The organism is Paenibacillus sp. J23TS9, assembly GCF_018403225.1.
GTDB lineage: Bacteria > Bacillota > Bacilli > Paenibacillales > Paenibacillaceae > Paenibacillus_AQ.
Window position 1 is genome coordinate 1 of record NZ_BOSG01000006.1, and the last position, 230,686, is coordinate 230,686.

The following is a 230,686-nucleotide window of genomic DNA, read 5'->3' on the forward strand; positions in this document are numbered from 1 at the left end:
AGCGTTCGTCCTGAGCCAGGATCAAACTCTCCAAGAAAGTTGATAGCTCATTTTGAAACTGACGAGATATAATGAAATTTTGAATTAAGCAATGCTAATCAAAATATTCATTACTGTTAATCTCATTCGTGCTCCTCCATCGATTCAGACAGAAGTCTTGAACCCGATGATCTCGCGTTTCGGCTTTGCAAGCAAAGCCTGTATCTCACTCGTTGTTCAGTTTTCAAAGATCAAATTCTTTCGTTTTCGAAGCCGCTCAGTTGTCTCAGCAGCAACTCTTATATAATACCATGTTCTTTCGAGCTTTGCAAGAACTTTTTTTAAATTCTTTTTTCGAGCTCTCTTTAATTCATTTCCGATCGATTATCATCGGCCGGATTTATAATGTACCATGATTAAATACGTATAGCAAGCGACAAAATTTTACATTTGCTGACTTGTTCTTCTTTATATCTTCTCACAGCGTACACCCCACAGTAATAATCTCAGCCCGAGCAATAACCGCCCGGGCTGAGATTATATATTTTGCTTCTATATAGTTAGTTATGCTCGCCTACTACTGTAAAACGCGCATTCACATGTTTAGGGTTTTCTATTTCATCAACCACTGCAATCGCATAATCGGCGTAGCTGATATAGCTCTCCCCCTTGGAATTCGTCAGCAGGTGGTCTTTACCCGCCTGATAGCTTCCTGTTCTTTTACCTTCATGATCAAAAAATGCGGAAGGACTGAGGAATGTCCATGTGATTCCTTCGGACTGCTGCAGGTCCTCCAGATTTTTGCCCTGGTTGGAGGCTGTCGGATAATACATGCTCGGAAAATCCGGTGTATCCATCACCTTAAGGGTTTTAGCTTCATCAGCAAACAGGCTGCCTGCTCCACCGACAACAAATAATTTCGTATGTGGAGCGCCTTTTAATGCCTGAATAAGAGATCTGCCCGCTTCCACATGCATCTGCTCGCTGCCAGGAGGCGCTTGAAAAGCATTCACCACGACATCAAATGATTTCAAATCCTCTGCTTTTAAATTGAAAAGATCTTTTTCAACTACCGCAGGATACTCACCTTGTAATCGGGATGCGTTTCTGACGATTGCCGTTACTTCATGCCCACGGTTCACAGCCTCCTGATAAATTAAGCTTCCCGCTTTGCCGCTTGCACCGATAACTCCGATTTTCATTTATTATTCCTCCCCAAATGATTGTATGGTTAGTTGTAATTATTTTCGTTACATGTAACCATAATAATTACAAGTGGATGTTTTGTCAACTATTCTCTGGGCTTATTTACTTGTAACGGTAGTATGGGCGTGATATAAATGATTATATTCGTATAGGAAGAAAGAAGGGATGTACCGTGTCCATCAGCAGCAGATTTTCTGTCGCGATACACATTTTGAGCTTGCTGGCGATTAATAAGGATAAAGCAACCAACACCTCAGAATACCTTGCCGGCAGCGTCAATACTAATCCCGTTGTCATTCGTAAAGTCATGAGTATGCTAAAGGGAGCAGGGCTCGTTCATGTACGTGCAGGAGTAGCCGGGGCTACGCTTGCTAAGGAACTTTCAGAAATTACCCTCTTAGATGTATACAAAGCCGTAAACGTCGTCGCCGAGAACGATTTGTTCAGCTCTCATGAGCATCCCAATCCGGATTGCATTGTCGGCAGAAATATTCAGCAATCGTTGACCAAACAATTTTCCGCCGCGCAAAAGGCTATGGAACGCTCCCTCGAGATTGTTACTCTTGAAGACGTTGTTCAAGACATTCTCCAATCCGATAACGTATAAGATTCTTCTATAGATATGATCATTAAAAAGCCGACTGCAAATGCAGCCGGCTTTTTACCTTTTATTTTCCCGTATCCGTCGGTTGACTCGAGCCTTCATAACGCATCAAAGCAGGCTGCAGCGTTCCAGTAACGATATCACGAATCCGCTCCACGATCTCTTCCGGCCTCTCCTTCATGCTCCCTTTCACCCACTTCACGACAATCCCCACAAATGCGAAGGTGTAAAAATCGGCAATGAAGCTCTGATCTGCCTGTGATATGTTCCGTTTGAAGGACACCTCATGAACGACACTCATAATCAAATTATGTGTGGCTTCGAACAAATAACCGCCAAAAGCATTTTGGCCTGGTGTGTTCAGCGCATTGATGTAAAAGATGCGGTTGTCACCCAAGTAGGATAATATTCTGCTGATGCCATCCGTCCAGCGCTCATAGTCGCTGCAGTCCGAAATGCTTTCTACTGCCTCCGTGTAATAGATCCAATTGACCAGGTCAAACTTGTCCTTGAAATGATAATAGAACGTCTGCCGGTTAAGACCGCAGTGGTCTACAATTTGTTTGACGGAAATTTTCGATAACGGATATATCGCAGTCAATTCTTTTAATGAGGCTGCAATCGCCCGCTTGGTAATCTGTGATTCCGACATGGCGGTCACCTCGAATCTAATTGGCTAGAATTAAAAACTATCAATATTATAAAATATTCTCTTTCGCCGGGAAAAGATGCAGACGATTTTCGCAATTTGCCTAATTTTCATACACTCTTCCCATATTGTCTAAAAGAAATCTGTTTCTCTATCTGCTCTCCGCCTTAAGTACAGATATATAAGGAGGAGAGATTAATCATGCTGAATCAAGAGAAATGTAATGCACACGAACGAAAAGCCTACTTTATTGGAGGAGGCATCGCTTCATTGGCCGGAGCCGTCTTCCTGATTCGTGATGGTGGAATGGACGGAAGAAACATTCATATTCTCGAGGATCTGGGCATTAATGGTGGAGCACTCGACGGAATTGGCAGCGGAAATCAAGACTATGTCATCCGCGGCGGCCGGATGCTCAACGAGCCCACTTATGAATGCACCTGGAACCTGCTCGCTGACATTCCCTCTATAGATCGTCCGGGTAAGTCCGTTAAGGATGAGATCCATGATTTCACGGCACAATACCCAACCCATGCAAAAGCACGACTGATAGATCGCACACGCCAAATTGTCGATGTGAAGCATATGGGCTTCTCTAATGAGGATCGGCTGGATATAAGCAAGCTGTTGATTGAATCAGAAGAAGATCTTGGGGCCAAGCGGATTAACGAGTGGTTTTCGGAGCATTTTTTCAGTACTAACTTTTGGTACATGTGGGCAACCATGTTCGCATTCCAGCCCTGGCACAGCGCTGTTGAATTTAAACGTTATATGATCCGCTTCATGCATGAATTCCACCGGATTGATACACTGGCAGGCGTTGCACGTACACCATATAATCAATACGACTCCATTGTGCTGCCAATTCAGAAATGGCTGGAGAAGCAAGGTGTACAGTATTCGTTGAATACGACAGTCACGGACATTGATTTTGCCGGAGATGGATCACTGCGAACTGCTGAACGCATTCATTACCGCCAAGCGAATCATACCGGAGAAATCTTAGTAAGCCCGGAGGATATGGTCTTTTTCACCAATGGTTCCATGACCGAGAATTCGGATCTTGGCGGCATGGACCGTGCCCCCGTACTAAAAGACAAAGGACCATCATTTGGCTTGTGGGACAAGCTGTCCGCTAAACAGCCGGGCTTCGGCAATCCCGCAGCCTTTAGCAACAATATTACTCAGTCCAAGTGGGAGTCGTTTACCGTAACCTGTAGAAACCCGCTTTTCTTCCGGCGTATGGAAGAGTTCACAGGCAACGAGGCCGGAACCGGTGCTTTGGTAACCTTTAAGGATTCCAACTGGCTTATGTCCGTCGTGCTGGCTCACCAACCACATTTCCGCAATCAACCCGACGATATCCAGGTATTTTGGGGTTACGGCCTGACCGGAGACCGGAAGGGCAATTATGTCGACAAAACGATGGCCGAATGCACGGGTGCGGAAATCCTGACAGAGCTGTGCGGTCATCTCCGCTTCATGGATGATTTGCCGCTTTTACTGGAAACCTCCGATGTTATTCCTTGCATGATGCCGTTTATTACGAGCCAGTTCATGCCTCGCGTCAAAGGTGATCGTCCTGATGTCGTGCCGGAAGGCAGTACCAATTTTGCATTCCTTGGGCAGTATACGGAGATTCCGGAGGATGTCGTCTTTACGGTTGAATACTCGGTACGCAGTGCCATGACGGCGGTATATAAGCTGCTCAATATTGAAAAGGATATTCCTCAGCCATACAAAGGGCAGCATAGTCCCAAGGTATTGTTCGAATCATTGGTTACCGCCCTGCGATAATTTATACAAAACATGAGGTGATTTCTCCGTTTTCCGGGAAGTCACCTCATTGCTGTATTGGGGAGAGATTTTACTCCGTCTGGAGTCCTGGCTCAAGCTTTTGCATAGGATCAAGGACAGCAAGTTTTTTCATCGTGTGCAGGCCCGGTACGCCGAAGGTGATAGCCCGGTATGTCCTTTAAACAGCCTGGAAAAATAGGCGAGCTGCATGCCAAGTTGATCGGCAATATCCGAGATAGCGGCATCCGTGTAGGAAAGCAGCCGCTTGGCCTCTTCCATCCGTTTGCGCTGAACGTAGTGCATGGGCGTAACTCCCATAATCTTTTTGAAATAAGGAATAAAATAATTCGGATGCAGATGCACGATTTCCGCCAGCAGCTCGATTTCCATCGGTTCATGCAAATGCCTGTGAATATAATCCAGCACATTCCCAAGCTTGCTTGTTTCCGTCTGCTGTAAAAAATCCTTCCAAAAATCCGTATAGCCTCCATCCTCCAGACAACAGGCAAGCATCGTCAGCAGACATGCCTGTGCACGAAGCACCGAAAAGGGGCCGCCTTGATGAAATAACTCCACCAATTCCATGAAGATGCGCTCAATAAACTCGGGGTTCTTCGCATCACAAATATAGAGCTTGCTGTCAGCCGAGAACAGGGGCCACTCTCCCACCTGTGCATCAAAATGGCAAAAATAGCGCGTATACGGATCATCCTGTTCCGTTAAAGCCCTTTGATTCGTGCCCGCAGGCATGATCATCATCTGATTGGGTTTTGGCTCATAGGAGACGCCATTCAGAACAACCGAGCCTCTGCCTTCCGCAATAAAATAGAGCCGGTGAAATGACGGGGCTATCTCCGTCCGGTTCCATCCGTGAAACCCTTTTCTGTGTTGGGCGTAGCTAATATTCACGGTCAGGCTTTCCGGCAGTCGGCCGGTCATATCCAGTGATTGTTCCAAGAAGTATCCCCTCCCTGTTTCATTAGCTTTATTGTAACACTAGGATTTATCCGAAACACCTTAATTTTGTGCAAAACCCTCTTAATTCAGGTCATTCTCATATGCTTCGATTCAAGCTAAGCTTATGGGGAATAGCAGATATGAGAGGTGGAATTCGGGCATGGATAACGTACGCTTTGGCATTATCGGAATAGGAAACATGGGCTCTACACACGCGCTGAGTCTCAGCGGGGATATTAAGGGCGCTGAGCTGACAGCGGTTTGCGACACGAATCCCGAACGTCTGAATTGGGCGAAAAACAATTTGCCCGGATCCGTGCAGCTTTTTGATACGCCTGAAGCTTTCTGGGCTTCCAAGATAATGGACACAGTGCTGATTGCTACCCCCCATTACGACCATCCGGGCATGGCGATCCAGGCATTTGAAAACGGTTACCATGTGCTGGTGGAAAAACCCGCTGGCGTATATACCAAAGCCGTTAAAGATATGAACGAGGCCGCTGCCAAATCCGGCAAGCAGTTCGGCATTATGTATAACCAGCGCACCAATCCGCTCTATGCCAAGCTCCGTGACCTGATCCAATCCGGCGAACTCGGAACCGTACGAAGAACGAACTGGATCATCACCAACTGGTACCGTTCGCAGAGCTACTATAATTCGGGCGGCTGGCGCGCAACCTGGGCTGGAGAAGGCGGCGGCGTGCTGCTGAATCAGGATCCCCACCAGCTGGATCTTTGGCAGTGGACGACTGGCATGATGCCTAAGCGGGTACGGGCGTTTTGCCAATTCGGCAAATACCGAAACATTGAGGTTGAAGACGATGTTACCGCATATGTAGAATACGAGAACGGCGCCACGGGCGTGTTTGTGACGACGGTCGGCGAAAGTCCAGGAACGAACCGTTACGAGATCAGCGGTGATAACGGCAAAATCGTCATTGAAGAAGGCAAGCTGACTTTCTGGCGTTTGCGCGTGCCGGAGCCTCAGTTCAACCGTGAATATACAGGCGGATTTGGTCAGCCTGAGTGCTGGACATGCGATATCCCGGTTCCTGACGGACATGGACCGCAGCATAAGGGGATTCTGCAGAATTTTACGAATGCCCTCCTTCATGGAGAAAAGCTGCTTGCTCCAGGCGAGGAAGGTATCCTTGGACTGACGATATCCAATGCGATGCACTTGTCCGCCTGGACCGATAATTGGGTGGATCTGCCGCTGGATGAGGATCTTTTCCATGAAAAGCTTCAGGAAAGAATACGGAATTCCACCTTCCGTAAGGAGCAATCCGCTGAAACTGTTCTTAATGTCAAAGGAACGCATTAATCCCATAGGAGGCATGGATCATGAAACTTTCCGTATTTACTGTAGTCACTCCGGACCTCACTCCGGAAGAGCTTGTTAAAGCAGCCCGCGAGGCTGGGCTTGACGGCGTTGAATGGAGATTTAAGGAGGTACCGAAGGACGTTAATGGTGAAAAACCCTCCTTCTGGGGAAACAACCTTTGCTCCATCGATCCATCCCTTTCTGAGCCCGAGATGCTTAAGTTTAAAGAAATCACGGAAGCCGGGGGGCTTGAGGTTGTCAGCGTGACGCCTTATTTGAATGAGATGAATCTCGACGCTACCGAGCATGTATTCCATACTGCGCGACTGCTGGGTGCCAAAATGATCCGTGTCGGTGCAGCATCTTATGATGGGACCGGGTCTTATCCTGAGCTGTATGAGACTACAGTCCGCTACCTGAAAGAAGCCGAACGGATGGCTAAACAATATGGCGTGAAGGGTATCGTGGAAACGCATCACAGAACGATTGCGCCAAGCGCAAGTCTGGCTCACCGGCTTGTCAGCCACTGTGATCCCGACCACATCGGTGTGCTGTTTGATCCCGGAAACATGGTACATGAAGGCTACGAGAATTTCCGCATGGGGATGCAGCTGCTTGGCCCACACCTTGCCCATGTCCATGTAAAGAACGCCCACTGGGTTCAAGATGGCCGGCGCGAGGATGGAACGGCAAACTGGCGCTCCGAATGGGCGCCGATGCGGGAAGGCATCATCAACTTCGGTAGTTTGCTTCGGGACCTGAAAAGCGTTGGATATGACGGATACCTCGGCATAGAAGACTTCAGCGGACAATACGCCTCTGGAGAACTGCTGAAACAGTTTGGAGAGTTCATGCGCGAAAGGACTCAGGATCTATGACCACTTCAAAACAGGACGGAATGAACTATGCTCCGCAAGGGAAGCCCAATCATGTCGTCAAACCAGGCGAGTTCGTGTTCGCTGCGGCCGCTCTTGACCACGGCCATATCCAGGGTATGACCAAAGGACTCATCGAAGCAGGAGCTGTCCTTAAGTGGGTGTTCGACCCGGATCATGCCAAGGCAGCTTCCTTCGCTGCCAAGTTTCCGGGAGCTGTCGCTGCAGATCGTCTGGAGCAGATACTCGAGGATCCTGAAGTTCGTTTGGTCGCAGCGGCAGCTGTTCCTTCCGAACGCTGCGAGCTGGGGCTGCGGGTGATGGATGCCGGCAAAGATTATTTTACCGACAAGACCCCCTTCACAACATTGGAACAGCTGGAGGCCGCTCGGGCCAAGGTTCGGGAAACCGGCAAGAAGTACATGGTGTACTACAGCGAACGGCTTCATGTTGAATCCGCCGTATATGCCGGACAGCTGATCCGGGAAGGTGCGATCGGACGCGTGCTCCAGGTTACCGGATTCGGACCCCACCGCCTGAGTGCATCCACACGGCCGGAATGGTTTTTCCAAAAGGAGAAATACGGCGGCATTTTATGTGACATCGGCAGTCACCAGATCGAGCAATTTCTGTACTATGCCGGTTGCAAGGATGCAACAGTGCTCCAAAGCAAAATAGCTAACTACAACCATTCGGATTATCCGGAACTGGAGGATTACGGTGACGCTACGCTGGATGGCGACAACGGAGCCTCCCAATACTTCCGCGTCGACTGGTTTACGCCCGATGGTCTGGGTACCTGGGGGGATGGACGGACGTTTATTCTCGGAACCGATGGGTACATCGAGCTTCGAAAATATATCGATGTTGCAAGAGAGCCGGATGGTGACCATGTATATCTGGTCAATAAGGATGGTGAACAGCATTTTGCCGTTCACGGGCAGATCGGCTACCCGTTTTTCGGAGAGTTGATTCTAGACTGCCTGCATCGCACCGAGCATGCCATGACACAGGAGCATGCCTTTAAAGCCGCTGAGCTGTGCCTGAAAGCACAGAAAATGGCTCTCCGTATCTCCTAAACCATGAACTTGCAAAAAAAATCATATATTCACATGACAGGATGGGATTCCATGAATAAGACAGGAGCAGCCATCATCGGCTGCGGAGCCATTTTCCCCCTTCATGCCGATGCGATCATGGAGCTGGATCATGCAGAGCTGCGCATCGTGATTGATACAGATTTGGATAAGGCACAGGCGGCAGCAGAGCGTTACGGTGCCGAAGCAGCTGCTGATTACCGAATGCTTCTTGAACGGGAAGACATTCAGATTGTTCATTTATGTACTCCCCATCATATGCATGCTGAGATGGCCGTGCAGCTGCTGGCAGCCGGAAAGCATGTCCTGACCGAGAAGCCTATGGCCGAGAATCTTGGCGCGGCACAGGCCATGCTCGAAGCGGCGCAGAATAGCTCAGGGCAGCTGGGGATCACGTTCCAGAACCGCTATAATGCATCGTCGCAGATGATACATGAATATATCGCCTCAGGCGATCTGGGCAAGCTGATCTGCATGAAGGGTGTCGTTACTTGGCACCGTGACCATACTTACTACGGAAGTGCATCATGGAGAGGAAAATGGGCTACTGAGGGTGGCGGCGTACTGATTAATCAGACTCTCCATACTCTTGATCTGCTTCAGTGGTTTGGGGGTGCAGTCTCCTCGGTCAAAGGCAGTGTAACAACCGATGCGCTGGACGATATCATTGAGGTTGAAGACACCGCACACGCCTGCATTGACTTTAAGGGTGGTACGAGGGCGTTATTTTACGGTACGAACGCGTATGGCACGGATTCACCCGTCGAACTCGAAATCGTGTTTGAAAAAGGGACTTTATCGCAGCGGAGGGATATGCTGTATCTCTGGAAGAACGGTGTTGAAACCCGGCTGTGCGAACCGCCTCAAACCAGCACGGGAGGCAAATCTTACTGGGGAACAAGCCATCGGAAGCTGATAGCTGATTTTTATCAGCATGTGCGTGAGGATCGGCCTTTCTGGATCGATGCGAAGGAAGGCATCAAGGCGCTTAAGATTATAGATGATTTATACGACTATACCCGCAGCCGCAAGGGCTTAAGGTTTCCACCTGAATAAATAATCGCATGTTTAATCCATTTCATAATGGATTAAACATGCGATAACGAAGCGATATATAGACAAATAAAACCGTTTTGATCTATATATCCTCTTGATTAAAGCTGCTAACGGTATTATGAAATTGATTCGCTTAGATGAGTTTTGCAAAAAAACCCGATCCAATAAAAAGCTCCCATACAGATGAGTGCTTGCCTGAAGAGGCGCTGCGCCAATCTGTACGAGAGCTTTTTTTAATTAAGGATATTCGGTCCGCTAAAAGGTTATGGATCAGGATTGCACCCTATTTTTAAGCGTAAACCGAGTTAAATGCAGCCTCTACCTGTGGCAGAATGGTATCCCAGTCGGCATCCGGAGTCTTGCTGATCGTAACGAAGTCCTTGATCCCGAAAATGTTATCAATGCCTTCAATGCTGAGCAGGGCACTTGCGAGCGGGTGATCGGTTTGTTCGCCGCTCTTCAGGGATGTACTTTTGGGACCCTCAAAAAGAGTCGTATTCGTATTAATCTTAATGGAATTCGGATTGGGTGTGGCTTGGACATTATATTGTACTGTCATGTCATCACTCCTTTTTGGTGATTATAACATGCCGTGATCAGACTTACGAAATAAATCCGAACCCAACCGGACTTTACTTAAGTCTTTGGTGTATACATCTGACGAATTCTTCAGATTAAAATGCGTTATTGTTCCTGTCGTGCGGGGATAATAGGAATATACATGTTTCGACAAAATTATCCAACAGACCCTTCGCCTCCCAACGGAGTAAACTTGCTTTAGAGGAAGCGACTAAACTACAATAAGGAGAACAGGTATCGACAAACATGCATAAGAGATAGACCGCATTTATCGGAGGTTTTTCTTGCGGCATCAGGTTGCGGGTTCCTCGGGATTTATCCATTCTAATATCTTGAAATAAGAGTAAAATACGGAAACGGGGTGAAGCTGTGGGCGGGTTTAAACAGGATTTCGGGAATGATGGTGCCAAGTATATCGTATCCGGAGACTCCATCTCCAAAGGGGTCATTTATGATGAGGTTCGAAAAAAGTACGTGATTTTGGAGGACAATTATGTGTCCCTTCTTCAGAACAAACTGAAGGGTGCGGTCCGCAATACGGCAAGGTTCGGGAACACGCTGCTTAAGGGAATCACCAACCTGAAAAAAGATGTGCTGAAGGATAAGCCTAATATTGTTCTCATTGAGTACGGCGGTAATGATTGCGATTTTAACTGGAATGAAATAGCGATTGATCCCGATGCTGAGCATCATCCGAAAACCGATTTTAACATTTTCGAAAAAATGCTCACGGAAACAGTGAATGAGCTGAAGAGCCAGCAGATTATCCCGATTCTCATGAGCCTTCCCCCGTTGAATGCAGATAGTTATTTCAAATGGGTCAGCCAAAACAATCCCGAAGCGGAGAGAAATATTCTGAAGTTTCTAGGCAGCGTCACTAAAATCTATTGGTGGCAGGAACGCTACAATTCGACCATCCTGAAGGTTTCCGAGCTGACCAAGACCAAATACATCGATGTGCGCGGTGCATTTCTGGAGCATCCTGACTATACGCAATTCCTTTGTTCCGATGGTATTCATCCAAACCGGGAAGGTCACCGGATCATCTGTGATAAAGTGGTGGAGTTCGTCAAATCGAATTACAAGCATCTGCTGTTGGATAGCGGCAGTTCTAACCATATGGCTTATGAGTGAGTCCGAATGGGCACAAAAATAGCTGCCGGGATTCATCCGGGCAGCCATACCGGCAACCTGCCAAGGTTGCTTTTTTTGTGTTACACATGCAGCGACGATTGCACCGGATGGATATGCCAGATGTCTGACGCATAACGGTTAATCGTACAGTCGCTGGAAAAGTGTCCGGCGTGGGCGATATTCACTATGGATTTTGATGCCCAGGCCTGTTGATCCAAATAAGTCTGTTCAATGATTGCCTGCGTATCCGCATAGCTGCCAAAATCCCGAAGGACGAAGAACTCGTCATTATGATCCAGAATGGACTGATGAATGAGCCCGAACTCACGCTCATGACAGCAAAACGGTCCGGGAGACACCAGCTGATCCATGACTTGTTTGATCCTTGGATCCTGGTTATACATATCTCTCGCCAAATATCCGCCGTATCTGTAATAATTCAGTACTTCTTCTGATCGTAAACCGAACAGAAACATGTTTTCATCTCCGAGCATTTCATGCATTTCCACATTGGCGCCGTCCAGTGTACCAATCGTAAGCGCACCGTTCATCATAAACTTCATGTTGCCCGTACCGGATGCCTCTTTGCCGGCCGTGGAAATTTGCTCGCTCACATTGGCAGCGGGGATGATCTTCTCCGCCAAAGATACCGAATAATTTTCAAGAAACAGCACCTTCAGCTTGTCATTCACCTGCGGATCTTTGTTGACAACATCTGCGACCACATTAATCAGCTTGATAATACTTTTCGCCAGATAGTACCCCGGTGCTGCCTTGGCACCGAATATAAACGTCCGTGGCACACGGTCTGCCGATGGACGATCCTTGATCTCGTTATATAAGTGCATGACATGCAAAATGTTCATCAGCTGTCTTTTGTATGCGTGAAGCCGCTTCACCTGAACATCGAAGATGGAATCCGGATCAACTGTAATCCCCTGCTTCTGCTCAATGTACGCGGCAAGACGCAGCTTGTTGTTACGCTTGATACCCATGATTTTATCTTGGAATGAAGAATCATGTTTGAGCGGCTCCAGATCAAGCAGTTGATACGGATGCGTGATCCAGCCCGTGCCAATGCTCTCGCTGATGAGATGACTGAGCTCCGGATTCGCATGCATCAGCCAGCGACGATGGGTGATGCCGTTCGTTTTGTTATTAAAGCGTGCCGGAAACAAATCATAAAACGGCTTCATGACGTCGCTCTTCAACAAATCCGTATGCAGCTGAGCCACTCCGTTGACACTATAGCTGCCGACAATCGCCAAATGAGCCATTTTAACCTGGTCGCTCTCAATGATAGCCACCTCAGAAACCAGATTCTGTCTCGCCGGGAACCTTTCTAACAGCATGCCGCAAAAGCGTTTATTAATTTCTTCGATAATCATATACACTCGAGGCAGGAGTTCGCGCATCATATTAACGGGCCACTTCTCCAGCGCTTCGCTAAGCAGCGTGTGATTCGTATATGATACCGTACGGGTCGTTACGTCCCATGCCTCATCCCATCCAAACCCTTTTTCATCAATCAAAATTCGCATGAGCTCCGGAATGACCAATGTCGGATGCGTGTCGTTGATATGGACGGCAATCTTGTTAGGCAAATCGCTATAAGGCAGTCCCTGTTTATCAAATGTGCGCAGCACACTTTGAAGTCCGGCCGAGCATAAAAAATACTGCTGTTTCAGGCGAAGCAGCTTGCCTTCATAGCCGGAATCATCCGGATACAGGAATTCGGAAATGGATTCCACGGAGCGGTTATAGTCCAAAAACTTATAATAGCTGTTCTGGCCCTCCATCCGCATTTTAGCCGGTTCCATCGCCGATTCGGCACTCCACAGCCGGAGGGTGTTCACATGAAGGTCACCGTACCCAATAACCGGAACATCATACGGCACAGCCCAGACCCTCTCGTAGTTGACTGTATTAAAAATGGTTCTGCCATCCTCTTCCCGAACCTCAACCTGTCCCCAAAAACGCACCTCAACCTTTTTATCCGCCCGGCGTTCTTCCCAAACATTGCTTTTCTGAAGCCAATCATCCGGAAGCTCGACCTGGTGGCCATCAATAATTTTTTGCTCGAACAGGCCGTACTTATACCGGATTCCGCAGCCGTGGCCCGCATATCCCAGGGATGCAAGGGAGTCCAGGAAGCATGCAGCAAGACGTCCCAGACCTCCGTTACCCAGACCTGCATCCGGCTCCTGTTCCTCGATTTCCTCCAAATTCCAGCCCAGCTCCAGCAGTCCGTCCCGAACGGTCTCGAGCATGCCTAGATTAAGCAGATTGTTACCCATCAAACGCCCGATTAAAAACTCCATCGAGAAGTAATATACCTGCTTCTCCTGCCGGGTTTTATACATCTGATTGGTCTCTGCCCACTCCCTTCCGATATATTCACGGATCAGCATGCCTAGAATTTTGTATATATCATCTGCGGTTGCCTCTTCAATGCTTTTTCCTAAACGACTAACCAATTGTTCCTTGAAAGCAGTTTTAAATAATTCCTTGTTGTTAAACAAAAGAAGTGTCCTCCTGACAATTAAGTTTAGATCGCAGTGTCTTTAGCAACAACAAAGGGCTTTCTCACATCGCCTTGAAGCTGGCGGCCCCTTGAAATAACGACGTCTTTGTCGAGAATAACGTTCTCAAGCACCGCATTCTCTTCAATGACGCATTTTTGCATAATAATCGAATTATGAACCCGGGCGCCTTCCTTCACCTGCACCCCGCGGAATAATATGCTGTTCTCGACAGCCCCGCCGATCTGGCAGCCGTTCGCCACCAGCGAATTGCTTACATCCGCTGTCTCGAGATATTTGGCCGGAACCTCATATTTGATCTTTGTGTGAACCGGCTGCTCCCGGAACAATGAATTGTATTTCTCAGGCTGAAGCAGGTCCAGGCTGTTGCGATAATAGCTCTCCAGCGAGTTGATGACCGCATGATATCCCTTGTATTCGTAACCGGCAATATTCAGCTTGTTCCGGTTTTTCTGGATGGCATCTCTGAAAAAGTGGCTTTCGCCATGGGCGATGCATTGTTTGACGAGTGTCAGGAACATCTCCTTCTCCATAATGAACATTTCCATATACACGTTGGCGTGATCCCGCTCTCGGTGGATATCGGTCACCCGTCCGCTTTCGTCTACATCCAGGCGGGTGCACGACTGGTGTTCCGGTTGAAGCTGATCAACCTTCGTGTAAATAAGAGTGACATCCGCCCCCTGCTCCAGGTGATGTTCATAGGCATCGCAGAAATCAACGTTGCTTAAATGCTGGCTTCCGGAATACACCACATATTTAGCCGAGCCACGCTCGAAAAAGTCCTGGTTGTTATGAATATGCTGTAGTTCACCCGTGGAAACATCCGAAGGATCATTCCAATCGGGAGGCAAAATGAACAGTCCGCCTCGTTTGCGGTCCAAATCCCACGGACGCCCCTCACCAAGATGATCCATCAGCGAGCGGTATTTGCGGCGGACAAACAGCGCGATATCCAGCACGCCTGCATGCATCATATTGGACATTACAAAGTCGATCAGCCGGTACCGTCCGGCAAAAGGTACAGCTGCCCCGCAACGGAAATAGGTTAGCTCATTTAATTGATCAAGCTCATGATCCAGATTAATGACTCCCATGAGTTGTTTCATGACGACACACCGTCCTTTTTTCTTAAATAGTGGGGGTTGGAAATGCGGCATTCGCGCTCGGTGCCGTTTCATGTTCATTCGTGATCAATAATATTTCGCTGTTATCTTCACGGCCAGCACCAATGACGGCACCGTCTTCAATCACCATATTCTCAGTAATGATTGCACGGTGAATGCGCACATTTCGGCCGATTTTCACCTGCGGCATGATAACGGAATCCGTCACCACGCTGCCCTCTCCCACTTCAACGCCATAAAAAAGAACAGAGTGATTCACCTCTCCATAAACGGAGCATCCCTCATTGATCATGCAATTTCGCACCTTCGCCCCAGGCGCAATATACTCGGCAGGCTGATTCGGGTTCCGTGTGTATATCCGCCATTCCGGATCATTCAAATTGAGCTCCGAATACTCCGACAGCAGATCCATGTTCGCTTCCCACAGGCTATCTATCGTACCGACATCCTTCCAGTAACCCTGGAACGGATAAGCATATAACGTTTTTTCTTCAGCGAGCATCAGCGGAATGATGTCTTTACCAAAGTCGTGGCTTGTATCCGGATGATCCAGATTTTGCAGCAAGTATTTCTTCAGAATATCCCATTTGAACAAATACACGCCCATGGATGCCAAGGTGCTTTTCGGCTTTGCCGGCTTCTCTTCGAACTCATAAATGCGCAGGTCATCATCTGTGTTTAAAATTCCGAAGCGCGTGGCTTCCTCCAAGGTGACATCAATGACCGAAATGGTGCAGTCGGCATTTTTCTCCTTGTGATAGTCCAGCATGCGTTCATAATCCATCTTGTATATGTGATCGCCGGACAAAATCAGCACATGCTCCGGATCGTATTGTTCAATAAACTTCAGGTTCCGGTAGATCGCATCTGCCGTACCCCGGTACCAGCTTGTTCCATCCTCACGCTCGTAAGGCGGCAGTACATAAACGCCCCCGCTTCGCCGGTCCATGTCCCAGTCGCTGCCGACCCCAATATATGAATGCAGCACGAGCGGCTCGTATTGGGTCAATACGCCCACGGTATCGATGCCTGAATTAGAGCAGTTGCTCAAAGGAAAATCAATGATCCGGTATGTACCTCCAAAATACACCGCAGGCTTTGCCAGCGTCTTGGTCAACCCTTTGAGACGTTTGCCCTGTCCACCTGCTAGCAGCATGGCCACTACTTCTTTTCTCTTCATGGCTGATTCTCCTTTATTCAAATTAAGGATTCGGTTAAAAATCCTGAAGACACGAATACGCAGCACAAAAATGACGGGCTGGTGTCATGGCTGCAATTCTCATATAGCGCCCGGCCATACGGACAGTGATCCCTATGCACTATTAAACGTGAAACTTGCTTGGTAATCCCAGTTGGTATACATTGGGTGAATTTCATGATTAAGAGAATGGACAGCATCATAGATGAGCCTGTTCATCGTATCCGGCCGCTTCGCGGACGAGCAGATCTTCAACAGGAATAAAAAAGAGGAAGAGAATTTCATTCATAGATGAGTAAGAGGTCAGGGCCGCATTCAGCGGCAGTTTCTTGCGGTAAAAAGAAGTGGTACTCTTGGAGTGTTACTTTATTATATCTTATGAAAAACATCTATAGAAGTATCTCGTGGGAGTTTCCCCGCTTATATTGAAAGTAATTATTGTTATATAGAGATGAAGGGCTCTATGAAGTTCAAATGCGTCTAAATACAAGAGAAAGAGACCTGGTAAACAGGTCTCTTTCTCTTGTTAAATAGCCGGATGAAAGTTATTTCTGCTCCTGCATCTCCGGCTGAGTTTTCTTTAAATATGCCCGCCAAGTGATACACCACTGCTTCGGATCGTCCAGCGATGATTCATCATTGCGGTGAACGGTACTGCTATGAGGGGCTGATTTTACGATATCCGGCTGCGTATAAGCTTCATTCGAGATATGTTCAAGCGTCTGGATGTATTCGTCCAGATCCTCCCTGGAGTACGATTCAGTAGGCTCCAGCGTAAACGGCTGCGGTACAATATAAGGGTGATGTGAAGTCCAGTAATGCAGACCGAAATCACACATCCGCCGCGTAATATCCTCCGTCGTGACTCCGGTCTCGTCCGTGAGCTGCTTCCAGCTGTAACGCACCTGCTCCAGGCGGCGACCTTTAATATAAGGAGCGCTCGCACCGCGGATCTGAAGAATTTTGTGATAGAGATAGTTGTTATTCAGCACCGCAACCTGGGCGACATCCTTCAGCCCTTCCGGACCGAGACTCATAATCCAGGCATAAGAGCGGAGCACGGTCTGGGCCACGCCGTGGAAGCTCCGTACCTTGCCGATACTGTCACCGGTTTGCTCCGTCAGAATATAACGTCCGTCTGCACTCTTGCCCACGAGTGGGCCAGGCAGGAACGGCTTCAGTTCTTCGGTAACACCCAGTGCCCCCGTCGCCGGTCCGCCGCACATATGTGGCGCCGCAAAGGTCTTATGAAGGTTGAAGAAGCACATGTCAAAGCCTGCTTCCTTCGCCCGTGTAATTCCAAGCAGACCATTGGCATTCGCCTGATCATAATAACAAACACCGCCGGCGGCATGCACCACATCCGTGAATTCACGGATACGATGATTGTAAATCCCCGTGTCTTCCGGGTTCGCCACGACGAAGCCTGCGGTCCGCTCGGAGACGGCGTTCTTCAGCTTCTCAAGATCCGGGAATCCGTCCTCATCCGGATGCAGTGTAATAATCTTGTAGCCCTTCACTGCAGCCGTCGCGGCCTGGGAGGGATGCGAGAAGATTGTCGTGATGATCTCATCACGCTGATCTCCTTCTCCGCGTGAGTCATGGTAGGCATGGACAATGGAAGCCATGGCCAGCAGCGCCTGCGTTCCACTGCTTGGCTGGAACGAGAAGGCATCCATGCCGGAAATCTCACGCATCGCCAGATCGAGATTATGGAATATCTCCAGCATTCCCTGCACGGAATCGACATGCTGCAGCGGATGCAGCTCAGTCATGCGTGGATTGCGGATCAGCATCTCGTTAATCCGGGGAATATATTTCATCGTGCAGGTCCCCTGCCCGATTTCGACGTTCATATCTGATCCAAGCGTTTCCTGAGACAGTCTCAGATAGTGCCGAAGCACCTTGGCCTGACCAATTTCCGGCAGGGCAGGAGCTGCACTCCGTCGCATAGATGCCGGGATGCTGTCTTCCGCACAGCCAACCGCAGCTGTTACGGCTTGTTCGGTTCCCGGCGGAATAACGCCCCGCTCTCCGGACCGGTGAAGCTCGAAAATAACCGGCTCATCCCATTTAGCATGGTGGAACTGACGGACCTTATGATCTCTACGTATCCGTTTCATAGCGCTGCCTCCTCCTTTTTATGATCCGTATGATGATGTGCTGACAATGGAGCGAATTGCTTCCACTAGGCGGTCCAGATCTCCCTGCGTATGGATTTCCGTCACGCAGTACAGTGCGCACTGCCCCCACTCCGGATAAGCTGAAGACAAGTCTTTCCCTCCGAAAATACCTTCCTCCATCAAACGTTGGTTGATCTCGGCAACCGAAAGACCCGTATCATTAAAGTCAATGACGAATTCCTTGAAGAAGGCCCCGCTGAAACGGAGAGATACACCCGGAACCTCGGCGAGCTGCTTCGCAGCGTAATGCGATTTTTGAATAATAGTACCGCCGACCTCCTGCATTCCAGCCGGGCCAAGCAGTGACAAATATACGCCTGCCGTAATTCCCCATAAAGCCGTTTGGGTACCCACCGACTCCTTGCCTTTTTCCCGGAGCGCAAAGGATGTACGTTCATAAGCGACGTCCCCAAAGCCGTATTCCCCTTCTACTTCAGTTGGCACGATTCCAAACAGTCGTGAAGGATACTCCATCACATATTTCTCCTCATCACGTGTAGCGATGAAGCCCGCCTGTCCGCCGCCATAATTCATATGCATGCCCAGCGGCTGTAAATCTCCGCAAATGATATCTGCACCGTAACGTCCCGGCGGCTCCAGAACTCCGAGCGATATTGGATCAACCCCTACAATAGAAACGGCATTCGCGCCATGGGCAAGCTCCGAGATCTCGGCTCCCTGATCCTCAATGATCCCGAGGTAGCCGGGATTCTCAAAATACACGGCTGCAATGTCATTGCTTAATTTTCCGCGCAGGTCATCCAGATCGATCTGACCTGTTGCCGGATCGATCTCTACATACTGGATCTCCATGACCGGCGTGCAGTAATTACGGATAATTGCTGCTTTATCCGGATCAACCGAACGCGGCAGCAAGGCAGTTTTGCGACCTGTGATGCGGCCTGCCATGCGGATGGCGGTGGAAGCCGCCTGTGCCCAATCAAAAGTCGGAACATTCACGACATCCATATCCACCAGCTCAGCCAGCAGGCTTTGATATTCAAACAAGGCCTGGAATCTTCCATGGTCTTCGTAAGGCTCTCCGGCATAAGCGGTCACAAATTCAGAACGCTGGTTTATCTCGTCACATACGGCCGGAATAAAATGCTGCCAGCATCCGGCGCCAAGAAAATTGAGATAGTCCGCACCATGCTTGTTCTTCGCCAGCAAGCCGTCAATATGACGGCGCAGCTCGTATTCATTCATCGCTGGAGGAAGGTTCATCTCCCGGTTCAGCTTCAAGCTCTCGGGTATCGCGTCGTGAAGCTGATCCATGGATGTGAGGCCGATTTCCTTCAGCATCGCGTCCCGGACCTCCGGAACGGTATTGGGAATATAAGGATGGGCATAAGTTCTGTTGTCAGCCAAAATTAACGCCTCCGTTCTGTGTTGGAAAGAGAAATGATATATCCGTTCTAAGCGATGCCGCCTCCGTCTACGACGAGCACACTGCCGGTTACCCAGGAAGAAAGGTCGCTGGCAAGGAACAACACGGCATTGGCGATATCGCGTGGTGTGCCGAGGCGCTCCAGAGGGCGGCCGCCTGCCGAAGCGACCAGGAATGCGGCCTCATCCTGCTGCAGCTGCTTGGCTTCGTCACGCAGAAGCGGTGTATCCGTGTCTCCAGGCGATACGCAGTTAACGCGAATGTTCGAAGCACCATGATCGATAGCCATCGCTTTCGTCAGGTTGACGACGCCAGCCTTGGCCGCGCAGTAGGCTGCGGCACGGTCCCCGCCTTTCAAGCCCCAGCCGGAGCCGGTGTTAATAATGCTGCCGCCCCCGTTTTGCTCCATAATCGGAATCACATATTTAGAGAGGAGATAGACACCTTTGAGCGAGACGTCCAGCACAAGATCCCAATCTTGTTCATCCAGCTCGGTCACTGTTTTGCGGCGAATCACACCTGCGTTATTGAAAAGGATATGAATGCCCCCAAGAGCTGATCCGATCTCCGAGGCAACACGCTCGCAATCCGCTGCCGAGGTAACATTACAGCGGTAAAAGCTCGCCTGCCCTCCCTGTTCACGAATCCCAGCAGCGGCTTTTTCTCCTGCAGTCTCATTAATATCGATTAAGACGGCATGCGCTCCAAAATCCGCCAAAAGCTCGGCAGTGGCCAAGCCAATACCTGAAGCCCCGCCTGTAACGACAGCTACCTTACCTGATAAATTTAATACATCCTGTGTGTTAATCATCGTTCTCCTCCTCCGATTCTTGTTGTTTGGCTTCTGCTGCCAGCCGGCGGCTCATCCGTTCAGGCGAGCCGTCCTCTGCGAGGTAAGGCTGGAGCAGAATACGGAACTGGAATGGCTCCGGCTTTACGGAATGTTCCGGTGATTGTGCCGGTCCGCAGCTGTTGCTGCCCAGACCATTTTGCCGGTAATCCAAATTCAGAGTAATGAAGTCACGGGGCTTTAGATCACTCATATGCTGTGCCTCTTCCAGATCACCATCCGTATAACGTCTTGCACTGAACTCCAGCACTGGCGCGCCTGCTGCAAGCAGTCCGATCCCCGCTTCATCCACGATGGATACCCATCTGACATCGGTCCGATTGCCATTCTCCTGCGGGTAGATATATGGCGTGAACAATCCGTCCACAGTGCTCTGGTATACCCCGATGCGTCCAGCCTCCTTACTGTCCGAATAGCTCTCACCCGGACCACGACCGTACCATTTCACATGTTCCATATCCCCAGGGATCTGGAGCTGCAGCCCAATCTTCGGTAGCATAACCGGCGGTGTGCCTTCGGGAGTACCCTTCACGTCCATCGTCATGAGTCCACTTGCTGTGACCGTATAAGATATCTCGCAGCGGAAACCCCAATCGTGAACAGGAGGTGCGATGCGTGAGGTCCAGGTAACCTTTACCGCTGCTTCACCGAGCTGCTCCCACCGGAAGCCGTCGATCCGCTCTGTCAGCCTGTCGAGATGAGCCTTGCGCCAATCCGGGAGCACATACATGTCATTATCAATCGGCGCACGCCAGAAGTTCAGGCGCGGACCCCGCTGAATCAATTCCTTCCCATTGATGCAAAGTGATGCAATACCCGCCTGCAGCCGGTCGAAGGAAACGCGGAAGACATCATTGGAGAGGATCAGTCTGCGATCCTCCTCGTTAACGGATAATTTTTGCAATACAAGCGGCGCTGATATCCTTGATTCGTATAGGGACTGAGCCGGCAGTGCAAACTGTGCCCAGGCTACCTCATGTCCAGCTCTCGCCCAGCTGCAGTCAGCTCCCAGCGTAAATCCGACATTCAGCCACGCTTCCATACCTGCCTCTACGCTTTTCACCGGCTGACCCGCTTGGAGAGGAATCTCCAGCTCCGCATTTTCGCCTGGACCGATATGCGGAAGCGTGAGCATGCCGCTGCGTATTATGCATCCATCTGCCGTCACGCTGTAATTAGCCTGCAGATGATGAAGTGTCGCAAAGTCGTACCGGTTCGTAATACGGATTTTGCCTGCATCTATCATTTCGACCCTGACGGGTTCGATAATCTTCTTATATTCAATCAGTCCTGGTGAAGGCGTACGGTCCGGACGAATCAGCCCATCGATAACAAAGTTACTGTTATTCGGCACATCCCCATAATCTCCGCCGTAGGCATAATCATCCTTGCCGTCTGCCGTTTTCCGGCTCAAGCCATGGTCAATCCACTCCCAAACGAAGCCGCCCTGCAATCGGCGGTATGCATCGAAGGTATCGAAATAAGGCCGTAATCCCCCGGGTCCATTGCCCATCGCATGAGCGAATTCACACAGGATATGCGGCTTCGGATGATCCGTCATCTGACCGAAACCTATCATTTTCTCCACGGAAGAATACATTGTGCTTACTACATCGCATACTTCCGCTTCACGGTCTTCCTCATAATGAACCAACCGAGTCGGATCATTCTCTTTGCACCATTCGGACATCGCACGGAAGTTACAGCCGAAGCCGGACTCGTTGCCGAGTGACCAGAATATGACGGATGGGTGATTCTTGTCGCGTTCCACCATACGCCGGATCCGGTCTACGTAAGCATCCTTCCATGCCGGGTCGTCACTAAGACGCGAGATATTGCCCAGCGGCTCGAATCCATGGGTCTCCAGATCCGTCTCTTCCATGACATACAGTCCATATTCGTCACAGAGGTCATAGAACCGCGGGTCATTCGGATAATGCGCCGTACGTACGGCGTTAATATTATGCTGCTTCATCAGCTGGATATCTTGAAGCATGGTCGACAGCGTCACCGTACGCCCTGTATCCGGATGATGATCATGCCGGTTTACGCCTTTGAGCAGGATGGCCTTGCCGTTCACCAGGAACTGGCCATCCTTCACTTCCACACGCCTGAAGCCCACTCGCTGGGCGGTGATTTCCATGATTTGATCCTTCGCGTCCTGCACTGTAATAATCAGATGATATAAGTAAGGAGATTCAGCATTCCACAAGACAGGCTTTGCAACAGGCAGATTAAAATCGGCATGAGACAGGCTCGACAGTATTTGGTCAGCAGAGAGAACCAGTTCCCCTGCTTGGTCAATCAGTTGAAGCTGTACCTTCCCCTGAATGCTGCTGCCCGCCAGATCCAGGCGGACCGACAGCACCGCGTTAGCAAGTTCCGCATCCAGCTCCGTCACGACCCGATAGTCGGTGACCCGGACGGCAGAGGGCTCCGCAATCAGGTACACATCCCGGAAAATACCGCTCATCCACCACATATCCTGATCTTCAAGATAGCTGCCGTCGGACCATTGATATACCCTGACAGCCAAGCGGTTCACTCCCGGCTGCAAGAAAGATGTCAGGTCAAACTCCGTGGTCAAGCGGCTGCCCTGGCTATAGCCGACAAACGAGCCATTGAGCCATACATGAAAGGCGCTGTCCACGCCATCAAACTTGATCGATACGGTCCTTTCATCCCAGTGGGGAGGCAGTTCAAACTCACGCACATAACTCCCCGTCGGATTGTCATTCGGTACATGGGGCGGATCCACAGGGAACGGGTAAAGGAGATCTGTATAATGCGGATGTCCGTAGCCCTGCAGCTGCCAGTGTCCAGGTACACGGATGTCATCCCAGCCGGTGGTATCGCAAGTATTCTTATAAAAATCCTGTGGAGCCAGTTCAGGCATCCCGGAAAAATTGAATTTCCAAATTCCGTTTAGTGATTTGAACCACGGAGAACTTCCCCTGTCATAGCTCAAGGCACTGCCACGGTCTGAGTATGGTATAAAATAAGCTCTGCTCTTCGAGCGGTTTCTCTCCAGCACGCCAAGATTATCCCAATCGCGGTTGGTCATGATGTCATTCATGGTTCTCTTCCCTTCCTTTCTCTCTATCCTTTAATACCTGTAGTAGCAATTCCGCCTACGATATAGCGCTGGGCGAAGAAGAATATAGCCAGCGGCGGAATGGAGATCAGACAGGTAATAGCCATAATCGATTGCATATCGACGCCGTACATTCCTTTGAACTGCGAAAGGCCGAGCGTCAGTGTATATTTCGTCTGATCATTCAGGAAAATGAGCGGTCCAAGGTAATCATTCCAGCAGCTCATGATCTGAAATACGGCCACCAGGATCAATGAAGGCCCCATCAGCGGCACAATGATACGTAACAAAACAGTCACTTTGCTTGCACCGTCAATCGTTGCTGCCTCATCCAGCTCCCTTGGCAATGTCAGAATAAACTGCCGCAGCAAAAAGATATAATAAGCGGATCCGAACCAGGAAGGTACGATTAGCGGCTTGAGCGTGTTGATCCAGCCCAGATAGTTAAACTCCATGTACTGTGGAATCATGGTGACTTCCCATGGGATCATCATGGTTGCCAATACCACAAGGAACAGGAAATCGCGCCCTTTAAAATGAAATCTCGCGAAGCCATACGCCACAAGGGTGCAGGATATCAGCTGCCCAAGTGTAGAGAAGGCAGTGACGAGCACCGTATTTTTCAAAAACATGTTAAAGGGCTGGATATTCCAGGCCTCCGCAAAGTTGCTGAATTTCCATACGGATGGAATCCATTTAGGCGGGAACAGATACAGCTCCTGTTGAGATTTCAGGGCCGTAGTCACCGCCCAGAATAGAGGAGCAATGAAGAGCAGTGAACATAAAATGAGCAGCGTGTACGTGATCAGCTTTTTCATGGGGTCTGCCCTCCCTTTCTCGCCTTAAGCTTCTTCTGCGGATTCTTTTTCATTTCGCCTTCATAGAACACCCAGGCTTCCGATGACTTGAATACGAGGAATGTCAGCGTAAGCACGATCAGGAACATGAACCAGGCATTCGCAGCGGAATATCCCATTTTGAAATATTTGAATGCGTTCTCATACATATACATGGCATAGAAATAGGTAGATTTCAGCGGCCCGCCTCCCGTAAGCAAGAGCGCCAGCGTGAGCTGCTGGAATGCCGCAATAATGGATGTAATCAGATTGAATAGGATGGTCGGCGTAATCATCGGGATCGTCACGCTAAAGAATTGACGGATTTTACCCGCCCCATCGATCGAAGCAGATTCGTACAGATCCCGGGGAATGCCTTTTAGTCCCGCCAAGAAAATAAGCATCATGGACCCCTGGCCCCAAAGACTCGCGACCACCATTGCTACCAGCGACCATTTCGTATCATTCAGCCAATCGGGTCCCTGGATGCCAAAGATTGAGAGGAAGTAATTCAGTATCCCGTAATCTCCGCTATACACCCACGACCAGATCATGGCCAGCGCCACGCCAGAAATGACAGACGGCAAATAGAATGCCGTACGGAAAATTGCACTCCCTCGAACCTTTTGATTCAGAAGCATGGCGAGGCCGAGCGCGACCACGATATTGAGCGGAACGAAGAGAACCGCAAACTTCAGTGTCACAAACAGGGATTTCCAGAACATTGGATCATCGGTAAACATCTCCACGTAATTATCCAGACCGATAAAGGTTACCTTGCCGACAATCGGCCAATCAAAAAATGAAATAATCAAGGAGAACAACAGCGGTCCTAAGGTAAAAACGATAAATCCGAAGACCCAAGGGAAGATAAAGAGGTAGGGGGCAGCCCCACCCCATCTGCGTTTTTTCAAGGCCTTAAGGGCGGCTGTCTGTTCCCGTGTATTCTGCAGGTAGGTCTGAGCCATCTCCTAACCTTCTTTCTAAAATGAATTATTTCAAATACCGTTCACTGTCCTTGACAGCCTGGTTCAGCACTTCTTGGGCATTACCGCCATGCATTACCGCCTCTACAGCAGCGGACAGCTGGCGATTCACTTCATTCCATTTTGGATTCAGCAGAAATGCGGGTGTGTTGTCTGAGCGTTCAAGCATCGTATAGTAAGGCTTGTAAAGCGGATCCTGATCCTTCTTCAGCTCGTTAACGACACTTTGCCGCACAGGCAGGTCTGCAACACGCATTTTGATCGATTCATTGGATACATAGTACTTAACGAACTCCCATGCGAGATCCTTTTGCTTGGAGTCTTTGGCAATAGACAGCGCGGATTCGGCCAGCACACCCTTAACCGGTTTGCCTGCGAAAGCCGGTATTTCGACAGTGCCTACATCGATACCCGCTTGTTTGAACGATTCCAGCGGCCAGATTCCGCTTTCCCACATGGCGATTTTACCGGCTTTAAAAATATCATCGCCGCTCTGTTGGCCTTTACCGCCAGTGAGCACCGCAGAGCCGTTTTTCACCATATCGCCGAACATCTGGATGGATTCAGCCGTCTCTTTGCTGTTCATGTAGCCCTCAATGGTTTTGCCGTCCGGTGAGATGAAGGAGCTGCCATTACTCCAAACAAAGCCCTGCAAATCATAAGTATCATTCTCGGCGCGTGCCCCGAAACCATATTGCTTCTTGGATTTGTCGGTCAGCTTTTTGGCAATTTCCTGAAACTCGTTCCAAGTCCATCCGTCTTTTGGATAAGGGATGCCCGCCGCATCAAACAGCTTCTTGTTGTAATAGACGACACGGGTGGTAAACCCGGCAGGAATACCATACAGCTTGCCATCAATTTTTCCGTAGTTGAATAATCCTTTGTAGAAATCATCTATGTTCAGATCTTTATCCTTGTCTGCGAAGCTGTCCAGCGGCTCCAGTGATTGATGATAGGTCGGGAAATCCCACATATACATCACATCAGGCGGGTTAGCCGCTCCAAAGCCTGCGGCCAGCTTCTGATCGAAACCGTCTGCATAGGCCTCTACCTGTACCTTTGTGCCCGGATGATCCGATTCGAATTTTTTGGCGATATCCTGCTCAATCTTGAGCGCGTCCCCCGTGTCCCAGGTCGCAAAGCGGAGCGTCTTTTGATTCGAGCCGCCACTCTCCTGGCTGGCTGTTCCGGTACTTCCGTCTTTACCGCCGCATGCAGAAAGTACGGATACCATCATCGTTGTTGCAAGGACAATGAGTGAAATTCTTTTTTTCTTCATATTGTCAGCTCCCCTGTCAATGAGGTGTATAATAATTGAACCGCTTTCATCGTAACTCTAATGAAAGCGGTTCAAAACGTGCATCTATTCGAATGTTGTTGTGATTTTGTTCGAATTATCCGGGCAGGTGTCATTCTGTTCGGAGCGCCTCTCCTTTTTGTTGGTTGCGGTAATGGCTTGGCGTCTGACCCGTACAACGTTTGAACCATTTACTGAAATATTTGCTGTCTCCAAGTCCCGTGCGCTCGGCAATCTCCTGCATCGTCAGTGTCGTATCCCGCAGCAGACCAGATGCCAGGCGCAGCTTGCGCTTATATTGGAAGGCGATAAAGCTGTCTCCGACTGCCTTCTTGAACAAAATGGAGAAGTGGCTGCGGCTGAGACCGACCTCCTCTGCAAGCTCGCTCGCCGACCAGTCGGCAGCCGGATTCGAATGCAGCAGATTTACAGCCTTCCAGATTGGCTCCGGCCAATCCTCGCCTGATACTCCATAGATTCGCTCCAGCTCCGCCTCTTTATGCAGAGACTGAAAGGCCTCCTTCAGATCGTCACTGTGCAGCAAAGAGCCTCTGCGGCTCCACTGCAGCTTGCCGCATCTGCTCTTGCTCTCAACCAGAAGGCTATCCGCGGCTCCCCGAAGGGAATCAGGCACGACCCAGTAGCAATATTCCTCCCCGTAAGGAATCAGCGTTCCTTCACACATGCTGCGGTCGTCATGACCTGCATCCTGCAGAAGCCCGTTCCATGAAGACCCGCACTCCGCCGTTCGGATTAAATAAATATACAGCGGCTGTCCATTAAAATGCCACTGGCCTTCATGCAGCGTGGCAAGCTCGGCCGGGAATTTATCACTGTGTCCGTTCAGCCAGGCAAAAAGCAGCGTCTCCAGGCGTTCGCCATCCTGTGGGGCATTGGAGGATGGTGCCGATAGATCCTGCTGAAACTGCCTCAGCATCCCCTCCAGCTCTTCATCCTCAAAAGCCGTCTTCAGAAGGTAGCCCGAAGCCCCCAGGCGGATCCCCTGCTGCGCATATTCAAAATCCCGATGGCAGCTAAGCAAAATGATCTTCGTATTCTGCGCCGTCTCCTTTACTTTACGGGACAGTTCAATACCATCCATCTCCGGCATCACAATATCCGTTATCACCACTTCAGGCCGGTACTCCAAAAAAGCCTCCCAGGCTTTCAACCCGTTGGGAGCATCAGCTACGACTTCCATCCCAAACTGTTCCCAAGGTACGGTTGAGCGCAGCCCTTTACGTACAATGCTCTCATCATCAGCGATCAGCACCTTAATCTTCTTTGCTGTATCCATCGGAATGCTCCTCCCTTTTGGGCCAACGAATGATTATAGTCGTCCCCTCACCCTTCGTCGAATGTACCGTAAGCCCAAACTCCGGGCCGAAATGAAGCTTAAACTTCTGGTCTGCGTTCTGCACGCCCAGTCCCCCGCGCCCGCGGCGCGTTGGTCCCGGAATAAATAAACGCTCCAGCTTTTCTGCCGATATCCCGGCACCATTGTCCTTCAAAGTCAGCAGAAGCTCTTCCTTCTCCTCTCTGACACCAAGTTCAATAAGACCAACCCCATCGGTAAAGCCATGAAAAAATATATTTTCGAACAGCGGCTGCAGCGTCATCCGTGGAATCAGATACAGCTTCAGCGCTTCCTCACAATGGAGTTCATAGCGGAAGACATCACCATACCTGATCTCCTGAATTTTCAGGAAATGCTCAATCATGCGCAATTCTCTGCCAAGTGTAATCAGCTCCTGCGATATATCGAGATTCCCTTCCAGTACCATCGTCAGGTGATACAGCATCTGGCGGATATCCTCGGCTCCTTCGAGCCGGGCTTTCCATTGGATCGAATTCAGCGTATTGAAAAGCAAATGCGGATTAATCTGATAATGAAAAGCCTTCAGCTCGGCTTCCTTCTTCAGCCGCTCGCTTTGTTCCACTTCTTGTACCAGCGTCTGCACTCCGCTGACCATCCGGTTAAAGCTCATATCGAGGCTTCCCAGCTCATCCCGGCCTTCGATAGGCATCCGGGTATCCAGTTTACCAAAGCTGACCTTTTGCATGGAATCCTTTAGGGAGCGGATCCGGTCCGTAAACCGGGAGGAGAATATATAGGCAAGTCCAAAGGCCAGCAAACACGAAATAACTGCTACCACAATGGTGTTGAAACGAATAATTCCCGACGATAGATAAAATGCTTTGGCAGGCAGCCTTGCTTCAAGAGTCCACTGACTCACAGCCAGTGTCCGGTCCCAGATCATATCGCTGTCTTTCGGAGTGAATGCCGATGCACTTTGGTATACGATTCTTCCGTCCGCCGCCTTAATCGTCAGATGGGCCTTTGTATCCTTCTCAAACAGCCTGAACATATGAAGCAGCTCCTGAGCATTTTCCTCAATCAGAATCGTGCTGCCGTCCTGAGCACCGTTTGAGTTATGGATAGGTACGGCGAGCCCCAGTACAGGCAAATTGGGATCACCTGCACTGGTCATCGCATGGTTTTGCATATAAAAGCCAAGCCAGTAGATTCCTTGATATGAGGATGGCTTCTCCTTCCATGCAGGGATGCTTCCAAGCTTGGTGACATCCAGATTGTTCTCACCATAATAATAGCCTGACGGAGTGATAATATATATTCCCGCCGTCTTGTCGGTCCGAAGTGATTTGAGAAGAGCTTCAAAGTCATTTTTCTCGATGATTTCGTTATAGGTTACCGGAGCCCGGTTCCCGAGATCCGTGCGAGCCGGATCCAGCAAATAAGAATAGATCGTCTCACTCATTTGCTTCATCCGGCTTAAGGATGAACTGGTCTGCTGCTCTAACTGCGCTACGGCATTCTCACCGTATTTCCCAAACTGCGAATTGATTATTCTGGCAGACTGGTAATACGATACCGCACCCAGTGAGAGCAGAGGAATGAGGGTTACGATGAGAAAGCAAAATAACAACTTGGTTCGGATGCTTCGATAAGATCCGGACCAGATACGGCGGTAAAGCCAGTGGATATTCATACACAGTTTCTCCCCTCACCAGCAGTACGTATATCTGCATTCTAGCATGGACAGACATCCAATAGATAAACCCCTCCACTACATGATACCGCTTTCAATTTATCTGCTGCAGATAACTTTTATCTATCGTTATCGAATCATCCAACAAACGGGAAAAGCACCTCCCCTAAAAGCTGTTAAAAACAGCCGGGGAAGTGCGCTTTAATGCTTAGCTTGTATACTCATGACCCAAAATCAAGAATACGCTTGAGGTCCACGTAAATGCCCTGTCACGCAACCCTTCGCCAGTTATAGCGTCAAAATTCTCCGCCATACCGCTGCGGTTCAGCATGCTGCAAAAGCGCTTCGATACCTCCCGTGCCAGCTCCACATCGCCGGCTGCGGCAGCTCCCTCTACGAGCAGCATGGTTGATGGCGCCCAGATCGGACCACGCCAGTATCCATCCGGTAAATAGTATGGGCTGCTCACGCTTTCAGTCGCCCAGCCGTTTTCCGTCAGGAAACGGTTATCTTCACGAAGTCCTTCAAGGAGAGCCATGCGGATGTGTTCGGGAAGACGCTTGCCGAGCAAAATCGGCACAAACAGCAGCAGGCTATCTCCTTCTGATGGCTCATGCGTGCCTGAGCGGCAGGATATGAATTTTCCATCCTTCCAGAAATGACTGATCATCTTAGCCAGCGTATCTTCCGCGAGTTGTCTCCATGCCGAGGATTCCTCCGCCAGCCCCAGCAGGCCGGCAATTTCAGCAAGAAGCTCTGTCTGAATGACAAGAAAAGCGGCCAAATCAGGGCTTTCTACCGGAATCCCGTTATTAAACGCCGTGCTGTTATCCCAGCCGGAATCGTTACCATGATTATATTGGGGGATACCGTCGCCGTCCCCGTCGCGGTACCGGAACCACCAGCGGGTCCACTTGGACAGCGGGCCGTATACTTCACGCAGTTGGGCCTCCCGGATATAATCGGTCCGCTGCATCATCCAGGCCAGCGTCCAGCCGTGAATTGGCGGTTTGTTGCAGTTCCACAGTTCATATTTATCATTCACGAAGTCTGGTATCAAGCCGCTGTCGTCCTGGCGGTCAAAAAAGATCATGAACTGGTCCCAGGCCAGCTTGGGATCATGGCGTACCAGAGCCATCGCATTGAAGCAGTGATCCCAGCTCCATATATTCGTCATCCAGTTCTTCGACATATACATAGCTGGACGGGTCAGACAGCCTTCCGCCGGAACCAGGCAGGACCAGGTGATATAAGCAGCCAATCCCCGGCCCTCCTGCCAACGCTCTGGTACGGAGAGGCTGCGATCCAGCCACTGGGTAAAATCGGCTCTCGTTGTCTTCACCGCATCATCAAAGGGCTCCCATGCATTTCTTGGCTCCCAAACCGTGCGAAATTCCTCAACCGCAAATTCCGCCATATTCGTATCTGTATCTGCTGTAAACTCAGCCACCACGCGCGAGCTCTTAATTTTGTCCCAAGGGACTTCCATCTTCATACCACCGACGAGTCGGGTTAGCATGAACCTGCATTCATGGGTGAAGCTGTTCATTTCCCAGCTATCGCTGTTCACTTCATATGCATAATCATATGCTGCCGGCATAAAGGTAAGCCGGATACCACAGCCCTTCGCACGGAAGCGGACGGTACGGCTGTCCGAAATGCAGATTTCCGCGTAGATTGCTGAAGCAGGCGAACTCAGCCTAACAGCTTCCGGAGATGCATCCGGTGTGAATGGAAGCGGCCGACCCAGCTGATCCAGCAGTTCAATACGGAATGCTTCGCCAAACTTGTCATCCCCTCCCCGCACAGTTCGCAGATAGAGGCCTTGCTGTCTATTCTTCCCTTCAGGCAGCATCGATACCGCGAGGAACGATTCCCTGCGGCTGAAGGGTACAATGCTCAGATCAAATTTCATGGCTGTTCTCCTTCACCAAGAGGAATAATACGCTTTCATTTTACCTCTTTCGTTTAGGGATCAGGAACGGTCAGGTGTTTTCGAGCAGAGGGAAATTTGTTGGGAATGCATGCCCAGCCAAGACGATGGTGTAATTTTGTTAGCTGAAAGGGGGTGTGAATGTTAGATAATGTACCTTATTTCATACGCCCCATTCCTTCCTCGCATCCGCAACCGACTTTTGCGGAGTTTTACCCCATGCATAGTGTCCTTTCGGCTTGCGCCCAATCCATCTTTCGTCGACCGGCTCCGAAGCGAGCTGATAACGGGTATCCGAGCTTATTCTATATCGATGGGTCATATTATTTAGAGAGGCATGCATCATGTACATTCCGAAAATAATTACATCTCCGGCTTCAAAAGATGTTGTCGCCCATCTTCCCCCGAAGGTCTCAACGATTTCGACCGGGTCTTCGGAAAACCAGCCTGTCGCCACATTGTCCCGATCGACATCCATCTCCCCGTACGTCTGCTTGATTCTGTTATAATGCTGCGATCCGAGACATATGGCCAGCGTCCCTAATTCCAGCGGAATATCTCCAAACGGAGTCCACATTGTATAGACATCCTTCGTTCCCCTCCCCATGTAGACGACATCATAATGGGCACCTGTATTTCCGCCATGAGCAACGGCCCGCGGCCATTTGTAATCATAAGTCATTGATTCACCGCCGAGTAAACGATCAAAGAAGCTCATCACAGAAGGATTGTTGACGACCTCCAGAAAGTCTGGAAAGTCATCTTGCAGCTCTTCTGAGCTTCCGCCCCACATCGCACCTTTATTTTCTTCAGCTAGAACCCCATCTTCTAAGGGAGCTTCTTGATCAAGAAGGCCCATGGCATGCAGCTTATGCAAAAATTCCATTCTCGCAGACAGCACCCTTTCACGGTTATGAAATCCCCGAATGAACAGATAGCCATCTTCTTTTAGGCGAACTCGAAGTGCCTCCGTGTCCTCCAAAATATCATTGCTGCTCCTGAGCTCCGTCAAATATTTGCCTCCCATCTCAAGTGCTCTTTCTCCGATGGTCACCTTCATGCTGATTTCTCCCTTCTTTACGTCCGGCTACCTGCCAGCCGTATATTGGATTCCTTATCAGCATAGGGGATTTTAATGATGAAATCGTTAGCCAAAACCGGATAATATTTACGCAAAACCCGCTTAGTTATGATAAAGCCGCTGACGGGTTCTCCATTCAGTAGGAGGATACCCCTCCATTTTTTTGAACCATAGCGAGAAGGAATGAAGACCGGAAAAACCAATCATTTGAGCAATGGATTGCATATCCCGATCTGTAGAGCTTAACTGCCATTTAGCTTCAGCGAGCCGGCACATTTGCTGATAATGCTTGGGTGTCATCCCGTAAACTTTATTGAAACTTTTGCGGAAGCCCTCCTCCGAAAGACCACATATTTCAGCCAATGCAGTGATTTGAATAGAATTCTGCATGTGTTCGCGGATATAGTCGCCAGCGTGGGTAATGGAGAGCGCCTGCTGTTCAGCATGGGAATGTTCATTTAGAAACAGCAATAATATCTCAATCCATGCCAAGTAATTTCTTTCCGGTTCTTTAAGCATGGAGGAACGGATTCGAAGCCATTCGCGGAACAGACGTTCATAATGATCCTGATCCAGGCGCGATAATGCGATGATCCGGGGAAGGCCATTTATAACCAGTCTATTGAATAATTCCCGAGTCTTAAGAGGGAGACCATTGATTAGCAGCACGCCAAACCGGATAGGCGTAATCGCATGAAATGAATGCGGAAGATCCGGCGGAATCAGAACGACATGCCCCGCTTCCACCATTCTTTCTTTATCTGCTCCTCGGAAACGGCCGCTTCCTTCCAAAACTACGGAGATTTCCATATCCCGATGGCTCCAAAGACGTTCATCTTCCCAATCCTTGTCGTGGGTGCCTATAAAGCTCCTGATTTCAAGCAAGATTCATCTCACCTCACACACTCGTATAATGAATTTCACTATACAATCGATAAATACTCCAATCAAGCCCACTATGAAAAGATGGAAGCCATCCACCGTATAATAAAAAAACACCCCGTAGAAAGTATTAGATAACCACAAGGGTTGATCCAATATCTGCAGGGTGTGTGCGATTCCCGGAAGGGGATTCTTATTTGCCGTGACATTTCTTATATTTCAAGCCGCTTCCGCATGGGCAAGGTTCGTTTCTTCCGACCTTTGCAATAACGTTTTCGTTATCTTCCACGAGTCTCACAAGACCTTTTTTCGGATCTTTTCCTTCTTCCATGGCGTTCATCTCCACCAGCGTGTGTCCACCATTGGACCACATTCTCGTGTTGTTATACACCTCTGCAAGCAAGGAAATGACGCGCTGTGCATGTACCGGGGTTTTGAAGGAAATCTTGCGGTTTTCGAATTCATTGATCAAATCCTGCATCGAGGATTTATTCGTGCAGGCCAACTGCACATCATCGATCAGATACTCAACAAGTTCCTTATCCTTGCACATGTTATTAAGCACAAAAGCCTGCAGCTCGGCAAGCTGCGGTGTCATTTCGAAGTAGCTTTGATCCGCATAACGGAGAAGCTCCTCTTTTTCCGGAACGTAAAATGCTTTGCTGTCCAGGTCTTCCGTCAGTTCTGCCAGCTTGCTTTCGTCCGCGCCGTTCGCTACCAAACCGTTGTAAAGAATACCATCTTGAAGAAGGATATCCTGACCGCGTTCGATCATTTCACCTGCATATTTCGCAAGCTCTTCTTCCGTCATAGCTTCGCTATGCTGCGAATTTAATATGTGAACAAGCTTGTCCAGCTTGATGACCCCGTATAAATGAGCGGCAGCGGCGATATATTCATAGGCCTCCTGCTTGGAGCCATGCTCCTGTTTCAGCTCAGACAAATCGATTTGAGATGCAGCCGATTTTATTTCTTCCGGCATCAGGACGTACAGCTTGCCCTCGTTAAAAAAGCTGAACACCAGTCCGCGTTCCATAAAATAAGAATATTGTCCAAACGGCAGTGCATTCTCCTGGATGGATGGCTCTTTAATAAGCGTTTCCAGAAGAGCCCATTCGTCCGCATCCGTTACAAGAACAATGGATTGCAACTGTTCGGGGTCGGTCAAATATGCTGAAAGAGCATCCGCAAGCTCTTCCTTCTTCATCTTGGAGCGTCCGGAAATTTGATTGACGGAGGCAAGCGAAGAAAGTCTTGATTTGGTCAAGCTTTGCAGAATTTCCGGCAAACGGGTCATCACGTCTCCGATGATGGCGTGCTGTATATTACGTTCTTCCATTTGTAACCTAGGGTCTTCCAACATTTACACCTCTTCCAGATTGATAAGCATGCGCAGCGCACGAAAATGGCCGCACCTTTACCCATTATACACTATTAGGGCAAATTCATCTCTTGCTTAAGTAGAATAAGACCCGGTCTCCGGGAAGGCCGGGTTCATTATGCTTCAAATATAAACAGATTACACCATGATTTTACAAATGTCATTCGTAAAATCAACAGGGTCCTGAATAGGAAGCCCTTCGATCAGCAGCGCCTGGTTGTACAGCAGATTGATGTAGAGCGCCAGCTTCTCCTGATCTTTTTCAAAAGCGGCCTTCAGTGACTGGAACACCTCATGATGCACATTAATTTCCAGGACCTTGTCCGCCTGAATGCCCTCACTGTTCGGCATCGCATTGAGCACTTTTTCCATCTCGATTGACAAATCGCCTTCCGCAGTCAGGCACACCGGATGAGACTTAAGACGCTTCGAGGCCTTAACACCCTTAACCTTGCCGGAGAGAATCGTTGACATCGCTTCGAACAGATCTTTGTTCTCCGTAGCTTCCGCTTCGGATGAAGTCTCGTCTGCGTCTGCTTCAATCCCAAGATCACCGCTCGATACCGATTTGAATTCCTTCTCTTTGTACGTCATCAACATTTTGATCGCAAATTCATCAATGTCATCTGTCAGATACAGAATTTCATAACCCTTGTCAGCGACAAGCTCCGTTTGTGGAAGCTTTTCAATACGCTCGACGGAAGTACCTGAGGCGTAGTAAATATATTTCTGGTCCTCCGGCATTCTGGATACATACTCATCAAGAGTCACCAGCTTCTTCTCGTTCGAGGATGTGAACAGCAGCAGGTCTGACAGCGTGTCCTTATTCGCGCCATAATCATTATATACGCCAAACTTCAACTGTCTGCCAAATGCCTTGAAGAAGGTTTCGTATTTGTCACGGTCATCCTTCAGCAGGGATTGCAGCTGGCTCTTGATCTTGCTCTTAATGTTTTTGGCGATCAGCGTCAGCTGGCGGTCATGCTGCAGCATTTCCCGGGAGATGTTCAGGGACAAGTCCTCGGAATCCACCATCCCTTTCACGAAGCTGAAATAATCCGGCAGAAGGTCTGCGCATTTGTCCATGATCAGTACGCCGTTGGAATACAGCTCCAGCCCTTTTTCGTATTCCTTGGAATAGTAGTCGAACGGTGTGTTCTCCGGAACGAACAGGATCGCATTATATACAACAGCGCCGTCCGCTTTCACATGCACATGGGTAAGAGGCTTGTCGAACCCGTAGCGTTTTTCGGCATAGAAGTTCTCATAGTCCTCCTGCGTGAGCTCGCTCTTGTTCTTGCGCCAAATCGGTACCATGCTGTTTACCGTCTGCTCTTCCTTATACTCCTCAAATTCACCATCGCTGCCTTCTTTCGGACGGTGTCCGGTTACTTCCATTTTGATCGGGTAGCGGATGAAATCGGAATATTTCTTAATGATGCTTCTCAGGCGGTAATCCTCAAGGTAATCATCGTACGAGTCATCCTCCGTATTATCTTTGATTTTGAGGGTAATCTCCGTACCAACCGAATCCTTCTCACAAGGTTCAATCGTGTAGCCGTCCGTTCCTTCGGATTCCCAGCGATAAGCCTGGTCGCTGCCCAGCGCTTTACTGATGACCGTAACCTGATCGGCAACCATGAATGCGGAATAAAAGCCTACCCCGAACTGGCCGATGATGTTGTGGCCTTCCTTCGCTTCGTTCTCACTCTTGAAAGCCAGCGATCCGCTCTTGGCGATAATGCCGAGGTTATTTTCCAAATCCTCCTGCGTCATGCCAATGCCGGTATCTGTGATCGTCAGCGTACGGTTGTCCTTGTCAGCAGTAATATGAATGTAATAATCATCCTTATTAAATACGAGCTGATCATCTGTCAGCGCCTTATAGTAAATTTTATCGATCGCATCACTAGCGTTGGAGATCAATTCTCTCAGAAAAATCTCTTTCTGTGTGTAAATCGAATTAATCATCATCTCCAGCAAGCGTTTTGATTCGGCTTTAAACTCTTTTTTCATCATGAGCCTTGCTCCTTTCGATTCAAACGATATTTTTAGCACTCTTTCATCCCGAGTGCTAATTTCTTACTTTTATATATCACACCTTGATTTTCGAAGTCAATACATGCATGGGTAACAAACTGGAATATTCAAGTTTATGTTATAGTATGACTACATGATTGGTAAAAAAAGGAACACTAGTATGGAACGGGGGTTTTATTAATGAACGGATCTCATCAAGTTGTTGGAGTGCAAGGACTTATTCTAATTTTAGCTTTATTCATAGCCAACTATTTTATCGTATATCTTATTGTTAGTCATGTGATGAAAAATTCGGGTTTGAAGTTAGAAATAGATCATTTAAAGAATGAAGTTAAAGATTTAAGAGAATTATTAAATGAAAGACTACCAGATAGGTAAAAAAGACGGCCCTCCCTGATTCCCCCGGGAAGGCCGTTTTTCTTAATCCTGTACCTCCAGTTTATCAAACACATCTTGATGAATCTCCACCTTTGCCTGACGGATTTCTGCCTTTAACCAGGCCTCATAATCCACCTCAAGCAGCCTGCTGCGGATATCCTCTTCCACTTGCTCTAGGGAAACATAACCCCCTTCCTCCCGCTTCAGACATTGCAAGACAGCATAACCTGCGGATACGGGGATAATACCGCTGATTTTACCGGGAGCTAGCTGCTGCGCGGCTTCGAGGAGCTCAGGCATATATCTGGCATCGTCACGAAGCGATTCATCATCAAAGACCTGCTCGGAAAGCTGAACCTTTGCATCCATAGAAGCAGCCGCCAAGTCCAATGAATGATAGTGTTCAGCCTGCTCAATAGCCTGCTGGGCGATTTGCCGCGAAGCTTCCGTTTCATCAGGAACAAACAGCTTTTTCGTTTGAATTGAGGGTGATTTTTTATACAAGGTATCCTTATTCTTCTGATAAAACATGGCAATGGCCTCGGGAGAAGGTGACAATTCCCGGGCAGACAGCCATTCCTGCAGCCGGATCAGCAAGTTATTAATGGTATATTGATAATATTCCTCCACACCATATTTCAGCGGACCATAGACGACTTTACCGCCGCCAGCATCCTCTTGTCTTCTACGGTTCTCCTCTTCTCTTGCCTTCAAAAATCCGCCATACGTGATGTCTTTTACCAGGCCGGCCTTCTTCGCCGCAATCTGCTGAACCTTCAGCTGCGTGATTTGTTCCAGCGCCTTCTGCCGCAGAGCGTCACGCGGTGTCTGACCACCATATTCCTTTTGCCAAAAGCCCTGTCTGTATTCAGCTCCATACCGGGACTGGAAAAGACGGATCGTTGCCAGCCGTTCACGGGACATGGCTGCTTCAAATTCCTGTACTGTCACCGCTTCCCCGTTCACCGTCAGCACCGTAGCCTCTGCTTCCTCGCCGCCGTCTGCAGCCAGAACATAACCAGCGGCGGCTGCCCCGAACCAGCATACGGCCAACAGCAACCATCTCTGCCTCCATGTGTTCACCGGGAAGATTTTCATTCAGACCGACTCCTTATGGGGTACTCATTCCGTATACTTCTGCTTCGACCACATGATTCCACTGGTTTACACTGCTGCCATTTGACCAAAAGCGGATGTACCTGGCTTGCACGGGGCTGAACGTGATTTCTTTTCCAGATGAGGTCTCCGCGTATTCGGCATCCGTTCCCGCTCCAAGGCCCGCACTGTTATTGGCATCATTGTTAAACACCGTGGTGACGCCGCTTGTGAAATCAGGGTTGCTTGATAACTGCACAATGACATCCCTGTACGATCGACCGTCAAAATAATGCCAAAGCTTGATCCGGCTCACATTGTAAGCAGCACCTAAATCCATCGCCAGCCACTGCAGCCCCCCATCGAGTCCGGCGTACTGCTCCTTGTTACCGGATTGTCCATCCGTGACCCGTTCAGGATTATTCACAAAGCTGCCTGAGCTTACCGTTTTGCCTAGAGCCACGTTGACTGGTGTAGATACGCTGCTCTGGTGTTCGTAGGCACCGCGATCCGGATTGCCGACATACAGCGTATTCCCCCAGAAGTCTTTACCACCGTTATTAGCCACTGCCGTGCCGCTGTTGATAGCCGGAGATGTGCTTTGAAGCTGATAGCCCGCAAGCGTATTTCTGCCGGTGGCACCCGCCCCCGGATTCACGAACAGCGGGTCTGACGTGATTTTGCTCGCATCATTCGGAGTCGTTGAGTAGTTACCATAGAACACATTATTACTGTACGTGTAGCCGGAGCCCCAACTGCTCGTTGAAGTCGTTCCTTGGTTGTAAAAAATGTTGTTTTTGAAGGAAGCAGTACCGCTATTCGTATTAAAGACCTTGGCCGAAACACCGCTTTGTGTATAAAACACGTTGTTGTAAATGCTCGCATTGATCGGATTCGTTGCGGTAATCAGGAAATTCCGGTCATTCTGGCTAATATTGTAACGATAAACCGCGTCCCGCGAATACTCCGTGCCATAGCTGATGAAAAGCATACTGCCGCCTTCATTATCATGGCTGTAATTATACTGGAATACCGCCCGGTTGGTTCTGGCATCCGCATCCCAGGCCATACCGTCACGAGTCGACTTCCCATTCGTGGCTTCGTTGTACTGGAATACAGCATCATCTGCAGAATACGCCCAAAGACCAGCATTATAACTGACGTTGTAATTGCGTTTGTTGAAACCGTCGATGGTGTTGTATTCGATCAACGGTGATTGGAGCCCTTGTGCAACGAGACCGTCACCGCCGATGTTCGTAAAATAATTATTGCGCACCACGACGTTCGTGCTGCCTGTCCATGGCCCCGAGCCGCCGGTCTCTCCCTGTCTGTTCGACCACGTGGTCCAGGTTAGCGTAATCCCTTCTCTGTCGAGGTCCCGGATCGTATTGTTCTCAATAAGAATGTCATTAAACTTGGTCACCGTTGTGCCGCCCGTAATGGAGAAAAACATGCCCCCTGTATCCTTGGCGGTATTGTTATTGGTATGGGCAATGTTCGGCCACACATCATGAATGACGAGATTTTTGAAATACAGATGATTGACGGTGCCGTAATCGTTCGCATGAACATAAATACCACGCCGGGTAAAGGCATCCGTATAGTTGGCGGATATGTCCAGGTTACTGATCTCCCAGTATTCCTGATTATCCAGATGCAGGGTCTGGTTCGCCGTCTGACTGCCTGTAAAAGCAGGCTTGCTGCCTGTCCCATACATATCTATCTTGATCGGATTGCCGCTTGTCCCGGATCCCTTCGGCCATAGCTCCCCGCTCCATATGCCACCGGCTTTAAACAAAATGCGATCACCCGGCTTAAAGGTGATACCGTTCACCTTAGTGACGGTTTTCCAGGCGGACGACTCGCTCTGCCCGTTATTTGCATCATTCCCGTTGATGGCGTCCACGTAATAAGCCGTGTTGTCCGCGTACACCGCCTTACTTGCTCCGGGCACACTGACGGCCATGATTAAAATAACCAGGTTCATAACGGATAAGGCTTTCACCGTCATCATGCTTTTCATTATTAAACCTCCTTTTATTGTGCAAAAAGCGCCCCTTGTCTGATATGGAATAGGTTCTTGTCATGAACATTTCCCACTCGTCTTAAGAGGCGCTCTCTGCTGCAATTCAATGCGTTTGCTCAGCTAAGATTTATGAATTTTGAACTATTCAATGCCCTGCTCTTTCGCTTTCGCGTTTACTTCGTCGATCACTTTATCCAGACCCTTGGCCTTGTAATTGTTCAGTGTATTTTCCCATGCTTTGTCGACAGGGTCTTTGCTCAGCATGATGTTGAGCAGATCGTCATGATCCAGAACACTGAATTTATCCTTGGTTGGCGTGGACATGTATGTCAGGCGGATATCATAGTCCGGCACCTTGGAGTTTTTCTTGCTCCAGTCGACGAAGTTTACAGCCTCCTGGCGGATTTCTTTATTGGCGATGGTCGGGTTATTCATGTCATAAGCATTCGAAGTATTGTAAGTGACCAGGTTCATCAGGAAGCCTTTTGCCGGATATTTCTCATTCAGGGACGTATCTCCGATCGCAACCTTCTTGTCGCCTTCCACCTTGTAGTCCACATCCTTCACGCCATAGGTCAGCAAATCATTGCCTTCCGGGGACAGGATATAGTCATACAGGCGTAAAATGCGGTCGAGCTTCTTATCGTCGATTTTGGCATTGAAATAGCTCTCAGACCAATACGTCTTAAATACAGGATGATAGCGTTCGCCATCCGGTCCGACAAGCGGCTTCAACACCTTCACGTTTTGGGTGAAATCTTCGTTTGGATATGCTGTTTTCCAACGTTTCTCATAAATGTTCTGGTCCATGCCCAGAAATCCGCCGCCAGCCAGAAGCGCCGCGGACTTGCCAGATACGAATTTGTCATACGCCGTGTCCGGCTTCGTTAATGCGATATCCGGATCCACGAGCTTGTGGTCGAACATTTCTCTCATGTTTTGCAGTGCAGGCAGTGCCTTTTTGGAGAATACAGCCGGAACGAACTTACCGTCTTCCTTGATCCATTTGAAATCACTGCCGCTGCCGTCACTGGTCGCCGCAGGGTTGCCGTACAGCCAGAAGAAGCCGCCGATCATTTTGGTCGTAGAAGAGGTCAGACCCGTAATATGCTTGCCTTCCGGATCCTTGTCCACGACAGCTTGAAGCATCGCTTTGAATTCATCCCAAGTCTCGGGCTCTTTCGTAATACCGGCCTTCTGGGCCAGATCCCAGCGGTACATCACGACGCGGTCGAGAACACTCCAGTCCACCGTCGGGAACATCCGTCTTGGGATGCTGTAGTACTTGCCATTTTCACTAAGACCCTTAATATCCGGCGTTTCGAAATACTCGGCCAGACTCGGGTATTTGCTCATATCCTCAGGCAGTGCTTTTACAATCCCCTGATTCACCCAGTTGCGGTAATACTGCGTACCAATCGCGTCCGTTGCGAAGATATCCGGAAGCTGACCGGAAGCCGCCCACATCTGGAACTTCTGCACATAGTCATCCCAGGTGACATTCACGGGCTTGATGGTAATGTTGAATTTCTTCATCAAATCCTGGTAAATCGGGTCCTTGTCAAACTTCTCTGCAGTCTGGTCAATGTCCCAGAACGCCACCGAAATATCCAGATGCTCCTTGAAAGGATCATCATCACTAGCCGCCGTGCTCTTGCTGTCCGTCGGCGTACTGCTGCTTCCTTCATTTGCGCTGTCTTTGCTGCCACAGCCCGAGAAGATGCTCGCGACCATAACCACCATCAGCAGCAGGATGCTGTATCTGCGCATTTTTTTCAAATCAAAACCCTCCCTTTTGTATGTTCGATTAAACGGTGTCTGTATGTGTTAGTGCTTTATTCTTTAATGGAGCCTACAAGAATGCCCTTTGCGAAATGCTTTTGCAGGAACGGATACACCAGCATGATCGGAATACAGGATACGATGATGGTCGCCATCTGCAGGCTTGGCGTATAGACCTTCGTGGTCGCTTTTTGTTCCGCCAGGGTCATGGCCATACTGTTCAGCGAAGAGTTGGACGTAATAAGCACCTCACGCAAATAGATCTGAAGCGGCGCCTTGGCGGAGTCACTGATGAAGATCAGCGCATGCCACCATTCATTCCATCTCTCTACAGCGTAAAACAAAGCGAAGGTCGCCATGAACGGCGCGGATATCGGGATAATAATCCTCAGCAGGATCATAAAATCATTCGCCCCATCAAGCTTGGCCGATTCCTCCAGCCCTTCGGGTATCGTATTAAAATAGTTCTTCATGATGATCAGATACAGCGTGTTGATGCCCGCCGGAACGATCATGACGAGGATGTTATTGACCAGTCCCAGGTTCTTCACGATCAGATAAAAGGGAATCAGTCCCCCGTTAAAGAACATCGTAATCAGGATCATCGTCAGCAGCAGATTCCGTCCTGGCATCCCCTTCTTGGAAAGTGCATAAGCTCCGGCCACGGAGATGATCATACTGAACGCCACGCCCAAGACCGTCACGAGCACCGATACGGTAAATGCATTCCAAAACTTGCCGTCCCCGAAAATAAGCTTATACGCCGAAAAATCAAAGGACTTCGGAAGCCAGTACAAATTCGACTTGCTGATGACATCGAACCGGGCGAAGGAAATGATGAGAACATTATAAAAAGGATAGAAGGTAATGATCGCCATGATGCCGAGGATGATATAGACCACCACATCGTAGGTACTGATTTTCTTTTTCCGGGTCAAGGTTTGCTCCACCTGTCATCGCCCCCCTTTGCGCGTTTAATATAATCCCTGCTCGCCCATTTTCTTCACGGTCATGTTCGCCAGAACCAGCAGCACCAGACTGATCGCGGACTTGATTAACCCGACTGCCGTCATATAGCCGAAGTCTGCGCCGACCGTAAAGGTTGTGCGGTAGACATAGGTGTCGATGGTATCCGCTACGGAATACACAGGGGAACTATACAGGTTGAAAATTTGCTCGAAGCTGGAGCCTAGGCTTAGCAGATTACCGATCGTCAAAATAAAGAGAATAGCCACTGTGCTCTTGATGCCCGGCCAGGCAATATACCGCAGACGCTGCAGACGGCTAGCCCCGTCCATTTCCGCTGCTTCGTAGAGCTCGGGATTGATCCCGGTGAGCGCTGCCATATAAATAATGGAGTCCCAGCCGATTTCCTTCCATACATGACTGAGGTAGATCATGGGCCGGAAGCCGTTCACGCTCACTAAAGGAGATGAAGCATCGAAGCCGAGCATCGTCATCAGTTGGATGTAAATCCCGTCATTACTGAAAATATTGGTCAGGATGCCTGCGAGGACAACCCATGAGATAAAATGCGGAAAGGTAAACAGGGTCTGAAAAAACTTTCTTGCCTTGGTGCGTGAGAACTCGTTGATCACCATCGCCAGAATGATCGGAAGCGGAAAGTGAATGACCAGCTTGGACAAGCTGATGATGACTGTATTTTTAAATGCGCTCCAGAACTCCGGATCATGGGAAATCTCGCGGAAATGCTGGAATCCTACCCAAGGGCTCCCCAGGATCCCTTTACTGAAATCAAATGTCTTGAAGGAAAGCGTGATACCATACATCGGCAGATAACAGAAGAGAATATACCAGACGATGACCGGTAGGACCATCATATAGTGATACTTGTATTGGAGCATCGTGTTCCACAGTCCGCTTTTCGAAGAACGGCCTCCTGCTTTGCTTTCCCGTTGCATCCCTATTCGCCGCCTTTCGTTATTCATAGATTGAGCCATTTGCCGGAGGGAGAATCATTGACCCTATTTGTATGCGCTTGCATCCTGTTTCTTCTCAGCCCCGATCCCCCTGCCGCTTGCTGTATGTCCATTATATTCAGCCGCAGAATCTCCGCATATAGACATAATTCCGCAAACATGTGGACTCCGCTTGCGAGATAAAAGGATCTCCGGTGTCCAATCTGAGTTTTGTATATAATTATCGTAAAAATCTCTATACCGTCTGTCTTCTCCTTCTGTTTACCAAATAATGAAAGTCATGTATTCTGTCGATAGAACAATGAATACGCTTTCCTTTTTGACGCAACATGTCAGGTATTCTTAATTCAAGGGGGAAGATCATGTATAAAGCTGTGATTGTAGATGATGAAAAATGGATCGTTGAAGGCATTAAATCCGGTGTTCACTGGAATAGCTGCGGATTTGAAGTCATTGGTGACGCGGAAAACGGGCATGAGGCGCTGGAGCTTGTGAAAGCCCTTCGTCCGGATGTCGTGCTGACGGATATTAAAATGCCTGTCCTGAACGGGCTGGAACTGATTAAGAGAGGAAAAGAAGCCTCTCCGGACACTCTCTTCGTCGTGCTCAGTGCGCATGCGGAATTTGCCTATGCCCAGAAAGCGTTGAATTATGGAACGTTCGGCTACTGCCTCAAACCGTTTGAGATCGAAGAAATCGACAGTATGCTCAGTCGGCTGGCCGAGGTACTCAATGCCCGAAAAAAAGAAAACCGCCATTCGTATATTCCCGATCTCTATGAAGCGATCTGTTCCGGGGACATGGATGTCGTGAAACGGGTGCTGCAGCAATCCGGAATGAGTGCAGACAGCGCTCATCCAATCCTGCCAATCGTTGTACAGAGCAGCAAGGCGGCCAAGCTGCAGCAACATATTAAGCATCTAAGCTTCCAGATGAGCCCGCGCCGCTTCGGTTATCTCGTTCATGAAACGGCTGCGGAAGCTCTATTGCAGGATATCAGCCGGGCGCATCAGGGCTCCATGTACAGCATTGGAACGGGATTCCCGCTATCTGATCTGACGGAACTGAACGCCTCCCTGGAAACGGCCTCCCTGGCGTCTTACGGCGCGTTCACAACAGGCAGGCCGGGGATCTTCAGCCCGCCGCCGCAGACCAATCCTTTAATAGAGGAGATACTGAAAAATATCTCCGATGCGCTGAGCCGAAAAGACCGGGTGCAGTTCATGTCCTGTATGAATACGGCGAAGAATGATTTCAATGAAGGTAAATTCAGCATGAAGGATGCCTACCTGATGTTCACGGCGTTAATCTATCATTTTTTCAGAACCGGGGTATCTGGCAGCGGGAGGATGTTCGAAGGCTATGAGGAACTCTCCTATCACTTTGGTCATGCCGATGCCATGATCGATTATCTCGTAGAGCACACGCTGGACTACCTCGAGAATCAATCTAACGCCATTCGCTCCGACATCTCCCATAAAACGATCCGGGAAATTCTGAAATATATCCATGATCATTTTACGGACGATCTGTCGATCCAGGGCCTGTCGGAAAAGTTCTTCCTAAGCCCCAATTACTTATGCCATCTTTTTAAAAAGGAAGTCGGGGAAAACTTCATCGAGTATGTATCCAATCAACGGATCCAATACGCCTGCAAGCTGCTTGAGGAAACGAGCGATCCCATCAAACAAATCGGCGATAAATGCGGCTTCAATGATTACTTCTATTTCACGCGGATATTCAAACGGATTACCAATATGACACCCACCCAATATCGGGAGAAGCAAACCCAATGAACTTTTTCAGAAAGCTCTCCATCCGCTATCAATTCATTGTCATCGGACTGATTATTACCGCTATCATTCCTGTCGTTATTTTGGGCGTATACCAACAGTCCAGCCGGTTTATTATCGAACAGAATACCCAGTATAACGAAGAACTGATCTCCATGATGAAGCAGCGGATTTCATCGAACTACTCCAATATATCCGAGCTGATGATTAATCTTGGTTATGATGCCACGGTACAGAATCTGCTCGCCGAAAATGACAACCTGAGAATTTACGAGCTGTCCAAAAAGGTGCAAAGCCTGATGAGCGTCATCAAGAGCACCTATCCCGACATTATTGATATCGCCATTGTCAGCAATGATCACAAGCTTGTCTCGATGAAGGGTGTGATCAATCAGGCCGAATATGTCGGGGATGGGCTCGGAGATGACGGAACCGTCCACTATGCCGGTTTTGTGCCAGGCAATCAGATTAACGAAAGGGATCATTTCCTGTTCGGGATGAACATCTTCTCTTCCGGCAGCCGGATCGCTTATGGAGAAAAGGCCGGGACTATGGTGCTGGCACTGGATGTGCAGGATATTAATAAAGAATTTCAGAAGTTTCCGCGCCTTGCCGGCACCAGCTTCTATCTGTTCGATTCCGATAATCTCGTATACTCTAACAGTGAACCTGGCGAAGACCTGCTGGGTGAAATCAGAAGCTCTGTGCTGAGCAGCGGACAAGCCTCCGAATCTCCCGAGACATGGAAAAGCAGCAAGTACATCATTCAAGCGAATGCGCTGCCGGAAATTCAGGGGAAAATTGTGACAGCCACACCGATCAGCATTCTGATGAAAGGTCTGGACAGATTAAAAAAGACAAGCTACACCTTATCCGGCTTTACACTGCTGTTTATTTTTTTCCTATACAGCATTATGAAAATGAATGTGCTGAAGCCGTTGTCCCGGCTGATGTCCTTTATGAAGCAATTGAAGACTCAAAATCTGGAAATTCTCCATTCCCGCGTTCATCTGGAAGGCTATGCGGAGATAGAGGTCATCTCTAACGAGTTCAATACGATGCTGGAGCGGATTCACGGATTGACCCATCAGCTGATCCAGACTAACTCGGAGCTGTATGAATCGGAGCTGGAGAAGCAGCGGATTGAATTTGCCTATCTGCAAAGCCAGATCAACCCGCATTTTCTCAGCAACACGCTGGATACGATCAAGGGTATCGCGATCGTGGAGGGCAGTAAGGCAACCTACGAAATGACCGGGGCTCTCAGCCGAATGCTCCGGTACAGCATTAAGGGAGGAGACGAGGTGGCGCTAGGGGAAGAACTGCAGATCGTGAGCAGCTATATGAAAATCCATCAGCTCCGCTTCTCCGGCAGAATAAGCTACGAGCAGAGCTGCCCGGACGATCTCCTGCAGCTGGCCGTACCTAAAATGATTTTGCAGCCGATTGTAGAAAATGCCATTAACCATGGGCTAGAGTCCATGGGAAGAGGCGGCATCATTCATGTCGAGGCCTCTCAAAGCCAATCCGGAAATCTTATCATGACCATCACGGACAACGGAACCGGAATCAAGCCCGAACGCCTCGCCGAACTGAACCAAATCCTTGAATCGGATGATGCTTTGCTGAGTGAGCATATCGGCATCCGCAATGTCCACAACCGCATCCGCCTGAAATACGGGGAACCTTACGGCATCTCGCTTGGAAGCGAGCCAGGCAAAGGCACGGAAATCCGGATTTCCCTGCCGGCCATCCCCTTCAATCTGCAGGATGCTATGCTGCGTACGGCCGTGGCTGCGGAGCAGGATTTCAATCTGCCGGATTCATGATAAGATGGATATAGTGCGTAAATTAGGAAAATAAAGTACAGGTGATTCTCTCTTGAACAAACAAACCATCCTGATCATTGAAGACGACCGGAAATTGTCCGGTCTGCTGAGTGATTATTTAAGAAAATATGATTTTCATACAGTGGCTGTGGACGATTTCAGCCGCGTTATGGAGACATTCGTCGCATGCCCCCCCGATCTGGTACTGCTGGATGTGAACCTGCCCAAGTTTGACGGTTTTTACTGGTGCAGACAAATCCGCAGCCGATCTCTCTGCCCCATCCTGTTTATCTCTGCCAGGGAGAACGAAATGGATCAGGTGATAGCTCTTGAAAATGGAGCAGATGACTATATCACGAAACCCTTTCATTACGAGGTTGTGTTGGCAAAAATCCGCAGTAATCTCCGCAGGGCTTCCGGTTCTTATGCCCAGCCGCTGGAGGAACGGAAAATCGACGCAGGCAAGCTCCGGCTTTATCCGGAACGCTACGTCATCCAATATGAAGGACAAACTTCCGAGCTGTCGCAAAAGGAATCGGTGCTGCTGGAAACGCTGATGGACCGTGATGGCCGCGTCGTCAGTAGGGAGCAGCTGCTGGATCTGATGTGGAGCGACGAGCATTACATTGATGACAATACGCTGAATGTGTATATTACACGCGTAAGGAAGAAGCTCAAGGATTTGGGGGCGGACGGCATGGTGGAAACGGTACGGGGAGCGGGTTACCGGCTGAGTGCCGGAGCAGAAGAAGTATGAAGCTGTTTTGGAAAGATCAGACGCCCCTTCTCATCTGCTATATAGCGCAAATGCTGCTCATCCCGGTGCTGTACTGGCTTTCCGGTGAAAACAGACCTCTGCGCATTATCGGCTATGGTGTCATGCTGAGCAGTGCTATTCTGCTGATGTATCTGGTCATCCGGTATATTCAGTTCCGAAAGCTGTATCAGCGCTTAAGCGCCATGGAGTGTATTGCCTCGAACAGGGAGCTGCCGCGTGAACCGCTTGGAGATGCGCCGCTGCCTGAAGCCGTCCAGGACATGCTTCGCGTCTATGACCGTTATTATCAGGACAAGCTCAGCATACATGTTAAACGGATCGACCAGCATATCGTATTCATTAACCGGTGGGTGCATCAGATGAAGACTCCGTTGTCTGTCATACAGCTAACGCTCCGTGATTTTGATCAAACCTCTGCGGCAGACAGCATTCAGGAGGAGCTCGAGCGCTTGCGAAAAGGATTCGAGATGGTTCTCTACACATCACGTCTGGATCAATTCGAGGACGACTTCCGGGTAGAACGAATCCGGCTGCTGCAAGCGGTCAAAGAAGCCGTGACGGAGAATCGCAGACTTTTCATCCGGAAAGGGCTTCAGCCGGATATCCGCATCGATGAAGATTGGATCGTATATTCAGACGCCAAGTGGATGCGATTTATGCTCAATCAAATTCTGATTAATGCCGTCAACTATTCCGCAGGCAAAGGGCAAACCATCCTCATCACCGCCAGAAAGTCCAGTGAACAGATCATGCTCGATATTCAAGATCAGGGCATCGGTATCTCCCGGGAAGACCTAAAGCGGGTATTCCAGCCTTATTTCACAGGCGAACAGGGACGCCAGTATCAGGAATCAACCGGTATGGGGCTTTATCTCGTGCGTGAAATTTGTTCCCGGCTTGGACATCAGGTGGCGATAGAATCGAAGCCTGGTGACGGGACAACGGTGCGATTTACTTTTCACCATACGCCTAACCATGAAACTTATTAGCAGATGATTAAGAAGCGCGGTACCCAGAATATATCTTGTCCTTTGGTTGGGACAAGCCTTATATATCTGTACAGCGCTTCTTTCGTCTCGTTCCTAGGTGTCATCCATGCAGAAGCATGCGAACATAACCTTAAGCCAGCTGTAAGGAAACGTTAATTTAAATCGATAGCAGGGGCTTTTCCAGTTTTGGTAGATTGGTATCACAGCCCGTCAGGACATCATGGGCAGCTGCCAAACCATGTGAAAGGAATGAAGCTTATGGATATATTGCAGGTCAAAGCGCTAAGCAAGGTCTATCCCGGAAAAGTGACCACTCACGCCTTATCCGATATCAATTTCAGCATTGAGAAGGGGGAATTCGTTGGCATCATGGGACCTTCGGGCAGTGGTAAAACGACGCTGCTCAATGTGGTATCCACCATTGATGAACCGAGTTCGGGCGAAGTGTTAATCAACGGAATGAGCCCGCATCAGATGAATAAATCCGAGCTGGCACGCTTCCGCCGCAGACAGCTTGGTTTTGTCTTTCAGGACTTCAATCTGCTGGAGACGCTCACGGTCGCTGAGAATATCGTGCTGCCGCTTACGCTGGATAACCGGAATCTGAGCGAAATGGATTCCCTACTGCAGCAAGTGGCCGCCAGACTTGGCATCACCGATATTCTGAAAAAACGGACCTATGAGATTTCCGGCGGCCAGCGCCAACGGACTGCGATCGCCCGGGCGATGATCACTTCGCCTGCCATCGTCATGGCCGATGAACCAACCGGTGCGCTGGACTCCAATGCATCAAGGAACGTGATGGAGTCGCTTGAGCGGATCAACCAGCAGGATGGGACGACGCTGATGCTGGTCACGCATGACCCGCTGGCAGCGAGCTACTGCAGCCGGATTATTTTCATCAAGGACGGAAAGCTGGCAGCCGAGATTCACCGTGGAGATAGCCGCCAAGCTTTTTTCCAAAATATTATCGATACACTGTCGTTCTGGGGAGGTAACAGCCATGAGCTTTCCTCAATTCGCGTTTAACAATGTCAGGCGCAATCTGCGTGCTTATATTTCCTATTTCCTGAGCAGCGCCGTGATGGTCATGATCTTCTTTGCCTACTCCGTGTTCATTTATCATCCGGATATTTCCCATTCGGAGTTTGGCAAATATATCGCAACCAGCATGCGGATTGCGTCTTACGTGATCTATCTTTTTTCCTTTTTCTTCGTTCTTTATTCCATCAGTGCTTTTCTGAAAGCACGAAACCAGGAGTTCGGCATCCTGACGATTCTGGGAGCACAAACAAGACAGATCAATTGGCTTATTTTCCTTGAAAATATGCTGATTGGTGTCAGTGCCATCGTAACCGGTGTCGCGGGCGGCCTGCTGATCTCCAAGCTTTTCCTTATGGTCAGCACCAAAATAATTGGAGAAGTGGAGCTGTCCTTTTATTGGCCTGTCAAAGCACTGATCGTGACCTCTTCCGCATTTATGGTGCTGTTTGTGATAGTTTCACTATTCACGCTTCTATTCATCCGCAAAAAGAAAGTACTTGAGCTGCTCAAAGGCAGCACCATGCCAAAAAAAGAGCCTCAAGTATCCTGGCTGCTGTCGATATTGGGTGCAGCTTTGCTGGTTACCGGTTTTGTGTCCGTCTGCGGTGAGTATTCGAAAAACACATTGATGATTGCTGCCCTGACAGGGATTGCCGGCACCTATTTCTTTTATACGCAGCTCTCCGTGATCATCGTCCGGCTGTTGAAAAAGAACCGCCCATTCATGTGGAGAAGCACCAATCTGATCCGGATCTCCGAGATGAGCTACAAGCTGAAGGATAATGCGCGCATGCTGTTCATGGTAACGGTGGTTACCGCTATCGCCTGCATGGTTTCCAGCGTTCTCTTGTTTATGAGTCAGTCTAACAGAGAGCTCTATAACCATTCTCCTTATTCTTTGGTTTATACCGTTTATGATTCCAATAACGACAAACCGGACCTGATGCCGATCACAGCCGAGATTAAGGCTCATGGGGCTGATTATACAGAGCTGAAGATCGAACTTCTCCATCATCTCTTCACCCTAAACGGCGATACCAAAGGAATCGATCTGCTGCCCGTGTCGAAGTTTCGTCTGTTGTCCGAGCAAACGGGGCTTCCCGGCATTGAGGATGTATCCGAAGCGGATGCGATACTCATCTTGTGTCAGACGACCAATGTCCAAAACTATAAAGATTTCGCGAATGCGAGCCTTCAGGCCAAATCCAATCTAAAGCTTACTGTAAAGCAAACCGTGAATACGGATACTCTGCCATTCGGGCAATTTTCTTCTCCATTTCTGGTGGTCAACGATACCGTGTACAAAAAGCTTCAACAAGATCCGGATATTTCTAAAGTCACCCGGTACCTGTATAAAGTTCCTGCTTGGGATGGTTCTCCTCCCTCACTGTCCGATCCGGAAGTCATCGCGGGAACAAAGCTGTTCGAGTGGAATCAAAAGAAAAGTAAGGAACACCACTGGAATTACGGATTATTTTCCCGCGGTGAAAACTATCAATCTTCGAAGCAGGCAACATCCATGATGAGTTTTGTCGGCGTGTTTATTGCCCTGATTTTTTCTGTATCATCGGCCAGCTTCCTTTATTTCAAGCTGCATACAGAGCTTAATAAAGATCAGCGAATGTACCAGGCCATGTCCAAAATCGGACTCAGCCCCGAGGAAATGTCGCGGGCTGCAACTACGCAGATTGCGCTGTTGTTTTATATCCCGGTATTCGTGGCCATCATCGAGACGCTGGCTGTAGTCGTACCGATTTTGCATGGATTGAACCAAACGCATATCATGTCTCCGATCCTCATGACAGCAGCGGCCTTCACGGCGGTGCAAACCGTATATTTTCTGATCATCCGGTCGAGATATGTCCGTAGTTTGCGCAAGATCATGGTGTAGGTATAGGGACAGATATAATTGGAATAGGATAGAAAAATACATCAAACAAATCGGCGATAAATGCGGCTTCAATGATGAGTGTAAGCCAGCAGTCCAGACGGTTTATCATCGAACAGAACTTTCCTAATATACTCCAAAGACATGATATCACGATGGCTTCTTTTATTTTCAGGGAAGGAAGATACGTATATGCCGATACGTCCGCCAATCTTGCAGAGGGGAGATACCGTTGGAATCGTTACCTTGGGTAGCCCGCTCGCTGCAAACATAATTAATGCTCGGATCGAATACTTGAGAGCAATGGGGTTTCACGTTGTATTGGGTCATTATGTATATGCGCAAAACGGGTTTCTTGCGGGCACAGACGAGCAGCGGGCATCCGATCTGATGATGATGTTTCAAGACGAGCAGGTTAAAATGATACTGCCCACCAGAGGCGGTACAGGAGTGGCCGGAATTCTTCCGTACCTTGATTATAATGAGATACGAAATAATCCGAAAGTCGTGACAGGTTACAGCGATATAACGGTACTATTAAATGTACTGCATCAATATGTGGATTTAATAACATTCCATAGTCTGCTGCTTATAGACTTCAAGCCCGAAACGCCCACTTATAATTTCGATCAGTTTTTTTCCGCGACGTCCGTCTATTCATTAACCCGGACGATCATGAATCCGCCGGGGATGCCGCTGATAAGCCGTGTTCCGGGCAACGTTACGGGGCAGCTTGTGGGCGGTAATCTGACATCATTTGTCGATACGTTGGGTACGCCCTTCGAAATCGATACACGGGGTAAAATACTCTTTCTTGAAGAAACACATGAACCTACCAATACCGTCTACAGGTACTTGAATGATTTGAAGCTTGCCGGGAAATTCCGTGACTGCATCGGTATTATTATGGGGGAATGCTCAGGCTGCCAGGCGGCTTATGGTAAATCCTATGAGGATTTAATCGACGAATTTGTTATACCTCTCGGTAAGCCGATTATAACGAACCTTGCCACAGGTCATGGTTTTTATAAAGCCGCTTTGCCGATTGGCGCAACAGTTAATCTCGATTCAGTCAATAATAGAATAACTATGGTTGAACCTATCGTCAGCGTTTAACATGGTCTAAGTACCCAAGTTCTTGTCCTATCTCATTGACAAGGACTTATGCATTGAACAAAAGACATCTGTCGATGATGAATTCTAGTCTTGTCATTTCGGCTTAGTATGTATGACGTCATCATTCTTCACATATAAAAAGCACGCACCAGGTTAATCTGTGCGTGCTTCCTTCATTACTTTTCCTCTAACTCATCAGGTACGTCGTATTTATTGATATGCGAGGTCATCGCTGCGACGGCATCGTCAACATTCGTCGTGGCAGGTTCCCGTCCGACTACATCATCGGTCTCGTCATGAAAATTCAAACGATCCGCCTCAATTTCTTTTTGTTTATTTTTTTCCATTCTGGGCTTCTCCTCCCTTCTTATTCCAATGCCTGTTCTTCTTCTGTTAACGAGTATAGAGGTACTTCCCGCTCTTCTTCAGGTTTATTCAGCGCATAGATGCGCGCTGTCTCACTCTGCTCATTCACATGCTGTATATAGATTGGTATCCCATCACACAGCACATTCGCCATTACGGGAGAGGACGTAATTTCTTGTGCTCTTTGAACATTCATGTAGAATGACCTCCCTTACTGAGTAGAGTTCGTCATTACTATGCTCGAAGTAAATATCTGCTATTCATGCCTCTTACCAGCACTATACAGCTTGCTGCTAAAACGCCATGGCATTCAAGCCAGCATGAACTACCAACGAGCGGGCTCTTTCTTATTTAACTGCAAACAGCTTCCTCAAATAATCATTCAGGAATATGCCTCCCGGGTCCAACTGCTCACGTATCTCCCGGAATGCCGTCCACTGCGGATACAAACCGGGCAGCTCCTGCGCTGTCCTCGTGTGCATTTTGCCCCAGTGGGGCCTGCCCTGATGGCGGCGGAAAATCTCCTCGATATCCCGGAAATACACCTGATGCTCCATGCCTTTGTACATATGGACAGCGATATAGGCTGAATCACGCCCGTATGCCGGGCTAAGCCAAATATCATCTCCTTGAACATAACGGCATTCCACCGGAAAATGAACGGCATGGCTCTGCGCAGCAACGCTGGCCCGGATTTCGCAGACAACCTCCTCCATTTTTTCAGCAGGCACACTGTATTCCATTTCATTAAAACGAACTAGCCGCTGCGTGGTAAAAAGCTGATGGCTGTAAGCTATATCCTTTCCTGTAGGGACAAAGCGCGCCGACAGGCGGCTCACTGGCTTGCACAGCCCCGGAAAGGCGCGGCATCCTTCAGACAGCATCCCGAAAAATGCATTTTCCATGACTAGCTGGTTTACATGATTCCAGAAGCGTCCTCCGGACGGCTGTTGATCCGTTTCGTCCAGGCACTTCACCTGTACGACATCCGTATGTGGAAACCAAAAAAACTCGAAGTGATCATGGGTATCCCTGAATTCCGCCAATTGCTTGAAGCATTCATCAATGGATAGACGCTCGCTTTGATAATGAAGCACGGTCAGAGGAACAACACGGATTTTGACTTTTACGATAATACCCAGCATCCCGAGGGAAACCTGGAGCGCCTTGAAGATGTCACGGTTCTGCTGTTCACTACAGGTCAGCAGCTCACCCGATGCAGTCACCACCTGTACCTCAAGCAGCTGGGTCGACAGCGACCCAAACCGGATCCCTGTTCCATGCGTTCCCGTTCCGATGGCTCCTCCAATGGATTGGGTATCGATATCGCCTAAATTTTCCTGCGCCCATCCCTGCATGTATAAGGCCGCGCTCAAATCTCTCAGTCTCGTTCCGGCCCAGATCCAAACGCTGCACGATTCCGCATCCACAGGCTCAACACCGGCCAAATGATCCAGCGACAACAGCACGTCTCCGGTTTGTACCAGCGGCGTAAATGAATGCCCCGCCCCGATCACCCGAATGCCCCTCCCATCCTTGGCGCATGACTGCACCAGAGAAATGACTTCATCAACAGCCTTGGGATACACGATATGCCTTGGCGTGCTGCGGACGACTCCCGACCAGTTTTTCCATACCTTCTGATTTTCATTTAGAGAAAGCATTGCCCATCCCCCCGATACGTTGAGATTTGTTCTATGATTTTGCCTTTTGACACACCATAAAGTTGGTTAAACCGTTCGCATAATTCCCCTGCCTTTGCATGCCGGAAGAAGATCGGATCTCCCAGTTCCAGATGTTCATCCCCTTTGTAGAATACCGGGGTCTGCACTTCCCCGGCCCCTTCCAAAGACGTTAGAGCTGCGCCCTCCGGCAAATACGGCTTTGGCAGTTTGTCTTTGCCGGCAGCTCCTGAACCTGTATACCCGCCTCCCAGGCAGGTATACAGGTTCTCTCCCGGCTTCCGCACAATTTCTACGGCATAACCCGCTGCAGGCTGGTAGCGGAAATTTTTGTAGTTATCGAACAGTCCCGGCGAAAAGAATCCGGAGCCGACCGTAACTTCAGTTACCGCATGCTCAAGCGTTGTTGTATGTAAGCTGCCCGTACCTCCGCCATTCACAAAGCGGAGCGGCGTGCCTGCTGCTTCTTCTATCATGGCGACAAGCGCCTCTCTCTTCTCGGCAATCTGCTTGACTGAACGCTGTTTGAGCGTACGTACCAATACATTTTTCGCAGCCATGTTCGGATAATGATCGCCGACACCGGCGATTTGCGCTTCATAACCCATCACACCATCCATGGAAACTCCGCTGGAAGATAAGATTCTTTCCACAACGGGTCTCGCATCTGCAACCGTATGGATCGGTGAGCGCCACACCCCAAAGTGAAGACCCGGAATATCCATCGACATATCCATGTCGAGACAGACCGGAAACCGGACGCCATGCCGCTCTGCAATCTGTTCGATATGCTCAATATGCTGGATGGAATCAACCATAAGGGTGATGGATTTCCCTTGGCGGATCAGCTCAGCCAGCCCGGACAGCGCCGAAGGCTCCCATACCGGGTAGCCCATCACGATGTCATCCATGCCCTGCTTTACCAGATATATGGCCTCCTGCGGGGAAAAACACATCAAACCGCAAAAAAGCGGGCTCTTATGAATAATTCGTTTCAACAAGGTGGTGCTTCGGACCGATTTGGTCGCAATACGAATGTTTTTGGCGCCGGCACGGGCAATAATCCGCTCGATGTTCTCATCCAGCAGATCCAAATCCACAAATGCGAACGGCTTGGATACATTATCGAATACCTTCGTATAGTAGGCATAATCCTGCTGCATCTTCTCCCCCCCTTATGTAAGGCTGAGTGATGGTAATCAGAAATATAGTAAGCGCTATCATTTCTCTGTGAAATTGAGTCTGTATGAATTGTCTATTATGTATGTGTAGCGATGGAGTTGAAATGAAGTTAGCGGTACGAAAAGAATGAATTGAGGATTCTCAGGAGGTCATGCAGTCATGCGGATCTTGTGATTGGAGTAAATTATCCTTATTTTATCCGAAAAGAAACCTGGGAGCAATCGGTTAATTTCATGAAATTCCAGACTTGGCTATGGACAATCCCTTCCCTTTCATGGAATTCAATTGAAAACAATAAAGGAAATGATTGACCAAGATCACATTCGGGGGAAACGGGTATGCGGATGATTATTCTTACATCGACGTAACCGGTGATGCATCCTATCTTGGCGAAGACGAAACAGAATATATCATCCCGTCCGAACTGCAGGATTTACAGGACTATGCAGACATGCTGGCTCCCATTGAGGTGTACGAGACTAATGCCATTACAGCCTATGAAAAGTATCGCGTGGTAACCTCCTCCAACCGCAAAGCTGCGCACAATTCACTTACGAACACAGTGATTCCTAACTACAAGAAAGTCGTAAGCATGACGTCGAAAATATCCGCCCCTAATGCGGAGCTGCAAGCGATACATAGCTTGATGGTCAAAGGCGCGAAGCTTCAGCTGGAAGGCTTCACGCTGATGCAGCAAGCGATCTATAAGAAAACAAGTTTTACAGCAGCCAATAAGAAATTGGATGCCGGCCGCGCGGCTATTAATCAATATACGGCTAAGGTGCAAGCTTATGCTGACAAATACAGCAAATAGGATTAACGGATTTCAAGGCAACAGGGGTTGTCCCGAGAGTCGCTTGACTACCGAGGCAGCCCCTGTCTGTTTTTTGTCGCCAGATTAGTGAAGACTTATCGACATCAATAACACTCCGGGTACCGGAAGCCCGTAAAGTCACGGAACCCCCCGCCGCCGAATAGGCTAATGCAACAACGAAAGACAGATGGGAGCGAATGCAATGCCTCTTTACCACCCGCCAGTGAACATACGCACGCTGACATATACAGCCACCGGCATAGTTATCCATTATCCTCAGGTCAGCGGACTTGCAGACCGGCAAGCAGAAGATCGGATAAACCATGCGATCATTTTGAAGATACAGGATATGCAGCGCATCCAGCAGCATATGCAGACAGGGACTAACCCAAACACGATAGGGAATTTTGAGATCAAAACCAACGAACGCGGCATTCTCAGCCTTATGCTCAGCAACTATACGTATTCCACACCCATGGCCCATGGTTATACGGTTGCAAAGGGACTTACCTTTAATACAGCCACCGGCGCCGCCTATTCATTTTCAAATCTATTCAAGCCAGGCTCGAACTACCAAGCTCTTCTGACCGCTGAGGTTAATGAGCAGATTAAAAAGCGAAATCTTCCTGTACTTGAAGGCATAACGGTGTCGGTGCAGCCGAATCAGGACTTTTACCTGGCCGATAAATCCCTGGTCATTTTCTATCCACTCTACGCTATTACGCCATATTACGTCGGCTTCCCGATGTTCCCGGTTTCGGTGTACGACCTGCAAGATATCGCCACTGAGGACGGCCCCATCACCGTACTGGCAGCAGACATCGCATAACTTAAGAGCAGCATCTTACAAAGATGATCGTAGCGGCTGTTTATTTCTTCAATCCTGAAATTAAAAATTCTGATAGAAAAAACCCGGGGAATATCCCCGGGGTATCCTATTCATATCATAATCATAACGATTGATCTAAACTATTCCACCTGTTCACGCCACTGATATTTAGGCTGCCAACCGAGCAGGCGCTTGGCCTTTTCGTTGCTAAACAGCGTTTCATGGCCTTCAAGCGGCGTCCGAATATCCGTCACACCGGGATAGCGCTGTGCCAGCAGCTCACGGCTGCGGATGGCCATGCTCGAATCATCGGAAGCCAGGTTGAGCGCCACCGCTCCCAGTCCATCCGTTTCGATGGCAAGCCGGCAAGCTTCAGCCGCATCACGGGTATCGATATAGCTCCACAGAATACGCTCACGTTCCTCCGGTTTGTTAATAAACGAAGGAAAACGCTCATACCACTCTGGAGGAATGACATTTCCAAGGCGAAAGGACACGACCTGTATGCCCGACCGGCGGTTGAACATCTCGGCTGTCTGCTCGTTGACAATCTTGGATAAGCCATAGCTGTCCTGAGGCAGCTGCGGATGATCTTCGTCGAGGGGCACGTACTGGGGGGCGATCGGATTCACCGCAAACACAATGCCGTACGAGGATTCACTGGATGCAATGACAACCTTACGGATCCCAAGACCCGATGCGGCTTCCAGCACATTGTACGTCGACATGACATTGTTGCGGAATGTGACCTCCGGAGTCCTAATATGCGCTGCCGGAATAGCGGCCAGATGCACAACCGAATCCGCGCCGGCAAGGGCACTGTATGTCTCACCCAAGTCTTCCAGATTCACAATAAGCGTTGGACACAGCTCCTCATCAGGACGCCGTGAATCGACGTTCAATACTTCATATCCCTGCTCCACAAAATGCTTTACGACCCAGCGTCCAAGCATGCCGCTTCCGCCTGTGATCACTACCTTGGCCATCGAAAATGCCTCCTCGCTGATTAAAAGTGGTCAAGACTTTCTCTATTTCAAAATTTCCTCGATACGATCGATTACGTCCGCGCTCAGCTCTACATCGGAAGCCTTAGCATTCTCAGTGACCTGCTCCGGACGGCTTGCGCCAACCAGTGCACTGGCCACGTTGCTGTTGCGCAGAATCCAGGCCAGAGCCAGGTTTCCTACGGAAATGCCGAGTTCGCTTGCAATGCCTTCAAGCTGCTTCACTTGGCTGATTCTTTCTTCGGTGATGCCTTTGCGCATCCATTCGAGCTTGGCAGCACGACTGTCCTGCGGAATATCCGATGCGGATGTATATTTTCCTGTCAGCAGGCCTTGGGCCAGCGGGGAAAACACCACTTGTCCGATACCAGAACGCTCGCTGAGCGGCATGATTTCTTTTTCAATATAACGCTGGAACATGTTGTATTGCGGCTGATTCACCACGATGCGGTCCAGCAGGTAACGGTCGGCTACGCCAACTGCTTCCGCAATTTGGGAAGCCTGCCATTCACTCACGCCCACATACAGCACTTTGCCTTGACGAACCAGGTCATCGAGTGCGCGCAGGGTTTCATCCAGCGGAGTTTCCGGATCATGACGATGGCAGTAGAAAATATCCACGTAGTCATGATTCAGACGTTTCAGACTGGCATGAGCCTGCTCCATGATATGTTTGCGGGACAAGCCGCGGTCATTGGGACCGTCTCCCATTGGCCAGAATGCTTTGGTTGCCAGCACATAAGATTCCCGCGGATACGCTTTCAGGGTTTCGCCCACAAGCACTTCCGCCGCGCCTTTTTCATAAACGTTCGCTGTATCAAAAAAGTTAATGCCCAGATCGTATGCTGTTTTAATCGAATTGACGGCATTTTCCCGTTCTACATAACCGCCATATGTAAGCCAGCTTCCTAAGCTGATTTCGCTGACCTTGAGGCCGCTGCCACCTAATCTCCGGTATTTCATGTTTACATTCCTCCTTGAGGTTATCCTGATTACATTGTTCATTCTATAGAAGTTCATAACAGATTTGAAGAAGTGAAAAGTTTTTCACTTAATTATACGGAGGATATCTAGTATACTTAAGTATAGTAAATACATATGGAGGTGGTACCCTGTGACAACAACGAAAAAAGCCAGCAGCTATATCCCGAAAAACCCGGATTTCATCGAATGTAATATTGAAAAAACGCTGGATGTGCTTGGCGGAAAATGGGCTTTTCTCGTTATCCGTGAATTATTTGGCGGCACCCTTCGCTTCGGTGAACTGCAGCGCCGGATTTCGAGTGTAAGTCCCCGGGCTTTAACCAGTACACTGCGCCACCTCGAAGAAAATGGGGTGCTTGAACGCGAGGTTTTCCCGACCGTTCCTGTGACCGTAGAGTATACACTGACGCCAAAGGGCCAGGATTTACACGTGATATGTCATGAAATGAAGCTATGGGCGGCGCGGTGGACGTAAGATGTCTGCCCCGCTTTTTTTTAGGAACATGTAATTAATAGCATTTCACCGATTCGATCTCTACTTACTATTAGTTCGCCAAAATCTGGTTTAGCTTCTTCTCCAGCGCTGCCAACCCTTCCTCAGGCTTGATCCCTTTCTGCACGATGTTCTGCAGATCCTCGGAGATGGCGGTGAAGAGCGCAGCGTATTTATCTGTTTTGGGTGCAAATTTAACATGGTCACGCGATGCTATAAACAGCTTACGGTACGGCAGTTCTTGGTAGGCGCTGCTCTTTGCGACCTCATGATTGGCCGGAACATGCCCCGCCTCTCCCCAGATCACTCCGCCCTCCTCAGAGAAATACCTCATGAACTCCATTGCTGCCAGCTTCTTTGGCTCCGTGACGTAAGCCGGGATGACCAACGTATGCGAGCTGCCCCAGTGAACCGGACTGCCGAAGATCGGCGGTATCGGCATAATGCCTATATCCAGTGCCGGATTGCCGAGATGATGACCAGCTTCCCAGACGCCGCCAATCCATAGTCCGGCCTTACCTTGATCAAAGGAATCCCACGGCGTTTGATCATTCAGGTCGCTGAGTCCACTTGTAAACAACTGCTGATAGAACGCGAGAACCGAAATGGCCTTTTCATTATGTATCTCTGCTCTTTTCATGTCCGGACTCAGCAGCTCACCGCCAGCCTCATAATACAAATCCAGAAACGATTCCTGAAAATAAGGCGTGTTCACCGCCATCGGCTGCACACCGGCAACCCGTGCATGAATTTGTTTCAGAAATGCGGTAAATCCATCCGGCGTGGCTGCTTCGAGCTTCGGTGTTCCGTCCACATGTAACAGTCCGGCCTTCTTCAGAATGTCTTTATTGTAAAAAAGCATGTGAAAATGTGTATCCAGAGGCACCGCATAATCATTCCCGTTATAGATCACGCCCTGACGATTAGATGCCTCAATCTCGTCAAAATCAAACCCTGCCTGCTCCGCCAACGAATCCAGCCCGGTAATTTGCTTGGCTTTAATAAAAGGAGATAACCGGTCCACATGGACAACGGCCACATCCGGCCCTTTTCCCAGCGAAAGCGCGGTGCTAAGCCTGGCATAATACTCATTGGACTCGAGCCGTAGCTGCTTCACAAACACTTTGCTCTGCGAGGCGTTATAATCCCGGATGATCCGCTCCACAAAATCCCCCTCACCGCCGCCAAAGGGATTCCAAAAGGACAGCTCCACAGACACCGGTTCTGCCGTGTTTATTTTCCTTTCATAAGAGTCATCCGCACACCCTGAAAACAGCAGCATGCACACCATCATGAACGGCATGAACGGGCCCTTGCTCTTCATTTTGCTCCACTCCTCCAAACCTTCTGTCACCAACATTCGTAAGCGTTTACAGTCGTTTCCACCCAGAGCTCTATTACCGCTCCTCCCGCACGAGGTGACGATATTCCGACGGAGATACGCCCGTAATTTTCTTGAATACTTTTGAAAAATACTTTGGATCCTGTATACCGACCAAGCTGCCGACATCCCCCGCTTTCAGATCCCCCGTAAGCAATGTTTTGGCTTTATCAATGCGGATCCGCGTAAGATATTCCAGGAAGCTTTCCCCCACTTCCTTTTTGAACAAGTTCGCAAAGTAATTCTTGCTTAAATGGACCAGAGTGCTGATCGATTGCAGTGATATCTCCTGGTGGTAATACTGCTGGATATACTGGGTTGCTTTGATAATACTATTGCGGTCGCTGTTGTACATTAGTATCAGATGCTGAACCAGGGCATCAAACGCCTGAATGAACCAGATGCGGTTCTGCTCCAGGGTCTCCAGCCTGGATAGCTCATCGAAATACTGCTTCTTCAGCTCCAGCACCTGCTGGGCATCCGTGGATACATCCGGCCACAAGGTCGTTAGTATCATCAGCAGCTCGAGGGAAATGATCTGCACCAAGTCCACGTCCCGGCGGGCTGCGAGCTGTTTAAACAGCTCCTCGAGGTACTCCGTCAATTCTTTGGACTGAAAAGCATAAACCATGGACTGGATCTGATGACTGCTGATCCGCAGATGCTCCACCTTCGCTGCAGGCATATTCATATCATCGGTTCCATAGATGATGGCATGTCCGCATCCCAGGAACATTTTCTGCTTCTCTGCCTTGACTGCTTGGGCATAGGCCTCCTTAACGTCGGTCCATTCCCAGATGCGGCTGCTGATACCGATGGTTGCCAGCCTTCCGGACGGCTTGGATAGCTGCTGGATGAAGTCTTCCGCCCACTGTCTCAGCTTCTGCATATCTCCCTCAGGGGAAGGCCCCTCTTCACTCACATAATCCAGAAACAGAACATTGATTTCCCCCTGCTTGTCGGGAAAGACTTCATAGCTTGAGCTGCCTTCGGCCCATACTTGTTCAAGTTTATGCCGGATGAGGGACAACCTTTCCGTGAATCCCAGCTCGGAGTCATTAAGACTGATATGCATTAAGTAAGCACGATGAAGCTGTGCCATGCCAAGCTGCTCTGCCTTGTTTGAGCCTTCGGCTGCCCCCCGGATCGTTCCTTCAATCAAATCAACCAGAAACTTTTCTTTATGTGCCGGTTCAGGCTGAGAGGCTGGCGCCCCTTCATTGGCGGCGTTTCCTCTGCCGGCACTCTCCTTCAGCTTCAGCAGCGCCTGCTCAAAGTCGCGGGGCATCATATCCGATTTGATCAAATATTCGGAAACGCCATGTTTGATCGCTTCCTTGGCGTACTGAAAATCCTCCAGATTGCTCAGGATGATAATTTTAATATCAGGAGAGATCCGCCGCACTTCGGCAATGAGCTCAATGCCATCCATAACGGGCATTTTAATATCGGTTATAAGAATATCCGGTAGTCCGGCCTTCATCAGCTCAAGCGCCTCCTTGCCGTTGGCAGCCTCACCCGTCAGCTGAAGCCCGATCTTCTCCCATTCAATCATCGAGCGAATTCCGTATCTAACAATAAATTCATCTTCTACAATCATGACTTGATGCATGCGTATGATCCCCCTCTATGTCATCATAGGAATCCTGATTCGGATCGTGGTCCCGGTGCCGGGTTCACTTTGAATCTCAAGTCCGTACATTTTGCCGCAGATTAATTTAATGCGTTCATCCACGTTGGCCAAGCCGATTCCGCCTGACTTTTCTCCGTCTGCCGTTTGCTCGGTCAGTAAGCTGCGAGCAAAACCAGGGTCCATGCCTTTTCCATTGTCAGATATTTCAAAGCGTATGCCTTCACCCGGTACTTTGAAGCAGCGGATGCGGATCTCCCCTCCGGTCTCCAGCTCACCGAACGCATGCATAATCGCATTCTCGACGACTGGCTGCAAAATGAGCTTGGGTGTCCGCAGCAGCCTGACTTCATCGTCCATGTCGACCTCGGTTTCAATATTGAAGTTAAACCGGAATTTCTGGATGCCCAAATAACATTTGACATGCTCCATTTCTTCTTCAACCGTTACGGTCTCTTCACCCTTGCCGAGACTGATGCGCAGCAGCCGCGAGAGGAGACTTACCATTTCCGCCGCATTGTTGGCCTTCTGGATCAGGGCCGTCCATTTAATAATATCAAGCGTGTTGTATAGAAAATGCGGATTGATCTGCGCCTGCAGCGCCTTCAGCTCTGCAACCCTCTTCTGGTTCTGCTCCACGTACACTGCATTCAGCAGCTCATCAATACGCGTCACCATAAAGTTGAAGTTGTTGCCTAATATATCAAACTCGTCATGACGGTGTTTCGCCTTATAACGGACCGTTAATTCACCAGACATGACCTGTCTCATCAGGCGGATCATTTTCAGGATCGGATTCGTTATAGAGTTCGCCAGCACCATCGCCGTAATAATCGAGAAAACAATACAGATCAGCGCAATAATCAAAATGATCTGCAGCAACCGATTCGAATCCTGGTAAAGCGCGGATTTGGAGATCACATTGACGACCATCCAATCGTTCGAATGCAGTCTTTTTACATTGACGATGAGATTATTGCCTTGATATGAGAGCGGAAACCGCTGTTCTCCACCATCCGAATGAAGAATACGGTCGTAGCCGTCTGTGCCGAGCACCTCGGTCACGCTTTGACCAATCAGTTTGTTATCCGCATAGGACACGAGTCGTCCCTGTCCATCGACAATGAAGCTTTGCAGATCCCTGTTATTGCTGACAGCCTTGGAGACCAGCTCCTTAAGAACTTCTTCCCGGATATCCAATACGGCAATAATGCCAAGCGGACTATCATCTGATGTTTTGTACAGCTGTTTGGCGAGTGAAAAGACATGCGCGCTCTGGGAGTTCAGGCTATCCACATACGTGCCATAGCGTGTCGGGTACCAGCGGAAGTTGCTCCCGTCCTCCAGCGGCTTCAGAAAAGGCCCGACTTCGACAGGCGTCCGCTTGCTCCAGCGGTAGATGCCCTTGATATAGTGCTTTTGGGATACAAAAGAAATGGACTGCACGTCCTGATTAATCGCCACGATCGTTGACAGCTTCGTCGTCAGTGACAGGCTATCCACATCGTAACGGGCGGGATCGGATTGATCAAGTACCCGCAGCATATTCACAATCTCATTGTTGTTCAGCACCTGCATCATCATGTCCTTGTATATACCGAGGCGCGTATCCAAATTATCTGCCGTTTGACTCAGCAGATGCTCCGAGTATTCTGTGACTTTGTCGTTAATCGTAGATTTGGAGATGGAAAATGAAATAATCCCCATGACGACCAGCGGTGTCAAGGAGAACAGAAATAAAAGCAGCATCCATTTATAACGTATGCTGCTCTTCCATATATTCACCCAGGATCGCAAACGGACCCAGGCTGTTCTAAAGCTTTTTCCTGGTTGGTGGGTCATTCCTGTAACCCCTTCTTTAGATGAAATCTGCCTGTTTTGGCTTACCCCTTCACGCCTGACATCGATACCCCCTGCACAATATGGCGCTGAAGCAGGATAAAGACCACGATGGTCGGAATGGCCGCAATGGCGCTGGCGGTCATAATCAGGTTTAAGGACATTGTATTATTCGACAAAAAGGTAGGCAGCCCTGCCGACAATATCATATTTTCCTCAGAAGTAATGGACAGATACGGCCATAGGAAATTGTTCCAGGATATGATGAAGAAGAAAATGCCTACAGACACCATGGCCGAACGCGTCAACGGCAGGCAGATACTCCACCACAGACGGAAATTACGGCTGCCGTCAATCTGCGCAGCTTCGATATAATCCTTGGGCACCCCATCCATAAATTGCTTCAGGAGCAGAATTCCGAGCGGGTTCGTAAGCCCCGGCAAAATAATAGCCCAGATGTTGTCGATCAGCTTCAAATGCAGCGCTGTTTCGTAGAGCGGGATCAAAATCGCTTCCGTTGGAATGAGAAGACCGGAAACAATGATGACATAGAAAATCCCCCGGGTTCTGAAAGGCAGCTTGGAGAAGGCGAATGCTGCAAGCGAACTGAACAAAATGGAGATGACGGTCGTCAGGATCCCGATGACCAAGCTGTTCCAGGTCCAGCGAAGAATCTGCGAATCCCGGATCACCTTGACGTAATTATCCAAATTGAGATCGGACCAGTTTACCCAATCTGCAAGCGTATAGACATTCACGCCGTCAGGCTTCAGAGAGACCAGAAGCATCCAGATCAATGGAAATACAAACAAAATGGCTAGGACGATGGCTAGGATATTTAAGGCGGTCTTATTCATGTTCTTCTCTCCTTATCCGTCTTTCCGGTCGGTAAATTTGAATTGAATGACGGCAATAAGCAGCATAATGAGGCAGAAAATGATCGACTGTGCGGAGGCAAGACCAAACATATCCTTTTTGAATCCGGTCACGTAAATATACCTGATCATCGTATTCGTGGAATCTCCCGGTCCGCCTCCCGTCATAATCTGTACCTGGCCGAACAGTTTCAGGCAGCTGATGATCTGATAAAAGATTTGGATTTTCATCACACTGGACAGTCCCGGCAACGTGATGTGCAGGAATCGTTTCCAGGCATTCGCGCCGTCAATCTTAGCCGCTTCGTACTGATCGGTGGGAATCTCCTGCAGCCCTGCAAGGAAAAGGACCATGACGAAACCGACGGTCCACCAGTCTGTTGCTATCGTAATGGCCCACCAGACGAATCTATGGTCTGTCAGCCAGTTGATGTCTGAAGGAAGTCCCAACAGATGCAGGAATGCATTCACCGGGCCGTTCTTGGTGTCGAAAAGACGCAGCCAAATAAAGCTGATGACCGACACGGACAACACGTATGGCAGGAAAAACACTGAACGGATCAATGTCCGAAACCAAAGTTTCTGGTTGATAATCAGTGCTAATATCAGCCCCAGAATAATGACGGTTGGGGCGCATAGCAGTACAAAATAAAAGGAGTGCCACATATACTGATAAAAATCAGAATTCGTTATTATTTTTTTATAGTTGGCAAACGCAACATACTTCTCCATACCTTGAATGCTCCAGACATGCAGGCTCATCCACGCGCCGCGCAGCACAGGCCACAAATAGAACACCGCAAACGGCACCAGGAACGGGATCAGGTACAGGATAGCTTTAAGTTCGGTACGTATGCGCAAAGGTTCCCTCTTACGCAGAGCCATGGATCCTTTGCCTTCGTTCAATTTTGTCTCCATTCTCCATATCTCCTCAGCTGAAGCTTCTGTTGTTAAGAAGGAGAAGAAGCTCCCCTGCCGCCTGTGCTGGAATGCTTCCTCTCCACTTTCAATTAGTTATCCAGAACTTCGTTGATCTGTTTCTCCATATTTGCGAGTCCGTCTTTCGGTGATTCATTGCCGAAAATAATGTTTTGCAAAGATTCCGAGATCGTCGTAATGATGGTGGTGTATTTATCGGTTGGAGGTGCGAATTTCACGGTTTTTTGCGCTTCGATAAATTCGCTGCGGTATGGAAGACTCTTATATTCTTCGCTTGCCGTCACGTTGCTGTTCGCCGGCACATGGCCTGCTTGCCCCCAGGTCTTGCCGCCGATTTCAGAGAAATACTTCATGAATTTGGCTGCGGCTTCCTGCTTCTCAGCCGACACATACGAAGGGATAACCAGGGTATGCGAGCTCGCCCAGTGCGTCTGGCTTCCAAAGATCGGAGGCAGCGGCATTGCGCCAATGTTCAAGGACTTGTCGCCCAGCAGCAGCCCGGCTTCCCATACGCCACCGAACCAGAATGCGGCTTTGCCGTTATGGAACGTGTCCCAAGGTGCTTTATCATTGAGATCGGCGTATTTGTTTTTGTAGAGATCCATGTAGAAATTCAGCACATTCAGTGCTTTATCGTTATTGATCGCAGCCTTCGTCATATCCGTGTTCAGGATGTCTCCGCCTGCTTCATAATACATATTCAAGAACGGCTCCTGGAAATAAGGGGTGTTCACGGCAAGCGCCTGCACATCCGGTACCTTGGTATGGATATCGCTTAACGTCTTCTCGAATCCTTCCGGTGTCATGTCGCCGAGCTTCGGTGTGCCGTCCTCATTCAGCAAATCTGCTTTTTTCAAAATATCCTTGTTATAGTAGAACATATGAAAGTGCGTATCCAGCGGCACAGCGTAAGGCTTGCCATCATAACTCACGCTCTTGATGTTGGATTCGGTAATCTCCTTGAGATCAAAGCCAACCTTGGTTGCCAGTTCATCCACAGGCAAAATTTGCTTTGCCTTCACGAATGGGGATATCCGGTCCACGTGAGCTACGGCAACATCAGGACCCTTGGATGAAGACAGCGCCGTGCTGAGCTTGGCGTAATATTCATTGGATTCCAGGCGCAGCTGCTTCACAGTGACTTCCTTTTGAGAGTCATTAAAGCCCTTGATGATCTGATCGACGAAATCGCCTTCCCCGCCCCCGAACATGTTCCAGAACGTGATTTCAACCGGACTGCCGCCCGCGCTCTCCGTCTTTGGCGCATCCGTGGTTGTTGTGCTGGAAGAACTGCTATCCTTCGTTTGTGAAGAGCATCCCGACAAAACCAGGGCAAGCGTTAATCCAGCCGTGAGGATTCCCGTCCATTTCTTTTTCTTATTCATCTTCATATCAGACCCACCTTCTCGTTCAATAATGTTGGTTTTAGAAAGCCCTTTCACCTCAATGTAAGTGCTTTCTTCAACACTTACTTTACATGGATTCATCCAGGGTAAGAACCGACAAAAAGCCGATCCTTAGGGAACAAAAGACAGATGTTACAACGTCTCCGCTCCGGAAAAGGTAGACGATCTTACGATTGGTGGTGAAACGTAAGCAGGGCATTATGACATGAAAAGGAGCCCTCTTCAGGGCTCCTCCGACAGCAGACTAATTCAGTTTAATATTATCGAAGCTGACGCTGTTGTTGAAGCCGCCGCGGACACCAATCGTGCCCCCGGTAAATACAGCATCGTTGTAGCTGATTTTTGGCGTGTTCATATCACCAACGTACACCTTGATATTTCCGCTGTTCACAACGATTTTCAAATGGTACCACGTCCCTGTCGCAATCGCCGTGTTAACCGACTGCAGCTGTGTCCAGCCATTGTTAAAGCGTCCCAGCCAGACGGTTCCCGTGGAATCGATCCCGGCCCCGTAACCCTTTTGCAGGTCTGCTCCGGCAGAAGGATTCATTACATTGAAGATCAGGCTGCCTTGTCCGGCGTTGTTCAGCTTTACGTCACCTTCAAGCGTATAATTCATCTTGGAAGGATAAGGCGTCAGCACCGATTTATCCGCATTCACGGAATTTACATTATACGTTCCTCCGCTGACCGTCCAAGCTCCGCCATAGTGAACCCATCCGCTGTCATTTGCTGCGAAATCGTTCGTGTAGGCGCTGCTCAGCTGCCCGAATCTGACCTGTACCTTATGTCCGCCAACGCTCCGCTCCACGGAGTTCAGCATTGCGATTTCATTCGGTCCGGTCTGATACAGCGCGCTCCACCATGCATTGCCAAAGGCGGGAATATCGTTGTCATACCACGTATTTCCAAAATCATTGCTGAGGGAGAGCACGTTGGAATTCGAGCTTAGCACGAGCCGGCCATCACTAAGGGACAGGAGGTAAGGTCCTCCATGCTGATCGGTGTTTACTTTGGTGCCGATCCCGCTGGCCCAGGTCTTCCCATCCGTGCTTTTCTTGGTGAAAATGTTGCAGTTCTGCGTACCGCAAACCTCGAAGGTCACAATATACTGCCCATTCGTCATCTTTGTCCATACCGGCATTCCCGGACGTGAGCCCGCATTTACCGGGTCCCAGGCAACGTAAATTTCATTCCCCCAGCTGCTGCCGCCATTCGTGGAAATCTTCTCGGAGATCAGCTGGCTGTAGGATGGATTTCCGGTTACATGCTTCTCATTCGCATACATCAGCGCTACAGAGCCGTCATCAAGCAGCTGCATATGTGGCTCATATACACCCTTATCCGGGTTTCCAAGCGCGCCGGGTGCGCCGGTATTCTCATCCACTGTGCTCAGGTAATTCCAGCTTGAGCCTCCGTTCACACTCTTGTACACTTTGATCTGATACGATTCCTGCCAACGGACAGAACGCATCGCCAGCAAAATATCGCCGTTTGGCAGCTGCAGCAGCTGTCCATTGTCCAAATCGCGGCCATCCTCCCAGAGCGTTGCGCTCAGCGACCAAGTGCGGCAGTTGTCCGTGCTGCGGAATACCTGCAGGCGTGTTCCGCCCCAGGAAACCTTCGTATAGCCATTGTTATCATAAATGGCGGCAACCGCCAGCCAGTCACCATTCGCCAACTTGACCATCCGCGCATATTCAGCACCGAACGTACCGGGTCTGATTCCCCTTGCATCCGCTCCGGCATCGGTAAACGTGTTAATATCCGTGATCGTGGATGTGGTCCCCCACACAATCGGTCCATTCGCAGCAAAAGCCGGAACGGCGGCAATCATCATGATAAGGCACAAAAAGCCCGCAAACGACGTGAATAATTTTTTGATCAAAATAATTCCCCTCCCGGTTCGATTCGATTTTCATCCTGCACTAACCGTGTACCATGCACGCTGCCGACATATTTCACCTCCTGCCTCGCGGCTTCAGCATTGATCGTTTATTATGGAAAGCCTTAAGATGTACAGATACAATGTAAGGGCTTTCTTGGGACAAGTGTAATATGCATCGTTGGGTCATGAAACCGAAAATCGGCATGCTTTTAGGGAACAATGTTACGATTTTTTCGCTGCAGAAAGCTATCGGCCCCCCCATGCGGATTTGATTACGGTATGATCCCGAAAAAAAAGCCTGATCCGGTATGCCGGACACAGGCTCATTATATTGAATAACTCCATTACGATAGGTTGATCTCCCGGATGATTTCAAGCGGAATCTTCGGCTTCCGGTCTTCGGTCAGAAGTCCATTCACTTCCTGCTGTACATCCGTAATCTGCGTGTAACAATATCCACAAATATAGTCCGTATCCTTGATGGCCTGCGTAATATTCCGGAACCGCTCGACAAACGCTTCCTCGCTGTTCACCTGATTTCCGTAACCCCAGCCTGTGCCGGAGTCGAAGGCTATGCCGCCGAATTCGCTAACCATGACCGGCTGTCCCCGGTATTCATAGCCCTGAGCCATCGCGTACTTCCAGTTATTAAATGAAAATTTGTTGCCAAGCAGCGCGTCCGGATCCGCGTAACGCTCCAGCAAGGCCTGACCATGCTCCTCATAGTCATGCAGAGTAATGATATCGCTGACTGTATGTTCCCATCCATCATTAACAATAACAGGGCGGTTCGGGTCCATGGACTTGGTGAGATGATAGATCGCCTCGGTAAACTGCTGCTGCTTCTCATGCGATAAGATTTGCGGAATGCCCCATGACTCGTTAAAAGGCACCCATGTCACGATCGACGGATGGTTATATTGCTGCCGCACGATTTCGGTCCATTCTCTCGTAAATAATTCGACCGCTTCATCATTAAATTCAAAAGTCGCTGCCATCTCCGACCATACGAGCAGACCCTTCACATCGCACCAGTACAGGAATCTCGCGTCTTCAATCTTCATATGCTTGCGAACGCCATTATATCCCATAGCGAGAATGGCATCGATATCCTGGATCAGCGCTTCTTCCGAAGGCGGGGTCAGATGGCTTTCCGTCCAATATCCCTGATCCAGAATCATTCTTTGATAGATTGGCGTGTTGTTGAGCAGTACCTTGCCGTTTTCGATGGAAACTTTGCGGAGGCCGAAGTACGAAAATACCCGATCAACAACCACGTCATTTTCATACAAAATATACTCGACATCGTACAGGTTAGGGGTCTGCGGAGACCATGCCAGCGTCTTCCACGGACCGTTGACTTCATGCGTCAAATCCACATCCAGCTGCAGCCACGGGCGGTCGATATGCAGCTGAACCTGCTTCAATATCTTCTGCTTGTAGCTGATACGCGTCTCCAGACGGAGCGAAGCCGCGGCAGCTGCCATTTGGGTCTGATACTCAAAGCGGACCGAACGGTTATCGAAATCCGGGGTAATCTTAACCGCCTTGATGCGGGAAGCTGCCGTATATTCAACCCACACACTCTGCCAAATTCCCGTTGTTTGTACATAAAAGCACTCAAAATTCTCATCCACCCAGCGCTGTTTTCCGCGTGGCTGCGTGCAGCTCTGACTGTCTTCAGCCTTGACAACGATCCGGTTCGGGACTCCCGCACCTTGCTTCAAATAATCCGTAATATCAAACGAGAAGGCCGCATATCCGCCCTGGTGCTTCCCGGCAAAACAACCGTTTACCCATACCTTGGCGATGTAATCCACAGCCTGAAAGTTAAGCATTACACGCTGGTCCCCGACCTCTTGCTGCAGCACCAAATCCCGCTGGTACCAGACGTAAGGATGGAAGGTCTCCTCCCCGATCCCGCTGGCCTGTGTCTCATATGTAAAAGGAACCTGAATTTTCCGGTCGCCATGCAGATCATCCTGCCACTTCTCGAGTTCACCAACATTCGCATCGTCAAAGCGGAAATCCCACTCTCCATTCAAGTTCTGCCAGCTATCACGCACAAATTGCGGCCTCGGATAGTCTTTGATGTACTTTTGCGTTGTCATTGTGAAGCACACCCTCCTTTTAAAACAATATTTTTGTTTAATTACAATATTATTGTATTAATGATAACAGGATATGGCTCGCAGGGAAAAATGTCAATGGCTTTTTGCAACTCCTGCATATATAAAAGGAGCCAAGCCTCTTCAGGCCTGCCCCCATCTGTTTTCAACAATTTACAGCGACTTCCACATGCCTTCAAGCCATGCATCGAATTCTGCGCCTTTATCGCCTTCATACGTATTATATACGTCGATTCTCATCTTCTTCAGCTTTTCCTTAAACTCTTCATAAGAATGGTCTTTGGGAAGACTTTTCTTTACACGCAGCAGAATTTTCTGGATGCCTTTAACCACTTCATACTTGCTGCGGACCGGCTTCTCGACATCTTCTCCCCAAGCCTTTAGCTTCTCATAGGCCGCCTCTTGCACCTGATAGACAGGATCTGTGTCCAATCTATGCTTGAGAATATCGATGGATTTCTGGCTTTTCCAATTGCCCAGCTCCTCAACCGCATCCAGCCGTTCTTTCCAGTTCGCTGTGCGGTTTGCTGAATTTTTGAGCTCGTTATAATTCTCAGGCAAGTCGCTTGCCACGTTTACTTCCGGTTCTATATTTTCCATTTGCATGTCATCTCCTTATGAATGTCAGTCGAGCTTCGCATCAATATCATTTTTTACATTGCCATCTTTTTTAGCGTCGCCACCATCTTTTTTCGTACCTTTACTGGTATAAGGCTTCGGGGCGCTTTTTATCCGGCGGGCTTTCGCATCCCAGCGGGTCCAGCCCTTCTTGCCCGTTCCCCTGCCTGTACCGCCCTTGCCCTTTGCTTTACTCAAATGATCACTCCGTTACGGGTATAGTGTTCTTGGTTTAGTCATATCCATTTCTTCTGATTATTTAACCAGCATGTTGAAATATACACCACTATGGTCAATATGTACATGATACACATAGAAAAAGCATAAAACTGAACATCCTCTTCATTATAATTGCGTTTTATTCCCTCGATATACTGAGCTTTCTTTTAATTGACTAATATTCCCCAGTATGTTATTTTATTTTTGAACTGACCAGTCAGATTAACACTTATCCGAAATCATGCTTTTGAAAGGTAGATTAACCTTGAGTAAAGATAAAATCATACGCGCAGCCATTGAAGTATTCTCTGAAAACGGATATCACCGCGCGAGCATGGACGAGATTGCCCTGAGGGCGCAGGTCGCCAAAGGAACGCTATATTACAATTTCCCGGGGAAATCCCAGCTGTTCAAAACCATCGTCAAAGAGGGCTTTGAGAATATCATGCAGCGAACCCAAGCAGACCTGAATGCCCCGCTACCAATCAAGGAACAGATCCTGCGAATTATCCGCCATCATCTGGATCTTTTTCTGGAGTCGCGCCACTTTTCGCATATCGTGTTCAATGAGCTTTCGAATGGAATTGAGCAGGATGTTTTGGAAGAGCTGAAGCAGCTCCGCCGCGAGCATCTACACTTTTTGGCTTCGATTCTCGAAGCAGCGAAATGCGAGGAGAATCTTCTCCGCGACGTCGATGCGAATTTGGCGGCAGCAAGCATTATCGGCACACTGGAAAGTACCTGCAATTATTACCTGAGCCATCCCAATGCGTATTCACGCGATGACTTGGAACGTTACGTCTTCACGATCATTACCAAAGGCCTGTTCATATCGATCGATTAGCACGGCCTTTTTTTAAAAAATCCTAAAACTGACCAGTCAGTTCAAAAATCCGAAATGAAAGTGACGGTGTCTAAGCATGGAATGGAATAAAAACGGTCTGCTGCCTTTGGAATGGTTTAAACAAATGCGCGTAAACTCTCCGGTAATCGAATCAGAAAACAATTTGGTCTGGAACGTTTTTAAATACGAGGATGTCAAAGCCGTCTTCACGAATTATGATATCTTCTCTTCACAAGGCTCCCCCTCTTCCGAAGACCCGCTGGAGTACAGCATTCTGCGGCAGGATCCGCCGAAACACCGTCAACTGCGTAAGCTGGTTTCCCAGGCTTTTACCCCGCGCGTGATTGAGTCTCTCACTCCAAAAATCCAGGCAATTACGACATCGCTACTTGACGAGGCAGAGAAGAAAGGCCAAATGGATGCCATTGCTGATTTCTCCAGTCCTCTTCCGATCACCGTTATCGCTGAGATGCTGGGGGTATCCGTAGAGCACCGGGAAAAATTCAAGGAATGGTCAGATGCCCTTGTAGGCGATCATGCCGAGAACTTTTACCAATGCCAGCGGGAGATGAGTGAATACTTCTCGGTAATCGCTGAGGACCGCCGCCGTCATCCGCAGGAGGATCTGATCACCAAACTGGTGCAGGCACGCATTGATAACGAGCATTTAAGCGATATGGAAATCATCGGATTTTGTATTCTCCTTCTGGTAGCCGGCAACGAAACGACAACCAATCTGATCTCTTCAGCCATGCTTGGCATTGACAGTCTTCCAGAAGTACGGGCACAACTGCTTGCGGACCGGACTTTGATCCCGGGAGCGATAGAAGAAACCTTTCGCTACTTCTCGCCGGTTCAGCTGATGTTCCGCCATGTTAAAGAGGATACCGTGCTGCGGGGGCAGGAGCTGAAGAAAGGACAGTTCATCCATATTTGGATGGCTTCAGCCAACCATGATGAAGATGTATTCGAACGGCCGGAAGAATTCAATATCCACCGGAATCCGAATCCACATCTGGGTCTTGGCAGCGGTATCCACTTCTGCCTTGGTTCACAGCTGGCCCGGCTTGAATCCAAAATTGCTATTGAGACGCTACTGGAGCGTTTCCCGAATTACCGACGCGACCGTTCCGCAGAGCTTGCCAGGATGGATAGCACGATGATGTTCGCACTAAAGGAACTGCCTATTATTTTATAATGAATGTATAATCTAAAAAAATCGCGTATTCAGCCGTTGAGCTGGGCTACGCGATTTTTACTGCAATATGATCAGGAGTTCCGTCTAGAAGTTAACATTGTCCGGGTCTCCACCAAACCGATGGTTTTGGTTGAGGCCATTGATTTGTTCCATATCCGCCGGCATTAATTCAAAGTCGAATATATCGGCGTTTTCGATAATTCTATGCTCCTTGACCGACTTCGGAATCGTAACGATTCCGCTCTGAATATCCCAGCGAAGAATGACTTGCGCAATGGATTTCCCGTACTTGGCCCCGATGTTCGCAAGCACTTCGTTATCGAGCAAATGGCCTTGGGCCAATGGAGCCCACGCCTCCACTTGAATTTCCTGCGACTTGCAATATTCACGGAGTTCGATCTGGCTGAGCAGCGGATGCAGCTCCACCTGGTTCACCGCCGGCTTCACCTGTGAATCTTTCATCAGATCCTCTAAATGGTGGACTTGGAAGTTGGATACGCCGATGGAACGCACTTTACCATCCTTTTGCAGCTTCTCAAGAGCCCTCCAGGTATCCTTGTACTTGCCCATGACCGGCCAGTGTACCAAATAAAGATCCACGTAATCCATTCCCAGCTTGCTTATGCTTTTTTCGAAGGCCGCCAAGGTTGAATCATAGCCTTGATCCGAATTCCAAACTTTTGTTGTGATAAAGAGATCCTCGCGCGGGACACCAGATTCCCGGACCGCCTGACCGACGCCTTCTTCATTCCCATACAGAGCTGCCGTATCAATGCTGCGATAGCCGTGCGAAATGGCTGCCTTCACGGAATCGATAACTTCCTGGCCTTCTTGTACTTTGTAAACTCCAAGTCCAAGCCATGGCATGGAATAGCCGCTGGACAAGGCTGTGGCGGATTGCAGGTTTTTCATGAGTAAGACGCCTCCTTCGGTTAGGTACAAGTTATGGATGAGGAAAAAACACCCATATTAGACCCAAGATAAACCAGCGTCCGGGCAAAGTCAAATTCAAGGTTTGGTCTTGTACAGCACGTTGCATATCGAATATACATCCTATTTTTGTGCGAAAACGTTCATCGGAACAACACAAAAAGGCCACCTGAATAGAGTAATATGAAACAAATCTCCGTTAGCGGTTTAATTAATGTATAGATGATATAATATGGAACTTTTATCAAATGAAAGCGTTATATAAATAAGAGAACACGAGGCGGTGAAATTGTGAAAACCAAGTCCACGCACTCCGTTGTCGCTGCGGTATTAACCTTCAGCATACTGATTGTGAATTGCGCCGAAGCCAGGCGTGCTGCCGATGCAGCTTCCAGTTCAACATATAAACCATCCAAAGGATTATCGCCCTAACGTCCGCATTCCATTATGAAAACACCCGCTGGTACCCTACAACCGCTCCGTAGCCTTCATAGCATTTTCCGTACAACTCGCTGACAAGAGTATCAGCTCTGCGGATCATTTTAACCAGGTGCTCTTCTTCCATCCGTTGAAACTGCATCATATCCGGACTGTTCACGATAAACCGGATGCATTCGATAAAATTAACGGTGCCCAGATCCCTGTTTCCATGACTGTCGCGGGTGAGATCCAAGAGTTCATCCAGCGAAAGCGAACAGGGAGGATAAACCCGCTTATAATCCTTCATATATAAAGTCTTCAGCGCAGTGTCGATGGCCCAATTGCATAGTATGAGACATGGCAAATTCAGCTGGCTTTCTAAATAGGACTTCGTGAGGTTCATGCATTTCTGAACTTCCTCGATACTGGCGATGCTGCTTTTGGCTGCCTCTCTATGCTGCAGTACATGCGTACTCGAGTCAAAATACTTTTCTTCTCTGAAATGATGCTGTACTGTCATGGTTTACTCTCCTCTGCTCCTTATCTATCTATCCTTTTCCACTTTCAAAAAAAATCGCCGATGCAAGGTGCATCAGCGTTGGTGCAGTGTCATGGAAGTTCAAGTATCATGCCGTCATATGCCACCTGGATTCCATGCGGCGTGAAAATCTCCGTCAAATTCGTATGTGTCAGCTGTGCGTTATGTGAAAAATGAGTCACTACGATGTTTGCGCCTGGCTTCAGCATGTCGTATTCCTCAAACCGCTGCTTCGTTTCCAGGACAGCATCCACATTCATATGGGTTTGGCGGTAATTCACTCGTCCCACCGTGCATTCGAGCACGGCCAGATCCAATTCTTTACCCTGCAGCCAAGCCCAGGTTTCTTCAGGAAACCAGCCGCTGTCATGCCCGTACAGAATGGTCTTGCCGCCCTTTTCGATATAATATAGCAAACAGGTCTCAAGTGGATCATGGCTGGCCGGAAGCGGCACAACGACTGCCGTCTCCAGCTCCATCCGTTCAAAAGGCTTAACACGGTTCAGTACAAATTTCCCCTGCAAGCCTCCGTTAAAATCAAGCGTCTGCTTGATACGCAGCAAAACGGCATCATTCGCATGGATCTGAATCGGATGATCCGCAGACTGCGCGTACCCCGGGAGTCTCGCAACCAGATCTTCCGCGTATAGATGATCTGAATGGGAATGGGTAAAGATCAGGTCCTTGATCAGCTCCAAATCCAGCCCATCGCGGAGCATGTGCATGTATGTATCCGGTGGAAAGTCAATTTTCAGATCATCATCCAGCATCGCCGATGTACGGGATCGGATCTCTTTTCCTCCAAGCTCCCTGGCCTTCACACATAGATCACAGCGGCAAAAGAGCGACGGAATGCCTTCAAAGGCCGCCGTACCCAGAAACCGAATCTTCATATCATCATCTCTCCCCATGATAGAATGAGTTCTTTTATAGCTATTCCTGCTGCAGCCTGATCAGTCCCGATGGAGGCAGCTTGAACAAATGAAGCCCCTCTTGTAGGTGAACGGTTTGATTGGAAATTTCCGAGCCTGTACAGTCCAGTACGGTCATCATTCCACGGATCTGCCCTGCCAGCTGAACAACGACGGCTTCCCGGGAAGTGCCGTTCACGATCAGGAAGATTGTCCGCTCCACGCTGTCAATGTGAATGATTTGTTCGCTGTATACTGCTGCCAGAAGGCGGTTTGGGTCCGATGCATACACAACCGGATACATATATTCCGGCGACTGTGGACGCAAGCTTCCGGCAAGAAGCAGCTCTCGGTGCTCCCGCCAGAATCCAAGCCAAAAGGCAATGACTTGACGGTGAGCTTCGGGAACCCTATCAATCAAGACGGACACCTGCGGGACGGAAAATAAGGAATGGATAAATTGGAGAGCGACATTTTCAGGTCTCTCATTCCAATTCCACATCATCATATCCGAATGAACCGCGGTGTTTCCGCTCAGCAGACGGATATCGATTGAACCAATCCGGTTTTGGCTGTAATTATCTGGACAATCTGCCACCCGGAACATATTACCATATTTTCGCATCAATGGGCCGATATAATTTTGCCGGAATTCGATCATCACATCCGGATGGATTGCCTTCAGCCGCAGCATGACATCAGAGAGCAGCCGGTCTACCGCTTCTGGTACGGAGTCGTAATCCCTTCCGCCGCCAAGCGAATACCTCATCTCTGGAGACAGATTGAAGGAATCCACAAAATCCAGCTTGAAGCCGTCGATCCCCCAGGTCCGCAGTGCTTCTTCATACGTGCCAATCAGGTATTCGCGAACCTCCGGAAACCGGGGATCGAACACGGCTGTATCTACACCGTAGCTGTTCATAAACTTGCCCTCGAAGCGGCTCCAGGCCTTGGAGTGCTTGCCCACAAACGGTACGGAGTACCACAGGATAAATTTCATGCCGAGTGCATGTACATGATCCACCAAACGGCGCATATCCGCGATCCGTTTCGGTGCAACCTCCCAGTCGCCGCAGTAGGCGTAACCCCGCTGGTTATCGTCCGTCTGCCAGCCCACGATGACCGCTTCGCAGCCCAGCTCCTTGGCAAGCACGCACTGCTTTTCAATCTCTGCCGGATCCAGCTGCTGATGGAAGCTGTACCAGGTGGAATACATGGGCAGGCGTGCCGTATCTGGCACATAAGCCGGCGTATAGCCCGGCATGGCGGTCCACCACTCGCCGACCTCCCGCAGGCAATCCGCATAGAAGAGTTCTCTAGTATCGATGCGGATCACGGCTTCATAATGGTCGATCGGCGGGCTGGCTTCGGTGAAGAGCTCCAGCCACACTTCAAACTCTGCTGTTTCTTCATGGATACCGGCGCGCATCCGGAGCGGACGCAGCGCGTCTGAGAAGGCTGTCGTCAGCCGGTTTTGCCCCAATGGACTGTATAGCGAGCATACGGGGGCCAATGATGTGGCTTTGGACTGGAATGGGGTACTGAAGTCCATTCGTAGCCCCTTTTCCCGGTTCGCGCCCGGATCCCAGTAACCGGAAATATCCATCGCGGGATGCATCCAGGAGATCCGCACGGATTCCGGTACCCGTGCTTCTTCCGCGTCCATCACGAAACGGATGTATTCCACTCCGTCCCTTTCCTCTTTAAGCTCCAACGAGCAGCGAAAATGCTTCTCGTCCGTGTTGATGTTCATGTGTCTGGTTCCGATTTGACAACGCATGTTGATCCTCCTCGTCCTCGGTCTTCCTTATCCTTTTACTGCCGAACTGACGGTCAGGGCATTTTCCACCTGTTCCGAGAACAGCAGATAGATGAGCACAGTCGGAATCGTGGATATGACCATCACTGCTCCCATGGCGCCCCAATCCGAAGTGAACTGTGTTTGGAAATATAAAAGTCCCAGCGGCAGTGTCTTCAGCGCATTATCGCTAATCATCACGAGAGCGACCAGAAATTCGTTCCATGCGTACAGAAAGACGAAAATACTCACGGAGGCGATCGCGGGCTTCACGAGCGGAACCATAATCTTGAAGAACGTCGTATATACGCTAGCCCCGTCAATCGAGGCGGACTCTTCAATTTCATAAGGCAATGTCCGGAAAAAGGCGAAAAAGATAATCGTCGCAAATGACAGCTGAAAAGCCACGTAAGGCACAATGACGGCCAGGTAGCTGTTCTGCAGATGAAACGTACGCTCCAGAATCAGCAAGGGAATCAGGATGATTTGCATCGGAATAAACATGCCTACAGTCATGTAAATCTTGGCTCCATTAGCGAACCGCCACTTCATCCGGGCAGCCGCATAAGAGAACATCAGCGACAGAATCACCGTGAATACCACCGTGCCAACGGACACCACAAGGCTATTTTTGAAATAATTCAGTAAATCGAACGCGGAAAACGCGTTTTGATAGTTCTCGAAATGCCATTGCTTCGGAATACCGAATACGTTGGTGGAGAAGATCTCCTCATTCGTTTTAAAAGAGTAGAACAAAAGCCAAATGAGCGGATATAAGCTAAGCAATACGAACAGTGACAGCGGTACATAAATCAGCGTTCGATTCGTCAGTCTTTTTAGCATAAGTACCTCCCCAATTAATAACTGATTTTTTCCCGTGCCACCAATTTGTTAATGAGGATGGTGAACAATAGACATTCAATAACCAATATCGCGGAGGCTGCAGATCCATATCCGTATTCGCCGGATCTGAAGGCCGCTTTATACATCATAAAGGTAAGCGTGTACGAGATATTGCCCGGACCGCCGTTGGTCATGACGAACATATTCTGGAACGCATTCAGTCCACCGGTAATCGCGATGATCAGGCAGAATTTATACGTTTCGCCAAGAAGAGGAATCGTAATTTTCCAATGCGTTTTCCAAAAAGGGGCACCATCGATCTTGGCAGCCTCATACAGATGCTCGGGAATGGACTTGATCGCCGTGTAGATCAGCACCAGCTGAACGCCCATATTTTGCCATGCATTGGTAAAAGCAATCGCCCAGATCGAGGTATGCTCTCCGCTCAGCCATGCCTGTTGATAGTCGATGCCCAGCAGGGAAAGGATGCTGTTCAGCAGTCCGCCGTCGGCATTGTAAATCGAAATCCAGAGCTGCGATACCACGACGCCCGAGAGAACGACCGGAATGAAATAGCTTGTCTTAAAAAACTTGCGTCCTCTGATACTTTTGTTGCTGAGTGCAATAGCCAAAATCGTTCCAAGTCCCATTTGATAGACCACCAGGACAAAGGCGAAAATAAGACCGTTTTTAAGCGATACCCAAAAGTCGTCATCCGTCAACAGCCGCTTATAATTATCCAGGCCGATAAAGGTCGCAGGTGTAAGCCCATCCCAATCAAAAAAGCTTTTCTGGAACGTTTGAAAGATCGGAATCATAACGATAACCGTAAAAAAGAGCAATGTGGGAACCGTAAATACGAGTAGCGCTAAATTATACTTCTGTCTGGATGTCATATTCTCCCTCCCCTTGAAAAACAGGTCATCCAAGAAAGACAAGGATAACCTGTTCTCACCTACCTTATTTATTTACGAGCCGTTTCCAGCGCTTTGTTCATATCTTTAACGAAGTCCTCAGCAGATTGCCCGGCAAGCAGCTTTTGCGTATTATCTTCCACAGCCGTCTTGAACTTCGCGTTCTCATATCCCCAAGCAAACGTCGTCATGGTTTTGAAGTTCACCGAATCGTCCGCATATTGCTGCTGAATCGGCGAAAGTCCCTTTTGCGGGGTCACCTTTTCGGCGAGAATCGAGTTCGGGTCGGATAACAGGATCACGCGCTGCTTCGCAAATTCAAGGGAGAACAATGCCGCATACTTGACGGCCACGTCTTTGTTTTTCGAGTTTTTGGAAACCGCGAACCCTTGGTTGAAGCCGCCGCCGCTTAAGTTCCACTTCACTTGATCCACTTTATCCGCATCGGCCAGCGGAGTGTACAGAATGCCCACCTTATCTCCCATGAGCGAGTCCAGGTTGCTCATCGACCATGCGCCGTTCATGTACATGGCTGCTTTGCCGGAGCTGAACTGAGCCGCAGCATCGTCAGCTGTCGTGTTAAATGCATTTTTGGAGATAAGCCCTGCCTTGGTCAACTCTTCTAATTTTTGTGCGCCCTTTACGTAAGCTTCATCGGAGAATGTGCCTTCTCCGTTATCCAGCTTTTTCAGACCGCCCGGTTCGGATCCTACGATCGCCATGTCGAGCAATAGCACAGCCGGCCATTTCTCTTTGGCAAACACCTCAAGCGGCGTGATCTTCTTCGCATTGAAGGCTTTTACGGCTTCTAAAAATTCATCGTAGTTTGTCGGAACCTTCACATTGTTTTGGCTGAACAATTCTTTGTTGTAATAAATGAGCCCTGCCCACTGTCCAACATTCGGCACCGCATAGGAATGTCCGTCCTTGTTCCACATCATCGGCTTTGCGCTTTCATTCAGCTTATCTTCAAGATTATTTTCCTTGATCACATCGTCCATCGTTGCCAGGTTGTCTGATTTCTTAAGCGTCTCGATCAAACCGCTGGATGCATAGAAAATGTCCGGCAAGCTGCCTGCTGCAGCATACGTTTTAATCTTTTGCTCATCGTCCTGAGCGGAGACCTCGAAGTCCACGCTCACTTCAGGCATGATCTTCTTCATCGCTTCTGCGGCCGCATCATACACAGCCTTATCGGGATCGCTGTACTGCGCATAAAACTTCAGCTTCACGGATTTCGCCGCCGGCGCAGAGCCGCCTGTATCCGTCTTGCTGTCTGCCCCCGCATCGCCGGAGGCTCCTTTATCGCCTGATCCGCATGCGGAAAGTGCGAGCACAAGCATGGAGAGTACCAACAACATCGAAGCTGGTTTTTTAACATTAAATTTCATCGATTTTCCCCCTCTTTATGTGTTCGATATGATTTCATTCTAATGAAAACGCTATCTTACCAACAATGGAGGAATCGGAACTGATTTGTATATTTCGACATTTTTATCTCGTGACCTCATATTCGCTCGGTGATAAACCGGTATGTTTTTTGAATGTTTTACTGAAATGGGCCACGTCGCTGTAACCCACCATTTCGGCGATGCTCGACAACCGCAAGTTCCGGCCGGAACCAAGAAGCTCCTTCGCCTTCTGGATCCGGGTCTCCACGATGTAATCGCTGACGCTCATGCCCAAGCCTTCTTTGAAGACTTTCAGGAGATAACGGGGCTGGATCAGGAATTGGCGCGAAATATCTTCGACCTTCAGCTGGCTGTCCGCATAATGCGTATCGATATGTTCCCTCGCCAGGGTCAGGATTTTGTTCGACTTGGACCGTTTGACGTTCTTCGAATGCTCCAGGACCTTCATGTATAACCCGTTCATCCATTCGAAGGCAGCCTCAAGCGACGGCTTGTTCGTGATGTCTTCAAACGGCGAGAAGCCGGCCGGGAAAATATCGCTCACATGCTTGCCGATTTCATGCACATAGGTCAGGCACAACGACACCAGTCCGGCCAAAATCATATGGATGTAGTCGCCGGAGAGCTGGTTGGTCTGAATATATTGACGAATGGCGTCCAGCGTTTCCTTGATCCGGTCCTCGTCGCGGAGTCGAAGATGAATGAGCAGGTTTTCGTTCATCTCGCTTGGGTAAAAACCGATGTTCGCAGCCCTTGCGACCATTTCCTCGTACTTCAGGACATGCGCCGTATGCATGGAAATCCGGTTGCGAAGCGCGATCACGGACTCCTTGTAGGACTGGCGGATCGAGACGATGCCGCTGCCTACGCTGCCGAGGCCTGCCGTCACGCTGAAACCGAAATGCTTGCTTGTCACAAGGCATAATCGCTCGAACCCTTCCGTCGTCATGCTCGAGCGTTGTTCTTCGGTATCGTACTGCAACAGCAGGATGATGCGGTTCTCCGGCCCGTTGAAAATATACTGCTTGCCCGGGGTCTGAACGAGATCCCCCAGCAGGCTGGAAACGGTGGATTTGCGAAGACGGACCTCTGCAGGGGTGAGCAGCTCTTCATGAAGACCGTCCATTTCAATCGATGCCACCTGAAACAGGGTTTGTTCCTTGTCCATGTCAGACAGATGGAGCCGATTCCAGTCGAGCCCGCTCTCCTCCGTGCCGTCATTGCTGATCAGCAGGTTCAAGAAGCCTTCTTTTAACACCATCCGTTCCTTCTCGGATTTGCTTCGTTCGGACTGCAGCTTCTCGAGCGAGCTCTTGACCTTGGCAAGGGCCACGAGCAGCTCTTCTTCGTCAAAAGGCTTTAGGATATAATCGTCCACCCCGATCTTCAGCGCCTTGCGCGCGTATTCGAATTCGCTGTGGCCGGTGACGAGCAGGACAAACGTGGAAGGATAGCTTTCCTTCACCTTGGCCGCAAGCTCCATGCCGTCCATGTAAGGCATATTGATGTCCACGATGGCGATATCAGGCTGCGTCTCTTCGACCAGCTTCAGCGCCTCGATTCCGTTCTTTGCTTCGCCGCACAGCTCGAATCCATGGGCGTTCCAATCAATGACGCATTGTAAGTAAGCCCGGAACCGGGTCTCGTCGTCGGCAAAAATCACTTTATACATCGGCTTGTTCTCCTCTCGATAGCGGAATTCTGACTGTGATGTCGGCTCCCTCGCCCCGGTTGCTGTGGATGTGGATGCCGTACCGGTCTCCGAAATACAGCCGGATGCGCTCATCCACGCTTTTCAGTCCGAAGGTTTCGCTGCTTTCATGGCCCTTCTTGAACCATTCCAGCTGCTTTGGCAAAAATCCGACGCCGTCATCTTGTACGACCAGTTCCATCGTCTCATCCTGCTTGCGTCCCTCAATCGTAATGTGACCAAAGCTTCCCTTTTCCTTCAGGCCGTGATAGATCGAATTCTCCACGAGCGGCTGCAGGGTCAGCTTCGGAATCGAATAGTTCAGGAGTTCGGCGGGGACGTTGATCCGGAAATCGAACAGGTCGGAATAACGTGCGCTTTGGATATACAGATAGCTCTGGAGGTTCTGCAATTCCTCGCGGACGGTAATGATCTCTTTGCCGTTGCTGAGCGCAACACGGTAGAAGTCCGCCAGCGCCTTAGTCGCTTTTCCCGCCTCTTCGTTCTCCCCCGTTTTGCACAGGACATAGATCAAATCCAGCGTGTTGTAGAAAAAATGCGGCTTGATCTGCTCCTGAATGAGCGCCAGCTCATACTCCCGCTTCTGCTGCTGCTCTTCCCTCACCTTCACGATCAGATCATTGATTCTGCCCAGCATCATGTTCAGGCCGGCGCCGAGCATGCCGACCTCGTCCCGGCTTCTCACTTCCACGGGGCGGTCGATGTTCTCATCCCGGATGCGGTTCATATGCTTGGCAAGTGACATAATCGGGGCCGCGATGACGCCGGAGAGAATGATGGCGCCGAGCAGCGCCAGCAGCAGGCAGAGGCTGCCGACGAGCAGAATAATGCGGGATACCTTGGCCGTCTCCCGGGTCAAATCAACCAGGGAGATTTCATCGACAAGCTTCCAATCGGCATGGCTGAACGGCATCGCCGTCAGCAGCACCTTCTCGCCGTTCTCCTTGCGGATCTCTTGAAAAACGGTATCGCCCGCCATGATTTCCCGCTTTCGTTCGGACTCCAGCGGCTTTAAGAGGCGGCCTTCATCCCCTGCGGAAATCACGATGCCGCGCGAATCCACGATGTAATATCCGGCCGTCTGCACAGGACCCACCGGATTATAAATATTTGAAAGCGTTTTCTCGTTAATGTTGACGAACAGGTAACCAAGCGTCTCCATGGTCTCCGTATCCAGTATTTTTTTGCCGACAGTCAGCACCGCCTTATCTTGATCCAGCACCCAGAAGCTTCGCTTCTGCATCGGAAACCAGAGCATGATGCCGTTGCTGCGCTCGACGGTCTTGTACATGTCGCTTGCAAGCCCCATCTCGCTGCCCGCCGTCAGCTTGGAATCCGTGGTGTAGACATTCTGGTTGCGGTCCACGAATACCGCCGATTCCACGTCCTGAAAGATCAGCTGGGCGAAATCCAGCTTATTCTCGATCTGGTTGCGCAGGACATGGTCGTCGCTGATCGGCAGCTCGCCGTCATGCTTCGCCGCAAGCTCCAGCGTCTTCAGCTTCACCTCTTTGTTCAGGTCGAGCATGGCGATGTTGGCAAAGCTTTCGGCGTTGACGAGAAGGGTATCGATCCGCGTCGTAATGAGCCGCGACTCGTCCAGCATGTTTTTTCTCGTTTTACTGACGATCGATTCCGTATTGGTGTTATAAGAAAAAAGTCCCAGCAGCAATAGCGGGATCACGATCAGCGGCAGGTATACGAAAATGATTTTATTCTGAATCCTCTGGTTCCGGAACCACCTGAATTTGCCGGTCTGCATCCTGTCCATTCATCCTCCGATTCTATCGTTTCATGTAAGGGCTTCAATAATGGTATGCTTGAATGCTTTGAGCGTCAAGTATCGACATTCCATCCTACTTTTTGCTATATTCCCTATATAAAATATGTATAAGAGTGCAAGCTTTTCTAGCGGATGAAGCCCCTATTCAACTTAAAAAAAGCAGCCTGCTGACCATTCCAGCAGGCTGCTTCTCTTTTAACGGTTACGGTTTGCGTTCATCTTTCTGTACATGAGCATTGCTCCCCCAAGCACGATCAGGCCAAAGCCTGCGAGCTGGAGCGGAAGATGGCTGTCTTCGCCGGTTTTCGGCAGCATGTCCCCGGAAGCAGGATCAGGCTTCATGCCTTCTCCGGAGCCGTCCGGCGCATTGCCGTCGCCGCTGCCTGGCTGGCCTCCATTGCCGGCATCCGGAGCGCCGGAGCCGTTTGAACCCGGAGCGGATCCATCGTTAGGCTCACCAGGTTGAGCACTGCCTCCAGGCTCAGCTGGCGTTACAGGCGTGCCCCCGTTTTCAGGTACACCTGGCGTTCCAGGTTCGACCACGGTTCCCGGTACGCTCGGCGTTTCCGGGTTCGGCTGAGGAGTCGCCGGAGGCTGCGGATCCGTTGTCGGCGGCGTCACAGGACCCGGCCCGGTAGATGGTTCGCTTGGACCTCCTGGAGTCGATGCTCTGTTGTTCGTTTTATCGACCGATACCGGTTCCGTTTGTTCATTCGTAATTTCAAATGCTACCGGCTTGTTGTCCAGCTGATAACCCGGCGGCGCCTGAATTTCAACAAGTTGATATTTATGAGGCGCCAAGTTCTCTAAGAATAGTTCACCGTTTACGTCGGTCGTTAACTTCGCTTTATCGATACCTGGAACCACGTTGTATACATAGTTCCCGGCTTGGTCGAAGATGTTCGTTTCTTCTCTTAATTCGAACACAGCCCCTTGAAGCGTTTGGCTTTTGACCGAATTATATTTTGTCAGTTTGACCGAACGATCATTCTTTTTGTTCTCGATCGTCACCGGCGTATTCGATTGCTTAATCTGCACCGGAGTTTCAGCCTGTTCAATAACGTAACCCGCAGCGGCTTTGGTTTCCACCAATGTATATTCGCCATAAGGCAGGTTATCAAACTCGATTACGCCCTGGCTGTCCGTCGTTTTCGCACCCTTCAGTGTCTTTGAACTATCGTAAAGCTCAAATTCTACTCCTTCTAGGAGAACCGAAGGATCTTTCGCATCTACTTTGGTAATGGTGAGCTTACCATCCGCCCCCCGTGCATTCGTCTGGTTCAAATGTAATATTTGCGTTTGGTTGGCATCAATGGTGACCGGGATCGGCTTCGTATCTAGGACGTAGTAATCGGGTGCCGTGATTTCAACCAATTCATACGTTCCGGGATCCAAGTCGCCTTTGGCAATCTTTCCATCCACATCTGTCGTTAATGTATCAACGACCTCCTGCGTACCGGCCTTTCTCAATTCAAACACGGCACCTTGCAGTTTATGCGTCGAATCTGCCGCATCGGATTTGATCAATTCGAACCCGTGACGCAGTATTTTGTTCACGATCGTAAAGGATTCACTCGGGTCTTTGAATAAGATCTGTTTTCCCGTCGCATCCGCAAAATCGGGATCCATCAAATAACCTGAAGGTACGGATACTTCTTTTAATTTGTAAGGCAGTCCTGCCGTTTTATTATTGTATCTATAATCTCGGGTCGTCACCGCTTCCCCGTTCGCATCGGTTACAAGGGTTTCCAGCAGCGTCGTTAGGGAAGAGTTATACAGCTCGAATTTGACTCCCGGCAGAGGCTTATTCAAATCATCCACTTTGACGATTTTAATTTTCCCGCTGCCCGTCGATGCTCCTCCGCCCGCTCCGGCTAAAGAGACCAATACGCCTTCCACGTTCCCCTGCCCCTTCACGGAGGAAGATTGGCCTGAGAATTGTGCCTTGTTCGTTATTCTTGCGCCGCTGTCCGCGTTAATGAACGACTGGTATTCCAGGATTCAGTGCGTTCTTGAATGTGATCTCAAAGGTGTTTCCCGTTACTTTCAGATCATAATCACCTGATCTCAGATCGATGGCTTGACCATCTTTTTTGGATACATCACCGGAATTGTCCGCAGGTATCATCGTCTTATACAGCTTAATGGTATCCTTAAGCAGAATTTGGTTATCCGATAATGTATCCGTCAAGACGGAGCCAGCTGCCACGTAAGATTGGCTCGGATTGATGCTTACATTCCAAGTGGCGATATCGGTTTGTCCTACCTGGTTACCCGTTTTCTCGATGTAGACCCCGCCATGTTTAGGTGTTACAGAGGCTTTTTTATCGAAAAGATTGGTCGTGCCTTCGCCATCCTGCAGCGTTGCATGATTCGAATACGTACCTTCGACCGGATATTCACCGTCAAGGCTTGTTTTATACGTAATGCGATACGCGGTTTTACCGATGTTGCTCAGGTTCAATACAAAACCTTTCCCGTCCGGATTCAGCGTGAATTGACCCGCTGCAAGAGGTACTTCGTTCGTATCAATGTCAATCTTGTTATTTGCATCCTTAAGAATCAGCTTATTGACGACCAGAGAGTTCTCTACGAAGGTTTCGTTACCTTCATAGTTATCTTTGATCACGGCATCCTTAATATCATGCAGGTTATAGTTAACATCGATTTTCCAAGTAATAGTCTTGTCTTTGGCATTATATTCGCCTATTTTATTGCCGTTATCAATCGTGTAGTTTTGGGCCTTCACGACGGCGGATTTTGTAATCGAAGCTTGCGAAATGCCCGTTTCCTTCCAGTCCAGCGTTCCTACGTTTTTGTACTCGTTATTCGAAGGCATGCCCGCCGTCGGATCAAAGGATGTGGTGTACGTAATGACGTATTTGTCATGAATGGCTGTCACCGGGCCTTTCAACTGCAGCTTAAACCCGCTTTCGAAATCCGCATCGCCGCCGTTTGCGACAAGCTGAAATTCGCTGCCTGCCAGATTTCCTCCATTAACCTTGATCGTAGCCGGATCTAATTTCATATGTTTACCCGCGTAATCATCCTGAATGACGACATCCGTCATTTCTTTCATGTCCTGATTCAGCACAAGCTTCCATTCGATAGTCTTGTTCTGGAAATCCGACTTGCTTACGCTCTTCTCGAAAATGACCTCACGGATATCCCTCGATGCCGTTTTCGTCGTTCCATCGAACATTTCCACCGTATTAGCTACGGTTTCATTCTTGTAGATGCGCGCTTGTGCCTGCGTTTGGTATTCGATGATATAGGCCCGGTTAATTGAATCGTTAAACTGCAATTTGAATCCGCCGTCAAAGTCTGTACCAACGCTCGTTAACGTGTACTTGGCCGGATCAACGAGGATCGGATTCACACCTTTGCCCGTACTGTCAATGTCCACGGAATACACGTTCACTTTACCATCAACAAGCTTCTGCGTTGTCTTATTCGCGGCAGCGAACGTATCTTCGATCCATGCATCCACTTGCGGGATGGATTGTTCATTATAATTGTATTGGATTTTCCAGGTAATCGTTTGCGTCTGCGCATTGTAATCGCCATCTGCCGGACTCAGCTTCGCCAGCGGCTCGTTAAAGTTCACATACGCTTTGGCGATGTCGGAATCAGGGGTGATTCCCGTACCGGTCAGCTCCGCCGAGTTAGCCATTTCCTTATTTTTAAAAGGTGCTGACGTTGGAGCGGTCACGCTTGTCGTATAGGTAACCCGATACGCCTGATGGATGTCGCCCAAACTGACCGGGAAGCTGGACGCCGTCGTCGGGGCGCCTTTCGGCTGCACCGTGCCGTCCAATCTCACTTCCAGCGGCTGCACCGTAATATCTCCTTTTAGCGCGAGTCCGTCATACTTAAAGGAATCATTAAGCACGGCATCCTTAATTTCCTTTTCGCCTTGGTTAAATTCGACGGTCCATTCAATTTCATCGGAGTTGATTCCGTTTTTATTGGCCTTGGCGGTTTTCTTAAGCTTGTCAACCGCGGTATTGGCAAAATGAACGTCGATGGCGCTTTGCCCGACAGAACTGAAATCGATGGGCTGTTCCAAGCTTCCGTTCAGCTTGGATTCGTCAAACGTCAACCATACGAAGAAATTACCGCTTAATTGGTTTCCTTTAATGGCACCATTGAATGTAAACGTCACTTCTCCGTTGGTAGACACGACATAATCGCCTACCTCGCCAATCAATTTTCCCGTTAATTCGCTCGGAACCTTAAGTTCGGCAGGAAGACGGAAGGTATAGGTTGAACCGTCATCGTAAGAATGTGCATCATTCGGCAATGACCAGTCATAAACGATAGCTACCGTATCCTTAACGTTAGGCCGAACGGTTTGGATCTCGTTCCCTTGCGGAATAATCGTCCCGTCGGTTTCATCAAAAATGGGCTTGGCATCCCAAATCTTGACTCCTGTAATAAGCTGATCCGTAATCACCGGACCGACGGGCTCATCACTGGCCGCAGCCATTGAGCCAGGAAGTACAAGATTTAATAGTAATGCTACGACTAAAAATAAATAGAGCATTTTGCTATGTTTCTTCATGCTTCGTCCTTCACCTCACGCTTGATTTGTTGAATGGTACGCTTGCAGAACACAAGATTCATTTGGTGTTACCCGCAACTTCTTTGTAACTAAATAAATTGAACTAAAGAAAGGGAGAGCGCTTCGCCTGTTTTCTGGATGAAATCAAGGAGCAGCACGGGTTAAACTTTAGTTCGTTTTATATATTTTCAAATGGGTGTTCTGCATGATGAACAACTTCAATAGGCCCGCCGCCCGTACGGCAGCTTGCCCTGTCTGTCTCCTGAATATCCGAATGCTCTCCTCTCTTTTTCTACATTTTCACATGCTATTCGAACCGTCATTTCGTCCTTTTTTGGCTAACCATGTCGGATCGAGGCCTATCATCTGAACTATACAGCACCGCTCTGAATATTTTCTGAACATAAAAGAAGCACAAAAAAACCACCCGTCCCCTTCGGAACCGCGTGGTTTTCAATGTATAATCTTGCCTTTGATTATCAGCCGATGCGTCGGATTCACCATCGGATGGCAGGTTACGAGTGTAATCTCCTCGTCCTTGCCGTCGCTTTCGAGTACCCATACGTCCTCGGGCTTTACGATCAGCTTTTCGGTAACGGTATACTCAAAGCGCCGCTCTCCGGTATCCACTTCGATTGTGTCTCCGGTTTGCAGTTCATCCAGCCGGTTGAAATTTCTGCCGTACGTCCGGTTCCGGTGCCCGGCGATAGCGTAATTGCCGATCTCCCCGGCCGTACCCGTATGTTCGATGCTGGCCAAGGTCGTTTTCATGTTTTGCTTCGTGGCTCCATGCAGGATCGGCAGCTTCAGGCCGATTTTATCGATCTCGAGCATGCCCTCCACCTGGCCTTCCGTACGCGAAGCTGCTGCGGCCAGAGGCTTAACATTCGGTTGGGTCGATGCTCCCTTCACCGCGTTTTTGGGCTCCGTGCTCTCTTCAGGGCTTTCCACGTTTCGAAAGCTGGTCTCCCACGTCTTCGCCAATCTTTGCTGCTGCGCATTTTCCCTCAGCTCCGTAACCTTCGGATAGCATAACAGAACGATGCCCGTGATGATGAGCATCAATGCTCCGATTTTGAATTTCACCGCTTCCTCTCCTCTCCTGCACTAAGAACTGAGTGAGTTCTCCCTTTCCCATTCCCAATACCACTCTGCAATCTCCTTGCCGGGCGTCATGCCGTACTCCTGCAGCAGTACATCCTCCAGCAGCTGAAACAGCCTTCGGACCTCCCCGGGATGGCGAAGGATAGCATAGACTTTCATCATTCCCGCATAGCCGTCTTCCACGTACGGAAGCTTCTCCATCATTCTTTGGTACAAACCGATCGCTTCCCCGTACTGCCCGAGCTCGACATGACACGCCGCCACGTTCCTGGCATGCTCGAGCCACAGCAAACGGATACGTTCCTCTTCGGGTTCCGCCCACGCATACCGATGCTCTTCCAGAAAATCCCCCGTATACATCTCCATAATGGACAAATGCTGCTCGAGCGTCCCGGGCGTCACCGGAGGGGCATCACGGAGGCTGCTTTCCCATGTATCGGCATCCAGAGCGACGGTTCCCCATTCCAGTCGGTAGCTTTCATTCTGATATTTGATCTTGATATCCAGTTCATAGGTTTTAATCATCCTGCGGATCTGATAGATGGCCGTATGCAGTTGGGTGGTGGCCTTTTTAATTTCGTATTCCGGCCATAGCAGGTCCATCAGCGCCTGTTTGCTTACAGTCTTGTCGCGGTAGTAAAGGAGATAGGCGAATAATTCAGGAGCTTTCAGCGTTTTCCATGGAAAAGACTGCATCTCCCGGTGCTCGTCCATAAAATGCAAACTGCGAAGACAGCAGAGCATTACCGAACGAACCGGCGCGTCGGCTGCGGAACCGGACACTCTGTTCATGGTCACGGCCAATCGCGATGCATGCACGGGTTTGAGCAAATAATCCAGCGCATTGATCTCGAACGCCTTTATGGCAAAGTCCTGGTAGGCGGTGACGAAAACGATCTGCATGGAAGGGTCCAGCTCCAAAAGGCGCTCCGCCAGCACGAATCCGCTCATTTCAGGCATTTCAATATCGAGAAAAGCAAGATCGGGCGCCAGCTCCCCTGCCGCTTCCAATGCGGACGCCGGACTCTGAAAGGATCCCAGGATGTCCACCTCGGTGTCGAACCCGTCACGCGCCTGCAAAAGCCTTTCCATTTTCCGCAAAGCCAGATGTTCATCATCGACAAGGATTATCTTCAAATTCTATCTCTCCCCCTGGATCATAGCGGAGCCGCTACTTATCTGTCCTTATTTTAGCAACAAATAGCCTCTAGGGGTACAAACTCCGACCAATTACCTTGCAGATTAACCTGTCGTGTTCATCTCCGTATTCAGGGAACAATGCTTCCAATCATCCATGACCATGTATCCACGGCGAACCAATGCAAAAATCGTATTCGTCGTACAGCACCATTCCAGGTCCGAAGCATCCTCCACGAACGGTATGGCCTCCGCGTAAGTCCAATATCCGCCCTGCTTCCAGCGCACGAGCCTGCCGCCATGCTTTTGAGCCTGCTCCAGCGCTTCCTCCTGCTTTTCCGATAAATCCATTGCATCTTCACCACACACTTTTATAGTTCAAGTCTTATTGTTCAAGACCGTCCTTCAGGCGAGCCACCCGGGGCAGCCTTCCATTAATCTTCCGATTCTCCGTCGTATCCTATTAAAGCACAGCGTTCTGAATATTTTCTGAACATCAACTAGTTTTCTCCCAGCAAAAAAGAGGGCTTTCGCCCTCTTCTCCGTTATTTTGCATCCCTATTCACTTCCGGCATTTCTGGATTAACGAATCCACCACCTGAGTCGCGAATCGGGCTGTTCTGTTGCTAGATAGCTATTCTTTAACTTTGTTTTCGAATTCCCGGAAATCCCCAATTATTTGGTCAGCGTGAACTCATCCACAACACGTCCCCCGACGGTGCGGGTCACAAATTTCAGCTGGTCTCCCTTAATTTCCACCGCGGCGTACATTTGCGTCTTGTCTTCATCCGTTACAAGCTGCCAGTACTTTTTCGTGAGCGGATAGAACTTCGGACCTGATGTGCCTGCCACCACGTATGTCGTTCCCTCGCCTTCCTTCACAATCTGGTTATCCATCATCGAATGGGTGCGGAGATAGATATGATCATGCCCGTTCAGCACCAGATCGACCTTATTCTTTTCCAGCACCGGAGCCCAGAGGTTTCTGACCTCCTCTGTATCATATATACTGCCATATGGACCACGGTGAAAGATTGCAATTTTCCATTTCTGATTCGTAGAAGCCAGATCGCGCTCGAGCCACTGCTGCTGCTCTTCATACTGATACTCACTGTTCAGTACCATAAAATGAATATTCTTGTAATCAAACGAAAAACTGCTCCCCTTCAAACTCGAAAGTCCATTTCCCGGCTGATTAAAATGCTCCAAAAAATCATTGCTTTGGGTTGTTCCCATGACTTCATGGTTACCGATAGCGGCGATCAGGGTCGTATTCAGCAGCGCCTCCTGCGCCTCGCTGAACCACCATTTCCACTCCTGCTCGTTGAAGCCCTTTTCGACCATATCCCCGACCTGGATCATGAATTCGGCATCCGGCGTATCCTTGAAGGCTTGCTTGACCACATCGCCCCACAGCTTAAAGCCTGCCTCGTCCTTCGCCTGGGAATCCGCAAAATACACGAAGCTTGTGCGGTCGCCTGATGCAGGTGCCGTCTGGAAACTTCCTTGCGGACTGTAGTGCCCCTTGCCATCACCTACCTGATAGACATAAGTGGTGCCTGGCTCGAGACCCGTCACGGAGGCTTTATGCACTCTTACGGTTCCGATATCCAGCGTCTGGAACAGCTCGCTTGTGCCCTCCACCTTGAGCACATCCTTCTGGACAAAGCTGCTAAAGCCGGACTGCTTCGCGACTTTCACAACTGTGGCTTCCGTCCCGGGATCCGTCTGCCATGTAAATCCTCGGGATACCGCGGGATCGGCGCCCATGCTGACATTAATACTGTATGGCTCCGGCGTCCCGGATAGAGGAGACACTTTGAAATCCATGACCGGGCTGAAGTATTTCCCCTCTTTTGCGGCCTGCAGCTTGATGCTTTTCACCGCTGGAGTCAATTCGGCAGTCTTCAGCTTGCCTGCGTCATCCGTCGTACCAATGGCTTGTCCGTCCGCAAATACCTGTGCATCCCGCACCGGATTTCCAGCCACGTTCTTGACTGCCAGCACCGTCTCATAGCCCTGCACATTTCCATTCTCATCCCATTTCAGAGACAAGCCTGTCTGAATACTGGAAGGAAGTGTATGACCCGAGAAGTTTAGGCTGGTTTCGCCCTCAGCGAGGGCTATGCTTCCTGACTTCAGCTGGATTTCGTTTGTGCCGACTGCGTCCTTCTTCACGTCATACAGAATCTGCCCGATCAAATCCTCATCCGCCAAGCCGGATGTGTTCAGATGGTTCATCGTTACAGCAACCGTCCCTTGTGTCTGATCCACTTCAGCCTGAATCACTGACGGATCAAGCATACTTTTCTGCGCGAGTCGCAGATTTTCCACTTTCGAAGGATCAAAAACAAAATCCATTCTCCCTCCGGAGATTTCTCCTGTCTTCACTCCCTTGATATCAAGCGAATAGGTATTTCCTGCGTAAGTTACATCAGGAGCCTCATATGTAAACTTAGGTGCACCCGCAGCCACTTTAAATGACCAGCTCCGAATCGTCTGGTTCCCGGCAGCATCGCGGACCGACACCTTTACCCTGTGCAGCCCATCCGCAAGCGGGGCTTCCGGCTGATAACGGATCAGACCTTCTGCGGCAGTCAGTGTATGCTGAACCTGCTTTCCGTCCACGCTCATCCGGATCGAATCCGGTTCAATCTGCGTATTCTCCGGATGCTTGACCCGATCATATCCGGCATCCTCGGCATGCACCGAAATCACCGGCTGGCTGCTTGCAACCGGAACACCTGCAGCAGGTGTAAGCCGGCTCAGCACCGGCGGTTCTGTGTCATCTTCATTCGGGCCATACAATGCGCGTATCTGGTCCACATAAATGGCACCCGCATCCTTCTTATCACCTGAGGTTTCCATGTACCGCACCGGCATGTCGATGGAGAACGGCAGCGTGCGTCCCTTTGGTACATCGACCTCCAGGTATTTCCACCCTACCCAATCGACGCCGACATGCTCATCAACGAAATTCAGCGGTACAGCCCCCTTCGCATCCAGCAGCTGCATACGCAGCCAGTGCTTTTTGCCATCGCCGTATACCCACATACTGATCTTTTCCGGATAGCCGGGAACCTTAATATTCTGTGCTTCTCCGGTGGTCTGCAAGTAGGCACCCGAGGTGCCCGTCGTCCCCGTAAAGTCGTATGCTAGCTTCAGTGAACCGCTTCCGAAACGTACCCGTTCCTGATCCTTTTCGATGCTCAGATTGACCTTATTGAACTGGGCACCTGCTGACGGCAAATACTTATCAAGACCATTCTCGAAGTCCTCCAAAATGACAGGGGCCGGGCTGCTTTTAGCATCTTGGCTTGCTGATCCGCCCCCTCCTTGGTCCGCCATCACCTGCTGGGCTGGCAGCATCAAAGACAGCATCATGACCCCGCTTAAAAAAGATGAATGCATCCGTTTTCCCTTGCTCCTTAACATTTCTTCTATTACCTCCCTTTCCGTATTAGCTCATTCCATATCGCTGGGAATGAGTTGAAATTGAGTGCTCGGCTTCTGAAGAAAGCCCTTTCAGGAAAGAACAAAGATATCTTATAAATCGCCTCCCTTGGATCAAGCGGATAACCCTGCTTACCCCGCATTGAAATTTTGCTACATTCATTAATATATAATATAAAATTTTATTCCAGAAAATTGAAGGTGCTTTTTGACTAGGGACATGTACCCAGTCATCAAACGAAGACACGCAAATAGCGCGAAGTCATGTCGAACTTCTATCCATTCGGAACATAAAAAAAGCGAAAGGCCGCAGCCCCTCGCTCTTTTTCTTTGTGTTGCCTAATAAGTCATTGAAAAGATTATTTCTTTTTCACCGCAGCTTGTGCTTCTACCCCCGGATATTTGTTTCCGGTAAGCAGGAGCATCAGAAATGAAATGATAATAATGGCACATGTCCACGCCCATGCCATGGTCGTATTGCCCGCATCCACTGCGACATATATGGCTGTCGGGATCGTCTGAGTCTTGCCGGGTATATTTCCCGCGATCATCAGCGTTGCTCCGAATTCACCCAATCCCCTTGCGAAGCCCAGGATGAAGGCCGTACCGAGTGAGTGAAAGGTAAGCGGAAGCGTAATGTACCGGAACACCTTCCACTCATTAGCCCCACTGGAACGTGCGGCGTTTTCAAGCTCCGGATCTATGGAGGCAAAGCCATTCTTCATCGTCTGATAAACGAGCGGAAAGGACACGACCACGGCGGCAATCACGGCAGCCCACCAGGAAAAAATAACCGGGGCGTTAAACAACCATTCGATGGCTTGTCCGACCCAGCTCTTCCGCCCCAAAATAATAAGGAGCAAGAAGCCGACGACGGTTGGCGGCAGCACGAGCGGCAGTATCAGCACGGTTTCCAGCATGATTTTCCCTCTGAACTTTCGTTTGGACATCCACCAGGCTGCGGCTACGCCAAGGATAAGAACGACCACGCTGGACAACAGCGCGATCTGGAGTGAAAGCCTGATGGGTGACCAGAAATCATGCCAGCTCATGAAAAACACATCCTTTTACTCGGGAACGGTAAATCCGTATTTGGTGAATACATCGAGTGACGCTTGAGATTGCAAATAGTTGTAAAAGTCTTCCGCTTCTTTGGCATGCTTCGTCGCTTTTACGATTCCGATCGGATATTCAACAGCCGAATAGGAAGCAGGGACCACGGTAAACGCGATTTTCACCTTCGACGAAGTCAGCGCATCCGTTTTGTATACGAATCCGGCATCAGCATTTGCTGTCTCCACATACTGAAGTACCTGACGTACGTCTTTGGCTTGAACCATTTTGGATTGGAGCGGTTCCCACAGCTTTGAATTGGTCAACGCCTCTTTGGCATAATTACCCGCAGGTACGCTTTCCGGAATACCAATCGCTACTTTTTTCACGTCTGCTTTACTTAAGTCTTCGATACTTGCAACCGCAGCCTTGGTATCCGCAGGTACAACGGCAACCAGCTCATTTTTCAGGAGCGTTTTCTCTTTGCCTTCTTCAATCAGGTTCTGCTCAACCAGCGGTTTCATGTTCTTGGTTGCAGCCGACAGGAACAGATCCGCCGGAGCTCCCTGCTCGATTTGTTTTTGCAGCGCACCGGATCCGCCGAAATTAAAGCTCAATTCAATGTTTGGATGGGCGGCTTCATAAGATTTCTCAATTTCATTCAGCGCATCGGTCATGCTTGCGGCAGCCGAGATCGTCAGATTCACCAGCTCTTCCGGTTCGGAATTTGGAGCTTTCGTATCAGAACCTGCAGCCGCATTAGTCGCGTTACTCGCATTGCTATCCGTTTTCGATTCCGAATTATTTCCGCAGCCAGCAGCGAATATTAACATCATGATGACCAAAGCATACAAAACCACATTGTTTCTACGTTTAATAAACATTAAGACTTCCCCCAAAGTTATAATTAGATATAAATAGATATAAACAATATAAATTATACCTAGTTCGCATTTGGATTGTAAACCAGTTCAGAAAACTTTCACAATCAATTATGTTACAATAAGGATCAATGAAAACCTAGAGAGCGGATTGTTTTTTGAATGAGGAGGATTCCAATGTCCAGCGATATATCATACACAACCGAAGAAATCGCCAAAATGCTCAAAATATCCAAGCTTACGGTCTATGACCTGATCAAAAAAGGCGAGCTGCCTTCGTACCGGGTCGGCAAGCAAATGCGGATCGATGCGTCGGACTTTGAAGCATATAAACAGAGAGCCAAGGGCGTTAAGACGGCTCCTCAGACTGTGCCTGCATCAGCTGCGGATCACTCTCCGACTCACTATGCCGCGCCAGCCGTAAACGGAATGCGACCGATCGTCATTACGGGGCAGGATATCAGCCTCGATATTCTGGTCAAATATATGGAAAAAGGCATCTCCGGCATCCGGCCGCTTCGCGAGTATGTTGGCAGCCTCGACAGTCTGATTTCCATGTACCGCGGCGAGTCGGATATCGTCAGTACCCATCTGCTGGACGGCGATACCGGCGAATATAACATCCCGTACATCCGCAAGCTTCTGGTCGGTTCATCGTATATGGTTGTCAATTTGCTATCCAGAAATGCCGGACTTTATGTCCAGAAGGGCAACCCGCAAGGCCTCGAGAGCTGGTCGGATCTAAGCCGTCCTGGCCTGCGCTTTATGAACCGCGAAAAGGGCTCCGGGGCCCGCGTCCTTCTGGACGAGCAGCTTCGTCTGCATGGCATCAAACCACAGACGTTGGCCGGATACGAACTGGAGCAAACGAATCATATCGGGGTAGCCGCTAAAGTGGCTTCCGGTGAAGCTGATGTGGGTGTCGGTATTGAAAAGGCCGCAGCCATCGTCGGTCAGGTGGATTTTATCCCGCTGATCGAAGAGCGCTACGACCTGGTGATGCTGAAAACCGCGGACAATATGGCATGGATTCAGTCCTTACTGAATATTTTGCGTTCGGATGATTTCCGTAAAGAACTGCAGGCCATTGCCGGGTACGACCTTTCCCGCACAGGAGAGATTTTGTACGAAACCTGATCACCAAAAAAAAGACCGCCCCCGGGCGGTCTTTTACGTTAGAATTTCAGCAGCAAAGCCAGCGTGCCGACGGTTAACAGCAGCAGGCCAATCGTAGACTTGAGCGACAGCTTCTCTTTAAGGAACACCAAGGCGAACAACACCGTAACCAGCACACTCAGCTTGTCGATCGGCACCACAATACTGGCTGGTCCATCCTGAAGCGCCTTATAAAAGCACAACCAGGAGAGTCCGGTGGCAAGTCCCGATAAGGCAATATACAGCCAGCTTTTCCGGTCGATACGCTTCATCTCTCTCTGCTTTTTCTGCATAAAAACAATCAGCCATGCCATGATTAACACGACTATCGTCCGGATCGCCGTACCGAGGTTGGATTCAACGTTTTCAATGCCGATTTTGCCCAAAATCGAAGTCATCGCAGCGAAGACCGCCGACAGGCAGGCATATATCAGCCAGCTCTTATGGTCGGCAGTCTCTGACTTGCTTTTCTGAATCATCATATATGTACCGATGGCGATAACGACCATGCCTGCGAGCATAATCCATGTAATCTTTTCGCTAAGAAAAATAAATGCCAGAATCATGGTCAGCACGTTGCTTGATTTGTCCACCGGCACAACCTTGTTGACGTTCCCCAACTGAAGAGCCCGGAAGTAGCAGATCCATGAGGCCCCTGTCGTCAGACCGGACAATACAAGAAACAGCAGGCTTTTCCCGCTAATATCTGTTACGGTGGCCTGTGACCCGACAACAAAAACCATCAACCACGAGAAAACTAGCACCACCCAGGTTCGAAGCGCGGTAGCCAGATTGGAGTCCACATTCCGGATCCCGATTTTGGCCAGTATCGACGTTATCCCGGCGAACAGCGCGGAGCCGAATGCATAGGCAACCCACATCACGTCTCCCCCTTTCTTTGTTTCTGCCATACCCTATAGCCAACGGATTCTATTCGAAAGCCATGCATATGTATCCAAAGTTACCGTATCTTCCATACTGACTGCAAGGAATTACCCTTACAACGCCAAAAAAATCCGTCGTCCCGCCCTTGTAAGCGGTTCCGGACGGCTTTATTCATACACCTCGATCAATCAAATTGCGGCCTCAGTTTTTCATCGAAATATCTCAGGCGATCTTCTTCAGTCTGAAACTGGAGCATGATCTCGGCGGCATCGCTGTATGCCCGGCGGCGCCTTATGATCCGGCTGCAAATCAATAGCATAACGAAATAGAAAATGATGACATACAGGCTCCATGAAGTGAGAAAAAGCGCGTTCGCAAAAGCTAATCGCGTAGTCCAGAAAAGAGCTGCAAAGAACAGCATACCTCCAATTTTAATCAGGACTTCGTTCGTTTGAATGATATTTTCGCTCCGGAGCTGCCTTGTAATAATATCTTCCGTCCTCAGGCTCACATACGATTCGCAAGCCTTATAATAATACTTATTGTAGCGCCTCATAACGGATCCCCCCGCACATTGTACTTTTTTGCACTATGTAAAATTATTCTACATAAATAAAAATATTCCTTTTCCATTTTCAGCTATTTAAAATGAACTTATGAATGGATATACATTACTTGGGCGGTTTCCATGACCATATCCCTAATTCGCATTGCCTATCACAATGATTTTCATATATATATCATCGATTCAGATTATTGATGTTGTTATCGCTCTGTCAACCGAATATCGCGGAAATACGATCTTGCAGCACCGTTACCGCCACACCATACATTAAATCAACAAAAAACTACATTCGACATGTTACATAGGAGAAAATATCTACATGATTATGGATAAAATTTTAGTTATTTAAGCCCCTGTACAAGCAAATTATTCTCCTGTATGCTCTTGCTACATCATATGTAGATGGAGACAGACCTGCAGACTTAAAGATGCATTCCCTTCTGCATATTACGGACTCTTTTTCAGAAGCATGTGAGGGGTTTCTCTCGGCCCAAAAGTTAAAGCGCTTAAAATTACATGGAGAAGTAAAGGAGCTGATACATCCTTCAAAAGCTATCTAATTAATTCAAACCTGAAGCGTAATTTCAGAGGTGTTTTATTTTCGTTCAAAAGTTAAAGCGCTTTAACTAAATTAAATTTAGGAGGGATTTCATAATGAAAACAACGAATGCTGGATCAACTACCACCCGAGGAAAATTCATTGCAATTTTGCTGAGCTTTGCTGTTCTTGGTTCGATTACCGTCATGTCCGGCCCTATGCAAACAAAGGCTTTTGCGGATGAAAATAACGCTCCGGTTGAATACTTGGATGAAGCAGAGCTGAGCAGCGATCCGGAAGTCGGAACGAATGAGTCCTTGTCGGCCGCAAGCGCTGATTTCAGCGCTCAAGCTGCAGCAGCTGCTACAGATCATGATGCCAACTTCTCTCCGAGCACCCTTCAATTCCTGAAAACCAATACGGGACTTGACGGTGAACAATGGGATAACATCATGAAGCTCGTGAACAAGCCTGAACAGGATGACCTGAACTGGACGAAATATTACGGATACTGCGAGGATATCGGCGACAACCGCGGATATACGATCGGCATTTTCGGCGCGACGACCGGTGGTTCCAATGACACCGGCCCGGATGGTCCGGATCTCTTCAAAGAATATGACAGAATCAGCGGAGCAAGCAGTCCGTCGGTTGAGGGCGGTCTGAAGCGTATCGGGGTCAATGGGAAGATGAGCGGTTCGATTTTGAAAATAACGGATAGCAAAAGCGTATTTGTCAAAAAAATTAACGGACTCCAAAACAACGCGGCCTGGAGAGAAGCCATGTGGCGCACCTTCTATAATGTATATATCAAATATAGTGTAGACCAAGCGAAGAAACGCGGCTTCACCTCGGCCCTGACCATCGGTTCTTTCGTGGATACTGCTTTGAACCAAGGCGCTGACGGGGATTCCGGCAGTCTGGAAGGCATTCTCTCCCGTTCCGGCAGCAGCAAGGACGAAAAGACCTTTATGACCAAATTCTATGCCGAACGCACCAAGATTGTGGACACGAACGACTATAACCAGCCACCCAACGGGAAAAACCGTGTAAAACAATGGAGCTCACTCTTAAGCTCAGGAGAAACGGATCTTAAGGATGCTGATGCGGCTGTCAAAAAAGCTACCAGCTGGACCATGCAGTAATTTAGTATATTTGTACATCATCTGCTAGCGAAAAATAAAACAGGAAGCATCCCTGGATGCTCCCTGTTTTATTGCTTCTTCGGTTCAATCTTCCTTGCTCTCCTGCAATTCCTTCCACACCTTTTTATTGCTGTATTGCTTCTCGGTGCTGATATCCTTGCCAAACCATTCCGGCGGAATAAAGCTTTCTGCCTCCTCAACCGAGTCAAATTCCACTTCAAGCACCATGAGGCGGATCTGCTTGTAGTCGTCGATTTCAATCACTGTTTCGCCCCACACAGCAGTAGTCCGTTTTTTGATCAGCGGAATTGCCTGATGCGTAGTTACCATTTGCTCATAGAGCCCCTCCGAGATCGAGTATTCCACCTCTTCACGCGCAATACCATGCCCTTTTTTGAATGTGTGGGTGAATTCCGTTTGATCATGGGTGAGATCTTTGATTTTCCGGACTCTCAGCTCCTGGTCTCCTGCCATGGCCAAATAGGTTTGCTCAATCAACTGCTCCTTTTTAATCTGGATGACATTTTCCTGAATGAGAGCTTCCGGATATTCCGGCAGCAGGAATTTACGTTCAATTTCAAGCGTCATATGCTGTTCCTCCTGTTCACTTCTTGCTTCTCACATGTAACTATTCCCTTAAAAGTTATGTTTCAATTAAGCCTTGTCCCTAATCTGGACCTTGTAACTTACATTATACGAATGAATACATAGGGGGACAATCACTTGAAATGGATTCAGAATAATATAAAAGGGCCGCTCAAGGATGATTCCTTGAAACAGCCCTTATGATTACACCCTTCGGCAATAAATGAATACTTACAGCTTCAACGCCTGACCGCATCGGCCGCAATATCTGGAGCCCGCAGGTGAGACGGTTTTACAAGCATCGCAGACCAGGGATTGAACGGCTTCCCCCTTCGCCTGATCATGGCTAACGGCTGCCTTTAATCTTTCTTCCAGCTTCTGTTCCGGATTGACGGCATACAGCATGTATTTCTCATCCCGGGAACCCCGGCGGATCAGCATATAAAGCAGTGCCACGCCTGCAACGGCGACAACCAGCATCCCGATCAGCTTCAACGCTCCGGTGTTATATTGAAAATCCCATAATGCATGCAGCAGAATACTCATGAGCAGCAGAGTGATCATCGTTAGCATATTCTTCATCTGTATCCCGCGGGCACCGGATGAATTCAAGCCGCGTCCCATTCCATACCAGATTCCGGCGGCGGCTATCGCCGTCCATGTTCCATGCCCGAACGGGGATATAAGCGCTCGTACCCATAATACAGCGAGCATGCCTGAGGTTGCATGATTTTGCAGAAAGGTTAGTCCGTAAAGAATGCTCTCGATCGCTGCAAAGCCCATGCCTGCGGCAGCGCCGAACACAATCGCATCCATCAGAAAACGCTGCTTGCGGCTGCGCAGGAATATCAAGCAGACCAGCAGCTTCGCGAATTCTTCAATAACAGCAATGAGAATGGCCGCTCTGACATGCCCGGCCGGATCAGACTGCATCCCGGTAATGTCCAGCCACTCATGCTCAAGCAGCCAAGCGATGGGCAAAGCAACAACCGCCGAAGCGGCAAAAATCATAACCACACGCATAACCCGAAAGCCCAGCAGCTGGGAGCTGCGCATATATGCCACAAAGGATACAGGACCTACGAATCCACCGGACAGCAGAGCCGCATAGATCCAGATGGGCTGCTTCAGCCACGCTGCAAGTATCGTGAACACAATGAAAATTCCGCCGAGTCCAAGGAGAATATCCATCCAGCGTTCCCTTTTAGCAGATGAAGGGGCTGGGATAGCTGCACCCAGGCCCGTTCCGCTCTGCTCTGTTTGTTCCTTGGGCTCCTCTGAGAACTGCAGCTTGGACTTCACGGTCTCATTCAAAAGATCAGGCCGGCGGATGCGCATCACCTCATGGAACTGCCGTCTGACCGGTTCATACTGCTGGAGGACAAAATGAAATTCATCCCTGCCCATCACCATCAGCTCGCCATTTTCTAATGCCGTGATGGTTCCTGTATTCGCCGCGCCCGTCAGCAAATCCATCTCCCCGAAATAATCCCCAGCTTCATATACGGCCTTCTTCCGGCGTCCGGAGCGGACCTCAAATCGGCCTTCAGCAATCATATAGAACCGGTCAGCCATCACGCCTTCCGTCACAATCACGTCACCTTTATAGACCTTTCGTCTTACGGTGACTTCAGCCAGCCCGCGAAGCTCGGCATTCGGGATTGCTGCCCAGATTGTCGCTTTGCTGAGCATGGCATGCATCGTCCGGATTCGTGCCGAAAAGGATAAGCTCTCATGGAACATTGGGCTGGCCGCAGCCAGTCGGCTGAAGGCATTCTGTTCCAGCCGGAGCGCTTTAACCTCACCGATTGCCTGCACGCCTGAGGTCCTCTTTTCCTCGAGAAAAAGAGCCACCTCGCCGATCAGCGCGCCCTCGCCCAGAACATCCAGCGTAACCGATTGTCCGACCAGATTTCGGGAGACCACCTGAACCTGCCCGTCCATGACGAAATAACATGAGTTACCGTAGCTGCCCTCAACAATCAGGCTGTCTCCGTCGTGGAAGCTCTCTTCATGCATTGACATAGCTGCCCCTTCCAGCTCGGGAACGGGCACACCACGAAAAAGCGGGTGGCCTCGCAAAAAATCTACCGCCATCATTGTCATTTCCATCTCTCCATACACGAAAAGAATCCGCCGTACGGCAGATTCCTCTCTTTGATCATTAATGTTTTAAACTTCATTTTATCTCATATTACCAATAATGCTGTTTCGAGAATCCTGCATCTTCTTAACGAAGTTTGTCATCGTGTCAAAAGCCTCATTGCGTTTGTTGCTCAACGATTGAAGACGAAGCATGTCCATCTGCTGGCTATTCGATAACGAGTCTATTTTACCTTTTAAATCCTGACTCATTTTGTCCAGCTCATCCTTCGTATAGCTTGTCTTGGAAGCATCGCCAGCGCCTTGTTCAGAGAGCTTACTCGTCACATTGTCCGGAAGAACGTATTGTCCGTTAGCTGCCTCCTGTGATTTAGCGTTATTGATATCCGAAAGCAAGTTATTCATGTTGGCAATCTGTTCGTTTCTCTTCTGGACATCGCTAATCTGCTGATTCAGCTGCTGCTCCAGCAAAGACGCCCGCTGTTCCTGAACAGCCTGGAGCGCCGTTTCAATATCCATGCTGCTAATATCCATCTGTCCAACGGCGTTGCTCGTTCCACCACCCACAGCTTGCTTTACCGACTGATAGGCTTGATCATTCATCATAATGCCTGTTCCTGCAACGACGCCAATCACCAAAGAAGCGGCAGTCGTTAAAATTATTCTACGGTTCATCGGCCCTAACCTCAATTCATCGATTCTTCAAATCTACTATAAAAAATGATAGCAAAAACAGGAAATAATAACAATCCAATATGTACCATTTTTTCCCTTGATTAGACGTATTTCTCAATATAAAATAAACATAATCTTTCAAATGGGGTGAACTGGATGGCATTCCGTATCGTTCGAGGTATTTAGTTGCCGGGCTGGGTTAAAACGCGTACCAGCTATCAAGGGGGCCGTCTGTCCTCTGATCGTAAATCAACTGATATTTTTGAACAATATGTTAAAGCTATTCATCCCTTACTTGAAAGGCGGTATAAAATATGAACGCAATCGATTACAAGCATTTTTACAATACAGTTGGACGCATGAACGGATGGGACTTCAGCAGATTGAATGTGACTGTGGAAGGGGCGGCGTGGGATTTCTACGATGAAGTGATCTCGTTATGCAAACCTGGGGATATCCTGCTGGATATCGGTACCGGCGGCGGTGAGTCGCTGTTATCCATTTCGGATTCGGCTTTACTGCTGGTCGGAATCGACCATTCTAAGGGTATGATGGAGACAGCAGCTAACAATCTTGATAAGTCCGCCAGGTCTAATGTACGCTTTTTGCAAATGGAGGCATCTCAGCTGCAATTCCCCCCAGATTTTTTTAATATGATCTCCTGCAGACATTCGGAATTCTATGCTGGGGAAGCCGCGAGGGTACTCGGAAGCGATGGTGTATTTCTAACGCAGCAGGTCAGCGAGCATGACAAAATGAACCTCAAACAAGCCTTCGGAAGAGGCCAAGCATGGGAAAGCCGGAAAGGGACGCTCAAGGCTCGTTATATTACTGAGCTGAAGGAAGCCGGTTTTTCTCGAATTCAATCCCTTGAATACAACGCTACTGAATATTATCAAACTCCCGAGGACCTCGTCTTCCTGTTAAAATATACTCCCATTGTGCCGGACTTTGGACAAAATGAAATGGATTTTCAAATCCTGCGCCAGTTTATTGAAGAGCATCAATCAGAAAAAGGAATCCGAACAAATTCAGAACGCTTCATGATTATAGCCAGAAAATAAAAAGAACAGGCTGTCTGCTGACGCAGACGGCCTGTTCTCATTCAGCTGCAGCTTGGCTCAACAATTGCAAGCAGCAGCTATAAAATTTGTCTTATCTAATTGAATCTGCTCGTTTTGCTGCCCTTCCGGCTCCAATCGGTTTTAGGCTTGCGCTCCGGATTTACTCGGGGCTTGCGGGCCGGATTTTCTTCTGTCTTACGAGCCGGGCTTTCCTTTGAATTACGGGATTGGAATCCCTTGGAGCTGCGAGCTGAAGCATCCTTGGAATAACGAGCCTGGCCTTCGTTCGGCTTACGAGCTGAATTATCCTTCGAATTTCGAGATTGGCCTTCATTCGGCTTGCGAGCTGGGCTTGCCTTGGGCTTTCCTGATTTCGCTGCTCCTGAAGGTCGTTCTGACTTTGCAGACTTCGAGGATCTTGGCATCGGAAATTCATGATCCTTCACTTCCGGAATGCTCTTTCCGATCAGCTTCTCAATATCCTTCAGGAACGGAAGCTCGTCCACTTCACAGAAGGAGATCGCAGTCCCGCTCAGCCCTGCTCTACCGGTACGGCCAATCCGATGCACGTAGGTTTCGGGAATATTAGGCAGGTTGAAGTTGATAACATGTGAAAGCTCATCAATATCGATTCCTCTAGCGGCGATATCCGTCGCAACCAACACACGTGTTACTCCACTCTTAAAATTCTTTAATGCAATCTGACGGTCTGTCTGTGATTTATTTCCATGAATAGCCTGAGCCGCCACATTCACTTTCTTCAAATCACGCACAACCCGATCCGCGCCACGCTTCGTACGCGTAAACACGAGCGCCGAAACGATCGATTCATCCTTCAGCAATTCATTCAGCTGCTTCTGCTTATTTCCCGTGGCCAGCAAATATACAGATTGCTTGATCCGATCCGCGGTTGAAGACACAGGGGTAATTTCTACTTTAACCGGGTCCACCAATAGGGTTTTTACCAACTTGGATATTTCCGGAGGCATCGTTGCCGAGAAGAACAGTGTTTGCTTTTTGGCCGGCATTTTGGTGATGATTCTCTTCACATCATGAATGAAGCCCATATCGAGCATCCGGTCCGCTTCATCCAGCACTAATATTTCCACATGCTGCAGATCAATACGTTTTTGATTAATCAAATCGATAAGTCGGCCAGGCGTGGCAATAATGATATCTGCACCTTGCTGGAGCGCCCGCTCCTGCACTTTTTGGGAAACGCCGCCAACGATCGCGGAGCAGCGGATTTCCGTGAATTGGCTATACGCCTTGATATTATCTGCAATTTGCAGAGCAAGCTCCCGGGTTGGTGTCAAAATCAATGAACGAATACGGCGAACCGTACCGGGTTTATTAGGCTTTGCACTTAACAGCTGGATCGTCGGAACTGCAAACGCGGCCGTTTTCCCGGTTCCCGTTTGAGCGCAGCCAAGTAAGTCTCTGCCGGCCAGTACGGCAGGAATCGATTGTTCCTGTATAGGTGTTGGCTTTGCATAATTCTCTTTTGCTAAAGCTTTTAAAATCGCAGGGGCGATATTCAAATCATTAAATGTCATGTTATCTCCTTCATTTTGAACACAAGTATTCTTAAGCACGTCATGCGCCGTTCTTTTTTTCATAACACATAACGATACCATGACGAGTGCAAAAAAAAAAGCGGAATATTTCTCCGCCTTCATCATGAACGCATGAAAGTATGATATTTCGCTGCTGACAGATCGTATGTTTTATCTGAGGATAGACTGCATCTCTACCGTTGTGCAGGGTTAAAAAAGCGAAGCACCGGAGCATTGCTCCCGGTGCTTCGCTTACTTTTATTTATTCTCGTACGAGCCTAACCGATTGATCAGCGAGCGGTTGATCCGGAATTCCTTGGTCTTCCCCTTTTCATTCTTCAGGGTGTTCATCCGGTCCGTCAACTCGTTAAACCAAGCTTCATCAGAGGTCGACAAGGCAAGATCAATCAGACTCTCGAGGTTCTTCTGATCTCCAAGCGGGTTTACCGGAAGCTGCTTCAGCCAGGAACCGCGGAGAGCAATGGATCTGCCTACCGCCCTCTTATTGTCCGATTGAACGATGCGTACTCGAACGATCTCTTGCTGGGTACCCACCGTTTCAATGTATCCGTGAACGAACTCACCTTCTACCGTCTTTCCCTGGACCCAATCGCCAATATCGAATGTCATCATCATCCACCGCCTATCTCAAAGTTTTTATGATAACTGTAATTAAAGTAGTAACAAAAGATGTACTGTAATCATACTAAACACAGTTACGAATGTCAAATTCAACAACCTTCAGTAATTAGTTACCTTCTTTCTAGTATTTACCCAAAAATAGACATCAAGCCTCATCCGCTTGATGTCTTTTTTTCTTTATTGGAATGAGCTTGGCGTTACTTTACTGGAAATGCCATCACACTCATGAGGGCATTCTCTGCTTGAGTCGCATCGAGCCGGCTGTACTGCACATACACAGGAGCGCTGCCGGTAACCTCCATCGCATAGGGCACGCCTACCGGAATATGCTCTCCTCCCGTATTCAAGGAAGATGTACGGATATGCTTGGTTCGCTGCGCAGGAACAGCAGCCGTCATACCAAGCAATGGTTCCCGGTCTTCAAAAAAGACATTGACTGTCACCGTGACGTCTTCCATGCCTAAATTCAATACACATACGGATTCATGACTTTGCAGCTGTCCGCTGCTGACCGGAGGGATATATCCGTCCGGGATAATCCACTGCAGCTCGCCTTTTGACATGTTATCTTCACTCCGCTTCTTAAAGATTCGAGTGTTCCTGTTCAAAGATTTCGTGTCAAAACCCGATTATCCTTTTCATAAATGTAATCCGTCTAGTTGCTTATTGAAGAACAATCCTTATTGATGGACAAAATTTCAATCCCCTAGAAAACGACTTGCAAAAAATAAAACGCTGTGCTAGGGTGTAAATAATTTACTAAGAACGGAGGGTTACGTGTGGTTGATCAGTTTATCCGAGTTAGAATTTTTTGCAGCTAAATATGCAAAAACTCTGCCTGTGCGCGGAGGACTCAGGATTGGTCTGCCATTTTTTAAAGGTAACCCTATTATTTACTATGACATCTAGAGCACGGTCTTTAATCTCTACTCCATTCTACCTTTAAGAATTGAATTTCATATCGGATGAAATGAACGTTTGTATCCCGCGCAGGAGCTATGGTTTCCGTCGGATGATCCAATCGGCTACATCTTCATTCCATGAATGACCCAGAATCCTATTGTGGAAGGAAATTGATTTCCTTGCCATTTATTTATGGTCCTCCGCGAACCCAAACACAGGCACTCAGCCTGTGTTTTTTTGTTTTTCCTGTAATTCATATTTCTAAGCTTTCTTAATCATGAATGTGAGGAGGGTCACGTGTGGTAGATCAATTTATCCGGGTTAGAACTTTGTGCAGCTGCTAAATGTTTGCCAAAGGCTCTGCTGTGTGCAGGGGACTCAGGATAGGTCTGCCCATTTTTAGAGGTGACCCGTTACCTTTAGAAAGAGAAGAAATTTGCATGCTGGATGGACTGCATCCGTATGTGAGTTTGTTTCTTCTGGACCAAAAAACTCGCTATATTGGGTGTCTCTTTCCTTGTCTATGCAAGGATGTCCTCTTCCGTCTCTTAAACACACAGCCCAGCCTTCGTTCTGTATTTTATTTTGCCTGGAAACGGAGGAATGCAACGTGCATAGACAAGATCAGAGGCTTCCCAAAACGAAAACTGGTGACGAGAAATCTAATTTAAGAGCGCAGCACTTGCTGCATAATAAACGAATTGTTCAGGAAATGGTGGAACATGCAGGCATACAATCCATCGATATTGTTGTTGATTTGGGTGCGGGTAAAGGCGCTATAACTTGGGATTTGGCGGAAAAGGCCGGTAAGGTAGTAGCGATTGAAAACGACCCTGCCTATGCGGAGGCACTCCGGCGTAAGTCGGAAGCCTTCTCCAACGTTATGATTATCGAAAGAGATATCCGGGAGGCTTATCTTCCCAAAGAACCCTTTCATGTCGTAGCGAACATTCCCTTTTTTATAACGACCCCGATTCTGGATAAGCTAATGGATCCTCCAGGATCTTCTTTTCAAGGTGCGGTGATGTTAATCCAGCATGGCGCAGCCAAAGGATTTACTGCCCGCTTGATACGAAACCCGCGGCTGTTAAAGTGGCGGATGTGGTTTGACATGGAGCTGGTAAAGGTCGTGCCCAAATACCACTTTTCTCCCCCGCCTAGCGTGGATGCGGCTATACTCCGAATTCGCAGGAAAGAAGATGTCAAAATTGCACTCCATCATCACCATGCCTTTGAGGGATTAGCCGAATACGGTCTGAAGTATCCGGAACTCCCTGTTTACGAAGCGCTGAAGGGAATCTTTACAACAACTCAAATGAAACATTTAGTCAGGAACCTCAGAGCTGACCGGCATGCACCTATATGTACTTTAAACGAGCTTCAATGGGGAGTTGTCTTCCATGCGATGCAGGAACGGGTTCCCGCATTTCGTTGGCCCATAAAACTGAAGAAAAACAAACCGTGAATATAAAAACGATGAGGTATATGAGGAGGAATTAGCAATGAGCGAACAAATGATTACAGTGGACGGAATTGAGCTGTGTACAGAAAGCTTCGGCGACCGGAACAACCCCGCTTTGCTTCTGATTATGGGTGCGACAGCATCCATGATCTGGTGGGATGATATCTTTTGTCAGCGTTTAGCAGACACAGGGCGATTTGTCATTCGGTATGATAACCGTGATGTTGGTCAGTCCGTAAATTATGAACCGGGAAATCCGCAGTACAGCTTGGAAGATATGGCGGATGACGCCGTGCGTGTACTCGATGCTTATGGCATCCCTCGGGCACATATTGCAGGGATGTCATTGGGAGGGCTGCTGACTCTTTTCCTGACCATTAAGCATCCGGAACGGGTATTGTCCAATACGCTGATTATGACGTCTTCATTCAGTGACCCGGCTTTACCGGAGATGGAAGAAAAAGTAGGAGCGTTTTTTGCCACAGCGGAGACAGTCGATTGGGAAAATGAGCAGGAGGTTATTGATTTTTCGATTAGGAAATGGAAAATACTGATCGGTTCTAAGCATCCTTTCGATGAGGCCAAAACTCATCAACTGATTGCTGCCGATGTGAAACGGACAAAAAATCTGGCAGCAAGTATGTTCAATCACGGTCTGCTTACAGGCGGAGAATCACTAATATCGCGGGTTAAAGAAATCAATGTTCCCGCTTTGGTGATTCACGGCACAGAAGATCCCATCATTCCTTACGCACATGGTGTGGCTCTTGCTGACGAAATTCCAGGTGCCAGACTGCTTTCGCTGGAAGGTGTGGGGCATGAACTTCATGAAAACGACTGGGGTACGATCATTGAAGCCATGACACGTCATACTTCGGATTGAAGCTAAGTCATATGAATGGAATCAAATCAACAAAAACAAATGTAGAAGGAAAAATAAAACGGCAGCAGGGAATTTGACTCCCTGCTGCCGTTTTATTTCAAAATGATCATTACTCCTCAGCCGGTCCTTTGATCCGCTTGAAGAATAAAGCGATAATCAGAGCGGCGATCGAGAAGAAGAATCCGATCATAAACGCATTGTGAACGCCAGCCACCATGGCCTGAGCCATCTGACCCGGAGAATTCGGATCGGACGAACCTTTCAGGAAGCTGCTTTGGCCCGATGACATCACGCTGATAAAGAAGGCTACGCCGATAGCTCCCGCCACCTGCTGGAGTGTATTCAAGATCGCCGTACCATGCGGATAATAGCGTGCCGGCAGCTGATTCATTCCGTTCGTTTGAGCAGGCATCATAATCATCGAAATGGCAATCATCATACAAATATGCAAAATTAACAGTTCGACCTTGGATGTTTCGACGGTAATCCGTGTAAAAAACCACATAATGATCACTAGAAAGAAGGTTCCCGGAATAATCAGGGCACGCGGTCCAAATTTATCGAAAAGTTTCCCGGTGACCGGAGAAATCAGCCCGTTCAGCAGACTACCCGGCAGCATGAGCAGACCTGATGCAAATACAGTCATCCCCAACGCGCCCTGGAACAGGAACGGAAGCAGCGACATGGTGGAGAACAGCGTCATCATCATGATGATCAGCATGAAGGCAGTCAACGTAAACATCGAAAATTTAAATGATCTCAGATCCATCAGTGGATCTTTCAACTTGAGCTGGCGAATTGCAAACAATAGCAGCGCCACCGCTCCAACCAAAATAGTACCGTATACTTCCGGATGGGACCATTTTCCTTCACCCGAGCTGCTGAAGCCGTATACGATGCCGCCGAAGCCGATCGTGGACAGGATAATCGAGAGAACATCCACTTTGGGTTTGGTAGGCTGTGAAACATTTTTTAAATAAATAAAGGCTACAATGATGGAAATAATCGCGAAAGGCAATACGAGATAGAACAGCCATCTCCATTCAAAAGAGTCCAGAATCAGCCCGGAAAGCGTCGGTCCGATTGCCGGAGCGAACATGATGACAAGACCAATCGTTCCCATCGCTGCTCCCCGCTTTTCCGGTGGATACAGAATAAGGATCGTATTCATCATGACCGGCAGCATCAGTCCGCTCCCTGCGGCCTGCAGCAGACGGCCGACCAGCAGTATGGAGAATTGGGGCGCAATTGCGCACACGATCGTTCCAAGGGTAAAGATAATCATAGCACCCAGGAACATTTGCCTCGTCGTAAACCATTGTACAAGCAGTGCAGATGCCGGAACCAGTACGCCAACAACAAGCATATAGCCCGTAGCCAACCACTGCAGCGTAGGTGCTGACACTTTCAATTCAACCATTAACTCAGGAAAAGCAATATTCAGCAGCGTCTCATTTAAAATGGAGAAAAATGCCCCCAATATTAATGAGATCAAGATGGGCAGCTTTTTCACATGGCTCATATCCATTGAGGTGGAAGCAGTTGCGCCTCCCGAAGTATTCATATGAGTTTCTCCCTCCTAATTTACGTCATTTATTTATATATTTTGGCATCAGCCCGTTTATTTTACCATAAGACAAGCTGGTTGACTTCTTTTAAATTACTTAATTTTTATACATCATTTCAGATCACACAACCTCATGATTGTTTTGCTGGTTTCCATATCTAACAACATATCCTGAAGCTTATTATCCGCTTATTATCCTTCATCAAACAACGCCACATACTTCCCGTACCCCTCCTGCTTCAATTCTTCCTTCGGTACGAAACGAAGGGCTGCGGAGTTCACCTGATAATGCAAGCCTCCCGGTTGCGGACCGTTATGGAATACATGTCCCAGATAGGAACCTGACAACCTGCCCCGCAGCGCGGTACGGATCTTTCCATTGCTGAGATCTGCCCTTTTGCTGATCAAGCCCTCGTGAATGGGTTTCGTAAAGGCCGGCAGCCCGGTTCCCGCATCAAACTGATCTCGAGAACAAAATAAGGGGTCGCTGTTCACCCGGTCCACGTAAATACCTTCCCTTGTGTTATTCCAATACTCGTTGTCAAATGCAGGCTCATCTACCCCATTTTGCGTCACTTCAAATTGAAGACGGGTCAGACGTTTCTGCAGCGTTTGCTTGTCTTTTTTCGTATTCCAGTAACGCTCGGCAAACGAGGTTCGTCCTGAACCTTCTTGATAGAGATTATAGTGAAACCGATGGGTTTTGTAATAATTTTGATGAACGGCTTCCGCCGGATAGAACTTCCCTGCGGACATGATTTCGGTCACGATTTTACCTTTAAACCGGCCGCTGGCCTGTAAAGCCCGTTTGGAAGCTTCCGCTTGTTCATGCTGCTGTTCGTTATGGACAAAAATCGCTGTGCGGTACGACGCCCCTCGGTCCATGAACTGGCCGCCCTTATCGGTCGGGTCAATCAGCTGCCAATAGATTTCAAGAAGTCTTTCGTATGGAAACACTTCCGATTCAAAGGTGATTTGCACCGCTTCGGCATGTCCTGTTGTTTCCGTCCCCACTTCCTCATAAGTCGGATTGTCCGTATGCCCGCCCGTGTATCCCGAAACAAGCGAAAGGATGCCTGGAAGCTCGTCGAACGGCCTCACCATACACCAGAAGCAGCCCCCTGCAAACGTGGCCAGCTCCGTCTTATGATTCGAATGTTCCATCGCTGATCCTCCTCTCCGGAATCATAAGTAGCTTACCCATGATTGCCGTTACTTTTGATCAGTAGCTCCCGGTAAAAAAACGCGGAGAATGAACATCGGTTCATCCTCCGCCATCAAGATGGGACGTCACCTCACTTGAATTGCTTCAGAATCTTTTCGTTGATATCCCAGACATCGGACCCGAAGTTGCTCGCGATCGTAATGTTCAGATTCTGCTTCAAACTATACGTCGATATAAAGCTTACGCCGGGGTCGCAGCCTTGGAAGAAGGGAATACAATGGTCACCGACCTCGATCAGCCACATCCCGTAGCCGTAACCGGCGGAGCCATCCGAGCTATGCAAATTCAGCATATTGGACACCATTTCCCTGGAAATCAGCTTTCCGCCTAATAACCCGTCCCAAAACTTATGAATATCAAGAACCGTCGTAAACGCACCACCTGCGCCTGTTCCTTTAGCATCCACACTATAAATGTTCGTATAGAACTGCTGACGCTCCGAATCGTAAATATAGGCATTCGCGCAGCGGGCAGGCAGCCTGTCCAATTCATAGTAGCCGGTATCCGTCATGCCGCAGGGATCAAAAACAACCTTTTGTAGATACTCGTCAAAACGCATTCCGGTCTTTTCCTCAATCACCAAACCGAGCACGACATAACCTGAGTTATTGTATTGAAATCTCTCGCCTGGCGGATACATCATCGGTTTGTTAATAAAAAGCGGCAGCAAATCTGCCGATGAACGGATTTTATAGTTGGGATAATCCTGCCATAGCTCATCATAATTCTTCATTACACTTTCATCGAAATAGTCTGGAATACCGGAGGTATGATTCAGCAGCTGCTCAATCGTGATTCCATGATCAATCAAATTCAGTTCTATGCGCAGCACGTCCCCGAGCCGGTCGTCGAACCGGAGCTTTCCTTCTTCAATCAATTGTAAAATCGCTACAGCCACAAATGCTTTGCCCGCAGATGCGGTAGCAAATCTCGTGTCCATTTGATTCGTCACCTGATTCGGCAGGTCAGCGTAGCCATAAGCCTTTTGAAAAACGACCTCGCCATCTCTCCGAACCGATATAACACCGTTAAAAATGATCGTCTATGAGTGCCTCGTAATTCATAATATTCTATATTCTCCTTCTTCGTCTGCGCCTGAATTAAGCTGTCCGACGAGTACATATTTGGGAATCGCCCCTTCAGCCTTGCGAGCTTAAAAGAAAAAGAGCTGAAGCATGCCGAGTACAATGGATGCGGAAACGAATAGCTTGGCCAGAGCAGCCTTGTGCATGAATTTCATGACAACTCCGATGACGGTCAACAGGCCAAAAAATCCCGCGGTCATTCTTGATACGGTAAAATTACCGGGAAGGGAAGAAACGCCATATAGCTAATGACGATCCCCAATACGGCGGTGACAAAAAATACGATATTGTTAATTTGAGGATCTTTAACCAGAAATAACAACCCTATAGTGAGTATACTGTGTGTTGTCATAATTGGTGAGAAAAATCAACGGAAAAATGTTGATGCATCAAGGCGTATTTTCATATTTAATGAGAAGAGTTCCCTTAGTAAACACCGGATAAGAGACCCATTTCAGTATTAGTGAAAATTACCGCAAACCTGGACTTGCATATTTATTCACCTACATACATCAATTATGGACCAAGTCACTTCGGGCGCTATTTCGCAAATATGGAAGCCCTCGCGTTGTTTTGGCATCGGAAGAAATCAGTGGTTTGGTTTCAGGTCGACAGTAGTCCGCTCCCTGTTGAATCCCAGGCTAAGGAGGATCCTAAAGAAAAAATTACGGTGTCCACAGAACAAACTTCCCCTCTCTTTCTTGTTCCAAAATAATCCCATTCGTAACAGAATCTATATTCTGTTACGAAAGAAGTATCTAAGAAAAAACCTTCATTCTCTCTCAGCAAGAGTTTGAAGGTTTTTACGCGGCTGTAATCTTATTTGAACTAACGTTCCCCGTTAGCTTAATAGATCCCATTTGTAGCCTCAATGCCAACTACCACTTATTCTATTAATCTCCCTTTACTTTTGTTTCTTCCTCGCTCGGATCGCGGTTACTGGAAGCGTGAATAAACTGCTCATGAAAATTCGTCCAGTTGGCTACTTCCATGAGCAGATTCGTTAGCTTGATTCGTGGTAGCAGCTCATAAAGGGAAAGACTGAAATTCCGGGATCTGAATTTTCAGACACAAAATAATCTCAAAGTTTATGCAACGCTAATGCTTAAGTATATCTCCTTAAAAAATTAAACATTAGTGGAACAGCATCCACAAAAAAGGCTTCATCACCGTGTCCAGCCTTATCCAGGACGTGAAGTTCTACTTTATCCTTTCCTGCTTTTTCTTCTATTAATTGAGCAAGTTCAATTGACTGCTGGGGAGGAACAGTATCGTCTTGTGCTCCATGAACTATAAGAAATTGTGGAATATCTGAATTAACATGTGTTATTGGTGAAAGGGCTTGAGCCTTTTCAGGAACATCACTTGCCAGTGCACCAAAAACTAATGATTCTACCGAATCAGGATTACCATACGACAACGACGGTGAGACACCAGTTTTTAATATATGCTCACTCATTTGTTCCTTCATGGCAAGAATATTTGTTGGACCACAGAAATCTATAACTCCCTGAACATCGCTTGAATAGTCGGAGTTTCCATAGGATAATCCCTCCAACTCTTTTACACCTGAGGAAGTTCCCAATAAAGATGCTAGAGTACCTCCAGCAGAAATACCAATTGCAACAATTTTCTCCGGATTAAGCCCATATTGTTCTGCATTAGCACGTAGATACCTAATTGATGCTTTTGTATCATATACAAGTCGTGGGTACTCTCCTTCGCTGCTTAAAGTGTAATTAACACTTACTACAGCAAATCCTAATTCTCTGGCTAAAAGAGGTATCTCTAATTGAGTTCCCCTTTTGTCTCCAAACAGAAATCCGCCTCCGAAAAAGAAAACCAACACAGGAAATGGCTTTTCACCTTGGTCTGGCAGATAAATATCCAGAGTTTTTGAATCTGGTAAATCACAAAATGGTAAGTCAAGGTATTTTGTTTTAATATCTGATATATTAGCATTTACATCTTCCAAAAATTCAGGAGGAAAATTTGCAAGTATCTCCTTAACCATTTCAGATTTCGCCTTACCGCAGATAAAAATTTCTTGTTTCATATCTACATTATCCTTTCACATTGTATTGTGGTTGCCTAGCATGTCCAGGGTCCGGCGATTCTAAATCGACGTTCCTGTGCAGATGAGGCCGGTGACACTGTCGCCCGAGGACAAGATCGCGATGAGCAAATCCTGTATTGTTATAGCACAACCATAACCTTCAGACTTTTATGTTCATTTCGTAGTCCGACACATTCATATTGCGACTTTTTACTTGTACGAAAAGTCCAAAAATGATACACCAAACCATTATTGTATATACAGACATTCTTTCAAAAACCGCAGCATACATATTATTATTTATCCCAATAAATAATGCGAAACTTATGATTCCTATAATGCAAAAAATGACACTCAACGTTGAAACCCATTTTTGTGGAAACATTCGATGAGACATCAAGCCACCGCATAATATAGATAAGTTACCTCCTACTATAGCTAACATAGCTCCAATACCATGAAACGGTTCGCCCCACCAATCATACCCTGGAAACATACCAACCATGGTTATGCCAATTGCATAAATTGCAGTAAGTGCTAGACCTATGATTTTTCTTTTTGATGGCAGTGTGTTCATTATCATGAAATACGCTATAGCGAATAAAATTCCATTAGCAAAAAAGCCAAAGTTCATAACAAAATATAAAGGAGAATTAATCATCCGCCCCATGAACTGTGTTACCACTGGTATACCCAAATCACTAATATAGTTTATGGCATATTGATACGATGGGTTGCTCCAAGCATATGCTGATATAGCTTCGCACAAAAGATAAACAACCCCTGCTAAAATAAAGAGAATAGAACCTACTTGTAGTATTTTTTGACTGATATTTTTCATTAGTTATTTCTCCTGTCGTCTTTGTTCAATTTTTGCTGGTTAGAGTAAAGAACACTCCTTCAAGGGATGGTTTATGAATGTTAGTCTCATTCAAATTTTTTTCTGCAATTTTAGAAGAAGTCAAACCATCCCCTACTTATTCAAACAACTCATTTATCGTAGTATCAATAATAAAATCTACGGCTTCTTTGGTACCACTAACAGTAAAATCAAATTGGAATATTGAAGATAATAAACAATCTACAACTTGTGTTGCCATATCCAAACTTTTCTTTGGGATAAGTTCATATTCCGAGATTAAATTTTCCATTCTTATTTTATCGTTATTGAAATCCTGCTCCATATAATCGGGGGGTAGCTTTTGGATAATCAATGCCCACTCATCCCACATTGATGTTAACCATGACATAGTAGACAATTCTATTGCCAAAGCTTTGAGCCCCTCTGCAAGGCCATGTTTACTTGAATCTATTTTCATTTTATCGTATAAAATTTGATCTAGTTCTTTTTGATATTCATCAGCGGTTTTCACAAACAGTAATTCTTTGCTTGAAAAAAATTGATAGAACGCTCCGGTAGAAATGTTTGCTCTCTGTACAATATCTCGGATACCAGTTTTTGAGTAACCATACTGCTTCCAGCATTCCTTACAAGCATTGATTAGATTTTGTTTGATTATTTGTCGTTCATGTTCTGTAAAGCTCTTAGACATACTATTGCACCTCCCATATTATAAACGTATGAACATTTATATAATATTGTTCATACGTTTAATTTAGATAACATATTTCGAATTGTCAAGTACATATCAAGAAATGTTACCATACCTCTTGTATTTGAGCCTTTACCCGATGAGGGAAAAACGAATGTCCTGAAGCTAGCGATAATATTTTCCGCAGGGCTGATGGAGGCAGAGGCTGGGGAGCTGTATACGGGTGACTATAGCGTAATAAATAGCGGCAGTCTTGGACTTTCATCCGTGACTGTCGTTTTCATCTTTAGAGTAAGAAAAAACGCTAAACCGGATGCAATTCAGGGCTTAGCGTATATTTTCGTTAAAATGTTGGCGGGACCCCTAATACAACGTAGTCTGATGTTTTTATTGTCTTGATGGTTAACTGGATATTGGACTCAAGCAGTGCCGCTGCCTATGCTCAAAAAGTTAGAATTAAATTACAGACAGGAGAAGTAATCGAAGGTAAGGCCCAATTATCAGGGGATCCGAATCGGACAAAAGTGCGCACTGATGATGGTCCATTGTGGATCCCCTATGAGGAAATTGAATTTGTTGAACGCTTAATAAAGCTGAATTGATTAAGGAAGGCCGCCTAACGGCGGGTTTTTGATAATCTTCGCACGCAATTTTTCGTATATTTATACATTTTCTCATTAATTGTGAAAATATTTCTCATCAATTATGAAAAAATCATCAACAAATATGACACCACACATATACTAACAACTGTCAAAATAATAAATAAGATCAATAGAGCTCCAAGTGCCATGAGAACTTCCTCCTTGTTAAAAAAAGTTTCATAGTTGCTTCTTAACCCATGGCGGTTCATTCGAAGCGATCTTATGCCTCCTCCTGGCCTACCTCCCTCCTTTGTTTTCGATAACAAAAAAGGCAAAGAATGAACATAGGTTCATCCTCCACCTTTTAGCAAACCTGCTATTCAGTAATCAGCCCATAAGCTGAGATCCGCTTGATCCTGCGGGCCACCAGCATCGATACGAGATAGGCTAACACGACAAGCCCGATGCACAGCATGACGATCAGGGGAATCTTCACAATGAACTGTACGTTGTGTATGCCTGCCCCCGACAGGAGTAGCGTCAGCATGGAGTTGGTGTACAGGCAGCCCAGCACCCCACCGATGAGGACGCCGATGATCACAATCGGAATGAAGCTCATCGCGATCTGAGACATCAATTGAAGTGTCGTATATCCTGTAGCTTTTAATATCCCAAATTCCCGTTTACGCTTGAGAATCATCGTTTTGATGACGAGGTATAGGATCATAATGACGACCAGCACCGTGATTGCAAGAATCATAACCATGACGGCAAAAACCGCTGAAATATAGATACTGCTTTGGCCGTTTATCGTCTCATCGACGTTTATGATATTCGCGTGTATATTCCCGTATTGTGCTTTGATGTCCTTGATAAAACGAGCAGTATCTACATCCTTCAGGTATACGTTGATGACAGAGCTCGTATAGTCGGGAACGATCTGCTGTATCCCTGACAAAGTTAAATAGGCTGCTTGCCCCATATTGCTAATGGACTGGCTTAGCCCCGTGATCAGGAATGGATGGGATGCATTATTGATCTCAACCTTTACCGTATCACCGATGCCTTTATCAAGCAGTTTGGACACTGCCCAAGATACGGCAATTTCATTGTCATATTTCGGAAACCGCCCTTCATACACCGACTGGTTTTCCAGCTTACTGTAATCATCCGAGATATTCATATAAATCGCCTGCCCATCAATCCTCGTCGGTAGGAAATCAAGAATAGCCGTCTTGGCTACGCCATCCATATGCTCTATCGCCGGAAACAGTTTTTCGCTGTCAGCGGCCGTCTTCGCCTGAATCATAACATTCGATGTCTCCGCGCCAACCAGATGGAAAAATGCCTTTTTATCCGCAGCTACATTGTAATACAACACAACGGAGAAGACGGATGCAAACGTAATAGCGGCAATGATAAACACAATCATAATATTTTGCTTACTATTCATCATCATCGTTTTGCAAGCGAGCACAAACTGGAGTCCGCCCCTCGCTTTCTCAAGCGGGAAAGGATTCTTTTTGAAGCTGTGCGTCATAATACCTCCGCGTAGAGCCGCAACAGGATGGAGCTTCTGAATGCGTCTACCCGATAGTAGGGTCACGGCTAGTACAAGTACAGCAACAATAAGAATACTGAGGATAATAGAACCGATATCGAAACTCCGCGTCCACAGGAGTCCCGATAAAGACGAGACAATCCCGCCAAATACGGGAATCACCGCATAGGAGACCGCAACGCCAATCATACCGGCTGAAAGCGTAATGAGCATAAATTGCAGCACAATAGAAGCAAGAATTTGCCTGCTCGTATAGCCTACCGCTTTCAATACGCCGATATTCACGATGCCGTCATCAATGCTGTTGGTTACACGGAACTTAATAACGATCAAGGCAACAAGTACAATGACCGCTGCGAACGCAACCAAGATCATGGAGACAATATTGATCGTCATCGTACCTACGTTTTTCATCGTCTCAATATCCGTTTCCCAAAAAGTAGGGTCAATCGCATTCATGCTCGGATCCGGAAACTTCTTATTATAATCATTCATCAGCGTCGTCGATTGCCTGCTATCGTTAAGGGCTGCGGATAAGTAGGTTCCTCCCGCTGCCACCCCTAATGTATCAGACAACTGACGATACGCCGCATCAGGTAAAATGAATTTCATAATGCCCATACTGGGCGTGCCCAGCATCGTTGATTCAAAGAATCCTGCGATACGGTAGCTATACGCCTTATCCTGATAGGTTATGGTGAGCGTATCACCTAGCTTGTAGCCGCCGCTTGTTTTAAAACTATAAGATACATAAATATCATCTTGATGCATTGGGTCCAGCTTCTGAATCAGCTTCAGAGGTGAAAAATCCCGTTTAGCATCCGCATTGAATATCGCAGCACCACTATCCATCTGGCTGTCGCCATAACGGAACCTGGCCGCATCCAGCAAAATCATCGATTCCATTTCGATTTGTTTCACACCAGAGTTATTCTTAAAGAAGTCGCCATAGACTTCCTTATAGTTTGCATTTTTCATCATGAGGCTTAGATGCGGATCATGCAATTCTTCGACCTTGTCATCATAGAAGGTACTCATTTTGGAAATAACCGTTATACCAACATTGAGAAGCAGGGCAGCAGCAAAAATCAAAATTAACAATGAAAATGCCGCACCTTTACCTTTTTTAATATTGGCCAGGGCAAGATTAACGATGTTCATCCTACCACCCCATTTCGGCCAGAAAGGCTTTTAACTTGTCATGCCTTTCATGATTATGCTCCATATTGAAAGCATCCAGCTTCAGGTCTCCACAAATCACACCATCACGCAGATAAAGCACCCTGTTTCCCCGCAAAGCCGTTTTGATATCATGGGTAACCATGACAATCGACTGACCATTTTGATTCACAGCGGTCATAGCATCCAGCACGCTATCACTGGCAGCCGAGTTTAATGCACCCGTCGGCTCGTCAGCAAAAATAATTTTCGGACTGTTGATTAATGCCCGTACGATACCTGCCCGCTGCGCTTCGCCGCCGGAAAGCTGAGAGGGGAATTTCCCCCATGCCGCTTCATTTAATCCGACCTCGGCAAGCAATTCCTTGGCTTTGGTAACGATGGCACGTTTATTCCTGCTTACCAGCAAGCCGCTCGCTAACACATTATCCAAAACACTCATATTGTCCAGCAAATAGACCTGTTGAAATACAAACCCGCAATGGTTTCTTCTAAAAATCGCAAGCTGATCGTTATTCAGCTCGGAAATATTCTTCTCCTCAAAGTAAATCTCGCCTAATGTGGGTTTATCCATCCCGCTAAGCGCATAGAGCAGGGTCGATTTACCCGAACCGGAGCTGCCCATAATAACCGTAAAATCGCCCTCCATCAGACTGATGTCCAAATTCTTGAGCACATGCTGCTGATTTCCCCCACTGGAAAAGGTTTTGCATAATTTCTCCGTTCTTAATATCCTGTTTTGCATGAAATTAACACCCTCCTAAACAAATAAGACTGTAATATGGATTACAGTCCTATCATACAAAAGCAATTCTTATTTAATCTTTGTTCAATCCTTAACTGTTTCTTAATTCGGTTAAGCCAGCTTGATCCGGAGAATCACGGTAAAACCATCATCACGGTTATGACATTCCATATCCCCCAGCATTTTCTGCATAAAATATTTAGAAATGAATAGTCCAAGCCCCGTTCCGCTTTGCCCCACGACGTTTTGGCCCCTATAAAATTTATTGAATAAAAGCGGTAATTCATCCTCATCGACGCCTTGTCCATAATCCATGATATGAAGCTCCAGGTACGCATCATTGATTTGAGAGGTTATCTTAACCGAGGTACCCGCATATTTGTAGGAATTACTCAGAATATTATCGAATACCTGCTGCAAACGCGTCACATCCGTTACAATCATGCAAGCCGGAATCGGATCGCAGCTAATTTGATCATCATAATTCACGTTCGCAATGATACCGCTGAGAACCTCACTTAATTCCTCGGAAACCGTTACCTTAAGCTCTTGCAGCTCTTCCAGCGTCGCATGGAACATATCCGTCACTAATAGATTAATTTGCTCCGCTTTGGAATAGATCATGTTCAACTGCTTGATCACTTTATCATCACTGGCCCGGATCAACATCAGTTCACTCACGGCTTTAATGGAGGCCACCGGCGTTTTGATATCATGGCTTAAGCCAGCCACAAGCTCCTTCTTACTGCGGTTTGCGGCATATTCACTCTGCCTGGCTGCCGCCAGCTCTTCACGCATGATATCGAAGCTTTCGGTAAAAGCACCAAACGGGTTGTTTTTATCCATTTTCAGCGGAATATCCAGATTGCCTCTCGCTACATTGACCGCAAAGTTCTGCAGCTTTTTGAACGGCTTAAATACCCTATGATTTAAAAATAGGATATAAAAAATGCATAGTGCCGTTATGGCAACGAAAGTGGTCATCATCACACTCACAAGCCGACTCCTGCTCTGCTCGATGATGGCTTGATAATCATTATGAATGATCATTTTCCCTGCGAGCCTATCATCGATCATGATGTCTGTAACGGTATCCCGGTTTTTCATGGCATCATTCAGTGTCGTTGAAAGCCCCTCCGCCGTTTGATAGAGTATAGTTCCGTTATTATCAAGAACAACGAATTGCAGCTGTGTAGCATGATAATCTTCCGGCTTCATATTTCCCCAGCGGCTTTCCGTTATCTTTACCACTTCATTCACCGCGACAACATCCACATCGGTATTTACCTTCGTGTTAATCACTAGAAGAGACAGAATCATGCCTGTCATAAAAACGATAAGGATCGTCAGGAACATCCACTTCATTCTCATGCCTTGCTATCCTCTAAGACGTAGCCTGTTCCCCATACGGTTTTGATATATTGCGGCTGATTGGGGTTCACTTCGATTTTTTCGCGCAAGTGACGAATATGTACATTCAGCGTGCCGTCGCCGGCAAAGGAATCGCCCCATACATTGTGAAACAGCTCTTCTTTGGTGACCACCCTATTTTTATTGTTCACCAAATAGCAGAGCAGTTTATATTCAAGCGTCTTGAGTTTAATCTCTATACCATTCACACGGACACGGCATAAACTGCTGTCGATCTTAACTTGGCCAAACTCCAGCATTTCTGCGGGACCGTTGTTCCCGTATCGTTTGAGCACTGCTTTCACTTTTGCCAGCAAGATACTGAGCGTATACGGCTTTTGTATGTAATCGTCTCCACCTATGTTGAGGGCAATGAGAACATCGTCATCACTGGACCGAGCGCTAATAAACAGAATAGGTACCTGCGTTATTTGCCGCAGTTTTTTGCATAAGTCAAAACCCGATGTATTACCCAGATTGATGTCGAGGAGGATCAGTGAAACTTCATGTTTTTTTAAAAATCGCATACACGCGTCTGCGTTAGTCACATAAGCGGATTGGACCTCAAACATATTAAAATACTCACATGTGGTTTCTGCCAGGACGGTTTCATCGTCCACAATTAAACAATCAACATTCATATTGGTTCTCCATTGGAATTCAGAATAGGCAAGGCTTGGATACTTTTGTAATATACCATGAGCATTGGTGGATTGTAACGCAGGACTTCCATCCCCTCGCCTGGCAAGCTCTTCATGAACTAGGCTATAATAAGGGGACATGCCTCATCATATTTGAACTCAAAGGACGGTAAGCCATGCCTGACAATGCAAATCCCATCGAACAAATGAAAGCCATTCAAAAACAGCTCATACGTTTTATGATGAAATATAAATTCGCTTTGCAGGAAGTCGAGACTAAAATCGAAATCCTGCAGGAGGAATTCCAGCTGCTCCATGACTACAATCCGATCGAGCATACGAAGTCGAGGTTGAAGTCACCGGAGAGCATCATGAAAAAGCTGCTGCGTAAAGGCGGAGCTGGCTCGCTTGCCGATATTAAAGACAACATCAAGGATATCGCGGGCATCCGGATTACCTGCTCCTTCATATCCGACATTTACCGAATCAGCGAGATGCTGCAACGGCAAGCCGATTTGAACATTCTGTCGGTCAAAGACTACATTCAAAATCCGAAGCCCAACGGTTATAAAAGCCTGCATATCCTGGCTGAGGTTCCCGTGTTCATGTCCGATCGCGAAGAAGCGATATGCGTTGAGATCCAGATCCGTACCATTGCCATGGATTTCTGGGCCAGCCTGGAGCATAAAATCTTCTATAAATGCAACGAAACCGTGCCGGAACGCCTCCTTCAGGATCTGAAAAAGGCAGCTGACACGGCGTACGAGCTCGATACGAAAATGGAGCAGCTCCAGCAGGAGATGGAAGAGATCAAGCTGGCGCATCAATTCGATGCCAGTGAGGACTATCAGCTGCTAATCGATAATCAGCAGTTCAAAATCCCGGAAAATCTGCTGAGGCTGATTTCGGGAGAGAGGTAACGGCATAGCAGCCGTGCTGGAGTTCCCTATTCGAGAGATGCGTTTGCATGAAGCTGCTAAGCTGTGGTTTACGAAAAAGGATAAAGCCGAGAACTGTTTACAACAGAATTCTCGGCTTTTTTTTATCTTTCGACTTATTCTCCGGTATAAATACATGGTAAAATATGATTTTAAAAGGAAATATATTCTATGCGTGTTCCTGACAGCTATCATTCGAAATGACGGAGGAAATCATGAAGAAAACGGTACTCGCTTTATTTTGTACGATCCTATTTTTTTTAACAACTGAAAGTGCATTGCATGCGCAAGCGCTGCAAAGCACTCTGCCTGAACCCGTGTGGGTGGCCTCTACCCCTAACCTGCTTCCTGCTGATGTATATGTCCGGAAGGCCAATAATCACCTTTACATTATGGATGCATACGGGAAAGTCTCCATCCTGAATGACGGCACGGGCAAACAAATCGCTGAGGTTGATCCGACATCCCCCACATCCAAAATGGCCTATTCGGGATTTTTCGGAGGCAATCAGGTTGGTAAAAACGGCAACTTATATCTGACCACATCCGAGAACGATACCAAAAACAACCGGCTCACTCGTCGTCTTCAGGCATACAATTCTTCAGGAAAGGCGTTATGGGTTCGTGAATTTTCCCGGCCGATTCCTAAAACATTTGCTGAGAAGGTCAGCGATATCAGCGGGATTTTTATAAATAACGACGGAACTTTGTTATTTTACATGAGTCTTGAAAGATATAAGTTCATCGTTTTTCAGATCGATCAACAAGGGAAACAACTACAAAAAAAAGAGATCAATGAATTTGTGAACAGCTATCATAATAACATGATGACTACTCTTCTAAACTGGTCCGGCAAAGCAGCAGACTATTCGGACTATAAAGCAACGCTTACGGTATACGACTCGAAGCTGAATCGATTATTCAATCAAAAAATCGATGGCCTGAAATTCAGAGGTATTTTGCCCGACAAAACACTGTTGTTCTATAAATTCAATAAAACGACGACAGACGTCATCGCCAAAAACAGCAAAGGGGCCATACTATGGAAGAAATCCGTCCCCGGAAAGATCACTCTGGACAATTTCGGGCAGGATAATGAGGCATTCAACAGCGAATATTTAGTAGCCTCATCCAACCAGACGCTCTATGTATTCAATTCGAAGGGTCTCTCTGCCCAATCGAAGGTAGCCTTGAACAATCAAACGGCCAATCTTTCCTTTACCATGAGCGGTGACGGGAATATCTTGATCGTGGACGAGAAGAGCTCCTTTCCGAAGGATACGCCGGAACAGATCATTATTTTAAAAGGCAGCGACTTAAGCAGAATAGGCAAAATTGCTATGCCTGCCGGAGCATTCCTGGAGACCGCGTACCTGTACAAGGGCCAAGGCTGGTTGTACAGATGGTTCGATGACATGAACAATCCGGATTTACAAAACATCGCCATACAAAAATACGACCTGAATCTTTGATTCAGTTCAAAGGCCGCTCACTGGAGCGGCCTTTGACATGCCGTCTATCTTTTTTTTGATGAAGAGGCATCGGCGTATGCCCATTTCCAGTGTAATAATCGTTTACCCTGTGAACCGAGTAAATTATGTTCGCAGGAAATTGTTATCCCAGCACTAACTCAAAACGAGCGAAAATATCTTCTTCATACCACATCGTGAAATTAGTTCCCCATGTTGTGTTCAATAGTGTAAACGTAAATTTATGGTTGTCTTGATGGTATTTGTTGTTATAACTTAGATTGTTATTTGTTCCGATTCCCAAAAGAGGGGCATCAATAGGTTTAATATTGATTTTTTTATCGCTACCATCGTAAATTAACTCTTCAATCATGTGTTGCAGCTTATTTCCGTGACCTACCACTTCAAAAGGTGAAATAACGGTCTCAATTTTACGAATCTTCGTTAAGTACGGCGAATTCAAACGTGGTGTCATGTCAAAAGAATAAATTTCCGGATAACGAATGGCATCTTTATCCTTTAATAAAAGTGCAATTTCAACTTTATCTCCAAATTGATACTTAACCTTTACAACTCTTGGAGCACCATACTCCTCCACAGCTCTTTGGCTATACTTTAAAGTTGCAATCATCGAATCCTTTTCCTTAACTAATTTCACAACATGTGGTGTGAAATTTTCATTCAATTGAATACGCTTTTGAATTTCCATTCCTGGCTTTAAGAAGTCAATGGCCCACCAATTATGTTGTAATTCACGTAAATAGTTGTAACGTAGGTTATCATAATCATTTTGCCCAGCTATTGTATAGCTCAAAACCCCGAGTTTGTTGTCCTGATCAAAGTAAAGTGTTCCATCCTTTTCTAAGTGGTTAATTGAACCATCGCTAGCAAACATAACTTGATACCCGTTTACCGGAATCAATTCTTCCAAACCACATTCAATACCTTGGTTTTCAAAGATATGATATGGAACTTCGATAAGTTTTTTAATGTTATTTTGATCTTTAGGCTCCAAACAAGCTATTGCACGATCAACGTTCTTGCGTTGTTCTTTCCATGAAGACTCATAAAATTTGTACGAACGATCCGTCCACTCATTATAAGTGAATTTCATTTCGCCAACCGTTGCATCTTTAACAATTCCATAAGCGTAGGTTAAATCAAGATCGGTAATTTGGTCTAAACTACGTGCTCGCTGGAAGTCTTTCTTTTCATAATTCATATAGTCACTGAAATAGCGTTTGATATCCATTCCCCAAGTATGCTCTGGAACTAACATCGCATAGAAATTAGCATCATCATTTTCTATTTTGTTATCAAACATGTAATTCGTTAAAATCCGGTAATCACGAATGATTTTCGGATCAGACATCATTCCGTGAATCCATGTGTCCCCAATCTCCTCTGTAATCACTGGCAGTTGGTCACGTACTTCCCAAATTTCATTTGCAAACTGATCCATTGAAGTCATTTCAAGCTCATAGTCTGGATACTCATTCGCCATTTTTGACAAATAAGCGTTAATTTTCTCTTTTGTTCCTGGACCACTATTATCATGAGTATGCATAAACGCCAGCTTGTTATCCATGCAATCAACTCCGATTACGCCACCATAGTCGTCTGAATAAGAGACGATGATCTCACTTTCGCCATTCTTCCATAGAAATGTATCTGGAACTTCTGGAATGGAGCTCGAGCCATTTACACCAATATGTAGGAATTTAATTCCTTGACGATATAACTCATCAACAATCCCGATCGTATGTCCTGGGACGTCAGTCATTTTTGCGCTTGTTGTTGTGTATCCATAACGAGCATCTAACTTTTTTGAGATTGAAGTCATGTAATGTAAAGTTTGAGGTGTCATAGTTTCAGATTCAAACGTACATGGGATTGCGTGCCAGCGAATGTAACCTTTCTTTATGGCATCGTCTAGCTTTTTACAAGCTTCTTCATCCATGTTTTTGAAGTAATATTCAATAATAAAGCTACCTGTTGTCCAAACAAAGTCTTTGCCCTCTTTCCTTAAATCTTCAGCTAAAGTGATTGCGTTTTGAATGTAATCATGGCAATACTTATGCAAGACATTTTCTGCCAAATCAGTAAATCCAATGTCAAAATGAGTTTTGTTTACCACATAGATTTTTTTCATTTCTATAATCACGCCTTTCTTAGTCATAATACGTCGTGAAATAATTGCTTCATCTCCGCATATTGTGGGGTATTCGAAGTAATAATAGCTCATTCCATACGTCTAGTATTTATTTTATACGGACATATCTTTATAAAATCCTGACATTTTAATGTGTCTACCACCTGTTTCATACGATAAAATCTGATAAAACCATATCAATCGCGAAAAAGTCATTAATACTCTAGTTGAATTGTTTAATTAAACTGGGTCTAATACTTTTCAGTCTAAATCTTTATTTCCATCGGTTATTAGAGTACTTTCTCCAGCAATTCTGTCATCGTCTCACCCCCTGCCTTACTGCTAAAGATAATCCGCGATTGTTGTCCGTGATGTTCTTAAAGGAACCCATATCACATTTGCAAACAAGAACTGTGACAGGTATCACGGTAGGACGCATGAAGATGCAGGCATAGTAGAGAGATAAGCAGGAACGCTGTATATTTTGCTATTCATATGAGCAGCTGGAACAGACTTTCATACTCGTGAAAAAAGGAGCATACCAGTGTATACGATTCTTTCCAACGAACGCATCTGCGCGGGCATTTACCTCATGACGGTGGAGGGACAATTCCAAGAGGCATGTATGGGACAATTTTATATGCTGAGGGCTTGGAACGACGTCCCCGTATTATCTCGGCCAATCAGTATTTATAACGTGGAAAATAACAGCATTCAGTTCCTGTATAAAATGGCAGGCGAAGGCACCCGCTTGCTGGCAAAGCTGCATGAAGGAGACAGCATACAATTGGAAGGACCTTTAGGACATGGATTCCCGGATGTAAAGGGACGCGTTGCCCTGATCGGAGGCGGTATCGGTATGGCTCCCCTGCTGTACACTGCCAAGCAGCTGGATAAGCCCGATATATATCTTGGTTTCCAGGATCAATCCTATTTGACGGAAGCGTTTGAGCCTTATTCTAATAAGCTCGTTGTACAGATCGGCGGAAGCGTGCTGGATGATCTGGATCTAAGCTCATACGAATATGCACTGGTTTGCGGTCCGCTTGGCATGATGAAGGAAGCTGCGCGGATCGCAGAGGGCCTGAATACGAAGATGTATGTTTCTTTGGAAAAACGGATGGCTTGCGGCATCGGGGCCTGTTACGTATGCTCGGTGTTGAACAAGAATGGTCATTGTAAAGTATGTACGGATGGCCCTGTATTTCTGGCGGAGGAGGTCGATTGGCATGGGCAGCTTAGCTTGTAACATCGCGGGCATTCCCTTCATTAATCCCATCGTAATGGCATCCGGAACGTTCGGATTCGGACAAGAATATGCCAAGCAATACGATATCAATAAGCTAGGAGGGATCTCCAGCAAGGGATTAACCCTTGAGCCTCGTGCAGGAAACAGCGGAACCCGAGTATGGGAGACGGCTGGGGGTATGATGAACAGTGTCGGTTTAGAGAATCCAGGCATCGATGCCTTCCTGACCGAGGAGATGAAGTTCTGGGAAACGATTGAGCCCGTCAAGATTGTCAACCTGGGTGGGAGTAATATCGAGGAATATGTGCTTGGTGCATTGAAAATCACGAAGGATACGGGGGAACGCCGTAAAGATCATCTCCGCGCCGTAGACATGATTGAACTAAACATATCCTGTCCCAACGTAAAGGAAGGCGGTATGGCCTTCGGCATAAAAACGAATGTTGCCAGAGAAGTCATTCGTGAAGTAAGACAAGCCACATCGCTGCCGCTTGCCGTGAAGCTGTCGCCAAATGCGGAGAATATTGTGGAGATGGCGGTCATGTGCGAGCAAGAAGGCGCGGACTGTGTGTCGCTTGTTAACACCTTTTCAGGCATGAAGATTGATATTCATAATCGCCGGAGTGTATTCTCCAATATATACGCCGGATTATCCGGTCCGGCCATCAAACCCATTGCCCTGCGAATGGTACATCAGGTCGCCCGGCAGTTAAGCATTCCCGTTATGGGTATGGGAGGGATAACATCCGCAGCGGATATTATTGAATTTATTATCGCGGGCGCCGAGGTGGTTCAGGTCGGTACTTACAACTTCATGAACCTGCGCGCTGGCGAGGAACTGCTTGCCGGACTGCAGAGCTTGATGCTGCAGGAGAATATAAGCAGCCTCGATGAGATTCGCGGGATTTCGTACTAATGCAAAAAGCCTTATCTTAAAGGATAAGGTTTTTACATTTCCAAGTTACGGTATTAATAAAGGGACAGTATATTCATAGACATTTGAATAACTAGTTGTAATATCATTGGATACTTTCATTCTAAAATAATAATGTTGGCCTGGTAATAAATCTTGTACATCGATAAAAGTAACCTTTCCAGTAGATATTGCTCCGTTCAGTGAAGATGCTTCAACCCAATCGATTTCATCTAGTGACTGCTCAATCACTTCTGATGTAGCTCCTTGAACTGAAGTATATTGTAGCATTATTGAATCCTCCAAAAAATCAGAAAGACCTAGGTCTTTTATTTCTAACGTGCCATTATCCTCTTCTTCGGTGCCGTCGGGTTGATTGATTGTCACAGAGATAGTTGTTTCATTTGTACCGCCATGCCCATCACTGACCGTAATTTTAAATTGTGCATTTCCAGCAGCCACCGGATGAATTGTAGGTTGTGCAGTTGCTTCTCCAGAAGTTACATCTGCTACATCTGGATCTAATGCTTCAATTGAATAGGTTAATGTATCGTTCTCATCTTCATCCGTAAATAGTCCTGTTAAGTCCATAGGTTTGTCAGTACCTACCGAAAAGCTGGGGGCAGCCCAGGTATTATTAATCACAGGAATATGATTGTTATCTGTAACCGTAATGTTATTATGCACCGAATAACCTACACTTTTCTTATCCTGATCAACATATATAAATAGAACTTGATGATCTCCTTTCTCTGATTTCAGATTCAGAGGCTTGGATGTAGGAATATTGAAGAAGTACTTCGAGTCATAACCCGCAGTTTTCTTCATTATTGAATAAATATTAGAATTTGTGAAAGGGTCATCCATCGTTGTAGCAAACGAAATAACTTTACTTGCACTTGCTACATTAAACTCCATAGGATCGATTAGTAAATGATATTTAAGAATAGCTCCGCCAACAGTTATTCCTGTTGTTATTTCTTTGTCCAGAGTAGCATTTACATCAGTAACCATAGCAGCTATTTTATCAGAAGAATTCAATTCCAAATCCTCTGCATTGCTTATTGCAACTCTATAGACATCTAAATTCTCCTCAAGGATCGAGACTAATTTCCCTGATAACGCAGAGTTAATATCGTTTAAAGTTATTCCACTTGCATCTACGTTTTTGATTATACTGTCAATTTTATTTATCGCTAATTGTTGTGAAGATAAAGTTACATTTAAATCAAACGTTGTAGTTGTTACCCCGCCTCTTCCATCGTTAGCGGTTAATGTAATTGTACACGAGCCCACACTTATTCCTGACACGTACAAATCATTTCCGTCTAATGAAACAGTAGCAACATTCGAATTTGAAGAGCTTGCTGAAAATGTTAACGAGTCTCCATCTCTATCTGTAAAAACTCTGGATACATTAAGTACATTTACATGTTGCTCAATTTTAATAGATTTTGCTTCAATCACACTAGCAACCGGAGCATGGTTTTTTACCGGAACAGGTTCTGGATTTGGTGTTGATACAGGGCTTGTCGTTGACACAGGGCTTGGTGTAGGTACAGGGATTGGTGTAGGTGTCGGGTTAGGGGTTGGTTCAGGGCTTGGCTCTGATTTTGCTAATTCAACTTGAACCATTAAGAATTTTGATGCAACCGATGCTACATCCTGGCGATTAGCCACTCCTTTAGGGTTAAAAGTATTATCGCCTATCCCTTGAATTAACCTAGCCGTAACTGCATAGCCTACTGCATCCTTTGCATATTCGGAAATAGCATCATTATCCGAAAAAGTGAGCTTAGCTGCATAGCCTGTGGTATCTACTCCCAGTGCCCTTACAAAAATAACAGCCATATCTTGACGTGATAATGTCGTTCCCTCGCCAAAGAAGCCACCCCCACGTCCATTAATAAGACCGGCACGTGCAGCAGCTTCCACGTATTTATATGCATAGTTACCCGCTGGGACATCTGAAAAAGTTGGAATTGAAGGAGGTTTACTCACGTCTAAGTTTAATGCCTTAGCAAGAATAATGGCAAAATCCTGACGTAGAATTACTCCTCTTGGATCAAACTGACCAGATGATACACCATTAACTATTCCTTTTTCCGCCAGCTGAAGTATAGCATCCTTGGCATAAGAATTGGAGATGTCATTGAACGTGCTGGCAGCGAATGCTTGCGGTCCCATCGCGCCGAAGAGGAGAGCAGTTGAAATAATTGTGATCGATTTCTTTTTGAATTCATGTTTCTTACCCATTTATTCTTTCCCCCTATAAAAATTGACACCACATTAATCGACAAAATGTGTCAATTTATTATATGGTGTTTTTCTGAACCGATTCTGAACAATGTCTTAAAGTGAAAATAAAGCAAGAAAAAGATCTGCCTCGCGCCCCGGATCGGTAAACGCATAAGCAGATCTTTTTCTTGTTCAATCGGAACTCATGATTTATTGTTCAGCTTTTTTCCATTCGCCCTGGATTTTAGCTTCATTAATCAGGTTGTTCACATCTTCAACGACCTGTTTGCCGCCTTTAGCCATATATTCGTCTGCGAATTTATCCCAATCTGAAATAGGTCTTTGTCCAACAATCATTTTGGTTAGTTCGTTCGTAGCGAATTCATTTAGCGCCGTGATTTTACTATCGTAAACCGTGGAATGGATACGGCCTACCGGACTAATGTAGAAGTCGGATTTTTGCAGCATATCAACCATATTCTTATTGAATGCCTTGGATTCAGGGGTTTTGGATTGGACTTCATAATCCTTCATCGATTTATCCCCTTCAATCCAGCCTCCTAATTTCTCGTTGAAATTGGCCAGAGGAGCATACTTGCTAAATTCTTCTGTAGGTTCTGCTGCTCCATCTGTCATTTTATAGCCCTTGCCTTCGCCGCCATTCGTCCAGTCAAAATACTCATTACTCGAATTTTGTTCTTGTGCCGGAACATATTTCTCCATATAATCCATCATCTCTAATATCTTCTTCACCTTGTCATCGTCTTTCTTCAGAGCAGAACTGAGCATCCAGATTCGATAATATCCCGAGCCTCCCACATATCCCTTGGAACCATCCGGAGCATCAAATGCAGGAATAGCTGCAACTTCAGCACCTGGTGCATTTTTTGCCAATGTCGGGATATCGAGGTTTCCTGATTGAGCCCCTTTGTTTATACCTACTTGCTCATACCAAATTCCGACTTTACCCGCGTTGAAGGCCTTAAATACTTCATTATAGGGTTGGGTAGGCCAGTCCTTATCAATAGCGCCTGCTTGATATAATTCATTGAGCACCGTAATTTTTTCTTTGCTTCCTTTACCAATTTGTCCTGGAATCAACATACCATCATCATTTTTATGATACCAGGTACTGCTGCTCCAATACGCTCCAAATGCCGGGTCATAAACAATACCTTTCGCTAAACCTAGCCCAACGGTATCGTTTTTTCCATTGCCATCCGGATCTTTGGTGGCGAAAGCGGTAGCCACTTCCTTTAATTCTTCGTAATTTGTCGGCATTTTCAATCCGAGCTTGTCTAACCAATCCTTCCGAATAATCGGTTTCTTGCCTCCGCTGGAAGGGAAGTACAGAGGGATCCCGTAGATTTTCCCGTCCACGCTTACCGCATCCCATACGGATTGGGGAATGGCTTTAAACGTGTCATACTGCTCGACATAATCATTCAGAGGCAAAAAGGCACCTTGCTTTGCCCATTTGACGTAATTCGCATCAGCACCTTCCGTACCGATCACATCAGGAATATCCCCTGAGGCCATTTTTACCGTGAGCTTATCATCATATAAATCAAACGGAATGAATTGCGGTTTAAACGATATGTTGAATTTTTCATTAATCTTTTGAACACCTTCATTACCGGGTTCAGGTACCGGAGTTGACCAAGTTCCGTCAAACCAGGTAATCTCGGTTTTTTTGCCGCTATCCGTGGATGAGGCTTTATCCCCGTCAGATGAAGCTTTCTCCTCCTTGGATGAACATGCACTGAGTACTCCGACGCAAAGAACAGCCGCTAAAAAAAGTGATACATACTTTTTCATTTCCCATTTCCCCCTTTATATTTTTCCAAATCTTTCAATCATGAAAACATGAGGTACATAGAGCAACATTATTCTTTTACGGAACCGAGCATCACCCCTTTTGCGAAATGCTTTTGCAGAAATGGATAGACGATCAAAATCGGTATTGTAGCCACCAGGATGGCAGCCATCCCGATCGTTTCCGCAGGCGGAGGATTCACGACCCCTGCTTGTGACCCGGGGTCCATTAAATTTCCCTGATTTAATATGACCATCTGTCTAAGAATGACCTGCACGGTCCATTTTGCCGGATTACTTAGATACAGAAGGGATGTAAAGTATGAATTCCATAAACCCACCGCATAAAACAATCCGAAAGCAGCTAATGCGGGTTTAGACAAAGGGAGGATAATCCGCGTGAAAATTCTGATATCATTGGCACCATCGATAATGGCTGCTTCCGTCAAGTCATAAGGCACACTCCGGAAAAATTCTCTCATGACAATTAAGTTAAAAGAGCTTATGGCCCCCGGAATAATGATCGCCCACAGCGTATCCATTAAGCCTGTAGACTGAACGATCATGTAAGACGGAATCATGCCTGCACTGAACACAAATGTGAACAGCACCATGAACATGAATATCTTTTGTCCCAAAATATTTCTGGACATCGCATAGGCCATCGCTGCCGTTAGCAGGAGACTGACAGCCGTACCTACCACGGTTACATAGATGGTCACTCCGAGAGAGCGAATAAATGCTTTGGATCCCAGAATATATTGGTAAGCGTCAAGCACCCATGTTTTAGGCCAAAGAAGCAGCTTCGTATTCACAAATTCTTCATACGTGGCGAACGAAACAACGAACATATAATAGAATGGAATGAGCATCGCAAGAGCAATAAGAGCTAATAGAATGATGTTCACATAGCTGTACATTTTATCTCTCATTGTATTGTTTTGGAGCATTGGTTCCCCCCCTTTCTTCTTTAGTAGACTCCATCACTGCCAAATTTTTTCGACAATCGGTTCGCACCCACAATCAGGATCAAGCCTACAACAGACTTGAATAACCCCACAGCCGTTGCAAAGCTAAAGTCAGAATCCTGAATGCCTTTAAAGTAAACAAATGTATCAAGCACATTACCAACATCCATCGTAAACGGTGTCAGCATCAGATAGATTTGTTCGAACCCGACATCCAGAACGCTTCCCAATCTTAAGATTAACAAGATAAAAATCGTACCTTTTAAAGCAGGCAGTGTGATATGCCACATTTGTCTCCACCGGCTTGCACCGTCGACCGCTGCTGCTTCGTAAAGGCTTGGATTGATTCCCGAAAGAGCGGCAAGAAAGATAATCGTCCCCCATCCGGATTCCTTCCAGATGACTTCCAGAACAACCAAAGGCATAAACCAATGCGGATCTTGCAAGAAGGCAATCGGTTCCATATGAAAAAGACTTACAAGAACGCTGTTCACGATCCCGTTAGATTTCAAAAGAACCGTAGCGATGCCAATGATAATAACCCATGATAAAAAGTGAGGCAGATAAACGATCGATTGTATCAATCTTTTGTACACACTATTTCTGACTTCATTGAGCATCAGAGCCAGAATAATCGAAACGGGAAAGGCAAATACGATTTGAAGAAAAGATAAATATAAGGTGTTCCACAACACACGGATGACTTCTTGATCCTCGAATATCGTTTTAAAGTGTTTCAGTCCTACCCAGTCACTGTGAAAAAAACCTTGAAAGGGGCTGTAGTCCTGAAAAGCGATAATATTTCCAGCCATAGGGATATACCGATAAATAATGAAATAGGCAAGCCCTGGTAATAACAGCAAAAAGAGATAACGCTCTTTCCACAGTCGATTCAAATTCTTGTTCTTTTTTGTCGGAACCTTGGGGTTCTTCATAACTGGTGTTCCTGAGTCTGACGTTGGTATCACATTCATCTTCTCTGTCACATCCTTTTAGATCAAAGAGATCGTTATTCACATGGTTTATTCAGCGGCTGGCAGCTGCTTTTTAGCTAACATGGGAGCTTCACCTAAAGTTACACTCGTTTGGCCGGGTCCATGAAGCTCGAACATGATGATTTCATTCTCGCCGGCTTTAAGGAAAGGAGCTGGTATATATAGCGTTTCTTGCGGTCCAATCTCCCAATACCTTCCGATGTTAGCCCCGTTGACATAAGCTACACCCTTCTTCCATCCGCTACATTGCAAGAACGTATCTGCAGGTTGATCGATATGAAATACCCCTTTATAAAAGGCAGGCATTGTACTCGTTTCTGTCATTTTCTTAAAAGCCAATGTGGATAGATCGCGTAAAGGAAGCGGATAGATCGTCCAATGAAACAGGAACTGTCCATTTAATCGTACGCCCTCTGTGATCCCCTTATAATCTTTTATAAGCGGGCCATAATTGACCCTCCCCATATTTTCGACTAGAATCCCTAGACGACAGCCATTCTGCGGAATATCGAAAAACAAATCTTGCGGATTCCATCTTTCAACGGTTCCAATATATTCGTCATCCAAAAAAATTAATGCGCGGTCATGTACATCCTGTAAAACGAGCTTGTTATTTGTCCTTGGCCCGCTGACCGTTGTTTCGTAATAAATAAATCCGTAATCCTGACCCAGTTCCTCCATCGTCTCCGGACAAGTTCTTTCCAGCGGAGATGACAGCGCTTGTAATGAATCCAAAAGAGCAGCGCATTCCGTGAACTGAACTTCCCCAAACGCCTTTACCGGAATCGGATCCGGCAAAGCTAACGGTTTTAGCGGCATATATTTTTCAATAACCTTTCTCACCGCAAAAAACTTGTCTGTCGGCACTCCATGCTCTGTTAGCAAAACATCGTAGTCATAGCTTGTAATTGTGGGTTCATATTTGCCGCCATGATTGGCTCCGTTATAAAAACCAAAGTTGGTTCCGCCATGGAACATATAAAAATTGACGGATGCATTTCTTTGCAGCATCTGATCCAATGTATTGGCTACATCTTCTGCATCTCTGGTGTGATGTTCTTCGCCCCAGTGATCAAACCAGCCATTCCAAAATTCCATGCACATGATCGGTTGATCCGGCTGGTATTCCTCCAGCTTATCGAAATACTCGTTCACGCCTGATCCAAAGTTAACCGTTGCCAAGACGCCTTCGGTCATCCCGCCTTGCAGCATAGCGTCCGTGGGTCCATCGGAAGTGAACAGTAAACAATCGACACCTCTGCTCTCCATGGCTTTCTTGATATACTGCAAATACTTTTGATCATTTCCATAGCTTCCATATTCATTTTCGATTTGCATCGCGATGATGGGTCCATCATTTGTACACAGATGCGGAATCAATAAAGGCATTAATGTATCGTAATAGGCATCTACTTTTTCTAGAAAATGAGGGTCAAAACAGCGTAATCTCATTCCCTTGTCTTGTAGCAGCCATGATGGCAAACCACCAAATTCCCATTCTGCGCAAATATACGGGCTTGGGCGAATGATGACCAATAAGCCAACCTTTTGGGCGAGAGTGATAAATTGTTCCAGATCTGCGATCCCTTCAAAGCAGAAGTTTCCTTCAGCAGGCTCATGCAAATTCCAAGGAACATACGTTTCAACCGTATTAAACCCGCATTCCTTCAGTTTCAATAGCCTGTCTTCCCAATATTCGGGAACCACCCGGAAGTAATGCATGGCACCGGATATGAGTTGAATGGGCTCCCCATTGAAAATGAATTGGTTTCCTTTAACTGAAAAATCAAAACTCATGGCTAAATCCCCCCGTTTATGATTTCAAACCATCTTAGAAGATGCGATTTCTTGATAATAATCTTCCAGCTCGATCGATTTACCCTTATGCAGACGGGATTCTTCAGCAGCAAAGGCCATTAAATGACTGCGTAAGGATACGGTTGCGGAAGATAAACTGGTACCGCGATCCTCGTAATTTCTGACTTCATCGAGAAATGATTTCACGATTTTCGTGTCTCCGCCGCCATGTCCACCCACAGGTGTATCCAAACGAATAATCGTTTCATGTTTCGTCAGGAAGTCATAGATAGACAGGCTGTTGTCATCCATATTCCCGCGAATTTCTCCCTTGGTGCCCATGATTTGAACTATTCTTGTCTGTTCTCTTGTGAAACCACACATGCTGAACGTAGCGGTAATCCCGCCCTCAAACTCCATATTCACCACTTGATGATCGACCACATTGTTATCGGATTTATAGACGCACTTTCCATACTCGGTCGTATGCAGAGCGGATATAATTCCTTCTTCGGTATAGTCTTCCGTGAATTTTTTGGCCCAGCCTTTTCCTTCACCCAAATAATATCTGCCAGCATGGAATGGACAATCATTCTCTGCCGGGCATCCATCAAGGCAGCGTTCAGGTGCGCCTTCGGGAGCATTGCTCTCCTTAAAATGCATGAGGGAACCGTAAGAACTCACCCGCAAACAAGGCTTATCGATAATCCAGGAAAGAATATCCATATCATGACATGACTTCTGCAAAATCATTGGACTTGATTTTTCTTTATTATTCCAATTCCCACGGACAAAACTGTGGGACATATGCATGACTTCGACATTTTCATTCAATTGAACCGAAACGACTTCCCCGATTTGTCCCTGTTGAATGACCTTTTTAACGTTGGACCAAAAATCGGTGTACCGTAATACGTGGCAAATCGTTAGCATCCTATTGTGTTCCCGCGCTGCTCTTTCCATTTCGATGCATTCAAGCGGGTCTGGCGACATCGGTTTTTCCAAAAGGACATGGTAGCCTGCATGTAATGCTGCAAGAGTTGGCTTATAATGCATTCGGTCTAATGTACAAATAATAGCAACATCAGCTCTTTTGGGACCATTAAGAAGCTCTTCCCATGTTTCGAAACCATTTTCCTGCGAAATATGATGCTGCGTCATTACCTTCTCCCGACGCTCTGCATTTGGATCTGCTACGGCAACAATTTCGAGTTCATGCGGATTTTTAAGTGCATACGGAGCATAGCCACGCGCTCCTCGGTCTCCTGCTCCAATTAATACGGCAGTAATTTTTTTCATGTGAACTTCCTCCACTTCCATCTGTCATTCTTTTATGTGAAAAGGCAATTTCTTGCCGGCGATAACAATGGGTGAAACATGCGTTTTTGATCGTTTTTTATTTCAATACTTTAAAGCATTAAAACTAAATGCAGTAAAAATCTATGAAACTTGGATCATTATAGATATGTAAGGAATAATAACAGGCATCCTTATTCTGGATATAAAACAAAGAATTATATATTTGGATAATCGATTGGTACTAATATTGGAGTGTTCTACTGTTAAATGAACTTGTTCATGAAGTAAATAACGGAGGTAAAACTTAATTTCCCAAAATGAAATCGCTATCATTCTATTTATAAATAAATGTTCGCTATTCAATCCATAGCCAACTTTTTGGATTTTCTATCCAAGCAAATCGTATTTTTTACATCATAATATAGCTCCATTTGGATTGTCAAACATTATTTGGATTGATTTAGGGGAAAATGTCGTATGAAAGAATGTTATTCCGGAGAAATAGTTGACATAAAAAGTCATAAATTGCAGGTTTTACGCGATATACATAACGTATGATGTTGCATTATATGTCATTAATTGAGTAATACGCCCAGTTCTGCGTGTCTCTATTAAAATATTTGGATAGTTTGGTTCCAAACATCATCTAAGGATTTTACGGTCATTACTAGGCTGCTAACTAAATAATCTAAAAAAAGGCGCCTCTCCGGTTCGAATCCAGAGAGACGCCTTTATACGAGTTATGATTGATTCGAATAAATACGCGGATCATTTATGCCTTAAATCAGCTTGCGTCTATACCATTTGTCGCCCCTGAACCGCCACCAGAAAATAGCCCCTCTTACGCCCCATTCGGTTACCATCGCGATCCAGACGCCCATGATGCCAAAGTGAAACGTAATTGCCAGAAAATATCCCAAAATCACACGCAGCACCCACATCGACAGTAAGGACGTAACCGACGTAAAGTTGGAGTCCCCTGCTGCACGGAGTGCCGAAGGCATAATAAAGCTGACGGACCAGAAAATCGGCTGCGTAATCGCGATCAGAAGCGTAAGCTTAAAGATGTCCGGCACGATCTCGGCCGGTGGAGAAAACAGCTTAATAATATACGGAAATAATGGCAAAATCACAGCTGCGATCACGATAAAGAAGGCCGTAGATAATCCGATAAAGGATTTGATAAACTTCCTGGCATCCTGTATGCTTCCATTCCCAATGCACTGACCAACGACCGTTACGACAGCGATACTCAGCGCACTTCCTCCGATCTGGAACAGCAGCGAAATCGAGCCGCTAATGGCATTCACTGTAATTGCGAGCGTACCCAGCTGCACGATGAAGGTTTGCGTCAGCAGCTTGCCGCCGTTAAAGAACATTTGCTCCGCTGCAAAAGGAACGCCGATGACCATAATCTTTTTGAGTATCGAAAAATCTATTTTCAACGCATTCTTGATACGGTACTTTAGCGTATGGTTCATTTTAATCATGTAATACAGCGAGACCGCCATCCCGAGAACCCGGGCTGTAATCATGGAGATCACGAGGCCTACGATGCCCATATCCAGTACGGTAATAAACAGGATGTTAAGACCAAGATAGGTCAAATTCATGATGAGCGAAAGTCCAAGACAAGCCTTGGTTTCTGCTACCCCTCTGAGCGCCCCCGTAACCGCCTGAAAGACCGCAATAAACGGATACGAAATACAGCTGCCGATCAGGAAGATCCTCGCATTCTGGAACACATCCGCATCTGCCTTCCCGAACAGCAGATTCAGCACAGGTGTATGAAAGGCAATCACCGTGACGCATAAAAGCACGGACAAAATCGCAACCGCGGTAATGGCCTGCGCCGCTGCCTTGGATACCATCTCCTGGTTCCCGCTGCCCTTGTACTGTGCTACGATGACCGTTCCCCCTGTCGCTACAGCGATAAAGACGTTGATCAGGAAAATATTGAGCGAATCCACCATACTGACCGCACTTACGGCTGCCACGCCCGAGGAGGCAATCATCGCCGTGTTCATTAAACTCATTAAAATAATAAAAGCTTGATCCACAAATATCGGAATAATGATCGCGATAATTTGCTTATAATCAAGCTTACTTCCAGTGAAGTACTTATTCAGGAAACCGTTCGTTTTCTGTTTATAATATGGAGCTGGGGTACCCAAGGGATCATCTCTTTTTCAGTGTAGTTGAATGCGTAGACTATTATAGCACGGTTTCGGCGGATGGGATGTGATGGACCGAAATTTAACAACGAATTTCTTCATCCTCAGTAAACCTCACAAAAAAAACCGAGGCCCCTAATAAAGGATTCCTCGATTTTAATTTGTACGTATGTTGTGAATCGCGGCAAATTCTAATCCACCAGTCTAATCAGACTGTATTTCTTCTTACCTTTACGAATAATGATATACCGGCCATCAAAGGATTTGTCCACGGTTACTTCCGTGTTTACATCCTCTACGCGTTCACCATTCATGCTGATCGCGCCATTCGTAATATCTTCTCTTGCCTGACGCTTGGAGGGTTCGATCCCGAGATCCACTAACCAATCCACTATATTCTTGGCTTCCTTTGAAGCTTCGAATGTAGGCATTTCTTTGAATCCCTGCTCAATTTCATCGGCTGTCAGTGATTTAACATCTCCGCTGAATAAGGCCTTCGAGATTTTAATGGCCTGTGTCAGCGCTTCTTCATTATGAACGAATTTGGTCATCTCTTCGGCGAGTACATGCTGCGCTTCACGTTTACCCGGTTCTGTCGTCACCTTATTCTCGAGTTCACTGATATCTTCTTTAGATAAGAAGGTGAAGTACTTCAGGTATTTAATGACATCACGGTCATCTGTATTTAACCAGAATTGGTAAAATTCATATGGCGAGGTTTTATCCGGATCCAGCCAGATCGCTCCGCCCGCCGTTTTACCAAACTTCGTGCCGTCTGCTTTCAGCATCAATGGGATGGTCAATCCGAATGCCTTCGCTTCTGAGCCTTCTTTTTTACGAATCAGGTCCAGACCACTTGTGATGTTACCCCATTGATCCGATCCGCCGATCTGTAATTGAACCCCTTCTTCTGAGTACAGATGATGGAAGTCCATCGCCTGAAGAATTTGGTATGAGAATTCAGTAAACGAAATCCCGCTATCCAGGCGGCTGGATACGATATCTTTTGCCAGCATCGCATTGATACTGAAGTTCTTCCCGTAGTCGCGCAAGAAGTCGATCACATTGACCGTATGCGTCCAGTCATAGTTATTTACCATTTTCAACTGAGCATCATTATCGGTATCAAATAACTTCTTCATCTGTGCTGTCAGTGCATTCACATTGTCCTGTACTTGCTCTAACGTCTGTAATTGACGCTCGGATTGACGTCCACTTGGATCACCAATGGTTCCGGTCGCTCCGCCAATTAAGATCACAGGGAGATGCCCAAAGGATTGGAATCGTTTCATCACCATGAATGGAATCAAATGTCCGATATGCATGCTATCACCGGTTGGATCGACACCGCAATACAGTGCAATCTTCTTCTCGCTCACGAGTTCGCGCAAACCTTCAGCATCAGTCTGTTGGTTAATCGCATCGCGCCATTCCAGTTCATCAATAATATTCATGTTACTCATGATCTTCCAGCCCCTTTATCAATAAATGTTGAATCATCCTTTATACGTATCAAACGCTGTTTACGCAAAAAAATCGCCCCTACGTCTACGATAGACATAGGGACGATTCATTAACCGTGTTACCACCCAAATTGCATAAATAGTGCTGCAAAGACTATTCATACCACTCTTTAGCCATCCTATCGTTGGCAAGTCCGCTTAGTGTTACCTAAGATACTCCAGAGTGTAATTCGCAAGTCTGTTTGTGCTGAGTCGCATCAACCCCCAGCTTTCTGAATAACAGTGACATCCTGCTACTGATTCCTTCAACGTATACCGTATATTAGATTACAGTCAGTATAGAGAATGGGAAGACCGTTGTCAATTCATCGCAAGAATGATATGGGTCTCATGCTCTGCCGGTATGTGCGGAAGTCGCTGTGTCCAGCATAGATGCCCAATTCGGGAAATCTGTCTCCCTTGCAACATGCCGGTCAAAAAGCTCTTCAGGAAGGTTATCGATATCTTCCCGCGTGCTTACTTGAAAGTTCCCCTTCTCCAAAAACTCCTCAAAACTCTTACTGCTTGAATGCTGACGCATAAACGATTCATTGAACAGTACGTCCAGTGAAACAACATTCGGATCTTCTTCTACCGACTTTTGTCCTTGTAATTCTTTCAACAGATCGTCAAATGACATGGGCTTTTGCTTTCTCAGATGATCACTCCTAGATTAATTTTATATTTGGTGATTCCTATATTCTTTATTCAATTATAGGTCATCCACGGTGTATTTCCCAAAACCTCAAAATTTTGCTTGAACCAAAAGTTTCGTGATTTATCCAAGGTATAGACGTACATTCTTTTGCCTGGATATTTCGCCTTGAGCCAGTTCACGAGTGAAGCGGCATACCCCTTGCTTTCAAACTCTTTTAGTACATCCAATGCTTCGATAAAAACAAAATCCTTTTTGTTTTTGATATCTATATAGAAATCCTTTTCTAGATACCGTTCATCGGCGCTAAAATAATCTTGTTCCGCCTTCTGAATTAACTGCTTCCCGTTATCATATTCCCATACGACGCCATACCCGACCATCGTATCTTCAGCGTCAATGATATAGATTTCCTCCGGTAATTCAGTTGGCTCCTTCGTACTCAATTCTCCCGCATGATACGCTGATGTTTCACTTAACAATCTCTGCATTTCCTGATCAAACGGCTTCGCAATAATCGTTGGCATTTCTGATCTCCTTCATAAGATATGTCACGACATATCGTCTCCAAAGAAAAGAAGCAGGGTATCTGTCTGCTCCCTACTTTTCCATTTGATTGTGTATCATTTATTATCCTTCGTTATTTTATCATATATACGATGGATAGTAATCGAATTTTAATTATTGTTTCTAGAAAATAGGCAAATGCACCTCAACCTGACTCTTTAATTGTTCCAAGTACCCGCCTGTTCGGCATCCATATGAAATGTAACTGCCAATAAGACGGGAGCTTTTCAACACAGTTTTCCCCTTTATTCAAACTGAGCATGAAAAAAAAGCTGCTTTCCCTTGGGAAAACAGCTTTTCCGTTGCCTTTAAGCTTCGCTTGCGGGTGGTGTGAACGTACGCTTTGCCAGCTCGGAATCGAGCATATAGAACGCGTTGCTGTCATTATCGATGCGGCGCAGCTTCTGGATAATGCTATCGAAGGTTGCTTCCTCTTCGACCTGCTCATCAATGAACCACTTGAGGAAATTAATCGTCGCATGTTCCCGCTCATCCCAGGCAATATCGGACAATTCATAAATTCGTTTGGTCACTGTTTTCTCATGCTCGAAGGAATGTTCAAAGGCATCCAGCAAGGAGCTGTATTCATTCTGAGGATTTTCCATGCCCGTAACAATGGCGCGTTTTCCCAGTGCATTTATGAAATGGAAAATTCTCATCCCATGATATTTTTCTTCTTCCGATTGCATGATGAAAAAATTCGCAAAGCCATCAAAACTCTCCGACGAGCAATACGCCGCCATCGCCAGATACACCTGAGAAGAATAAAATTCATAATTCATTTGATCGTTCAACTTCGCGAGCAGCTTCTCACTTAACATCGGTCATTCTCCTTTATCACTGGTCTGGGTGGAAGGCAAGCCGCGATTCGACGGTAATCGTTGCTATCCTGCACAATACGGCTTCCTTCTATCCTTGTAGTATGTTGGAAATAAACGGGGATGTAAAGGGTTCGTATCTCAGAAAGAACGATCATGATTCATATGCGTAAGATGACATCGTTATTCGGCAGCCCTCATTTCATCTACACCCGCTTCGGCAGCAGCTTTTGATACCTTCGCCGCAGCTCATGCAGCGCCTCGCTTCCCGCCACCGCCTGCTCCTCCATCTGCTTGCCCACCGCTACGATCAGCGTTTCGAGCAGCGCGATAGGCGCTACCATCGAATGGAATTCCCACAATTGACCGCGAGCCGTATACAAGGTCACCGTAGCCTTCTCCAGCATGGGGCTGACCAATAGGTCCGTTACCAGCAGCGCACGGGAGCCCGTTTCCCGGGCATAATCCAGCAGCACCGCCAGCTCCGGCGACTCGGATACAAATCCGAAGATCAGGATGACATCTTGCGGCTGCACATGCACCAGATGGTCGAACAGCTCATGCCCGCCTCGGTCCAGCTGCGTGATCCGCATGCCGAATCGTGACAGCCGGAAATCCGTAAGCGCCGCCAGGCTTTCCGCCGAACCGGGCCCGTAAATATACACTGTTCCGGCCTCACGCAGCAGCCTCGCCGCTTGATCAAAGGACTCTTGACTCAGCCGGTTCGCGGTCTGCTGCAAATAATCGGCACCGATCAGGAGGCTTGCGGCAGCATCCTCCTCTTTCATTTTGGAAAAGGCTGATTGCAGCTTTTGCGACGGGGACAGCAGCATCTCGTCCTTTACCTTCTGCTTGAATTCCTTCAAATTTTTGCAATTTACCTCGGCCCAAAACCGCGATACCGTTGAGATGCTTACGTCACAAGCGGAGGCGATGTCCTCCTCAACCATGAACGGAATATCTTCCATGTGTTTGGAGATGTAATCGGCGATCCGCTGATGTCCGCGGGATAATTTCCGGTTCTCAAATGTCAGTTCCATGGCGCCCCTCCTTCTGCACAGCGATGCCTGAATTGAAATTGCGAAGGCATTGAGATGCTATACCGCATCCACCTCAACCTTTTTCTTCAGCAGCTTCTTTACCGCGCCCGCCGCGCGTACCTGCAGATGCAGATTGGGGGAGATAATTCTGTGGCATCCCCCGGACTGAATGGCTGATTTCAGCTCGGCCACCGTCTCATAATCTCCAGGCAGCTCATTGTACACGCATCCCACCTGGAACATCTGATGGGCATCGCTGCCGGCCACGACCGGAACGCCCAGCTTCGCGCCAAGCGGCAGCACCAGGGCGATATTTTCCTGAATACCGATTTCATGCAGGTCTTTTCCGTTCAGGTCGAAAGCGTCGAAACGGCTCAGCAGCTCCTGATCCACATGATACAGATGGTTGGACTCGCGGAACGGATGCCCGCCGATCACCATCATGCCCCGTGGCTCGCACAGCTCGAACAGCTCTTTGAGGCCGATAAAGGTATCCGCTGTTGTGTGATTCTCCAGCAGGGCGCGAATCTCGAGCAGACGATCCTTGGGTCCGCTGACGAGAATATGCCCGCCTTCCGCCACATCTACTTCCATGCCCGTAAATATTTTAAAGCCGCCGCGGTCGTAGTAGTGATTGTTGCAGGGCAGCATTTGATCCAGCGTGCCGTACACTTCGTCGAAACGGCGCGTATTGAAATGCTCGGTCAGCGTGATCGCCTGCAGCCCTTGGTCTCTGGCTTCATCCAGCATTTCGTTGAAATGCTCCATCGAAAAATCGGTTTTTTTGGACAGCTTAACATGAAAGTGAAAGTCAATTTTCATCGGTGTAGTTCCTCCATTGCAGGTTTGATATGAAATGTAACGGGCTCCAAACGGCAGCCTGTCTGCTTGTCATACATATTAATGCGGTCCTCGCGGATTTCCGCATATAGAAGCTGCCCCGGCTTAAACTCCGGATCACCCAAAATACGGGCGGTCAGCTGAACGTCTCCATAATCGATCCGGATCAGCGACTCGGCGCCCGATGGATGCACATCCTTCACTTTTACCGGGATCAGGCCTTCCTTGCGTTTCTCATGCAGCAAGATGTCCTCCGGCTTCAGCGTCATCACCACGCCACGATCCGGGTCGCCATCTTCTCCCGCCACCCGAAAATCTCCCAGCGGAGTGCGTATATAACATTCATTCCCGCTGCTGCGGCAAATTCCTTCCACCCGGTTCAATTTGTGGTCTCCGCTGCCCATGAATTCCGCCACTTGCAGCGTCTTCGGATGACGGTACAGTTCTCGCGGCGTATCCACCTGAACCAGCTCGCCGCCGAAAAAGACGGCGACCTTCGTCGACATCGTCATGGCTTCCTGCTGGTCATGCGTAACGTAGACGATAGTCGTGCCCAGCTCGCTGTGCAGCCGTTTGAGCTCGGCGCGCATCTCGGTCCGCAGCTTGGCGTCGAGATTGGACAGCGGCTCATCCAGCAGTAGAATCTCCGGCGAAGTCACAATGGCTCGGGCGATTGCCACCCGCTGCTGCTGGCCTCCGGACAGCTCGCCGGGATACCGGTCCGCCAGCTCGGGAATCCGCATCTTGTCAAGGGAAGCCATGACGCGCTGCCGGATCTCCGGCTTGGAAAGCTTGCGGATCTGCAGGCCGAAGGCGACATTGTCAAAGACCGTCATATGTGGCCACAGCGCATAGCTCTGAAACACCAGGCTTACGCCCCGCTTCGCCGGGTCCATATGAAAGGACATGCTGCCGTTTGCAACCTCTTTGCCGGCAATCACGATCGTTCCCTCATTCAGCTTCTGCAGTCCGGCAATCGTGCGGAGCAGCGTTGTTTTGCCGCAGCCGGAAGGGCCAAGCAGCGTGACGAAGTCGCCCTCCTCGATCGTCAGATCGATGCCTTTTAAAATATGCTTGTTCTGGACGTTCACATGGATCTGCTTCAGTTGAATCGCACTCACATCACTGACCCCCTATTCCTTTCGTCAAATCGGCCTTCCCGAACTTCACGGCCAGCAGGTACACCGTGACCACGATCGCGATAATGATCATCAGCACGACGTTGGTCAGCTGCTCATACCCCTTTTCCACATAATAAAAGGTGAGCGTGGTCAGCGTCTCCGTCCGCGGCGTGACGAGCATGATGATCAGCTCCATCTCTTTCATCGCCCCGATGAAGACGAGGATGAACGCGGACAGCAGGCTTTTGCGGCTCAGCGGCAGCAGCAGGCGCCGGAACCGCGTAAACCAGGACGCTCCGCCGAGAACGGCGGCTTCCTCCAGCTCGTTTCCGATCTGCATCAGCGAGGCGCCGCCCGCTTTGACCGTAAATGGAAGCTCCTTGACCACCGTAATCAGAATAATGATCGTAATCGTACCGTACAGGGCGGGGATGAACAGCACGGGCTTCGCGAACATCGTGATATAAATCGCTGCCAGGGAAATGCCGGGAATGAAATACGGGAAAAACGATAGCTGATCTACGAGCCGGCCCATCGCGGTATTTTTGCCCCGGGCGACGACATAACCGAAGAGAAGTCCCATCACGGCGGCGATCACCGATGCGATGCCTGCGATCATCAGCGAATTTTTCAAGGCAAGCAGGAAAATCGGATTTTGCAGCACGCCCTTTTCTCCGGTGTTAATGCTCGGATCCGAGCCTCCCAGCCAGTAGTGCAGGGTAAGATTGGCCGCATTAAAGGAACCATCCTTAAGCAAAAACGTTTGCAGCAGCAGCACCAGCAGCGGTACGACCGCGACGATGACCATGCCGATCACCGTCGCTGCCGCCGCGGGAAGCTTCCATCTACCGAGAGTCGTATACGTTACCGAGCTGCCTTTACCCGACACCGTGACATAACTGCGCCTGCGCCCGATCAGGCGCTGGTTCAGATATATGGCTCCAATGGAGATGAGCATCAGCGTCAGGGATAGCACGTTGGCTTCCGTCGTCAGCCGCGAGCGCATGCTGGAATACAGCATCGTTGAGATCATGTAAAAGTTGACCGGTGTCCCCAGCAGCGCAGGTACGCCGTAGGAACTGACCGCCTTGGTGAAAATCAGGATAAAACCCGATAGCACGGACGGCAGCACCAGCGGGAACACGATCCGGCGCAGCACCTGCAGACGGCCCGCTCCGACCATCTCCGCCGCTTCCTCCAGCTGGCTATTCATCGAGCTTAAAGCCGCGCCAACCAGAAGGAAAAAATAGACGCTGTCATGGATGGACAGGGTCATGACAATCGGTACATAACCATAAGAAATCCAGTCGGGAGGCGCCACATGCAGCAGCGACTGCAGAATGCCGGGCGTCCCGCCGATTTTGCTGTTTTTGAAAAAGGTCAGCCAGGCCTGGGACAGCATCCAGGAAGGCAGCAAATACGGAATAATCGCCAGAAACGTGATCGTTTTCTTGAACGGAATGTCCGTGCGCGTGACCAGCCAAGCCAGACCGCAGCCGAGAATCATGGATACCGCGGATACCGACAGCCCCACCGACAAAGCGTTCACCACAGGCTTATAAAAGAGAGACCAGCTGATATCGCTCGCCAGCACGCGCTGCCAATGGTAGAAGGTCAAATGACCGGGATCGGCTGCCGCCGTGAGCCGGGCATCCTGCGTTCTCCAAACCAACGTCGTATAGATCATGTGAAGTACAGGCCAGACGATCGTGTACGCCAGAAACAGAAGGGCCGCCGCCCCGATCAGGTACAGCGGATTCCGCAGCGCATTCCGGCACCGGTTGAGCCACCTCGTCTGCCATGCATGCAGTGCAGGTCTATGAAGCACGGTTATCTCCTCCTGTCATTTGATGGAACGGCTGCCTCTCGGCAGCCTCTTTCACACTCATGAGGAACCGTTATTTTTGCTTAATCCAGAAATCCCGCACCTTCGGCGAGGCAAAATACAAAGCTTCTCCGTCATAATTCCACAGGTTCAGCTGTTCGAATGAAATCTCGTTTTTGGTCTTCACGTCGGAACGGGGAACCCAGGAGCCCACCTCGTTAAAAGGGTTCATGCCCTCGCCCTGCCCATCCTTCCCGCCCATCATCCAGCGGATGAACAGCTTGCCTGCCGCTTCATGCGGCGCTTTGTTGGCGAGGAACAGGTAACCCGAGTCGGGAACCGATGTTTTCGGCTTGATGTCGTAAATCGGCAGAATGCTCCAGCCCTTCTCCTCCACCTTGGACACATCGCCGGATACTGCCAATCCGATCGCGTCGCTGTCTGCTTTGCCGATCGCATCCAATACGTCGTCGCTTCCTTTTAATACAACCAGCCCGTTAGCGAACAGCTGCTGGATAAATTCATAGCCTGCATTTTCGGTGCCGTGCAGCTCGATATCCTTCCCGAACTTTTCCTTATAAGCAGCCGCCATATCCTCGCTGTTCACGACCATGGTCGTAAACAGGTCCATAAAGGCCGGGGAGCTGAGCGGATCAGCGGTATACACCTTGCCTTTATACTCCGGCGTTGTCAGGTCCCACCAGTTCGTAATGGGAGCGGTTTTGTAATGCTCGGTGTTATAGAAGACGGTGCGGAATTCCAGGTAATTGGCATACCCTTCCGCTTGCGTGCGATAGGGCTCGTCGACCATGGGAGCCAAATCCTCCGGCAAATATTTGATGTAACGGCCCGGCTTCACCATTTCTTCCTCCACGGCTCCGCTGACTTCCTTCGTAATGATCACGTCGGGATTGAATTGCCCCGCGTCCTGCTCCTTCGTCACCTTATCCATCATTTCATCGGATTTCACTTTGCTGACCTCGACTTTGATCTCCGGGTACTGCTTCATGAACGTCTCCGCAGCATCGTTCGCGCGGCCCGAGGTGGAGTAGACGATGAGCTTGCCTTCTTGCTTGGCCTGCTCATACAGCGCTTCGACCGTTTCATTATTTGCAGCCGGTTTCTTTGTCTGGCTTGATCCCTGCACCGCGTTTGCGGGCTTCGACGCATCCGCATCCGGGCTACTTCCTCCCGCCTTACCGCATGCAGTTAGCAGCAGAACCGTGCCCAATACCAGAACCGCCGCTTTACCTGGCTTATAGGATCGAAGCCCGGAGCCTATCGGGTTTTTCCATTTCATTTTCATTTGAGTTTGGCCTCCCATATCGAATCAAGTATTGTAGAGCATCCGGATTTCGCTTACACCTTTACTATAGAGATGGAGTGTAAAGGGAATATTAGGCGAGAAGATAGATTTGGTAAAAAATTATTATTAATATAATTACGATATTAAATTTTCATTTTATATAAAAACGAAGCAGCCCCAGATAATGTAAATGGGCTGCTTCGTTTTTTCATTTTCTATGATGCAATGCATAATGATGAGGGCCGTATTACAATGTCATTGCTTGTCCATACCTTGCCAGGAACGCTTCCTTTTCTTTATAATCCGGCATCACGCTTCCTACTCGTCTCCAGAAAGAACGATCATGATTCATATGCGTGAGGTGACATAGTTCATGGATGATCACATAATCAATCACTTCCATGGGCGCCATGGCTAGACGATAATTGAAGGTTAGATGCTTGTCCGAACTGCAGCTTCCCCACTTGGTGCTGGACTCCACGATATCCATGGTTTTAGGTTTTACTTTGAGCTGCTTCTGATATATTTTCATTCGTTCCTGAACAATCTTTTTACAGCTGGAGAAATAAAACTTCTTCAGCTCGCGCTTAAGCTCCTCTTCATTCAGATCCTTCGTTTCAATTAACTCATGAAGAAAATGATATTCCCCCAGAAGAAGAAACTTACCTTTATCTTGATATTCCTTTGTTTTCGGAGCTTCACGAGTTTTCGCAATGGCATCTAATTGTTCCAAGATCCTTTTCCCATGCTGCTTCACAGCACTCATCACTTTATCATCACAAGTGCCATTAGGAGCTTTCACAGTAATAAGACCTGTAGGATCCATTTGAATCGACATCTTTTTCCGAGGTCCAAATGCCACATGGAATTCGATGATTTGCTGTTCAAATTCAATTTTCATGATCAACATCGTTTCTATAAGATTATTTCTAAATACACTATTGGTTTCCGTTATCCCTTGATAAATACGATCTTCACGCCCACAACCTGATTCTGATTATCTGTGGTCATATACACCCCATAGGTACCGTCACCTATACCTGTTCGCGACACGACGCCGCCGTCCATCACGCCTGCTTCTTCCCCGCTTTCGGTGATATCGCAGCAGGAATCATACCATTCATTATCGGTATCCGTACCCCCTTTTGGAGCATTCGCGTCAGGAATCCTATATTTACTCATATCAAAAATCCCTGCTTGTCCGCTATCCACTCCAACAATAAATGGACATTTCACCCATTCCAAATAGGACTCTTGTTCAGCCACTAAATGGTGGTAAGCCGTTAGTTTGGAGCAAGCTTCGCCCCACTCCCTCACTTCAACCTTCTCCACTTGCCCTACCCAGGTGCCGTTCAATACGTTATCTAATACTCCCATAATGATGGAAGTGGTATTTAGTTCGTAACAAGGGTCGGATACAACCAGTTGGCCGGAATTCACTTCAAAATTGCCCAGTTGAATATTCAATGAGAATGCCTCCAATGTCTGCGTAAGATGATATCGTTATTTTAGCATGCCATGATATAACTTTTAAATCCGACGGCAAAAAAGCCGATCTTGTCAGATCGACTTTCTCAAACGGAAATGATTGTGCGATTGTCTGATGATTGGTCCAGGCCCTATCTGATTTTGATCCGTAACCATTTATCCAGCGTATACCCAGATTCCAAAAGCGGAAAAGGAATTTCCTGTAGGTAACCCTGTTTTCGTAATCAATATTGAGGCTGTCATTATTCTTAGCAAAGTTCTGCCTTTAAATTTCCTTTTATTGTTAATGTATCTTCTTTTTTCACAACAATCTTTTCTTCAAATTCTACTAATATGTTTCTACCCAGATTTTCGATATCGCAGATAAGCGTATAATCATCTTCAATCCCCCTTACTGTAGCTGCAGCAGTAATATGGGAAGATTCATGTATAGGTTGTGAAAATTCACCGGTAGCTTCCGATAAAATGTGTACAACTGAGTAGTCGTGAACCAAATCAATTCCAATATCCATAGTAACACTTTGACCTATATTCAGAAACTTCGACTGCTCTCCCCCTTCTAAGTACTCCTCATGTTGAATTAGATGGACCCACAGCTTCTTTTGTATGTTTTTCACATGTATATAAATAAGTCGTTCATATCCATCAGCAATTATTTTTTCGATTCTTCCGTTAATTATCATGAGATTCCTAAACGCTCCCTCTAAAAATAGAGTGATATTGCTCTTTGTAAAGGGAAGTGACACTAGCTGATAGGGCAATCAGTACATCATCCACTCGGTTCAGTAGTCTCTTAAGTTGCGAGGTGTGCATTTGCTGGATAAGAGAAATATCTTTGCTGCTCGACAGAAAATGAATCGTATGAATAAACATCACAGTATCCAAATCAGGGACTGACTCTTGCACGGTTAGTTGAATGACATCATTCAGCGATAATGAATAAGGAGGAGGCATGCAGTTGTTCACCTTCATATACAATGCCTTCAGCATGTGTTCCAAAGCACGGTCACTTAATAGAATGCACACATGAGCCGAGGATGGGTGGATATAACGGGCTGCCGAGTTCATATAAATCTGTGATAGATTCTGCAGCTTCAATATCATCTTCGCTTGAATGGAGCTGCGTTCCTGTATTCTTGACATCTCATTTTCAAAATCTCTGCATTCATCTATGGAGGTCGAATGATTCACATGCTTCAGCTCCCATTAGGTTATTGCACGATTTACTTTATGTAGTTATGATTTTGCGAATCGTGGAAATACTTATATGTACCATTATACAACAAAATAATATCCATATATATTATTTATGATATTTCAAAGACAGTGTATAGCTAATGGTATTTTATCTACACTTTTTAGTAGAGAGGTGTGGAAGGGATGACGGATAAGGAAATACTGCTTCGGGTCGGATCCCGCATTCGCGAGCTGAGGAAGGAAAAAGGCTTGACGCAGGAAGCCCTCGGCGAAAAAGGCGGCTTTCACTTTTCATATATCGGACAAATCGAACGCGGCGAGAAGAACGTCGCTCTATTGAACCTCGCTAAAATTGCAGAAGCCTTAGAAGTGGATATATCGCTGCTCTTCATTCAGACAAATCGGGACAATAGCGAAGAATCCAAAGCAGATATTCAGGAGATTAACTACATACTGAACCAGCAGAACGCGCAAAAGGTCGCAATGGCGAAAAATGTGGTAAAAGAAATTTTTAATTATAAGTGAGCTGCCCATGAAATGTAAAATGACTGATTGGAATTCAAATTCCGATCAGTCATTTTGCGTTTGATTGCCACATTCTTCTCTTTTCCGCGGTTCCAGCACTTAGGAGAACAGGTGGCTGCCGGCAGATCTGTTTTTTAAAAGATTTACTAAATGATGTAACTTCAGTGAAAATTTATTTGTTTTATATTATATGGTAAACAGCAGTACGATTTTTGCATATCGTCGTTAAGTAAACACAATAGTGGGAGGGAGATATAAATGAGTTGCAATGAAAGAAAAATACTTAACATGAAGAGGCTGATTCTCGGAGGTACACTTGTTGGAGTCTTTGTATTGATTACATCTATCACACTAATAGCTGATAATCAGAAGAGATATGTGTTCGAAAAATCAGTTTTGATAACAGATGAAAACCGAGATCAAATTGGTAAAGAAGCATTTAGCGATTATTATATCGTTAATCACAATGGAAAATTTATTGATTCTTCAGGAAATGAAATTTCACAAGAGGACTTACTCCCTAAAAAAACGGAGGATATTCCTGAAAACAGAATTATTAAACAAATAAAATACGAAAACTTTAAACCAAGCTCAATTATTGAATTTGAAGGACAATAAAAAAATGGGGTAACTATTTCACCAGAAATATTTACTATAAACGCATCTGTAAACATTCTAACAAAAACGGATGGAGAGGGGTGGGATTTAAAAGAAGGAGATAAAATACAATATGATTTCGAGAAATATCAATCGGAGGTGGTTGAGAATCAAAACTTAATTATTGGTTATATCAAGGATGGTGTGTTAATTAAAGGCGAAGTATTCAGTCAATTAAAAGGTGCATACAAATTATCTATTAATGAACCTGGGAAATACTATGTATACCTAATAAGCGCGAGTTCTGACCCTATAGCCTTGAAAAATGGAACTATAAAGACAAAGTAAAAACCCGATCCTGGCATGTAAACCAGTCGGGTTAAAGGGAAGACAGAAAACCTCAATATAGGCTCCTATCCATTATGAAGAAAATCCTTGTATCTCTTTGGTATGTCTTTTGTATATCGAATGTGCTTACTAATTACACACCAATCTTTCTATACATAAGACATGGAATCACACCGAAATGTCAATGCGCTTTCCCAGATTGGGATCGACGCTTTTCTCGATCATCCGCACAAGATTCTGACCCTGCACTTCTGCCTGGCCCTTGGCCATGCCGAGCACCGACAAGCTTACCTGTTGAGCCAACGATGCCTGACTCATGGATGTAGATAAAGCTGCAATATCCATCACGCCACCTCCTCTTGTTTACTATCGGCATTCATCGGAATTCTCATCAATCCCAACAAGGGTCCATCCAGCTGTAAACCTTATTTTTTAGCTAAAAATTCATCTAATTGACGCTGTACCTCTGCTACATATTCATCAATGCCTGCTGTCTTTAACTTCTTAACGGCCTTAGGATACTCTGTATCGAAATCCAAAAAACCGGAGCGGATCGCAGCTAAATCCTTGCCCGCGACTTCTTTCAGGGCCGTCTCTATTTTCTTAACCTTCTCATTATTAAACCGGAAGCCGAGTGAAGCGGATCGGATCGCTTGATCATCCCAGCTTTTATACTTATCGATGGACTCTTGTGCTACATCCGGTCCGAACATTTGGTAATTTTGGTTTCTAAACATCCATTCATAGAAGAATTCGCTAGAGGTCAGCTTATTGATTCTTCCATCCACAATTTCGTAATCCTTGCCTTCGACACCATAGAGAGCAAACAGATAATTTTCCTTGGATTTATAAATCCAGTTAATCAGCTTCATGGCTCCTTCAGGATTCGGGGCTTTTACAGGTATGCCCAGAACTTCTCCGCCTGCGGCCGTAATATAACGTGGTTTATCCTCCGCTAACAGGTATGTTTTAACTCTAGCATCCGGTGCATTGGCTTTGATCGCATTAATAATTTCCATTTCCTTGCCCAATGATCCTTCAACCCATAAATATAACCCCGTCTGCATGCGCGAGTCTCTTTCATTGTATTTAATGGTCAGATCCTCTGAATATAACCCTGCCTCATACATTCCGCGGTTAAACTTCGCTACTTTCTGGAAAGCCTCCGATTCATAATAGCTATATGCTTTTTTGCTCTCTTCCCCGAATACGACCAGATCTTCTACGCCGAGCCAGTTATATTGCTCATCGGCATAATATCGGGTTAAAGGTTTGAAGACGATGTCGGCAGGTCCTTTCATTTCAGGGAATTTGGCTTTCGCTCTTGTTGCAAATTCTTTTAGATCATCGGCAGTCTTGACGTCGGTCATCCCTACGGCTTCGAGGATATCCTGACGAACGGCGACCAACTGATACATGGCCGAGGAAGGTGCGTATGCCGATGGAATGCCATATACCTTACCGTCAATCGTTGCGCCTTGAAGCTGTTCCGTTGGCAATACTTTCAGCATATCCTGACCGTATTTCTCGATTAAATCATCCAGCACCATGGCTTGTTTCTTGTTGACGATTGTAGAAAGATCCGGAAGTCCATCCCAATACAGATCGATTGGTTCATTTGCGGCCAGCATAATATCCTTTTGTTCCCAATACTGAGCCCACGGCACAAATACAACCTCTACCTTCAAGCCCAGATCGGCTGCCATTTTCTCGGCAAATTCATGACCAAGAAATTCATCCATCCGATCGCTCCGCTCTCCCGGGTACAAAATTCTGACGGTTTCGAGCTTAGCTGTCCCCTCTGTTTCCTTGTCGCTGCTGCATCCAGCCATCACAGAAACGGACGCGATCAATAATACCAAAAAGATAAGCACTTTCCTCGCTTTCATGAAAGACCCTCCCTAATCAAATAGATAATCTATGTTAAAAGCCTGTATCGGCCCGTAACCCAAGCAGGTGTCTATTCCTTGACTGCACCGGTCATAATCCCGTGCACGAAGTATTTTTGGATGTAAGGGAACAGAAAAATGATCGGTCCAATCGTGATCACCGTAATGGCCATCTTCACCGTTTCTGCAGGTAACGTGATGTTGCCTGAAGCCCCCGATGGAATACGTCCGGAGCTAATGGCATTTACATTGGATAGGATGTTGTAGAGGTAATATTGCAGCGGAAATAAATTACGTTCATTAATAAAGATCAGCGCATTCCACCAATCATTCCAATATTGCAATGCATACATTAAACCCACCGTAAGCAATGCGGTCTTGCTTAATGGAAGCGCTACCTTAATATAGATCGTAAAATAGTTGGCTCCATCCATCTCGGCAGCTTCATATAAAGAAGGGGATATGCTAGCAAAATACGTACGCAGCAGAAACATATTCCACACGCTAAATATAGAAGGAAGGATTAAGGCCAGGATACTGTTCTTCAGTCCATAATAATTGACGCTGACCATATACCATGGAATCAAACCGGCCGAGAAGATAATCGTAAAATTGCTAATAAAGGCGAGTACGTTCCGGTATCTCAGCTTTTTTATGGATAGAGAAAAGGCAATCATGCTTGTAATCAGCAAAGCACCTGCCGTACCCACAACGGTTACAAAAATGGTCACGCCGTAGGATTTCAGTATTTTCATTCCGCTATTCACAAAGATATATTTATAGGTATCCAAGCTGGGACTCCTGGGGAAAATCGCATACCCGCTTTTGGCAATGGCATGTTCTGAAGAAAAGGATACGCTTAAGGTTAAAATCAGAGGATACAGACAAATGAGTGCGAATAAGCCGATGAAACCATAAGCTATGCCTATCACCAATTTATCGCCTAGCAATCTATTCTTTTCCATCATTAAAATAGACCCTCTCCGTCATTTATTTTCTTAGCAGATTGGTTTGCAGCCGTAATCAGTATTAATCCCATCAAAGACTGGAATAGTCCGATTGCCGTAGCATAAGAAAATCCGAGCGTGCGCATAGACTGATAGACATAAGTATCAATGACTGTTACCTCATCCACTAAAACCGGGTTGTTGCCGACAATGCCATAGATCATGCCAAAGTCGCCATAGAATATCCGTCCGATGCTCAGCAAGCTTAAGACGATGATCGTCGGTTTCAGCATGGGTACGGTTAAGAAAAGAATGCGCTGCAATTTGTTGGCTCCATCGACTTTAGCGGCTTCAAACAAGCTGTCATCAAAGTTAGCCATCGTGGCCATATAAATAATGGAGCTGTACCCGCTCCACTTCCAGACACTCGCCAGGATAATGATCCACTTCCAATACTTCGGCTCCGAGTACCAGCTGATCGGATCTGCGCCAAAGAACTTCAGCATTTGATTGGCAATACCCACATCCGTGGAGAAGATTCCGTACAGGATCGCTCCAACGACGACCCACGAGATAAAATAGGGAAAAAACATCATGCTTTGAGCGATCTTCCTGTAGGTTTTATGCCGGATCTCATTGATCAGAATAGCAATACTGACTGGAACAACAATACCTAATATAAGGCTGAAAAAGTTAATATATAGCGTGTTATAAGTAACCTTCCATCCCATGCTGTTAGCTGAGAAAAAGTATTTAAAATTATCCAGACCCACAAATTCACTGCCAAAGATTCCATCAACCACATTAAAATCGGTAAATGCCATCCATATGCCTGCAAAAGGGATATAGGAGAACATGATCAGAACAATCAGCGCAGGCACGCACATGAGATACAAGATTCTGTTTTTCTTTATTTCATATAGAAACCCCTTACCAACGGAATGCATTCCATCACGACCTTTGCATTGTGATTAAACGATTATGCTGTAACGCTGTTTTGCAGCTGCTCCTTGAGATGATCCAGATCAATGACCGTACCGGTAACTCTTGCCTCTTCGGCTGCATAAGCCATAAGGTGACTTTCGACAGACATGTCAATGGAGGATCTGCTCGTAAAATCAGCATTCTCCAAATTTCCCAGGAAGTCGATCATCAGTCCTGTATCGCCGCCATTATGCCCGCCGCCCATGGCTGCCGGCCGAATGATCGTTTGCTGACTGGCTTCAGCCATATTGGAGTTAAACCTTGTGACTTCAATGATATTCAAGAGATCATCCCCGCGAATTTCTCCATGCTCGCACATGATTTTGAGCGTGCGGTGCATTTTATTCGTAAACCCGCTTAAGTTAAACGTTGCCGTGACCCCGTTTTTAAACTCGATCAGGGTCACCTGATGATCGCATACATCATTGTCCATCCGATAAACGCAGCGTCCATAAGGACTCGTTTGGAGCGCCTGCAGCAGTCCCTCTTCCGTCTGATCCGCCGAAATGACCGTAGCCGGCCATTGCTCTCTTACAGGGAGATAGGCTTTTCTTGCATCAAACCGGCAGTCCGCAGCCACCTTGCATTCCAGGCATCGCTCCGCGCTGCCAGCCGGCGCATTTTCCTCTTTAAAATAAGTCAGGTTGCCATAGGAGGAGATCCGTTTAGCCCCGCTGTCCACCAGCCAGGCTAGAATATCCATGTCATGGCAGGACTTCTGCATCATGATCGGACTCGCCAGATCGCTTCTTCGCCAGTTGCCCCTCACAAAGGAATGGGCCATGTGAAAATTGCCGATGTTCTCGTTATGCTGAATGGTGATGACTTTGCCAAGCTCACGGCTTTCAATGATTTTCTTGATCTCCGCGAAGAAATTCGTATACCGCAGTACATGACATACAATCACTTTGCGGCCTTTTTCGTTGGCTTTCTGCTGTATTCTCAGACATTCTTCGGGACTTGGCGAAATGGGTTTTTCGAGCAGAATGTCATAACCTAGATCAAGCGCTTTCATGGTTTGAGCATAATGGTCTCTATCCATAGAGGAAATAATAACGGCATCGCAAATTTTCCCTAATCGGTAAAATTCATCTACGGATGCGAATTGTCTCTCCAAGGGAATCTGAAACTCATCTGCTGTCGCCCTTCTTCTGCCGTCATCCGGTTCAACGACCGCAACCATTTCCGCACTTTGGTAGGCTTGCCTTGCGTAGATCATGCCTCTTTGTCCTGCACCGATTAATGCTAACTTCAAATTCATAACCTCCAGTGAACTTGTATTTGTTCTATATCAGTTGAAACCCATGATTCTACGGATGGAGGCAGTCTGTTTATTCCGGAAGCTTAGGGTCTTCCAATGGATAATATCCTTCCGGATCATACGTATCCCATATATTCATAAGCGGATCTTCATCGGTAATTTCGACTTGTATCGTACCCGCCTCATAATATCCATCTTGTTGTTGATTCCGTATCTGAAGCGAGATATAGGACCGGTCTTCGAAAAAGAGTCCCAGACTGAGCGTATATGTTCCCGGTGGCATATCCTGCAATGGAATAATTTCGTTGTGGACCAGGTCCCCGGTTAACCATGAATGCGTTTTTGCAATCAGCGGAAGTTTATAGGAAAAATCACCTTGCTTTAACTTCACCCACAATTGAAATTTCTCATATATTCTCGAGCTGCCCGTGTTTACGAACCAGAATCGCAGCGGGAGGCTTCCCCGGCTGGATACGGTTTCCGGATAAGTCAGTCTACGTAAAACAAGATCGTATCCAAGCCCTGCATTTATATTGGAGAGACTTGCATGCCAGCGGTATGCCTCGCGTCTGCAGTGAGGACCGCACGCGTCATCAGTCACATGGAGGACAACAGGGTAACTCTTCCATACCTTCTGAAGATTGTTTCTGGCAAAAGCCTCACAGCATTCGATCCAACTCTCCTCGCTGCACTTCACCAGCAGCCCAAATCCACGGCTGCAGTTCCTTAAATGTTGAATCAGTCTATCATGCTGCAGATCAGCAAGCAGCGTCTGCGTTTCAAACGAATCGATGTAGGCATTCCATTCTTCCTTACTGTCAGTCAACGTCGATATCACGACGGCTGCAAGGCGTCTGTCCGAGTCGATATAACTGCCGACCTTGCGGATCAAAGCCGCGAAACAATCCTCCGCGTCATCCTTAACCCATAGAGGCAGGTCCGGCGTCAGAACCAGAATAGGATTTCGGGCTGTATTCAGTGCTTCCTTGATCGATTCCAGCCTATATTCTCCGCGGGCCGACTCAAGTTCTTTCCACGAAAAGGCAGCATATTCGAACAGGCCGTGGTTGGTAACATGCTCCTTTGGGGATATTGGCTGCGGCCGGATTTTGTTCGTTTTATACTTCTCGTAGTTTTCAAGCGAATATCGGCTCATCCGTTTACCTCCCTTAAATGGCTGTCAACGGTTCTGCGGAATTGCTCAATATCCGTGTCTGTTATATATGGCATGCTGCCAATCTGTTCGATTTCTTCCTTCAATACAATCATGCTTAATGTGTTAAACCGGGCTCCGGTCTGCATATACGCCGCGGCTGCTTTTTGGAGCGAGGTTGTATACGCGCCCGGACCCGCGAGCGGATCTGCCTTCCGATCTCCAAAGAGTTCATACCGCAGCATTCCGTCTCCTTCCAGGGTCGGATAATTATAAAATTGCCGTTGAACGCGCACGATATTGCTTTTTTCGTTGTCGAGCAAGAGCGATAACCGGGTATCGTAAAGCCAGCTTGCGCTCCAGAAGCCTTTGATGGGCAGCTCCGGAAAATATTCGCCATAGAATTCAATGGCCATGGACATTGAATTCTTCAGCCTGTCCGGCGTATATCCGGGCCCGGCTGGAATATGAAGCGCCAACAGCATATCCCCTTCCTGAAGTACCGGTTCCCATTCCTTCTTCAAGATCGTCGTCTTGTCTCTTTCAACGAACCCCATGGGATTTATCCGGTTGGCTATGATACATTCACCATTCTCCAGCCATTGGGAAGTGAAGCATCCTTGCGGGTCATAAACATCATTGATTCCGCTGCGTTGTCCATCGCTGCGGAATTCTTCTCCCGCGTGCCGAAGGGCAATAACCTCCTGCGTGCTCACATGACGGAACATCGTGAATGGATCCCCAAACCGGTATGGAATAAAATAAAACCGGTCTAACAGAAAGATGGAGCAAGTATAAAAATTCATCACCCACGGGAAATCATCAACCTTGGAATCGCCGTGCAGCACCAATTTTTCCAACTGATGCTTCAAGGGCTGGTGAGGGATCTGTTCATAGTACGCTTCGGGTACGGAACGTTTCTGCAGCATTTCCATGGAAGGGACAACACAGGCTAGCAGCAAAAGAAATGAATATAAGTCTCCATCCTGGTTCATACATCCCGGGGTCATATGGGTATAGTGGGTCTCATCACAGCGGTTGCGCGCAGAGCACAACACTTCCACCAAAAATTTAGTGAAGTGAAATAATACGTCATCCGTTTCTATAGCCTCTATCCCGCGAATGAGCCGTTGCCGGGTATGTTCCGGAAGTTCATATTGCTCAAAGAGTTCAGACAAGAAATCGCGTGGAATGAGATGGGGCTTGTTATTCGGGTTATACTGGTTGTATTTGTCTTCTAATCCTTCAGGCAGGTAATCAAAATTGCAGAAGCTTATACACTCGTTAAAGCTTAATCGCCTATCCATTCCCTTCTTCCTCCCGTTCAACGAAAAGCTTACCCATCGGGTAGTAGCCTTGCGTATATCCCTCGATCGCCAGCCGGATATTTCCGATTTCTTTCACGCCGGTTTCGATGCCAATCTCCAAACGATACTCTCCTTCGGACATTCCGCCTGGCAGAGAGAAGCTTTCTTCCCATGCGATATCTTCGTCCGGCAGCCATCCCCTAATGTCTTCTCCGCTATGCAGCGTATAGGTTTGATCCTGGCCAACAAGCCTCACCACAAGCGGATAACGGTTATACATCGGAGCAACGCCAACATTAGCCCATAACGCATGAATTTCCAGCTCTCCCCCCGCCTTCACTACGGAGTCATACATAAATTTTCTGATTTCAAAGCGGTATCCCATCTTGTTAAGCCATGCCTTGATATTCTCTTTCCACGGCTCCGGAACTACCGCTGCCTTGTTGTTAAAGGAAGAGATATGCCATTTCAGCGTTTCTTGAATGATATAATCGATATCCCAGCCCTGCAGATACCAGTCATTCATGTGCCAGCATGCTTCAAATAGAATCGGAGCCTTCTCCCAAGCATCGCCCATGTTAAAATTCTGAATATTCTGGGGATAGAAATCCGTCATATGCGACCACTCTTGACCATGGAAGCCTCCCATATCGCCCAAGCAATCGACACGAAAGCCTACTTTGGCTTTGCGGTCTTTCATGATCTTGATCGACTGCGAGTCATGCAGCAGTGCCTGAAGAGGCGTTATTTTAAATCCGTCGAAGTAGGCATCCGTAATCTGCCGAATGGCCTCCGGCTCTAAAAACTCGGTTCCCCCGCCTTCTCCCCAGGCTCCCACAATCGTCAAATCTACCGAACTGATGACCGGATGCCCGTCAAACCGCGCGGCAAATGCCTTGATCAAGTTAGACCAATACAACACGTATGGCGTTTCTTTCGGGTCTACTCTCCAGAATGGAAAGTCGGGCTCCTCCGGATGTTCCGCCCGGAACCATGCCGGTATATCGTCCTCTTCGCTTAACGCGTATGGCGAACAACGAACCACGGCCGTACAGCCAATCGATTGTGCGTAGTCCAGCTTTTCCTCCAGCGCTTCCCAGTTGTATACGCCTTTGACCGTTTCCAAGTCCCGCCAGCGCACGCTGCAGAAATACACTTTGCTGTCAGGATGATTGTAGGTTCTGCTGTCTTCCGCGAACTTATATTTCTTCTGTTCTTCCCCCCGATTGTCGAAAATACGGTCCGGGTTGCCCATTAACCCCGGTGCCGCTGTAAAACCAATGCCCGGGTTGCTTAGGATGTCATCTATCACAATCGGGTAAACCGTTACTGCTTTGTTCACGCCTTATCAGCTCCCTGCTATGTACGATTCAGAGCTTTCATTTTGTTACGTAATTGTTACGTTATTTATTGCGCAATTCCTTATTTTGTTTAGTGATTTCATGTTATATCATCCGTACATAATCTTGCAATATAAAATTTAAAAATTATTAAATTCCTAGTTACAAAACACGTAATAGTCATGTTATTATTGATTTTAATTACAAATAAAAATAAACTGTAAGTACGTAACGATGTCACGCAACAAATTAACGCAACATAAGTACCGACAGGTCCATCATTGTTTACCATGTAACATTCCTATACACTCTAAATGGTGATCATTTGAATCCATTTCATCATGCCATCATTTGCTTCAATCAAGATGATATATAGATCAAGACGATTGTATTTGTCTGTATACTGGTTCATTTTCGCATGATTAGTCCATTAAGAAATGGATTAATTAGTAACTTAAAAGGAGAATGTGTTTATCCATGAGTACGATTCGGGATGTTGCTAAACTAGCCCAAGTATCCACTGCCACCGTATCCAGAGTTTTAAACAATGATACGAAATATAAAATCACGGACGAAACGCGGGAAAGAGTCTGGCAAGCTGTTACGCAGCTTAACTATAAAATCAGTGCAAGCCCCAAGCGAAAAGTTTTGACGAGTGATCATTCCGAGAACAAAACGCATACAAAAATCGGGTGCGTATTAAGCGTTACAAAAGATAAATACAACGATCCTTATTTCATGTCGATCTTAACCGGCGTGGAAGAGCGATTGCTCAGTGCCGGGTATGACATTGCCTTTATTCGGACCGGCATTGAACTGAATGACAGCAAAATCTTATTTCATACCTTCAGCGAACCGATTACCGGTCTGATCCTTATGGAATCTTTGAACAACGAAACCTATGAGTACATACGCAAGCAGGTACCGTATATCGTGGGGATTGATACAGAACGCGAGGATATCGATAATGTGGGCTATGATCATTACAATGTTGCTACGATGGCCGTAAACCACCTCATTGAAAAAGGACATACTCAGGTTGGATATATCGGGGGAGGCGGATTAAAGGGCAACTTGAAAGACAGTCGCCGCTATCGTGGCTACTTTGCCACCATGCATGCTGCCGGATTGTCCGTAAATCCCGATTGGGTTATCGATTGTATGTGGGATGAAATGGTCTGTATCGAACAGATCAATCACTTATGCAAGACCAAGAACTTACCGACCGCCTTCTTCGTCGGAAGCGATCTAATGGCCATGGCTGCCCTCAATGGCTTGTATAACAACGGCGTCTCCGTTCCTCATGAAGTGGCTGTTATAGGTCTGTCCAATATTGAGGTATCTAAGTATTCCAATCCTCCCCTGTCTACGATCGATGTGCCAACCAAAGAAATCGGCATGGTCGCCGTCGATAACTTAATCGATCGAATGAATGGAAACCAGCTGCTGCCTAAGAAGGTTATTTTGCCTACCCGCTTGATCTTACGAAGTTCAACGTAGTGGGTACCGCGAAGACTTAAATGAGCAGATTGAATATCCCGATGCAAATGAAGCACCAGACACGGACATGGTGCTCTTTAGCATGGCGAATGCCAGACTTTAACTCCATTTCTTTATGACCTTCTCCACCCGTTTTCGTTTTGTGTCCTTTTCAATATCGTCGAGCCGTGAGAGCAATGTCTCTATGAAACCCGCTTTGTTCGAATCGTTAACGATAGATATGGCAGAACACAGCCAGATTCCTAGACTGCCGAAATTAAAGAAATAACCCATGGCACAAAAAGGGATGCCCGCAAATGCGGGCATCCCTTTTTTCAAGCATGATCCTGTTATTTGAACCCCGTCGCCCTTTTCTATTTCGCCGCGGCTGCTTCCTTGGAGACTTCCACCGTGCGCGTGCCGGCGTTCCATTTCACTTGAACACCCAGCAGATCGCCAAAGTCCTTGATCGGAACATAAAGCGAATCGTTCAGCGTCGCCGGCGAGTAGGTCAGCGCGACTTGCTTCCCGTCTGCGAGAGCGAAAGGAGAGCCGTCCGCGATCGAGAAGACGCGAGATCCGTAGGTCACGGTCGTCCGCTTCGTCGGCGCGTCGTAGGCGACCTTGGCTCCGAGCGCTTCCGTCAGCGATCGGAAAGGGATGAACATCCGGTTGTCCGTTGTCATGACGCCCGTCCCGGCCGGCAGCGCGAGCGCCTTCCCATCCAGCGTGACCTTGGCATCCGACTTCATAAAAGCGCCCGCCGCACTGCCCGTAGAAGCTGGCTTCATCAATTCGGAAGGCAGCGGATAAGCATACAGTTGGCCTTCCGCCTGGACGAGCAGCATGCCGCTCTCTACCTGGAACGCCCCGTAACTGCGGGCCGCCGTCTGCACACGGAATAAGGCTTTGCCCGTTGAGACGTTCAGCGCGTACACCGTACCGTCCGTCTGCCCGACGAACAAACCGGATTGGATCATATCGATGCGGGAGGCCGGATTGTCGGGGCCGTTATAATAGACCATCGAGCGATCCACGACTTTGCGCGCATGAATCCCGCGATTGTCTTCATTCAGGAAAAACAGCTTGCCGTTATAGGGGCCGGCGATGAATTCACCCCGGTCCGCAATCAATTCCGGCTTCACAACGGCGGGGTCGGTGTCATAATTGAAGCGATAGACACCCTCCCCGGCCACAGCTGCATAGACATCATTGCCGTCCATCACCACTTTGGACGGGGGGTAGACCGGACTGCCGCCTTCCGTTTTGGCGACGAACTTCTTGCTTGCCGTAATTTTGCCGGTCTTCACATCCACCTCGTCGATGTTCGCCGAAGTCTCTACGTAATCGGCATTCGGCCATTGGTCCTGGAAGTACAGCTTATCCCCTTCCGATTTAAGAAGACCCGAATGGTCGCCGGACAGCCGCCAGAGCGTCTTGCCCGTGGCGGGATCGATCGCGTAGGTTGTATAGACGGTAATCGCTCCCGACTCTACGGCCCCTGATAGCAGCGTGCCGCCGACGCGCTGAGGCAAGGACTTGCCGTCCTGATTCCGCCATTTCTCCTTGCCTGTTGCCAGATCGACCGAGATAAGCGATCCGCCGGCAAAGACATACAAGGTCCCGCCGTCCACGGATACCGACGGCATCTGCCCCGAAGGAGCCCGGTAGATGCGCGCGCCTTGGCCAGTGGCCGCATCGACCCGATAGATTGAGCCGTCTTTGGCGCCAACGTAAAGCGCTGTTCCGTTTGAATCCGCGATGGCGGCATCGCCAAGCCCCGTCCCGAAAGACCACAGCGTCTTTCCGGTGGCGGCCGCCTTCGCGATCAGCTTGCCGCCAGCGATGTAGTAGACGCGCCCCTGCCCCGCGGTGACCGCGGAAGGATTGGAGGCGGACGAGCTCTTGGGCGCATCGAGCGCCGCCGTCCATGTCGGCTTGGTGAGCGGCACCGGATTCGCCGAATAAAAATCCGAGCCCGGGCTCGAATAACTTGCGTTCGGACCGGATGTTTGAGCCCACGCGGGTGAGCCTGTCCAGACACTTCCAAGCGTTCCGGCGAGCAGCAGCCCGGCGGACGCCATTGTCCATTTTCGCATGATCGGTATCCTCCCTGATTTCATAAGAAATTCCACTTACTTTCATATGGACGCTGCCAGCCGTCGCAAAGTTACAGTGCTGCATGGTTGAACAAAAAAACCGGTTGGGATCTCCAACCAGCTTGTTTGTATGGGGAAAAATCGCCTTCCTTTGGCGATAGCCATTTTGATCGCAGCCAATCTCTATTTGAACCCGGTAAACGCCGACCCGGACTGCATATAGTATTTCTGCCCGAAAAAATAGAGCAAAATCATCGGAATTGCCATAATCGTTGACGCAGCCATCAGCTTTTCCCATTGTGCCCCGTGATCCTGCTGGAATCCCTGCAGACCGAGCGTAAGCGTCCATTTGGCAGCATCGTTCAAGTAAATAAGCGGACCCATAAAGTCCGTATAGGCACCCACGAAGGTAAACAAAGCCACCGTCGCTAACGCCGGCTTCAAGGTTGGCAGAATAATTTGAGAGTAGATGCGGAATTCCGAAGCCCCGTCCATTTTTGCAGCTTCAGACAGCTCCCTTGGAATGCCTAAGAGAAACTGCCGCAATAAGAAAATGTAGAACGGCGCTCCGAAAAAGGCCCCGATCGTAAGCGGCAGAATGGTGTTGATCCATCCAAGCTTGGCAAAAATGATATACTGCGGAATCAATTGCACCTGCGACGGCAGGATCATCGTAGCCAAGACGATCGCAAAGATGACTTTGCTTCCCGCCCATGGGATTCGGGAAATCGAATAGGCAACGAGCGGAGAAGCGAATAATTGTCCAATAATGCACACCACGCAGATGATCACGGTATTCAGCATGTAACGGCCAAACGGCACGGTTTCTAACGCGGCCTTGTAATTCGACCATTGAAAGGCTTCCGGTATGATTCGCGGCGGCAGCTCGAAAATTTCAGTCGACGACTTGAGCGAGGTGAACACAAGCCAAACGAAAGGAAACAAAAAAAGTACCGAGAACAGGATCAGCATCGTATGCGGAAAAATCTTCGTTCGAAGCAGCTTTGCAGCGCTCATTCGCTATTCACCTCCGTAGTAAACCCAGCGTTTGGATGTTTTCAGAACCAGCAGCGTAATCAGCATGACAATAATGAACAGGATCCAGGCCAGCGCCGAAGCGTAGCCCATCTTCAGATTGATGAAGGCTTCCTGATACAGATTGACGGCGTAGAATAATAACGACTGCGCGGGTCCGCCGAGGGAGTTGCCTCCGCCCGCTTTTCCCCCCGCAAGAATATAGGATTCCGTGAAAATCTGAAACGCGCCAATCAGACCCATAATGAGCTGAAATAAAATAATCGGCGACAGCGCCGGGACCGTGATCTTCCAAAACCGGTACCACCAGTTGGCGCCATCGACTTCGGCCGCTTCGTAATAGGTTTGCGGCACCCCTTGCAGGGCTGCCAGAAATATAAGCGCACCCGCTCCAGAGCCCCAAAGTCCCATCAGAATCAGGGAAGGCTTGGTAAACTGAGGATCGAGCAGCCAAGCCGGATCGGGAAGACCTGCCCAGCGGAGAAAAATATTGACGAGGCCGAAGTCCGGATTGAGCATCCATGTCCAGAGCAGGGCGCTCGCCACGCCGGGAATCACTGCAGGAAGATAAAATATCGTACGATAATAATTGATGCCTTTGACTTTGAAGTTCAGCAGCATCGCAATGAGCAAAGAGCTGAACAACGTGACAGGAACGGATATGAACGCCATAAACAGCGTATTGCTGATAGATTTATAAAAATTATGGTCTTTCATGATCGCCTTGTAATTGTCCATGCCTACCCATCTTGGCGGATTAAACAGATCATATTCCGTCAAACTGAAGTATAGAGAGCTGAAGAAAGGGTACACGGTAAAAATCAGGAACCCGATGATCCATGGGGAAGCGAAGATGAGCCCCAGCCAAAAATAATGCCATTCCTTTCTCGTCCAGCCCTTTCTCCTTAAAGACGTTTTGCCGGAGACGGAGTCTCTCATCTGCACGTCCTCCTCGTGATAGATTGGATCTAACCCGGCCTAAGTGCGCGGCTGAGTTAGATCCTTATTCCGGATTATTTGACTAGTGCCTGAATCTTATCTTTCACCCTTTTCAATCCCTCATCCACGCCGATGTCTCCGCGCAGAATCGCATTGTATTGATTCGAGAACTCCGTCATATACTCCGTCGAAAAGGACGTTGCCGGGAAGGAGTGCAGGTTTGGACTCGAGGAATATTGCAAAAATTCCTGGAAGCCGGGTACATCCTTGTAGATCTCATGCGTTTGCAGCGAGGTTCGGGTCGGCAAATTGCCGATGGCCGCGGTAAACTCCGCCATTTGTTCCGGCTCGGCCATCCACTTCAGGAATTTCCACGATTCCTCCGGATGCTTCACGCCTTTAGGAATATAAAATACGCTTGTGGACACGTTGCCCGGATCTTTGAGGCTTGCATTGTTTTCATCGTAAGGAATGGGCGCAATGCCGTATTTTAAATTCGGAGCGTACTGTTTGATGAATGTTGGCAGCCATTCGCCGTCGATGGTCATTGCATACTTGCCTGTGAAGAAAGGATTCTGAGGCGACATGTATTGCCCCAATCCGGACGCAAATCGATCCAGCTCCTTGGATCCGAATTGATCCCAAATCCCTTTTCCGAACTCAACCGCCGCTTTGACGCCCGCATTGTCGGGAGTCACCTGCTTTTGGTCTGCATCATAATAAGAGCCGCCATAAGCGTAGCTGAATGTATAGGCGTCGACGCCCGGCCAGAGGCCCAGCTGCTGCAGTTTTCCTCCATCCTCTTTGACGCTCAGCTTCGCGATGTATTCCTTCAGCTGGCTCATCGTCTCCGGCGGACCGCTGAAGCCTGCTTTTTCCAGCAGATCTTTGTTATAGAAAAGCATGGATACATGCATGGCGATCGGAATGGCATACGTTTTGCCATTGGACTGGGAAGAGCTAAGCGCAGCGGGTACAAAATCGCTCAGATCGACATTATCCTTCTGGATGTAGTCATCCAGCGGCATCATGGCTCCCCGTTCGCCCCACGGCACGACATCCGAACCGAAGTTGGACGCGACATCCGGCGGGTTGCCTCCTGTAATGGCTGTCAGCTGCTTTTGGTAATCGCTTTGGGACAACCCTTTCACCTGAATATCGGGATTGGCCTCATTCCATTTCTTGATCAGCTTTTCGAGCGCTTCCGCCTCCGGACCGGTCCATCCGTACCAGAAGCTCAGCTGCACCTTTTCTTTCGGGGTATCCACGCTCTTCGCTTCGCCGCCTTCCTTTTCTGAGCTTGGCGTATCCTTGCTTCCGCAGCCGGATACAAGCGTAACCAGTAAAACCAAGATCAGCCCCCACGTACTCCCTTTTCGCATCATATCTCTTCCCTCCTTAATCTTTGGACAGCAACACCAACGAAGTGCGTTTGCTGCAATTAACTATCCACATGTTATCATGTGAGCGCTTTAGTTAATTTCACTATTGTCTCTATAAATTGGATTATCGTTAAAATTCAAACTACCTGTTTGTCACCTGTTTTCGAAATTGATTGGGAGAGATGCCCGTATACTTTTTGAAAATTCTGCAGAAGTAAGCCAGCTCATTAAACCCCGTGGCATAACATACATCCGTGATCGACAAGGACGGACGCTGCAAAAGCACCAACGCGTTGGCGATGCGTAAATCAACGAGATAGCGGTTGAAGGTCTTGCCTGTCCATTCTTTAAACAACCTGCAAATCGTCGGCTTCGACATATTGGATATGGCGCAAATATGCTCCAGCTTGATGTCCTCATGCGCATTGTGATCGATATATTCAACGACTTTGTTCATCGTGTCCCGGTACCTCTCAATTTTTTGGAATCCGGCTTTCACCAGCTCCCCGTTCACCTGGCGAATGATGATCGATAGCAGCTGCAGCAGACTCGCTTTCAGCACGATTTCAAAAAAAGGCGTCCGTTCCTCGTATTCCCCGAGCATGCCCTGAAGCAAGCTTCGAATCCTGCCGTCCGTGACACCGTCGAAAGTGATCTGTGAGTGCGGGGAGCAATCCAAATGCGAAAAATCCTTCAAATAGTTGGCATCGAAAAATCTCCGTTCACCCGAAGGATCGCCGAACCGCTCGTTAATGAAGGTAGGCATGAATTCGCAGCCGAGGATTTCCACCTCTTCCTCGAAGGCCTGCACGCGATGCAGCGTATAGGGAGGAACGAGGAACAGATCCCCTTTTTTGATCCGGTACTGCTGCGTGCCGAACATGTGGACAAATTCGCCTTTGGATACGTACCATATCTGAAAATAGTCATGAAAATGGGTGGACAAGCTGACGAGGGTATCCATTCGATACATCTTGCAACGCAAATCTTCCAGCATCTCCAGCTTGGAATTAAAATAGATCACGCCCAAGCGGGTCAGTTTATCGATATCGAGCTTCTTCATCTGAAATACTCCTCTCTGCTTCTCCCTTGGATTAACAACCGCCTTCGCTTACATTCGCTCACGCTTTGCAACTTGATACTTTAGTACAATCATTCCCCCTGAAACTCGCCTAGAATTGATCCTTGAAATCACAAAAAACCGGGGAGTTGAACCTGTATGACGTCAAAAATCGCTTATTTGGATGGTTTAAGAGGTCTGGCGGCCTGCGTGGTCGTTGTTTCTCATTTTTTTCAGGTATTTTCGCCATCCGTCTTTGAAGGAAAACCGGAGATCGCCCATTTTGCCTTTGAAGGCTTGGCTGCGCGGACTCCGCTGAACCTGCTGTTCAACGGCAATTTCTCCGTCTGCGTGTTTTTCGTATTGAGCGGTTTTGTACTCAGCTGGCGGTATTTTCATACGAAAGACAAGATACATATATACGCCTCCGCGCTGCGCAGGTATTTCCGGTTGGCCATTCCTGCTGCCTTGTCCGTCTTATTGGCCTACGCAGTCATGCTGCTAGGCTTTGGATTTTTTGACGATATCCGCCAAACGACGTTATCTTCAATGCCCGACCCATTTCTGGCTAATCCCCATCTCCCCGTCATGATTCGAGAGGCTTTATCATGACCTATGAGCTCCTTGGTTCCTTCCTCATCTTCGGATTTCTCTTGACCATCGGCAGTTCCAGGCTTCGGATCATCGGATATGCGATTCTGGCCCTGCTGCTCATGGATTCCTATTATTTAGGGTTTATCCTCGGCATGGCGCTCAGCGACCTGATGTACAGCGGCCGAAATTGGCTAATCGTCATTCAACGTCCTTGGATCCCCCCTCTCTTCCTTGGCGCTGGCCTATACCTCGGCTCCTACCCTTATGTAGGCACCGAGAGCACCATTTACTCCATCCTGGTATGGAATAGCTCGTCCAGCTTTTCGTTCTTTGTGTTTTACCATACGTTAGGCGCATGTTTAACTTTGATAGCCCTCCTGAATTCTCCTCGCCTCCAATCGCTTTTTAGCCGAAAAACGTTTCTCTACCTTGGAAAAATATCGTTTTCCTTCTATCTGCTCCACTTTACGATCGTCTGCTCACTGGGCTCCTACATCTTCTATCAATTGCACCCCCTATTCTCTTACAGCCTAAGCGTAACCTTCACCGTTATCCTAACAGCTCCTTTCATCTTTGTATTAGCCCATGTATTCTACCGATTTGTCGATGCGAAAACCCTTTCTATGCTTGGCCGGTGGAGCAGGCGGGTCATGGATCGGCTTGTTCGGAACAAGCGTGGGAGTGTGCCGGTTGAGAAATCGAAGGGGATTTAGGCCTGCTGCTGACAAAATAACTGACTTTGTGCAAAGCGGCCGCTTCGGGCACGGATCGCTCTTCCGATCGGCTGCCCGCCTCCAAATTACTTGATTATATTTTCAAAGATTCAAGTGCTGACTATATGCAAAGCGGCCGCTTCGGGTACGGATCGTTCTTCCGATCGCTGTTGTCTCCAAGTTTCTTGATTATATTTTCAAAGGTAGAAACTTGGAGACAAAGGCGACCGCTGCGCTTCTTCAGATCGATTCCGTCCCCTCCGCTGTTTTTGCTTATTGTCAGGTACTTATGTCGTTAAACCAAAAACTTTTGTTCATCCGGCCTATAGTTCACAGAACCGAGTCCGTGAACGTTCACGAACGAACCCGTCCCAATACAAAAAAATCTCCAAAGACTCGTTTCCAGCGCCACCATGCGCTATCAACGAGTCTCCATGGAGATTGTAAATTGAACTGCGGAGCAGCTTAAGCACCTGCAAGCAGAGTCCGAAAAGACCATAAAGCAACTCTCCTGCTAAGTCATTCAACAGGTTATCGTTTGCCGCCCTATATTCAAACGCAACGCAAAGCAGCCATTCCCGTTCTCCGCGAAAATGGCTGCTTTTCTGATTCTTACGCTTACCGGTCCTCCGGCAGCTCCATCCACTGATAGGGTTGCTTTGCGGCGATAAGCCCATATTCGATGATCGTCATAATGGCAATCGTCTCGTCAGGCTGCACGGTCGACTGTCCGGTCTCGAAAAAAGTTACCAGATCACGTATGAAGCTTTGGAAGTAATCCGATGCCGGCTGCAAGACGCGGCAGGCTCCCGAATCGTAGTTGACGGCCATCATGAACGGGCATCCGGCGCCCGGCTGCTGGATCGTGGCCTGGCGCCCGCCCCCGAACTCGATCAGCAGCGTCGGTGCGGTCTCTGTGCCGACGAACATGACGCGCTTCGCGTCCGTGCCCATGAGCGCCACGACCGGCTCGATCTGGTGAATCGAGTAGTTCTCGAACGCACCCGGCCCGAGGCTTGAAATCACCCGAATCCCTGCTCGCTCGACTTCCGCATATTCCGCCGCGTAGCGCAGCGCGGAGGAGGAATACAGGGCTGTCTGATGCTTCGCAGCCCGCTCGAACAAACGTAATGCCGCTGCCCGGTCCGGGGCAAACGTCTTATCCATGTACGTCGGCTTCCCTGAAGCGAGCGGCAACTCCGCAAGGGCCTCATGCTGCTCGGGGTTGTCGGGCGACAGTACGATGAGATAGTCGCTTTGTGCAATCACCTCTTCGATCGTGTCGCACCACGCCACACCATGATTTACGCACCATTCCCGGTTGGTCAGCCCATGCTCCTTGTCCTTGATCGCATGCGCAAACGCGACCTCCATCGTTCCGCCCGAGGCTTCTCTGATCCATCCCGGGTATTGATTGGCATGCCATTCATCGAGGTAGTAGTCAATGAAGCCGATTTTTTTCATACCGGCGCTTCCGTTTCCAATAGAGAAATCTCACGGCCTTCTTCGGAGGATTGGTAAATGGCCTCGATCATTTGCGCGGTCAGGATGACGGTATCGATATGCGACGGCAGCTTTTCTCCGGAATGAATGCCCGTGATAAAGCCGTCGATCTCCACTTGAAAGGCGTCGCTCTTCGGATAATTTGGCGTGCTTTCCAGCAATGCACCATGCTTCGCCGAGTACAGCGTGAATTCCTTACCGTACTGGAGGCGAATGCCCGCTTGATCCCCGAGAAAATCAATGTACATTTCTTCGATGCCGATATTTTGCGCCCAAGCGCCGTTGACCGTGATCGACGGGCCTTCCGTGCGAATCATGGCCGTCACGAAATCATCGACATCATAGCTGCCCTCATAGTTTGGAGGGCCTGCCCACATGTTGAGGTAAGCGTAATTCTGCATGTCTTTGCCAAGCTTCGAATACGCCTGTCCCGTCACGGTCTTCGGCTGCGGATCACCTGTGCAGTACATGACGACATCGAGAAAATGCACGCCCCAGTCAATGAGCGCCCCGCCGCCGGCAACCGCCTTGGTCGTAAAGTCTCCGCCCAGACCGGGGATCGAGCGGTGCGCACGGAAGCTGACCACGACATGGTACAGCTCGCCAAGCTCACCGTTTTCGATCATCTGCTTGATGATGTTGACGCCTTTATTGAAGCGGTTGACGACGCCGATATTCAGCGTTTGGCCGGTTTCATGCTGCACCTTCTGCATCTCCAGCGCTTCCTTGTACGTTCTGGCCGCCGGCTTCTCGCACAACACATGCTTGCCCGCGCGCATGCAATCGATCGCAATCTGAGCATGGACATTGTTCGGCGTACATACCGACACCGCCACCACGTCCGGATCCTCCAAAATGTCTCGATAATCCTCTACGGCCGTGCCGCAGCCGTACTCCAAGACGGCCTTCTCGGCCCGTTCCTTGCGAATGTCGCAGAAATACTTGATCTCGGCATCCTCGTTCGCCATGTACGCCGGGATATGCGCATTGTTGGCAATCGTTCCGCAGCCAATCACGGCTACAATCGTTTTAGCCATAGTTTCTTCCCTCCGATGGTTAGAACCCGGTCAGGCAGATCCGGATTGCATAAAAGTATTTTGACCGAAACGTTATTTCTAAAAGAATGCCCTCTCCTTCCCAGCCGACAGCATTTCATTCGTCAATCGTTACGGCCAACTACTGACATGATATCATGTAAGCGCTTTAGTTGACTTCAATATCGTATGTGAAAATAGGATTATCGTATCCGTTTCGCAGCTGCTTGGATGCTGCCTGGTTGCGGAAGCGGAACGGCGATATACCCGTGTAATTTATTAAAATTATGCAAAAATCATGAGGCTTATTCCCTCGCAGCGCAGGTCGCTTCCCCTATTGCGTGCAGAAGGTTGCATAGTGGCTTGGATCATGTGATCGACTCCATCTCCCGGAGCACACCCGATCTCCATTTCTGTTTCAACTCCGGATCGATGAATGCTGCAGAAACCGCCCTATCCCTCTCCGTACTCGTCTGCATCTGCTCTGTACGTGTCGCAATGTTATCAGGATATAACATGTTCATTCGTATTTAGCTGTAGACTTATCATTTTGCAGCGAATATAATAACAAAAGCATATTCAAAAAACGAACATTAGGACGGTACTTATGAATAAATATATGCAATTATTCCGAGGCACTGCATTTTCCAGCAAATCTTCCAAAGAAATTCAAATATTAAAAGACCATCTGTTCTGCATCAATCATGAAGGACGGATTGAAAAAGTCGTAGCCCCAGCGGATTCAGACTATCAACCTTTACTGGATGCTTATCAAGGTCAAGACAACTACCACGCTCTAAATGAAGGCCAATATCTATTGCCCGGATTTGTCGATTTGCATGTTCACGCGCCGCAATGGGCCCAATCCGGAACAGCGTTAGATATTCCGCTCTATGATTGGCTGAATACGTATACCTTCCCGCTTGAATCTAAATTCTCGGATCTGGATTTTGCACAAGAGGTCTACGATGATTTGGTCAGCACCCTGCTTGCCAACGGAACAACGACAGCACTTTATTTTGCGACCGTTCATAAAGAAGCCAGTTTATTGTTAGCTGAAATATGCGCCAAGAAAGGCCAGCGTGGACTCGTCGGGAAAGTGGTCATGGATGATGCCGAGCAAAACCCTGAAAACTATCGCGACGCTGACACCCGGACGGCACTGGCGGATACGGAAGAATTTATTGTTGCTGTACAACAATTAGCCCAATCGACGAAACAAGGCGTTTATCCCGTTGTGACGCCCAGATTCATTCCAAGCTGTACAGACGAAGCTTTGAAAGGTCTGGGAGAACTGGCAGATAAATATGACACGCATGTTCAATCGCACTGCAGCGAAAGCGATTGGGCGCACGGTTATGTACAAGATCGCTTCCAAAAGAACGATGCTTTTGCTCTGCATGATTTTGGGCTATTGCGTGATAAGTCTGTTATGGCACATTGCAATTTCCTGAATGATGATGATGCAGATTTATTTGCCGAGAAAGGAACGGCTATTGCCCACTGTCCAATATCCAACGCCTATTTTGCCAATAGCGTCATTCCCATAGCTCATTTTCATGCCAAAGGTGTGGAGATTGGCCTCGGGTCAGATATTTCAGGAGGTTTTTCGCCTAGTCTTTTTGATAACATCAGACAAGCCGTCATATCTTCAAGAATGCTGGAGGATGGCGTTAATCCTTCCCTTCCTGCCCAAGATCGCGGTGTACCGGGATCACGCATTACGGTTGACGAAGCTTTCTATCTTGCGACGGCTGGCGGCGGCGAAAGTTTAAGCTTACCCATCGGCCGCATTCAAGAAAACTATGCATGGGATGTACAAATCATCGATACCAAGCTGCCATCCGCCAAATTGCCAATCTTTAATGAGAATGAGGATTTACATGACATTTTCCAGAAAATTATGTATCTGATTCGGCCTGAGCATATCCGCGAAGTTTGGGTACAGGGCGAAAAAGTTCATTCGCGTTAAGAAATATTAGAGAAATGTCTATCTTACAAAAATAGAAAGTTCGAGGTGTACAACGGAGTGGAAACACAAACAGGCCAGCAAGCTCACGCTCAACATTTAACTGTTTTGCCTGATGAAAAAATCTCGTTCGGTAAATCCGTCATCCTAGGCTTACAGCATGTTATTGCCATGGACGTCTATGTCGTCCCTTTCCTCATTGCGATGTTAATCGGCTTATCATCCGGCCAGTCAACCGCGTTGATTCAAGCTACCTTTATTGCGGCTGGGCTTGCAACGATTGTGCAAACTTATTTCTGCATGAAGCTGCCTGTCGCCCAAGGTCCTTCCTATGTTCCGCTTGGTGCGATCGTCAGTATTTATGCCGCTAGCGGCGGTGGGCAATTAGGTTGGAATTCCGTATTAGGTGCCAGCTTAGTTGGCGCAATCTTAGTTATCGTTTTGGGCTATACCGGTATTTTCAATAAAATCGTTAATATATTTATCCCGCCGATTGTTGGCGGTACGATCATATTCATTGTGGGTCTTTCATTATTGCCTGTGGCCATCAGAGACAATATTTATGGCGCCACGGATGCTACAATCAATCAAAACGTGTTGCTGGCCCTGATCTCAGGCGCTGTACTCATCCTTTTCGTGCTTCTGGGTTCTTTGCTTCGTAATAAAGGCTCCATATTCCGAATTATTTCGGTCATGGTTGCGCTTGTTGTCGGATGTATTACAGCAAATTTTATGGGCGTGTTAGATTTCTCCGCTGTTAAAAGTGCCAAGTGGTTTAGCATGCCGCATCTCCCTTTTGCCGATTTTGGCTTTTCGTTCAACTTTTCAGCGATCATTACCATGATCATTATCTATTTCGTACTGCTGGCTGAAACCACAGGTACTTGGTTCGCCGTCAGCAACGTAATCGATAAGCCGTTAACGGATAAAAATCTGAACCGGGGCGTCATTGGGGAAGGCATTAGCTGTCTGATTGCTTCTTTGCTCGGTTCAACACCTGTTACGGGTTACTCCACCAACGCCGGCATCATTTCCATCACAGGCATCGCGAGCCGCCGCGTTTTCCTTGCCGTAGGAGGATGGTTTGTTCTCTTTGGCTGCTCGGGTAAATTAGCCGCATTAATCTCTTCGATTCCAACGGCCGTCATCGGCGGCGTCTTTACCATCGTCTGCGGCATCATCGCGATCAACGGCATACAGGTGATGAAAAACGTAAAAATCGGCGAAAAAGAAATGTATATTATCGCGATCCCGATGATCATAACCTTAGCTTTAGTGATGATCCCTCAAGACTTCCTGCATTCTTTGCCTACTTTCGTGCAGTATCTATTGGGCTCGCCGATCCTGGCCGCTTCGATTGCAGCGATCCTATTGAATAAATTGCTGCCAAGCGTGAAGTAATTTGTAAAAATGAGGTAATAGAAATACGGAGAAACACTTCTCTGTAAAACTACAATAGGAATTTAAAAGGGCTGATCCGAAAGGCTGCGATTGATGCAGCCTTTCGGGTCAGCCCTGTTTTTTTATTTTAATAAACAAAGAGGCCTTCCGAGAGGTCCCTTGGATGGCTTCGATCAGGATCCAACCTGGCATTCAATCTCTTTGAGCAACACCCTCGGTTTTAATCCTGGTTCTCCCCCAAGTTTCATATCTGCTATCGGGGATAAAATCCGCTCAGAGCATGCTTATGTAGCTACCTTTCCTTTCAATTAATAGTTCATTTATTGGGTATATTATATAATTTATGTAACTTTTTAGGAGTTTGTGGTGTTTATATATTGTAAGTTAAAAATCATAAAGGAGGGACGTTTGGAAGCACAAGATATACAATCAGAAACCTATGCGGAAACGCCTTTTATAAAAATGGCAAGTAACGGCAACTGGACAGATGATATAAGTATTCTAGCCACTGTTCCACTCCCTTACTATTTTAATTCAACATTTGATGCTTCGGTGTCTTCGGCAAGTGATATGAAAAATGGAAACAGTACTACAGTCCGTATTACTGCTAATTATGACTGGGTTACAAGTGATTTCCCTAAAATCCTTGACCCTAGCCAAAGATATTATGATATTACATTGTATGCAAATGGTGTATCACAAGGTACCTATCGATTTTTAACTGGTGGATGGAGGCACGCTGATTGGACTGGCGTCCCAATAGGGGCCACACTTAGTTTTAGAATGACGAAACCGCAACAAACATGGAGTACAGGTGTTTTAGATGGTAGAATAACTGGTAGTGGAGAGGTATTAAATCCGTAACTCATTGACATATAATTAAGACAGAGGTGGTTTTTTCATGAAAAAGAAAGCAATTGTTATTTTGACAGCCGTAATTTCAGTGATTGCAACAAGTTCTGTAGCATTAGCTGCATCTAATGGAAAGATTGGTTCCATTAATAATCCTGCTGTACTGATCCCCCCGTCTAGAGCAGAATCTGTAAAGATCTATAAACAAACATATGAGGAGACCCCATTTATCATTGACGCAAGAACTGGGGAGCATTTAGAGAAACCAGATCTTAATTTCTAAATGCTGAATATTTTTAGAAAATCCGGGCCAATAATGGCTCGGATTTTTCTTTTAATTCTATTAAAAATTAGACCGAGTAAGAGATTAATGGCCGTCAAACAATGGCCCTGGAACTAGGCGCTCACACAGGCAAATATAATGCTAATCATCCATCTAAAAGAAATACAAGAAAAGGAGAAGCCTTTACGAAGGAAACTCCCAAAAACTCCAGGTTTTAAGCCAGCTCCCCGGATTGAAGGCTCGGGGGGCGGCGGTGTTAACTTTGGCTGGACACTGGTTAGACCGGTTAAACCAAGTCTGCCGAGTTCATCCATCTATAGTAATCTTGTGAATGCACTGTTTTAAATCCAACCGATTCATACAAACCTAGAGCGTGGTCGTTTTTCGTTTCGACTTCTAAGTGTACCGAATATCCCGCCATGCTTTGCTCTTTAATGACTCGGCGTAACACTTTTCTGCCTATTCCTCTGCCTTGATATTCTGGCAAAATGGAAAATCCGTAAATCCACGCTTGCCCCTCTTCTCGGCTCACTCGAATTTTCCCTACCGTACCTTCGCTCATGTCAATCATGAACATATCCGTATCCTCGGAGAACTCGCTTTCTATAGCTCTGGCGTCTTCTTCGTTCAATCCGAACGACGCAACGGATAATCGTACGCGCATTTCGTAATCATCTAGTGTTGCGTGCCTCAAATGAATATCATCCGTATCTTCAAGGGATTTTTCTTGCCACTCCATTTGATGCTCTGTGAATGCATACTCAGCACCTTGTTTACTCAAAAAAGCTTTTGCCGCATCGGATCCCGCAGGCGCGTTCAACAAAACTTTCCTGTATCCGTTTTGTTTAACACTCTCCATTCCTTGTTGGAACAATCGATGAAAGTACCCTTTTCGTCGTGCACTTGGTTTTACCATTCCGCACACTTCGACTGTAGAACCCATAGCATACAAACCTAAAAACGCTACAAGCTCGCCATTTTCATAATGGAGAAAATCCAGGTGGTCAGATTCCCGCGCTCTAAGCATTTCCCAGTTAAGCTTCAGTTGTAGATGATCATGAATTTCACACTCTTTTTGCAATTTTTCAATATCTTTTAATTGTTGTGTCGTTAACATTTATTCTCCTTTGGCTGTCCGCATCCATATTCTCAGTTATTTTAACAGGACATTAGGTTACTAACACCATACCACATATTGGATTAGCCTTGTTGTCAGAAAACCAAAACATTGCCATCCATATAAATTGAATTAAAGAAAGGGAAAACACTTCGCCTATATTCCGGATGGAATCAAGGAGAAGCAAGGTTAAACTTTAGTTCTCATCCTGAAACGTATCCAGCAGCGGAAAGCGCGAGGCGTATCCCAGGCTTTCGACCAAGCTGGTATAGTACCATTTCTGCGGCTCATATCCCCGGTTAAACCTGTGCCAGACCGCATCCCCATAGCCTTCGAAATCACGGCTGGTGGATCGTAAATTGTGAAGCTTATCCGCGCAGGAGAGCTGTCTGAGGGCGAGGTTTGCACTTTTCAGAAAATCCAGCGTGTGCGGGTTGAATCATGTTATGCCGGGACCTAACCTTATGCTTCTGGCAAAGTCAGCAGCTGCTCGAATAAGTTCGCCCTGATCGTCGCGGAGTCCGTGATGGAGGTGAGCGGAATGCTTGTCCCGATGGCCTGCTGGAGTCCCCAATACTTCTTGATGGACTTCTCCTTCGTCTTGCTCCGCCAAATGCCGTCGTCGCAGGTAATATCAAAATGATTGTCCAGCCAGTACGGATCGCGAAACAGCCAATGGTCCGCGATCGCGGGCATGCGCTCCCACTTGGAGAAATCGTAACGGAAACGGGATAGCGTCATATCCGGGTAGTTGTCCTGTCCCTCCAGGTCAATCTCGACGACGAACACATCCCCGTCCTTCACATCGGGCACGCGCTCGTTGCCGGCGGAATCGCCGTCCAGCTGATAGATTTTGATAAAATTGCTCAGCAGCCAGCCCTCTTCATAAGCGTCGGACTTCCACCTGAGGAATCGTGACGTCAACGGCATCAACCCCAGTTCCTCGCCGATCATGTCCATTTCGTTCATGAGCATATTCAGATTTTTGTAGGTTTCCCGCAGCACGGTGACCGAAAGGCTGATATTCTCGCCCAGATCATTTGTTGTAGACATAGTAATCCTCCTGAAGCGCCGTGGTGGTCGGCCAATGTAGTTGGGTTTTCGAGCTGGATGTTTTTTGGAATTGGTACGGCTTCTCCTCCAGCGGGATGTTATGAATGTGGTGCAGGAAGCCTCGGAAGCGTTCGAAGCCTTTTTGGACTAACAAATCGATAACATCCTGGATGATCATTTGCTGCCCCCGATCGAGCGCTGCCGGATCCACCGATTGCAGCTGTTCCAAAACATTTTGCCAGGCGATGAAGCCCAGCGTGACATCGGGTGAAATCAGCGAACGTTCCTTCATATCCGTTTCGACGGGGAGCAGGATCTGGAAAGGAGCCAAAAACACGAGGTAAGCAGGCCGCCCGCCGCGGATATCCTCAAGCAGTCGGGAATAACGGACGAGCTGGTGGCAGCTCTCTTCCGGCGAGATCATCTCTTCCGATTCGTCGTCTTCCGACGACAGGCCGCTGTAATACTTCACTTCGATGCCCAGAACGACGTCCGCATGCTCAAGGATCAGATCGATTTCTCCCTCGGCGTGACGGTACCAGAACTTCAGTTCATAATCATAGTCTTGAGTGGTTTCTACAAACCTCTTCCAGATGGGGTCCGGGAAATTGTGCCCGGCGTTCTTCAGGCGAACCGCCTTTAGGATCTCCTTCAAGCCCATTTGAAAGGGAAGATAACGAAGCGCCCCAAAAACGTCGCCGGTCAGCTGGTCCTCCAGCCGGTCGGACAGGTTGCTGCCGGAGCTTGAAATTTTATGGTGAATTTCTGCGAGCAAAAGGTTCTCCCTCCTGTTGGAGCAAACGTTTAAAGTCTATTTATGTCATTCCGGATTTCCGGAATTTAGTCCTCCGCCTCAATCAGCAGAATGCGCTCCTGAAACTTGCCGCGTTGCTGCGCCTTCTCGTGGCGCACCTGATTCAGATCCTGCTCCGTAGCTCCATGGATGGACGCCAAAGCATAGATCACCTCCAGCATATCCGCCAACTCCTCGACGGCTTCGCAGTCCTGCGCAGCTGTTATGTATTCTTGATGCTCTTCCTGAAGCTTTTTTCTCAGTTCCGCAGCATAGGCTTCCGCGTCCAGCGTCCTGGTCATATACTGTTTGCCCTGCGCTGCAATGATGTCCGGAATCAAGTCCCGCACAAGCTTGTTATATACCGGCATGGTGTTTTTTGTTCGTAGGTCCTGCTGTAAAGGCATTTTCACGTCATGGTTTGAAGTGGATGCTTCAAGCCAACTCGTCCCCTTTTCTCAACAGCATGGATTGAAAATGAGGGGCTCCTTCGCCCATGTCGCGCGTATGGAAATCCTCGATTCGAAAATAACCTTGGATCTTCATGCGTATCTCCTCATCAGGATACATAGCAAAATAACGCTTCGGCTCATAAGCATCCTGCTCCCAAATCCCGTCCGATTCCATTCCGCCATACAGCCCTAAGTAGAACAACCCGCCCGGCTTCAATACACGCTTGATTTCCGTGAGGATATCCGGCAGCTGCGCTTTCGGCACATGCAGCAAGCAGTTCATGGCATATACCGCGTCAAAGGAACGATCCACAAAATCCAAATCATAAAAATCCATCATCCGTGCGCGCAGTCCCTTTTGCCTGCATAAACGAACCATCTCTTCGGACAAATCGACGGTCGTCATATCGAAGCCATGCTCCTGAAAAAACAAACTGTCCCGCCCTGGTCCGGCTCCGACTTCCAAAACGGTTCGAACATCATTTGTCCGGAATGCATTCAGCACTTGGTCGCGTTCTTCTACCTTCCAGCCTTCCAGACTGGATGAATTTCTGAGTTCTGCCTGATTGTCGTAGGACTGACGGAGAATGGTTTTAATATCCGCGGTCTCAGTAAGATCGGAACCAGGCCTTGGACTTGGAAGTTCATCCTCTTCAATTAACATGCTAACGAATGCAACGTCCGCCGGCGCGAAAATATATTCGCCAAGCTCATCCCGCTTCACCCAACGGACTTCGTCATGATCGGTCAGCTTCATTGTGCCGCTGATGAACCGCGCCCTGTATGCGATTAACCGGATATGCTTCTCGCCATAGCGATGGTCATTGGTTCCGAAATACGCGTAAGGCTCAATGGCGATCTGCAGCTCCTTACGCAGCTCACGCTTTAGGCAATCCGCCGGAGTTTCGCCTTGCTCAAGCTTACCTCCCGGAAACTCCCACCGTCCGGCCTGAGGCTTTCCCGCCTTTTTTCTGGCGATTAACAACTGTCCTTGTTCGTTTTCGATAATGGCTGCGGCTACTTGGATCAAAAGGGGAACCCTCCTGTGATTAGTTCTAAAGAATGGTAAAGTTATAACAATAGATTAGCACATTTAAATGAGGGAAAAGTAAACCTGCACGGCAAAAAATCATAAGTGCGTTGATTCTCCCACCTAAAAAGAAGTGCCGGAAAGTCCCTTGGACTTTCTCGACACTTCCGGGTTCGGTTGGTTACCAACCGGCGTTTTTGCGTTGCAATTTCCTGATGTCGTGCATGAACGTGGAATTCATAAATTCGGGGCTCCGGCTCATACCGCCTATTCCCCTTCAAGCGCCGATAATGTCTGCGCCGTAAAATGGCAAAATGCCATGGCATCCTCACCGTTAGCAAAACCGGCCTGCGCCATCTTGTCACTGCCTCCGCCTTTACCGCGATAATCGGCCAGATGCTGCTTGAAGAACGCACCGCAGGCGAGTTCGCTCTTCCCTCCTTGAACGAGAAGTACCTTATGGTCCGTACCCGATACGAAGAGCACGATAACGTCAGCTTGGTCGGTGAGTTTGGCCGCCAGGTTTTGCATATCCTTCAGCGGCTTGTCCGCAAATACATGCTTGATCAGGCTGCCCTGACGGTCCGCCAACAGCTTTTCAGCCAGATAAGCGTCATTCTCCGCCTTCACGGCATTCAATTCGGCCTGGAGCTGCTTTTGCTCCTGATCCCATTTTGCAATCCGATCCGGAATCTCTTCCTTTGCGGTATTGAACCTAGTCGACAAGCTGCCTAGAATCTCCATGCCGACATTAAATTCTCGGAGTGCACGATAGCCGCATTTAAAATAGATACGTGTATACCCTTTCTGCTTCTCCGCTCTCAGCAGCTTGATTATACCGATTTCACCCGTTGCAGAGACATGTGTCCCGCCGCAGGCATTATATTCGATACCTTCGATTTCAACGATCCGGATATCCTCGGTTACCTTCGGCTGCTTCACCAGCGGCAATGTGGCCGCCTGCTCCCGGCTCACGAAATAATTCATTACCTTGCGATTAAGGTAAATCTGATCATTGACTTCGAGTTCCAGCATCATCAGCTCGTGCTGTGGCAGATCAGACTTGGCGATATCAATGGTGGCGTAATCCTCACCCAGGTGAAAACTGAGCGTCTCCGCCTGGCATGCCTCCAGACACATGGCCGATAGCAGATGCTGTCCACTGTGCTGCTGCATATGATCGAACCTTCTCCCCCAATCCAAGCGGCAGCCGACCTCTTCCGTCTCGGGAAAATGCTTGACTTTATGCAGGATCTCCCCCTCCTCCTGAACGACATCCAGAACCGGGATTGTATCGATCCATCCCAAGTCACAGGGCTGACCTCCGCCATGCGGATAAAAGGCCGTCTCCTCCATGACCAAATAATTCCCGTCCTCCCGCTTCACTTTGCGTGTGATTCGTGTCTCCCACTCCCGGATATAAGCAGATTCGTAATATAGCTTCTTCGTCATCTTCATGTCCTCACTGTTCCCAGGTTAAATTCACTTTAATCTCAGCTTACTATAAAACAGTCGCGAAGCGCCAAATTCCTCTTAAAAAAGAAAAAACCGCCTGGCAGCGACCTATATAATATGAACGAAAGAACGGGAAAGCACTTTGCCTGTATTCCAGATAGAATCAAGGAGAAGCGAGGTTAAACCTTATTTCATTTTATCTAACAGCACGATTTCGTCACAACGGGGAATATCTAATAGGTTTCACTTTCCAATATGAATTAACTCCAGATGTCGACGACATGACCCAGCTTAGATAGATCTTATCTTAGACTGGTTCTGTCAATTTGTTACGTTGCAATCCCAATAGGATCGGTGAGCACCAACTCCTTAGTCGGCGCGCTGCCAAACGCACAAAAGTCCGCGAACCTCGCGGACTTTTTGGCATTTATGTTATTCGTCTTCAGTTTGCTGATTTGTTATTCTAGCCCGTTACTTCAACGACGCTGCCTCTCAAAATAACGGCAGTTTTTCAGTGACACTATGAAATATGGCTATGAATTAAATTGTTTGCTTTGCGTGTTAACTTGATTCTCAGTCGTCCGGAACGAATGCCGCAATAAGAAGAAACCGATAAATCCGCAGATTGTGATGCCAAAACAAATCCGATATAATACGGATGCCCCGAGATTTTCAAACATCCAACCGCCGAGTATTCCCGCGACGATTCCTGATATACCTCCCCACGTCAGCCCATAAACGGCTTGCCCGCTGGAGCGATATTCGCCGGGCACAAGATGCGAAGTAAGCTGTGTCCCAATGTAGTAATAGCCTCCGAATGTAATGGAATGCAGCAATTGAATGAATATAACCTGTATTGCCGAAACCGCCACGGACATCAATAACCAGCGCGCCGAAAAGAGTAGGCAGATCACGGTCAACCAGGTCAGCATGGTACGTGAATTTTTCTTCAAATACCGATCCAGCAATAAAAATACGGGTACTTCCAGAATTGCCGTGGCGAACGCAGACCAACCGACAACCGTATCCGATCCGCCCAAGCCTTTAATGTAAATACTGAGAAAAGTCGTATTGATCGAATTGGGGATCGAGATGAGCACACCCAAACAAACGAAGATCAAAAAATATTTATTTCGAAACACCATGAGATATCCTTTGTTTGTAAATTTCTCTGACTGTGCTCTTTCATTGCCGCTTGGCATCAGGAAGGTAAAGAAAATGGCGAATAGCAGCATCACATCGAATACGATCCAGAGCTTGCTTATTCCCAGCCAACCAATGATCGGTCCGGCCGCGACCGCAATAAGCGCCCACCCCAGCGACCCCCACGCACGAAACTCTCCAAACTTACGGTTGGTTCCTTCGATGACATTAAGGATCAAGCTGTTGCTTTGTGTGAACAGCGGGCTCTGAAACATGAAATAAAACAGCATCAGACTATAAATCAACGTGTAGGATTCCATCATAAATACAAATTGCATGCATGTGAAATTACCGATCAGGCAAATAATCAGAATGCGCTTGTTGTTGCGAAACCGGTCTGCACAATACGCCCAGAATGGATTAGCTACCAGCCCAATGAGCGGACCGCCGGCTACCAGAAGCCCGATCTGCACATTGGAAAACCCGGTATCCTTGAGATATAACGCGAAGAACGTGCTATAAATAGCCAAGGCCCCATAAAGCACAAAGTTGAACACCTTCAGCATTCCAAGCATATTCCGGTTTATCATTTGATCCGACATGATTCCTTCATCCCTTACAATTTGACGTTGGTCGACGCAGAATGCGTGATGATCTCCTCCGCAGTTACTTCGCGTCCCAGCCGGTCGGACAGGTACACGCCTTCACTGATCAGCATGGTTTGCAGCGCAATCTCCGCTGTTGGCAGATGGGGTACTCTTCCCTGCAGGGCTGCGATCCAATGATGTTGTGAAGAACTGTAAGCGTCATAATCCGCCTTGAGTCTGCCCCAACGAAGCTCCATGTCGTCCAGGTTCACGTTGCTGTCCAGGTCCATGTCCGCTATGGTCGTATGAAAGCTAAGTCCGCTCGTCTGAGATATGGAAGAATACGAAGGGAGCCGAATCCCGCCTTTGCTGCCTACCAGGCTGGACCCTTCAAAACCTCCCATATGTATGGACCACGCCTCGATGAGATCAAGCGTTAACCCGCCTTCGAATCGGATAAATCCAAGACCCAACTCCTCGACGTCGAACCCGGATTCGGCTCTTCTTGCCGCGTCCATATCCATTTCTTGATAGACTTTACCGGATACGCTTTTTACCTTCGGTAAGTCCAAAAGATATAACATCTGGGCAATGTGATAAACCCCCATGTCGAGTAAGGCGCCTCCTGCCGCGGTTTCCTTTCGGTTGAAAAACTTGGTGCCATAACCATCCACGAACGGACGTCCTCTGCGCCGAAACCCCGTTGATCGGGCATGATAAAGCTTGCCCAAGCTTCCTTCCTCGATCAGTGCTTTGGCGGCTTTCGTCTCTTTTCTATACAACGTGTTCAGTTGAATATGAAGCATCTTATTGCAAGCTTTGGCCTTTTCCAGCATCGAATTGCCGTCATAATAGGTCCCGGCAATCGGCTTCTCGCAATACACATGTTTCCCTGCCTCAAGCGCTTCATTGGTTACAGGTGCATGGAAGTTGTTATGGAGGCAGACATCGACGGCATCGATGTCCGTGCGTCTCAGCATCTCCCTAAAATCGGTGTAAACATCCTTGATATGAAATTGGCCGGCTACTTTTCGAGCTGCTTGTTCATTAATATCGCAGACAGCCACAACCTCAGCATCTGCGATCTCAGCATAGTTCTTCAGATGCGTTATTCCAATTAATCCTACACCGATAATACCGATTCGAATTTTACTCATTTGTATTCGCTCCTTTAAGCCCAAATTTTTCGAAAGCTATGATTATGAACTTTAGATTTAAACATTACAGAGCGGAGAGGGCGAGTGATTCTGAAGAAGCGTAGCGTCCGCCTTTGTCTCCGAAATGCCTCATTGGATAATAAGTTCAAGCATTTTGGAGACAACAGCGGTCGTAAGAACACTCGCCATCGCAGCGCACGAGAAATGTAACTTTCTAAAGTTCATTTTATATCATTTACTTTCGACAATACTCTTTTCATGGCGGCAACGGCCCACTCCACCTCAACATATTGATTATCTGGTGCATTATGTTCGATTGCCCAATATTCTTTAAATCCGCTGTCATGCAATGTTTGTGCAATTCGAACCGCCCGATCCTCCGCAGCCAGCGTATTTCCTCCAAAATGGACATGTGAGGCCCATGGCGCGATAATCGAGTCTCCAAGCTCAGCATCAACCTTCCAGCGGTCAACATGCAGCAGAATACCGAAATTCGGATGGTTGACGGCCTCTGCGATCTGCTTCAGAAAATGAGGATTAAGAGACGGCCCCATATGATTCTCCGGGCCAACTTTACTGCCAAAATCAGCAGCAATCCGGCTATACTCCTGATATCTTTGTACGATATGCTCAAACTGTTCTTGACTCATATCGAAGAAATCACCATTAGGATCATTCGAATACGAGCCGCCTGTGTCAATTCGCACCGTCTGAGCACCTAGTATCTCTGCTGCGCGCAAATGCTTTAACGCATTTTGATATTGCTGCTCGCGTCTTTCTTTGTCCTGGTCCCATAATGAAGCCGTATCAATGGCAAAGTTAACGACTGTCATTTCTTTCTCATCCAAGGCTTCGCGAATTTTGTGAAGATAATCATCATCCGCCAATTCCCATACGGGCCCTCTTTTATCCACAAAGAACCCGTTATACAGATCAACTACATTCAGACCGTAACGGTATTTTACCGTTTCCAGATAGCCAAAAACGTCCATTTTACCTTGTACAAATGTGTTTTGAAACGAATATCCTCCAATAGATACCTTCATTTAAGCTCAACTCCCTTTCTTATTTTTTTTTTCTGCCCATTCATTTAATTGCTTCTGCTTCTCTGCAATAACTTTGTCAATGCCAGCAGCATGAAGTGCAGCATTGAATTTAGGAAGATTGACCTCCGGATCCAGAGCACCATTCTCCAGACCGCTTTGGAATTGACGAACAACGTTTGTAATCGCTGCTAATTCCGTTTTCACCGGCGATGGGTTGTAGGTGAAGCCGAGGGCGGCAGATTTTTTGGATTCCCGATTGTATTGATCCATCTCCTCCCATAGATCAGGATTATCTGTGACCCAGGTATAGGATAGAAGCTGATTGCCAAACATCCATCCTTGGCGCATGTTGTAACCGCTGTTTGTCGCATTGACGCCAGGTGGGAAGTCAATTGATTTTTCGCCGACCTTCACGTAGTGCTTGCCTTCAATCCCCCAGTCAATCAGGTTGATCAAATCTCTATCCGAATTCAACAGGTTCAGGAACATCATGGCACGTTCCGGATCTTTGGAATTAGAGGGTATACCGAGCATAATTGCAGTAATATTGGTTGTACTCGTTATTTGCTTGCCCAGATTGATCAGCTCAAGCTTCGTATTAACACGCTGTTCCGTTTGCGCAAGCGCACCCGGCTTGCCTTTTTGAATAACTCCGAAACCGACGTTCGCCTTGATAAGATCGACCGCTGATTCTTTGCTTGTCGCCGCATCCTTGCTGATATAACCCGCTTCATACCAACGTCTGGCTGTTTTTAACAGCTTCGCGTACTCTGGGGTTTCGAATAAATTCACGACCTTGAGGTCATCCAAACTATCCAAAACGCCAATGTAGTCCCCAAGAATGTCCCAGTTATTTTCCAGCAATCGATCCACGATAGAAGCCGAGGCGCCTGGCTTGCCAAGTGGGGTAATATTGGGCTCATTCTTGTGAATGGTCTCAAGAATCGGATCCAAATCGTCCAGCGTCTTCACCTTACTTGCATCGAGATTATATTTATCGAGCAGATCCTTGCGCATCAGAACGTTGGTATTGGAGGCAAAGTCCCTGATACTTGGAATGGCATAGATTTTGCCTTCAACTTTGGTAGCCTCCAGTATTTCCGGCTGGAAGGCTTTCGTGATGTCTTGACCATGGGTTTGAAGCAGATCATCCAGCGGCAGCAGTTGTCCTTGCGCTACTTGTCTTGAAAAGTCCGTGCCTCCCGTCACGATTAAATCGACTTGTTCATTTCCAGTGAGCATGAGAATGGTTTGCTGATCCCAGGCTGCCGGTTCAATTCTTTCCAGTTTAACTGTCGCATTTATTTTTTCGAGCGTGATTTTGCTCATCTCTTTTTCAACGAGTTCCAAATCTTTCTGTGCCGGTCCATAAAAGACAAGCTTCACCTCATATGGCGGCAGCTTCCCGTCACCTGTTTCGGTGGTTCCCTCCTCTCCCGCAACCACGGCATTCGTGTTCGATTCTTTGCCGCAGCCTGCCAGCAGCAGAGTCAACATTGTTATGATCAATAGCATGATACCTATCCTTGTACGCATTACTTGCCCCTCCCATATTAATCATTTGCGATCCATGATAGAACGGATGACAGCTCTATCCTTTGACTGCACCAACAGTAAGTCCCTTTGCAAAATATTTTTGAAAAAACGGGTAGGTCACCAGAATGGGGATCACACCGATTGCTGCAATCGCCATTTTCAAACCATGGTTAGGAATATCATCTGCCGACGTCATGTCTTCCACAAAATGAGTGTTGCTGGCCAAGTATTGCGCATTCAAAAGAATCGTATTGAGCAGCACTTGAATACTGTACAGCTTGCTGTCCGTGATATAGATGAGCCCGTTGAACCAGTCATTCCAGTAATTGATCAATTGGAACAGGCCAACCGCGCCCAATACAGGAGTAGACAATGGAAGAACGATTCGAGCAAAAATTTTAAATTCGCTTGCACCATCCATATAGGCTGACTCGATCACTTCGTTCGGAATATTCATTGTGAAAAATGTTCGGATTAGAATCACGAAGAATGCGCTTACAAGTAATCCGGGAATCAGGAGTGCAAATAGCGTATTTTTAATCTGGAACACGTTCGTATACATTAAGTAGGTCGGAACAAGTCCACCATTAAAGAGCATCGTGAAGAAGATGAAGAAGGAAATTGCGTTTCGCAACGGCATATCTCTTCTTGAGATCGGATAAGCCAGTAACGTCATCACGATCAAACTTGTCACAGTCCCGATAACGGTTATGAATATCGATATTCCATATGCCCGGATCAGCATAGCCGGTTCCTTGAATAAATAACTGTAGCTCTCCAGGCTGAATTCGGTCGGAAACAATGTGTAGCCGTTCTGGATAATCGAATCCTCACTCGAAACGGAGGATGCAACAAGCAGGATAAAGGGAATCAGGCAAAGGAATGAGATTGCGATAAAGACGATGTTAATAATCCACTGCTCCGTTTTCCTGGCTAACATGTGATCTCACTCCTTTTTTAGAACAGTGAATTCTCAGGATTGATTTTTTTAACGACATAGTTAGAAATGAGAATGATAATAAACCCCACGATGGACTGATATACCCCTGCAGCTGACGACATGCCAATGTCTCCGTTTTTGAGCAGGGCCCGGTATACGTACGTATCAATCACATTGGTTGTAGGCATCAGGACGCCCGAGTCAAGTGGAACCTGGTAGAATAGACCAAAATCGGAATAAAAAATACGGCCAATCTGGAGCAGGGTCATGATAATAATAACGGGTGTGATCAGAGGAATTGTGATTTTGAAAATTCGCTGCAGTTTACTGGCACCATCAAGCGTCGCTGCCTCATAGTACTCGTGATCAATACCGACGACAGCCGCAAAGTAAACGATACTCAAGTACCCTGCCGTACTCCATATTTTGACAAGGGTTAAGATGTAGGGCCAATACTTGGGATCGTTATACCACATCACTCCGCCCCGTCCCAGAAGCGGGAGAATCGTATTGTTAATAAGTCCCGTTTCCATACTGAGCAGCGAATAAACAAGGTAACCAATAATAACGGAAGACATTAAATACGGAAGCAAAATGATACTTTGATAAAGCCGGGGTAAGAAACGATTTTTCAATTCGTACAATAATACTGCGAGTGCCACGGCTACAACCAGATTAAGGGCAATAAACACCAGGTTGTACAGAATTGTATTCCTCGTAATAATGTAGGCATCTTCCGTTTTGAACAAATACTCAAAGTTTTTGAGCCCGACCCAATCGCTGTTCATAATACCCTTTGCGAAGTTAACATCCTTAAAAGCAATAATGATTCCGAACATGGGGGCGTAATTATTGATGAGCAGATAGACGACGCCTGGTATCAGCATAAGATACAGCATCTTGTATTTCTTTAACTTCTTTAAGCTAATGCCTGTTACCCGTGAAGACATGGTTATGGTCCTCCTTTCCGTCAGCGTTATGTTGATTTCATTGACTGGCTCCATTGTAGCTAAGAGCACTCCGACCGGACCACCTCTAAACTGACCTAATATTAGTACAATTCTGACCTGTGGAATTTGCGGTACTGGTTCGGATTCATCCGTACCCCCTGCTTAAATATCTTGGAGAAATACGAAAAATTCGAGTACCCCACACACAGTGCAATTTCACTGACGGACATATGGGTTGTTACCAGCAGCTCCTTGGCCATTGAAATTCTCTCTTCCACAATAAATTCCACAATAGACTTGCCTGTCTCTTTTTTGAACCGTCTCGACAAATAGTCCGGATGCAAATTGACATGTCTGGCAATATCCTCTCTTGAAATCGCCTGATCAACATGCTGCTTAATAAAGGCTATGATTCTATCCATTAACGGTTTCGTATCCTCGGCCCCATAACAAAACTGAATGGTCTGATCCAGCGTATACTTCACCCAGGCCTGCAGATCCATCACAGAACGTACAGCTTGAGATAGCTGCTCAATGGCTATTGCTTCCCCCAGGACTTCATAAGCCTGCCATTCTTTGAACTGGATAAAGGAATAAAGCATCTGCAGGAAACTTTGAATAAATTGCTGCAGAACCTCCACCTTTAATCCAGCGACATCCTTAAGCGAGTTCAAATAACGTTCCGATTCGGAATAAATGGCATCATATGCATCTTGCTCGAGCATCTTTAACCAGACGTTCATTTGGATGACAGCGACTGATTGCGCGGTGTTTATGCCCTCACTCACGAAAAAAACATGATTATTCCGGTTCAGGTTACTTTCTTTCATGCAGATCAAGCTGTTATAGCGGGCTGCCATCTCATGGATCAACCCCTGCTCACCCACATAACACGAAATATCGCACTGGAAATATCCGTTGCATGACTCGATGTAGATTTTGCACATCTGTTCTATATTCTTCGTGTGGTCTTCGGCCTCAGTCCCTGCAGGTAGGATCGCCACAAACATATCGCTGGTTATCCGTACCAACTGGCCCTGTTCATCTCCGCGAAGAATCATATGGTCCGCAGCATTCATAAGCGCATATTCTATAAGCTTTCTATCTTCGGTATTCAGCTTCTCCGCCCAGCGCTGAACGAAAATCAAAATCGGCAGATAGGAATCCGTCTCCTGAATGGGAAGGTTTCTGCTTTGCAGAACATCCCGAATCTGCTTCGGGCTTAAATCCCGCTGGTTCAGCACATCCTGCCAAAACCGCTCCATTAAGATGGACCGGTTCGTATGCCAAAGCTTGGCGTAATATTGGCTCTCCGCCTTGTTGATGTGCTGTTCCCTTTTTTCATTAATCTTCTCTACCCCTTTTAGAACGACAGCACGCAGCTCATTGAGCTTAACGGGCTTAAGCATATAATCAAGGCTTCCCAGTTGAATAGCTTCCTTCGCATAGATAAAGTTCGAATGGCATGTCAAAAATATGGATTCCGTTAACAGATGCCGCTCCCTAACCCATGACAACAATTCGATCCCGCTGCCCTGGGGCATCTCAATATCACAGATCATAATGTCAATCGGATATTCACCAAATATCCCCATGGCCTGCTTGATATTATGGGCCACATGGATTTGGGAGATCGACAGCTCTGCCCAATCCACCGCAGCTTGAACGGCTCTCACCGCATGGATCTCGTCGTCAACGATCAGTAATTGATACATGCCATCCCTCCTCAGCTGTTATCTTCAAGCACGAACGGGAGCCACAGCACTACCCTTGCTCCCCCGTCCGGATGATTGGATAGGATCAACTTTGCCTTGTCTTCGTAAATCAACCGCAATCGCCGTCTGGAATTCCATATGCCAATATGTCCGTTGTAACCATGGGCTAATTCGTCTTCTGATTGCCATTCACTTAACGCTTTTTCAGAGAATCCTTTGCCCGTGTCTTGAATCACAATGCATAGATATGACTCCTGATCCCCGCTAAGCTCTATGTCTACGTTTAACCGGATCGGTTCATCCATCGTAACCGCATGCTTAATCGTGTTCTCTGCGAATGTCTGTATAATCAACGGAGGTATTAATGCTTGGGAGAGCGATTCGTCACCGTTAATTTGATAAGTAAACCCATCCTCGAACCTCAGCGCCTGGATCTGCAAGTAGTTACGGGTGTGAGCGATTTCTTCTTCCAGCTTGACGAACTTCAGGTTGTTCTGAAACATAAATCTCATGTAGTTGATTAAATGCTCCGACATGTCCTGGATCAATTGATAGTTTTGGAATTGGGCAAGGTTGTAGATTGTATTCAACGCATTCAAAAAAAAGTGCGGATTGATTTGCAGCTGCAGATGTTTAAGCTCTGCCTTCTGGATCAGCAGCTGCTCTTCATAGACCGTGATTTTTAATGCTTTGATCTCCGAAACCATACTGTTAAATACATCATTCATCAGTTCAAACTCATAGGAAACGGGATATTGCTCTACCCGTTGCTCCAGATTTCCGTCGCGTACTCGTCTCATGACTTTTACGATCCGGTTGATCGGGAGGAGGATAATATGCCGTAAGAAAATATAAAAAATCGGCAAAATGATGAGGGCTCCCAGGATCAGCAGGTACCAAAGGCGCTGTAGAAGCGGGAGATGTTCCAAGATGACGCTGTATGGGATCAAGAACAACAGAGAGAAATTACCTTGCTTGGAATGTGTGCTGACCTGCAAATAATCATTGCTGTTATCGATCGGTGCATTTCCGCTCATCGGTATGAGGTTTTCCGTAACTAGCACCGATTTCCCTTCCGGCCTTTCGTCCAGCAAGCTGAGCGGGATCATCAGCTTCGATGCCTTCACCCATCCCCCGACATACACATTCCCGATTTTTTGTATTTTCACGATATAGTACTCTTCATTCATCTTGTAAGGAAACCATTTCTCGAATGCCTGCTTCTGCAGGCCCTTCCTCTCCTTCAGCATCTGAATCATCCCTTGCCGGATCGTTTTCAGCTGCGTTATCGTCTCTTCAGCCGGTTGATTCGTGAGGAGCTCATCATTGACGGATGAATAAACGAATAGATAATCCATCTCTTTGTATGTATGAATATCCCTTTCCAATTTATTGAATAGATTGATCTTCGCCAAAAAATATTCGTCCATATTCACTTCAGCAGGCATGTCCAGCACAATTAAATCGTTCTCAAAAGCGACCATGGTCCTTAAATACTTATCGATCTCCTCCAGATTCCTGTCGATTTGATCCATGTATAAGGCTGCCAAATGCCGATTGGAGTTGGCCACTTGCTCGCGAACGACTTTCATCGCGTAATAGTTATCGAAAATAAGCAGAAGCTGCAAGGGAATGACGAATAACAGAAAGCCCGCAATCAACTTAAAGCGAATCGACTTGCTTGATAACCGATGTATGAATTTCATCCTTCATTGACCTCCTTAGGCAAACGCCCAATATTCCAGAATCCGGATGTGTCCCTCTATTCCTTTCTCCCCAGACGCTCCTGTTCACCTTCTTTCCCAAGATTAAAATATTTCAAATTAATGGATTATCGTATATTTCTAATAGGAATCTGTGAAGATCACCTTGTGTTTTTTATTAAAGAAGAGGATATCTTATGTTATCTGAACAAGTATAGGAAGGAGCGCTGGAGGAGCGGGGGAGATTTAAAGAGCTTTAAGTGGCATTGTGGTAACTGTTCGGAGATAGGGTTTGATTTTGTTGGTACCATCCTACAGTTGAATCGTTATTGAGGACTAAAAATGGGTATGTTAAGATAAGAATAGAAATAAGGAGCAGCCGCCCTGCTGCTCCCCAGTACAAACATCTTGAGCGGGAATTTCTCCTCCAAGATCAAAAATGACCAGGAAGTAACCCACTTAGGCGCGAACCTTAAGAGTGGGTTACTTTCGTTTATCGATGTAAGTCAGCAATGCCAACAAGAAGATCCCGAAGGTTATCGCCTCACCGAACGAAATGTTCATCGCATCACCTCCTTCACAAGGAGGAGTGCGCCCACTCAAGGTGTGTATGTACCATCCAAATTATAACATTCTACGAAAACAGATTCATTAACTATCATATAATTCATTCAATGCTAAACTGTCCGCTTTTACTATCTACTACGAATTCCCAGGACCCGCTTCGCCAAATCCACCTGCTCATGATCGAGCTCCACTTTAACAGCACCCACGCGTCTTGTTTCCCGCCATTTTTGAAGATCATCTTCCGTCTCCAATTTAAGCTCCGCTATTTCGGTGGCCCTATCAAAAATGCTACTGTCCCTAGAATCAAACACGCAGACACGGCTTCACTGACTAGCTTACATTTTAATTAGGGAAAAATAGAGCGATACGCCTCAGAAGGATGGGATTCAATTCTGCCCGACAGGTGAAGTAGTACATCGTCCACTCGGTTCAGCAGCGTCTGAAGCTGCGAGATGTGCATATGCCGAAGAAAGGAAATATCATTGCAGCCGGCCAGAAAATGAATGGTATGCATAAACATTACCCTATCCAAATCCGGAGCGGAGTCCTGTGCCGTTAATTGGATGACATCTTGAAGCGTAAACGAAGGCGGAGGAAACATGCAGTTGTTATCTTTCATATACAATGCCTTGAGCATGTACTCCAAAGCGCGGTCGCTAAACAAAATGCATACATGGGCAGAGGTCGGATGCATCATCCGGGCTGCTGAGTTCATGTGGATCTGCGCGAGGTGCTGCATCTTAATTATGCTTTTGGTTTGAAACGGACTTCGTTCCTGAATGATTAACAGCTTATTCCTGGTATCTCTGCATTCGTCGATTGAGGTTGAATGATTCACATGCCTCAGCTCCTATTGCGGTTATTGGCGATTCCTCAACTGCGACTGTTTCGCTTTATTGACCTTGCCAAAATGCCTCTGCAAAAGAAGTAGATGTATCACATACTGAATATCTGGAAAACAATAATCACTTCAGATGAATAAATACCTTTATTTCGCATAAAATACATAAATAATATTACTACATAGTAGTAATTAATTCAAATAACTTATTATTTATGTATTATTGCAACTCAAAACATTCCCTACACTTCTATTAAAGAGAGGTGTAACGATGTCAGATATTCTAAAATTAGTCGGAACACGTATAAAAGATCTTCGTAAAATAAGGGGATTGTCTCAAGAAGCCTTGGCAGAGAAGGCTGGCTTCAATATAAGCTATATAGGATTTATTGAACGAGCAGAACGTAATATTTCCATGAAGAATCTGGAGAAGATTGCTAGTGCCTTAGACGTTGGTGTTTATGAGCTTTTTACATATTTGAAGGAACAGGAAGAACTGCCAGAGGAATCGACTTTGAAAGAAGTTATCTCATTGCTGAGAGAACGTAATCCAAAGGATATAGAGATGGCAAGGAATGTGTTGATTGAGATTTTCAGGCGAATTGATGGTAAATAGTGAAAAAAAGCTGATCTGAATTCCGATCAGCTTTTTTAAAATTGTCATTAAAGATCTTAAATATGACAGATAATTTAACTTACTTCTTTTCAAAAAGGTGGTTAGTCTCCTGTCTGCATCAGCGATGACATAGCCACCTTCTGCGGTGGATCGGATACATTAAGAGATCGCTCGCATAAAATTACAGGTGGGCCGTGAAGGGAACTTTATATTAAAAGTGTTGGGTTCAGCTTGCATCCATGATAAGCGGCCCCCAAATTTGTTAATTCCACGCCCATGTACGACATCATCATAAAAAGCTTACCGAAGGAATGCACAGCAAAATGGTAAAATAAATATAGCCTTCCGGAAGGGATATGCTAAGTGAGATTAACCGTTGATTTGCAGTACATGAACTTTCGGTGACAACATTGAACACATTATATTTAATATTTATTATACTCAAAGAAACTAAATATACTTTATCGAGTTTAAGATTAATAAAGGAGGCTCTTATGAAGATAACTTGCATTGAGTCGGACTATGCTCATATTGGTTATGTGTATCTACAACCTCCATCCGGGAAAATCCCCTATCAAACCAACTGCATATTAAATCAGTCCATGGATATTTCCCAGATCCAAATACCCTTTGAACAAAAACCGGAACTGGGAACCTACCTCGAAAACATGACTATGCTCCCTTATTCGTTTAGAAGCGGATATAAGCAAGAGAAATTTGAAACTGAATATGGAGTCGATTTTGACAGTTCCGGATATATTACCGGATTTGAAGTCGGAATGTCTCCAGTGCAATTTTTAACACTCATTGAGAACCAGTCATACAGATTATTCGAATCGGTTTGGCAAAATCAAACCTGCCATATCTTCTTACTCGATGAGTTTGATTCGGTATTTTCTGAATTCAATGCGATTTGTCGCATGAATCGAAAGGAGGACGCCTATCTCATTATTCAATTCGTCCAACCTGAGACACTCGGCGTAACCTTCTACCCTTCGGAAGGAAAGAGAATTGCTCTAATCAAGGGACTCATATCAGCAAAACCAGAGCTATATCCTCTGAGCTATTTGTTACAACCTGACTTTGAGCTTATCAAAGACAAATAATTTCTTAAAAAAGCTTAATGATATGGAGTATTGGGGAAGTTCCCCATGGAGTTTTTTTAACATACAAAAGCTCCGCCCCAGTTCGTCTATTAATTGATACGGAGAGTCGACTGAATTCCCCCCGGGACTAACACGCTTCTTCGCTCAAAATAAAAAGCCAGACGATATTCCGCAATTTCTCGGGTCCATTGAAATACCTTTTCCCCGGCTTGCGCCGATTCCTTCCCAAAATTGAACTGTACGGCAAACGTCGTGCCATCAAACGTTATGAGCCCTTTCGAGGCATTCGCCCATTTCGTCATCGGCATATCAGCCACCAGTTGGGCAACGCGCGCCACATCATACTGCCACAGACGAGTCGTTTTCTTATCCGAGAAATCCTTCAGCTTCCGGTATTCCTTGTCCATCAGGTATTGGTAGAAAAATGGCGCCGCCTCTTTAGCCGTCATCGGCTGATGCCACTTGTCCAGGCCCCTATCCAGCATGGTCGTGCCTTCAACCTCTTCAAGCCAAGTCCGGTAACGTTCATACACCTGCTGCTCCCCGGCTACCAGCTCTTCCGCCCAGTGCAACATGCCCGGATACGAGCCGAATTGCTTCCTGTACAGCCTGGAATCAATTTCGCCATATCGGTGCAATTCCAGGTACGTCGGTCTTCTGCCCAAATCCTGCTTCACATCCCTATAGGCGGAGTCGAGCTTCTCTTTTAATGGCTGTCTTTTGCGCTGGAGCTCTTTCAGCAGGTCGATCACCTTCAGGTCCAGATCGATCCGGCAGCCGGTAGGCACAACAGGAATAAGCTCCTCCTGCTTTTTTTCGCCTTGGGCATCCTCCTCCGAAGGAAGCTTGAACAAAGACAGCTTAAGATCCGCATTGCGGAAGTTCCCGATAAGATCGATAATATGGCAGGTTTCCTTGCCTTCATGAACGCGTAGGCCACGTCCAACCTGCTGCGTGAACACGGTCAGGGATTCCGTGGGCCGCACGAACAGCAGCGTATCCACGGACGGAATATCCACGCCCTCATTGAACAAATCCACGGTAAAAATGATCTCCAGCTCCCGCGTTTCGAGCCGCCGTATGGCTTCCGCCCGGGACATCGCCTTGGTCTGGGAGTGCAGGCTGACAACCGGATGTCCTTGGCTGCGGAAAAACGAAGCCAGAAAGTCCGCCTGCGCGATGGAGGAACAAAAGGCCAGCGTCCGGGTAAGGTTATGCTGCTGCCACGCATCGTAAATCCGGTTTACCACGTCATCCTTCAACTGTTCAGAAAGCAGTTCCTGCTCGTCGTACCGGCTGCCAAGCCAGGTCACGCCCGAATAATCGATCACATCATAAATCCCGTAATACCGGAAAGAACTCAGCCAGCCCCGGTTAATGGCCTCGATAAAATGCATATAAAAAGCCACATTGTTATCGCGCAGCGCATAAATATCCTTGCCGTCCATCCGGTCCGGAGTAGCCGTAATGCCGAGCAGAAAACCGGCCAGAAGCTCGTCCAAAACGGACTTATATGTTTCCGCAGCGGCATGATGAAATTCATCCACCACAATGTTTTGGTTTTGCCGTCATAGATACCGCTGGTGCGTTCAGGCATGACATGCTGGAAGGAACGGCGTGCCTGGTGCAGAAGCTCTTCACGGTGGGCAATGAACAAGATCCGTTTAAACTTGCGCGCAAAAAATGCAGCCAAGTACGTCTTGCCAAGGCCTGTCGGCATGACCGCGATCGCGCGGTCGTAGCCTTCCTCGATCGTCTTGTCCAGCTCCGCCAGGGCCATCTCTTGTGCCGGACGGGGCTCGAGCGATGATGCCGAGGGGCTCTCAGCCACGGCTATGGCTTCCTCCCTATCCTCGGCGGCAGGCGACAGCTCCGATTCCTCCATTGTGGATACGGTCTCGGCCAACTCGGGATACTTATCGCGATACGCTTCATAATCCCTCTCATACGTTCGGATCGTTTCAGGATTCACCGGCTCCGTATATTCGTGGTAAAAGCTCGTCATGAATTTTTCCAAAGCCTCTTGAAACGTGTACGGCTCGGCCTGCTCGTTCATCGCCAAATTCCATTCGAAGCCCATTTTGAACGCGGATAAAGACAAATTCGAGGAACCGACAATAAACAAGCCTTCCTCGTGGTCATAATCCAGCAGATAGGCTTTGGGATGAAAAGAAGTACCACGGCTGCGCCATATTCGGATTTCCAGGCCTTCGATCTTCAGAAGCCGCCTCAACGCATCCGGCTGGGTAATGTGCAAATAATCCCCGGCCAGCAGCTTCACCTCGGCTCCCCGCTGCACTGCTTCTTCCAGATGAGGAGCCAGAATTTTCACGCCGGACTCCATAACAAAAGAAGTCATGATGTAAATACCTGAAGCTCTGCGGATGCCTTGAATCAATTCGTCAGCCAAATTCTCGGTAATCAGTCGTATGTCCGGCATTTACTTTTCCGCCTCGATCAGCAGAATGCGCTCCTGAAATTTGCCGCGTTTTTGCGTTTTCTCCTCACGCACCTGATTCAGCTCTTGCTCCGTGGCTCCATGGACGGACGCCAGAGCGTAGATTACCTCCATTATTATCCGCCAACTCCTCGACGGCTTCGCGGTCCTGTCCGGCTGTTATGTATTCTTGGTGTTCTTCCTGCAGCTTTTTTCTCAGTTCTACAATATATTCTTCCTGGTTCAGCGTCTTGATCGTATACTGCTTCCCCTGTGCTGCAATGATGTCCGGGATCCGGTCACGTACAAGCTTGTTATATACCGGCATGATGTATTTTTCCCCTCTCGTATTCGTAGCTCATTGTTTATATGACGCTCTCTCACGCATTTGTTTTCGTAAAATCCTTTAGGTCGGCTTGTCCTCTTTTCTCAGCAGCACCGATTGAAAATGAGGTCCTTCGCCCATATCACGCGTATGGAAGTTTTCGATTTGAAAATAGCACTCGATGATTCCCTGAATCTCTTCGTCCGGGTACATGGCAAAATAACGCTTCGGCTCATACGCATCCTGCTCCCAAATGCCGTCCGTGTCCATCCCACCGTACAGCCCCAAATAGAACAAACCGCCCGGCTTCAGTATGCGCTTGATTTCCGTGAGCACGTCCGACAGCTGCGCTTTCGGCACATGGAGCAAGCAGTTCATGGCATATACCGCGTCAAAGGAGCGATCCGCAAAATCCAAATTGTAAAAATCCATCACCCTGGCGCGCAGACCCTTTTGCCTGCATAAACGAACCATCTCTTCGGACAAATCGACGGTCGTCATATTGAGGCCCTGCTCCTGAAAAAACAAACTATCCCGCCCCGGTCCGGCTCCGATTTCCAGAACGCTGCGAACTTCGTTCGTCCGATTCAGCGCTTGGTCCCTTTCTTCAGCCTTCCAGCCTTCCAGTTCGGATGAATTTCTGAATTCTGCATGATTATCGTAGGACTGTCGGAGAATGGTTTTAATATCCGCGGTCTCCGTATGATCGGCATCTAGTCTTGTACTTGATAGTTCCTTCCCTTCGATTAAAATGTTAACGAATGCGACATCCGCCGGCGCGAAAATATATTTGTCAAGCTCATCCCGCCTCACCCAACGGACCTCGTCATAATCGGTTGCTTCATTGTGCCGCTGATGAACCGCGCCTTGTATGTAATTAACCGGATATCTTTCTCACCATAGCGATGGTCGTTGGTTCCGAAGTATGCGTAAGGCTCAATCGCAATCTGCATCTCCTCTTGCAGCTCACGCTTCAGGCATTCCGCTGGGATTTCGCCTTCCTCCAGCTTGCCTCCGAGAAACTCCCATAGCCCGGCCTGCGGCTTTCCCGTCTTTTTTCTGGCAATTAACAACTGCCCGTGTTCGTTTTCGATGATGGCTGCGGCTACTTGGATCAAAAGGGGGACCTCCTGTGATTAACTCTAAAGAATGGTAAGCGATAAGAATAGATTAGCACATTTGAATGAGGGAAGAGTAAAACTGCACAGTAAAAATTCACAAGAATGTTGAATTCCTCCACATAAAAATAGAAGTGTCGAAAAGTCCCTTGGACTTTCTCGACACTTCCGGGTGCGGCTGGGAACCAACCGGCGGTTTGCGTTGTAATGATACGGGAATTACTTTTGCTGGAGTATCAAGGGCTAAATGCTTCAGATACTTCTCCCATACCTGCGTCATTTTGATTCACGGCGTATGCCCATCAGGTTATTGGAGTGTACTGACTGGAAGCAATTCTTCAACAAAAGCTGAAGCTCGTCTCTTTGAACAAGAGAAATTTCTGCATCTCTATCAAAATTTATTCTTTGCATTTATCGAGCATTTATTGGGAGCACTGGTCTATTTTTTTCGGAAAAACCATGATTGCGCTTCCTTAGTCCAGTCTTTACTTTCAAACACAAGTTCATACGGGTTAAATATAATAGAAGGGCTATAACCATCCTCATTCATTTTATCTCGATCTACTAGATACAAATAGTACATTGACTTTTTAGTTTTTGCTACTTCAACTTCATTTTTGGACCAATAGAAACCCTGCTCCTTAGCATAGGATTTAACTTCTATTAATCTATCTAATAAAGAAGAATTTTGGGAATTAAACGAAATGATATCATAGCCCGCATTTACATCTATTTCAGATATCCGTAAAATTTTATTACTAAAACGATGATTAGCAAGACGACTCTTTTCATATTTTAGAACAAACTCTTCTGCTTCTTGTCCATACTTTTCTTTCAAGGATTGTAATTTTTTGAATCTTTCCACAGTAAGATTTCTATGGGCTGGCTTCAGAATTTCTTCTAATAACGCACTATAATTGTGATCAATCACCAATAAGTTTTTCACATTAGAACTGAAAATGAAAAAACCTAAATTTATTAAAAGATTTCTTATTGCAGCGTACTTAAATGGAATTTCACTATTTTTGATAATATATGCTTCGTGAAAGTAGTCAAAACTAATTGATTCCAAATCAATAAAATCTGGATATTTCTCTTCTAATATAAGCTTTGATAATAATGCCCTAATAATTGCACTATTTAAATTAGAAGTTGATTCAAACGCAAGAAAATTTTCTCCAAAAGTATTTAAATATACTCCCTCATCACAATAAGAAATAGCTGAAATAAAATCTAATAATGCAATAATACCTTTTGTAGGAATATTATAATACGATGTATTACTCAAACAATACCTTTCAATGTCCCTCAAGGTTTTAGGATACGTGGAAATTGCCTCTGTTATTACGAATTTAATTTCATTTATATTCCCCAAATTATTATGGTTTTTCAACTCTGCTAACATAATTTGAAATCAACGCCTTTATATCATCATTTCCAAAATCGTCCTCATCTACAAGAGAAAACAACGGAATTGGCTCATTTTCAATGATATGGTTCATTCTTTTTTCTTTAAATTCAAGTCTTTCGTGTACTGTTTGATCTATAGAATCAATTGATAACACAAAATAATAATTGACCTTAGCCTTTTGATTTAATCCATACCGATGTATTCTATCCTTAGATTGAATGAATTGCGCAGCATTAAATGTACGTTCTAAATATATAGCATTATTACAAGCCTTGTGTAAAGATATAGACTCCGCTACAGCAAATGGATTTGCAATGATTACATTAAATTCAGAATTCGGATTATGGAAGTCTCTAATTATACTCTCACGAGTTTCAATGGTTAATTTATCGTCTGACTCTACGGGAACATCTCCATACAATAGACGCGATTTAATATTGTTACTATCTAAATAACGCTGTAAATCGTGCATGTTTTGAACAAATGTAGCCCAAATAATAACTTTCTGCTTATCACTTATGATTTTGTTAACTATTTTAAGGACTGCTTCAAATTTCGATGGTGTCTCTATTTGATCATAGTTAACTATTTTATTTATTATCTCTGAATCGTTTATATAAGTTTTATCACTAATTCCATGTTCGCTGAAATATTGATCTATTGGTTTAGTTAATAAGTTGGGATTAGTAGCTGCTTGCATTAATCTTATTAGTCTTGCCTTAACTAATACACCTCTAATATTATCTATGTCACTTTTCTCAATAAGATAATCCATATATTTCTTTTCTATGAAATCGTATATTTGTCTTTGATGAGAGCCCATCTTAACCATTATAGGAGGATTATTTATCGCCTCCGGAAGCCCCAAATCACTCTTTCTGATTCTTATGTAATAAGGAGCTATATTTTCTACTAACTCATGTACTCTCTTGTCTTGAGGATTCTCAGACATCTCTTTTAATTGAAAAGTATGAAATTTAATTATTTGTTTAGATGGCCATAAGAACTTAAATAAATTCACTAGATCTTCGTACCCATTCGGTGCTGGTGTTCCAGTTAAGATAACTCTTGACTTACAATACTTTCCGATACTGAGGACCGAATCGGCAATTAAACCACCTTCAGTATTTTTTATTTTATGAGCTTCATCAAGAACAACCATCACTTTATGCTTTTTAATGAAGTAAATTAAATCATCCAGTACGCTGTTTACAGCTTGATATGACATTAATGTAAGTTCGGCAGGCTCAAAAGAATATAAGTATTGTGACTTCTCCTTCTTTGTCATTCCGCCAGAAAGCCTTTTCGATATGGCCTCTTCTCCAAAACATTCTTCATATTCACTTTCCCAAGGACCAAAAGAACTTAAAGGGCCAATAATTAGTATCTTATTTATGTGTTTAGGATTGTCCTCTTTGAGATTTTTCAAATAACTGTAAGCTCCATAAACAATACTTGTTTTTCCTGCCCCTGGAACAGAAAAATTACATGCGTTTTGTGAGAACGCTAAGTGATAAGCTGACAATAATTGTAATTTGTATAATGTTCTATTTTTAAGATTCTTTTTTAGACTATTAGTAAAATCTTCAAACTCATTCGGATCGCAGTTATTATTACGAATCTCATAAGCCCGTCTCGAAAAGATTCCAAAGTTATTTTCTTCTTGAAAATAATCATTTAATGTCTCTTCAATTAGTTCCGATTTAGTTTCTTCAAATCCATATTTAGAAATAGTCTCTCTAATACTAGTTAAAGTTTTTTCTTGATCTACATCTTCATATTTAATTAGTACTCTATCCTCAAGAATTTCTGCCTTTAAGAAATCTTTCAAGTACATTTTTGCTCGGCGATTAGAAATAAGATTATTAATTGATCCAGTTAAAATAAATTTTTTACTCTGTTGATCAATTCCAACTTCTATTTGCATATCTAAAGACCCCTATTTCCTTTCAATTATTTTTTTAAATTGATATACAATTGAATTAATTTCCTTAACTAGATGCATGTTACTTGTTTCTAATGCATCAGGATTGATTGCTTCAAGTGCATTTTTTGCTCTCTTTAATAATTCTAATGGTTGATTTGCATCTTTTTTATCTTCTAGTTTCCTTACTGATATATTTAGATTCCCTTGTAATAAGCCTCTACTTTTATTTTTCCAAGACTCATCGCGAGCCTCTAATAGTTTTGATAAATCACCATCTGGATTATCTTTATATATTTTATCGGGCGTTTCTTCTTCAATCGATTCAATTGTTTTAGAATGTTCCCCCAAAAATGCCTTCCATATTGCCTCATCACAAAAAATTCCATCTTTCTTGCTTGGTTTAGCTATAGCTCTAAACTCTTTTCCTTCGTATTGAGCTCTAATATAATCAAAGCAAACAGCTCTCAAATCAGAAACATCGGCATCTTTGAATCCCCATTCTACTTTCGAAGTTCCTTTCGTGTATGCTTTTAAATAAGCGTTTAAATCGACAAATTGTCCTTCACGTCTTTCTAATCTTGTATAAATTCCATCATATTCCAAGTAATTTAAATAACTATCCATAAGCTCCATAATCTCTATCCATTCTTTAATTGTACTCTCTTTTTCCCCCATCATCTCAGCTATATCATATTCAGTATATCCGACCGCACCCAGGTCTTTACATTTTAGATACTTTTCAATAGGATTGTAATCTAATTTCTCGTCAGCTCCCATTTGATACGTTGTTTCCAATTTCATAATTTCTTTCGGTTCGGGAGAATCAGGAAGAATTACTGCAATAAAATATTGACAACTTTCAAGATTATGATTAGGCCAATTACTTCTATTATGATAAATCCTATTCAATAAACTTGCACGTCTATTTCCATCAATAATTACTCCACTATTTGTAACTATTCCGTATTGTTGCTGACCATTCTCAATCAAGTTTTTAAGTGTTGTTTCATTTCTACCTTCTTTAGATAAATAAAGATATTGCTCAATTATATTACTATCTTCCTCAACCTCTGGATTTAGTTGCCTATATTGTTTCTCGAAAGACTTTACAGCACTTCCAATTCTACCATTGTATTTATTATAAATAAGAAAATCTAATGGAATTTTATAAGCATTAAATTCCTGAACTTCTCCTTTTTTATATCTAATCCTTATCCCCGTCATATATGGTTTATCCTTTTCAAGGATGTCTTTGAGTTTCTTAATTCTTAAATCTTCATTCATTCATTATTCCCCTCATCTTTTCAATTATATTTGTAAGCACTATATAACCAATGTATATGACAGAAGGTAATGAGTAAGGCTCTTCATCAATATTAATATCCTCGGTCGAAATATCATATGAGATACCTACTATAAACTTTTTCACAGAATCTAACAGCTCATTCGGACCAAGTAACCCCTGTCGGTCATCAGAAGTCAAACAATAATGACGCTGAAAGGTTTCAAAAGATACTAATTTATACTCTATAGAATTTATGAATTCTAGAATTTTATCATCTATAACTTTGTTATTTGTATATACATTACTTATAGATGGCGTAAATATTCTAGCTCTTGGTCCCTGACTTTTATGAATCTCAACATTCCATAGAAACTCTTTTTTTTCAAAATCAGACTTGTAATTTGTCAATTCAACCCTAAACGCATTAACTATTAAATACGGAATGTGATACTTGAAGCGAGCTGTGTCCTTTTTAGGCTTCTCTCTATTAAGAGGAAATACAGTATGATTTAAGTTAATAAAATTGAGGTTTTTAGAATGTTGAATTGGTCTGTACTGAGCAGGTACATCCCTGGCTGTGCTCTCAGCTATTGATTTAGCAAATGCAAATGCCATTTTAGGGGGAACTGCATTTCCTACCAACTTGGATTTCACACCTCTTGAATCACCATAAAATTGATAATCTATGGGAAAGCTCATCACTGATGCCAGCTCCCTAACAGTTGGCATCCTGTATCTATTTTTTTTGTAGCCATAAATTATTGATTCCCTTGAAGATACAGACGAGTTAGCCATAACAGTTCTAGCTGGTTTATTTATATCTTCCGGGAAAGACATTTTCCCCATATAACCCTTATCATCTTTTAATTGCTTTGCTTTCTGCCATTCATGCTGTGCGAGTTCCTTAATAAAATGATGATCAGTAACTTCTCTCGAATGCATTTGAAAATCATAATTAGGATCATTTATTAGCTGGTTCAATCCTTCCTGAGGATCTCCTAGTGCTTCAAGAATTACTTTTAGTGGAAGTACATGCCTATCTTCTAAAACAGCTAACCTAGGATTTGGAAATTCGCCACATAAAAACCTCTTGCGATTTTGTGCAACTCCAAAGTTTTTTGAATTATATACACCTGAATTTTCATGTATCACTTGTAATACAAAATCTCCACTCAAACCCAAATCACTAGCTGAATAGCACGGTTTAATATACTTTTCAATATTAGGTACATTTTCAAGTATCCAATACTGTAAAATTGAATCCTTCTTATATTTTTTTCGAGCAACTATCCTCAAATACGCTTCCAACAATCTTATTCCTAATGCCTTATCTCCCTTGCCCGATTTATTAGAGTTTGAAAATGCCACACATGGTGGTGAACCTATAATAATCTCAGTATCTGGAACTAATTCGTGAAATTCATCTTCAGAAAGCTTAGATAATCTTTCAACATCATCTAAAATAGTATTTGAATGTGGATGATTTCCATGATGTGTTTTTACGGCTGGCATCCATTTATCAACAGCAAATATGGTTCTAAAACCTGCCTGTCTAAATCCCTCTGAAAAGCCACCAGCACCACAAAAAAAGTCTGCTACTCTCATTATTCAGTACCTTTCATTTCGAACGTTTGTTTCTATTATATCATCCATTTAACTTATATAAATTACTATTTTCGATTCATTCATAAATAAATCATCCAAAAAAATTCAACTTCCATATCTCTTTACTTTATATTTCTCGCATTAATAATCATTTATATCCATGTATTATTAAACTTTCATATAAAAAAACAATTCTTGAGTATCGTCCCATTTGATTTATTTCTTAAATAAATACTTAATGCTCCTTTAGTGGAACTGTTCGAGATATCTCTCCTAGAAAAATAAGAATTATATAACAACTCTCCAATTTATTCACACATCATTATACTCTATTCTACAGTAATTAGGTACAATTTCCCAAACATTTTATAGACGTAGTCTAATATTCCCAAAGGCAGCCTGGTCGGTCGGAACCACCTCATCGACACTGCATCATTCAAAAGTAACTCACGAGCTTTCAGTGGACGCCGTCGGAGGTCTGCATAATTTTCGTCGTGCCGCGGCCGGTATCATTGTTGTGAATGTGGAAGGCGGCGAGCAGCCGTTTGCCATCATAGATCATGGAGGTCAGCCAATCCTCGCTGACGCTGGCAATCCGCAGTTCACGCCGTCCTTGGACGTATACGTGCCGTACACTTGGTCGGAAGCTACGAAAAAATTCCCTGTCCAGATGATATTGCGCAAATCGCCGTAACTAATCCGAGAATTTGACGTTTGCCTGTTTCCAGCTCCCCAGACGACGTCGAATAGATGGGCTCTTCCCATTCTCCCTTTGTAGGAGAACGGATTGCTGCTGCTCCGCCATGTTTTTCCGTCATCCGTGTATACGACGCTGCCGTATAAGCCTACGGCGATGGTCCGTTTTCCGTTCGTTGCAAGTGCATTGAAATCGCCGCCGGTCGTCGTTCCAATCATCTGGTAGCTCCACATTTTGCCGTCCGCGGTATAGATCGAGTAGGTAACGTCAGGCCGGTCCTGCATATCGTTCAATCCGATGCCGGTTAAGTCGTTTTTCACCGGGTAGAGCTTGTAAATTTTGGTTTGAATGTGAGCCAGATCGACCTATTTCCAGGTTGTACCGTCCTTCGAGGTATAGGCGACGCCGTGAATGCCCTCTTCGCCCCAGTACAAGTAGCCAGTAGCAACATACATGTTAAGGCCGTACACGATCGTCTTCAGGCCGGCCCCGTTCGGCAGAGTCATTAGCTTCTTCCAAGACACGCCGTCCGTGGATGTATAAAGCCGTTGCCCACGCCGATATACCGGTTACGAGCACGTAGCCATCACTCGAACTGCTCACAAAATACGTTCCGTTCACGACTTTCAGTGAATCGGCTCCATATTGATTATTCAATGTGTATGTAGTGGTCCAGTTCTCCCCGTCCCTCGACGTAAAGATGTGCTTCACACCGACAGCCACGAAGCCGCCGGAACTCCAATCTAAATTCTGAATCGTTTCTTTAGAATTAAAGCTGATTTTCTTCCATGTGAGACCGTCCGGCAAGACGAATCCCTCGAAAGGCTTCCTGTAAATTTCCATTTCGTATTCCGTATTGCTACCAAAAATGACATACTTCGTACCGTCCCAGGCGATCCTCGTCAGATGGTAATTGCCGAACTTCGACAAAACGTATCGAGCGTCTGGCGTCGTTACTCTGATATTGCCCCCGTCAAGCTATGTTTAACAATTATCCGCTTGTAAAAGGAGCAGATGTCTCTCGACAACTGCTCCTTTTACATAACTTTTCTCTTATATCGAGGAATCCCTTCTTAAAAAGATTCCAAAATTAAGAATTACTTGCTTCGTATCTGGTCCAATTTGTCTTAGTTCTCGTGCTATCTCAACTTCATTAAAAACTCTACTTATACAAAATTCCCATGTTTTGTATCAATTTCCCCCTACACTCCTGAACGTATCAAGATCCAAATTTGGATTTATGTCCGGATCCGTTTTTGGCTCTTCTATGGCACTTAATTCTGGAACTAAACTATCAACAGAAGTACGGCTTGTTAATGATCCTTCTGAATCACCAATTTCCGAACTCAAGGGAATGGTACTATTAGAATCCGCTGATAAATTTGCAGTTATGGCAGCCCTTGAAATCAGCATTATTGCAAAGGTTGTTAAAACCAATTTTTTTAACATGATTAATTCCACCTTTCTTTACTAATCATCTTTGCTATATCCAATCTTCGTATTCTAAAATAATGAAAGAAACGAGAAAGCCCTTTATTGATTAGCGAGTTGATTCTTGTCCGGGAAGATATGGGTTCAGATAGGCATGCTTTTTTCGAAGCGTCGTCCATATTCCTCTCTAGATGGATAAAAAAATACTCCTGGAGCGCTAGTCTCCAGAAGTAACAGATTTCAAACGATATCGATCAAATCAATTACGCCCACCTTAATCAAGGAAATCCAACAACCTCCTCCCCTGCCCAATCACCCCATAAATCGGCTCCCGCTTCGCTTCGTCCACCCTCGCAAGCGACGAAAATGCCGCGATCCGCTCTGCCAATCGGCTTCGCACGACGGGATTGTACTGCAGCACTCCTCCCTGCATAATCACGACAAAAGGGCCATCAGCCTCGGACAGGCCAAGCTTCTGCACAACCGCCTGCGCTCCCAGAAACAGCTCATCGGCTGCCGATTCGAGAATTCGGCGGGCAGGCACGTCACCTTCTTGAGCCGCTTCGCCCACGAGCCTGCTCAGCTCGGCCGTCTTATCCACGCTGTAGGCAGCGGAGTAAACCCAGTTGAACAGCTCCTCTTCATTTTGCAGATTCAGGTGCTGAAGCAGCTTATCAGTTAACGACGTGGCGACGCCTCTTCCGTCGTATCCGCGCAGCGCGGCCCGGATCGCCTGCTTGCCGATCCAGTAGCCGCTGCCTTCGTCGCCTACGCGGTGGCCCCAGCCGCCGGCGCGGGCGCGGGCGCCCTTGGCGTTGATCCCGTACACGATCGAACCGGTACCGGCGATGATCAGGATGCCGGGATCGCCACCTGAGGCGCCGAGCAGGGCCGCGACGCCGTCGTTCTCCACGGCGACGCGATCCGCCTGCACCTGCGTGCTGGCGAGCGCTTCATGGACAAGCTCCTCAATGATGCGGCGGTCGTAAGCGGTGTCGAGGCCCGCAAGCCCGAAGACGGCGCAGGCAACCTGCAGCGGTCCGTCTTCCTCCGCCGCTGGAGTTTGTTCTGTCGGAGATACGCCAAATGAAGATGCCGTCATCCCCCCATTTCCCTCTGCCGTCAATTGCCGCTTGGCCTCTCGGATCGCCCGCGTCAGCTCCAGCGCCGCGGCCTCGCGGCCCACGCCCTGGTAGTTGCAGGACCCCGCGCGCCCGCTTGCGAGCATGCGCCCTTCGGCGTCCGCGAACACGGCCAGGCATTTGGTTCCCCCGCCGTCCACGGCCAGCAGGGGAATCGCTGCCGAGTTCATCGGCTGACGCTCCAGCCGGCCAGCGAGTGGTCCAGGTTCTCCAGCGCGCCCGCCGTGCTGGCGCGGGCCGCGTCCAGCCACTGCTCCTGCGCCTGCTGGCTCTCCTTTCGCTTGGCGATCACGCTGCGAATTTCGGAAGGAGCCGGCCCGCCGGGCAGGGTGCGAATATCTACGAAGTGTACCGGATCCAGCGCAAGCCGCAGCTGCTCTGCGGTGAGCGACAGCTTCCGTCCGATGACTTGCAGCGCAATCTCGTTGACGAGCTCCAGCGTGATTTCGTTCGCGGCGAGGCCTTCGGCGACGGCATGCTTCACGAGGCGGCTCACGATATGGTGGGAGCCGCGGAACGACAAGCCGTCGGTGCGCACCAGCGTATCCGCAAGCTCGGTCACGATAGCGAAGCTGCCTTCGGTTCGTTTGCGCAGCACCTCCTTGTTGACGTCCACCGTCCCGATGACGCAGGAGAGCAGGCGATACATCCGTTCCAGCACCTGCAGTGCCTTCCAGGCATATGGCTGCATATCGTCCTCGGTATCCACGATGTCGCCGAACGGGGTATTATGCATCATGGTCAGGACGGTTTGGGTGTTGCCGACGCAGCTGGAGAGCAGCGCGCGCATATGCTCGAACGAGACCGGGTTTCGCTTCTGCGGCATGATGGAGCTGATCTGCACATACGGATCGGCAACGCGTAGCATGCCGAATTCCTGTGTGCACCATAGCAGGAAATCCTGCGATGATCTGCCGAGGTTGATGGCCGCGAGCTGCACGGCGGTCATCATCTCACCGACGTAATCGGCGCCGCCGATCGCGTCGTACGAGTTGTAGATCAGCTCGTCGAAGCCGAGCAGCTCCTGCACACGCTCGCGGCTGATGGCGAAGCCTGAGGTCGTCAGCGCTGCCGCGCCCATGCTGCTCCGATTGCAGTTGGCGTAGGCCGCCTGCAGCCGGCGGATGTCGCGGTCCAGCGAGTCCGCCACCGCCATGATGTAGTGGGCCAGGGTGGTCGGCTGCGCCTGCTGCGTATGGGTATAGCCGATCATGATCGTGTCCGCATGCTCCTCCGCGAACGACAGCAACTGGCTCTTGAGTGCAAGGGCTCCGCGAAGCGTCACGAGCAGTTTCTCCCGCAGCACGATCCGATAAATCGCGATGCCCATATCGTTGCGGCTGCGGGCCAGATGCAGGTTGTCGGCAATGTCTCCGGCCGCTGCATGGAGCTCATGCTCGACCTGAAAGAACAGGTCTTCGAATTGTCCGGTATATTCCGCTTGGCGAAGCCCCTCCAGGTCAAGGCCGCAAATGGCCGACGCGATCTGCACGGCCTCCTCTTCACTGACGAGCCCTTGCTCCTTCAGCATGATCAGATGCGCTTTGTTGATGGCCATCATGGCTCCAAGCAAGCTCGTCTTCGCTTCGTCAAAAGCGGGTTCAAGCACTACTTCCGTATACGTGCGTCCCGGAAAATGCCCGCCTTCCTGCTGTAAAATCTGTTCCCGAGTCCTCATGTTGTCCCATTCCCTTCCTTCGTTTTATGTATCGATCAATATAAAATATTTACTTCGTGCAAGGTGACCGCTTCGGTTCCGGATCGTTCCTTCGATCGCTGTTGCTCGCGGATTTCTTTGATTGAAATGAGTTCATGGTCGAAATCCGCTCACAAAGGCGAACGCTACGCTTCTCCTGAACGATTCCGACTCCTCCGCTACTTTTGCCTATAATCATTCGACCTCTCCGCTGAGCAACTGTAGATTCCTAGCGTTCATTTTATATAAACTCTACGAATCTTCATACATCCCAACATCCAAGGTGCGGCGCGAAGCACACCGCTTCGCGCCCACCCTTTTTCACACAACCTAATTTTGATTACTTAACATCCTATAATTCCAGATTAATCACTTGCTGTCCGAAGGAGCCGCCGTCCCCGTGGACGCCGCGCCCTGCTTCAGGCTGATCATATTCACGAACATGCGGATCGAGCCCGGTACCAGGCTTGGCATTTCGCGGTACCAAACGAGCGAGCTATACGTATAGGTTCCTTTGCCGTAATTGGCCGAGAGGAACGTGCCGGTAAATTCTTTTTCACCCGCATCGCCGTTCGAGATCAGCTCCGTATACTCCTTGCCCCATTCGGACGGATTATAGGCGGAGCGGTCCTGGATCCAGTTCTCCCAATCGGCGGCCGTGATTTTGTTCGGTGTATTGAAGATCGGATGATCCGGCGCCAGCATGGTCACCTTGGAATTCTCGTCCGTGACGCGCCACTGGATCAGCGGCTCCCCGATCTTGATCGGATACGGAGCCAGCTCCGGCGACCATTTATCTTCCGGCTTATGATACTGAACGACCAGGTTGCCGCCGTTCTTGGCAAAATCAAGCAGACGCTGGTTGCTTGGAATCAGCTCCGGACGGAATGCATATGCCCGAATGCCGAGCACGATGGTGTCGTACTGCGACAAATCGCCGAACTGAATCGTTTTGGCATCCAGGTTCGTGACGTTGACGCCCACTTGGCGCAACACTTGATCGATGTTATCGAACCCGCTGGAGACGTAGCCTACTTTCAGACCTTGCGGTACCTTCAGATCGAACGCCTGAATGGCGAGGTTCGCCGGCTTGATGTAGTACGTTTTGCCGATATGCGGATAGTGGATGACCTGCACTGTTCTGCTGCTGTCCGTTGTGCCAATGCTCGATACCGCCGACAGGCTGTAGCTTCCTGCCTTCACGCCCGCAGGCGCTTTGACGGTGAACTCGGCCGTCTTGGTTTCGTATTTGGCAGCGAACTTCAGCTCCTGCACAGCAGGCTCTACCGTCCAGCCCTCCGGCGTTTTCAGCGATACTTTCGTCGTCTCGGCCCCTGGCGCGTAATTCGTCGCCGTGACTTTCACGGATACGGCATCTTCCGGCTTCAGCGTATTCAGCACCGTAGCTTCCGGGCTGAGGGTCAGCGCAACCGGCGGCAGCACCGCGACCGCATTGTCCGGAACCGCATGCAGCGTCGCCTGCGCTCCGAACGCTTCATACCGGATATCCGCGGAAATAAGTGGGAGCGCATAAGGGTTGAAATCCTCGACCTGCTTCGGCACGGTTACTTCGAACTCCGTTTTGACCGTTTCATTTTTGTCCAGCTTGGCGAAAGTCGCGGCTCCAACCGCCTTCGCATTCCAGCCCTCGGGCACGTTCAGCTTCAGATCGACCTTGCCGACGTTGACGTCCCCGCCGTTGAAGGCGGTAACGGTTACCTTCGCGGTTTGCCCCGGAACGAGCTCTCCGGTCTCCGGCTTCACCTTTACGACGACGGAAGTCGCTTCCTGGCTGGCCTTATTCAGCTGTCTGTCCTTCACGTCCAGCCGGTGCAGCAGGTCGTTTTTCGCAGATGCATCCAAAGAAGAGGACTTCACCAGCTCCACCGCGGTTTGCACGTCCGCTTTCATCTCATGGACTTCGCGGGCAACTTGATCGAATGCGGGATAAGCCGCAATCACTTCGTTTGCGTCCTTTTGCAGTGTGTTCAGCTGCTTGGCGACTTTATTGTCTTTTCCTTTGGCATTGATTTCTTTGGCCAGATCATCGAACGTGAAGGCGATACCGCCGAAGAGCGATGTTTCCGGCTTTCCGCTTGCCTTTGATCCGTCCGCTGTTGCCTCCAGCTTGTAATACGCCGTTCCTTGGCCTTCGTCCACCTGTCTGCCCATGCCTTGACTCTTGTGCATATAACGGGATTCTTCGCCGAGCTGGGCATAGGAAGCGCCGTACAGCTCATTGTATGCATTCACCGGCAAAGAGGCATCATACGCCTTGTCCGTGGCAGGCACGTACAGCTTCTTCGGCTGCCAAGGCTGAAGTCCTTCCTTCAGCTGCTCCGGGAATACCTGCGGATTGCCCGCATCCTTAAAAGCCCGCACGGTCAGCACGTTCACCGCGCGGTGATGGCCATGCGTCGAATCCTCGTTCAGAAACGCCGGAATGAGCACGTCCGGACGTTTTTCACGAATTTGACGGATCAGCCGCTCGTAGGCAACGTCCTCGCCCCATTTGGCCAAGGTTTCGTCCGGGCTCTTGGAGAATCCGAAATCAAAGATCGGATCGTTCAGCTTCTGGCTCAGGTTCGCCAGCGTCACGTTGGTAATTTTCGATGCCTCCTGCAGCTCCCGCGTACGGATGATGCCGAGGGCATTGCCCAGCTCGCTGCCGATTTCGTTCTGCCCGCCTTCTCCGCGGTTCGCGATGACGCTGTATGTATCCACGCCAAGACCGAGCGACAGATACGCCAGCGTCGCGCTGTGCTCATCGTCCGGGTGAGCTCCCGTGTTCATTGCGCTGGCAACGGTGGTGAGCGGCTTGATCGCTTTCCATAAATCGACCACCCCCCTGTCGGCGGATGCCTTTCCCGGACCGGCCTGCAAAGCCAGCGTTCCGGCCATCACCAGGCTCAGGGATGCTGCCACCCACTTGTTACCCCTGCGTTTCTTGCTCGATTGATTTGGATTCAACGTTACTTCTCCTCCTTCAAGCGTGAAAGTTTGTATCATTATCGCGAAAGGCCCGTACAGGATCGGACAAGCCGGGCGCGCAATGAATGGGACTGTTTCTTGCCGCTTCAGGTTCAGGACAATCTATGGTTAAATCGCGGAGCCGGCATTGCCGCCGGTCAGTCTGCGGGAAACGTATAGCACAAGAATGATCATGACGATTTGCAGCACGCCGTACGCGCAGGCGGTTCCGAATTCGAACGCATACATCCGCTGGAAAATCTCGACCGAGATCGGCGTCGTCTTGTTCGTGTACAGCAGGATCGAGGCGACGAACTCGCCGATGCCCTCCACCAAGGCCAGCAGCGTGCCCGCCAGGATGCCGCTCAGCGCCATCGGGAACACGACGCGGCGGAAGGTGTACCACCAGGATGCGCCCAGGTTACGCGCCGCTTCCTCCACCGAGCGGTCGGTCTGCATCAGTGTCGACGACGTCGAGCGGAAGATCAGTGGCAGATGCCGGACGAAATACGCGAGCGGCAAAATCCAGAACGTGCCGATCAGCACCTGCCCGAACGAGAATGCATTCGGCTCGCTGAACGCCGTGATCAGGTTCACGGCCACGACCGTTCCCGGCAGCGCCCAAGGCAGCATGATCAGGATATCGAGCAGCGTTTTGCCTTTGAAGCGCATGCGCACAATAGCGTAGGCGGCGGCGACACCGAACAGCAGGTTGCCGATCGTGGCAACGATGCTGATTTTGAAGCTGTTCGCGATCGGACGCCATGTTTTGCTGTCGGTGAACAAATCCTTGAAATGATCAAGCGTGTACGACGGCGGCAAAACCTGGGTCGTCCACTTCCCGTCTTCGGAAAACGCGAGCAGCACGATCACGAGGATCGGCAGCATGAGCACGAGCACCCCGAGAAAAGACAGCATCATCGAGACGTTGCGCCCGGCCCGGCTCTTCACCTCGGTCCGGTGCACGCTGACGCCCTTGCTCATGTTTTGGTAGTTCCTTGCGCCCTGATACCATCTCATCAGGATGAGGAACAGGATGGACACGATGGACAGCAGCGTCGACTGCGTCGCGGCCATGTCCAGGTCACCATTCGTGCGCGACAGGTAAATCTGCATCGTCATCGTCCGCTCGATCCCGAAAATCAATGGGGCCGTATAGGACGCCATCGAGATCATGAATACGAGCAGCGATGCCGCGACGATCGCGGGCGTCAGCATGGGCAGAATCACCCGCCGCCAAATGGTGAAGCGGTTTGCGCCAAGGTTCGCAGCAGCTTCCTCCAGCGAAGGGTCAAGCCCTTTGATCGCCGAAGACGCGGTCATATAGAAATAGGTGTACATCGTAAACGTATGGACGACGAGCACGCCCCAGATGCCTTTTAAGGTAAATGGCGGCTTTTCCAGATGGAGCAAATGCTGCAGACCGCGCGGGATGATCCCGCTCGATCCGTACAAAAATTCAAAGGACAGCACCCCGATCAGCGGCGGCAGCGCCATGGGTACGAGGACGAGCACCGACAGCAGCTTGCGGCCGGGGAAATCATACCTTTCGAGCAGGAACGCCATGCTGATGCCCACGATGCCGCAGGTGAGAACACTGAGCACCGAAATGTACACGCTCGTCCACAGCGCTTCGAGGTTCGCTGTATGGTCTAGGCTGAAGAAGCGGGAATAATTTTGGAGCGAAAAGCTCCCCTCCTGCTTGATGCTCTGCAGGAACGTCTGGAAAAATGGATATATGACATAGGCCAGCAGGATGAGAAACAGCGGCGCGATCAGCACGTAGACGAAATGCCGCGACGTCGTCAGCGCGCTCCAGCGGCTGTTCGGACGAAGTGTCGGCTGCCGCCGCGGTTGTGGTTGTGGTTGGTTCATCGCTTCGGCTCACCCCCTTATTCCAAAAAGTAAATGCTATTGGGAGCCACGGCTAACAGCATTTCCTCGCCCGGCTCCCTCATGCGCTGCCCCTGCCCGACGAACAAAGCTTTCACGGACAGCGGTCCGGCTTCCGCGATCACGTTCACGCTGACGCCGGTGAACTCCGACAGCCGCACCTTCACCGATAACGTATTGGCTTCACCTTGTTCAGGCAGGCCGGCCTCCCGGATGGCCTCCGGACGTACCGACAGCGTCACCTTCCGTCCCGCCGCCAGCTTGCATGCGGGCGAAGCGTTCGCGGCGAGGCCGGTCAGCAGCACATCCGGCGCGATCCGAATATCCGCCAGACCGCCTTCCACGCGTTCCACCGTGCCTTCCCACAGATTGGTTTCGCCGATGAACGAGGCGACAAAACGGTTGGCCGGGCGGTTGTATATTTCAAGCGGCGCGCCGATCTGCTGCACGACGCCGTCCTTCATGACCATGATCCGGTCGGACATCGACATCGCTTCCGATTGATCATGCGTTACGTAGATCGTCGTGATGCCGAGCTCCAGCTGCAGCCTTTTGATTTCCTGCCTCGTCTCGTCCCGCAGCTTTGCGTCGAGGTTGGACAGCGGCTCATCGAGCAGGAGAATATTCGGTTCGATCACCAAAGCGCGTGCGAGCGCGACCCGCTGCTGCTGGCCGCCCGACAGCTGGTCGATGCGGCGCTCGCCGTAGCCGTCCAGATGCACGAGCTTCTGGGCGCGCGTCACCTTCTCGCGTATCTCCGCCTTCCCCTGTTTACGGACTTGGAGACCGAAAGCAATATTCTCAAAGACGGTCATGTGTGGGAATAAGGCGTAGTTTTGAAAAACCATGCCCGTGTTGCGCTTGTTGGGCGGCATATTGGTCACATTCTGCTCCCCGAACAGGATGCGCCCGTCGCTGGGGTAGTAAAAGCCGGCAATCATGCGCAAAGTGGTCGTCTTGCCGCAGCCGCTCGGGCCCAGAAAGGTAAAAAACTCGCCTGGCTTGATATGTACGTCCACGTCCTCCACACCTTTGGCCCCGCCAAACGTTTTGCTGACGCGATCCAGCGTGACTCCAATCATATCGTTAGTCCTCCTTCAATTCGTTTCGCGTATCTTTGCAAGCCTGATCGGCCTTTCATATAACCCACTCACGCTTAACTGCCTGCCGGATATTCCATCAGACCCGGCGGGGAGCTCCCCCGCCGCTGCCTCTTGTATCGCCTAAAGCAAAGCACCCTATTCCGTTATTTTCCGCCCTTGCCCTTGATGTTCTCGTCCCAATGCTGCATCCATTCCTTCTCTTTGTCCGCCAGCACCGTCCAGTCCAGATCGAGCGATTTTGTATCGAGGTTTTTGTACCAATCCGGGAACTGACTCTTGTCGATGTCGGTCCGGGTCGGGATCTGGAACAGCTTGTCCGCCTTTTCCTTCAGCTGATCTTCATCGAAAATGAAGTCGAAGAACTTCTTCGCGTTCTCCATGTTCTTGGCGTCCTTGACGATGCCGACGCCGTCCACCAGGATCGGCGCACCGCTGGCCGGATAGATGTAATCGAACGGCTGCTTCTGCATTTCCTTCTGGATCAGGATGTCCTGGAGGTTCCACAGCGACAGCGTGCCTTCCTGGCGGGCCAGCTTCAGGTACAGCTGCGTCGGGTCCTGCGTGTATTCTTTCGTGTTGGCATCAAGCTTTTTCAGCCATTCGTAGCCTTTGTCCGGGCTCGCCGAGTCTTGGCGGTAAATCATCGCGTCATAGATCGTCCGCATCGTGCCGGACGCCATGACGCCGCGGATCAGAATTTGGTCCTTCCATTTCGGGTCGAGCAGGTCGTCCCAATCCTTTGGCGCATCCTCCTTCTTCAGCGCTTCGGAGTTGTACATGATCACCTCGGGCAGCAGCATCTCGCCGTACCAGCGGTCCTGCGCGTCTTTGTATTCGGCCGGGATGCTGTCCGCATAGCTCGGCTTATACGTTTCCAGCAGGCCTTCGTTCGCCGCCGTAATAAAAGAAGACTGCGTGCCGCCCCACCAGAAATCCGCCTGCGGATTGGCCTTTTCGCCGCGCACCCGCTCCATGATCTGCTGCGCGCCCATCGTCATTACCTCGACGTCGATGCCCGGGTTCAGCCCCTTGAACTTCGGCACGATCTGCTCGACGACGTTTTTGTCGCGGGCGGTGTAAATGACGAGCTTCTTCGATCCTTTGGAGCCGCTATCACCGCCGCTGGATGCGGCCGGCTCCTTGTCTCCCCCGCCGCATGCCGTTAAACCGACCGTCATTGTCAGCGCCATGGACAGCATGCCGAGCTTGAACCATTTCCTTGTCATTGTTCGAATCCCCCTTGTAAAAAATTGAAATTAGATCCTTAAATGTTGCGGATTGTCCGCTGCGGTTCCGAATTGTTTTTAAGGTCGCTCACGCTTCTTCAAAACGATTCCGATCCCTCGCTACTCCGCCCGCCTAAGCACATGATGAACCCATTTTTAAATTCCAAATTTTTAACTAACGCCCGGCGTTCCTGCGAACGGGTGCGCCTCCAGCACGCTGTGCACCGCGCCCATCAGGCCCGCGCGCTCGCGCAGCTCGGCCAGGCGGATATCCGGCACCACCGGCACCCACTCCAGCAGCAGCTCGCGAATCCGGTTCAGCCCCGCCTCATCCAAGTGAAGCATCTCGCCGCTCAAAACCAGCATTTCAGGATCGAGCACGCTGACCATGTTGGCGATTCCGGAGGCCCAGCCATGATACACCTCGTTCAGGAGAACTTTCGCGGGCGCGCTGCCTTCCCCGCTCAACCGGATAAGCTGCTGCAAAATGCTCGCTTCGGGATCGACAGCTAGGCCAAGCGCTTTGGCTTTGCCGTGAATGCCGGTAACCGAGAAGTTTTTCTCGAACACGCCGAATTCGCCTTTGCGGCGGGCCGGCGAGTCGCCGATCCGCATGTAGCCGATTTCCCCGGAGGCTTCCCGGCTTCCCCGGTACAGCTGCTTGTCCAGGATGATCCCTGCGCCGATGCCGGTGCCGACATACATATAGACCAAGCTGGAAACGCCGGCTCCCGCGCCGCCGGAAAATTCGCCCTGCGTCATCATGTTGACGTCGTTGTCGAGCACGACCGGCAGCCGCAGGCGTTCCTCAATCTCCCGGCCTACCGGCAGGTCCATCCAGCCCGTGCTCGGGGCATGGCTGACGGTGCCGCTGCGGCGCTGGGTAATACCGGGGAGGCCCACGCCAATGCCGATGACCCTGTCGCGGTCGATCCCGCTTGCTGCGAGCAAACGCGCGAGCGTCTCCTCCAGCGCCTTCAGCGCGGAGTCCCCGTCCACCGGCTGCTTCAAGCGGGCATGCCGCTGCGCGATCATTTCACCTTTCATATCGGCCACCGCCATTTCGAGCTCGCTGCCCTCGAATACCGCACCGACGACCGCGTACGCCTGCACGTTGTATTCCAGCAGAATCGGCCTGCGCCCCCCTTTGGATTCCCCGGTGCCGACCTCGCAAATCAGCCCTTCCTGAATCATCTCCTCCACGAGCGCCGACACGCAGGGCCGGCTGAGGTTGGTTTTTACTGCCAGTTCAGCTCGTGACAAGCGGGGCTCCTGCCGGAGCTGATGCAATATGCCTTCCCGGTTCATCTGTTTGACGAATTTGGTGTTTCCGGTTCTTCCCCTGCCGATCACGATGTCATCCACCACCTTACTTTGTTAAAATAACTAACAAATTCAAATTTAGGCTCAAGTATATGAATGCGCTTACAAATCGTCAATGCGTTTACCCAAAAATGAGAATTTCTTCCTAAGTGTCGGAAAAACTCGAATGCCCCGCCCTGCTCCTCCCTTTTCCGAAGGGTCGAAAGCTCTCCTCGCCCCCGAACGGTAGGATATTTCCTGCTATTCCCAACGTTGGAATATTCCCTGTTTTAGGCTGCAAAAATAACTCAAAAACGTTTTTGCGGGGCTACGACTTTCATCCCGGACCCTTTTTCCCGGTTCCCAATACTCCCCCTGCCTTACGGACGAGAATAAAACGGACGATCATTAGGCGTAAATACCTGGAAATCGGCTCGTAAAAAAAAGAAGAACAGCCCATCGAATGGGCCGTTCTTTTTCAAGAATTCCATATTTTTTTGCTCTAGACGACTGCATCAAAATTTGCTGCCTTACATGAAATCCCCCAGATAGAACTCCTGATTTGATGAAGGTTCTGTCTGCGGGGGATTTATAGCGATACGACCATGGTTTATTACTTATCCGATCTGTCCAACATCTTTGCGCAGTCTCCGTGCATTACGATTCCGCCGGTAATAGACCCATATGGTTATGCTCACGGACAAAAACAGGATTTGCATGAGGGTGCGAGGGATCACTTCATCCTCCGGGCTCGTGGCAAGGCCATTCAAGGCGATGTATAGATTAGCAGGGAACATGGCGATCAATAGGAGTGTCAGCCCGCCCGCTGCCCACGCAGCGGTGGGTCGCCATAACAACCCTACGGCACCAGCCAATTCCAAAACGCCCGAGACCGTCACGATCAAGCCGGGATACGGCAGGATTGGCGGCACCATGTCGATCAGCTCGGAGCGAAGATAAACGAAGTGAACGGTCCCCGTCAGCATAAACATCGCCGCAAGCCCGCCCCGAAGCGCAATAGGCCACGGGCGTAAGCGGCGGACTCCCGCAGCACCTGCAATAAAAATAACCAGCGAAACGACAACAAGCACGATAAGCGGCTCCATGAAACTACCTCCATTCAATTTTTCAAAGTGTATAGATACTAAACACATTACACAAAAAAATGGTCATTCAACTAGTCCACTTCATCACCCGATTAGAAATGCGAAAATGAAACAATAGCAGAATTCCCGTATCAAGATGTTGCTTTCTTCAATGCATTCGGTCCAGCTGTTTTTCCAGCGTCATTAAAAAATCCTTCATAAACCCCACCTGATCGTCGGGGGCACTCCCCAAGACTTGCATGACCATGTCTTTGAATTGATTCTGGTAATCCAGATGGCGGGCGTATACAATTTCACCTTTAGGCGTGACCTTCAGCATCAATCGCGATTGGTTACGTGCATCTTTTTCTTTGATGATGAGCCCTTTCTGTTCCAGCTTCTTCAGGACCTGGGATATGGCCCCTTTCGTCACGCCGCAGCGTTCTGCCAGCGCCGTAATGTGGATACCTTCGTGCTCCCGGATCTCATTAAGTGTATATACCTCCGAATGAAATAAGGGCTCATCGACGCCGTAGTCCCTGTTCTTGCGGTCCAGCTTGCTAAATGTTTTGAACACGTCCAGCAGTTGGGTGCTAATTTCTTCTTTTAATCGTTGATAGTTATTCATCATATACTAAAGTGTATAGCAGCTAAACTGTATTGTCAAATCATTTTTTGGAATAATCTGGCTGATGCTGATGCGCTTTCCTAATGAGCGAGTTCATACCCACATCAAAAAACCGCCGGGCCATCATGCCCGGCGGTTTCATGCAAACATCTGATTCTTATCCCAAATCCGCCTGATCCACGAACTCGACCTGTGGCGCATCGCAGCCGTACAGCTCGAACACGACGATCTCGTTGCTGCCTTCGCGCAGCAGCGGAGCCGGCAAGTACAGCGTCTTCTGCGGTCCGATACTCCAATACCGTCCCAGGTTGAAGCCGTTAACGAACACGACGCCTTTCGTCCAGCCTTCCAGGCGGATAAAGGTATCCGCCGGCTCGTCAACCTCAAAGCTGCCGCGGTAAAATACCTGTCCTTTCGGCTCGCTACCCGGAGCGAACTCCAGCCCCGACAGGTCGCTGAGCGGCAGCGGATGCGTCGTCCATTCGGACAGGAACTGTCTGCCGAACCGGACGCCCTCCGTAATCCCTTTGCGGTCTTTCATGTACGGACCGTAGTTGACGCGGCCCATGTTCTCCACGAGCAGGGTCAGCTCGAGGCCCTCAGGCGGAACTGCAAACTTGATCTGCTGGCCGGGCTCGGCGCGGTCCAGCGTTCCGGCAAGCTCCCCGTTCAGGATCACGAGCGCGCGGTCGCGCACATCCTGAATGAACAGCTCATCCTCCGGCCTCGGGCCGGAGATGAACGTCCGGTATTGGATGAAACCGTAGTCCTGCCCCAGCTTTTCCATCGGTTCCGGATATGCTGTATGAACGGCCGTCGAGAGGCTGTCCAGGTTCGCCGACAAGGCAGCCTGCTCCGTCAAGGCCACGGTGCCGTAAGCCCGCTTCGGAACCGGCGCAGGCAGCTCAGCCGGCTCGATAGGTACATACTTGGAGATGACCTTCTGCACGGCGTAATACTTATCCGTCGGCTCGCCAGTTTCGCTGAGCAGCGCATCGTAATCGTAGCTGGTCACGGTCGGCTCGTAGCTGTCCGCCGTATGTCCGTTCGCGCCGTTCCAGAAGCCGAAGTTCGTTCCGCCATGGAACATGTAGAAGTTCACGGAAGCGCCCAGGCGCAGCATATCGTCCAGCACCGCCGCCGCGTCCTCGGCCGGACGGGTGTGATGCTCTTCGCGCCAGTGGTCGAACCACCCGTTCCAGTATTCCATGCACATAATCGGCGCGTCCGGCTGGTACTCACGCAGCTTGTCGAA

At 47.7% G+C, this 230,686-nt stretch carries 189 protein-coding genes, 2 pseudogenes and 1 other annotated feature (1 of these 192 cut by a window edge); of the genes and pseudogenes, 41 read left to right on the forward strand and 150 right to left on the reverse strand.

Annotation, left to right across the window (positions count from 1 at the left end; all coding sequences use genetic code 11):
• Nucleotides 1-539 precede the first annotated feature (539 nt).
• Entirely contained in the window at nucleotides 540-1,181 is a 642-nt protein-coding gene (locus KJS65_RS25905; protein ID WP_213652728.1) for an NAD(P)-dependent oxidoreductase, read from the reverse strand.
• 176 nt (nucleotides 1,182-1,357) lie between these two features.
• Here KJS65_RS25905 and KJS65_RS25910 point away from each other — a divergent pair, with 176 nt between their 5' ends.
• A complete protein-coding gene (locus tag KJS65_RS25910; protein WP_213652729.1) occupies nucleotides 1,358-1,792 on the forward strand; it encodes an Rrf2 family transcriptional regulator in 435 nt (144 codons plus the stop codon).
• Nucleotides 1,793-1,853: 61 nt separating this feature from the next.
• Here the strand turns inward: KJS65_RS25910 and dhaS are convergent, their stop codons facing one another.
• Nucleotides 1,854-2,441: a dihydroxyacetone kinase transcriptional activator DhaS gene (gene dhaS, locus KJS65_RS25915; protein WP_213652730.1), complete on the reverse strand. Its 588-nt coding sequence runs from the start codon at nucleotides 2,439-2,441 to the stop codon at nucleotides 1,854-1,856.
• A gap of 198 nt (nucleotides 2,442-2,639) precedes the next feature.
• Between dhaS and KJS65_RS25920 the strand changes: the two genes are divergently transcribed.
• On the forward strand, nucleotides 2,640-4,235 hold the full coding sequence (locus tag KJS65_RS25920; protein WP_213652731.1) for an oleate hydratase: 1,596 nt from the start codon (nucleotides 2,640-2,642) through the stop codon (nucleotides 4,233-4,235).
• A gap of 129 nt (nucleotides 4,236-4,364) precedes the next feature.
• On the opposite strand, the gene KJS65_RS25925 is transcribed toward KJS65_RS25920, so the two are convergent.
• Nucleotides 4,365-5,192 carry an AraC family transcriptional regulator gene (locus KJS65_RS25925; protein WP_244864822.1) on the reverse strand — a complete coding sequence of 276 codons (828 nt, stop codon included), beginning with the start codon at nucleotides 5,190-5,192 and terminating at the stop codon, nucleotides 4,365-4,367.
• A 160-nt stretch (nucleotides 5,193-5,352) separates the two neighbouring features.
• Between KJS65_RS25925 and KJS65_RS25930 the strand changes: the two genes are divergently transcribed.
• Genes KJS65_RS25930 through KJS65_RS25945 form a run of 4 tightly spaced genes read left to right on the forward strand, consistent with a single transcriptional unit; the run spans nucleotide 5,353 to nucleotide 9,544 of the window.
• Complete coding sequence (locus KJS65_RS25930) at nucleotides 5,353-6,516, forward strand: Gfo/Idh/MocA family protein (RefSeq protein ID WP_213652732.1); 1,164 nt, start codon at nucleotides 5,353-5,355, stop codon at nucleotides 6,514-6,516.
• A 20-nt stretch (nucleotides 6,517-6,536) separates the two neighbouring features.
• On the forward strand, nucleotides 6,537-7,394 hold the full coding sequence (locus KJS65_RS25935) for a sugar phosphate isomerase/epimerase family protein (RefSeq protein WP_213652733.1): 858 nt from the start codon (nucleotides 6,537-6,539) through the stop codon (nucleotides 7,392-7,394).
• Nucleotides 7,391-8,470: a Gfo/Idh/MocA family protein gene (locus KJS65_RS25940; protein WP_213652734.1), complete on the forward strand. Its 1,080-nt coding sequence runs from the start codon at nucleotides 7,391-7,393 to the stop codon at nucleotides 8,468-8,470. The genes KJS65_RS25935 and KJS65_RS25940 overlap by 4 nt, the downstream gene beginning before the upstream one ends.
• A gap of 51 nt (nucleotides 8,471-8,521) precedes the next feature.
• Nucleotides 8,522-9,544, forward strand: coding sequence for a Gfo/Idh/MocA family protein (locus tag KJS65_RS25945; RefSeq protein ID WP_213652735.1), 1,023 nt, complete (start codon nucleotides 8,522-8,524; stop codon nucleotides 9,542-9,544).
• Nucleotides 9,545-9,833: 289 nt separating this feature from the next.
• Here KJS65_RS25945 and KJS65_RS25950 read toward each other — a convergent pair whose 3' ends face one another.
• Nucleotides 9,834-10,103, reverse strand: coding sequence for a NifU N-terminal domain-containing protein (locus KJS65_RS25950; RefSeq protein WP_213652736.1), 270 nt, complete (start codon nucleotides 10,101-10,103; stop codon nucleotides 9,834-9,836).
• Nucleotides 10,104-10,492: 389 nt separating this feature from the next.
• On the opposite strand from KJS65_RS25950, the gene KJS65_RS25955 reads away from it, so the two are divergent.
• Nucleotides 10,493-11,257 (forward strand): SGNH/GDSL hydrolase family protein, encoded by a 765-nt coding sequence (locus KJS65_RS25955; protein WP_213652737.1) that lies wholly within the window; start codon nucleotides 10,493-10,495, stop codon nucleotides 11,255-11,257.
• An 80-nt stretch (nucleotides 11,258-11,337) separates the two neighbouring features.
• Here KJS65_RS25955 and KJS65_RS25960 read toward each other — a convergent pair whose 3' ends face one another.
• From KJS65_RS25960 to htpG, 17 genes are all read right to left on the reverse strand, one after another.
• The gene (locus KJS65_RS25960; RefSeq protein ID WP_213652738.1) at nucleotides 11,338-13,779 is read right to left on the reverse strand and encodes a glycogen/starch/alpha-glucan phosphorylase; all 2,442 of its coding nucleotides are present in this window, start codon (nucleotides 13,777-13,779) and stop codon (nucleotides 11,338-11,340) included.
• Between the two features lie 26 nt (nucleotides 13,780-13,805).
• Nucleotides 13,806-14,909 (reverse strand): glucose-1-phosphate adenylyltransferase subunit GlgD, encoded by a 1,104-nt coding sequence (gene glgD / locus KJS65_RS25965; RefSeq protein WP_213652739.1) that lies wholly within the window; start codon nucleotides 14,907-14,909, stop codon nucleotides 13,806-13,808.
• Between the two features lie 22 nt (nucleotides 14,910-14,931).
• The gene (locus KJS65_RS25970) at nucleotides 14,932-16,107 is read right to left on the reverse strand and encodes a glucose-1-phosphate adenylyltransferase (RefSeq protein WP_213652740.1); all 1,176 of its coding nucleotides are present in this window, start codon (nucleotides 16,105-16,107) and stop codon (nucleotides 14,932-14,934) included.
• Between the two features lie 563 nt (nucleotides 16,108-16,670).
• Entirely contained in the window at nucleotides 16,671-18,248 is a 1,578-nt protein-coding gene (gene gcvPB / locus KJS65_RS25975; protein ID WP_213652741.1) for an aminomethyl-transferring glycine dehydrogenase subunit GcvPB, read from the reverse strand.
• 18 nt (nucleotides 18,249-18,266) lie between these two features.
• On the reverse strand, nucleotides 18,267-19,676 hold the full coding sequence (gene gcvPA / locus KJS65_RS25980; RefSeq protein WP_213652742.1) for an aminomethyl-transferring glycine dehydrogenase subunit GcvPA: 1,410 nt from the start codon (nucleotides 19,674-19,676) through the stop codon (nucleotides 18,267-18,269).
• 47 nt (nucleotides 19,677-19,723) lie between these two features.
• Nucleotides 19,724-20,506, reverse strand: coding sequence for an SDR family NAD(P)-dependent oxidoreductase (locus KJS65_RS25985; RefSeq protein ID WP_213652743.1), 783 nt, complete (start codon nucleotides 20,504-20,506; stop codon nucleotides 19,724-19,726).
• A complete protein-coding gene (gene lacZ, locus KJS65_RS25990) occupies nucleotides 20,499-23,621 on the reverse strand; it encodes a beta-galactosidase, LacZ type (RefSeq protein WP_244864824.1) in 3,123 nt (1,040 codons plus the stop codon). The genes KJS65_RS25985 and lacZ overlap by 8 nt, the downstream gene beginning before the upstream one ends.
• Before the next feature lie 23 nt (nucleotides 23,622-23,644).
• Entirely contained in the window at nucleotides 23,645-24,457 is an 813-nt protein-coding gene (locus tag KJS65_RS25995) for a carbohydrate ABC transporter permease (protein WP_136608600.1), read from the reverse strand.
• The gene (locus tag KJS65_RS26000; protein ID WP_213652744.1) at nucleotides 24,454-25,443 is read right to left on the reverse strand and encodes a carbohydrate ABC transporter permease; all 990 of its coding nucleotides are present in this window, start codon (nucleotides 25,441-25,443) and stop codon (nucleotides 24,454-24,456) included. Before KJS65_RS26000 ends, KJS65_RS25995 begins: the two co-directional genes overlap by 4 nt.
• Nucleotides 25,444-25,468: 25 nt before the next feature.
• On the reverse strand, nucleotides 25,469-26,740 hold the full coding sequence (locus KJS65_RS26005) for an ABC transporter substrate-binding protein (RefSeq protein ID WP_213652745.1): 1,272 nt from the start codon (nucleotides 26,738-26,740) through the stop codon (nucleotides 25,469-25,471).
• 130 nt (nucleotides 26,741-26,870) lie between these two features.
• Nucleotides 26,871-28,055 carry a response regulator gene (locus KJS65_RS26010; RefSeq protein ID WP_213652746.1) on the reverse strand — a complete coding sequence of 395 codons (1,185 nt, stop codon included), beginning with the start codon at nucleotides 28,053-28,055 and terminating at the stop codon, nucleotides 26,871-26,873.
• Nucleotides 28,033-29,769: a sensor histidine kinase gene (locus KJS65_RS26015; RefSeq protein WP_213652747.1), complete on the reverse strand. Its 1,737-nt coding sequence runs from the start codon at nucleotides 29,767-29,769 to the stop codon at nucleotides 28,033-28,035. The genes KJS65_RS26010 and KJS65_RS26015 overlap by 23 nt, the downstream gene beginning before the upstream one ends.
• 208 nt (nucleotides 29,770-29,977) lie before the next feature.
• A complete protein-coding gene (locus KJS65_RS26020) occupies nucleotides 29,978-31,684 on the reverse strand; it encodes an amylo-alpha-1,6-glucosidase (protein WP_213652748.1) in 1,707 nt (568 codons plus the stop codon).
• Between the two features lie 181 nt (nucleotides 31,685-31,865).
• Nucleotides 31,866-32,762 (reverse strand): phytanoyl-CoA dioxygenase family protein, encoded by an 897-nt coding sequence (locus tag KJS65_RS26025; protein WP_213652749.1) that lies wholly within the window; start codon nucleotides 32,760-32,762, stop codon nucleotides 31,866-31,868.
• A gap of 123 nt (nucleotides 32,763-32,885) precedes the next feature.
• Nucleotides 32,886-33,668: a helix-turn-helix domain-containing protein gene (locus tag KJS65_RS26030; RefSeq protein ID WP_244864826.1), complete on the reverse strand. Its 783-nt coding sequence runs from the start codon at nucleotides 33,666-33,668 to the stop codon at nucleotides 32,886-32,888.
• A gap of 190 nt (nucleotides 33,669-33,858) precedes the next feature.
• Nucleotides 33,859-35,028 carry an SEC-C metal-binding domain-containing protein gene (locus KJS65_RS26035; protein ID WP_213652750.1) on the reverse strand — a complete coding sequence of 390 codons (1,170 nt, stop codon included), beginning with the start codon at nucleotides 35,026-35,028 and terminating at the stop codon, nucleotides 33,859-33,861.
• A gap of 156 nt (nucleotides 35,029-35,184) precedes the next feature.
• Entirely contained in the window at nucleotides 35,185-37,065 is a 1,881-nt protein-coding gene (gene htpG / locus KJS65_RS26040; RefSeq protein WP_213652751.1) for a molecular chaperone HtpG, read from the reverse strand.
• Between the two features lie 201 nt (nucleotides 37,066-37,266).
• Here htpG and KJS65_RS26045 point away from each other — a divergent pair, with 201 nt between their 5' ends.
• Nucleotides 37,267-37,464: a hypothetical protein gene (locus KJS65_RS26045; RefSeq protein ID WP_213652752.1), complete on the forward strand. Its 198-nt coding sequence runs from the start codon at nucleotides 37,267-37,269 to the stop codon at nucleotides 37,462-37,464.
• A gap of 42 nt (nucleotides 37,465-37,506) precedes the next feature.
• Here KJS65_RS26045 and KJS65_RS26050 read toward each other — a convergent pair whose 3' ends face one another.
• From KJS65_RS26050 to KJS65_RS26070, 5 genes are all read right to left on the reverse strand, one after another.
• Nucleotides 37,507-38,562 (reverse strand): peptidylprolyl isomerase, encoded by a 1,056-nt coding sequence (locus tag KJS65_RS26050; RefSeq protein ID WP_213652753.1) that lies wholly within the window; start codon nucleotides 38,560-38,562, stop codon nucleotides 37,507-37,509.
• A 13-nt stretch (nucleotides 38,563-38,575) separates the two neighbouring features.
• Nucleotides 38,576-40,582, reverse strand: a complete 2,007-nt coding sequence (locus KJS65_RS26055) for a galactose-binding domain-containing protein (protein WP_213652754.1) — start codon at nucleotides 40,580-40,582, stop codon at nucleotides 38,576-38,578.
• A gap of 144 nt (nucleotides 40,583-40,726) precedes the next feature.
• Nucleotides 40,727-42,355: an extracellular solute-binding protein gene (locus KJS65_RS26060; RefSeq protein ID WP_244864893.1), complete on the reverse strand. Its 1,629-nt coding sequence runs from the start codon at nucleotides 42,353-42,355 to the stop codon at nucleotides 40,727-40,729.
• 65 nt (nucleotides 42,356-42,420) lie between these two features.
• Complete coding sequence (locus KJS65_RS26065; protein WP_213652756.1) at nucleotides 42,421-43,317, reverse strand: carbohydrate ABC transporter permease; 897 nt, start codon at nucleotides 43,315-43,317, stop codon at nucleotides 42,421-42,423.
• Nucleotides 43,318-43,341: 24 nt separating this feature from the next.
• Entirely contained in the window at nucleotides 43,342-44,289 is a 948-nt protein-coding gene (locus tag KJS65_RS26070) for an ABC transporter permease (protein ID WP_213652757.1), read from the reverse strand.
• Between the two features lie 380 nt (nucleotides 44,290-44,669).
• On the opposite strand from KJS65_RS26070, the gene KJS65_RS26075 reads away from it, so the two are divergent.
• The 7 genes from KJS65_RS26075 (at nucleotide 44,670) to KJS65_RS26105 (ending at nucleotide 53,744) form a co-directional block, all read left to right on the forward strand.
• A complete protein-coding gene (locus tag KJS65_RS26075) occupies nucleotides 44,670-46,103 on the forward strand; it encodes a response regulator transcription factor (protein WP_213652758.1) in 1,434 nt (477 codons plus the stop codon).
• On the forward strand, nucleotides 46,100-47,929 hold the full coding sequence (locus KJS65_RS26080) for a cache domain-containing sensor histidine kinase (protein ID WP_213652759.1): 1,830 nt from the start codon (nucleotides 46,100-46,102) through the stop codon (nucleotides 47,927-47,929). Before KJS65_RS26075 ends, KJS65_RS26080 begins: the two co-directional genes overlap by 4 nt.
• Before the next feature lie 52 nt (nucleotides 47,930-47,981).
• Nucleotides 47,982-48,686 (forward strand): response regulator transcription factor, encoded by a 705-nt coding sequence (locus KJS65_RS26085; RefSeq protein ID WP_213652760.1) that lies wholly within the window; start codon nucleotides 47,982-47,984, stop codon nucleotides 48,684-48,686.
• Nucleotides 48,683-49,696, forward strand: a complete 1,014-nt coding sequence (locus tag KJS65_RS26090; protein ID WP_213652761.1) for a sensor histidine kinase — start codon at nucleotides 48,683-48,685, stop codon at nucleotides 49,694-49,696. Before KJS65_RS26085 ends, KJS65_RS26090 begins: the two co-directional genes overlap by 4 nt.
• Before the next feature lie 258 nt (nucleotides 49,697-49,954).
• Nucleotides 49,955-50,725, forward strand: coding sequence for an ABC transporter ATP-binding protein (locus KJS65_RS26095; protein ID WP_213652990.1), 771 nt, complete (start codon nucleotides 49,955-49,957; stop codon nucleotides 50,723-50,725).
• Nucleotides 50,700-52,631 (forward strand): FtsX-like permease family protein, encoded by a 1,932-nt coding sequence (locus KJS65_RS26100; protein ID WP_213652762.1) that lies wholly within the window; start codon nucleotides 50,700-50,702, stop codon nucleotides 52,629-52,631. The genes KJS65_RS26095 and KJS65_RS26100 overlap by 26 nt, the downstream gene beginning before the upstream one ends.
• Before the next feature lie 189 nt (nucleotides 52,632-52,820).
• On the forward strand, nucleotides 52,821-53,744 hold the full coding sequence (locus tag KJS65_RS26105) for a S66 peptidase family protein (protein WP_213652763.1): 924 nt from the start codon (nucleotides 52,821-52,823) through the stop codon (nucleotides 53,742-53,744).
• Between the two features lie 176 nt (nucleotides 53,745-53,920).
• Here the strand turns inward: KJS65_RS26105 and KJS65_RS26110 are convergent, their stop codons facing one another.
• The 4 genes from KJS65_RS26110 to KJS65_RS26125 all read right to left on the reverse strand — a co-directional run bounded on the left by KJS65_RS26110 (nucleotide 53,921) and on the right by KJS65_RS26125 (nucleotide 56,955).
• Nucleotides 53,921-54,091: a hypothetical protein gene (locus KJS65_RS26110; RefSeq protein ID WP_168928891.1), complete on the reverse strand. Its 171-nt coding sequence runs from the start codon at nucleotides 54,089-54,091 to the stop codon at nucleotides 53,921-53,923.
• A 20-nt stretch (nucleotides 54,092-54,111) separates the two neighbouring features.
• The gene (locus tag KJS65_RS26115) at nucleotides 54,112-54,306 is read right to left on the reverse strand and encodes an H-type small acid-soluble spore protein (RefSeq protein ID WP_213652764.1); all 195 of its coding nucleotides are present in this window, start codon (nucleotides 54,304-54,306) and stop codon (nucleotides 54,112-54,114) included.
• A 151-nt stretch (nucleotides 54,307-54,457) separates the two neighbouring features.
• On the reverse strand, nucleotides 54,458-55,774 hold the full coding sequence (locus KJS65_RS26120; protein ID WP_213652765.1) for a D-arabinono-1,4-lactone oxidase: 1,317 nt from the start codon (nucleotides 55,772-55,774) through the stop codon (nucleotides 54,458-54,460).
• Nucleotides 55,762-56,955, reverse strand: coding sequence for an amino acid deaminase/aldolase (locus tag KJS65_RS26125; protein ID WP_213652766.1), 1,194 nt, complete (start codon nucleotides 56,953-56,955; stop codon nucleotides 55,762-55,764). Before KJS65_RS26125 ends, KJS65_RS26120 begins: the two co-directional genes overlap by 13 nt.
• Before the next feature lie 326 nt (nucleotides 56,956-57,281).
• Between KJS65_RS26125 and KJS65_RS26130 the strand changes: the two genes are divergently transcribed.
• Both KJS65_RS26130 and KJS65_RS26135 read left to right on the forward strand, forming a co-directional pair.
• The gene (locus KJS65_RS26130) at nucleotides 57,282-57,788 is read left to right on the forward strand and encodes a hypothetical protein (RefSeq protein WP_213652767.1); all 507 of its coding nucleotides are present in this window, start codon (nucleotides 57,282-57,284) and stop codon (nucleotides 57,786-57,788) included.
• 202 nt (nucleotides 57,789-57,990) lie between these two features.
• A complete protein-coding gene (locus tag KJS65_RS26135; protein WP_213652768.1) occupies nucleotides 57,991-58,617 on the forward strand; it encodes a DUF3298 and DUF4163 domain-containing protein in 627 nt (208 codons plus the stop codon).
• Between the two features lie 140 nt (nucleotides 58,618-58,757).
• On the opposite strand, the gene KJS65_RS26140 is transcribed toward KJS65_RS26135, so the two are convergent.
• Together KJS65_RS26140 and KJS65_RS26145 are read right to left on the reverse strand one after the other, a co-directional pair.
• On the reverse strand, nucleotides 58,758-59,603 hold the full coding sequence (locus KJS65_RS26140; RefSeq protein WP_213652769.1) for an NAD-dependent epimerase/dehydratase family protein: 846 nt from the start codon (nucleotides 59,601-59,603) through the stop codon (nucleotides 58,758-58,760).
• A 42-nt stretch (nucleotides 59,604-59,645) separates the two neighbouring features.
• Nucleotides 59,646-60,584 (reverse strand): aldo/keto reductase family protein, encoded by a 939-nt coding sequence (locus tag KJS65_RS26145; RefSeq protein WP_136608627.1) that lies wholly within the window; start codon nucleotides 60,582-60,584, stop codon nucleotides 59,646-59,648.
• Nucleotides 60,585-60,735: 151 nt separating this feature from the next.
• Here KJS65_RS26145 and KJS65_RS26150 point away from each other — a divergent pair, with 151 nt between their 5' ends.
• On the forward strand, nucleotides 60,736-61,080 hold the full coding sequence (locus KJS65_RS26150) for a winged helix-turn-helix transcriptional regulator (RefSeq protein WP_136608628.1): 345 nt from the start codon (nucleotides 60,736-60,738) through the stop codon (nucleotides 61,078-61,080).
• Between the two features lie 70 nt (nucleotides 61,081-61,150).
• Here the strand turns inward: KJS65_RS26150 and KJS65_RS26155 are convergent, their stop codons facing one another.
• From KJS65_RS26155 to KJS65_RS26200, 10 genes are all read right to left on the reverse strand, one after another.
• Nucleotides 61,151-62,422 (reverse strand): ABC transporter substrate-binding protein, encoded by a 1,272-nt coding sequence (locus KJS65_RS26155; protein ID WP_244864828.1) that lies wholly within the window; start codon nucleotides 62,420-62,422, stop codon nucleotides 61,151-61,153.
• Nucleotides 62,423-62,495: 73 nt separating this feature from the next.
• A complete protein-coding gene (locus KJS65_RS26160; RefSeq protein ID WP_213652770.1) occupies nucleotides 62,496-64,091 on the reverse strand; it encodes a response regulator in 1,596 nt (531 codons plus the stop codon).
• Between the two features lie 15 nt (nucleotides 64,092-64,106).
• Nucleotides 64,107-65,951, reverse strand: a complete 1,845-nt coding sequence (locus tag KJS65_RS26165) for a sensor histidine kinase (protein WP_213652771.1) — start codon at nucleotides 65,949-65,951, stop codon at nucleotides 64,107-64,109.
• A gap of 41 nt (nucleotides 65,952-65,992) precedes the next feature.
• Nucleotides 65,993-66,805 carry a carbohydrate ABC transporter permease gene (locus KJS65_RS26170; protein ID WP_136608631.1) on the reverse strand — a complete coding sequence of 271 codons (813 nt, stop codon included), beginning with the start codon at nucleotides 66,803-66,805 and terminating at the stop codon, nucleotides 65,993-65,995.
• A gap of 12 nt (nucleotides 66,806-66,817) precedes the next feature.
• A complete protein-coding gene (locus tag KJS65_RS26175) occupies nucleotides 66,818-67,741 on the reverse strand; it encodes a carbohydrate ABC transporter permease (protein WP_213652772.1) in 924 nt (307 codons plus the stop codon).
• 92 nt (nucleotides 67,742-67,833) lie between these two features.
• Nucleotides 67,834-69,153 (reverse strand): ABC transporter substrate-binding protein, encoded by a 1,320-nt coding sequence (locus KJS65_RS26180; RefSeq protein ID WP_244864830.1) that lies wholly within the window; start codon nucleotides 69,151-69,153, stop codon nucleotides 67,834-67,836.
• Between the two features lie 259 nt (nucleotides 69,154-69,412).
• Nucleotides 69,413-71,056: a 3-keto-alpha-glucoside-1,2-lyase-like domain-containing protein gene (locus KJS65_RS26185; RefSeq protein ID WP_244864832.1), complete on the reverse strand. Its 1,644-nt coding sequence runs from the start codon at nucleotides 71,054-71,056 to the stop codon at nucleotides 69,413-69,415.
• Between the two features lie 344 nt (nucleotides 71,057-71,400).
• Nucleotides 71,401-73,167 carry a glycoside hydrolase family 2 protein gene (locus KJS65_RS26190; RefSeq protein WP_213652773.1) on the reverse strand — a complete coding sequence of 589 codons (1,767 nt, stop codon included), beginning with the start codon at nucleotides 73,165-73,167 and terminating at the stop codon, nucleotides 71,401-71,403.
• 171 nt (nucleotides 73,168-73,338) lie between these two features.
• Nucleotides 73,339-73,785, reverse strand: coding sequence for a HEAT repeat domain-containing protein (locus KJS65_RS26195; RefSeq protein WP_213652774.1), 447 nt, complete (start codon nucleotides 73,783-73,785; stop codon nucleotides 73,339-73,341).
• 24 nt (nucleotides 73,786-73,809) lie between these two features.
• A complete protein-coding gene (locus KJS65_RS26200; RefSeq protein ID WP_213652775.1) occupies nucleotides 73,810-74,001 on the reverse strand; it encodes a DUF3934 family protein in 192 nt (63 codons plus the stop codon).
• Between the two features lie 286 nt (nucleotides 74,002-74,287).
• Between KJS65_RS26200 and KJS65_RS26205 the strand changes: the two genes are divergently transcribed.
• Entirely contained in the window at nucleotides 74,288-74,866 is a 579-nt protein-coding gene (locus KJS65_RS26205; RefSeq protein WP_213652776.1) for a TetR/AcrR family transcriptional regulator, read from the forward strand.
• A gap of 76 nt (nucleotides 74,867-74,942) precedes the next feature.
• The gene (locus tag KJS65_RS26210; RefSeq protein WP_213652777.1) at nucleotides 74,943-76,064 is read left to right on the forward strand and encodes a cytochrome P450; all 1,122 of its coding nucleotides are present in this window, start codon (nucleotides 74,943-74,945) and stop codon (nucleotides 76,062-76,064) included.
• Nucleotides 76,065-76,148: 84 nt separating this feature from the next.
• Here KJS65_RS26210 and KJS65_RS26215 read toward each other — a convergent pair whose 3' ends face one another.
• Entirely contained in the window at nucleotides 76,149-76,976 is an 828-nt protein-coding gene (locus tag KJS65_RS26215) for an aldo/keto reductase (protein WP_213652778.1), read from the reverse strand.
• 309 nt (nucleotides 76,977-77,285) lie between these two features.
• Here KJS65_RS26215 and KJS65_RS26220 point away from each other — a divergent pair, with 309 nt between their 5' ends.
• On the forward strand, nucleotides 77,286-77,426 hold the full coding sequence (locus tag KJS65_RS26220; protein ID WP_168929067.1) for a hypothetical protein: 141 nt from the start codon (nucleotides 77,286-77,288) through the stop codon (nucleotides 77,424-77,426).
• A gap of 13 nt (nucleotides 77,427-77,439) precedes the next feature.
• On the opposite strand, the gene KJS65_RS26225 is transcribed toward KJS65_RS26220, so the two are convergent.
• From KJS65_RS26225 to modA, 16 genes are all read right to left on the reverse strand, one after another.
• Nucleotides 77,440-77,934 (reverse strand): hypothetical protein, encoded by a 495-nt coding sequence (locus KJS65_RS26225; RefSeq protein WP_213652779.1) that lies wholly within the window; start codon nucleotides 77,932-77,934, stop codon nucleotides 77,440-77,442.
• 89 nt (nucleotides 77,935-78,023) lie between these two features.
• Nucleotides 78,024-78,845 carry an MBL fold metallo-hydrolase gene (locus tag KJS65_RS26230; protein ID WP_213652780.1) on the reverse strand — a complete coding sequence of 274 codons (822 nt, stop codon included), beginning with the start codon at nucleotides 78,843-78,845 and terminating at the stop codon, nucleotides 78,024-78,026.
• Between the two features lie 40 nt (nucleotides 78,846-78,885).
• Nucleotides 78,886-80,643: a glycoside hydrolase family 36 protein gene (locus tag KJS65_RS26235; RefSeq protein ID WP_213652781.1), complete on the reverse strand. Its 1,758-nt coding sequence runs from the start codon at nucleotides 80,641-80,643 to the stop codon at nucleotides 78,886-78,888.
• Between the two features lie 27 nt (nucleotides 80,644-80,670).
• Complete coding sequence (locus tag KJS65_RS26240; RefSeq protein ID WP_213652782.1) at nucleotides 80,671-81,504, reverse strand: carbohydrate ABC transporter permease; 834 nt, start codon at nucleotides 81,502-81,504, stop codon at nucleotides 80,671-80,673.
• Between the two features lie 14 nt (nucleotides 81,505-81,518).
• Entirely contained in the window at nucleotides 81,519-82,400 is an 882-nt protein-coding gene (locus KJS65_RS26245) for a carbohydrate ABC transporter permease (RefSeq protein WP_213652783.1), read from the reverse strand.
• A gap of 68 nt (nucleotides 82,401-82,468) precedes the next feature.
• The gene (locus KJS65_RS26250) at nucleotides 82,469-83,809 is read right to left on the reverse strand and encodes an ABC transporter substrate-binding protein (RefSeq protein ID WP_213652784.1); all 1,341 of its coding nucleotides are present in this window, start codon (nucleotides 83,807-83,809) and stop codon (nucleotides 82,469-82,471) included.
• Between the two features lie 103 nt (nucleotides 83,810-83,912).
• Nucleotides 83,913-85,502, reverse strand: coding sequence for a response regulator transcription factor (locus KJS65_RS26255; protein WP_213652785.1), 1,590 nt, complete (start codon nucleotides 85,500-85,502; stop codon nucleotides 83,913-83,915).
• The gene (locus KJS65_RS26260; protein WP_213652786.1) at nucleotides 85,495-87,312 is read right to left on the reverse strand and encodes a sensor histidine kinase; all 1,818 of its coding nucleotides are present in this window, start codon (nucleotides 87,310-87,312) and stop codon (nucleotides 85,495-85,497) included. The genes KJS65_RS26255 and KJS65_RS26260 overlap by 8 nt, the downstream gene beginning before the upstream one ends.
• Before the next feature lie 207 nt (nucleotides 87,313-87,519).
• Nucleotides 87,520-89,223, reverse strand: coding sequence for an LPXTG cell wall anchor domain-containing protein (locus KJS65_RS26265; protein ID WP_213652787.1), 1,704 nt, complete (start codon nucleotides 89,221-89,223; stop codon nucleotides 87,520-87,522).
• 76 nt (nucleotides 89,224-89,299) lie between these two features.
• Nucleotides 89,300-91,888 (reverse strand): collagen binding domain-containing protein, encoded by a 2,589-nt coding sequence (locus KJS65_RS26270; RefSeq protein ID WP_213652788.1) that lies wholly within the window; start codon nucleotides 91,886-91,888, stop codon nucleotides 89,300-89,302.
• Between the two features lie 453 nt (nucleotides 91,889-92,341).
• A complete protein-coding gene (locus KJS65_RS26275) occupies nucleotides 92,342-92,974 on the reverse strand; it encodes a class D sortase (RefSeq protein WP_244864834.1) in 633 nt (210 codons plus the stop codon).
• A gap of 21 nt (nucleotides 92,975-92,995) precedes the next feature.
• The gene (locus KJS65_RS26280) at nucleotides 92,996-94,129 is read right to left on the reverse strand and encodes a response regulator (protein WP_213652789.1); all 1,134 of its coding nucleotides are present in this window, start codon (nucleotides 94,127-94,129) and stop codon (nucleotides 92,996-92,998) included.
• A gap of 105 nt (nucleotides 94,130-94,234) precedes the next feature.
• On the reverse strand, nucleotides 94,235-94,480 hold the full coding sequence (locus KJS65_RS26285; RefSeq protein WP_213652790.1) for a hypothetical protein: 246 nt from the start codon (nucleotides 94,478-94,480) through the stop codon (nucleotides 94,235-94,237).
• A gap of 324 nt (nucleotides 94,481-94,804) precedes the next feature.
• Nucleotides 94,805-97,540, reverse strand: coding sequence for a fibronectin type III domain-containing protein (locus tag KJS65_RS26290; protein ID WP_244864842.1), 2,736 nt, complete (start codon nucleotides 97,538-97,540; stop codon nucleotides 94,805-94,807).
• Nucleotides 97,541-97,941: 401 nt separating this feature from the next.
• A complete protein-coding gene (gene modB, locus KJS65_RS26295; RefSeq protein WP_213652792.1) occupies nucleotides 97,942-98,634 on the reverse strand; it encodes a molybdate ABC transporter permease subunit in 693 nt (230 codons plus the stop codon).
• Between the two features lie 15 nt (nucleotides 98,635-98,649).
• Nucleotides 98,650-99,519 carry a molybdate ABC transporter substrate-binding protein gene (gene modA / locus KJS65_RS26300; RefSeq protein ID WP_213652793.1) on the reverse strand — a complete coding sequence of 290 codons (870 nt, stop codon included), beginning with the start codon at nucleotides 99,517-99,519 and terminating at the stop codon, nucleotides 98,650-98,652.
• Nucleotides 99,520-99,693: 174 nt separating this feature from the next.
• Between modA and KJS65_RS26305 the strand changes: the two genes are divergently transcribed.
• Nucleotides 99,694-100,653, forward strand: coding sequence for a helix-turn-helix transcriptional regulator (locus tag KJS65_RS26305; RefSeq protein WP_213652794.1), 960 nt, complete (start codon nucleotides 99,694-99,696; stop codon nucleotides 100,651-100,653).
• A 38-nt stretch (nucleotides 100,654-100,691) separates the two neighbouring features.
• Here KJS65_RS26305 and KJS65_RS26310 read toward each other — a convergent pair whose 3' ends face one another.
• Nucleotides 100,692-101,552: an EamA family transporter gene (locus KJS65_RS26310; RefSeq protein WP_213652795.1), complete on the reverse strand. Its 861-nt coding sequence runs from the start codon at nucleotides 101,550-101,552 to the stop codon at nucleotides 100,692-100,694.
• 188 nt (nucleotides 101,553-101,740) lie between these two features.
• Nucleotides 101,741-102,112 (reverse strand): hypothetical protein, encoded by a 372-nt coding sequence (locus KJS65_RS26315; protein ID WP_213652796.1) that lies wholly within the window; start codon nucleotides 102,110-102,112, stop codon nucleotides 101,741-101,743.
• A 663-nt stretch (nucleotides 102,113-102,775) separates the two neighbouring features.
• Between KJS65_RS26315 and KJS65_RS26320 the strand changes: the two genes are divergently transcribed.
• A complete protein-coding gene (locus tag KJS65_RS26320) occupies nucleotides 102,776-103,804 on the forward strand; it encodes a chitosanase (RefSeq protein WP_244864844.1) in 1,029 nt (342 codons plus the stop codon).
• A gap of 84 nt (nucleotides 103,805-103,888) precedes the next feature.
• On the opposite strand, the gene KJS65_RS26325 is transcribed toward KJS65_RS26320, so the two are convergent.
• From KJS65_RS26325 to KJS65_RS26335, 3 genes are all read right to left on the reverse strand, one after another.
• Nucleotides 103,889-104,392 (reverse strand): CYTH domain-containing protein, encoded by a 504-nt coding sequence (locus KJS65_RS26325; RefSeq protein ID WP_213652797.1) that lies wholly within the window; start codon nucleotides 104,390-104,392, stop codon nucleotides 103,889-103,891.
• A 228-nt stretch (nucleotides 104,393-104,620) separates the two neighbouring features.
• Nucleotides 104,621-106,495, reverse strand: coding sequence for a cyclic nucleotide-binding domain-containing protein (locus KJS65_RS26330; protein WP_213652798.1), 1,875 nt, complete (start codon nucleotides 106,493-106,495; stop codon nucleotides 104,621-104,623).
• A 78-nt stretch (nucleotides 106,496-106,573) separates the two neighbouring features.
• On the reverse strand, nucleotides 106,574-107,167 hold the full coding sequence (locus tag KJS65_RS26335; protein ID WP_213652799.1) for a hypothetical protein: 594 nt from the start codon (nucleotides 107,165-107,167) through the stop codon (nucleotides 106,574-106,576).
• 314 nt (nucleotides 107,168-107,481) lie between these two features.
• On the opposite strand from KJS65_RS26335, the gene KJS65_RS26340 reads away from it, so the two are divergent.
• The gene (locus KJS65_RS26340; RefSeq protein ID WP_213652800.1) at nucleotides 107,482-108,231 is read left to right on the forward strand and encodes a class I SAM-dependent methyltransferase; all 750 of its coding nucleotides are present in this window, start codon (nucleotides 107,482-107,484) and stop codon (nucleotides 108,229-108,231) included.
• 95 nt (nucleotides 108,232-108,326) lie between these two features.
• Here KJS65_RS26340 and KJS65_RS26345 read toward each other — a convergent pair whose 3' ends face one another.
• The 3 genes from KJS65_RS26345 to KJS65_RS26355 form a co-directional block, all read right to left on the reverse strand.
• The gene (locus KJS65_RS26345) at nucleotides 108,327-109,787 is read right to left on the reverse strand and encodes a DEAD/DEAH box helicase (protein ID WP_213652801.1); all 1,461 of its coding nucleotides are present in this window, start codon (nucleotides 109,785-109,787) and stop codon (nucleotides 108,327-108,329) included.
• A gap of 258 nt (nucleotides 109,788-110,045) precedes the next feature.
• On the reverse strand, nucleotides 110,046-110,423 hold the full coding sequence (locus tag KJS65_RS26350; protein ID WP_213652802.1) for a hypothetical protein: 378 nt from the start codon (nucleotides 110,421-110,423) through the stop codon (nucleotides 110,046-110,048).
• Between the two features lie 203 nt (nucleotides 110,424-110,626).
• Nucleotides 110,627-110,992 (reverse strand): sensory rhodopsin transducer, encoded by a 366-nt coding sequence (locus KJS65_RS26355; RefSeq protein WP_213652803.1) that lies wholly within the window; start codon nucleotides 110,990-110,992, stop codon nucleotides 110,627-110,629.
• Between the two features lie 950 nt (nucleotides 110,993-111,942).
• Here KJS65_RS26355 and erm point away from each other — a divergent pair.
• Together erm and mle are read left to right on the forward strand one after the other, a co-directional pair.
• Nucleotides 111,943-112,797 carry a 23S ribosomal RNA methyltransferase Erm gene (gene erm / locus KJS65_RS26360; RefSeq protein WP_244864846.1) on the forward strand — a complete coding sequence of 285 codons (855 nt, stop codon included), beginning with the start codon at nucleotides 111,943-111,945 and terminating at the stop codon, nucleotides 112,795-112,797.
• Nucleotides 112,798-112,834: 37 nt separating this feature from the next.
• Nucleotides 112,835-113,677 (forward strand): alpha/beta fold macrolide esterase, encoded by an 843-nt coding sequence (gene mle / locus KJS65_RS26365; RefSeq protein WP_213652804.1) that lies wholly within the window; start codon nucleotides 112,835-112,837, stop codon nucleotides 113,675-113,677.
• A gap of 109 nt (nucleotides 113,678-113,786) precedes the next feature.
• Here the strand turns inward: mle and KJS65_RS26370 are convergent, their stop codons facing one another.
• The 10 genes from KJS65_RS26370 to KJS65_RS26415 all read right to left on the reverse strand — a co-directional run bounded on the left by KJS65_RS26370 (nucleotide 113,787) and on the right by KJS65_RS26415 (nucleotide 127,283).
• Nucleotides 113,787-115,241 carry an MDR family MFS transporter gene (locus KJS65_RS26370; RefSeq protein ID WP_213652805.1) on the reverse strand — a complete coding sequence of 485 codons (1,455 nt, stop codon included), beginning with the start codon at nucleotides 115,239-115,241 and terminating at the stop codon, nucleotides 113,787-113,789.
• 195 nt (nucleotides 115,242-115,436) lie between these two features.
• The gene (gene msrA, locus KJS65_RS26375; RefSeq protein WP_213652806.1) at nucleotides 115,437-116,408 is read right to left on the reverse strand and encodes a peptide-methionine (S)-S-oxide reductase MsrA; all 972 of its coding nucleotides are present in this window, start codon (nucleotides 116,406-116,408) and stop codon (nucleotides 115,437-115,439) included.
• 131 nt (nucleotides 116,409-116,539) lie between these two features.
• The gene (locus KJS65_RS26380; RefSeq protein ID WP_213652997.1) at nucleotides 116,540-117,508 is read right to left on the reverse strand and encodes a serine hydrolase domain-containing protein; all 969 of its coding nucleotides are present in this window, start codon (nucleotides 117,506-117,508) and stop codon (nucleotides 116,540-116,542) included.
• 1,151 nt (nucleotides 117,509-118,659) lie between these two features.
• The gene (locus tag KJS65_RS26385; protein ID WP_213652807.1) at nucleotides 118,660-119,610 is read right to left on the reverse strand and encodes an alpha/beta hydrolase; all 951 of its coding nucleotides are present in this window, start codon (nucleotides 119,608-119,610) and stop codon (nucleotides 118,660-118,662) included.
• A 160-nt stretch (nucleotides 119,611-119,770) separates the two neighbouring features.
• Nucleotides 119,771-120,451, reverse strand: coding sequence for a DUF998 domain-containing protein (locus tag KJS65_RS26390; RefSeq protein WP_213652808.1), 681 nt, complete (start codon nucleotides 120,449-120,451; stop codon nucleotides 119,771-119,773).
• Nucleotides 120,452-120,587: 136 nt separating this feature from the next.
• Nucleotides 120,588-121,163 carry a TetR/AcrR family transcriptional regulator gene (locus tag KJS65_RS26395; protein ID WP_213652809.1) on the reverse strand — a complete coding sequence of 192 codons (576 nt, stop codon included), beginning with the start codon at nucleotides 121,161-121,163 and terminating at the stop codon, nucleotides 120,588-120,590.
• 960 nt (nucleotides 121,164-122,123) lie between these two features.
• A complete protein-coding gene (locus KJS65_RS26400; RefSeq protein ID WP_213652810.1) occupies nucleotides 122,124-124,469 on the reverse strand; it encodes an ABC transporter permease in 2,346 nt (781 codons plus the stop codon).
• Nucleotide 124,470: 1 nt separating this feature from the next.
• Complete coding sequence (locus KJS65_RS26405) at nucleotides 124,471-125,232, reverse strand: ABC transporter ATP-binding protein (RefSeq protein WP_213652811.1); 762 nt, start codon at nucleotides 125,230-125,232, stop codon at nucleotides 124,471-124,473.
• 111 nt (nucleotides 125,233-125,343) lie between these two features.
• Nucleotides 125,344-126,603, reverse strand: coding sequence for a HAMP domain-containing sensor histidine kinase (locus KJS65_RS26410; protein ID WP_213652812.1), 1,260 nt, complete (start codon nucleotides 126,601-126,603; stop codon nucleotides 125,344-125,346).
• Complete coding sequence (locus KJS65_RS26415) at nucleotides 126,600-127,283, reverse strand: response regulator transcription factor (RefSeq protein WP_213652813.1); 684 nt, start codon at nucleotides 127,281-127,283, stop codon at nucleotides 126,600-126,602. Before KJS65_RS26415 ends, KJS65_RS26410 begins: the two co-directional genes overlap by 4 nt.
• 176 nt (nucleotides 127,284-127,459) lie before the next feature.
• Between KJS65_RS26415 and KJS65_RS26420 the strand changes: the two genes are divergently transcribed.
• Together KJS65_RS26420 and KJS65_RS26425 are read left to right on the forward strand one after the other, a co-directional pair.
• Nucleotides 127,460-128,203: a GTP pyrophosphokinase gene (locus KJS65_RS26420; protein ID WP_213652814.1), complete on the forward strand. Its 744-nt coding sequence runs from the start codon at nucleotides 127,460-127,462 to the stop codon at nucleotides 128,201-128,203.
• A gap of 233 nt (nucleotides 128,204-128,436) precedes the next feature.
• A complete protein-coding gene (locus tag KJS65_RS26425; protein ID WP_213652815.1) occupies nucleotides 128,437-129,693 on the forward strand; it encodes a hypothetical protein in 1,257 nt (418 codons plus the stop codon).
• Between the two features lie 142 nt (nucleotides 129,694-129,835).
• On the opposite strand, the gene KJS65_RS26430 is transcribed toward KJS65_RS26425, so the two are convergent.
• Complete coding sequence (locus tag KJS65_RS26430; protein ID WP_213652816.1) at nucleotides 129,836-131,842, reverse strand: DUF5054 domain-containing protein; 2,007 nt, start codon at nucleotides 131,840-131,842, stop codon at nucleotides 129,836-129,838.
• A 544-nt stretch (nucleotides 131,843-132,386) separates the two neighbouring features.
• On the opposite strand from KJS65_RS26430, the gene KJS65_RS26435 reads away from it, so the two are divergent.
• A complete protein-coding gene (locus KJS65_RS26435) occupies nucleotides 132,387-133,091 on the forward strand; it encodes a dihydroorotate dehydrogenase electron transfer subunit (RefSeq protein WP_213652817.1) in 705 nt (234 codons plus the stop codon).
• Nucleotides 133,072-134,007 carry a dihydroorotate dehydrogenase gene (locus tag KJS65_RS26440; RefSeq protein ID WP_213652818.1) on the forward strand — a complete coding sequence of 312 codons (936 nt, stop codon included), beginning with the start codon at nucleotides 133,072-133,074 and terminating at the stop codon, nucleotides 134,005-134,007. The genes KJS65_RS26435 and KJS65_RS26440 overlap by 20 nt, the downstream gene beginning before the upstream one ends.
• Before the next feature lie 45 nt (nucleotides 134,008-134,052).
• Here KJS65_RS26440 and KJS65_RS26445 read toward each other — a convergent pair whose 3' ends face one another.
• The 20 genes from KJS65_RS26445 to KJS65_RS26540 form a co-directional block, all read right to left on the reverse strand.
• On the reverse strand, nucleotides 134,053-136,260 hold the full coding sequence (locus KJS65_RS26445; RefSeq protein WP_213652819.1) for an S-layer homology domain-containing protein: 2,208 nt from the start codon (nucleotides 136,258-136,260) through the stop codon (nucleotides 134,053-134,055).
• 192 nt (nucleotides 136,261-136,452) lie between these two features.
• Complete coding sequence (locus KJS65_RS26450; protein ID WP_213652820.1) at nucleotides 136,453-138,060, reverse strand: extracellular solute-binding protein; 1,608 nt, start codon at nucleotides 138,058-138,060, stop codon at nucleotides 136,453-136,455.
• Nucleotides 138,061-138,128: 68 nt separating this feature from the next.
• The gene (locus KJS65_RS26455) at nucleotides 138,129-139,007 is read right to left on the reverse strand and encodes a carbohydrate ABC transporter permease (RefSeq protein WP_213652821.1); all 879 of its coding nucleotides are present in this window, start codon (nucleotides 139,005-139,007) and stop codon (nucleotides 138,129-138,131) included.
• A gap of 20 nt (nucleotides 139,008-139,027) precedes the next feature.
• Complete coding sequence (locus KJS65_RS26460) at nucleotides 139,028-139,960, reverse strand: ABC transporter permease (protein ID WP_244864848.1); 933 nt, start codon at nucleotides 139,958-139,960, stop codon at nucleotides 139,028-139,030.
• A gap of 87 nt (nucleotides 139,961-140,047) precedes the next feature.
• Nucleotides 140,048-141,817, reverse strand: a complete 1,770-nt coding sequence (locus KJS65_RS26465) for a glycoside hydrolase family 35 protein (protein WP_213652823.1) — start codon at nucleotides 141,815-141,817, stop codon at nucleotides 140,048-140,050.
• Nucleotides 141,818-141,841: 24 nt separating this feature from the next.
• Nucleotides 141,842-143,116 carry a Gfo/Idh/MocA family protein gene (locus KJS65_RS26470; protein WP_213652824.1) on the reverse strand — a complete coding sequence of 425 codons (1,275 nt, stop codon included), beginning with the start codon at nucleotides 143,114-143,116 and terminating at the stop codon, nucleotides 141,842-141,844.
• Between the two features lie 779 nt (nucleotides 143,117-143,895).
• Nucleotides 143,896-145,290, reverse strand: a complete 1,395-nt coding sequence (locus KJS65_RS26475; RefSeq protein WP_213652825.1) for an MATE family efflux transporter — start codon at nucleotides 145,288-145,290, stop codon at nucleotides 143,896-143,898.
• 191 nt (nucleotides 145,291-145,481) lie between these two features.
• Entirely contained in the window at nucleotides 145,482-146,744 is a 1,263-nt protein-coding gene (gene tyrS / locus KJS65_RS26480; RefSeq protein WP_213652998.1) for a tyrosine--tRNA ligase, read from the reverse strand.
• 104 nt (nucleotides 146,745-146,848) lie between these two features.
• Nucleotides 146,849-147,071, reverse strand: a binding site (T-box leader).
• Nucleotides 147,072-147,141: 70 nt separating this feature from the next.
• Nucleotides 147,142-147,432: a hypothetical protein gene (locus KJS65_RS26485; protein ID WP_213652826.1), complete on the reverse strand. Its 291-nt coding sequence runs from the start codon at nucleotides 147,430-147,432 to the stop codon at nucleotides 147,142-147,144.
• 68 nt (nucleotides 147,433-147,500) lie between these two features.
• Nucleotides 147,501-147,974: a GNAT family N-acetyltransferase gene (locus KJS65_RS26490; protein ID WP_213652827.1), complete on the reverse strand. Its 474-nt coding sequence runs from the start codon at nucleotides 147,972-147,974 to the stop codon at nucleotides 147,501-147,503.
• A 348-nt stretch (nucleotides 147,975-148,322) separates the two neighbouring features.
• A complete protein-coding gene (locus KJS65_RS26495; RefSeq protein ID WP_213652828.1) occupies nucleotides 148,323-148,835 on the reverse strand; it encodes a ferritin in 513 nt (170 codons plus the stop codon).
• Nucleotides 148,836-149,038: 203 nt separating this feature from the next.
• A complete protein-coding gene (locus KJS65_RS26500; RefSeq protein WP_213652829.1) occupies nucleotides 149,039-149,872 on the reverse strand; it encodes a MurR/RpiR family transcriptional regulator in 834 nt (277 codons plus the stop codon).
• A 57-nt stretch (nucleotides 149,873-149,929) separates the two neighbouring features.
• Nucleotides 149,930-150,694: a PHP-associated domain-containing protein gene (locus KJS65_RS26505; protein ID WP_213652830.1), complete on the reverse strand. Its 765-nt coding sequence runs from the start codon at nucleotides 150,692-150,694 to the stop codon at nucleotides 149,930-149,932.
• Nucleotides 150,691-151,833 (reverse strand): ABC transporter ATP-binding protein, encoded by a 1,143-nt coding sequence (locus KJS65_RS26510; RefSeq protein WP_213652831.1) that lies wholly within the window; start codon nucleotides 151,831-151,833, stop codon nucleotides 150,691-150,693. Before KJS65_RS26510 ends, KJS65_RS26505 begins: the two co-directional genes overlap by 4 nt.
• 1 nt (nucleotide 151,834) lies before the next feature.
• Nucleotides 151,835-153,661, reverse strand: coding sequence for an ABC transporter permease (locus KJS65_RS26515; protein ID WP_213652832.1), 1,827 nt, complete (start codon nucleotides 153,659-153,661; stop codon nucleotides 151,835-151,837).
• 70 nt (nucleotides 153,662-153,731) lie between these two features.
• Nucleotides 153,732-154,964 carry an ABC transporter substrate-binding protein gene (locus tag KJS65_RS26520; protein WP_244864850.1) on the reverse strand — a complete coding sequence of 411 codons (1,233 nt, stop codon included), beginning with the start codon at nucleotides 154,962-154,964 and terminating at the stop codon, nucleotides 153,732-153,734.
• A 247-nt stretch (nucleotides 154,965-155,211) separates the two neighbouring features.
• Nucleotides 155,212-155,865 carry a M48 family metallopeptidase gene (locus KJS65_RS26525; protein WP_213652833.1) on the reverse strand — a complete coding sequence of 218 codons (654 nt, stop codon included), beginning with the start codon at nucleotides 155,863-155,865 and terminating at the stop codon, nucleotides 155,212-155,214.
• A 50-nt stretch (nucleotides 155,866-155,915) separates the two neighbouring features.
• Nucleotides 155,916-156,431, reverse strand: coding sequence for a DUF4241 domain-containing protein (locus KJS65_RS26530; protein WP_213652834.1), 516 nt, complete (start codon nucleotides 156,429-156,431; stop codon nucleotides 155,916-155,918).
• A gap of 269 nt (nucleotides 156,432-156,700) precedes the next feature.
• On the reverse strand, nucleotides 156,701-157,135 hold the full coding sequence (locus tag KJS65_RS26535) for a hypothetical protein (protein WP_213652835.1): 435 nt from the start codon (nucleotides 157,133-157,135) through the stop codon (nucleotides 156,701-156,703).
• A 7-nt stretch (nucleotides 157,136-157,142) separates the two neighbouring features.
• Nucleotides 157,143-157,643, reverse strand: a complete 501-nt coding sequence (locus KJS65_RS26540; protein WP_213652836.1) for a hypothetical protein — start codon at nucleotides 157,641-157,643, stop codon at nucleotides 157,143-157,145.
• 189 nt (nucleotides 157,644-157,832) lie between these two features.
• Between KJS65_RS26540 and KJS65_RS26545 the strand changes: the two genes are divergently transcribed.
• Nucleotides 157,833-158,174 carry a helix-turn-helix domain-containing protein gene (locus tag KJS65_RS26545; RefSeq protein ID WP_213652837.1) on the forward strand — a complete coding sequence of 114 codons (342 nt, stop codon included), beginning with the start codon at nucleotides 157,833-157,835 and terminating at the stop codon, nucleotides 158,172-158,174.
• Between the two features lie 258 nt (nucleotides 158,175-158,432).
• Complete coding sequence (locus tag KJS65_RS26550; protein WP_213652838.1) at nucleotides 158,433-158,792, forward strand: hypothetical protein; 360 nt, start codon at nucleotides 158,433-158,435, stop codon at nucleotides 158,790-158,792.
• 495 nt (nucleotides 158,793-159,287) lie between these two features.
• On the opposite strand, the gene KJS65_RS26555 is transcribed toward KJS65_RS26550, so the two are convergent.
• The 8 genes from KJS65_RS26555 to KJS65_RS26590 form a co-directional block, all read right to left on the reverse strand.
• Nucleotides 159,288-159,464 (reverse strand): YjfB family protein, encoded by a 177-nt coding sequence (locus tag KJS65_RS26555; protein ID WP_213652839.1) that lies wholly within the window; start codon nucleotides 159,462-159,464, stop codon nucleotides 159,288-159,290.
• 80 nt (nucleotides 159,465-159,544) lie between these two features.
• Nucleotides 159,545-161,008: an ABC transporter substrate-binding protein gene (locus KJS65_RS26560; RefSeq protein ID WP_213652840.1), complete on the reverse strand. Its 1,464-nt coding sequence runs from the start codon at nucleotides 161,006-161,008 to the stop codon at nucleotides 159,545-159,547.
• A gap of 71 nt (nucleotides 161,009-161,079) precedes the next feature.
• Nucleotides 161,080-161,799, reverse strand: coding sequence for a carbohydrate ABC transporter permease (locus KJS65_RS26565; RefSeq protein WP_244864852.1), 720 nt, complete (start codon nucleotides 161,797-161,799; stop codon nucleotides 161,080-161,082).
• A 176-nt stretch (nucleotides 161,800-161,975) separates the two neighbouring features.
• Entirely contained in the window at nucleotides 161,976-162,779 is an 804-nt protein-coding gene (locus KJS65_RS26570; RefSeq protein WP_244864857.1) for an ABC transporter permease, read from the reverse strand.
• A 155-nt stretch (nucleotides 162,780-162,934) separates the two neighbouring features.
• Nucleotides 162,935-164,200 (reverse strand): Gfo/Idh/MocA family protein, encoded by a 1,266-nt coding sequence (locus KJS65_RS26575; protein WP_374706223.1) that lies wholly within the window; start codon nucleotides 164,198-164,200, stop codon nucleotides 162,935-162,937.
• 70 nt (nucleotides 164,201-164,270) lie between these two features.
• On the reverse strand, nucleotides 164,271-165,356 hold the full coding sequence (locus KJS65_RS26580; protein WP_213652844.1) for a DUF4832 domain-containing protein: 1,086 nt from the start codon (nucleotides 165,354-165,356) through the stop codon (nucleotides 164,271-164,273).
• Nucleotides 165,353-166,660: an acyltransferase domain-containing protein gene (locus tag KJS65_RS26585; protein ID WP_213652845.1), complete on the reverse strand. Its 1,308-nt coding sequence runs from the start codon at nucleotides 166,658-166,660 to the stop codon at nucleotides 165,353-165,355. The genes KJS65_RS26580 and KJS65_RS26585 overlap by 4 nt, the downstream gene beginning before the upstream one ends.
• Nucleotides 166,653-168,002 (reverse strand): DUF4832 domain-containing protein, encoded by a 1,350-nt coding sequence (locus KJS65_RS26590; protein ID WP_213652846.1) that lies wholly within the window; start codon nucleotides 168,000-168,002, stop codon nucleotides 166,653-166,655. Before KJS65_RS26590 ends, KJS65_RS26585 begins: the two co-directional genes overlap by 8 nt.
• Before the next feature lie 475 nt (nucleotides 168,003-168,477).
• On the opposite strand from KJS65_RS26590, the gene KJS65_RS26595 reads away from it, so the two are divergent.
• On the forward strand, nucleotides 168,478-169,500 hold the full coding sequence (locus KJS65_RS26595) for a LacI family DNA-binding transcriptional regulator (protein WP_213652847.1): 1,023 nt from the start codon (nucleotides 168,478-168,480) through the stop codon (nucleotides 169,498-169,500).
• 353 nt (nucleotides 169,501-169,853) lie between these two features.
• On the opposite strand, the gene KJS65_RS26600 is transcribed toward KJS65_RS26595, so the two are convergent.
• The 5 genes from KJS65_RS26600 to KJS65_RS26620 all read right to left on the reverse strand — a co-directional run bounded on the left by KJS65_RS26600 (nucleotide 169,854) and on the right by KJS65_RS26620 (nucleotide 175,997).
• Entirely contained in the window at nucleotides 169,854-171,578 is a 1,725-nt protein-coding gene (locus KJS65_RS26600) for an outer membrane protein assembly factor BamB family protein (protein WP_213652848.1), read from the reverse strand.
• A 183-nt stretch (nucleotides 171,579-171,761) separates the two neighbouring features.
• Nucleotides 171,762-172,595 (reverse strand): carbohydrate ABC transporter permease, encoded by an 834-nt coding sequence (locus KJS65_RS26605; protein ID WP_213652849.1) that lies wholly within the window; start codon nucleotides 172,593-172,595, stop codon nucleotides 171,762-171,764.
• Between the two features lie 3 nt (nucleotides 172,596-172,598).
• Nucleotides 172,599-173,552: a carbohydrate ABC transporter permease gene (locus KJS65_RS26610; RefSeq protein ID WP_213652850.1), complete on the reverse strand. Its 954-nt coding sequence runs from the start codon at nucleotides 173,550-173,552 to the stop codon at nucleotides 172,599-172,601.
• Nucleotides 173,553-173,626: 74 nt separating this feature from the next.
• A complete protein-coding gene (locus tag KJS65_RS26615; RefSeq protein ID WP_213652851.1) occupies nucleotides 173,627-174,937 on the reverse strand; it encodes an ABC transporter substrate-binding protein in 1,311 nt (436 codons plus the stop codon).
• A 139-nt stretch (nucleotides 174,938-175,076) separates the two neighbouring features.
• Nucleotides 175,077-175,997 (reverse strand): helix-turn-helix domain-containing protein, encoded by a 921-nt coding sequence (locus KJS65_RS26620; protein ID WP_213652852.1) that lies wholly within the window; start codon nucleotides 175,995-175,997, stop codon nucleotides 175,077-175,079.
• A 156-nt stretch (nucleotides 175,998-176,153) separates the two neighbouring features.
• On the opposite strand from KJS65_RS26620, the gene KJS65_RS29990 reads away from it, so the two are divergent.
• Nucleotides 176,154-176,606 (forward strand): acyltransferase family protein, encoded by a 453-nt coding sequence (locus KJS65_RS29990; RefSeq protein WP_244864859.1) that lies wholly within the window; start codon nucleotides 176,154-176,156, stop codon nucleotides 176,604-176,606.
• Nucleotides 176,603-177,301, forward strand: coding sequence for an acyltransferase family protein (locus KJS65_RS29995; RefSeq protein ID WP_244864861.1), 699 nt, complete (start codon nucleotides 176,603-176,605; stop codon nucleotides 177,299-177,301). The genes KJS65_RS29990 and KJS65_RS29995 overlap by 4 nt, the downstream gene beginning before the upstream one ends.
• Before the next feature lie 618 nt (nucleotides 177,302-177,919).
• Here the strand turns inward: KJS65_RS29995 and KJS65_RS26630 are convergent.
• Nucleotides 177,920-178,765: a Gfo/Idh/MocA family oxidoreductase gene (locus KJS65_RS26630; protein ID WP_213652853.1), complete on the reverse strand. Its 846-nt coding sequence runs from the start codon at nucleotides 178,763-178,765 to the stop codon at nucleotides 177,920-177,922.
• Entirely contained in the window at nucleotides 178,762-179,841 is a 1,080-nt protein-coding gene (locus tag KJS65_RS26635; RefSeq protein ID WP_213652854.1) for a Gfo/Idh/MocA family protein, read from the reverse strand. Before KJS65_RS26635 ends, KJS65_RS26630 begins: the two co-directional genes overlap by 4 nt.
• 604 nt (nucleotides 179,842-180,445) lie before the next feature.
• Between KJS65_RS26635 and guaD the strand changes: the two genes are divergently transcribed.
• From guaD to KJS65_RS26655, 4 genes are all read left to right on the forward strand, one after another.
• Entirely contained in the window at nucleotides 180,446-181,810 is a 1,365-nt protein-coding gene (gene guaD / locus KJS65_RS26640) for a guanine deaminase (protein ID WP_213652855.1), read from the forward strand.
• A 57-nt stretch (nucleotides 181,811-181,867) separates the two neighbouring features.
• Nucleotides 181,868-183,208 carry a uracil-xanthine permease family protein gene (locus KJS65_RS26645; RefSeq protein ID WP_213652856.1) on the forward strand — a complete coding sequence of 447 codons (1,341 nt, stop codon included), beginning with the start codon at nucleotides 181,868-181,870 and terminating at the stop codon, nucleotides 183,206-183,208.
• Nucleotides 183,209-183,616: 408 nt separating this feature from the next.
• Entirely contained in the window at nucleotides 183,617-184,072 is a 456-nt protein-coding gene (locus tag KJS65_RS26650; protein WP_213652857.1) for a hypothetical protein, read from the forward strand.
• 37 nt (nucleotides 184,073-184,109) lie between these two features.
• Nucleotides 184,110-184,343 (forward strand): hypothetical protein, encoded by a 234-nt coding sequence (locus KJS65_RS26655; RefSeq protein WP_213652858.1) that lies wholly within the window; start codon nucleotides 184,110-184,112, stop codon nucleotides 184,341-184,343.
• A gap of 286 nt (nucleotides 184,344-184,629) precedes the next feature.
• Here KJS65_RS26655 and KJS65_RS26660 read toward each other — a convergent pair whose 3' ends face one another.
• From KJS65_RS26660 to KJS65_RS26735, 16 genes are all read right to left on the reverse strand, one after another.
• A complete protein-coding gene (locus tag KJS65_RS26660; RefSeq protein WP_213652859.1) occupies nucleotides 184,630-185,460 on the reverse strand; it encodes a GNAT family N-acetyltransferase in 831 nt (276 codons plus the stop codon).
• A 462-nt stretch (nucleotides 185,461-185,922) separates the two neighbouring features.
• A complete protein-coding gene (locus KJS65_RS26665) occupies nucleotides 185,923-186,513 on the reverse strand; it encodes a hypothetical protein (protein ID WP_213652860.1) in 591 nt (196 codons plus the stop codon).
• Nucleotides 186,497-187,288, reverse strand: a complete 792-nt coding sequence (locus tag KJS65_RS26670; protein WP_213652861.1) for a hypothetical protein — start codon at nucleotides 187,286-187,288, stop codon at nucleotides 186,497-186,499. The genes KJS65_RS26665 and KJS65_RS26670 overlap by 17 nt, the downstream gene beginning before the upstream one ends.
• Nucleotides 187,289-187,353: 65 nt before the next feature.
• Entirely contained in the window at nucleotides 187,354-187,677 is a 324-nt protein-coding gene (locus KJS65_RS26675) for a nucleoside triphosphate pyrophosphohydrolase (protein ID WP_213652862.1), read from the reverse strand.
• Nucleotides 187,678-187,741: 64 nt separating this feature from the next.
• Nucleotides 187,742-188,788, reverse strand: a complete 1,047-nt coding sequence (gene mutT, locus KJS65_RS26680; protein WP_244864863.1) for an 8-oxo-dGTP diphosphatase MutT — start codon at nucleotides 188,786-188,788, stop codon at nucleotides 187,742-187,744.
• A 267-nt stretch (nucleotides 188,789-189,055) separates the two neighbouring features.
• Nucleotides 189,056-190,240, reverse strand: a complete 1,185-nt coding sequence (locus KJS65_RS26690) for an alanyl-tRNA editing protein (protein WP_213652863.1) — start codon at nucleotides 190,238-190,240, stop codon at nucleotides 189,056-189,058.
• 536 nt (nucleotides 190,241-190,776) lie between these two features.
• Nucleotides 190,777-191,988, reverse strand: coding sequence for an MFS transporter (locus tag KJS65_RS26695; protein ID WP_213652864.1), 1,212 nt, complete (start codon nucleotides 191,986-191,988; stop codon nucleotides 190,777-190,779).
• 14 nt (nucleotides 191,989-192,002) lie between these two features.
• Nucleotides 192,003-193,130: a Gfo/Idh/MocA family protein gene (locus KJS65_RS26700; RefSeq protein WP_213652865.1), complete on the reverse strand. Its 1,128-nt coding sequence runs from the start codon at nucleotides 193,128-193,130 to the stop codon at nucleotides 192,003-192,005.
• A 221-nt stretch (nucleotides 193,131-193,351) separates the two neighbouring features.
• Nucleotides 193,352-194,176, reverse strand: coding sequence for a sugar phosphate isomerase/epimerase family protein (locus KJS65_RS26705; protein WP_213652866.1), 825 nt, complete (start codon nucleotides 194,174-194,176; stop codon nucleotides 193,352-193,354).
• A gap of 6 nt (nucleotides 194,177-194,182) precedes the next feature.
• Nucleotides 194,183-195,712: an ABC transporter substrate-binding protein gene (locus tag KJS65_RS26710; protein ID WP_213652867.1), complete on the reverse strand. Its 1,530-nt coding sequence runs from the start codon at nucleotides 195,710-195,712 to the stop codon at nucleotides 194,183-194,185.
• 55 nt (nucleotides 195,713-195,767) lie between these two features.
• Complete coding sequence (locus KJS65_RS26715; RefSeq protein ID WP_213652868.1) at nucleotides 195,768-196,652, reverse strand: carbohydrate ABC transporter permease; 885 nt, start codon at nucleotides 196,650-196,652, stop codon at nucleotides 195,768-195,770.
• A gap of 17 nt (nucleotides 196,653-196,669) precedes the next feature.
• A complete protein-coding gene (locus tag KJS65_RS26720) occupies nucleotides 196,670-197,602 on the reverse strand; it encodes an ABC transporter permease (RefSeq protein WP_244864865.1) in 933 nt (310 codons plus the stop codon).
• A 101-nt stretch (nucleotides 197,603-197,703) separates the two neighbouring features.
• The gene (locus tag KJS65_RS26725) at nucleotides 197,704-199,317 is read right to left on the reverse strand and encodes a response regulator transcription factor (RefSeq protein WP_213652869.1); all 1,614 of its coding nucleotides are present in this window, start codon (nucleotides 199,315-199,317) and stop codon (nucleotides 197,704-197,706) included.
• An 11-nt stretch (nucleotides 199,318-199,328) separates the two neighbouring features.
• Nucleotides 199,329-201,023, reverse strand: a complete 1,695-nt coding sequence (locus KJS65_RS26730) for a sensor histidine kinase (RefSeq protein ID WP_213652870.1) — start codon at nucleotides 201,021-201,023, stop codon at nucleotides 199,329-199,331.
• Nucleotides 201,024-201,715: 692 nt separating this feature from the next.
• Nucleotides 201,716-201,838 (reverse strand): hypothetical protein, encoded by a 123-nt coding sequence (locus KJS65_RS30140; RefSeq protein ID WP_280531359.1) that lies wholly within the window; start codon nucleotides 201,836-201,838, stop codon nucleotides 201,716-201,718.
• A gap of 95 nt (nucleotides 201,839-201,933) precedes the next feature.
• A complete protein-coding gene (locus tag KJS65_RS26735) occupies nucleotides 201,934-202,425 on the reverse strand; it encodes a hypothetical protein (protein WP_213652871.1) in 492 nt (163 codons plus the stop codon).
• A gap of 274 nt (nucleotides 202,426-202,699) precedes the next feature.
• On the opposite strand from KJS65_RS26735, the gene KJS65_RS26740 reads away from it, so the two are divergent.
• Nucleotides 202,700-203,044, forward strand: a complete 345-nt coding sequence (locus tag KJS65_RS26740; protein ID WP_213652872.1) for a helix-turn-helix domain-containing protein — start codon at nucleotides 202,700-202,702, stop codon at nucleotides 203,042-203,044.
• A gap of 494 nt (nucleotides 203,045-203,538) precedes the next feature.
• The gene (locus KJS65_RS26745; protein ID WP_213652873.1) at nucleotides 203,539-204,150 is read left to right on the forward strand and encodes a hypothetical protein; all 612 of its coding nucleotides are present in this window, start codon (nucleotides 203,539-203,541) and stop codon (nucleotides 204,148-204,150) included.
• Between the two features lie 89 nt (nucleotides 204,151-204,239).
• Here KJS65_RS26745 and KJS65_RS26750 read toward each other — a convergent pair.
• The 21 genes and pseudogenes from KJS65_RS26750 to KJS65_RS26850 form a co-directional block, all read right to left on the reverse strand.
• Nucleotides 204,240-206,590, reverse strand: a pseudogene (locus KJS65_RS26750) (DEAD/DEAH box helicase family protein).
• Nucleotides 206,591-206,915, reverse strand: a pseudogene (locus KJS65_RS26755) (nucleoside triphosphate pyrophosphohydrolase).
• 78 nt (nucleotides 206,916-206,993) lie between these two features.
• The gene (locus KJS65_RS26760) at nucleotides 206,994-207,725 is read right to left on the reverse strand and encodes a class I SAM-dependent methyltransferase (RefSeq protein WP_244864868.1); all 732 of its coding nucleotides are present in this window, start codon (nucleotides 207,723-207,725) and stop codon (nucleotides 206,994-206,996) included.
• Nucleotides 207,722-208,030 (reverse strand): (deoxy)nucleoside triphosphate pyrophosphohydrolase, encoded by a 309-nt coding sequence (locus KJS65_RS26765; protein ID WP_244864869.1) that lies wholly within the window; start codon nucleotides 208,028-208,030, stop codon nucleotides 207,722-207,724. Before KJS65_RS26765 ends, KJS65_RS26760 begins: the two co-directional genes overlap by 4 nt.
• 439 nt (nucleotides 208,031-208,469) lie before the next feature.
• Nucleotides 208,470-209,435, reverse strand: a complete 966-nt coding sequence (locus tag KJS65_RS26770) for a protein NO VEIN domain-containing protein (protein WP_213652874.1) — start codon at nucleotides 209,433-209,435, stop codon at nucleotides 208,470-208,472.
• On the reverse strand, nucleotides 209,410-211,368 hold the full coding sequence (locus KJS65_RS26775; RefSeq protein ID WP_213652875.1) for a DEAD/DEAH box helicase: 1,959 nt from the start codon (nucleotides 211,366-211,368) through the stop codon (nucleotides 209,410-209,412). The genes KJS65_RS26770 and KJS65_RS26775 overlap by 26 nt, the downstream gene beginning before the upstream one ends.
• 12 nt (nucleotides 211,369-211,380) lie before the next feature.
• Complete coding sequence (locus KJS65_RS26780) at nucleotides 211,381-212,652, reverse strand: hypothetical protein (RefSeq protein WP_213652876.1); 1,272 nt, start codon at nucleotides 212,650-212,652, stop codon at nucleotides 211,381-211,383.
• Nucleotides 212,645-214,258, reverse strand: coding sequence for a DNA cytosine methyltransferase (locus tag KJS65_RS26785; protein ID WP_213652877.1), 1,614 nt, complete (start codon nucleotides 214,256-214,258; stop codon nucleotides 212,645-212,647). Before KJS65_RS26785 ends, KJS65_RS26780 begins: the two co-directional genes overlap by 8 nt.
• A gap of 567 nt (nucleotides 214,259-214,825) precedes the next feature.
• Nucleotides 214,826-215,275, reverse strand: a complete 450-nt coding sequence (locus tag KJS65_RS26790) for a hypothetical protein (RefSeq protein WP_213652878.1) — start codon at nucleotides 215,273-215,275, stop codon at nucleotides 214,826-214,828.
• A 136-nt stretch (nucleotides 215,276-215,411) separates the two neighbouring features.
• On the reverse strand, nucleotides 215,412-215,885 hold the full coding sequence (locus KJS65_RS26795) for a hypothetical protein (RefSeq protein WP_213652879.1): 474 nt from the start codon (nucleotides 215,883-215,885) through the stop codon (nucleotides 215,412-215,414).
• Nucleotides 215,886-216,146: 261 nt separating this feature from the next.
• Complete coding sequence (locus tag KJS65_RS26800) at nucleotides 216,147-216,404, reverse strand: hypothetical protein (protein ID WP_213652880.1); 258 nt, start codon at nucleotides 216,402-216,404, stop codon at nucleotides 216,147-216,149.
• 256 nt (nucleotides 216,405-216,660) lie between these two features.
• Complete coding sequence (locus KJS65_RS26805; protein WP_213652881.1) at nucleotides 216,661-217,698, reverse strand: N-acetylglucosamine kinase; 1,038 nt, start codon at nucleotides 217,696-217,698, stop codon at nucleotides 216,661-216,663.
• Nucleotides 217,695-219,206: an argininosuccinate lyase gene (gene argH, locus KJS65_RS26810; protein ID WP_213652882.1), complete on the reverse strand. Its 1,512-nt coding sequence runs from the start codon at nucleotides 219,204-219,206 to the stop codon at nucleotides 217,695-217,697. The genes KJS65_RS26805 and argH overlap by 4 nt, the downstream gene beginning before the upstream one ends.
• Nucleotides 219,207-219,593: 387 nt before the next feature.
• Nucleotides 219,594-222,125, reverse strand: coding sequence for a PIG-L family deacetylase (locus tag KJS65_RS26815; protein ID WP_213653003.1), 2,532 nt, complete (start codon nucleotides 222,123-222,125; stop codon nucleotides 219,594-219,596).
• 198 nt (nucleotides 222,126-222,323) lie between these two features.
• On the reverse strand, nucleotides 222,324-224,069 hold the full coding sequence (locus KJS65_RS26820; RefSeq protein WP_213652883.1) for an ABC transporter permease: 1,746 nt from the start codon (nucleotides 224,067-224,069) through the stop codon (nucleotides 222,324-222,326).
• 17 nt (nucleotides 224,070-224,086) lie between these two features.
• The gene (locus tag KJS65_RS26825; protein ID WP_213652884.1) at nucleotides 224,087-225,169 is read right to left on the reverse strand and encodes an ABC transporter ATP-binding protein; all 1,083 of its coding nucleotides are present in this window, start codon (nucleotides 225,167-225,169) and stop codon (nucleotides 224,087-224,089) included.
• Nucleotides 225,170-225,333: 164 nt separating this feature from the next.
• Nucleotides 225,334-226,416 carry an extracellular solute-binding protein gene (locus tag KJS65_RS26830; protein ID WP_213652885.1) on the reverse strand — a complete coding sequence of 361 codons (1,083 nt, stop codon included), beginning with the start codon at nucleotides 226,414-226,416 and terminating at the stop codon, nucleotides 225,334-225,336.
• A 171-nt stretch (nucleotides 226,417-226,587) separates the two neighbouring features.
• Nucleotides 226,588-227,769: an ROK family transcriptional regulator gene (locus KJS65_RS26835; RefSeq protein ID WP_213652886.1), complete on the reverse strand. Its 1,182-nt coding sequence runs from the start codon at nucleotides 227,767-227,769 to the stop codon at nucleotides 226,588-226,590.
• A gap of 566 nt (nucleotides 227,770-228,335) precedes the next feature.
• Nucleotides 228,336-228,824: a DoxX family protein gene (locus KJS65_RS26840; RefSeq protein ID WP_213652887.1), complete on the reverse strand. Its 489-nt coding sequence runs from the start codon at nucleotides 228,822-228,824 to the stop codon at nucleotides 228,336-228,338.
• Nucleotides 228,825-228,972: 148 nt separating this feature from the next.
• Nucleotides 228,973-229,380, reverse strand: coding sequence for a MarR family winged helix-turn-helix transcriptional regulator (locus tag KJS65_RS26845; protein WP_213652888.1), 408 nt, complete (start codon nucleotides 229,378-229,380; stop codon nucleotides 228,973-228,975).
• 208 nt (nucleotides 229,381-229,588) lie between these two features.
• Nucleotides 229,589-230,686: the 3' portion of a glycoside hydrolase family 35 protein gene (locus KJS65_RS26850; RefSeq protein WP_213652889.1), read on the reverse strand. The gene runs 651 nt beyond the window's last position; the window shows 1,098 of its 1,749 coding nt (coding positions 652-1,749); its start codon lies beyond the right edge, outside the window — the gene reads right to left on this strand; its stop codon occupies nucleotides 229,589-229,591.

What these genes read in the sequence shown, in the direction of transcription:
- KJS65_RS26395 (WP_213652809.1), bottom strand. Translation starts at nt 121,163, where the DNA reads ATGTCTAAGAGCTTTACAGAACATGAACGACAAATAATCAAACAAAAT.
- KJS65_RS26400 (WP_213652810.1), bottom strand. Translation starts at nt 124,469, where the DNA reads ATGAACATCGTTAATCTTGCCCTGGCCAATATTAAAAAAGGTAAAGGT.
- KJS65_RS26525 (WP_213652833.1), bottom strand. Translation starts at nt 155,865, where the DNA reads ATGAAAATTGAATTTGAACAGCAAATCATCGAATTCCATGTGGCATTT.
- KJS65_RS26450 (WP_213652820.1), bottom strand. Translation starts at nt 138,060, where the DNA reads ATGAAAAAGTATGTATCACTTTTTTTAGCGGCTGTTCTTTGCGTCGGA.
- KJS65_RS25985 (WP_213652743.1), bottom strand. Translation starts at nt 20,506, where the DNA reads ATGATTAACACACAGGATGTATTAAATTTATCAGGTAAGGTAGCTGTC.
- KJS65_RS25935 (WP_213652733.1), top strand. Translation starts at nt 6,537, where the DNA reads ATGAAACTTTCCGTATTTACTGTAGTCACTCCGGACCTCACTCCGGAA.
- KJS65_RS26700 (WP_213652865.1), bottom strand. Translation starts at nt 193,130, where the DNA reads ATGAGTAAAATTCGAATCGGTATTATCGGTGTAGGATTAATTGGAATA.
- KJS65_RS26465 (WP_213652823.1), bottom strand. Translation starts at nt 141,817, where the DNA reads ATGAGTTTTGATTTTTCAGTTAAAGGAAACCAATTCATTTTCAATGGG.
- lacZ (WP_244864824.1), bottom strand. Translation starts at nt 23,621, where the DNA reads ATGAATGACATCATGACCAACCGCGATTGGGATAATCTTGGCGTGCTG.
- KJS65_RS26425 (WP_213652815.1), top strand. Translation starts at nt 128,437, where the DNA reads ATGAAGAAAACGGTACTCGCTTTATTTTGTACGATCCTATTTTTTTTA.
- KJS65_RS25995 (WP_136608600.1), bottom strand. Translation starts at nt 24,457, where the DNA reads ATGAAAAAGCTGATCACGTACACGCTGCTCATTTTATGTTCACTGCTC.
- htpG (WP_213652751.1), bottom strand. Translation starts at nt 37,065, where the DNA reads ATGATGAAAAAAGAGTTTAAAGCCGAATCAAAACGCTTGCTGGAGATG.
- KJS65_RS26505 (WP_213652830.1), bottom strand. Translation starts at nt 150,694, where the DNA reads ATGAAAATTGACTTTCACTTTCATGTTAAGCTGTCCAAAAAAACCGAT.
- modB (WP_213652792.1), bottom strand. Translation starts at nt 98,634, where the DNA reads ATGAGCTGGCATGATTTCTGGTCACCCATCAGGCTTTCACTCCAGATC.
- KJS65_RS26060 (WP_244864893.1), bottom strand. Translation starts at nt 42,355, where the DNA reads ATGCGCAGATACAGCATCCTGCTGCTGATGGTGGTTATGGTCGCGAGC.
- KJS65_RS26245 (WP_213652783.1), bottom strand. Translation starts at nt 82,400, where the DNA reads ATGACATCCAGACAGAAGTATAATTTAGCGCTACTCGTATTTACGGTT.
- KJS65_RS26015 (WP_213652747.1), bottom strand. Translation starts at nt 29,769, where the DNA reads ATGAATATCCACTGGCTTTACCGCCGTATCTGGTCCGGATCTTATCGA.
- KJS65_RS26545 (WP_213652837.1), top strand. Translation starts at nt 157,833, where the DNA reads ATGACGGATAAGGAAATACTGCTTCGGGTCGGATCCCGCATTCGCGAG.
- KJS65_RS26050 (WP_213652753.1), bottom strand. Translation starts at nt 38,562, where the DNA reads ATGAAAATCTTCCCGGTGAACACATGGAGGCAGAGATGGTTGCTGTTG.
- KJS65_RS26095 (WP_213652990.1), top strand. Translation starts at nt 49,955, where the DNA reads ATGGATATATTGCAGGTCAAAGCGCTAAGCAAGGTCTATCCCGGAAAA.
- KJS65_RS26120 (WP_213652765.1), bottom strand. Translation starts at nt 55,774, where the DNA reads ATGCTTTCTCTAAATGAAAATCAGAAGGTATGGAAAAACTGGTCGGGA.
- KJS65_RS26285 (WP_213652790.1), bottom strand. Translation starts at nt 94,480, where the DNA reads ATGGATTTATCGGAAAAGCAGGAGGAAGCGCTGGAGCAGGCTCAAAAG.
- tyrS (WP_213652998.1), bottom strand. Translation starts at nt 146,744, where the DNA reads ATGAATATTATTGATGAACTGGAATGGCGCGATGCGATTAACCAACAG.
- KJS65_RS26780 (WP_213652876.1), bottom strand. Translation starts at nt 212,652, where the DNA reads ATGAATGAAGATTTAAGAATTAAGAAACTCAAAGACATCCTTGAAAAG.
- KJS65_RS26215 (WP_213652778.1), bottom strand. Translation starts at nt 76,976, where the DNA reads ATGAAAAACCTGCAATCCGCCACAGCCTTGTCCAGCGGCTATTCCATG.
- KJS65_RS26335 (WP_213652799.1), bottom strand. Translation starts at nt 107,167, where the DNA reads ATGAACCGTAGAATAATTTTAACGACTGCCGCTTCTTTGGTGATTGGC.
- KJS65_RS26195 (WP_213652774.1), bottom strand. Translation starts at nt 73,785, where the DNA reads ATGGAAAATATAGAACCGGAAGTAAACGTGGCAAGCGACTTGCCTGAG.
- KJS65_RS26665 (WP_213652860.1), bottom strand. Translation starts at nt 186,513, where the DNA reads ATGTCTACAACAAATGATCTGGGCGAGAATATCAGCCTTTCGGTCACC.
- KJS65_RS26615 (WP_213652851.1), bottom strand. Translation starts at nt 174,937, where the DNA reads ATGATGCGAAAAGGGAGTACGTGGGGGCTGATCTTGGTTTTACTGGTT.
- KJS65_RS26320 (WP_244864844.1), top strand. Translation starts at nt 102,776, where the DNA reads ATGAAAACAACGAATGCTGGATCAACTACCACCCGAGGAAAATTCATT.
- KJS65_RS26815 (WP_213653003.1), bottom strand. Translation starts at nt 222,125, where the DNA reads ATGGCCGGAACGCTGGCTTTGCAGGCCGGTCCGGGAAAGGCATCCGCC.
- KJS65_RS26820 (WP_213652883.1), bottom strand. Translation starts at nt 224,069, where the DNA reads ATGAACCAACCACAACCACAACCGCGGCGGCAGCCGACACTTCGTCCG.
- KJS65_RS26595 (WP_213652847.1), top strand. Translation starts at nt 168,478, where the DNA reads ATGAGTACGATTCGGGATGTTGCTAAACTAGCCCAAGTATCCACTGCC.
- mle (WP_213652804.1), top strand. Translation starts at nt 112,835, where the DNA reads ATGAGCGAACAAATGATTACAGTGGACGGAATTGAGCTGTGTACAGAA.
- KJS65_RS26660 (WP_213652859.1), bottom strand. Translation starts at nt 185,460, where the DNA reads ATGTTAACGACACAACAATTAAAAGATATTGAAAAATTGCAAAAAGAG.
- KJS65_RS26385 (WP_213652807.1), bottom strand. Translation starts at nt 119,610, where the DNA reads ATGAAACAAGAAATTTTTATCTGCGGTAAGGCGAAATCTGAAATGGTT.
- KJS65_RS26690 (WP_213652863.1), bottom strand. Translation starts at nt 190,240, where the DNA reads ATGACGAAGAAGCTATATTACGAATCTGCTTATATCCGGGAGTGGGAG.
- KJS65_RS26560 (WP_213652840.1), bottom strand. Translation starts at nt 161,008, where the DNA reads ATGAAAGCGAGGAAAGTGCTTATCTTTTTGGTATTATTGATCGCGTCC.
- KJS65_RS26740 (WP_213652872.1), top strand. Translation starts at nt 202,700, where the DNA reads ATGTCAGATATTCTAAAATTAGTCGGAACACGTATAAAAGATCTTCGT.
- KJS65_RS26165 (WP_213652771.1), bottom strand. Translation starts at nt 65,951, where the DNA reads ATGACCCACCAACCAGGAAAAAGCTTTAGAACAGCCTGGGTCCGTTTG.
- KJS65_RS26290 (WP_244864842.1), bottom strand. Translation starts at nt 97,540, where the DNA reads ATGCATTCATCTTTTTTAAGCGGGGTCATGATGCTGTCTTTGATGCTG.
- KJS65_RS26345 (WP_213652801.1), bottom strand. Translation starts at nt 109,787, where the DNA reads ATGACATTTAATGATTTGAATATCGCCCCTGCGATTTTAAAAGCTTTA.
- KJS65_RS26635 (WP_213652854.1), bottom strand. Translation starts at nt 179,841, where the DNA reads ATGGCTAAAACGATTGTAGCCGTGATTGGCTGCGGAACGATTGCCAAC.
- KJS65_RS26585 (WP_213652845.1), bottom strand. Translation starts at nt 166,660, where the DNA reads ATGGATAGGCGATTAAGCTTTAACGAGTGTATAAGCTTCTGCAATTTT.
- KJS65_RS26725 (WP_213652869.1), bottom strand. Translation starts at nt 199,317, where the DNA reads ATGTATCAATTACTGATCGTTGACGACGAGATCCATGCGGTGAGAGCC.
- KJS65_RS26405 (WP_213652811.1), bottom strand. Translation starts at nt 125,232, where the DNA reads ATGCAAAACAGGATATTAAGAACGGAGAAATTATGCAAAACCTTTTCC.
- KJS65_RS26075 (WP_213652758.1), top strand. Translation starts at nt 44,670, where the DNA reads ATGTATAAAGCTGTGATTGTAGATGATGAAAAATGGATCGTTGAAGGC.
- gcvPB (WP_213652741.1), bottom strand. Translation starts at nt 18,248, where the DNA reads ATGAAACGGATACGTAGAGATCATAAGGTCCGTCAGTTCCACCATGCT.
- KJS65_RS26005 (WP_213652745.1), bottom strand. Translation starts at nt 26,740, where the DNA reads ATGAAGAAAAAAAGAATTTCACTCATTGTCCTTGCAACAACGATGATG.
- KJS65_RS26605 (WP_213652849.1), bottom strand. Translation starts at nt 172,595, where the DNA reads ATGAGCGCTGCAAAGCTGCTTCGAACGAAGATTTTTCCGCATACGATG.
- KJS65_RS26655 (WP_213652858.1), top strand. Translation starts at nt 184,110, where the DNA reads ATGAAAAAGAAAGCAATTGTTATTTTGACAGCCGTAATTTCAGTGATT.
- KJS65_RS26620 (WP_213652852.1), bottom strand. Translation starts at nt 175,997, where the DNA reads ATGAAGAAGCTCGATATCGATAAACTGACCCGCTTGGGCGTGATCTAT.
- KJS65_RS26250 (WP_213652784.1), bottom strand. Translation starts at nt 83,809, where the DNA reads ATGAAATTTAATGTTAAAAAACCAGCTTCGATGTTGTTGGTACTCTCC.
- KJS65_RS26180 (WP_244864830.1), bottom strand. Translation starts at nt 69,153, where the DNA reads ATGAAGATGAATAAGAAAAAGAAATGGACGGGAATCCTCACGGCTGGA.
- KJS65_RS26100 (WP_213652762.1), top strand. Translation starts at nt 50,700, where the DNA reads ATGAGCTTTCCTCAATTCGCGTTTAACAATGTCAGGCGCAATCTGCGT.
- KJS65_RS26840 (WP_213652887.1), bottom strand. Translation starts at nt 228,824, where the DNA reads ATGGAGCCGCTTATCGTGCTTGTTGTCGTTTCGCTGGTTATTTTTATT.
- KJS65_RS26350 (WP_213652802.1), bottom strand. Translation starts at nt 110,423, where the DNA reads ATGATGATGACATTCGATATTGGCGATTGGGTCCAGGGAAAGACGGTA.
- KJS65_RS26830 (WP_213652885.1), bottom strand. Translation starts at nt 226,416, where the DNA reads ATGACAAGGAAATGGTTCAAGCTCGGCATGCTGTCCATGGCGCTGACA.
- KJS65_RS26315 (WP_213652796.1), bottom strand. Translation starts at nt 102,112, where the DNA reads ATGAGGCGCTACAATAAGTATTATTATAAGGCTTGCGAATCGTATGTG.
- KJS65_RS26325 (WP_213652797.1), bottom strand. Translation starts at nt 104,392, where the DNA reads ATGACGCTTGAAATTGAACGTAAATTCCTGCTGCCGGAATATCCGGAA.
- KJS65_RS26555 (WP_213652839.1), bottom strand. Translation starts at nt 159,464, where the DNA reads ATGGATATTGCAGCTTTATCTACATCCATGAGTCAGGCATCGTTGGCT.
- KJS65_RS26240 (WP_213652782.1), bottom strand. Translation starts at nt 81,504, where the DNA reads ATGCTAAAAAGACTGACGAATCGAACGCTGATTTATGTACCGCTGTCA.
- KJS65_RS26415 (WP_213652813.1), bottom strand. Translation starts at nt 127,283, where the DNA reads ATGAATGTTGATTGTTTAATTGTGGACGATGAAACCGTCCTGGCAGAA.
- KJS65_RS26730 (WP_213652870.1), bottom strand. Translation starts at nt 201,023, where the DNA reads ATGAAATTCATACATCGGTTATCAAGCAAGTCGATTCGCTTTAAGTTG.
- KJS65_RS26430 (WP_213652816.1), bottom strand. Translation starts at nt 131,842, where the DNA reads ATGAAAAAAATCTATGTGGTAAACAAAACTCATTTTGACATTGGATTT.
- KJS65_RS26025 (WP_213652749.1), bottom strand. Translation starts at nt 32,762, where the DNA reads ATGAAGGTGACCATCGGAGAAAGAGCACTTGAGATGGGAGGCAAATAT.
- KJS65_RS26720 (WP_244864865.1), bottom strand. Translation starts at nt 197,602, where the DNA reads ATGTCTTCACGGGTAACAGGCATTAGCTTAAAGAAGTTAAAGAAATAC.
- KJS65_RS26155 (WP_244864828.1), bottom strand. Translation starts at nt 62,422, where the DNA reads ATGAAGAGCAAGGGCCCGTTCATGCCGTTCATGATGGTGTGCATGCTG.
- argH (WP_213652882.1), bottom strand. Translation starts at nt 219,206, where the DNA reads ATGAGGACTCGGGAACAGATTTTACAGCAGGAAGGCGGGCATTTTCCG.
- KJS65_RS26570 (WP_244864857.1), bottom strand. Translation starts at nt 162,779, where the DNA reads ATGGCATTTACCGATTTTAATGTGGTTGATGGAATCTTTGGCAGTGAA.
- KJS65_RS26710 (WP_213652867.1), bottom strand. Translation starts at nt 195,712, where the DNA reads ATGCGTACAAGGATAGGTATCATGCTATTGATCATAACAATGTTGACT.
- KJS65_RS26190 (WP_213652773.1), bottom strand. Translation starts at nt 73,167, where the DNA reads ATGACAACGCAAAAGTACATCAAAGACTATCCGAGGCCGCAATTTGTG.
- KJS65_RS26070 (WP_213652757.1), bottom strand. Translation starts at nt 44,289, where the DNA reads ATGCAACGGGAAAGCAAAGCAGGAGGCCGTTCTTCGAAAAGCGGACTG.
- KJS65_RS26255 (WP_213652785.1), bottom strand. Translation starts at nt 85,502, where the DNA reads ATGTATAAAGTGATTTTTGCCGACGACGAGACCCGGTTCCGGGCTTAC.
- KJS65_RS26080 (WP_213652759.1), top strand. Translation starts at nt 46,100, where the DNA reads ATGAACTTTTTCAGAAAGCTCTCCATCCGCTATCAATTCATTGTCATC.
- KJS65_RS26805 (WP_213652881.1), bottom strand. Translation starts at nt 217,698, where the DNA reads ATGAACTCGGCAGCGATTCCCCTGCTGGCCGTGGACGGCGGGGGAACC.
- KJS65_RS26270 (WP_213652788.1), bottom strand. Translation starts at nt 91,888, where the DNA reads ATGAAGAAACATAGCAAAATGCTCTATTTATTTTTAGTCGTAGCATTA.
- KJS65_RS25905 (WP_213652728.1), bottom strand. Translation starts at nt 1,181, where the DNA reads ATGAAAATCGGAGTTATCGGTGCAAGCGGCAAAGCGGGAAGCTTAATT.
- KJS65_RS26090 (WP_213652761.1), top strand. Translation starts at nt 48,683, where the DNA reads ATGAAGCTGTTTTGGAAAGATCAGACGCCCCTTCTCATCTGCTATATA.
- KJS65_RS26705 (WP_213652866.1), bottom strand. Translation starts at nt 194,176, where the DNA reads ATGAAGGTATCTATTGGAGGATATTCGTTTCAAAACACATTTGTACAA.
- KJS65_RS26355 (WP_213652803.1), bottom strand. Translation starts at nt 110,992, where the DNA reads ATGTCAAAAGGCGAGCTGCAGTGGATTATCCCGGACGGATATATCCCT.
- KJS65_RS26145 (WP_136608627.1), bottom strand. Translation starts at nt 60,584, where the DNA reads ATGAAATACCGGAGATTAGGTGGCAGCGGCCTCAAGGTCAGCGAAATC.
- guaD (WP_213652855.1), top strand. Translation starts at nt 180,446, where the DNA reads ATGAATAAATATATGCAATTATTCCGAGGCACTGCATTTTCCAGCAAA.
- KJS65_RS29995 (WP_244864861.1), top strand. Translation starts at nt 176,603, where the DNA reads ATGACCTATGAGCTCCTTGGTTCCTTCCTCATCTTCGGATTTCTCTTG.
- KJS65_RS26055 (WP_213652754.1), bottom strand. Translation starts at nt 40,582, where the DNA reads ATGAAAAGCATGATGACGGTGAAAGCCTTATCCGTTATGAACCTGGTT.
- KJS65_RS29990 (WP_244864859.1), top strand. Translation starts at nt 176,154, where the DNA reads ATGACGTCAAAAATCGCTTATTTGGATGGTTTAAGAGGTCTGGCGGCC.
- glgD (WP_213652739.1), bottom strand. Translation starts at nt 14,909, where the DNA reads ATGAAACAACTCATGGGAGTCATTAATCTGGATCATGAGCTTGATCAA.
- KJS65_RS26175 (WP_213652772.1), bottom strand. Translation starts at nt 67,741, where the DNA reads ATGGAGACAAAATTGAACGAAGGCAAAGGATCCATGGCTCTGCGTAAG.
- KJS65_RS26800 (WP_213652880.1), bottom strand. Translation starts at nt 216,404, where the DNA reads ATGTTAAAAAAATTGGTTTTAACAACCTTTGCAATAATGCTGATTTCA.
- KJS65_RS26630 (WP_213652853.1), bottom strand. Translation starts at nt 178,765, where the DNA reads ATGAAAAAAATCGGCTTCATTGACTACTACCTCGATGAATGGCATGCC.
- KJS65_RS26825 (WP_213652884.1), bottom strand. Translation starts at nt 225,169, where the DNA reads ATGATTGGAGTCACGCTGGATCGCGTCAGCAAAACGTTTGGCGGGGCC.
- KJS65_RS26230 (WP_213652780.1), bottom strand. Translation starts at nt 78,845, where the DNA reads ATGAAGATTCGGTTTCTGGGTACGGCGGCCTTTGAAGGCATTCCGTCG.
- KJS65_RS26410 (WP_213652812.1), bottom strand. Translation starts at nt 126,603, where the DNA reads ATGAGAATGAAGTGGATGTTCCTGACGATCCTTATCGTTTTTATGACA.
- KJS65_RS26210 (WP_213652777.1), top strand. Translation starts at nt 74,943, where the DNA reads ATGGAATGGAATAAAAACGGTCTGCTGCCTTTGGAATGGTTTAAACAA.
- KJS65_RS25945 (WP_213652735.1), top strand. Translation starts at nt 8,522, where the DNA reads ATGAATAAGACAGGAGCAGCCATCATCGGCTGCGGAGCCATTTTCCCC.
- KJS65_RS26390 (WP_213652808.1), bottom strand. Translation starts at nt 120,451, where the DNA reads ATGAAAAATATCAGTCAAAAAATACTACAAGTAGGTTCTATTCTCTTT.
- KJS65_RS26225 (WP_213652779.1), bottom strand. Translation starts at nt 77,934, where the DNA reads ATGACAGTACAGCATCATTTCAGAGAAGAAAAGTATTTTGACTCGAGT.
- KJS65_RS26110 (WP_168928891.1), bottom strand. Translation starts at nt 54,091, where the DNA reads ATGGAAAAAAATAAACAAAAAGAAATTGAGGCGGATCGTTTGAATTTT.
- KJS65_RS26460 (WP_244864848.1), bottom strand. Translation starts at nt 139,960, where the DNA reads ATGAAGAACCCCAAGGTTCCGACAAAAAAGAACAAGAATTTGAATCGA.
- modA (WP_213652793.1), bottom strand. Translation starts at nt 99,519, where the DNA reads ATGTTTATTAAACGTAGAAACAATGTGGTTTTGTATGCTTTGGTCATC.
- KJS65_RS26340 (WP_213652800.1), top strand. Translation starts at nt 107,482, where the DNA reads ATGAACGCAATCGATTACAAGCATTTTTACAATACAGTTGGACGCATG.
- KJS65_RS25920 (WP_213652731.1), top strand. Translation starts at nt 2,640, where the DNA reads ATGCTGAATCAAGAGAAATGTAATGCACACGAACGAAAAGCCTACTTT.
- KJS65_RS25950 (WP_213652736.1), bottom strand. Translation starts at nt 10,103, where the DNA reads ATGACAGTACAATATAATGTCCAAGCCACACCCAATCCGAATTCCATT.
- KJS65_RS26550 (WP_213652838.1), top strand. Translation starts at nt 158,433, where the DNA reads ATGAGTTGCAATGAAAGAAAAATACTTAACATGAAGAGGCTGATTCTC.
- KJS65_RS26010 (WP_213652746.1), bottom strand. Translation starts at nt 28,055, where the DNA reads ATGGATACAGCAAAGAAGATTAAGGTGCTGATCGCTGATGATGAGAGC.
- KJS65_RS25940 (WP_213652734.1), top strand. Translation starts at nt 7,391, where the DNA reads ATGACCACTTCAAAACAGGACGGAATGAACTATGCTCCGCAAGGGAAG.
- KJS65_RS26520 (WP_244864850.1), bottom strand. Translation starts at nt 154,964, where the DNA reads ATGAAAATGAAATGGAAAAACCCGATAGGCTCCGGGCTTCGATCCTAT.
- KJS65_RS26000 (WP_213652744.1), bottom strand. Translation starts at nt 25,443, where the DNA reads ATGGCTCAGACCTACCTGCAGAATACACGGGAACAGACAGCCGCCCTT.
- KJS65_RS26580 (WP_213652844.1), bottom strand. Translation starts at nt 165,356, where the DNA reads ATGAGCCGATATTCGCTTGAAAACTACGAGAAGTATAAAACGAACAAA.
- KJS65_RS26535 (WP_213652835.1), bottom strand. Translation starts at nt 157,135, where the DNA reads ATGATAATTAACGGAAGAATCGAAAAAATAATTGCTGATGGATATGAA.
- KJS65_RS26610 (WP_213652850.1), bottom strand. Translation starts at nt 173,552, where the DNA reads ATGAGAGACTCCGTCTCCGGCAAAACGTCTTTAAGGAGAAAGGGCTGG.
- KJS65_RS26370 (WP_213652805.1), bottom strand. Translation starts at nt 115,241, where the DNA reads ATGAATACTTCGGGAGGCGCAACTGCTTCCACCTCAATGGATATGAGC.
- KJS65_RS26160 (WP_213652770.1), bottom strand. Translation starts at nt 64,091, where the DNA reads ATGCATCAAGTCATGATTGTAGAAGATGAATTTATTGTTAGATACGGA.
- KJS65_RS26495 (WP_213652828.1), bottom strand. Translation starts at nt 148,835, where the DNA reads ATGTTAAGTGAGAAGCTGCTCGCGAAGTTGAACGATCAAATGAATTAT.
- KJS65_RS26170 (WP_136608631.1), bottom strand. Translation starts at nt 66,805, where the DNA reads ATGAATAAGACCGCCTTAAATATCCTAGCCATCGTCCTAGCCATTTTG.
- KJS65_RS26775 (WP_213652875.1), bottom strand. Translation starts at nt 211,368, where the DNA reads ATGCAAATAGAAGTTGGAATTGATCAACAGAGTAAAAAATTTATTTTA.
- KJS65_RS26260 (WP_213652786.1), bottom strand. Translation starts at nt 87,312, where the DNA reads ATGGACAGGATGCAGACCGGCAAATTCAGGTGGTTCCGGAACCAGAGG.
- KJS65_RS26330 (WP_213652798.1), bottom strand. Translation starts at nt 106,495, where the DNA reads ATGACAATGATGGCGGTAGATTTTTTGCGAGGCCACCCGCTTTTTCGT.
- KJS65_RS26785 (WP_213652877.1), bottom strand. Translation starts at nt 214,258, where the DNA reads ATGAGAGTAGCAGACTTTTTTTGTGGTGCTGGTGGCTTTTCAGAGGGA.
- KJS65_RS26115 (WP_213652764.1), bottom strand. Translation starts at nt 54,306, where the DNA reads ATGAATGTTCAAAGAGCACAAGAAATTACGTCCTCTCCCGTAATGGCG.
- KJS65_RS26020 (WP_213652748.1), bottom strand. Translation starts at nt 31,684, where the DNA reads ATGAAATTTGATCTGAGCATTGTACCCTTCAGCCGCAGGGAATCGTTC.
- KJS65_RS26140 (WP_213652769.1), bottom strand. Translation starts at nt 59,603, where the DNA reads ATGGCCAAGGTAGTGATCACAGGCGGAAGCGGCATGCTTGGACGCTGG.
- KJS65_RS26125 (WP_213652766.1), bottom strand. Translation starts at nt 56,955, where the DNA reads ATGCAGCAGGATTATGCCTACTATACGAAGGTATTCGATAATGTATCC.
- KJS65_RS26305 (WP_213652794.1), top strand. Translation starts at nt 99,694, where the DNA reads ATGTCCAGCGATATATCATACACAACCGAAGAAATCGCCAAAATGCTC.
- KJS65_RS25930 (WP_213652732.1), top strand. Translation starts at nt 5,353, where the DNA reads ATGGATAACGTACGCTTTGGCATTATCGGAATAGGAAACATGGGCTCT.
- KJS65_RS26575 (WP_374706223.1), bottom strand. Translation starts at nt 164,200, where the DNA reads ATGAATTTGAAGTTAGCATTAATCGGTGCAGGACAAAGAGGCATGATC.
- KJS65_RS26235 (WP_213652781.1), bottom strand. Translation starts at nt 80,643, where the DNA reads ATGCGTTGTCAAATCGGAACCAGACACATGAACATCAACACGGACGAG.
- KJS65_RS26770 (WP_213652874.1), bottom strand. Translation starts at nt 209,435, where the DNA reads ATGTTAGCAGAGTTGAAAAACCATAATAATTTGGGGAATATAAATGAA.
- dhaS (WP_213652730.1), bottom strand. Translation starts at nt 2,441, where the DNA reads ATGTCGGAATCACAGATTACCAAGCGGGCGATTGCAGCCTCATTAAAA.
- KJS65_RS26715 (WP_213652868.1), bottom strand. Translation starts at nt 196,652, where the DNA reads ATGTTAGCCAGGAAAACGGAGCAGTGGATTATTAACATCGTCTTTATC.
- KJS65_RS26455 (WP_213652821.1), bottom strand. Translation starts at nt 139,007, where the DNA reads ATGCTCCAAAACAATACAATGAGAGATAAAATGTACAGCTATGTGAAC.
- KJS65_RS26745 (WP_213652873.1), top strand. Translation starts at nt 203,539, where the DNA reads ATGAAGATAACTTGCATTGAGTCGGACTATGCTCATATTGGTTATGTG.
- KJS65_RS26470 (WP_213652824.1), bottom strand. Translation starts at nt 143,116, where the DNA reads ATGAAAAAAATTACTGCCGTATTAATTGGAGCAGGAGACCGAGGAGCG.
- KJS65_RS26695 (WP_213652864.1), bottom strand. Translation starts at nt 191,988, where the DNA reads ATGTCGGATCAAATGATAAACCGGAATATGCTTGGAATGCTGAAGGTG.
- KJS65_RS26135 (WP_213652768.1), top strand. Translation starts at nt 57,991, where the DNA reads ATGCCTCTTTACCACCCGCCAGTGAACATACGCACGCTGACATATACA.
- KJS65_RS26105 (WP_213652763.1), top strand. Translation starts at nt 52,821, where the DNA reads ATGCCGATACGTCCGCCAATCTTGCAGAGGGGAGATACCGTTGGAATC.
- KJS65_RS26035 (WP_213652750.1), bottom strand. Translation starts at nt 35,028, where the DNA reads ATGTTGGAAGACCCTAGGTTACAAATGGAAGAACGTAATATACAGCAC.
- KJS65_RS26310 (WP_213652795.1), bottom strand. Translation starts at nt 101,552, where the DNA reads ATGTGGGTTGCCTATGCATTCGGCTCCGCGCTGTTCGCCGGGATAACG.
- KJS65_RS26500 (WP_213652829.1), bottom strand. Translation starts at nt 149,872, where the DNA reads ATGGAACTGACATTTGAGAACCGGAAATTATCCCGCGGACATCAGCGG.
- msrA (WP_213652806.1), bottom strand. Translation starts at nt 116,408, where the DNA reads ATGGAACATTCGAATCATAAGACGGAGCTGGCCACGTTTGCAGGGGGC.
- KJS65_RS26420 (WP_213652814.1), top strand. Translation starts at nt 127,460, where the DNA reads ATGCCTGACAATGCAAATCCCATCGAACAAATGAAAGCCATTCAAAAA.
- KJS65_RS26675 (WP_213652862.1), bottom strand. Translation starts at nt 187,677, where the DNA reads ATGCCGGTATATAACAAGCTTGTGCGGGACTTGATTCCGGACATCATT.
- KJS65_RS25970 (WP_213652740.1), bottom strand. Translation starts at nt 16,107, where the DNA reads ATGAAGAGAAAAGAAGTAGTGGCCATGCTGCTAGCAGGTGGACAGGGC.
- KJS65_RS26045 (WP_213652752.1), top strand. Translation starts at nt 37,267, where the DNA reads ATGAACGGATCTCATCAAGTTGTTGGAGTGCAAGGACTTATTCTAATT.
- KJS65_RS26485 (WP_213652826.1), bottom strand. Translation starts at nt 147,432, where the DNA reads ATGTCATTTGACGATCTGTTGAAAGAATTACAAGGACAAAAGTCGGTA.
- KJS65_RS26600 (WP_213652848.1), bottom strand. Translation starts at nt 171,578, where the DNA reads ATGCGAAAATGGACAATGGCGTCCGCCGGGCTGCTGCTCGCCGGAACG.
- KJS65_RS26440 (WP_213652818.1), top strand. Translation starts at nt 133,072, where the DNA reads ATGGGCAGCTTAGCTTGTAACATCGCGGGCATTCCCTTCATTAATCCC.
- KJS65_RS26445 (WP_213652819.1), bottom strand. Translation starts at nt 136,260, where the DNA reads ATGGGTAAGAAACATGAATTCAAAAAGAAATCGATCACAATTATTTCA.
- KJS65_RS26490 (WP_213652827.1), bottom strand. Translation starts at nt 147,974, where the DNA reads ATGCCAACGATTATTGCGAAGCCGTTTGATCAGGAAATGCAGAGATTG.